Source organism: Streptomyces sp. BHT-5-2 (genome assembly GCF_019774615.1).
Lineage (GTDB): Bacteria > Actinomycetota > Actinomycetes > Streptomycetales > Streptomycetaceae > Streptomyces.
Window position 1 is genome coordinate 172868 of the sequence record NZ_CP081497.1, and the last position, 228951, is coordinate 401818.

General features: G+C 71.2%; 206 protein-coding genes, 3 pseudogenes, 3 CRISPR repeat arrays and 1 riboswitch (2 of these 213 only partly in view). Of the genes and pseudogenes, 102 read left to right on the forward strand and 107 right to left on the reverse strand.

Features of this window, described 5'->3' with window-relative positions:
* From K2224_RS28660 to K2224_RS28705, 10 genes are all read left to right on the forward strand, one after another.
* Positions 1 to 1138, forward strand: partial view of a recombinase family protein gene (locus tag K2224_RS28660; RefSeq protein WP_260693536.1) — the 3' portion only. It extends 386 nt beyond the left edge of the window; the window shows 1138 of its 1524 coding nt (coding positions 387-1524); its start codon lies beyond the left edge, outside the window; its stop codon occupies positions 1136 to 1138.
* A gap of 90 nt (positions 1139 to 1228) precedes the next feature.
* On the forward strand, positions 1229 to 1897 hold the full coding sequence (locus tag K2224_RS28665) for a hypothetical protein (RefSeq protein WP_221910104.1): 669 nt from the start codon (positions 1229 to 1231) through the stop codon (positions 1895 to 1897).
* A 416-nt stretch (positions 1898 to 2313) separates the two neighbouring features.
* A CRISPR array of direct repeats spans positions 2314 to 3008; the repeat unit is 25 nt; unit sequence GCATCTCCGCCTGCGCGGAGCGGAC.
* Positions 3009 to 3313: 305 nt separating this feature from the next.
* Positions 3314 to 4862: a CRISPR direct-repeat array (repeat unit 29 nt; unit sequence CGGAGCATCTCCGCCTGCGCGGAGCGGAC).
* A gap of 202 nt (positions 4863 to 5064) precedes the next feature.
* Entirely contained in the window at positions 5065 to 7800 is a 2736-nt protein-coding gene (cas3, locus tag K2224_RS28670) for a CRISPR-associated helicase Cas3' (protein ID WP_260693876.1), read from the forward strand.
* Positions 7801 to 7924: 124 nt separating this feature from the next.
* Positions 7925 to 9655 carry a type I-E CRISPR-associated protein Cse1/CasA gene (casA, locus tag K2224_RS28675; protein ID WP_221910106.1) on the forward strand — a complete coding sequence of 577 codons (1731 nt, stop codon included), beginning with the start codon at positions 7925 to 7927 and terminating at the stop codon, positions 9653 to 9655.
* On the forward strand, positions 9652 to 10281 hold the full coding sequence (gene casB, locus K2224_RS28680; protein ID WP_221910107.1) for a type I-E CRISPR-associated protein Cse2/CasB: 630 nt from the start codon (positions 9652 to 9654) through the stop codon (positions 10279 to 10281). Before casA ends, casB begins: the two co-directional genes overlap by 4 nt.
* Before the next feature lie 4 nt (positions 10282 to 10285).
* The gene (cas7e, locus tag K2224_RS28685) at positions 10286 to 11473 is read left to right on the forward strand and encodes a type I-E CRISPR-associated protein Cas7/Cse4/CasC (RefSeq protein ID WP_221910108.1); all 1188 of its coding nucleotides are present in this window, start codon (positions 10286 to 10288) and stop codon (positions 11471 to 11473) included.
* Positions 11470 to 12252, forward strand: a complete 783-nt coding sequence (gene cas5e / locus K2224_RS28690) for a type I-E CRISPR-associated protein Cas5/CasD (protein ID WP_221910109.1) — start codon at positions 11470 to 11472, stop codon at positions 12250 to 12252. Before cas7e ends, cas5e begins: the two co-directional genes overlap by 4 nt.
* A 10-nt stretch (positions 12253 to 12262) precedes the next feature.
* Positions 12263 to 12988: a type I-E CRISPR-associated protein Cas6/Cse3/CasE gene (cas6e, locus tag K2224_RS28695; RefSeq protein WP_221910110.1), complete on the forward strand. Its 726-nt coding sequence runs from the start codon at positions 12263 to 12265 to the stop codon at positions 12986 to 12988.
* Positions 12989 to 13028: 40 nt separating this feature from the next.
* A CRISPR array of direct repeats spans positions 13029 to 13911; the repeat unit is 29 nt; unit sequence GTCCGCTCCGCGTCCGCGGAGATGCTCCG.
* Between the two features lie 1897 nt (positions 13912 to 15808).
* Positions 15809 to 16222 (forward strand): PPOX class F420-dependent oxidoreductase, encoded by a 414-nt coding sequence (locus K2224_RS28700; protein WP_221910111.1) that lies wholly within the window; start codon positions 15809 to 15811, stop codon positions 16220 to 16222.
* A 36-nt stretch (positions 16223 to 16258) separates the two neighbouring features.
* Positions 16259 to 16432 carry a hypothetical protein gene (locus K2224_RS28705; protein ID WP_221910112.1) on the forward strand — a complete coding sequence of 58 codons (174 nt, stop codon included), beginning with the start codon at positions 16259 to 16261 and terminating at the stop codon, positions 16430 to 16432.
* Between the two features lie 97 nt (positions 16433 to 16529).
* Here the strand turns inward: K2224_RS28705 and K2224_RS28710 are convergent, their stop codons facing one another.
* The 8 genes from K2224_RS28710 to K2224_RS28745 form a co-directional block, all read right to left on the reverse strand.
* Complete coding sequence (locus K2224_RS28710; protein ID WP_221910113.1) at positions 16530 to 17309, reverse strand: phosphotransferase family protein; 780 nt, start codon at positions 17307 to 17309, stop codon at positions 16530 to 16532.
* A gap of 7 nt (positions 17310 to 17316) precedes the next feature.
* The gene (locus K2224_RS28715; RefSeq protein WP_221910114.1) at positions 17317 to 17799 is read right to left on the reverse strand and encodes an NUDIX domain-containing protein; all 483 of its coding nucleotides are present in this window, start codon (positions 17797 to 17799) and stop codon (positions 17317 to 17319) included.
* Positions 17800 to 17837: 38 nt separating this feature from the next.
* Entirely contained in the window at positions 17838 to 19421 is a 1584-nt protein-coding gene (locus K2224_RS28720; RefSeq protein ID WP_221910115.1) for a hypothetical protein, read from the reverse strand.
* Positions 19418 to 20275 carry a glycosyltransferase family 4 protein gene (locus tag K2224_RS28725; RefSeq protein ID WP_221910116.1) on the reverse strand — a complete coding sequence of 286 codons (858 nt, stop codon included), beginning with the start codon at positions 20273 to 20275 and terminating at the stop codon, positions 19418 to 19420. Before K2224_RS28725 ends, K2224_RS28720 begins: the two co-directional genes overlap by 4 nt.
* A gap of 158 nt (positions 20276 to 20433) precedes the next feature.
* Positions 20434 to 21009 carry a hypothetical protein gene (locus tag K2224_RS28730; protein WP_260693537.1) on the reverse strand — a complete coding sequence of 192 codons (576 nt, stop codon included), beginning with the start codon at positions 21007 to 21009 and terminating at the stop codon, positions 20434 to 20436.
* On the reverse strand, positions 21006 to 22091 hold the full coding sequence (locus K2224_RS28735) for a hypothetical protein (RefSeq protein ID WP_221910117.1): 1086 nt from the start codon (positions 22089 to 22091) through the stop codon (positions 21006 to 21008). Before K2224_RS28735 ends, K2224_RS28730 begins: the two co-directional genes overlap by 4 nt.
* The gene (locus K2224_RS28740; RefSeq protein WP_221910118.1) at positions 22088 to 23503 is read right to left on the reverse strand and encodes an NAD(P)/FAD-dependent oxidoreductase; all 1416 of its coding nucleotides are present in this window, start codon (positions 23501 to 23503) and stop codon (positions 22088 to 22090) included. Before K2224_RS28740 ends, K2224_RS28735 begins: the two co-directional genes overlap by 4 nt.
* A 55-nt stretch (positions 23504 to 23558) precedes the next feature.
* Complete coding sequence (locus K2224_RS28745) at positions 23559 to 23933, reverse strand: ATP-binding protein (protein ID WP_221910119.1); 375 nt, start codon at positions 23931 to 23933, stop codon at positions 23559 to 23561.
* Between the two features lie 405 nt (positions 23934 to 24338).
* Between K2224_RS28745 and K2224_RS28750 the strand changes: the two genes are divergently transcribed.
* From K2224_RS28750 to K2224_RS28775, 6 genes and pseudogenes are all read left to right on the forward strand, one after another.
* Entirely contained in the window at positions 24339 to 25748 is a 1410-nt protein-coding gene (locus K2224_RS28750) for a hypothetical protein (RefSeq protein WP_260693538.1), read from the forward strand.
* Between the two features lie 26 nt (positions 25749 to 25774).
* Positions 25775 to 26344: a GNAT family N-acetyltransferase gene (locus tag K2224_RS28755; protein ID WP_221910120.1), complete on the forward strand. Its 570-nt coding sequence runs from the start codon at positions 25775 to 25777 to the stop codon at positions 26342 to 26344.
* Between the two features lie 150 nt (positions 26345 to 26494).
* Positions 26495 to 26998, forward strand: a complete 504-nt coding sequence (locus tag K2224_RS28760) for a hypothetical protein (protein ID WP_221910121.1) — start codon at positions 26495 to 26497, stop codon at positions 26996 to 26998.
* The gene (locus K2224_RS28765) at positions 26995 to 30243 is read left to right on the forward strand and encodes a M48 family metalloprotease (protein WP_221910122.1); all 3249 of its coding nucleotides are present in this window, start codon (positions 26995 to 26997) and stop codon (positions 30241 to 30243) included. The genes K2224_RS28760 and K2224_RS28765 overlap by 4 nt, the downstream gene beginning before the upstream one ends.
* Positions 30244 to 30610: 367 nt before the next feature.
* A pseudogene (locus K2224_RS41770) lies at positions 30611 to 31297 on the forward strand (ISL3 family transposase); the annotation flags it as partial.
* A 254-nt stretch (positions 31298 to 31551) separates the two neighbouring features.
* Positions 31552 to 32124, forward strand: coding sequence for a transposase (locus K2224_RS28775; RefSeq protein ID WP_221910123.1), 573 nt, complete (start codon positions 31552 to 31554; stop codon positions 32122 to 32124).
* A gap of 121 nt (positions 32125 to 32245) precedes the next feature.
* Here K2224_RS28775 and K2224_RS28780 read toward each other — a convergent pair whose 3' ends face one another.
* The gene (locus K2224_RS28780; protein ID WP_221910124.1) at positions 32246 to 33118 is read right to left on the reverse strand and encodes an NAD(P)H-binding protein; all 873 of its coding nucleotides are present in this window, start codon (positions 33116 to 33118) and stop codon (positions 32246 to 32248) included.
* Positions 33119 to 33240: 122 nt separating this feature from the next.
* On the opposite strand from K2224_RS28780, the gene K2224_RS28785 reads away from it, so the two are divergent.
* Both K2224_RS28785 and K2224_RS28790 read left to right on the forward strand, forming a co-directional pair.
* Positions 33241 to 34212 carry an Lrp/AsnC family transcriptional regulator gene (locus K2224_RS28785; protein WP_221910125.1) on the forward strand — a complete coding sequence of 324 codons (972 nt, stop codon included), beginning with the start codon at positions 33241 to 33243 and terminating at the stop codon, positions 34210 to 34212.
* 244 nt (positions 34213 to 34456) lie between these two features.
* Positions 34457 to 35023: a cytidylyltransferase domain-containing protein gene (locus K2224_RS28790; RefSeq protein ID WP_260693539.1), complete on the forward strand. Its 567-nt coding sequence runs from the start codon at positions 34457 to 34459 to the stop codon at positions 35021 to 35023.
* Positions 35024 to 35091: 68 nt separating this feature from the next.
* Here the strand turns inward: K2224_RS28790 and K2224_RS28795 are convergent, their stop codons facing one another.
* Together K2224_RS28795 and K2224_RS28800 are read right to left on the reverse strand one after the other, a co-directional pair.
* On the reverse strand, positions 35092 to 35757 hold the full coding sequence (locus tag K2224_RS28795; protein ID WP_221910126.1) for a response regulator transcription factor: 666 nt from the start codon (positions 35755 to 35757) through the stop codon (positions 35092 to 35094).
* Entirely contained in the window at positions 35709 to 37034 is a 1326-nt protein-coding gene (locus K2224_RS28800; protein ID WP_260693540.1) for a histidine kinase, read from the reverse strand. The genes K2224_RS28795 and K2224_RS28800 overlap by 49 nt, the downstream gene beginning before the upstream one ends.
* 193 nt (positions 37035 to 37227) lie before the next feature.
* Between K2224_RS28800 and K2224_RS28805 the strand changes: the two genes are divergently transcribed.
* The 5 genes from K2224_RS28805 (at position 37228) to K2224_RS28825 (ending at position 41352) form a co-directional block, all read left to right on the forward strand.
* On the forward strand, positions 37228 to 37896 hold the full coding sequence (locus K2224_RS28805; RefSeq protein ID WP_221910127.1) for a VC0807 family protein: 669 nt from the start codon (positions 37228 to 37230) through the stop codon (positions 37894 to 37896).
* Entirely contained in the window at positions 37889 to 38680 is a 792-nt protein-coding gene (locus K2224_RS28810) for an SDR family NAD(P)-dependent oxidoreductase (RefSeq protein WP_221910128.1), read from the forward strand. Before K2224_RS28805 ends, K2224_RS28810 begins: the two co-directional genes overlap by 8 nt.
* Before the next feature lie 460 nt (positions 38681 to 39140).
* Positions 39141 to 39305 (forward strand): hypothetical protein, encoded by a 165-nt coding sequence (locus K2224_RS28815; RefSeq protein WP_189867935.1) that lies wholly within the window; start codon positions 39141 to 39143, stop codon positions 39303 to 39305.
* 59 nt (positions 39306 to 39364) lie between these two features.
* Positions 39365 to 40111 (forward strand): hypothetical protein, encoded by a 747-nt coding sequence (locus K2224_RS28820; RefSeq protein WP_221910129.1) that lies wholly within the window; start codon positions 39365 to 39367, stop codon positions 40109 to 40111.
* A gap of 707 nt (positions 40112 to 40818) precedes the next feature.
* A complete protein-coding gene (locus K2224_RS28825; protein WP_221910130.1) occupies positions 40819 to 41352 on the forward strand; it encodes a hypothetical protein in 534 nt (177 codons plus the stop codon).
* 195 nt (positions 41353 to 41547) lie between these two features.
* On the opposite strand, the gene K2224_RS28830 is transcribed toward K2224_RS28825, so the two are convergent.
* The gene (locus tag K2224_RS28830; protein ID WP_221910131.1) at positions 41548 to 42912 is read right to left on the reverse strand and encodes a helix-turn-helix transcriptional regulator; all 1365 of its coding nucleotides are present in this window, start codon (positions 42910 to 42912) and stop codon (positions 41548 to 41550) included.
* Positions 42913 to 44146: 1234 nt separating this feature from the next.
* Here K2224_RS28830 and K2224_RS28835 point away from each other — a divergent pair.
* The 12 genes from K2224_RS28835 to K2224_RS28890 all read left to right on the forward strand — a co-directional run bounded on the left by K2224_RS28835 (position 44147) and on the right by K2224_RS28890 (position 55633).
* Entirely contained in the window at positions 44147 to 44503 is a 357-nt protein-coding gene (locus tag K2224_RS28835) for a hypothetical protein (protein ID WP_260693541.1), read from the forward strand.
* Between the two features lie 2 nt (positions 44504 to 44505).
* On the forward strand, positions 44506 to 45525 hold the full coding sequence (locus K2224_RS28840) for a hypothetical protein (protein ID WP_221910132.1): 1020 nt from the start codon (positions 44506 to 44508) through the stop codon (positions 45523 to 45525).
* Positions 45525 to 46232 (forward strand): ATP-binding protein, encoded by a 708-nt coding sequence (locus tag K2224_RS28845; protein WP_221910133.1) that lies wholly within the window; start codon positions 45525 to 45527, stop codon positions 46230 to 46232. The genes K2224_RS28840 and K2224_RS28845 overlap by 1 nt, the downstream gene beginning before the upstream one ends.
* Positions 46233 to 46348: 116 nt before the next feature.
* Positions 46349 to 46915, forward strand: coding sequence for a WhiB family transcriptional regulator (locus tag K2224_RS28850; protein WP_221910134.1), 567 nt, complete (start codon positions 46349 to 46351; stop codon positions 46913 to 46915).
* Positions 46912 to 47931 (forward strand): DUF2637 domain-containing protein, encoded by a 1020-nt coding sequence (locus K2224_RS28855; protein ID WP_221910135.1) that lies wholly within the window; start codon positions 46912 to 46914, stop codon positions 47929 to 47931. The genes K2224_RS28850 and K2224_RS28855 overlap by 4 nt, the downstream gene beginning before the upstream one ends.
* Before the next feature lie 102 nt (positions 47932 to 48033).
* A complete protein-coding gene (locus K2224_RS28860; protein ID WP_221910136.1) occupies positions 48034 to 48258 on the forward strand; it encodes a hypothetical protein in 225 nt (74 codons plus the stop codon).
* Complete coding sequence (locus K2224_RS28865; RefSeq protein WP_221910137.1) at positions 48255 to 48911, forward strand: MobC family plasmid mobilization relaxosome protein; 657 nt, start codon at positions 48255 to 48257, stop codon at positions 48909 to 48911. The genes K2224_RS28860 and K2224_RS28865 overlap by 4 nt, the downstream gene beginning before the upstream one ends.
* A complete protein-coding gene (locus K2224_RS28870) occupies positions 48911 to 50683 on the forward strand; it encodes a relaxase/mobilization nuclease domain-containing protein (RefSeq protein ID WP_221910138.1) in 1773 nt (590 codons plus the stop codon). Before K2224_RS28865 ends, K2224_RS28870 begins: the two co-directional genes overlap by 1 nt.
* Before the next feature lie 107 nt (positions 50684 to 50790).
* Complete coding sequence (locus K2224_RS28875; RefSeq protein ID WP_221910139.1) at positions 50791 to 51192, forward strand: hypothetical protein; 402 nt, start codon at positions 50791 to 50793, stop codon at positions 51190 to 51192.
* 1080 nt (positions 51193 to 52272) lie between these two features.
* Complete coding sequence (locus K2224_RS28880; protein WP_221910140.1) at positions 52273 to 52575, forward strand: hypothetical protein; 303 nt, start codon at positions 52273 to 52275, stop codon at positions 52573 to 52575.
* Positions 52576 to 52748: 173 nt separating this feature from the next.
* The gene (locus K2224_RS28885; RefSeq protein ID WP_260693877.1) at positions 52749 to 53447 is read left to right on the forward strand and encodes an ABC transporter ATP-binding protein; all 699 of its coding nucleotides are present in this window, start codon (positions 52749 to 52751) and stop codon (positions 53445 to 53447) included.
* An 80-nt stretch (positions 53448 to 53527) separates the two neighbouring features.
* Positions 53528 to 55633, forward strand: coding sequence for an FtsX-like permease family protein (locus K2224_RS28890; RefSeq protein ID WP_221910141.1), 2106 nt, complete (start codon positions 53528 to 53530; stop codon positions 55631 to 55633).
* A 186-nt stretch (positions 55634 to 55819) separates the two neighbouring features.
* Here the strand turns inward: K2224_RS28890 and K2224_RS28895 are convergent, their stop codons facing one another.
* From K2224_RS28895 to K2224_RS28910, 4 genes are all read right to left on the reverse strand, one after another.
* Entirely contained in the window at positions 55820 to 56137 is a 318-nt protein-coding gene (locus K2224_RS28895) for an esterase (protein ID WP_260693542.1), read from the reverse strand.
* Between the two features lie 103 nt (positions 56138 to 56240).
* Complete coding sequence (locus K2224_RS28900) at positions 56241 to 56453, reverse strand: hypothetical protein (RefSeq protein ID WP_221910143.1); 213 nt, start codon at positions 56451 to 56453, stop codon at positions 56241 to 56243.
* Positions 56454 to 56506: 53 nt separating this feature from the next.
* A complete protein-coding gene (locus K2224_RS28905) occupies positions 56507 to 56779 on the reverse strand; it encodes a hypothetical protein (protein WP_221910144.1) in 273 nt (90 codons plus the stop codon).
* Positions 56780 to 57072: 293 nt separating this feature from the next.
* Positions 57073 to 57369, reverse strand: a complete 297-nt coding sequence (locus K2224_RS28910) for a DUF317 domain-containing protein (protein ID WP_260693543.1) — start codon at positions 57367 to 57369, stop codon at positions 57073 to 57075.
* A 262-nt stretch (positions 57370 to 57631) separates the two neighbouring features.
* Between K2224_RS28910 and K2224_RS28915 the strand changes: the two genes are divergently transcribed.
* Positions 57632 to 57907 (forward strand): hypothetical protein, encoded by a 276-nt coding sequence (locus K2224_RS28915; protein ID WP_221910145.1) that lies wholly within the window; start codon positions 57632 to 57634, stop codon positions 57905 to 57907.
* 4 nt (positions 57908 to 57911) lie between these two features.
* Here K2224_RS28915 and K2224_RS28920 read toward each other — a convergent pair whose 3' ends face one another.
* The 14 genes and pseudogenes from K2224_RS28920 to K2224_RS28990 form a co-directional block, all read right to left on the reverse strand.
* Positions 57912 to 58400, reverse strand: coding sequence for a hypothetical protein (locus K2224_RS28920; RefSeq protein WP_221910146.1), 489 nt, complete (start codon positions 58398 to 58400; stop codon positions 57912 to 57914).
* A 71-nt stretch (positions 58401 to 58471) separates the two neighbouring features.
* Positions 58472 to 59398, reverse strand: a complete 927-nt coding sequence (locus K2224_RS28925; RefSeq protein ID WP_221910147.1) for a DUF317 domain-containing protein — start codon at positions 59396 to 59398, stop codon at positions 58472 to 58474.
* Positions 59399 to 59519: 121 nt separating this feature from the next.
* Positions 59520 to 60362, reverse strand: coding sequence for a helix-turn-helix domain-containing protein (locus K2224_RS28930; protein WP_221910148.1), 843 nt, complete (start codon positions 60360 to 60362; stop codon positions 59520 to 59522).
* Positions 60363 to 60418: 56 nt separating this feature from the next.
* Positions 60419 to 60961, reverse strand: coding sequence for a hypothetical protein (locus tag K2224_RS28935; protein ID WP_221910149.1), 543 nt, complete (start codon positions 60959 to 60961; stop codon positions 60419 to 60421).
* A 182-nt stretch (positions 60962 to 61143) separates the two neighbouring features.
* Positions 61144 to 61812: a hypothetical protein gene (locus K2224_RS28940; protein WP_221910150.1), complete on the reverse strand. Its 669-nt coding sequence runs from the start codon at positions 61810 to 61812 to the stop codon at positions 61144 to 61146.
* Positions 61809 to 62285, reverse strand: coding sequence for a hypothetical protein (locus K2224_RS28945; protein ID WP_221910151.1), 477 nt, complete (start codon positions 62283 to 62285; stop codon positions 61809 to 61811). The genes K2224_RS28940 and K2224_RS28945 overlap by 4 nt, the downstream gene beginning before the upstream one ends.
* Positions 62282 to 63049 carry a glycosyl hydrolase gene (locus K2224_RS28950; protein WP_221910152.1) on the reverse strand — a complete coding sequence of 256 codons (768 nt, stop codon included), beginning with the start codon at positions 63047 to 63049 and terminating at the stop codon, positions 62282 to 62284. Before K2224_RS28950 ends, K2224_RS28945 begins: the two co-directional genes overlap by 4 nt.
* Positions 63046 to 63651: a DUF4913 domain-containing protein gene (locus K2224_RS28955; protein WP_221910153.1), complete on the reverse strand. Its 606-nt coding sequence runs from the start codon at positions 63649 to 63651 to the stop codon at positions 63046 to 63048. Before K2224_RS28955 ends, K2224_RS28950 begins: the two co-directional genes overlap by 4 nt.
* Positions 63652 to 63853: 202 nt before the next feature.
* Positions 63854 to 65014 carry a DnaB-like helicase N-terminal domain-containing protein gene (locus K2224_RS28960; RefSeq protein WP_221910154.1) on the reverse strand — a complete coding sequence of 387 codons (1161 nt, stop codon included), beginning with the start codon at positions 65012 to 65014 and terminating at the stop codon, positions 63854 to 63856.
* Positions 65011 to 65241: a hypothetical protein gene (locus K2224_RS28965; RefSeq protein ID WP_221910155.1), complete on the reverse strand. Its 231-nt coding sequence runs from the start codon at positions 65239 to 65241 to the stop codon at positions 65011 to 65013. The genes K2224_RS28960 and K2224_RS28965 overlap by 4 nt, the downstream gene beginning before the upstream one ends.
* Positions 65238 to 67023, reverse strand: a pseudogene (locus K2224_RS28970) (type IV secretory system conjugative DNA transfer family protein). Before K2224_RS28970 ends, K2224_RS28965 begins: the two are co-directional and overlap by 4 nt.
* A 201-nt stretch (positions 67024 to 67224) precedes the next feature.
* On the reverse strand, positions 67225 to 68502 hold the full coding sequence (locus tag K2224_RS40890; RefSeq protein WP_260693544.1) for a hypothetical protein: 1278 nt from the start codon (positions 68500 to 68502) through the stop codon (positions 67225 to 67227).
* An 83-nt stretch (positions 68503 to 68585) separates the two neighbouring features.
* Positions 68586 to 69083 carry a hypothetical protein gene (locus K2224_RS28985; protein WP_221910158.1) on the reverse strand — a complete coding sequence of 166 codons (498 nt, stop codon included), beginning with the start codon at positions 69081 to 69083 and terminating at the stop codon, positions 68586 to 68588.
* Positions 69084 to 69109: 26 nt separating this feature from the next.
* Positions 69110 to 69880, reverse strand: a complete 771-nt coding sequence (locus tag K2224_RS28990; RefSeq protein WP_221910159.1) for a hypothetical protein — start codon at positions 69878 to 69880, stop codon at positions 69110 to 69112.
* Between the two features lie 309 nt (positions 69881 to 70189).
* Here K2224_RS28990 and K2224_RS40895 point away from each other — a divergent pair.
* Positions 70190 to 71124: pseudogene (locus K2224_RS40895) on the forward strand (IS5 family transposase); the annotation flags it as partial.
* 56 nt (positions 71125 to 71180) lie between these two features.
* On the opposite strand, the gene K2224_RS29005 reads toward K2224_RS40895, so the two are convergent.
* Positions 71181 to 72116 carry a transposase family protein gene (locus tag K2224_RS29005; protein WP_221910162.1) on the reverse strand — a complete coding sequence of 312 codons (936 nt, stop codon included), beginning with the start codon at positions 72114 to 72116 and terminating at the stop codon, positions 71181 to 71183.
* An 879-nt stretch (positions 72117 to 72995) separates the two neighbouring features.
* On the opposite strand from K2224_RS29005, the gene K2224_RS40900 reads away from it, so the two are divergent.
* From K2224_RS40900 to K2224_RS29025, 4 genes are all read left to right on the forward strand, one after another.
* Positions 72996 to 73835 (forward strand): hypothetical protein, encoded by an 840-nt coding sequence (locus tag K2224_RS40900; RefSeq protein ID WP_260693545.1) that lies wholly within the window; start codon positions 72996 to 72998, stop codon positions 73833 to 73835.
* Between the two features lie 394 nt (positions 73836 to 74229).
* Positions 74230 to 75834 carry an alpha/beta hydrolase gene (locus tag K2224_RS29015; protein ID WP_260693546.1) on the forward strand — a complete coding sequence of 535 codons (1605 nt, stop codon included), beginning with the start codon at positions 74230 to 74232 and terminating at the stop codon, positions 75832 to 75834.
* Positions 75835 to 76187: 353 nt separating this feature from the next.
* Positions 76188 to 76682, forward strand: a complete 495-nt coding sequence (locus K2224_RS29020; RefSeq protein WP_260693547.1) for a hypothetical protein — start codon at positions 76188 to 76190, stop codon at positions 76680 to 76682.
* A gap of 117 nt (positions 76683 to 76799) precedes the next feature.
* Positions 76800 to 77162 (forward strand): hypothetical protein, encoded by a 363-nt coding sequence (locus tag K2224_RS29025; RefSeq protein WP_221910163.1) that lies wholly within the window; start codon positions 76800 to 76802, stop codon positions 77160 to 77162.
* Positions 77163 to 77213: 51 nt separating this feature from the next.
* Here the strand turns inward: K2224_RS29025 and K2224_RS29030 are convergent, their stop codons facing one another.
* From K2224_RS29030 to K2224_RS29055, 6 genes are all read right to left on the reverse strand, one after another.
* On the reverse strand, positions 77214 to 77909 hold the full coding sequence (locus K2224_RS29030) for a formyltransferase family protein (RefSeq protein ID WP_260693548.1): 696 nt from the start codon (positions 77907 to 77909) through the stop codon (positions 77214 to 77216).
* A gap of 219 nt (positions 77910 to 78128) precedes the next feature.
* The gene (locus K2224_RS29035) at positions 78129 to 78326 is read right to left on the reverse strand and encodes an MbtH family NRPS accessory protein (protein WP_221910164.1); all 198 of its coding nucleotides are present in this window, start codon (positions 78324 to 78326) and stop codon (positions 78129 to 78131) included.
* Positions 78326 to 79564: a cytochrome P450 gene (locus K2224_RS29040; protein WP_221910165.1), complete on the reverse strand. Its 1239-nt coding sequence runs from the start codon at positions 79562 to 79564 to the stop codon at positions 78326 to 78328. Before K2224_RS29040 ends, K2224_RS29035 begins: the two co-directional genes overlap by 1 nt.
* A complete protein-coding gene (locus K2224_RS29045) occupies positions 79561 to 81345 on the reverse strand; it encodes a type I polyketide synthase (protein ID WP_221910166.1) in 1785 nt (594 codons plus the stop codon). Before K2224_RS29045 ends, K2224_RS29040 begins: the two co-directional genes overlap by 4 nt.
* A 36-nt stretch (positions 81346 to 81381) precedes the next feature.
* Positions 81382 to 83202 carry a non-ribosomal peptide synthetase gene (locus K2224_RS29050; RefSeq protein WP_221910167.1) on the reverse strand — a complete coding sequence of 607 codons (1821 nt, stop codon included), beginning with the start codon at positions 83200 to 83202 and terminating at the stop codon, positions 81382 to 81384.
* On the reverse strand, positions 83199 to 89258 hold the full coding sequence (locus K2224_RS29055) for a type I polyketide synthase (RefSeq protein WP_260693549.1): 6060 nt from the start codon (positions 89256 to 89258) through the stop codon (positions 83199 to 83201). Before K2224_RS29055 ends, K2224_RS29050 begins: the two co-directional genes overlap by 4 nt.
* 1318 nt (positions 89259 to 90576) lie before the next feature.
* Here K2224_RS29055 and K2224_RS29060 point away from each other — a divergent pair.
* Both K2224_RS29060 and K2224_RS29065 read left to right on the forward strand, forming a co-directional pair.
* A complete protein-coding gene (locus K2224_RS29060) occupies positions 90577 to 91923 on the forward strand; it encodes an MFS transporter (RefSeq protein ID WP_221910168.1) in 1347 nt (448 codons plus the stop codon).
* An 81-nt stretch (positions 91924 to 92004) separates the two neighbouring features.
* Positions 92005 to 92229 carry a hypothetical protein gene (locus K2224_RS29065; RefSeq protein WP_221910169.1) on the forward strand — a complete coding sequence of 75 codons (225 nt, stop codon included), beginning with the start codon at positions 92005 to 92007 and terminating at the stop codon, positions 92227 to 92229.
* A gap of 115 nt (positions 92230 to 92344) precedes the next feature.
* Here K2224_RS29065 and K2224_RS29070 read toward each other — a convergent pair whose 3' ends face one another.
* The 6 genes from K2224_RS29070 to K2224_RS29095 form a co-directional block, all read right to left on the reverse strand.
* Positions 92345 to 93271, reverse strand: a complete 927-nt coding sequence (locus tag K2224_RS29070; RefSeq protein WP_221910170.1) for a ketopantoate reductase family protein — start codon at positions 93269 to 93271, stop codon at positions 92345 to 92347.
* Positions 93272 to 93476: 205 nt separating this feature from the next.
* Complete coding sequence (locus tag K2224_RS29075; RefSeq protein ID WP_221910171.1) at positions 93477 to 94523, reverse strand: D-alanine--D-alanine ligase; 1047 nt, start codon at positions 94521 to 94523, stop codon at positions 93477 to 93479.
* A 151-nt stretch (positions 94524 to 94674) separates the two neighbouring features.
* Positions 94675 to 95400, reverse strand: a complete 726-nt coding sequence (locus K2224_RS29080; protein ID WP_221910172.1) for a VWA domain-containing protein — start codon at positions 95398 to 95400, stop codon at positions 94675 to 94677.
* 283 nt (positions 95401 to 95683) lie between these two features.
* Entirely contained in the window at positions 95684 to 96124 is a 441-nt protein-coding gene (locus K2224_RS29085; protein WP_221910173.1) for a PPOX class F420-dependent oxidoreductase, read from the reverse strand.
* Positions 96125 to 96252: 128 nt separating this feature from the next.
* Positions 96253 to 96657 carry a thiol-disulfide oxidoreductase DCC family protein gene (locus K2224_RS29090; protein WP_221910174.1) on the reverse strand — a complete coding sequence of 135 codons (405 nt, stop codon included), beginning with the start codon at positions 96655 to 96657 and terminating at the stop codon, positions 96253 to 96255.
* Between the two features lie 162 nt (positions 96658 to 96819).
* The gene (locus K2224_RS29095) at positions 96820 to 97206 is read right to left on the reverse strand and encodes a DUF5997 family protein (RefSeq protein WP_221910175.1); all 387 of its coding nucleotides are present in this window, start codon (positions 97204 to 97206) and stop codon (positions 96820 to 96822) included.
* Positions 97207 to 97302: 96 nt separating this feature from the next.
* On the opposite strand from K2224_RS29095, the gene K2224_RS29100 reads away from it, so the two are divergent.
* A complete protein-coding gene (locus K2224_RS29100) occupies positions 97303 to 98130 on the forward strand; it encodes a LysR substrate-binding domain-containing protein (RefSeq protein ID WP_221910176.1) in 828 nt (275 codons plus the stop codon).
* Between the two features lie 113 nt (positions 98131 to 98243).
* Here the strand turns inward: K2224_RS29100 and K2224_RS29105 are convergent, their stop codons facing one another.
* The 3 genes from K2224_RS29105 to K2224_RS29115 form a co-directional block, all read right to left on the reverse strand.
* Positions 98244 to 99305, reverse strand: a complete 1062-nt coding sequence (locus K2224_RS29105; protein WP_221910177.1) for a chitinase — start codon at positions 99303 to 99305, stop codon at positions 98244 to 98246.
* Between the two features lie 191 nt (positions 99306 to 99496).
* Positions 99497 to 100126 carry a TetR/AcrR family transcriptional regulator gene (locus K2224_RS29110; RefSeq protein ID WP_221910178.1) on the reverse strand — a complete coding sequence of 210 codons (630 nt, stop codon included), beginning with the start codon at positions 100124 to 100126 and terminating at the stop codon, positions 99497 to 99499.
* Positions 100127 to 100356: 230 nt separating this feature from the next.
* Positions 100357 to 100902, reverse strand: coding sequence for a GNAT family N-acetyltransferase (locus tag K2224_RS29115; RefSeq protein ID WP_221910179.1), 546 nt, complete (start codon positions 100900 to 100902; stop codon positions 100357 to 100359).
* A 171-nt stretch (positions 100903 to 101073) separates the two neighbouring features.
* Here K2224_RS29115 and K2224_RS29120 point away from each other — a divergent pair, with 171 nt between their 5' ends.
* From K2224_RS29120 to K2224_RS29130, 3 genes are all read left to right on the forward strand, one after another.
* Positions 101074 to 101547: a nitroreductase family deazaflavin-dependent oxidoreductase gene (locus K2224_RS29120; RefSeq protein ID WP_221910180.1), complete on the forward strand. Its 474-nt coding sequence runs from the start codon at positions 101074 to 101076 to the stop codon at positions 101545 to 101547.
* Between the two features lie 85 nt (positions 101548 to 101632).
* Positions 101633 to 102058 (forward strand): MerR family transcriptional regulator, encoded by a 426-nt coding sequence (locus K2224_RS29125; protein ID WP_221910181.1) that lies wholly within the window; start codon positions 101633 to 101635, stop codon positions 102056 to 102058.
* Between the two features lie 132 nt (positions 102059 to 102190).
* A complete protein-coding gene (locus K2224_RS29130; RefSeq protein WP_221910182.1) occupies positions 102191 to 102397 on the forward strand; it encodes a hypothetical protein in 207 nt (68 codons plus the stop codon).
* Positions 102398 to 102623: 226 nt separating this feature from the next.
* On the opposite strand, the gene K2224_RS29135 is transcribed toward K2224_RS29130, so the two are convergent.
* Positions 102624 to 102851 (reverse strand): hypothetical protein, encoded by a 228-nt coding sequence (locus tag K2224_RS29135; RefSeq protein ID WP_221910183.1) that lies wholly within the window; start codon positions 102849 to 102851, stop codon positions 102624 to 102626.
* Between the two features lie 88 nt (positions 102852 to 102939).
* Here K2224_RS29135 and K2224_RS29140 point away from each other — a divergent pair, with 88 nt between their 5' ends.
* Positions 102940 to 103215: a CHAT domain-containing protein gene (locus tag K2224_RS29140; RefSeq protein WP_221910184.1), complete on the forward strand. Its 276-nt coding sequence runs from the start codon at positions 102940 to 102942 to the stop codon at positions 103213 to 103215.
* A gap of 98 nt (positions 103216 to 103313) precedes the next feature.
* Here the strand turns inward: K2224_RS29140 and K2224_RS29145 are convergent, their stop codons facing one another.
* Both K2224_RS29145 and K2224_RS29150 read right to left on the reverse strand, forming a co-directional pair.
* The gene (locus K2224_RS29145; RefSeq protein WP_221910185.1) at positions 103314 to 104603 is read right to left on the reverse strand and encodes a cytochrome P450; all 1290 of its coding nucleotides are present in this window, start codon (positions 104601 to 104603) and stop codon (positions 103314 to 103316) included.
* A gap of 84 nt (positions 104604 to 104687) precedes the next feature.
* Positions 104688 to 105452 carry a TetR/AcrR family transcriptional regulator gene (locus tag K2224_RS29150; RefSeq protein WP_221910186.1) on the reverse strand — a complete coding sequence of 255 codons (765 nt, stop codon included), beginning with the start codon at positions 105450 to 105452 and terminating at the stop codon, positions 104688 to 104690.
* A 225-nt stretch (positions 105453 to 105677) separates the two neighbouring features.
* Between K2224_RS29150 and K2224_RS29155 the strand changes: the two genes are divergently transcribed.
* From K2224_RS29155 to K2224_RS29165, 3 genes are all read left to right on the forward strand, one after another.
* The gene (locus tag K2224_RS29155) at positions 105678 to 106370 is read left to right on the forward strand and encodes an RraA family protein (protein WP_221910187.1); all 693 of its coding nucleotides are present in this window, start codon (positions 105678 to 105680) and stop codon (positions 106368 to 106370) included.
* A gap of 579 nt (positions 106371 to 106949) precedes the next feature.
* Positions 106950 to 108113: a PP2C family protein-serine/threonine phosphatase gene (locus K2224_RS29160; RefSeq protein WP_221910188.1), complete on the forward strand. Its 1164-nt coding sequence runs from the start codon at positions 106950 to 106952 to the stop codon at positions 108111 to 108113.
* A 201-nt stretch (positions 108114 to 108314) separates the two neighbouring features.
* A complete protein-coding gene (locus K2224_RS29165) occupies positions 108315 to 108755 on the forward strand; it encodes an SRPBCC family protein (protein ID WP_221910189.1) in 441 nt (146 codons plus the stop codon).
* 37 nt (positions 108756 to 108792) lie between these two features.
* Here K2224_RS29165 and K2224_RS29170 read toward each other — a convergent pair whose 3' ends face one another.
* On the reverse strand, positions 108793 to 109080 hold the full coding sequence (locus K2224_RS29170; RefSeq protein WP_221910190.1) for a hypothetical protein: 288 nt from the start codon (positions 109078 to 109080) through the stop codon (positions 108793 to 108795).
* Positions 109081 to 109317: 237 nt separating this feature from the next.
* On the opposite strand from K2224_RS29170, the gene K2224_RS29175 reads away from it, so the two are divergent.
* Complete coding sequence (locus tag K2224_RS29175; RefSeq protein WP_221910191.1) at positions 109318 to 110451, forward strand: site-2 protease family protein; 1134 nt, start codon at positions 109318 to 109320, stop codon at positions 110449 to 110451.
* A gap of 87 nt (positions 110452 to 110538) precedes the next feature.
* Positions 110539 to 111327: a PP2C family serine/threonine-protein phosphatase gene (locus K2224_RS29180; RefSeq protein WP_221912019.1), complete on the forward strand. Its 789-nt coding sequence runs from the start codon at positions 110539 to 110541 to the stop codon at positions 111325 to 111327.
* A gap of 120 nt (positions 111328 to 111447) precedes the next feature.
* Here the strand turns inward: K2224_RS29180 and K2224_RS29185 are convergent, their stop codons facing one another.
* The gene (locus K2224_RS29185) at positions 111448 to 112335 is read right to left on the reverse strand and encodes a phenylalanine 4-monooxygenase (protein WP_221910192.1); all 888 of its coding nucleotides are present in this window, start codon (positions 112333 to 112335) and stop codon (positions 111448 to 111450) included.
* A gap of 258 nt (positions 112336 to 112593) precedes the next feature.
* Here K2224_RS29185 and K2224_RS29190 point away from each other — a divergent pair, with 258 nt between their 5' ends.
* Entirely contained in the window at positions 112594 to 113679 is a 1086-nt protein-coding gene (locus K2224_RS29190) for a sugar ABC transporter substrate-binding protein (protein ID WP_221910193.1), read from the forward strand.
* Positions 113680 to 113827: 148 nt separating this feature from the next.
* Here the strand turns inward: K2224_RS29190 and K2224_RS29195 are convergent, their stop codons facing one another.
* Positions 113828 to 114313 carry an Lrp/AsnC family transcriptional regulator gene (locus K2224_RS29195; RefSeq protein WP_221910194.1) on the reverse strand — a complete coding sequence of 162 codons (486 nt, stop codon included), beginning with the start codon at positions 114311 to 114313 and terminating at the stop codon, positions 113828 to 113830.
* Between the two features lie 200 nt (positions 114314 to 114513).
* Between K2224_RS29195 and K2224_RS29200 the strand changes: the two genes are divergently transcribed.
* Positions 114514 to 115041, forward strand: a complete 528-nt coding sequence (locus K2224_RS29200) for a DUF6624 domain-containing protein (protein WP_221910195.1) — start codon at positions 114514 to 114516, stop codon at positions 115039 to 115041.
* A gap of 12 nt (positions 115042 to 115053) precedes the next feature.
* On the opposite strand, the gene bglX is transcribed toward K2224_RS29200, so the two are convergent.
* A complete protein-coding gene (gene bglX / locus K2224_RS29205; RefSeq protein ID WP_221910196.1) occupies positions 115054 to 117396 on the reverse strand; it encodes a beta-glucosidase BglX in 2343 nt (780 codons plus the stop codon).
* 263 nt (positions 117397 to 117659) lie between these two features.
* On the opposite strand from bglX, the gene K2224_RS29210 reads away from it, so the two are divergent.
* The 3 genes from K2224_RS29210 (at position 117660) to K2224_RS29220 (ending at position 121254) form a co-directional block, all read left to right on the forward strand.
* The gene (locus K2224_RS29210; RefSeq protein WP_221910197.1) at positions 117660 to 118187 is read left to right on the forward strand and encodes a GNAT family N-acetyltransferase; all 528 of its coding nucleotides are present in this window, start codon (positions 117660 to 117662) and stop codon (positions 118185 to 118187) included.
* A gap of 280 nt (positions 118188 to 118467) precedes the next feature.
* Positions 118468 to 119970: an FUSC family protein gene (locus tag K2224_RS29215; RefSeq protein ID WP_221912020.1), complete on the forward strand. Its 1503-nt coding sequence runs from the start codon at positions 118468 to 118470 to the stop codon at positions 119968 to 119970.
* A gap of 192 nt (positions 119971 to 120162) precedes the next feature.
* On the forward strand, positions 120163 to 121254 hold the full coding sequence (locus tag K2224_RS29220) for a lactonase family protein (RefSeq protein ID WP_221910198.1): 1092 nt from the start codon (positions 120163 to 120165) through the stop codon (positions 121252 to 121254).
* A gap of 18 nt (positions 121255 to 121272) precedes the next feature.
* On the opposite strand, the gene K2224_RS29225 is transcribed toward K2224_RS29220, so the two are convergent.
* The 7 genes from K2224_RS29225 to K2224_RS29255 all read right to left on the reverse strand — a co-directional run bounded on the left by K2224_RS29225 (position 121273) and on the right by K2224_RS29255 (position 128108).
* The gene (locus tag K2224_RS29225) at positions 121273 to 121629 is read right to left on the reverse strand and encodes a nuclear transport factor 2 family protein (protein WP_221910199.1); all 357 of its coding nucleotides are present in this window, start codon (positions 121627 to 121629) and stop codon (positions 121273 to 121275) included.
* A gap of 341 nt (positions 121630 to 121970) precedes the next feature.
* On the reverse strand, positions 121971 to 122909 hold the full coding sequence (locus K2224_RS29230; RefSeq protein ID WP_221910200.1) for a hypothetical protein: 939 nt from the start codon (positions 122907 to 122909) through the stop codon (positions 121971 to 121973).
* Positions 122910 to 122981: 72 nt separating this feature from the next.
* Entirely contained in the window at positions 122982 to 124022 is a 1041-nt protein-coding gene (locus tag K2224_RS29235) for an N-acetylglucosamine kinase (protein ID WP_221910201.1), read from the reverse strand.
* Positions 124015 to 125058 (reverse strand): phospholipid scramblase-related protein, encoded by a 1044-nt coding sequence (locus K2224_RS29240; protein ID WP_221910202.1) that lies wholly within the window; start codon positions 125056 to 125058, stop codon positions 124015 to 124017. The genes K2224_RS29235 and K2224_RS29240 overlap by 8 nt, the downstream gene beginning before the upstream one ends.
* A gap of 40 nt (positions 125059 to 125098) precedes the next feature.
* Positions 125099 to 125776 (reverse strand): uracil-DNA glycosylase, encoded by a 678-nt coding sequence (locus K2224_RS29245; protein WP_221910203.1) that lies wholly within the window; start codon positions 125774 to 125776, stop codon positions 125099 to 125101.
* Positions 125777 to 125830: 54 nt separating this feature from the next.
* Positions 125831 to 126913, reverse strand: coding sequence for a sialidase family protein (locus K2224_RS29250; protein WP_221910204.1), 1083 nt, complete (start codon positions 126911 to 126913; stop codon positions 125831 to 125833).
* A gap of 91 nt (positions 126914 to 127004) precedes the next feature.
* Positions 127005 to 128108, reverse strand: coding sequence for an NADH:flavin oxidoreductase/NADH oxidase (locus tag K2224_RS29255; RefSeq protein ID WP_221910205.1), 1104 nt, complete (start codon positions 128106 to 128108; stop codon positions 127005 to 127007).
* Positions 128109 to 128316: 208 nt separating this feature from the next.
* On the opposite strand from K2224_RS29255, the gene K2224_RS29260 reads away from it, so the two are divergent.
* Positions 128317 to 128688, forward strand: coding sequence for a helix-turn-helix transcriptional regulator (locus K2224_RS29260; protein ID WP_221910206.1), 372 nt, complete (start codon positions 128317 to 128319; stop codon positions 128686 to 128688).
* Between the two features lie 45 nt (positions 128689 to 128733).
* Here the strand turns inward: K2224_RS29260 and K2224_RS29265 are convergent, their stop codons facing one another.
* Positions 128734 to 130107: an FAD-dependent oxidoreductase gene (locus K2224_RS29265; RefSeq protein WP_260693550.1), complete on the reverse strand. Its 1374-nt coding sequence runs from the start codon at positions 130105 to 130107 to the stop codon at positions 128734 to 128736.
* 138 nt (positions 130108 to 130245) lie between these two features.
* Here K2224_RS29265 and K2224_RS29270 point away from each other — a divergent pair, with 138 nt between their 5' ends.
* Positions 130246 to 131175: a DUF6214 family protein gene (locus K2224_RS29270; RefSeq protein WP_260693551.1), complete on the forward strand. Its 930-nt coding sequence runs from the start codon at positions 130246 to 130248 to the stop codon at positions 131173 to 131175.
* Positions 131176 to 131350: 175 nt separating this feature from the next.
* On the opposite strand, the gene K2224_RS29275 is transcribed toward K2224_RS29270, so the two are convergent.
* Positions 131351 to 131998 carry a TetR/AcrR family transcriptional regulator gene (locus tag K2224_RS29275; RefSeq protein WP_221910207.1) on the reverse strand — a complete coding sequence of 216 codons (648 nt, stop codon included), beginning with the start codon at positions 131996 to 131998 and terminating at the stop codon, positions 131351 to 131353.
* A 661-nt stretch (positions 131999 to 132659) separates the two neighbouring features.
* Here K2224_RS29275 and K2224_RS29285 point away from each other — a divergent pair.
* Together K2224_RS29285 and K2224_RS40905 are read left to right on the forward strand one after the other, a co-directional pair.
* Positions 132660 to 132830 carry a hypothetical protein gene (locus K2224_RS29285; RefSeq protein ID WP_221910209.1) on the forward strand — a complete coding sequence of 57 codons (171 nt, stop codon included), beginning with the start codon at positions 132660 to 132662 and terminating at the stop codon, positions 132828 to 132830.
* Positions 132818 to 132940, forward strand: coding sequence for a hypothetical protein (locus K2224_RS40905; RefSeq protein WP_260693552.1), 123 nt, complete (start codon positions 132818 to 132820; stop codon positions 132938 to 132940). The genes K2224_RS29285 and K2224_RS40905 overlap by 13 nt, the downstream gene beginning before the upstream one ends.
* A gap of 73 nt (positions 132941 to 133013) precedes the next feature.
* Here K2224_RS40905 and K2224_RS29290 read toward each other — a convergent pair whose 3' ends face one another.
* Positions 133014 to 133745, reverse strand: coding sequence for an MgtC/SapB family protein (locus tag K2224_RS29290; protein ID WP_221910210.1), 732 nt, complete (start codon positions 133743 to 133745; stop codon positions 133014 to 133016).
* A gap of 449 nt (positions 133746 to 134194) precedes the next feature.
* Positions 134195 to 134366: riboswitch (M-box (ykoK) riboswitch) on the reverse strand.
* 154 nt (positions 134367 to 134520) lie between these two features.
* On the opposite strand from K2224_RS29290, the gene K2224_RS29295 reads away from it, so the two are divergent.
* From K2224_RS29295 to K2224_RS29305, 3 genes are all read left to right on the forward strand, one after another.
* A complete protein-coding gene (locus K2224_RS29295; protein ID WP_221910211.1) occupies positions 134521 to 135300 on the forward strand; it encodes a hypothetical protein in 780 nt (259 codons plus the stop codon).
* A gap of 446 nt (positions 135301 to 135746) precedes the next feature.
* Entirely contained in the window at positions 135747 to 139706 is a 3960-nt protein-coding gene (gene pls / locus K2224_RS29300; RefSeq protein WP_221910212.1) for an epsilon-poly-L-lysine synthase Pls, read from the forward strand.
* Positions 139703 to 141106, forward strand: coding sequence for a M1 family metallopeptidase (locus K2224_RS29305; protein WP_221910213.1), 1404 nt, complete (start codon positions 139703 to 139705; stop codon positions 141104 to 141106). The genes pls and K2224_RS29305 overlap by 4 nt, the downstream gene beginning before the upstream one ends.
* 57 nt (positions 141107 to 141163) lie before the next feature.
* Here K2224_RS29305 and K2224_RS29310 read toward each other — a convergent pair whose 3' ends face one another.
* The 5 genes from K2224_RS29310 to K2224_RS29330 all read right to left on the reverse strand — a co-directional run bounded on the left by K2224_RS29310 (position 141164) and on the right by K2224_RS29330 (position 145602).
* Positions 141164 to 141853, reverse strand: coding sequence for a bifunctional 2-polyprenyl-6-hydroxyphenol methylase/3-demethylubiquinol 3-O-methyltransferase UbiG (locus K2224_RS29310; RefSeq protein WP_221910214.1), 690 nt, complete (start codon positions 141851 to 141853; stop codon positions 141164 to 141166).
* 168 nt (positions 141854 to 142021) lie between these two features.
* The gene (locus tag K2224_RS29315) at positions 142022 to 142504 is read right to left on the reverse strand and encodes a DUF5709 domain-containing protein (protein WP_221910215.1); all 483 of its coding nucleotides are present in this window, start codon (positions 142502 to 142504) and stop codon (positions 142022 to 142024) included.
* Positions 142505 to 142587: 83 nt separating this feature from the next.
* Positions 142588 to 143004, reverse strand: a complete 417-nt coding sequence (locus tag K2224_RS29320; protein ID WP_221910216.1) for a DUF2795 domain-containing protein — start codon at positions 143002 to 143004, stop codon at positions 142588 to 142590.
* Positions 143005 to 143218: 214 nt separating this feature from the next.
* A complete protein-coding gene (locus K2224_RS29325) occupies positions 143219 to 144658 on the reverse strand; it encodes an MFS transporter (protein ID WP_221910217.1) in 1440 nt (479 codons plus the stop codon).
* Entirely contained in the window at positions 144655 to 145602 is a 948-nt protein-coding gene (locus K2224_RS29330) for a nucleoside hydrolase (protein WP_221910218.1), read from the reverse strand. Before K2224_RS29330 ends, K2224_RS29325 begins: the two co-directional genes overlap by 4 nt.
* A gap of 294 nt (positions 145603 to 145896) precedes the next feature.
* Between K2224_RS29330 and K2224_RS29335 the strand changes: the two genes are divergently transcribed.
* The 3 genes from K2224_RS29335 to K2224_RS29345 all read left to right on the forward strand — a co-directional run bounded on the left by K2224_RS29335 (position 145897) and on the right by K2224_RS29345 (position 148665).
* Positions 145897 to 146961, forward strand: coding sequence for a LacI family DNA-binding transcriptional regulator (locus tag K2224_RS29335; RefSeq protein ID WP_221910219.1), 1065 nt, complete (start codon positions 145897 to 145899; stop codon positions 146959 to 146961).
* Positions 146962 to 147022: 61 nt separating this feature from the next.
* Entirely contained in the window at positions 147023 to 147538 is a 516-nt protein-coding gene (locus K2224_RS29340) for a lytic polysaccharide monooxygenase auxiliary activity family 9 protein (protein WP_221910220.1), read from the forward strand.
* A 179-nt stretch (positions 147539 to 147717) separates the two neighbouring features.
* The gene (locus K2224_RS29345; protein ID WP_221910221.1) at positions 147718 to 148665 is read left to right on the forward strand and encodes a hypothetical protein; all 948 of its coding nucleotides are present in this window, start codon (positions 147718 to 147720) and stop codon (positions 148663 to 148665) included.
* Between the two features lie 180 nt (positions 148666 to 148845).
* Here K2224_RS29345 and K2224_RS29350 read toward each other — a convergent pair whose 3' ends face one another.
* From K2224_RS29350 to K2224_RS29365, 4 genes are all read right to left on the reverse strand, one after another.
* Positions 148846 to 149232 (reverse strand): DUF779 domain-containing protein, encoded by a 387-nt coding sequence (locus K2224_RS29350; RefSeq protein ID WP_221912023.1) that lies wholly within the window; start codon positions 149230 to 149232, stop codon positions 148846 to 148848.
* 224 nt (positions 149233 to 149456) lie between these two features.
* Positions 149457 to 150383: an aminoglycoside phosphotransferase family protein gene (locus K2224_RS29355; RefSeq protein ID WP_221910222.1), complete on the reverse strand. Its 927-nt coding sequence runs from the start codon at positions 150381 to 150383 to the stop codon at positions 149457 to 149459.
* A 219-nt stretch (positions 150384 to 150602) separates the two neighbouring features.
* Positions 150603 to 151337 (reverse strand): HAD family phosphatase, encoded by a 735-nt coding sequence (locus K2224_RS29360; RefSeq protein WP_221910223.1) that lies wholly within the window; start codon positions 151335 to 151337, stop codon positions 150603 to 150605.
* A gap of 227 nt (positions 151338 to 151564) precedes the next feature.
* On the reverse strand, positions 151565 to 152485 hold the full coding sequence (locus K2224_RS29365) for a ScbA/BarX family gamma-butyrolactone biosynthesis protein (RefSeq protein WP_221910224.1): 921 nt from the start codon (positions 152483 to 152485) through the stop codon (positions 151565 to 151567).
* A gap of 100 nt (positions 152486 to 152585) precedes the next feature.
* Here K2224_RS29365 and K2224_RS29370 point away from each other — a divergent pair, with 100 nt between their 5' ends.
* Positions 152586 to 153245: a ScbR family autoregulator-binding transcription factor gene (locus K2224_RS29370; RefSeq protein WP_221910225.1), complete on the forward strand. Its 660-nt coding sequence runs from the start codon at positions 152586 to 152588 to the stop codon at positions 153243 to 153245.
* Positions 153246 to 153309: 64 nt separating this feature from the next.
* Here the strand turns inward: K2224_RS29370 and polX are convergent, their stop codons facing one another.
* Together polX and K2224_RS29380 are read right to left on the reverse strand one after the other, a co-directional pair.
* Positions 153310 to 155040 carry a DNA polymerase/3'-5' exonuclease PolX gene (gene polX / locus K2224_RS29375; protein ID WP_221910226.1) on the reverse strand — a complete coding sequence of 577 codons (1731 nt, stop codon included), beginning with the start codon at positions 155038 to 155040 and terminating at the stop codon, positions 153310 to 153312.
* 100 nt (positions 155041 to 155140) lie between these two features.
* Positions 155141 to 157087 (reverse strand): AfsR/SARP family transcriptional regulator, encoded by a 1947-nt coding sequence (locus K2224_RS29380; RefSeq protein ID WP_221912024.1) that lies wholly within the window; start codon positions 157085 to 157087, stop codon positions 155141 to 155143.
* A 130-nt stretch (positions 157088 to 157217) separates the two neighbouring features.
* Here K2224_RS29380 and K2224_RS29385 point away from each other — a divergent pair, with 130 nt between their 5' ends.
* Positions 157218 to 158096, forward strand: a complete 879-nt coding sequence (locus K2224_RS29385) for an alpha/beta fold hydrolase (RefSeq protein WP_221910227.1) — start codon at positions 157218 to 157220, stop codon at positions 158094 to 158096.
* A 107-nt stretch (positions 158097 to 158203) separates the two neighbouring features.
* Here the strand turns inward: K2224_RS29385 and K2224_RS29390 are convergent, their stop codons facing one another.
* The gene (locus K2224_RS29390) at positions 158204 to 159223 is read right to left on the reverse strand and encodes a nitronate monooxygenase family protein (protein WP_221912025.1); all 1020 of its coding nucleotides are present in this window, start codon (positions 159221 to 159223) and stop codon (positions 158204 to 158206) included.
* 100 nt (positions 159224 to 159323) lie between these two features.
* The gene (locus K2224_RS29395; protein WP_221910228.1) at positions 159324 to 160214 is read right to left on the reverse strand and encodes a LysR family transcriptional regulator; all 891 of its coding nucleotides are present in this window, start codon (positions 160212 to 160214) and stop codon (positions 159324 to 159326) included.
* Between the two features lie 501 nt (positions 160215 to 160715).
* On the opposite strand from K2224_RS29395, the gene K2224_RS29400 reads away from it, so the two are divergent.
* The 4 genes from K2224_RS29400 (at position 160716) to K2224_RS29415 (ending at position 167119) form a co-directional block, all read left to right on the forward strand.
* On the forward strand, positions 160716 to 160982 hold the full coding sequence (locus K2224_RS29400; RefSeq protein ID WP_221910229.1) for an acyl carrier protein: 267 nt from the start codon (positions 160716 to 160718) through the stop codon (positions 160980 to 160982).
* 388 nt (positions 160983 to 161370) lie between these two features.
* Positions 161371 to 162558: an aminotransferase class I/II-fold pyridoxal phosphate-dependent enzyme gene (locus K2224_RS29405; RefSeq protein ID WP_221910230.1), complete on the forward strand. Its 1188-nt coding sequence runs from the start codon at positions 161371 to 161373 to the stop codon at positions 162556 to 162558.
* A gap of 251 nt (positions 162559 to 162809) precedes the next feature.
* Entirely contained in the window at positions 162810 to 164033 is a 1224-nt protein-coding gene (locus K2224_RS29410) for a beta-ketoacyl synthase (protein ID WP_221910231.1), read from the forward strand.
* A gap of 776 nt (positions 164034 to 164809) precedes the next feature.
* Positions 164810 to 167119 carry an MMPL family transporter gene (locus tag K2224_RS29415; protein WP_221910232.1) on the forward strand — a complete coding sequence of 770 codons (2310 nt, stop codon included), beginning with the start codon at positions 164810 to 164812 and terminating at the stop codon, positions 167117 to 167119.
* Between the two features lie 65 nt (positions 167120 to 167184).
* Here K2224_RS29415 and K2224_RS29420 read toward each other — a convergent pair whose 3' ends face one another.
* The 4 genes from K2224_RS29420 to K2224_RS29435 all read right to left on the reverse strand — a co-directional run bounded on the left by K2224_RS29420 (position 167185) and on the right by K2224_RS29435 (position 171847).
* Complete coding sequence (locus tag K2224_RS29420; RefSeq protein WP_221910233.1) at positions 167185 to 168708, reverse strand: aldehyde dehydrogenase family protein; 1524 nt, start codon at positions 168706 to 168708, stop codon at positions 167185 to 167187.
* 66 nt (positions 168709 to 168774) lie between these two features.
* Positions 168775 to 170091 carry a helix-turn-helix domain-containing protein gene (locus K2224_RS29425; RefSeq protein ID WP_221910234.1) on the reverse strand — a complete coding sequence of 439 codons (1317 nt, stop codon included), beginning with the start codon at positions 170089 to 170091 and terminating at the stop codon, positions 168775 to 168777.
* Between the two features lie 89 nt (positions 170092 to 170180).
* On the reverse strand, positions 170181 to 171242 hold the full coding sequence (locus K2224_RS29430) for a DUF6114 domain-containing protein (protein ID WP_221910235.1): 1062 nt from the start codon (positions 171240 to 171242) through the stop codon (positions 170181 to 170183).
* Positions 171233 to 171847, reverse strand: a complete 615-nt coding sequence (locus K2224_RS29435; protein WP_221910236.1) for a DUF6230 family protein — start codon at positions 171845 to 171847, stop codon at positions 171233 to 171235. The genes K2224_RS29430 and K2224_RS29435 overlap by 10 nt, the downstream gene beginning before the upstream one ends.
* Positions 171848 to 171990: 143 nt before the next feature.
* Here K2224_RS29435 and K2224_RS29440 point away from each other — a divergent pair, with 143 nt between their 5' ends.
* Complete coding sequence (locus K2224_RS29440; protein ID WP_221910237.1) at positions 171991 to 172647, forward strand: TetR/AcrR family transcriptional regulator; 657 nt, start codon at positions 171991 to 171993, stop codon at positions 172645 to 172647.
* A gap of 178 nt (positions 172648 to 172825) precedes the next feature.
* Here K2224_RS29440 and K2224_RS29445 read toward each other — a convergent pair whose 3' ends face one another.
* Positions 172826 to 174118, reverse strand: a complete 1293-nt coding sequence (locus tag K2224_RS29445) for a glycoside hydrolase family 18 protein (protein ID WP_221910238.1) — start codon at positions 174116 to 174118, stop codon at positions 172826 to 172828.
* Between the two features lie 369 nt (positions 174119 to 174487).
* Here K2224_RS29445 and K2224_RS29450 point away from each other — a divergent pair, with 369 nt between their 5' ends.
* From K2224_RS29450 to K2224_RS29460, 3 genes are all read left to right on the forward strand, one after another.
* Entirely contained in the window at positions 174488 to 175696 is a 1209-nt protein-coding gene (locus K2224_RS29450; RefSeq protein ID WP_221910239.1) for an acyl-CoA dehydrogenase family protein, read from the forward strand.
* 397 nt (positions 175697 to 176093) lie between these two features.
* Positions 176094 to 177353 carry a hypothetical protein gene (locus K2224_RS29455; protein WP_221910240.1) on the forward strand — a complete coding sequence of 420 codons (1260 nt, stop codon included), beginning with the start codon at positions 176094 to 176096 and terminating at the stop codon, positions 177351 to 177353.
* On the forward strand, positions 177350 to 178480 hold the full coding sequence (locus tag K2224_RS29460) for a phosphotransferase family protein (RefSeq protein WP_221910241.1): 1131 nt from the start codon (positions 177350 to 177352) through the stop codon (positions 178478 to 178480). Before K2224_RS29455 ends, K2224_RS29460 begins: the two co-directional genes overlap by 4 nt.
* 18 nt (positions 178481 to 178498) lie before the next feature.
* On the opposite strand, the gene K2224_RS29465 is transcribed toward K2224_RS29460, so the two are convergent.
* Positions 178499 to 178924 (reverse strand): hypothetical protein, encoded by a 426-nt coding sequence (locus K2224_RS29465; RefSeq protein ID WP_221910242.1) that lies wholly within the window; start codon positions 178922 to 178924, stop codon positions 178499 to 178501.
* Between the two features lie 212 nt (positions 178925 to 179136).
* Here K2224_RS29465 and K2224_RS29470 point away from each other — a divergent pair, with 212 nt between their 5' ends.
* The 5 genes from K2224_RS29470 to fxsA all read left to right on the forward strand — a co-directional run bounded on the left by K2224_RS29470 (position 179137) and on the right by fxsA (position 184886).
* Positions 179137 to 179577, forward strand: a complete 441-nt coding sequence (locus K2224_RS29470; RefSeq protein ID WP_026248099.1) for an Lrp/AsnC family transcriptional regulator — start codon at positions 179137 to 179139, stop codon at positions 179575 to 179577.
* Positions 179578 to 179638: 61 nt separating this feature from the next.
* A complete protein-coding gene (locus tag K2224_RS29475) occupies positions 179639 to 181288 on the forward strand; it encodes an amidohydrolase (protein WP_221910243.1) in 1650 nt (549 codons plus the stop codon).
* Positions 181289 to 181841: 553 nt separating this feature from the next.
* Complete coding sequence (gene lnt, locus K2224_RS29480) at positions 181842 to 183503, forward strand: apolipoprotein N-acyltransferase (RefSeq protein ID WP_221910244.1); 1662 nt, start codon at positions 181842 to 181844, stop codon at positions 183501 to 183503.
* On the forward strand, positions 183500 to 184255 hold the full coding sequence (locus tag K2224_RS29485; protein WP_221910245.1) for a polyprenol monophosphomannose synthase: 756 nt from the start codon (positions 183500 to 183502) through the stop codon (positions 184253 to 184255). Before lnt ends, K2224_RS29485 begins: the two co-directional genes overlap by 4 nt.
* Before the next feature lie 34 nt (positions 184256 to 184289).
* Positions 184290 to 184886 carry an FxsA family membrane protein gene (gene fxsA, locus K2224_RS29490; protein WP_221910246.1) on the forward strand — a complete coding sequence of 199 codons (597 nt, stop codon included), beginning with the start codon at positions 184290 to 184292 and terminating at the stop codon, positions 184884 to 184886.
* A 117-nt stretch (positions 184887 to 185003) separates the two neighbouring features.
* Here the strand turns inward: fxsA and K2224_RS29495 are convergent, their stop codons facing one another.
* From K2224_RS29495 to K2224_RS29505, 3 genes are all read right to left on the reverse strand, one after another.
* The gene (locus K2224_RS29495; RefSeq protein WP_006601711.1) at positions 185004 to 185381 is read right to left on the reverse strand and encodes an RNA polymerase-binding protein RbpA; all 378 of its coding nucleotides are present in this window, start codon (positions 185379 to 185381) and stop codon (positions 185004 to 185006) included.
* 501 nt (positions 185382 to 185882) lie between these two features.
* On the reverse strand, positions 185883 to 186683 hold the full coding sequence (locus tag K2224_RS29500; RefSeq protein WP_221910247.1) for a glycerophosphodiester phosphodiesterase: 801 nt from the start codon (positions 186681 to 186683) through the stop codon (positions 185883 to 185885).
* A complete protein-coding gene (locus K2224_RS29505; RefSeq protein WP_221912026.1) occupies positions 186680 to 187273 on the reverse strand; it encodes a YitT family protein in 594 nt (197 codons plus the stop codon). Before K2224_RS29505 ends, K2224_RS29500 begins: the two co-directional genes overlap by 4 nt.
* A gap of 194 nt (positions 187274 to 187467) precedes the next feature.
* Between K2224_RS29505 and K2224_RS29510 the strand changes: the two genes are divergently transcribed.
* A complete protein-coding gene (locus K2224_RS29510; RefSeq protein ID WP_221910248.1) occupies positions 187468 to 188973 on the forward strand; it encodes a PLP-dependent aminotransferase family protein in 1506 nt (501 codons plus the stop codon).
* A 6-nt stretch (positions 188974 to 188979) separates the two neighbouring features.
* On the opposite strand, the gene K2224_RS29515 is transcribed toward K2224_RS29510, so the two are convergent.
* Both K2224_RS29515 and K2224_RS29520 read right to left on the reverse strand, forming a co-directional pair.
* Entirely contained in the window at positions 188980 to 190626 is a 1647-nt protein-coding gene (locus K2224_RS29515) for a hypothetical protein (RefSeq protein WP_221910249.1), read from the reverse strand.
* 81 nt (positions 190627 to 190707) lie between these two features.
* Positions 190708 to 190902 carry a hypothetical protein gene (locus K2224_RS29520; RefSeq protein ID WP_016576341.1) on the reverse strand — a complete coding sequence of 65 codons (195 nt, stop codon included), beginning with the start codon at positions 190900 to 190902 and terminating at the stop codon, positions 190708 to 190710.
* Positions 190903 to 191095: 193 nt separating this feature from the next.
* On the opposite strand from K2224_RS29520, the gene K2224_RS29525 reads away from it, so the two are divergent.
* Positions 191096 to 191551: a YchJ family protein gene (locus K2224_RS29525; protein ID WP_221910250.1), complete on the forward strand. Its 456-nt coding sequence runs from the start codon at positions 191096 to 191098 to the stop codon at positions 191549 to 191551.
* Between the two features lie 4 nt (positions 191552 to 191555).
* Here K2224_RS29525 and K2224_RS29530 read toward each other — a convergent pair whose 3' ends face one another.
* The gene (locus K2224_RS29530) at positions 191556 to 191969 is read right to left on the reverse strand and encodes an RNA-binding S4 domain-containing protein (protein WP_221910251.1); all 414 of its coding nucleotides are present in this window, start codon (positions 191967 to 191969) and stop codon (positions 191556 to 191558) included.
* 59 nt (positions 191970 to 192028) lie between these two features.
* The gene (locus tag K2224_RS29535; protein ID WP_399020346.1) at positions 192029 to 193099 is read right to left on the reverse strand and encodes a Ku protein; all 1071 of its coding nucleotides are present in this window, start codon (positions 193097 to 193099) and stop codon (positions 192029 to 192031) included.
* Positions 193100 to 193181: 82 nt separating this feature from the next.
* Here K2224_RS29535 and ligD point away from each other — a divergent pair, with 82 nt between their 5' ends.
* The 4 genes from ligD (at position 193182) to K2224_RS29555 (ending at position 197238) form a co-directional block, all read left to right on the forward strand.
* Positions 193182 to 194078, forward strand: a complete 897-nt coding sequence (gene ligD, locus K2224_RS29540; protein ID WP_221910253.1) for a non-homologous end-joining DNA ligase — start codon at positions 193182 to 193184, stop codon at positions 194076 to 194078.
* Between the two features lie 139 nt (positions 194079 to 194217).
* A complete protein-coding gene (locus K2224_RS29545) occupies positions 194218 to 195444 on the forward strand; it encodes an MFS transporter (RefSeq protein WP_221910254.1) in 1227 nt (408 codons plus the stop codon).
* Positions 195445 to 195520: 76 nt separating this feature from the next.
* A complete protein-coding gene (locus K2224_RS29550; RefSeq protein WP_221910255.1) occupies positions 195521 to 196744 on the forward strand; it encodes a D-alanyl-D-alanine carboxypeptidase family protein in 1224 nt (407 codons plus the stop codon).
* Between the two features lie 281 nt (positions 196745 to 197025).
* Positions 197026 to 197238, forward strand: coding sequence for a cold-shock protein (locus tag K2224_RS29555; protein WP_221910256.1), 213 nt, complete (start codon positions 197026 to 197028; stop codon positions 197236 to 197238).
* Positions 197239 to 197310: 72 nt separating this feature from the next.
* Here the strand turns inward: K2224_RS29555 and K2224_RS29560 are convergent, their stop codons facing one another.
* The 3 genes from K2224_RS29560 to K2224_RS29570 all read right to left on the reverse strand — a co-directional run bounded on the left by K2224_RS29560 (position 197311) and on the right by K2224_RS29570 (position 199226).
* A complete protein-coding gene (locus K2224_RS29560) occupies positions 197311 to 197889 on the reverse strand; it encodes a GNAT family N-acetyltransferase (RefSeq protein WP_221910257.1) in 579 nt (192 codons plus the stop codon).
* A gap of 51 nt (positions 197890 to 197940) precedes the next feature.
* On the reverse strand, positions 197941 to 198135 hold the full coding sequence (locus tag K2224_RS29565) for an antitoxin (protein WP_221910258.1): 195 nt from the start codon (positions 198133 to 198135) through the stop codon (positions 197941 to 197943).
* Between the two features lie 65 nt (positions 198136 to 198200).
* Positions 198201 to 199226 (reverse strand): esterase family protein, encoded by a 1026-nt coding sequence (locus tag K2224_RS29570; protein ID WP_221910259.1) that lies wholly within the window; start codon positions 199224 to 199226, stop codon positions 198201 to 198203.
* Between the two features lie 153 nt (positions 199227 to 199379).
* Here K2224_RS29570 and K2224_RS29575 point away from each other — a divergent pair, with 153 nt between their 5' ends.
* On the forward strand, positions 199380 to 199676 hold the full coding sequence (locus tag K2224_RS29575; protein ID WP_221910260.1) for a hypothetical protein: 297 nt from the start codon (positions 199380 to 199382) through the stop codon (positions 199674 to 199676).
* Positions 199677 to 199707: 31 nt separating this feature from the next.
* Here K2224_RS29575 and K2224_RS29580 read toward each other — a convergent pair whose 3' ends face one another.
* From K2224_RS29580 to K2224_RS29605, 6 genes are read right to left on the reverse strand one after another with little or no spacing between them, the layout of a single operon-like run.
* Positions 199708 to 202818, reverse strand: coding sequence for a glycoside hydrolase family 38 C-terminal domain-containing protein (locus K2224_RS29580; RefSeq protein ID WP_221910261.1), 3111 nt, complete (start codon positions 202816 to 202818; stop codon positions 199708 to 199710).
* 49 nt (positions 202819 to 202867) lie between these two features.
* Positions 202868 to 204952, reverse strand: coding sequence for an endo-beta-N-acetylglucosaminidase (locus K2224_RS29585; RefSeq protein ID WP_221910262.1), 2085 nt, complete (start codon positions 204950 to 204952; stop codon positions 202868 to 202870).
* Positions 204949 to 206220, reverse strand: a complete 1272-nt coding sequence (locus K2224_RS29590) for a glycosyl hydrolase (RefSeq protein ID WP_221910263.1) — start codon at positions 206218 to 206220, stop codon at positions 204949 to 204951. Before K2224_RS29590 ends, K2224_RS29585 begins: the two co-directional genes overlap by 4 nt.
* A 32-nt stretch (positions 206221 to 206252) precedes the next feature.
* Positions 206253 to 207104, reverse strand: coding sequence for a carbohydrate ABC transporter permease (locus K2224_RS29595; protein ID WP_221910264.1), 852 nt, complete (start codon positions 207102 to 207104; stop codon positions 206253 to 206255).
* Positions 207101 to 208030, reverse strand: a complete 930-nt coding sequence (locus K2224_RS29600; RefSeq protein WP_221910265.1) for a carbohydrate ABC transporter permease — start codon at positions 208028 to 208030, stop codon at positions 207101 to 207103. The genes K2224_RS29595 and K2224_RS29600 overlap by 4 nt, the downstream gene beginning before the upstream one ends.
* Positions 208031 to 208038: 8 nt before the next feature.
* On the reverse strand, positions 208039 to 209334 hold the full coding sequence (locus K2224_RS29605) for a sugar ABC transporter substrate-binding protein (RefSeq protein WP_221910266.1): 1296 nt from the start codon (positions 209332 to 209334) through the stop codon (positions 208039 to 208041).
* 268 nt (positions 209335 to 209602) lie between these two features.
* On the opposite strand from K2224_RS29605, the gene K2224_RS29610 reads away from it, so the two are divergent.
* The 5 genes from K2224_RS29610 to K2224_RS29630 all read left to right on the forward strand — a co-directional run bounded on the left by K2224_RS29610 (position 209603) and on the right by K2224_RS29630 (position 215118).
* Positions 209603 to 210688: a LacI family DNA-binding transcriptional regulator gene (locus tag K2224_RS29610; RefSeq protein ID WP_221910267.1), complete on the forward strand. Its 1086-nt coding sequence runs from the start codon at positions 209603 to 209605 to the stop codon at positions 210686 to 210688.
* A 184-nt stretch (positions 210689 to 210872) separates the two neighbouring features.
* The gene (locus K2224_RS29615; protein WP_221910268.1) at positions 210873 to 211892 is read left to right on the forward strand and encodes an alpha/beta hydrolase; all 1020 of its coding nucleotides are present in this window, start codon (positions 210873 to 210875) and stop codon (positions 211890 to 211892) included.
* Complete coding sequence (locus K2224_RS29620; protein ID WP_221910269.1) at positions 211885 to 213102, forward strand: acyltransferase; 1218 nt, start codon at positions 211885 to 211887, stop codon at positions 213100 to 213102. Before K2224_RS29615 ends, K2224_RS29620 begins: the two co-directional genes overlap by 8 nt.
* A gap of 10 nt (positions 213103 to 213112) precedes the next feature.
* Positions 213113 to 214435, forward strand: a complete 1323-nt coding sequence (locus K2224_RS29625) for a sensor histidine kinase (protein ID WP_260693555.1) — start codon at positions 213113 to 213115, stop codon at positions 214433 to 214435.
* The gene (locus K2224_RS29630; protein WP_221910270.1) at positions 214432 to 215118 is read left to right on the forward strand and encodes a response regulator transcription factor; all 687 of its coding nucleotides are present in this window, start codon (positions 214432 to 214434) and stop codon (positions 215116 to 215118) included. The genes K2224_RS29625 and K2224_RS29630 overlap by 4 nt, the downstream gene beginning before the upstream one ends.
* A gap of 32 nt (positions 215119 to 215150) precedes the next feature.
* Here the strand turns inward: K2224_RS29630 and K2224_RS29635 are convergent, their stop codons facing one another.
* The 3 genes from K2224_RS29635 to K2224_RS29645 all read right to left on the reverse strand — a co-directional run bounded on the left by K2224_RS29635 (position 215151) and on the right by K2224_RS29645 (position 217625).
* Positions 215151 to 215603 carry a spore-associated protein A gene (locus K2224_RS29635; protein WP_260693556.1) on the reverse strand — a complete coding sequence of 151 codons (453 nt, stop codon included), beginning with the start codon at positions 215601 to 215603 and terminating at the stop codon, positions 215151 to 215153.
* Positions 215604 to 215738: 135 nt separating this feature from the next.
* Positions 215739 to 216617 (reverse strand): lysozyme, encoded by an 879-nt coding sequence (locus K2224_RS29640; RefSeq protein WP_221910271.1) that lies wholly within the window; start codon positions 216615 to 216617, stop codon positions 215739 to 215741.
* 357 nt (positions 216618 to 216974) lie between these two features.
* Entirely contained in the window at positions 216975 to 217625 is a 651-nt protein-coding gene (locus K2224_RS29645) for a transglycosylase SLT domain-containing protein (RefSeq protein ID WP_221910272.1), read from the reverse strand.
* Positions 217626 to 218178: 553 nt separating this feature from the next.
* Between K2224_RS29645 and K2224_RS29650 the strand changes: the two genes are divergently transcribed.
* A complete protein-coding gene (locus K2224_RS29650) occupies positions 218179 to 218400 on the forward strand; it encodes a hypothetical protein (protein WP_221910273.1) in 222 nt (73 codons plus the stop codon).
* 98 nt (positions 218401 to 218498) lie between these two features.
* Here the strand turns inward: K2224_RS29650 and K2224_RS29655 are convergent, their stop codons facing one another.
* From K2224_RS29655 to K2224_RS29675, 5 genes are all read right to left on the reverse strand, one after another.
* Positions 218499 to 219194 (reverse strand): transglycosylase SLT domain-containing protein, encoded by a 696-nt coding sequence (locus K2224_RS29655; protein ID WP_221912029.1) that lies wholly within the window; start codon positions 219192 to 219194, stop codon positions 218499 to 218501.
* A 446-nt stretch (positions 219195 to 219640) separates the two neighbouring features.
* Entirely contained in the window at positions 219641 to 220534 is an 894-nt protein-coding gene (locus tag K2224_RS29660) for an alpha/beta fold hydrolase (RefSeq protein ID WP_221910274.1), read from the reverse strand.
* 67 nt (positions 220535 to 220601) lie between these two features.
* Positions 220602 to 221840, reverse strand: a complete 1239-nt coding sequence (locus K2224_RS29665; protein WP_221910275.1) for a beta-ketoacyl synthase — start codon at positions 221838 to 221840, stop codon at positions 220602 to 220604.
* On the reverse strand, positions 221837 to 222070 hold the full coding sequence (locus K2224_RS29670) for an acyl carrier protein (protein ID WP_221910276.1): 234 nt from the start codon (positions 222068 to 222070) through the stop codon (positions 221837 to 221839). The genes K2224_RS29665 and K2224_RS29670 overlap by 4 nt, the downstream gene beginning before the upstream one ends.
* A gap of 294 nt (positions 222071 to 222364) precedes the next feature.
* Entirely contained in the window at positions 222365 to 222817 is a 453-nt protein-coding gene (locus tag K2224_RS29675; RefSeq protein ID WP_221910277.1) for a MarR family winged helix-turn-helix transcriptional regulator, read from the reverse strand.
* Positions 222818 to 222991: 174 nt separating this feature from the next.
* Here K2224_RS29675 and K2224_RS29680 point away from each other — a divergent pair, with 174 nt between their 5' ends.
* Positions 222992 to 223402: an organic hydroperoxide resistance protein gene (locus tag K2224_RS29680; protein ID WP_221910278.1), complete on the forward strand. Its 411-nt coding sequence runs from the start codon at positions 222992 to 222994 to the stop codon at positions 223400 to 223402.
* A gap of 32 nt (positions 223403 to 223434) precedes the next feature.
* On the opposite strand, the gene K2224_RS29685 is transcribed toward K2224_RS29680, so the two are convergent.
* Complete coding sequence (locus tag K2224_RS29685; RefSeq protein ID WP_221909414.1) at positions 223435 to 224637, reverse strand: IS110 family transposase; 1203 nt, start codon at positions 224635 to 224637, stop codon at positions 223435 to 223437.
* A gap of 428 nt (positions 224638 to 225065) precedes the next feature.
* On the opposite strand from K2224_RS29685, the gene K2224_RS29690 reads away from it, so the two are divergent.
* The 5 genes from K2224_RS29690 to K2224_RS29710 all read left to right on the forward strand — a co-directional run.
* Positions 225066 to 226322, forward strand: coding sequence for a PP2C family protein-serine/threonine phosphatase (locus K2224_RS29690; RefSeq protein ID WP_221910279.1), 1257 nt, complete (start codon positions 225066 to 225068; stop codon positions 226320 to 226322).
* Positions 226323 to 226605: 283 nt separating this feature from the next.
* Positions 226606 to 226893, forward strand: a complete 288-nt coding sequence (locus K2224_RS29695) for a DUF6400 family protein (protein WP_221910280.1) — start codon at positions 226606 to 226608, stop codon at positions 226891 to 226893.
* A gap of 2 nt (positions 226894 to 226895) precedes the next feature.
* On the forward strand, positions 226896 to 227120 hold the full coding sequence (locus K2224_RS29700; RefSeq protein WP_221910281.1) for a hypothetical protein: 225 nt from the start codon (positions 226896 to 226898) through the stop codon (positions 227118 to 227120).
* Between the two features lie 351 nt (positions 227121 to 227471).
* On the forward strand, positions 227472 to 228449 hold the full coding sequence (locus tag K2224_RS29705; protein WP_260693557.1) for an SCO6745 family protein: 978 nt from the start codon (positions 227472 to 227474) through the stop codon (positions 228447 to 228449).
* A 420-nt stretch (positions 228450 to 228869) separates the two neighbouring features.
* Positions 228870 to 228951, forward strand: the 5' end (the start) of a protein-coding gene (locus K2224_RS29710; protein ID WP_260693558.1) for a hypothetical protein. 605 nt of this gene lie beyond the right edge of the window; 82 of the gene's 687 nt are visible here — the first part of the coding sequence; its start codon is at positions 228870 to 228872; its stop codon lies off the right edge, out of view.

A 228951-nucleotide genomic window follows, 5' to 3' on the forward strand; every position in this document is an offset into this window, starting at 1 on the left:
CCGCTTCACCATGGAGGCGTGGGGTGCGCAGATGGAACTGCGTGCCATCCAGCGCCGGAACCGCAACGCCACCGTCAAGACGCGTGCTGCCGGACGCCCCAAGGGCAAGCCCTCGTACGGTTTCCGCTACGTCCGGGTGGTGATGGGCGGCAAGATCGACCACGTCGAACTGCACCCGCACGCCTCGACCGTGATCAGGCTCGTCGCTCGTCGCATCCTGGCCGACCCTGAGCACAATACGCCCAGCAGCGAGGCGGCTCGATTGAACCGTGCTGGTGAGTTGGCCCCCGTCGATCACTTGGCCGTGATGTACGGGAAGCCGTCACGTGGCCGGCCGTGGCACCCGACGAGCCTGAAGAACATCCTTCTCTCTGAGGCGGCGCTGGGCTACTTGATGCACAGCGGCAAGCCCGTCATCGATCAGGAGGGCAACCCCGTACGTCTCTGCGAGGGCCTGTGGGACCGGGCGACGCATGAGGCGTTGAAGAAGGCTCTCACCGCCAAGGAGACGCCATGGAAGGGGCGCCGATCGAACCGCAGCTATCTGCTGACGGAGATGGCGCTTTGCGGGCAGTGTCACCACAGGCTGTTCACGCAGACCTCTGCCGATGCGCCGCCGCGCTACGCGTGCACGGCCCGGAACAAGGGGTGGCTGAGCGCACAGGACTGCCGCCCCGCGCCCCTGATACGTGACCATCTCCTGGAGGAGTATGTAGAGGAATGGTTCCTGCAGAACTTCGGCGATGGCGCGATCTTCGAGACCGTCTACGACCCCGGCAATGGGGTGCCGGAACGCATAGCTGAAGTACAGGCGACGCGGGAGCGATTTCGGGCGGACCGCGAGGCCGGTCTGTACGACGATGCCGACGACGCGCAGTGGTTCCGGGAGCGGTACGCCGCGTTGGGGCGCGAACTGGCGGCCCTGGAGGCCGAACCGCGGCGTTCGCCCGGCATGGTCCAGCGGCCAACCGGAGAGACGGTCGCAGACCGCTGGGACAAGGCGCTCGATGTCCAGGCCCGAAAGGAGATCCTCATGGACTTCGGCGTCCGGGTCACCCTCTTCCCAGCCGGGGCTCCGGTCCGCTTCGTAGCCGGCATCATGCATGGCCCGGAACGAAATCCGTCTGGTGCTCCGTAGCTGAGGCCACTACACGATAATCCCGGCTTCGCCTAACCCTGGTTTTCTTTGACCATCGGACCCTGACTCGTGATCGTGTGTAGGGGTGACATGGTGGCTGAAGGTATTGGATCCGGGACGATCGTTGGCCGATTCCGGGCCGAGGAAGAACGGCAAGATGGGCAACCCGTGGCTTGCCCGGGATGGCTGCTGACGACACAGGGCGAAGAGGTGGCAGCACTGGTGACTGGGCTCTACGGCGGACGTCCTCGAAGCTGCAACCGGAAACCGGGAACCTTTGAAGTGGTGCTGGAAAAGGACGCGATCGCGGTGACTGTCGATGGCCCATCGTCTGTGATCAATCACCTGGTGTTGGGGGAGCGGCACGATCCAATCCATGTCTGTAACGGATCCGCCTTCCTCGCGCCGATGGATAGCGTCGGTCATCCGTGCGGCTGCCCTGAGTCGGCGTTCGCGCGTAAAGCGGCAGCCCGGTCCGGTCGCGGCCCCAAACCGGATGCTCGTCTCACATTTCGGCTCGCGGCGGCTCCGGATGCGGGTTTGTTCGGCCTCTCGTCGTCTTCGTGGACGTTTTACGAATCATTGAGTGCCGCAGCCGATGCCATGGAGCGTGCCAACGCCAAGGCGCGGATGGAGATACGTCTGCAACGCAAGGTTGTCACAACGAGGTCCGGGATGACTGTCAGCTATGTGCACCCAGCCTTCTCGATCGTGGAACGGGAATCCGCTGCGCCGGGAGATCTGCAGCTTGCGGCGTGAACTCGGAGAAGTCGGCTCAGCATTCAGTTAATCATGGGCCCGCAGGCTTTCAGCATGCGCTGAACTGGTGTCTTAGGCCCTGACGTGCCCATGGAGACGTGATGTCGGTGGGGTGTTGGCCTGTTCCCGGCGTATAGGCCGGTCTCTTCCGCCCCACCTGGGACTTCATCCCGGAAAGGGCCTCTGACCTGCATCGGAGGCTCTTTCCGGCCTTTCACGCGCTTGCCGCTTTGGGCAGCCGAAAGTCCCTCGAAAGTCCCTCTGGCAGAGCTGAAAGTCCCTGAAAAATCCCAGAGCTGGGTGGTCACCGGAGGCGTCTGAGCAGCCGCTCCACGGGGGTACCCACGCTGATGATGTAGTTGCGTGCCACCCAAGGCGCTGCCCCTCTGGAAGCGGGGTGGACAGGTCTGTCGGCGCTAACTCTGCCTGAGCGGAGCGGACCCCACAGCGATATCCATCGTGCCATCGCCGCCGGTACATCTCCGCCTACGCGGAGCAGACCAGTACGGCCGCATCGCCGACGGCTCGAAGTTCGGAGCATCTCCGCCTACGCGGAGCGGACGCGGCGTCGGGATCACGGATGCGGCGGATAGCCGGAGCATTTCCGCCTACGCGGAGCGGACTCTGCCCACAGGTTGGTCTGCGTGCCCTCCCGCGGGGCATCTCCGTCTACGCGGAGCGGACCCGGTGTGCACGGTGACGCCCTGAGCCCTGTCCGGAGCATCTCCGCCTGCGCGGAGCGGACCGTCATGTCAGCCGTGACGAAGAACAGCTCGGCGGCGCATCTCCGCCTGCGCGGAGCGGACGACGACGTGCTGGGGTACACCATGAGCACCTTCGGCGCATCTCCGCCTGCGCGGAGCGGACAGCTTCGTCATTACCCCGCCGACGCCGCCCATCGGCGCATCTCCGCCTGCGCGGAGCGGACGATCTCCCTGAGCCTGCCGTGGCCGGACTGGCGGGCGCATCTCCGCCTGCGCGGAGCGGACCCCCAGCACGGTACTGGCGAACACCCGGTGGTCGGCGCATCTCCGCCTGCGCGGAGCGGACAGGGCTTCATCGACGCGATGCTGCGCGAGGACCGGCGCATCTCCGCCTGCGCGGAGCGGACCCTTTGGGGCCTGCGCTTTTGTGGGGTCTTTGCTCTTTCGTTATCAAGGTGCGTGTGGGTCTGTGCCGGGTGCTGTGTGGCATCGGCTGGCTTGTTCACGGTAGCGCTGTTTGCCGGGCGGTTGGCACGGGTGGTGCCTTCGGGGCGGGGTGTCAGTGGTGGCCGGTAGGACTGTGGGGGTCTGGGAGGAGGCTGCGGGATAGCTCGTGTTTGATGCCGTCCGCGAGGGCGGAGGGCAGGTAAAACTCTCCGCACGCGCGGAGCTGGCATGGCTATGCCCCTGCTGTTGGACCGAGCCTCCGGATCATTTCCGCAGACGCGAAGGACACCGGTCGTGACTGGGGGCGACCCAGGTCTCGGATGGAGCATCTCCGCGTACGCGGAGCGCCCTACCCGACGATGGGGCCGCTTTCGTCCCCGACCGGAACATCTCCGCGTATGCGGAGCAGAATCCTGGAACAGGCCCGGCTTGAGGTAGCGCTGTGGAGCATCTCCGCCGGCGCGGAGCGGACTCGGTGAGCACGCAGTTGGAGAAACCCAACGGCGGCACATCTCCGTCTGCGCGGAGCCAGCGCCCATTCGCCCTCGCCACTCTCCTTCTGTTCCGGAGAATCTCCGCATGCGCGGAGCGGACTACGACACGGTCGTCGTCTCGCCGCTCTCCGCCGGTACATCTCCGCCTGCGCGGAGCCGACCTTTGCCTGGAGAAAGCGCGCGACGTACGGCGCGGCACATCTCCGCCTCCGCGGAGCGAACCAGCCCGGGCTGGGCGGGCTCGGCCAGCACGTACGACACATCTCTGCCTTCACGGAGCGAACGAGGCGGTGCGTGTGAGGAACAGTGCGCCGACCGGCGCATCTCCGTCTGCGCGGAGCGGGCACGGTTCCCCCGCGCAGGACATGGCGCACCACCGGCACATCTCCGCCTGTGCGGAGCGGACAGAAGCCGAATTGGGGAGGGTGGCATGGACAACGGCACATCTCCGCCTGCGCGGAGCGGACTTCTCCGAAGAGGAGGCCGACGAGATCGACTTCGATACATCCCCGCCTGCGCGGAGCGGACCGAGTCTCGGTGCACGGCGGCACGCCCCCGTACGGTACATCTCCGCCTGTGCGGAGCGAACCGAACCCGGATGTTCCGCAGCACTGCGGCGGCTGGCTCATCTCCGCCTGCGCGGAGCGGACAGGGCCGACCATCATGCGCCGGTTGACCGTCGACGGCACATCTCCGCCTGCGCGGAGCGGAATTCGCCGCGAGTTCCAGCAGCACGCCGGAGTCCGGAACATTTCCGCGTGCGCGGAGCGGACATCCGAGCCTCGGCGGATTCGTGCCCATTCCGCAGAGCACCTCCGCATGTGCGGAGCGGGCGTCACGAACGACAGGCCGATGCTGCGACCCCGCGGAACATCTCCGCCTGCGCGGAGCGGACTCGGGCGTTATCAGGGCGGCGCGGACGCGCTGCGGCGCATCTCCGCCTTCGCGGAGCGGACCGAGTCTCGGTGCACGGCGGCACGCCCCCGTACGGTACATCTCCGCCTGCGCGGAGCGGACACGATGCGCAACCCGCCCATTGCCGCCGACACCGGAGCAACTCCGCCTGCGGAGCGGACGTCTGTGCGGTCTCGCCGTAGACGCTGTGGTCCGGAGCATCTCCGCCTGCGCGGAGCGGACGCCCAAATCGATCACCTCATGGAGGTGAGGAGCGGAGCATCTCCGCCTGCGCGGAGCGGACTCAAGGGATCCTCTGAGTACTGGCAATCACCACGGAGCATCTCCGCCTGCGCGGAGCGGACCACAACTTCTACGCCCGTAATGAACCTGGTGACGGAGCATCTCCGCCTGCGCGGAGCGGACCCTTCGCGGCCTGCGCTTTTGTGGGGTCTTTGCTATTTCGTTATCAAGGTGCGTGTGGTGCGGTGCCGGTGCTGTGTGGCGTCGGCTGGCTTGTTCACGGTAGCGCTGTTTGCCGGGCGGTTGTCGCGGGTGGTGGCTTCGGGGGCGGGGTGTCAGTGGTGGCCGGTAGGACTGTGGGGAGTCTGGGAGGAGGCTGGCGTTGGTGGTTTCGGAGTTGGGGCGGCTGTTGTGGGCGAAGACATGGCGTAAGGGGTGGGGGCGTGAGGTACCTCCTGGTGCGTCGTGGCATTCGCTGATCGCGCATGTGTGGGACAGCGGACATGCAGGTGGATGGCTGTGGGATCACCTCTTGGCGGAGCGGGTACGCCGGCTTCTGGCCGATGATCTAGACGGGTGCGGGGAGTCGGCGCGGGCGCGTTTGTCGTGGCTGGCGGCTGATCACGACCTGGGCAAGGCGACGCCTCCCTTTGCCGGGTTGGATGGGCAGCGGCGTGCTGATCTGGTGGCCGCGGGTCTGGCCGTCGATCTGTCCGTGAAGGGCGTACTCCCGCACGGATGGTTGTCCGGGCGCCTGGTGTACGAGTTCCTCTGCGATGACGGGTGGGATCCTGCTGCAGCCGAGTTCGTGGCCCTGACCTTGGCCGGACATCACGGCATCTTCCCCGGTGTGGGCTGGCTGGGGGAGAGGGTGAAGCCGAAGCGTCGTGGGACGGGGGCGTGGAAGCCGTTGCAGGCCGAGGTCCACGAGGCGGCCGTCATGGGTAGCGGAGCTGCGCGGTACCACGAGGAGTGGAGCAGGAGCTTGCCGTCGGTGGCGGCGCAGTTGGTGCAGGCCGGCGCTGTGACGTTGGCGGACTGGCTGGCCAGCAACGAGGATCTCTTCCCCTACGAGGGCCGGCTTCCGGACGGCTACCTGGACACGTCCGCCTCCCGCGTGGGACGCGCCGGCGAGGTCATGGGAGTACGGGCGGCTTGGACGCCCGACTCCGCCAGCGTGAGGATGGGCGCCCAGGGGTTGTTCGGCTCACGTTTCGAGGTGACGGCGCCTCGGGATGTGCAGAGGGCGGTTTATGAGTTGGCGTGCTCGGTGACCGGGCCGGGCTTGATGTTGATCGAGGCGCCGATGGGGGAGGGGAAGACCGAGGCAGCCTTGGGGGCGGCGGAGGTGCTTGCCGCTCGACTGGGTGCCAACGGCGTCTTCTTCGGGCTGCCGACGCAGGCCACGGCGAACCAGATCTTCCGCCGGGTGCTGAAGTGGCTGGAGCGGCAGGGTGCTGATACGACGGTGGCCCTTGCGCACGGCAAGGCGGCCCGGCAGGAGGACTACCGGGCGCTGCTGCACGCCGCTGTGGAGGCGGAGGGGTGTGGTGCGGGCGCGGTCGGCTCGAAGTGGATTCTTGGGCGCTATCGGGCGCTGTTGGCGCCCGTGGTGGTGGCCACCGTCGATCAGCTGCTGCTGGCGGGGCTGGCTTCTCGGTATGTGTCGGTGCGGATGCTGGGCCTGGCCGGCAAGGTCGTGGTCCTGGACGAGGTGCACGCCTACGACGCCTACATGTCGGGTCTGCTGCACGGAGTGCTGGCGTGGCTGGGGGCCTGCGGAGTGCCGGTGGTCTTGTTGTCGGCGACGCTCCCGGCCAAGCAGCGCGCCGAACTGGTGCAAGCGTATGCCGGACGTCCTACGGAGGTGATGGACGATGCCGTCTATCCGCGTCTGACCTGGGTGGACGCTCCCGCCACGGCGGGCGAGGGGGAGTCGCCGTGGGTCGTTGCGGCGGCGACGGACCGCCGGCTGCCGGTGAAGGTGGCGATGTTGCCGGAGCCGGACGTGACCACGGTCGCCGACGAGGCGAAGAAGCTGGTGGCGGGTGGGGGTTGCCTGCTGGTCATCCGCAACACGGTCGCTCGCGCACAGGAATTGGCTGAGGAGTTGAGGCGTGCGTTGGGCGTTGAGGCGGTCACGCTCATGCATGCCCGGTTCACGGTGGCAGACCGCCGGCGGCTGGAGACCGGGTTGGTGGAGCGGTTCGGGCCTGAGGGTACGCGGCCGATGCCGCACGTCGTGGTGGCCACCCAGGTGGTCGAGCAGTCCCTCGATGTCTCCTTCGACGGACTGATCACCGACCTGTGCCCGATCGACCTGCTGTTCCAGCGGATCGGCCGTGAACACCGCCATCCGGCCGTCAGTCGACCACAGTTGATGAGGGATGCTCGGGTGGTGGTGGCCGGTTACCAGGACCGTCCGTGCGCGCCCCCACAGGTGCCCAGGGGATCGCGCACGGTCTACGGGGAGCATCTGCTGTGGCGCACCGCTGCGGCACTGCGCGATTGTGCGACGTTGGAGTTGCCCGGGGATATCCCGAGGCTCGTCAACCGCGTCTATGGCACCGAGACGCTGGGGCCGGACTCCTGGCAGGAGGAGCTGGCCGCCGCCGCGCAGGCGGACGAGGACAAGCGGGAGCGGATGGCCGACCAGGCCCGGCAGATCGCGCTGAAGAATCCGCACGCCGTGGAAACCCTGGCGGATCTGCACGATGTCGGCGCGCTCAGTGGCGATGACGACGAGAACACCCCGCAGGTGCAGGCGCTGGTCCGGCTCGGCCAGCCTTCGCTGGAGGTCATCTTGCTGCGCGCCGGAGATACCGATGGGACGGCCTTTCCTGTCTCCCAGGGCGCGGAGGGATCGGTGCCGCTGGACCGGTTGCCGGAGCCGGCGGTGGTCGAGAGGGTCCTGGACCAGGCGATCCGGCTTCCGGGTTGGTCGGAGAGGCTGACGGACGCAGCTCAGGAGGCCGCTTTCACGCCAGAAGCGTGGAAGGGCTCTGCGTGGCTCGGCTCGGTCCGGGTCCTGCTGCTGCCCGCCGACGGGCGGGCTCTGCGGCTGGGAGGGCAGAGCCTCACGTATTGCCCGCGGGAAGGGCTGACGGTCAGCGCAAGCTGATTCAGGCCAGGTTTGTGCAGGTCAGCACGCGTTGTCAGTGGGGGGCTGTAGGTATGGAGCTGGAGCCGGGCGCCAACCGCTGTGCGGCGCCAGGTGTCCCGTCATGCCTACGTGGTGGAGCGTTATGGAATTCAATCTGGTCGACGACGACTGGCTCCCGGTCGTCTTCACGGACGGCAGCGCGGGGGAGGTCTCCCTGCGCGAGGTGCTGGTGCGCGCCCGCGAGGTACGCAGTCTGGCCCTGGATGTCCCGTCGCAAGTGCCGCCGGTGGTGCGGTTGTTGCTCGCCATCGTGCACTCTGCTCTGGATGGGCCGGTAGACGAGAAGCAGTGGCAGACCTGGTGGGACAAGGCTGCCTTCAACGAAAGGCTGATCAACTCCTATCTCGATGAGCACCGTTCACGGTTCGGGTTGTTCGACGCAACGGCGCCGTTCATGCAGAGCGGAGGGCTGCAGGCGCTGAACGGGAAGACGAAGACCGCGGCCCTGCTCGTGCCGCACGTGGCCAGCGGCAACAACGTGCCCTTGTTCTCCGCCGAACGCGATGCTCGGCCTGATGCGTTGAGTCCGGCGCAGGCGGCGCGGTGGTTGCTGCACGCCCACGCTTGGGACACCGCGGCGATCAAGACCGGTGCCGTGGGCGATGAGAAGGCCAAGGCCGGCAAGACGACCGGCAACCCCGTCGGAGCACTGGGCCAGTTGGGCGTGATCATGCCCATGGGGCCGACCTTGTGGCACACCCTGATGTGCAACCTGCTGCCGACCGGGGCAACGACCGGGGCTGAAGGTGACCTTCCGGTGTGGGAACGCCCGCCGCTATCGGGCCAGTGGGCCGAGCGGATGCCCAAGGGTCGACTGGATCTCTATACCTGGCCCGCGCGCCGCATCCGCCTGATCCCCGAACCGGACGCCGAGCTGCCCGGCGGGATCGCAGTGCGGCAGGTGGTGGTGTGCGCCGGGGACCGGATCGCGCTGAGCACAGGCCAAGAGCTGCGCGGCTGGATGAGCAGCGAGCCGCACTCGTCGTGGAAGCGCAGCGAGAACCTGGAGCGCAAACGCAAGTTCCCGCTGGTGTACTGGCCAGTGCGGCACCGCGTCGAGCGGCAGCTGTGGCGCGGACTCGCCCCTTTGCTGGCGCGAGCCGAGCTGCCCTCCACCACGGCTGCTAGGGATGCCCCCACCCTGCGGGGCCCGGCAATGCTGGCTCAACTGGGCACCCGAGAACGGCTGTCGGCGCTGAAGGGAATGCCGCTGCGCGTCTTGGCGGTCGGCTTCGAATACGGCAACCAGAGCGCGGTGATCGACGAAGCCTATGGCGATGAGCTGCCGCTGCCCATCGCGGTGTTCTCGGCCCAGGACGACGACTGGCGTGATGCCGTACTGGACGCGGTGGCGGCAGCGGAAGGCGCCGTGCGAGCCCTGGCGTATTTGGCGGAGAACCTCGCAGTGGCCTCGGGCTGCCGTCGCTCGGAAGAGGGCCTACTGGCCGGTCATCGGGAGCGAGCCCGCGAGACGGCCTACGCCGAGCTGGACGCACCCTTTCGACGCTGGCTCTCCTCCCTGACCGACGATGACGCTGATCCGGACGAGGCCCTGGACCGGTGGGCACGCGAGGTGCGGCAGATCATCCGCGGCCAGGCCCGCGAACTGCTCGCCTCCACCTCCCCGGCCGCCTTCCACGGTCAGGTATCCGGCGAGGGCGATGACGCCCAGGTCATGGACGCCTTTCTCGCCGAGATCTTCTTCCACCGCGCCTTGCACAAGGCCCTGCGCGAGCTCTTCACCGAAAGCGACGCCGGCGACGACACCGACGGCCCCGATGACGACCCCACCGACCTGGAGAACCCCGAGTGACCACCACAGCCTCTGAGCGACGTAAAGAGGGCGATCCTCCGCCCTGGCACAGCCGACTCGCTGAGCAGCTCAAGAAGATCGACCGCGACCCGGCTCTGGCCGCTGCCTGCCGACGGGGCCGCAATACCGAGCCGCTCGACGAAATCGACATGCACGAGCCGATCACTTACGTGCTGGAAGGCGACCAGGACACAGAACTCGCCCAGTACGTCCCGCTGTGGCAGCGCGAGGCCGTGACCGCGGCCGCACACCACAGTCTGGCGCTCTACGCCTGCCACGTGCAGTCGAAGTCCGTCCCCATGCACCGGCGCGGCATCTCCCTGGGCACCGCCGCCCGCAAACTGCAGACACAGATGCCCTCCAAGGACGGCGCCTCCCAGCGCTTCCGCGCCGCGCTCAGCGCCGACTCAACGACCGAACTCACCACCCACCTACGCTTTTTGATCTCACTGCTGCGCACCTACGACATCGCGCTGGACTACGTCGCCCTCACCGACGCCCTGGCGACCTGGGACCAGCCCGAACGACGCCAGGCACTGGTACGCCACTGGGGCATGGACTTCCGCCGCACCCTACCCAAGATCACCCCGACCGACAGCAACGCGACCGACTCGCCCAAGGAGTAGCGCTATGGCCTTCCTCGACATCCACATCCTGCAGAACGTGCCCCCCTCCAACATCAACCGCGACCAGGACGGCAGCCCCAAAACCGCCCGCTTCGGCGGCGTCAAGCGCGCCCGCGTCTCCTCCCAGGCATGGAAGCGCGCCACCCGCACCGCCTTCGAGGCCGACGGCGTCCTCGCGGGCGAAGACGCCGTCCGCACCCGCCAGCTGCCCCAGATGATCGCCGACCAACTCGCCGAGCGCGCACCGGACCTCAAGGACAAGGCCGACGCCATCGGCATGGCAGCAGCCACCGCGATGTTCAAGGTCGCCGCCAAGAAGCCCAAGAAGAAGGGCGACGACGGCAAACCGGTCGAAGAGCGCCCAGTCACCGAATACCTGCTCTTCCTCGGCCGCACCCAGATCAACAAAGTCGTCGACACCCTCGCCGCACACACGAAAGCCCTCGCCGACGCGAAGACCGACAAGGACCTCTCCGAGCTCGTGGCCGACCTGGGCCTCAAGGAGCTGGGGGTGACCGCTCACCCCGGTTCCGTGGCCCTGTTCGGACGGATGGTCGCCAACTCCCCCGACACCGGAGTGGACGCCGGCTGCCAGGTCGCCCACGCCATCTCCACCCACGAGGCCATCACGGAATTCGACTACTTCACCGCCGTCGACGACGAGCAGAAGGACGACAACAAGGGCGCCGGCATGATCGGCTCGCTCGAATTCAACTCCGCCACCCTCTACCGCTACGCCACCATCGACCTGCGCACCCTGCACAGCAACCTCGACCAGCACGACGAGAGCACCCTGAAGTCCGCACTCGGCTTCATCCGCGCCTTCGCCACCAGCATGCCCACCGGCAAGGCCAACACCTTCGCCCACCACACCCGGCCCGAAGTCATCGTCCTGAGCCTGCGCAAGGACCGACCCGTCAGCCACGTCGACGCCTTCGAACGCCCCGTCCCCCGCACCAGCGAGGGATACCTCGCAGCCTCCGCCACCACGCTGTTCGCACACATGGCGGACGCCGACGAGCAGTGGGGCGACACCCCGGCCTGGACCGCCGCCCTCTACCCCTCCGCCCTCCAACAGCAGTCCGCCGACGACAGCGAATCGAAGCTCCCGCCGCGCGTCACCTGGAAGACGGCTCTAGAGCAGGCGGAAGAGGCTCTGACGAAGGCCGTCGCAGAGGCGCGGACCAAGTGAGCGTCCTGACCATGCGGCTGGCCGGACCACTGCAGTCCTGGGCCATCAACAGCCGGCACAACATCCGCACCACCCTGCCCTACCCCAGCAAGTCGGGCATCGTCGGACTCCTGGCCGCCGCCTGCGGCATCCCACGCGACGGAACCCCCTCACAAACCACCGACGTCACCCTGGCGCAGCTGACCGCCCTGCGCCTGGCGGTCCGCGTGGACCAGCCCGGACAACTGCTGGTCGACTACCACACCGTCAGCGGCGCCTCCCACGCCCCGACCGAACCAGCACGCCAACGCCTACCCACCGCAGACGACGGAAGCCTGCAAGCCAAGGACTCCACCAAGATCACCCGCCGGCACTACCGCACCGACGCCATCTTCACCGCCTACCTCGAAGGCGACCCCGACCTGCTGGTCAAGGCTGCCCACGCCCTGCGCCGGCCCCGCTTCCCGCTCTTCCTCGGCCGCCGCTCCTGCCCACCCAGCAAACCCCTCTTCCTCAGCTTCGAGCACCACAGCGACCTCGACCACGCCCTGCGCACCACCACCTGGCAAGCCGGCGCACACGAGATCGCCCGCCACCGCGCACGGGGACACTCCAGCGTCCTACTGGACACAGTCACCGAAGACCCGGCCGGCACCGACGTCCTCCAGGACCAACCCCTCGCCTCCGCACCGCCCTTCCGCCACCGCTACACCGAACGACCCATCCGCCACGGACACATCACCCTGCCCCTATCCACGGATACCCCCACCGCCCACGACCCCTTCGACCTGCTCGGCTGACAGGACCGCCATGTACCTCACCCGCGCCTACCTCAACCCCCGCCGCCAAGGCGCCATCAAACTCCTCGGCAACCCACGCGCCCTCCACGCCCTGATCATGGGCTGCTTCCCCGACCAACCACCCACACCTCCCGGCCAAACCCCGCCCCGCATCCTGTGGCGCCTGGACACCGACGACACCCGCCGCCCCACCCTGTGGACCGTCTCACCCACCCGCCCCGACTACACCCAACTCATCGAAGACGCCGGCTGGCCCGCCGCCGAGACGCCCCAATGGGAAAGCAAGCCCTACACCCCACTCCTGGACCGCATCGAAACAGGACAGCGCTACGCCTTCCGCCTCACCGCATCCCCCACCTACCGCACAGCCGCCCCCTCACCCGACCAACGAGGCCGCCGCCTCCCCCACACCACCGCACGCCACCAACTGCGCTGGCTCGTCGACAAAGCACCCAAACACGGCTTCACCATCTCCCCGGCCGGCACACCTAACGACATCGGACCTGACGGCGAAATCCCCCTCCAGCTCCAGCTCCGCCACCGCGGCAAGAACACCTTCGGCAAACACGACCACAACAACAAACCCATCCGCGTCGCCCTCACCACCGCCACCTACGAAGGAGCACTCGACGTCACCGACCCCAACGCCCTCCGCACCCTCCTCACCACCGGCATCGGCCAAGGCCGCGCCTACGGCTGCGGACTCCTCACCCTCGCCCGCCTCCCGGCACGGTAAAGAACCCGCAAACCATGTGGAACGTTGCAGGTCACGAAGAGTCCGCTCCGCGTCCGCGGAGATGCTCCGCTTGGTGACGGCCGCGTCGAGTAGGCGCTGGTGTCCGCTCCGCGTCCGCGGAGATGCTCCGTCGCGGTGCGGGGTGTTGCCGTGTAGCAGTCCGTCCGCTCCGCGTCCGCGGAGATGCTCCGTCTCGCAGGGAATGGAACGCTGGGGAACCTGTGTCCGCTCCGCGTCCGCGGAGATGCTCCGAAAAATTGAAGCCGCCGAAGTCGTCTGGCTCGGTCCGCTCCGCGTCCGCGGAGATGCTCCGGTCCACGGTGCAGTCGCACGCCCGCCGTCTCGGTCCGCTCCGCGTCCGCGGAGATGCTCCGTCGAGGATCAGCCCCTTGTAGGGCATGCTGTTGTCCGCTCCGCGTCCGCGGAGATGCTCCGCGGAAGGTTGTCCATCAAACCGGGGCAATTTCGTCCGCTCCGCGTCCGCGGAGATGCTCCGTACCACTCCTCGGCGCCGCACCCGCGGATCCCGTCCGCTCCGCGTCCGCGGAGATGCTCCGCAATGACAAATTCGAACGAAGAGGCTGACGTCGTCCGCTCCGCGTCCGCGGAGATGCTCCGACGCTGGTGTCAACGCCGGGAGTGGTGACGGTGTCCGCTCCGCGTCCGCGGAGATGCTCCGGCCGGCGGCTGGGATTTGCTCGGGTTCGAGTGGTCCGCTCCGCGTCCGCGGAGATGCTCCGACCTGGCGACGGCCGCAGTCCACCTCATTGAGGTCCGCTCCGCGTCCGCGGAGATGCTCCGGTCCACCGGCTGGAGGAATTGCTGCTGAAGGCGTCCGCTCCGCGTCCGCGGAGATGCTCCATCACTCGTGGTAACAGCCGAGCCCCCGACATGGTCCGCTTCACGTCTGTGGAGATGTGCCGTTCGAGGTGCGAATCATGGGAATGACGCAGATGTCCGCTCCGCTCCCGCGGAGGTGCTCCGAAGGAACGGGGCGCGCTGATCACGCACCTAGTTTCCGCTCCGCGTCTGCGGAGATGCTCCGCCGATTGCTATCTGGTCACCAGGTTGTATCGGGTCCGCTTCGCGTCCGCGGAGGTGCTTCTTCCTTGGGGTCGGAGAACCAGAGGATGACGTCGTCCGCTCCGCGTCCGCGGAGATGCTCCCGGGTCCCGGGTGAGGATGCGGAGTTTGACCGCGTCTGCTCCGCGTCCGTGGAGATGCTCCGGAATGGCCCGAGGACCACGGCGACTGACCAACGGCCGCTCCGTGTCCGCGGAGATGCTCCGTCCTCCAGACCGATCACTCTGAGGAACTGGCCGTCTGCTCCGCGTCCGTGGAGATGCTCCGACAATGAGCTGGCCGGGCTGGAGATCGCCTGTGTCCGCTTCGCGTGTGCGGAGATGCTCCGGCGAACAGGACACCGTTCATTGTGCCGGTGAAGTCCGCTCCGCGTCCGCGGAGATGCTTCGGGCATCCTCTACGACTGCCGTGAGGCTGAACGGTCCGCTCCGCGTACGCGGAGATGCTCCGCCGAGTTCCACGAACGTGTTGCCACTGGGTCGTCTGCTCCGCGTCCACGGAGATGCTCCGGTCATCCGCGGGGTATCGGAGGGCGCGATCACGCCCGCTCCGCGTCCGCGGAGATGCACCATCGACCGGTGACCCACGCCGTGTGTTCCTTGGGTCTGCTCCGCGTTCGCGGAGATGCTCCGAAGGTGTTCGGCATCAGCCACACGACGCGCTGGTCTGCTCCGCCTACGCGGAGATGCTTCGTCCATGCGTTCGGCGAGTTCGATGGCTATGGAGTCTGCTCTGCGTCCGCGGAGATGCTTCGACGATGTAGTCCACTGCCTGCTCAGGGCGGAGGTCCGCTCCGCGTCCGCGGAGATGCTCCGCGGTTGAGCGCTCAGCTCCTCTTGTCCAAGAAGTCCGCTCCGTGTCTGCGGAGATGCTCCGACGGGTCCGGGCTCGTACTCGGCGCCGCCGACGTCCGCTCCGCATCCGCGGAGATGCTCCGGCGACGCAGACGGCCCGGGGGTAGTGCGGCTGGTCCGCTCCGCGTACGCGGAGATGTGCCGCGGTCCGATCAGCCGGTCCTCATGCGGGTCAGGTCCGCTCCGCGCAGGCGGAGATGTGCCGACGATGTCGGCGGTGGGCACGGGTCCGCGTCCGTCCGCTCCGCGCAGGCGGAGGTGTGCCGGCGCCGGCGACGTCGTCTCGTGTGCGGGTGACGTCCGCTCTGCGCAGGCGGAGATGTGCCGTCGACGCTCGCCATGGACTTCGTTCGCACCGTGTCTGCTCCGCGCACGCGGAGATGCTCCGTACAGCTGGTGCACCAACGGAAATCACTGGCTGTCCGCTCCGCGTCCGCGGAGATGCTCCGGCCCAGGGCAGCCGGACGACGATTTGTGCGGCGTCCGCTCCGCGTCCGTGGAGATGCTCCGGACGGCTCCTCCGGGAACGCGGGAGTCGGCGGGTCCGCTCCGCGTTCGCGGAGATGCTCCGGCAAAGTACGTGCTGCGGGCGGTGGAGGCGGGGTCTGCTCCGTGTCTGCGGAGATGTTCCGGCGATGTGGAGCCTCGTCGCCGACACAAAGCGGTCCGCTCCGCGCCCGTGGAGAGGTTCGGGAACAACAAGGGCGGCTGCGCCGACTGGCGTTGTCCGCTATGCGTCCGTGGAGATGCTTCGCCCCGGCCTTCGGTAGGGTCCCGGAGTGTGCGGTCTGCTCCGTGTTCGCGGAGATGTCTAAACCAAGAGAGATCGACCTGTTTGAGCGGATTCCACATGCCTCCGGCATCGTCCGCAGAAGGACGTGTCATGACCAGCGCGACCCCCGTACCCCCGCCGCCACACGAGGACTTCTGGGAGGAGCACCGGACCTGTTTCCTTACGACAACACGCCCCAATGGCACTCCGCACCTTGTCCCCGTGGGGGTGACCTACGACCCGGCAACCCGCATTGCCCGCGTTATCAGCAGTGGCACGAGCAAGAAGGTCCGCAATATCCGCGCCGCCGGCCAAGGGGCCCGCGTCGCGGTCAGTCAGGCCGAGGGCCGACGTTGGTGCACCCTCGAAGGCACCGCGATTGTCAAAGATGATCCAGAGTCTGTAGCCGACGCCGAAGCGCGCTACGCCCAGCGGTACAAGACCCCGCGCCCCAATCCCGAGCGAGTCGTCATCGAGATCACCGTTACCCACGCCATGGGTACTGCCAAGCCTCCTGGCTGGTAACTCCGAGAGGTTGGCGCCTACGTCAACATCGTGCAGGTGACCTCCGACGGTGTGGTGGACACGGTTGACGAGCTGTTCCACGGGCGCTGGCTGGTGCTGTGTCAGGGCACGAAGAATCTGACGGCGGTCGAGGTGGCGGACTCCGCCCGTGACCTGGACACCGGGGTAGTCCTGGACGCGGCCTACACGACAGCCCGGCGACTGAGCTGATTTTCCTGAAGGTTTCTGACGGGTGTGCCGCATTCCGTAGGTTGGGGTCGAGCAGAAGTCTCCGCTTCGCTTGGGAAATCTTCCCGGTGTGTCTTGCTCACCTCCGTCTGAGCAGCCTCCTGGTCGCCCGCTCCCGTACGGCGGGGTCTGTGCTCAGCGTGGCGTCGGCGAACAGATGGATCTGCCAGTACAGGTGGAGTCGACTCTCGGTGGTGGGTTCCTGCTGGTTGGTGAGGGCGAGTACGGGTGTGGGGTCGTCGAGGTCGAGGCGTACGGCGAGGCGGGCGAGGTCGGACCGCTGGTCGCCGAAGATGGCCAGCTCCCAGTCGATGAGCAGTCGGGATCCGGCGGGTTCACTGAGGAGGTGGCTCGGTTGTAGGTCGTGATGGAGCAGTACTGGCTGGGTGGCGATGTCGCTGGCGTCGACTTGTTGGTGGAGGAGTCGGGCCGTGGAACGCAATTCCGGGGCGGCTGCTGAGTACGCGTGCAGACGGTCGTGGAGGTAGTCGGTCCAGCGGTGGTGTTGTCCGGCGCCGGCGAGGCGGCCGAAGTGGGTGCCGGGGATGCAGTGGATGGCGGCCAGCGGTTCGGCGAGTTCCGTCAGGAACCGGTCGATGGGCACAGGCTTCGCGTGAAGTACGCTCTGGGCGGTCCATGGAGAGGTACTGCTGCCGCTGGACGTGGCGAATAGCTGCGGAGCTGGGGCATGATGCCGGGCCAGGAGGCGGAGAGCGGCAGCTTCGTTGGCGCCACGGTTTGCGTCGCCGTAGTGCTTGAGGATGTACGGCGTGGGTCCGTCCACCGACCAGACGCGGTTGGCCTGGCCGGTGGTGACCTCGCGGGCGTTGGGTGGGACGCGGCCGTCTATGCCGTGCATGGCGCGGTCAGGCTACGTCGCCGAGGTAGGTGTCGGGCAGCTTGGGCGCCTCGGCGAGGGTGGCGATGGGCTGGCGGATGGCGTGCGGCAGCAGGTTGATGGCGGGGATTTGGCCCAGCGGTACCCATTCCAGGCCGGTCTGCACCTCATCCTGGGCGTGGCCGCCGAGTGGGCCGGGATCGCTGGTGGGGGTGCACAGGAAGATCGCTTCGATGCGGTGGGTGTTGGCTTCGCTTACGGGGTGGTCGTGGTGGGCGCCGATGTATTCACGGAGCCAGAGCAGCCGCTCGACGGTGACGGACAGGCCGGTTTCCTCGTCGACTTCGCGGCGGACCGCGTCGCCGAGAGTCTCCCCGGGGTGTTGGCCGCCTCCCGGGAGGAAGTAGCACTCCTGGTCTTCCCAGACCGCACGCATGAGGAGGACTTGGCCGTGGTGGAGGATGACGGCTTTGGCGGACGTGCGGATTTCAGGGGTGGCGGGTTCGGTCACCTTCTGGTCCAACTTCCTTGTATGTGTTGGGTGGTGCTTCAGCGTTCAGTCTTGCCGAAAGTGGTCGGGTGACCGGCGATGCGGCGCAGAATCATCCGCCAGGGGCCGATGAGGCGGATGAACGGTTGGGCGGGGCTGCTTGCGATCAGCCCCGCGCGGCGACCGCGTGGGGCGGCGGCGATGCGGCTGGTCGGAGGGACGACCGCGGCGTGGAGGGCAGGGACCAGCTTGATGAGTCGGGCGGTCAGGACGGGGCCGTGCAGCAGGACACCCGCGAGGGCGAGCGCGGAGTACGACGGGCCGGACCAGTAGGCGGAGATGACCGCGGCGGCGATCAGTGGGACCCCGGTGAGCCAGACGGCCTCGTCGGTCCATTCCCGGAGTACCAGGAGCGCCTTGCCGATGCGGGAGAGGGCGCTCGGCAGGTGAGCGATAGCCCTCGCATGCCGGTCTGGTCGGGCGGACGTGAGGAAGGCGAGCGCGTGGAGGTTGGCTAGGCCGCGCGGCTCGGTATAGGGCTCGTCCAGGACGGCGACGGTGGCGGGTGTGATGTCGGCGCCGAGGAGGGAGAGGCGGTGGCCGATGCCGAGATCCTCCATGGGTTCGGGGAAGCCGCCGAGGTCTCGCAGGGTCGGCAGGTGGACGGTCATGCCGCAGCCGACGCCGTAGATCATTGGCCGCAGCAGTGCCCGAATGGGGTTTGGAATTTGGGTGGTGGTGAGCCATTGCGTCAGGCGGATGCGGGCGAGTTCGATGCCGAGTGAGCGGCGGAGTTGGTAGAGCCATTCTCCCGCCAGGAACAGGCCGGTTGCGCCGGTCGGGAAGGGGCGGCGGCCGAGCAGTGGCAGGCGCTGCTGCTGGATGAGGGACGGTGGCCGTCCGGTGAGGGCCCTGTGGCGAGTGGCAGTCTCGGCGAAGGAGGTCAGGGTACGGACGTCTGGGACGGCGTCGGCGTCGTAGACGCAGAGAAAGGTGTTGTCCGCATCGTTCTCTTCGCGCCAGCCAAGGGGGCCGAGGATGCCGTCGAGGCGGTTGACGGCATGGTTGAGCTGTCCGGCCTTGCGGCCACCGATGTCAGGTTGGTGCAGGTGCACCAGGCGCAGCCCGACGGGCGGCTGCTCTTCGGCAAGAGCGGCGACGGTTTCGCGAGTCGTGAGTTCGGCGTCGTACAGCTCGGTGAGGACGGCGAGGCGCTTCTTCCTGGGAACGGCGTTGACCTGGACTGCGATATCGCCGCAGTGGGCGCGGGGGAACAGCCCGTGCAGTTGTGCCTCGGTGAGGCGGCTGGCGGCCGCCAGTGCCGGAAGGCGATCACAGTCGCGACGACGGGCCGTCTCTTCTCGTTCGGTGGTGATGGCGACAACCACTGCTCGTTCTCGTGGGTAGTCGAGGGCGGTGAAGGCGTCGATCGTCTCGGGGGCAAGGGCTTGCTCTCGGAGCATGGGGAGCAGGACCACCAGCCATGGCCCACCCTCGTCGGCCGGGGCGGGATCTCGGTGTGCGTTGCCCAGGAGCCACCGGGCACAGAGTTCGACTGCGACGAGTGCCCAGAGCCCGCGGGCCAGCAGAAGGGCCAGCAAGACGGGGACGGTGTAGTGGAGCCAGAGTTCGGCGATCGTCATCGTTCGTCCTCCAGCAGGCCGTAGACGGAGCGGACTTGATCGGCGATGCGCGGCCAGGCGAAGAGTTCGGCGCGCTCTCGGGCTGCGGCACGTCGTGTGGCATGGGTGGCGGTGCCGAGTTCGCCGAGCAGGGTTTCGACTGCTTCGCCGGTGCCAGCTGCGTCGCCGGGCGGTGTAAGGAGAGCCGCCAGGCTGTCGCCCGTGTAGTACGAGATGCCGCCGGTGTCGGTGGCGACTACCGGGGTGCCGCAGGCCAGGGCTTCCAGGAGTGCGTTGTTGGCGGTTGCATCCGTCAGAGGGAGGAGCACGGCCACGGCTCGACGGTAAAGCTGAGTGAGGGCGCGTTCGCTGATGCCTTCCAGCACGCGCACGGCCGGGTGCCAGGTGCGCCGGTCGGCCTGACGGGTGACAACGACGAGCTCGATGTCATTGCCGTGGCGGCGGTGGAGCCGGTCGTGAACCGTGTCCAGTACGTCCCAATCACGCAGCCACCACCCCACAGTCAGGACCAGGGGTCGGGTGGCCTCCGGTACGCCTGCTGGCGTGAAGGCGGCGATGTCGATGCCGTGCGGGATCAGATGCACGCGCTCCTCGGGCAGGTGGTCGGCGAAGAAGGCCCGCTGGTCGGGGGCGAGAGTGATGATCTGGCTTGCGTGTGCGGAGAGTCGCCGCCAGTTCGTGGCCGGCATGAAGCGGGCCAGGTGTGCGGGTGGCTGGTGATAGGTGACGGCGGTGGGGCCCGGGCGAAGGCGGGAGAACCAGAACTGCTCGTCGCCGTAGAGGACGTGGGCGGGCCCGCGCCTGGCGAGGACACGCGCATCCGTGGCGAAGTGTTCGGCCGGGTAGAAGGGCAAGGGGCAGCGGTGACGAAGCAAGTGGTGGGCTGCAGCGGCGATCTTCCGGCCGGTGATTCCCCGCGGCGCGGTGAGAGGCTCGGCTTCCGGCAGGTAATCCAGGAGCCGGTCGTAGCCCCCGTGGCGGCTGTGCCAGGGGACACGGACGGCCGAGGCGATCACGGTATGCGGCACGGTGCCACCGCCCTCGTAGCTGCGGGCAACAGATTCAGGTCTTGGAGTGCCGGTGCAACTGCCGTGGATCTGGTGAGGCGCAGCACGGGCAATCCGTGGGGCTTGTTGGGGCCGAGGTGGTGGTACCAGCGGCGGCGGTGATGGTGGTGATGGGCCGGGCCCCAGATGAGGATCGACTCCCGGGCGAACAGGTGCCGGAAGGTCTCCCGGTTGCCGGCGAACAGCTCCTCGCCGAGGGCGGCTCGCCGGAATGAGCGCTTGAGGAGCCGGGGCAGGCAGGTGCGCAGGGGGAGGTCGAGCCAGATCGCCAGCTCAGTGTGGCCCAGCAGCATCTCGCCGACAGGGCCGGTGTAGTTGCCGTCGGCGATCCACGTCTCTGCGCCGAGCGCGTCCCTGACCCGGTTCTGGAAGGTCATGGTGTCAATGGGCGTCCAGCCTGCTCCCCAGAACAGGTTGTCGAGGTCCAGGTGAGGCAGTCCCGTGTGTTCGGCAATCGCGGCGGCGAGGGTGGACTTTCCGGAGGCCACGGGACCTACCAGGGCGATGCGTTTCGGTATCACGAGAGCCTCCTGGTAACGGTGTCGGCGAGGCGTTCCAGCAGGTGGGGAATTCGAACGCCGGCGGTGACCCTGAACACCGGGACGTTCGCGACCAGATCGTCCAGTACCTGACCGGCCTGGGCGCGCAGACCCTCCATCGACCGGTTCCGATGCGCGAACCACGGGTGGAGCCAGTCCTCGTCGTCCGGGGTGCAGCATGCTGCGGTCAGCTCGGCACGTGCGGTTTCGCCGTGGAGGCGCTGGATGGTGAGCGGAGTGTCGTCGTCGCGAAGCCGGGGAAGAAGCGCGAGCCGTAGTGGAGCACCTTCGCGCACCTGAGCGGCGAAGGCGGCGGCGAAGTCCCGCGGGGTGCAGCTCGCCTTCTGATTCGTACCGAACGTGCGGGGAAGCACCCGGTGTGGAGGCAGGGCCTCGTGCGGTGTCAGGGCCGAAAGTGTGCCTCCGGCGATGCGGATGGACAACGGGACGCCGATGACGTCGGCCGCGTTCTGGGTGAGCATCGCTCGGTCGGAAGCCACCAGGTCAGCGCCACGGCGGCAGGCGAGGGCGGCGAGCACGGTGGTCTTGCCGGCCGTGGTCGGGCCGGCGATGAGCACTCCGTGCCCTTCGGCGGACGCCGCGGCGGCGTGGAATGCGCTCCAGCCTCGTTCTTCGCCGCACCGCATCACGACTTCCCGGATGACGCGCAGCACATAGCGCTCTCCGCGGTGGGCATCAGAGTGGAGGACGACGTGCAGGCGGCCGGTGGAGTCGTGGGCGTAGAGATGGTCCTGGGGCAGATGCGAGCGGGGATGAGGGCGCCACCAGTCCACGTCGCCCACCCGCGCCCACAGGTACGGTTCGCCACGGAACGGCTCGACGCACCGGCTTTGCACCGTCTGGAGGAGGGCGGCCCGGTCCATGAACAGCTCACGGTTGTGGCGGATGCGGATACCGGTCAGACGTCCGCAGGGAGGGGACAGCGCGGTCTCGGGGAGGAAGCTGTGCAGGTGGTTGCGCTGTTCGACGGCGAACTCCTGGTCCACCTCGACATCAAAGACGTGTCCGGCGAAGGCGACGGACGTCGTCTTGGTGGTGGTCATGAGCGACTCCCTGCGGGAACCGCGTCCTGGCTGCCGAGAAGCTCCTCAGTGGCTCCCGTGACCAGACGGCGTGCAATATCGATGCCCATCTTTACCGCGTGGTCCATGTTGCCGATCTCGTACCGCCAGGTACCGAACCGGCCGCGAGGGTAGATCGCTTGGCTTTCCAGCCATGGAATCGTCAACACTAGCGCCTCGTCCCGGTCCAGGGTGGGGATCGGGTAGGCGTACGGGATCATCTCCACGTGGGCGGTGGCCAGTTCGGCGAGCCCGGGGACCAGGCGATGTCGCCGCAGCGCAGCATCGGCGGTTTTCACCAGGGCACGCCGGTCGACTCGAGTCCCGGGCATCACGGAGATCTCCGTCATCCATGAGCTGAAGGCAGTGGTATCGGCGCCGGGGACGTTGGCAGGCGCGTACTTGCTGAAGTTGGTGGCGCGGTAGAACGGCACGTCGTCCTGTGGGAAGTAGAACCATGACCGCTCGTCCAGGGTGGGGGCCCGGTATCCGAGGCCGACCATGGCGACGGTGGTGTGCTTCAGACGGCGGGCCGCCTCCCGCACGTCAGGCGAGCTCGTCGTCATGGCGACAAGTCGGTCCAGCGGCAGGGTGGCCACGATCTGGTCGTAAGGCACCGCCTCCCCGCTCTCCAGCCGGACGAGGCGGGCGCCAAGGTCAACAGATGCGGCTGCAGTGCGGGTGTGGACTCGGTTGCCAAGGCGGGCGCCCAGCCGGCGCCAGATCTCTCCGGTACCTCCGACAGAGGGGAATGCGAAGGTGGAGTTCGGCCCCCACCGAGGCGCGGGAGCCGCGATGCCGTGGAAGGCCGCCAGGATCTCGTCGAGGTCGACCGGTGCCACTCGCTCCGCGACCCAGCCCGCGCTCATCTTCTCCGGCGAGATCGCCCAGACCTTGGTGTTGTACGGGGCGAAGAAGCGCTCAACGAGGCCACTGCCGTACTGAGCCTGGAGCCACGTCGCGAAGTCCGTACCCGTCGGCAGAGTCTGCTCACGCTGTTGGCAGGCGTGCGTCAGAGACTGTAGGCACGCTTCGGCGTCGGCCTGCGGCAGACAGTGGAGGTGCTGCTGGAAAGGGTAGGGAACCCAGCGGTCGCGGAATCGGATGTACGAGGACCGGTCGTGGTGCAGCAGCTCATGCGGGGCGAACAGCTCGCCCAGGAGCCGGTCGAACTCTCCGAAGTGGGAGAAAACCACGTGGCCGCCCAGGTCCCAGGTGAAGCCGGCGCGATCGACCACGGATGACGCCAGTCCTCCGACGGTGGGCGCTGCCTCCAGCAGGCTCCAGTTGCGGTGGCCGAGCCGGTCCAGTTCATCCGCGCACGCCAGACCACAGGGGCCCGCACCGAGGATGACGATGCGACCGGGCGATAAGGGCTGTAGGGCATCGGACATGAATTCCTCTTTCCTGTAGTGAAGTTCGTGCTTGGCGTTGGCGAAGTGGGCCAGGTCAGGTCTCGCGATTGGGCGTGCGCGAGGCAGGATCAGTGATCTTGAAGGTGAGCCAGACGGTCTTACCGAGGCCGTGCTGGTCATCCACGCCCCACTCGTCGGCCAGTTCGTCAACCAGGAGCAGGCCGCGGCCCGAGGGATCATCGAGGTTCGGATGCCTTCGGCGGGGCCGGCCTGGCCCCTGGTCGTGAACCTCCAGTCGAACCACCGGGCCGCTGATGTTCAGCCGTGCCAGGAATCCGAAGCTGGGCGGGCTCGCATGTACGAGCGCGTTGGTGGCGATCTCTGACAGGCACAGACACACGTCATCGAGTCGGTCCCGGACCCCCCAGGCCGCCAGGGCCTCGGTGGCGAACTTCCGTGCCTCGCTCACGGACGAGCCGTGGTGAGGGAAGGTTCGCTCTTGCCGCAGGGGCAGGCCACTCCCCCTCGCCTCCGTGCTCCGGGGCTCGGTACGGGAATCTGCCTGTCGCTGTGTTGCGCTTTCTCCTGCTGCTGGCACGGTGGAACACCACCTCGTCGCTCGCGTTCAGGGCGGGCATCGAGCCTGACGGCCAAGCGGCGTGCGTCACCACGACATGAGCACCGACGTCTGATGCGGGCTTGAGGACGTGGGCGACATGGGTACCGTCACGATGCCGCCGTCTCCACCGTCATCTCCCCGCACACGGCAGCTCTCGCTCCCGGACGGCGGCATTGCGGGGCTACCGTCGAACCGACGAGCCGACCGGAACCCATCGGGGGATTGATGGCTCAAAGGCCCACTCTTCTACGGACGTTGATCACCAGCCGCCACTGGCAGGTGTTCGAGACCTTCAAACTTCACTTCGAGCGCACCGCCAACGAACTCGCCGAGCAGGACCGTGATCCGACGCTGGTCGGTCTGACCGTGTCGAAGCGGCAGTTCGAGCGGTGGTACGGCGGCGAGGTGAAGACCCGCCCCTATCCGGCTCTGTGCCGGGTACTGGAGGCGATGTTCCGATACCCCGTCGATGTCCTGCTCGGCCCGGCGGAGGAGAGCGGTGCCACAGCCGATGCCGGCCCCCGACTTCGGCTCGTCATGCCGACACGACCGCCGTCCTCCTCGCTCGACCCCACCGAAGGAAACAGCGGCTTCGACGGCATCGAGTTCACCAGCAGACCCGCTCCGGGCGACAGCACCGGCCGGGACACGTTAGAGAGGCAGGTCGCCATGGCGGCTCGTCGTGCATTCCGCTTCAGCGCGATGGCAGAAGGCAGCACCATAGGCCCCGAAACCCTGGACGAGCTCCATCAGGAAGTGCGGCGCCTCGCCGCCGCCTATCCGCGGCTGCCACTGGCCACCCTCCTAGGCGACCTCGTCGAAGTCCAGGACCTCTCCTTCCACTTCCTCGAACACGGCCGCGTCCGACCGACCCAGGCACGTGAGCTGTACCTGCTCTCCGCCATCACCTCCGGCATGCTCGCCAAGGCCAGCCACGACCTCGGCGACCCACGATCGGCGATGACGCAGGCCCGCACCGCCTACGTATGCGCGGACAACGCGGACCACCACGCCATGCGCGCCTGGGTCCGTGGCCTGCAATCCCTGATCGCCTACTGGGACGGCCGGCACCAGGAAGCCTCCCAGTACGCTGGCCTCGGCATCTCCCAGGTGGCAGGCGTAACCGGTACCAGCGCCGTATGGCTGTCCTGCTTGCACGCTCGTGCCGGAGCCGCACTCGGCGATGCGGCAGCCGTACGGGAATCCCTCGCAGAGGCCGAACGGGCTCGCGACGCGGTCTCCCCGGACGACCTGGACGAGTTCGGCGGCATCATGACCTTCCCCGTCCCACGCCAGCTCTACTACGCAGCCGATGCCACCGCTTGGTTGCCCGACGCCCCCGAGGCTGAACAGCAGGCCGAAGCGGCCGTCGCCGCCTACCGCCAAGCGGAGCCCGAAGATTGGGCGTTCGGCGACCAGGCCGGGGCATACACCGACCTTGCCCTTGCTCGCGTCCGCGCCGGCACTCTCGATGGCGTCGACGAAGCCATGCGGCCCGTTCTCGATCTGCCCGCTGATCAGCGCATCAACGGCATCGTTGCCTCGGTGCGGCAGGTCCACACCGCGCTGCGTGATCCCCGATGGCTCACCGCACCCGAAGCCCGCACGGCACGGGAGGAGATTGAGGCGTTCACAGCGGCCCCTGTCGCCGCCCTGCCCAGGTAACATCGCCTGCGGGTAGGGTCCCGACCATGCACCCGGTCGACATCGCGGGCCCCCGGCTTCAACTGCGCGAACTCACCAGCAGCGACGTGGATGCCGTACACGCCATCTACGGCGACGCCGAGGCCACCCGCCACCTGAGCTTCGAACCGCGAACTCGCGAACAAGTCGGGGAGATCGTTTCCCGCTCCGTCGCCTCCTCCGGTGAGCAACCTCGCACCGAATACGCCCTCGGCGTGGTCCGCCAGAAGGACAGGCGTCTGGTGGGCTATGCCCGCCTGGCACTCGACCCGCACGCCCAGCAGGCCGCCACCATCGGCTTCGCCCTGCGCCCGGACACCTGGGGCGTGGGCCTGGGCACCGAAACCGTGCACCTGATGTGCGCCCTCGGCTTCAACCACCTTGGTCTGCACCGCATCTGGGCCGCCCGTGCTCCGCTGAACGCTGCCTCTGCCAAGACCCTGCTACGCGCTGGCATGACGGAGGAAGGCCGCATCCGGGAGCACGTATTCGTACGCGGAGCGTGGAGGGACTCGATCACGTACTCGGTCCTGGATTACGAATGGCGGGCAGAGGGATCTGCGGCAGCCAACGGATGACACTCACCGCGTCGTGACCAAGCGCGGAGCGTCCCGCCTGCACACTGCTATCGCGGTGCGACAGGCCGCTTGCCCTGGCGCCGCCGACAACTACGCCTAGCTCATTCCCCTTGTACACTCCACGTCCAACCGCCAAGTCGGGGGAAACATATGGCAGTTCTCGTCAGCCATGTCGTTCGGAAGGTGATCGCCGAACACGTACACGAGGAGCGCGTCCTGTTGGACGCGGTGGAGCAGATGGACCCCGCGACGAGGACGAGACATCTGACGGGCGGTCGGGAGCGGAACGAGACGCTGGGGTACGGCCTGGACGTCGTGATGCCTCTGGTGACGTCCGTGCTGTGGCTGGCCCTGACGGAGTTGGCTCAGGAGACGGCCAAGTCAGCGGTGCAGTCCACCACACGGGTCGTACAGGCGCGCTGGCAGCGGTTCAGAAGGCGGGAACGGCAGGCCGAGCCGGAGATCATTGTGCCGTTGTCGGCGCAGCAAATCGGCCTGGTACGCGAGAAGGTCCTCGTGCAGTGCACACAGGCGGGCCTGAACACGGCCAGGGCGACAGTTGTCGCGAACGCCGTGTTCCATGAACTGTCCACGTACTCATCGGCCGGCGACTCCTCTTCCCCGGGCGGCGGTGCAGGGGAGGTGGAGGAGTGACGGAGCAGCGGAGGGGCGCCCCGCCGCCGACCGCAGGTGGCGGTCTGGACCGCAGGGTGCTCGCTGCCGGCACCCATCTCCGCTTCACCCTGTTCGCCCTGCTGATCGCGACCGCCTCTGTCAACCTGTTATTCGACTCCGTACCGCAGGGCGGGGGAGTGTGGCAGGTGTGGGTGGCGGTCAGCACCGTGGTCGTCTTCGTCTGTGCCGTCCTGCTTTACTGGCTGATGCCGGGATGGAAGAGGCGCCGCTCACGGCTCGTCGAGATCCGCGACCCCGAACTGCTCGCCGAACTCTCGGAATTGACCATGCGCGCCGGGCTCCCAGCGCCCCCGGCCTTCCTGCTGGCCCCGGCGGCGGCCACGTCGAGCGCCGCGGCCTTCGGGCGCTGGGGTACCTACACCGTGAGCCTGCACGCCGGTCTGGTGGTCCGCCGGGCCCGGGACCCCGAGGGTTTCCGGTTCGTCGTGCTGCACGAGTTGGCTCATATCCGCAACCGCGACGTGGGCATCGCGTACGCCACCGAGGCCCTGTGGCGCTCGGTCGCGTTCCTCGTCCTCCTGCCCTGCACACTGCTCGCTCTCTACCCGCATCCCTGGGGACAGTCGCCGGCCGAGACCCTTGAGCAGTGGCGGACACAGTGGCCCATGGGACTGCGGGGCCTCTTCCGGATCGCCTTCCTGATCGCTCTGATCCTGCTGGCCCGGGCCGATGTGCTGCGCACCAGGGAGCTGTACGCGGATCTGGACGCCGCTCGCTGGAGCGGCGGCGCACGTGGCCTTCCGGGACCCGGCGCGCAACTCGAACGCGGCCACGTAGGCCGGTTGCTGCGGAATGTTCGTCGTGCCTGGGGTACGCATCCGGCGTGGACGGAACGGGCAGCTTCGCTGCTGGATCCCGGACCGATGTTCGGTATCCGTGCCTCCACGATGTTCCTGACAGGGGTGCTGACAGCCGTGGTTGGCCTCAACCTGGATCTGGTCGTCCGGGGTGTGGCGGGCACCGGGGGATGGTACGTGGACGTGTCGGAATGGACGGCTGCCGCGCTCGTGACCGGTATCGCGGGAGTCGCCGTGTGGCGGGCGGTGGCCCACGCGGTGGCGTGCGGCGAGCGGGCCCCGTCGGGTCTGAAAGCCGGCCTGTGGCTGGGCCTCGGTCTGGGCGTGGGAGAACTTGCGACCTTCCACGACGCGGGCACCAGCTGGCTCCCCCCGGCGCCGCAGGTGCTGCTCCTCCTGGTCGCCGGTTCGGCTGTCCTGTTGTGGTGGGCGGCCCAGTGCGCCGAGCTGTGGGTGACCACCTGCCGCGGCCGCTCTCTCGTGCCGAGCCATCTGATGGGCACGGCAGCGCTGTTCGTGGTCTACGGCGGTTGGTTCACCTGGTGGAGAACACGCGGCCATCTCTTCGTGGAGGGCGACTTTCTCGCCGGTCTGAATTGGGACGCGTGGCTGGCTCAGAGATACCCTGACACGCCCGCCGACCAGATGCCTTACACCACCGTGCTGAAATGGCTCGCCTATATCCCTCTGGTCACGTCGGCGCCGATGGTCCATGTCGGGGGGACCGTCCTGTGGCTGTTCCCCCTCGCCGCCTGGGCGCGGCGCCGGCAGGAGAGTGGTGCCGCAGAGTGGCTGCGGCGCGCGAGACCGGAGGGGGCGTGGCCGGAGCTGAACGGCACCCTGCCCTCGCTGCGGTGGTTGCTGACCTGGCTGATGGCCGGCGGAGCCCTGTGCACGGTGGTCCTGCTCGGCACCCGGATGTGGTTGCACCTCACTGAGCCGCCCAAAGGCTTGCGCAGTGCGGCATGGCTCACCCAGGTGTCGATGGTCAGCCTCCTCGCGATCCTCGTGGTCGTGACGGTCGTGACCTGCGCGGTGTACGCGACGACCTCCCGGCACCGGCTGGCGCTGTCCCTGGCGGCCGGCGGGTCGGTGCTGCTGACCGGGCTGGCCACGGCCTTTGTGTTCATCGCCACCGATGCCTGCGTGCCGGGCGCGGAGACAGTAGCCTCCCAGTGCTTCTGGGGCCCCCGGCCCGCTTGGTTGATGGTGCACACCCTCGTCGCCCCGCTCGCCCTCGGTCTGGGCTTCTACGCCGTGACCCTCGTGGCGTTCGTCGGAGCCGTGGTGAGCCGGCGCCCGCTCGTCCGCACCCGGGGTCTGCGGTGTCGCGCGGAAGGGTGCGAGCGTGACGCACAGCGGGGGCGGCGTCGACTGCTGGTGGCGACGGCGGCGTACGCCGGGCCCGGGATCCTCGGCGCCGTGGCGTGCCGGGCAGTGCTGGCGTGGTGGCGTCCGGCCCGGTCTGGAGCACCAGGCAGCCAGTGGTTGCCGGACGTGACGCTGTGGACGGCGCTGTCCCTGGTCACGGTGGCCGGGATCACCGCGATCACCGTCGCTGTCCGCGCCCGTCGCGCCCAGTGGCCCGCTCGCTCTGTCGGCGCGGCGGCAGTCAGCCTTCTCGCCGGACTGCTCGCAACAGCCTTCCTCACCGCGGTCGAGGGCTGCCTGCCCGGGCTGGCCGCGTTGTCGACCACCTGCGCCGTCCGGCCCGGGCCGACCTGGCGGCTGATACAGCTCCTACTGCTGCCCCGCCTCCTGGCAGTGGCCATGCCCGCCGCCGCGCTGACGGTCCTGGCCGTGCTCGCACTCCGGTGCCTCCCCCACCGCGGCAATCGCACGCCGGCACCCCTACAACCCGGCCCGGGGAGCCTGCTGTTGCGGCGGGCGTACGTTCTGGTGGCCTGTATGGCACCGCTGCTCCTTCTCACCGGCCAGCAGCAGCTGCGGCAGGCGGCGGACCCCCCAACCGAGCTGGGCCGGCAGGGCGAGCAGGCAAGAGAGAAGGCCGCGGAACGACAGAAGCTGCGCACCTGGCTGAACAACGGCGGAACGGCCGCGCTGATCGCCTACACACAGGACTACCGCGACCTGCGCGATGCCTTGGTCAAACACTCGGGAGCCGATGGTTATCCGTCCGAGGTGTACCGGCCGATCTGCGTCACCTGGCTCGCGGACGGGGCGCAGGCCCGCAAGCTGTCAGCCCCACCGGTTCAAACAACCGAGGCCGCCCCCTGGTCGGCCATAGCCGATCAGGCTCAGTTGGGTGGAGGGCTCTGCCTCAACGGCTTCACCAGCGGCTCCACAGTGCTGGTCCAGCGGGGCATCAGCCAGCTCATCACCGCCGCCGACCAGTACAGCGCCCTGGCCCAGGCTCTCTACAGGATCCTTCAGTCGGGGAACTAGCCTCGCGCTTTCACGAGTGTGACTGTCCGAAGCTTGATCAAGTAAGTGAGGGGTGCCGCTGACCTGGGAAGATTGGACTTGTCTGAGCTTGACCCTGTCGGGAATCTTGGTGTCGTCTGCTCAGTCTCTGGCGGATCGCCATGATCTCGGCCGGGGGATCCCGTGCTGGTCCAGGAAGTTCTGGAAGGGGATTGGAGGCTCTCTGAAAATGGCTCTGGCCGCAGTTCCGTGAATCCCCAGGTCAGGGAGGGGAACGGCGGATCGTTTCGGCAGGGTGTTTCCTACCGTGGCGAGCAAGACGGTTGAGGGTGTGCTGTTTCCCGGGATCGATGTGCGGGTGGAACGCGTCAGCGCCTCCCCCGATTTCATGGCGGTCGAGGCGGTGTCCACGGGCCAGCCGGGCAGGTGCCCGGACTGCCGGAAGCAGGCAACAAGCGTGCACAGTTCGTACCAACGCACGCTGGACGAGCGGCCGTTGGGCGGGCGAAAGGTCGTGGTCCGGCTTCGAGTACGGCGGTTCTTTTGCGACCGCAGGAGCTGTTCCCGACGGACGTTCGTCGAGCAGGTCGGTGGGTTGACCGAACGGTACTGCCGGTCGAGCGTCGGACTGACGGGGTGGCTGCGGTCGGTCGCGGTGGAGCTCGGCGGCCGTCCGGCCGCGCGGCTGTGCCGGAGGTTACGGCTGGCTGCTGGCCGAACCCGGCTGCTGCGGCTACTGACGGCCCCGACGGTTGCGGACCGCGCCCCGCGGGTGCTGGGGGTGGACGATTTCGCCTTCCGCAAGGGCTGCACCTACGGCACCGTCCTGGTCGACGCCGAGGCCGGCCGAGTCGTGGACGTGCTGCCCGACCGCACCTTGGAGACGTTCGCGGCCTGGCTCACGCAGCATCCCGGCGCCGAGATCATCTGCCGCGACCGGGCCACCGCCTACACGAAGGCGGTCAAGGAAGCCGCCTCCAACGCCCGGGAAGTCGCAGATCGCTGGCACCTGCTTCAAAACCTGTCCGCCGCGGTGGAGAAGACCTGTCACCAACACCGCAACTGCCTGCGCAAACACACCGAGCAGAAGAACCCACCCTCAGTGCCGGAGCCGGTCCCGATGGAGCTGCCGATGCCAGAACTCCCCCGCACCCAGATCATCGAGCGGACCCGCCACCGCTACGAGGACATCCACCACCTGGTGGAGAAGGGTTGGACGATCAGCGCGATCGCCCGAAGGCTCAACCTCGACCGAAAGACCGTACGGCGATTCCGTGACACCGACCTCGACAACTGCTCGTCTCCGCCCGCGACCGCCGCCCCAACGGCGTGCTGGAGCCGTTCAAGGCATACCTCAACGCACGCTTCACCGAGGCCCAGGGCCAAGTCAGTGGCACCCGCCTGTTCAACGAGATCCGCGAACGCGGCTACCGGGGCAGCCGCCAGGTCGTCCGCAAGCACCTCGCCGCCCTACGGGCCGGCACCGCCGAACCGGTCCGAGCTGACATTCCCAGCCCGCGCAAGATCACCTCCTGGATCATGCGCCCACGCGACACCCTCACCGAAAGCCAGGAGGAACGGCTTCTTCAGGTCCGGCTTGCCTGCCCGGACATCACCCGAGCCTGCGACCTCGCCCGTGCCTTCGCCGAACTCGTCCGTCACCGACGCGGTCACCTGCTACTGGAATGGATCCGCCAGGCCGAGCAGGACGCGCCGAAGCCGATGCAGAGCTTCGCCGGCTTCCTCTGCCAGGACCTCGATGCCGTCACCGCGGGCCTCACCCTCCCCTGGAGTTCCGGCGTCGTCGAAGGCAACGTAAACCGTGTCAAAACACTCAAGCGAGCCATGTATGGCCGAGCCTCGTTCCAACTCCTCCGGACCCGGATCCTCACCCAACCATGAGCTTCACGAAACTGCGGCCAGAGCCCTGAAAATCCCCACCGGTGCTCGACGTGTTCGCCAGGCCTGCTCTTGTTCCTCACCCCCGCGTGACGGCCATGTTCGTGCCGCGGTCGGCGCGGTGTCACCCGAAGTCGGCGGCGTGGTCGGACACCCATTGGCGGTAGGTGCGGGCGGGTGTGCCGGTGACTGCTTCGACTGTGGAGGTGACGCTCGGGCGAGGGGCGACGAGCATGTCGGCGTAGCCGTCGAGGAGGGGATCCACGAACGAGTCGGGAAAGTTGTCGTCGGCCAGGAGCCGCTGGCGTGCTTTCTCGCGGGACAACTCTTGCCACTGGAGGGGGCGGCCCAGCATCTCGCCGATGGTTCGCACTTGCTCGGCTTGGGTGAGGACTTCGGGGCCGGTCAGGTGGTAGACGGCGTGATCGTGGCCGTCTTGGGTGAGGGCACGCACGGCTACGGCGGCGATGTCGGCCTCGTGGAGGAGCGCCATGGGTACCGCTCCGTAGGCGCCCTGCACCACGTCACCGGCCTGGATTTGATCGGCCCACCACAAGGTGTTGGTGGCGAAGGTACTGGGGCGCAGGTGGGACCAGGCGAGCCCGGATTGCGCGATGAGGTGTTCGACGCACCCATGGGACTGGCCTACGGCGTGGGGTTGCTGCTCGGGGGCGAGTCCGTCCTGGACGGCGCCGGACGACAGGAAAACGACCCGGGGGGTGTGCCGCTTGATGGCGTCCACGACGGTGGCAGCCGGGTCGGCGTTGTGGAAGGGCCACATCAGGAACACGGCGTCCACGCCTTCCAGAGCTGCCTCCAGTGTGGTGGTGTCGGCCAGGTCTCCCTGTCGTACCTCGACGTCATCGGGAAGTCCGGCGCCAGCGGGGTCGCGGGTCAGTGCCCGCACCTTGCAGGTGGTGGCGGTGAGTTGGGACACCACCTGTCGGCCCACATTCCCCGTTGCCCCGGTGACCAGGATCGTGTTCTTGGCAGTCATCGAAGTTCTCCTTGCCTGTGCTGTGCTGGCGCGCCTTCATCCATCACGATCGCCGGTACGTCGATTTGGCGCTGGCTAGCAGCTAATGGATGCAGGAATCCGTCATTCAGTAGTCTGAATCGATGGATATCGTCACGTTGGATGCGACTGACCGCGGCCTGATTCACGCCCTGCAGATCGACGGCCGTGTGTCGTTCCGCGCGGTCGCTGAGGTGCTGGGCGTCTCGGAGAACACCGTCGCCCGCCGCTACCGACGGCTTCGGTCGACCGGCCTGCTGCGGGTCGTCGGAGTGGCCAACGGGGTGCGGCTCGGCTACACCTCCTGGACGCTCCGGGTGCAGTGCACCCCGGATGCGGCCGGCGCCATCGCGAGCGCACTCGCCGCCCGGCCCGACACCGCCTACGTGCACATGCTCTCCGGAGGCACGGAGATCTCCTGCAACGTCCAGACACCAACCGCAGCCGACCGCAACGCCCTGCTGCTCGACAAGCTTCCGCGTACCAGCCGCGTCATCGCGGTCTCCGCGCATCTCCTCCTGCGCGCAACCGCACTACCCACCACCTGGGCGGGCTCCGCTTGGCTCACCGAGGAACAGGCCCGCACACTCCGCCCCGCGCCCACATCCCCGATCGCCGGGCTAGTCGCCCTCGACGATCAGGACCGGGCCTTGCTGCACGTCCTCGCCCGCGACGGACGGGCCAGCTACGCCGAGCTCGCCACCGTCGCGGGCAACGCGGACTCCACCGTCAAACGCCGCCTGGACACGCTGCGCCGGAACGGAATCCTCACCTTCATCGTCGACGTCGCCCCAGCCGCTCTCGGCTGTACCACCGAAGCGCGGCTCTGGATGTCCGTGCAGCCCTCCCGGCTCTCCGACGTGGCGCTGGCCATGGCCGAACACCCCGAGGTCTCCTTCGCCGCCATGACCACAGGCCCCAGCAACCTCGTTGCCGCTGTCAACTGCCGTGATGCCGACGACCTGTGCCGCTACCTCACCACACGTGTAGCCGCACTCGATGCCATCCGTTCCATCGAGACCGCCCCTGTCATCCGCACCCTCAAAGGGGCGGCAGGGTACCTCCCGACACGCTGACCAAAGCAACCCTTCAGTTGAACCGGAAACTACGTGAGGCAAAGAGCATGGGTGGAGATTTTCAGCAAAGAGCCCCATCAAAGGCGGTCGGAGGCCGGGACGAAGGTGCTTCTCCGGTCGGCGGCCGTCGGCTGAGGCGCTCGATGTTTGCGGCGATGGCTGTGAACACGTGCTGCAGGTGGGCTTTCTGCTGTCCCCTGTAGCGGCAGCGGCAGCGGCAGCGGCAGCGGCGCATGCCGTGTCCGTGAGCGAGCTCGTTGTCGGCATCCCCTGCTTGATGACGGACGAGCACGCCACCGGCACCGATCGCGTCGCCGAATGTGCCCAGCACCTCCAAGCCGATGGATACATCAACGTCCAGGGCGACGAACCGTTCATCGATCCTGCGGCGATCGACGCCGTCTCGGAAGCCGTGGCCCACCTCGAAGCCGCCACTCCAGCGGTCAATGCCTACACGCCTATAGCCGACACAGCAGCTGCCATCGACCACAACGTCGTAAAGGTCGTCATCAGCACGAACGGCAACGCCTTGATGTTCTCTCGGCAGCCGATTCCGTACCCGCGGAGCGGCTACCGGGCCTACTTCCGTCCGCTCGGGCTGTACGGATTCACCGCTGCCGGCATGGAGGTCTTTCGGGGACTGGACCAGGGGCCACTCGAACGCACCGAGGGCGTCGAGATGCTGCGCTTCGTCGATCACTCGTACAACGTGCGGATGCTGCCCGTGACAGACGCTGGCCTCGCAGTGGATACCCCTCAGGACCTCGTCCGCGCCCGCGCTCTTCTGCGGCAGGCGCAGTCACGTCCTTGAACAGGGCGCGTTCAGCGGAAGAGCCGGTGAGCCTGAGCTACCCGGGGCGGTGAACAGAGCAGGTGTCCTTACCGACTCGATCCGCCCGCGTCGGCCGAGAGATAGGTCAGCACGGCCAGGACCCTCCGGTTGTCCTCTTGCGATGCGGTGAGACCAAGTTTTCCGAAGATGCTGGCGATGTGCTTGGTGACCGCACTGGGGGACAGGAACAGTGCTGTTGCGATCGCGGCGTTGGACCGGCCTTCGGCCATGAGCGTCAACACCTCCGCCTCGCGTGGGGTGAGGCGGTCCAGTGGCTGGTCTCTGGAGCTGCCGGTGACCAGCCGGGAGATCACCTCGGGGTCCATGGCGGTTCCACCGCCGGCGATCCGGTGCAGTGCGTCCACGAACTCGTCGTCGCTGAAGACTCGGTCCTTGAGGAGGTAGCCGATGCCGCCGGTGCCGTCGGCGAGCAGTTCCCTGGCGTAGAGCGTTTCGACGTGCTGGGACAGCACCAGGACCGGCAGCCCTGGGATCTGGCTGCGTGCGGCGAGTGCGGCGCGCAGTCCTTCGTCGGTGAAGGTCGGCGGCAGCCGAACGTCCACGACGGATACCTCGGGGCGAAGCTGGGTCATCGCCCGCAGCAGTTCGTGCCCGGTGGAGACGGCCGCGACGACCTCGAAGCCGTAGGCGGTGAGCAGCCGGGTCAGGCCGGTTCGCAGGAGGTACTGGTCCTCGGCGAGGACAATACGCACGGAATCTCCATCGTGATCGTGGTCGGTCCGCCTGGCGGGCTGTGGACTTCCATGGTGCCGTCGAAGGCGGCCAGTCGGCGCAGCACCCCGTGCAGTCCGCTGCCCCGCGTCGGGTCGGCGCCGCCGATGCCGTCATCGGTCACGGTCACCGACAGCGAATGATCCGTAGCGCCGACGGTCAGCCGGAGCTGGTTGGCTCGGCTGTGTTTCGCGGCATTGGTGAGCAGCTCACAGAGGGCGAAGTAGACGGCTGCCTCGATGGGTGCCGGTGGCCGGCCGGGGAGTGTGATCTCTGTGGTGACGGGTAGCGCGGTGTCCAGGGCGAGCCCGCGCAAGGCGTCGGCCAGTCCCCGTTCGGCCAGCACCGGGGGGTGCACGCCGCGTACCAGGTCGCGTAGGTCGGACAGGGCGCCCGCACAGTTGCGGCGGGCCTCGACGAGTAGTTCCCGGGCGGCTTCAGGGTCGTTGGCCAGCAGGTGTTCCATGGTCCGCAGCGCCATACCGGTCGCGACGAGTCGGCTTTGTGCGCCGTCGTGCAGATCCCGTTCGATCCGGCGCAGTTCGGCGGCCTGGGCATCGGTGGTCTCAGCGCGGGTCTCGGAGAGTCGGCGTACCCGTTGGGCGAGGTGGGCGGCCTTCGTAGGCCCGAGCAGACGGCGGCTGACGGCGGCCTGGACGTGCAGCATGTCCGGGCCCAGGACGAGGACCGCGCCGCACAGCGTCAGGCCGGCAGGGACGGCCAGCCAGACCCAGGAGCCCAGCGCCGCGGTCGGGTTCATGGCCAGCTGCCAGAGGCTCCGGGGCTCCGGGCCGGTACTGCCGGTGACCATGTCCCGCGATCCGGCGATGATGAGGTAGACCAGTCCGTAGCAGGCGATCGCGAGCGGCACAGCGGACAGCGCCAGGGTGACGAGCGGGTTGAGCAGCATCCAGAGGTAGTCCCGGGCAGTGGCCGGATCCTTAAGCAGGGCCCGCAGCCGGGTCATTTCCGGTGTGGCGAAACGGTGGCGCCGCTCGAAGCCTGGCGGCTGGGCGTGTGGCTGCGGCGTCAGGGCGTAGGGGACTTCGACCGGTGTGCCGGTCAGTTCGCCGAGCGCGGCCCGGTAACGGTTGAGCAGATGCCGGTTGGCCTCGATGGCCGCGGAAAGCGCACTGGTGAAACCGACGAGCAGGCCAGCCAGGGCGACCACGGTCACCAACAGCCCCAGCACCATCACCACCGACAGGCCCAGCCACTCAAACCCGATCCGCCGTGCCCGGGCGCCTGCTCGAACCACGGTCCACCAACGGCCCAGAACACCTCTCAAGCTTCGCAACACGCCGCCCAGTCTGCCCAAACCGCGCAGGTGCACGACACCACACCGGCGCAATACGGCAGCTTGGAGCAGGAGCGGGGGTAGAGGAAACTCCACCCCCGCACGGTGCGCAAGTGGATTCCGGGCTCAGCAGCGGGTTCCTAGCGTCGTAGCCATGCAGACGAACAACTCTGAAGACAGCAGTGCAGGCATCGCCCAAGAGCGGCGGCCGGTGGCTGCGTTGGTCACGACCGTTGTGGTCGATGCGGGCATTCCGCTGGCGGCCTACTACGGGCTGCGAGCCGCCGGCCTGAACCAGTGGTGGGCCCTGCTGGCAGGCGGAGCCGTGCCGCTGCTGCGCACCTGTCACAGCATCGCGCGACATCGCCGTGTCGACCCGATCGGCGCCTTCGTGCTGATGGCGATGGTGGTGTCCACCACGATGTCGCTGATCACCGGCAGCCCCCGCGTGCTGCTGGCCAGGGAGAGTTGGGGCACCGGTGCTTTCGGCCTGTGGATCCTCGGCTCGCTGCTGGGGCGTCGGCCGTTCCTGCTGGACGCGACCGTGAAGTTCATGCCGGCCCACACCGCTCGGCGCTGGGAGGACGGTTGGCGCCACGATGCGCGGTTCCGCGGCGGGCTACGGGTGGTCACCGCGCTGTGGGGCGGGGTGTTCCTGGTGGACGCCGCCGCCCGGGTGGGCATGGCGTTCACCATGCCGGTGGACAGCGTGCCGATCGCCAGCGCGGTGCTGTTGGTCGCATTGTTGATCCTGGTGCAGCGAGGCAGTGTGCACTACGTCCGGCGGTCCGCCGCCTTCGCGGGAGTCCGAACCGATGGCTGAACCTCGTACCGCAGGAGCAGCGGCCCCGGTAGCAGTGATCACCGGCGGCGCTGGCGGGATCGGCTCGGCCGTCGCCCACCGTCTGGCAGCGGACGGGCACCGCGTGGTGATCGCCGACGTGAACAGCGAGCACGGGCGTGCTGTCGCCGACCGTGTCGGCGGAAGGTTCATCCGGACCGACGTCGCCTCCCCGGACGACAACCAAGCCCTGATCGCAGCGGTCACCGAGGACTTCGGACGGCTGGACGTGCTGTGCCTGAACGCTGGGATCCCCGCAGGCACCGCCATCGGCCCCGAATTCGATCTGCAACGCTACCGGCACAGCATGCACGTCAACTTGGACGGCGTGATCCTCGGAGTCCAGGCCGCACTGCCCTGGCTCCAACGAGGCGGTGGAGCGATCGTCGCCACCGCAAGCCTCGCCGGCATCGCACCCTCAGCCGACGTGTGCTACGCGGCAGCTAAACACGCAGTGATCGGCCTGGTCCGCTCACTGGCCCCAACCCTGCAGCCCCACCACGTCACGATCAATGCCGTCTGCCCGGGCTTCATCGACACCCCGCTGCTGGCCCCCCACCACACCCACCTGATAGAGCACGGGATCGCACTGGCCCCACCCACGCTGGTCGCCGACGCGATCGCTGCCGTCCTGGCCACCGGCACCACCGGCCAAGCCTGGGAAGTCCAAGCACACCGGCCCCTGGCACCGATCGCGTTCCCACAGATAACGATCACCCGGACCTCCGGGGACGGAGCAGCGGATACTGTGCTCGACGGCCGATAGCGCAGATGCGCCAGCCCCGTGACGTGCGGCTTCAAGGTTGGAAAACGCTCACTGTGGCCGATGCGGCCGAAGACGTTGGGACAGTTACTCATCTGCCCGGAAACATCAGCGGGTACGGGAACGCAGAGGCTCCAAGCGCAGCCGCTGCCGCGCGGCGAAACACCAGCATGGATGCAACCATCGTGCCTGCGAAATGAGGACATCCCGTTAAGGCCGCTTCGAGCGGGGAGGCTACGTCAGGGGCAACCCCAGCGAAGGCAGATCTCTTACTCAACTCTCGCTGGGGTGCGGGCACTTGCCAGTGCAATCCGCAGGCGTGCACCCCGTGGTACTCGTCGTGCCGATCGGGTAACTCCGACCGGAAATGAACACTACGCCTGAATGGTGGTTGGGGCGGCTTTACCCCACTCATATGGTCATTTTCGACCGCGGCGTTGATCGACCACAGCAGGGGATGCACATGACTGACAAGCGAACGGGCGGACTGGCCCTGGGGATTGCCGCCTTCAACGCGGCTCTGACCGTCGCGGCGGCGGTGGTCACCTGGAACGGCGGCCCCAGTCCGTGGACGGTTGCTGCCGTCAGCTCCGTGCTCGTCCTTCTCGTACTCCTCCGCAAGCGCTGACCGCCCTGGTCAATCCGAATCACACCTAAACATCTTGAGCAAGAAGGAAGTCCGCTTTCGTGAAGCTCTCTTACCGCATCGCCTCTGCAGCCCTGGCAGGCGTCTCGCTCATTGGGATCACCGCCTCCCAGAGCCCGGCATTCGCCGCTCCGGTCACGGCCTCGGTGTCCTCTGCGAGTGATGTCTCGCCCGAGACCGAGGCCCTGGTCAGCAACATCAAGGCGCTGCAGAGCCAGTCCTCCGTCCTTGAGGGCGAGCAGGCTCAGGCGTGGGTCAAGCGGGTCACCGCTGGCATCAGCGACAAGAAGGTCGCCACGCACCTCAAGGCCGGCTTGTCCCTCGTGACGGAACGCGCCACGGTCTACAAGTTCCACAAGGGCAACACTCAGATCTCCATACCCTTCAGCGACCAGGAGCGCGGCGCGAGCCTGAATGTCGTCTACGACTCCTCCGGCAAGGTTGTCGAAACGCTGGAGATGCAGCTCACCCATGACGACAAGACCGGTCACGCGCAGGTGTGGCGCAACGGCGCCCTGACCGCCGACAAGGTCATCAAGGCCGCAGACCTTCCCAAGGACCTGCCCGCCAAGCAGCCCCAGATTTCCACCTTCGGCTTCAGCTGGGGCAAGCTGAACGACTGCCTCTCCGGCGCCGGCATCTCGTCCTGGGCCCTCGCCCTCATCGGCACCGCATGCGCAGCAGCATGCGTGGGAACCGCCGGTGCTGCATGCGTTCCCTGCATCACCGCGGCCGGCGGAGTCGGCGCGGGCACCGTCTGGTTCTGCATAGGCAAGGCCACCAGCTGACCATCGCCAAGTAGTTTGCAACCCACGGCCGTTCGCCCTCAGTCGCAGTGGGGGCGAACGGCCGCAGGCCGTGAACGCCACGTTAGCCTTGGTCGCCGTCGCCTTCAAAAGAGCGGCAACGATCGAGCCTCAGGCGGACAGTTACCCCGAGGGGCGCTGGAGACGCCGGTCCGGACTGCCCGGTGATCACGGACGCGGACTCATCATCCGGCCGGAGGTCGGCTGCGACATGCACGCAGCACGCAACATGTCGCCCGCCGCGGCCACTGGTCCACCAACTGCCTTCTCCAGGTGGGGAACGCTTTGTAAAGAACTGCTCCGCCGGTGTTGTCGACGTCGCCCAAGCGGTCAACAAGGAGCGCCGGGAGCAGTGCTGATCGTCTGCGCCCCGCTTGCGTGATACCAGTCCGACCAGTCTTCCACATTGCCGTATGAGGCATTTCGGGCAAAGTGGATGTATGGGTGAGATGTCGAGGATGGGTGAGGTGGCAGACCTGGCCGAGCGACTTCACCTCCATCCTTCGGGGCGTGACTTTGAGCGCCCTCCTGTCACAGTATGTGATCACTATGAGGGTTCGCCCGTTGAGCAGCGGAGAACCGTCGCGCGAGAAGTGTTGGATACGGTCGCGGGGCGGATAGGTCCGCCGACCCTGTATGGCGGTGCCACCATCGGCCCTGTCGTTCGGTGGCGCAACGAGGAGCGGACGGTGCTCCTGGACTGCGGTGATCAGGGGCTCCAGCTGTCTGTGCGGCACACGGCAGAGTTGGAAGCCCAGGAGGAGGCGGGCTTCGAGCTTGGTGAGCGGACCGATCCGGCGCCGTATTACGGAGAGCTGCCCTACCTGTGGCAGCTCTACCGGGGCCCGGGCGTCCCGCCGCTTGCATTCCCGAGGGTGGCATCGGCACCGGACTGGCGCTGGCTGGAAGAGTCACTGAGGGCGCTGCTTGGTGCGTGGTGGGAGCAGCTGCCGGCGCAGATAGGAGAGGAGGATGCCGCGGGCTTCAACGTGGTCTCCCGTGGCGCTGGTGAGAGTGCAATGGCGACGCTGTCGGTGCTGTGCTCCGAGGCCGAGGGCCTGATGCTGCTGGTGGACGATGGCAAGGTGCCTGGCGGGACTCCGGATGCGGTGATGGAGGGCAGGGGGTGGCAGGACCGGGTCACGGGGTGGTGGCTGCGGGATTTCCACGATCTCGGCGCGGAAGGCGCCGATGCCGCCGCACGGATGGCGGTCGAGGAGTAGCGCGTGCGGGGAGTGCCCACGCCGAGGGACCTTGGCGTAGAAGAAGTTCGGTGCGAGGAAGGCGGCCTGCTGGTGCTCCCCGGCCTGGCCATAGGCACGTAGGTCTGCGGCCTTCACCGGCGAGGGTGTCGCATCGCAAGCCGGCGCCGGGCCACAGTCAGTCACGACGAGTGGCGCCGACGCCGTCAGGGGTGGTCAGATTTCGTCTATCGGGTGCCAGGTGTACGGGACCCGGTCGCGGTTGGTCTCCCACTCGTCGCGGTGGATGTCCTCCAGCACTTCGATGCGGCGCCGCAGCTGTGCGGTCATCTCCTGGATGCGTTGAACCGCGTCGGCGGAGTCGACGGGCAGTAGGGCCCGAGTGAGCAGCTTGTACTCCTCGGAGGCGCCCTTGACGTGGATCGCCTGGGGCATGCGGACGATGACCGTATAGGGATTGACCTCGGCGACATCCCAGCGTCCGTCGGCCTGCGGCGTGGCCCAGATGACGGTACGAGTCGACGGGCCGTAGGTCAGCCGGCAGCCGTGCCCCATGAGTTCGCTGAGGATCGGCAGCTCAACGGCTCCCTCGCCTGCGTATGTCGCGGCCTCGGTAGGCGTGGCCACGCTGATCTGGCCGGGAAGCAGACCGTTGGAGGACCGGCCCGATTGCTCGCCACTCCTCGGGTCCTGGCCGGGTGCGTCCGAGGTGGCGTCGTCGTTGAGCGGGGTCATGATGACCATGCGGCAGTCCGGCAAGGCCGCGGGGAAGAGCGTCTGAGACTCCAGCTCGACGATCTCGAATCTGTGGGTCGGTAGCGATACTCGGTAGTAGTACGGTTCGCGGCCCTCGGTGACGTCGCAGCGTTCTTTCCAGAGCCGGCGCAGGTGGGCGTCCCCGTTGATGATCTTGGTGACGAGGGCGCCGATCTCGGCGTCTTGGGGGTGCCGGAGGGCGGAGAAACGCAGCATGGCCAGCCACTCGATGGCGTGCTTGTTCCAGTCCACGAAGACGGTCTTCGCCTCGTCGCTGAGTAGCCCCCAGAGCAGCAGATTGGCGCCCGGTTCCATGACCCACGGGCACCAGGTCTTCATCGGGTCGTTGTAGCCGATGATGTTCCACTTCGAGTCCAGCAGCCAGGCCGGGTTCGTCTGCTGGTCGAGCAGAGCCTGCACCGCACGTCGGGTGGGCGTATCGAAGTCCGGAGCAGGCCCGGCAGTGACGGCGCCGCCCATGCTGTACAGCAGCAGGGCCTGGAGTTCATCGCGTCCCAGTAGGAAGAGCTGGCCGATCGCTTCGCACTGCTCGCGGGTCAGCCGGGTGTTCGCGCCGGCTTCCAGGTCGCGGTACCAGCGCACCGAGCGCTCACAGGCGCCGGCGACGTCCTGCTGCGTGATTTGTCGGCCGAGCCGTTCACTGGCAACAGCCCGCCAGGCTCGAAGCAAACCTGCAAGGCCCATCAGCTGCCCTGGAGTGGGTGCTGCCCCGTCCTCTGGGTTGGCCCGTTCTGGATCGTGTTGGTCCGGAAGCGGATCATCGCCGCCCTGTCCGGGGCCGCTCTCGACGGGTCCCGCGCCCATTGAATCCTCCGTGCTCAGCTGCCTATGCCAGGCCAATGGCGGTCCTGATCGAGGCATGGAGAAAGGGGACGGTGGTCGGCCGTCCCCCAACCTGGTTTCTTCCGTACATCGACAATACGAAACTTGAATTTGATCTTCCGGCGCCGCGGTGATCAATAGGGGTGAAATTGTGGGGCGGGTCACAGTCGAGATGAAAGATCATTTCAATGTTCCGCCTCACGGTCCACGCAAGGCGGCATCTATGGATGCGATTCGGGCATAGCGAGCGGCAAAAGTTTGCCGCTCGTGGATAGCGGCAAAAAATTGCCGCTATCTCCGTTTTCGACTTGGCGAGAGATTTGGATGGGTGGTATCCGGCACTCCATCCGTCCCTGATTCAGGATCAGACCCTTTAACTGCAAGGCGAGTTGGGTATATGGACCTCCTTGATCGCGTGATTGGGCTTTTGGTTCTACGCGCGTCAACTTGAGGTTGTGTGCCCTTTGACTCGGGACTTTCGGCCCGCTTAAATCACTGTGTGGGTCCGGTCCAGTAATCGGTTGAGCCGTTCCCTTGCAAGAGAAGGAGTGGGCTTTGCGGTCCAGTGAAATGAATGACCTGCCTGCCGCATCTGTTTACGCCGCGGCGATGCGGTGCCACTCTCTGCGCTGTGGCAGAAGCCTCATTCCTGTCACGTTCGGGTTGATGTTGGTCCTCGCCGGTAGAACCCGTCGCATCTCCGGACCTTCGCGGTATCCCTCGTGTGCTGTGCATCGCTTGCGGAAAGCAATCGTGTGCGGAGAGCGACGGAGGTTGGTGCGAGGCACGGATGCCGACCTGATGTGCGTGTGACCCCATCGGCTGGACGTCGCGGGTGACATTCCGCCCGACGCGGATGGGAGCCTCCTCGCCATGACAGCCTCGACTTCAGCGGGGAGCTCCGTATGTCGAGTTGGCGTCGAAGTGGTCCAGCATCCCTTGTGCGCTGGAGTGTTGGGCGCACTACGCATATGTTGCTGGTCCCGCGGCGGCATCGCCGACCGGAGCGCATGCAGATGAGGAGGGAACCAGTTGCTGAGCCGAAAGCCAAGTCCCTGAATCCCAGGGCCAAATGAGACCGGCGCCCAGAAGTTAGCAGCTTCCGGGCGCCGGGCCCCGCCACCCCGAAGGGTGCGGATTCGTAACCGGGACGAGCCGGCTGACCTTTTCGACGAGAACGGCCGTCCCACCCCGCCTACCAGTAAGGAATTGTCGCATGCCCAAATCCCGGGGCGGAAGGGCGCCCGCCCCAAGGTTCGCCGAGTCCGCCAAGGCCATCGGTACCCACCAGCACCGCTTGGCCGCCCTGCTCGCGGACATGGTGCCCGGCGCCCGCACCTTCCGCGTCTCGCAGCGCCATCCTGGTCTGTCCTGGCCGAGCCCCTACTCCCGCGCGTACGACACAGAGGGACACCCCATACCGCTCACACGACCCCAGCGCGTGACGGCCGCCCGCTGGGTCATCCGAGCCCACCCGGAGGTCAACTGGGACGAGGCACACGACTTCGACCTGGTCAACGGGGCCATGCGACCTGCCGCCGACGCGTACACCGTCCCCGATGGGGGGCGCTGACCATGGCGAGGATCCGCACCATCAAGCCCGAAGCGTTCACCAGCGAGTCGCTTGCCGAGGTCAGCGTGCACGCCGAGCGGACCTTCGTCGGCCTCCTTACTCAGGCCGACGACCACGGGCGCTTTCGCGACAACCCAGCCGTCATCGCCGGCCTGCTCTGGCCGCTGCGTGCCGAGCACACTCCGGTGCACGTCGAGGAAGACCTGCAGCAACTGTCGGACGCGGGGTTGATCTGCCGGTACGTCGGCTGCGACGGCCGCCGGTACCTGCACATCGTCACCTGGTTCGAGCATCAGAAGATCGACAAGCCCTCGCAGACGCGCATTCCGGCCTGCCCGGACCACCACGCCACGCAGCGCTGCGGATCCTGCAAGACCACTTGCAGCGTTTTCGCCGACGGCCAGACGAACACTCCCCGAGGGCTCTCCGAACCTTCGGGGAAGGATCCCCGAAGCCTCGATCGACCGTCGAAGCAGCCTGCCACGCCTCCCGGTGCCCGATCCGCGAGCGCGAGCGGACAGCAGGCGACGCTCGACGACACCATCGATGCGTCAAGGCGAGCCGTGAAGAAAACCGCAGGTCAGAAGCCTGTCGGGGAGGTCTCCCCGAAGACTCCCCGAACCGTCCCCGAAGCCTCGGCGCCTGGATCTAGGATCTTGGATCCTGGATCTACTAATCCTTCGGGGCGCACAGCGCCCGCATCCACCGTCTCGGCCAACCAACTCGTCGGCGAGTACGTCACTGCTTGCGACGAGCGCCCGCCCAGCGACGTGATCGGGCACCTCGGGCGGATCGTCAAAAAGCTCCTGGGCGAGGGCATCTCGCCGGAGCACGTCCGGGGCGGCCTGCAGCGCTTCGCCGCCAACCCCAAGCACCCCAGCGTGTTGACCAGCATGGTCAACGAGGCCATGAACGCACACCCCAGCGGTTTGGCGCGGCCGGGAATCCGGCCTAACGTGCCCGCTCACCAGGCGTGGACCAACCCGGCCAACGCTGCTGCCGCCTACGCCGAGGAGCTGTGATGCGCACCCGTAACCGCGAACCGCAGACCCTCGGCAGCGAGGGCACCCTGGACCGGATGGCCAGGATCTTGGCTGCTCGCAACATCGACCCGGTCGCCGTAGCCGGACTGGTCGACGAGCCCGATCCGGTCTCCCCGTTGGACGCCTTGTCGGCTGGGATGCCGCTCCGCTACCAGGCCGCCGTCGCCGACCACCCCCAGGTCTTGGCTTGGGCCCGCGACGTTGCCGACGCGGCCGTCGCCCCCAGTCAGGGAGCCCGTCGACAGGTCACCACCGGCCCTAGCCTGCTGATGGCCGGCGTCGTCGGCGCGGGCAAGACGCACCAGGCGTACGGCGCGGTCCGGCGGCTGGTGCAGAGCGGAGTCGGCGTGCGCTGGCGCGCATTCACCGCCGCCGACCTGTACGCCGACCTGCGCCCCCGGCCCGGAGTCGACAGCGAGCGTGAGCTGGCGGCCGTCAGCCGCTGCCCGCTGCTGATCATCGACGACCTCGGTGCTGCCAAGGCCAGCGACTGGACCGAGGAAGTGACCTACCGGCTGATCAACCGCCGGTACAACCACATGCTCCCGACCCTGATCACCACTAACCTGCCCATCAGCGATCTCCGAACCTACCTAGGTGACCGCGTCACCTCCCGACTCGCGCAGATGACCACACGGGTCGAATTCGAGCCGGTCGACCGCAGACGCCACCGCGCCGCCGCCTGACCCGCCGCAGGCCGCCACGCCGGGCCGCGCCCTCAGCGCGCCGCCCGTGCCCTTCCCGACCCAGCGCACCCCTCCGCCGACGCCCCTGCGCGCGGAGAGCGATCGGAGCAACCCGCATGACCACCACGACGATCAGCCCTGCCCGCCACCGGTCGCTCGGTGACCACACCTGGCAGGACCAGGCCGTCTGCCAGAGCACCGAGTACAACCCGGTGGATCCCGAAATCTTCTTCCCGGAGCCTGACGAGACCGACAAGATCACCACCGCGAAGTCGCTGTGCGGCCAGTGCCCGGTCCGCCGCACCTGCCTCGATGCAGCCCTCGAAGGCGGCGACACCCACGGCATCCGAGGAGGAATGACCGAGGAGGAGCGCGCACCACTGCATGAGAAGCTTGCCGACCGCCTCGACTACAGCCGCGTCAACGCCACCGTCGCCGGGCGCGATGTCCACCTCACCAAGGCCGAGCGTCGCGCGGTCCCCCTTGCCGCCTACCGGCACGGCCTGTCAGAGCAGCGCCTGGCCTGGCTTCTGAAGGTCAGTGAGGAACACGCCCAGAAGAAGTACCGCGAGATCCGCCGGGCTCTGCGCAACCGAAGCCTGGTGCAGACGACGAACACCACCCCGCCCCCCGAGACCGGCGGCGAGCGCCTGAGCCGCGACGACTTCGGGACGGTGGCGTGAGCACCGCGAACACGCCCAAGGCGGCGCACATCACCGGCTGGGACCGCGCGGTCGTCATCGCCCTGGGCGGAGCGGGATGCGCCCTGTCGTACGACGCCCTCCAGCAGATGGCCGTCGCCATCCACGTCCGCGGTTTCCTGACCTACGTCTTCCCCCTGGTGATCGACGGGTTCATCGCCTACGGCATACGGGCGCTCCTGGTCCTCCGCGACGCGCCTCTGCGTGCCCGGCTCTATCTCTGGACGCTCTTCGGCACGGCCACCGCTGCCAGCATCTGGGCCAACGCCCTTCACGCGGTGCGACTCAACGAGGAAGCGGTCTCGCCCACCGGACTCCGGCTCGGGGACATGGTCGTCGCAGTGCTGTCCACGATCGCCCCGCTCGCGCTGGCCGGAGCAGTCCACCTCTTCATCCTCATTGCCCGGGGACCGGTCAAGGGCAGGGACCGCGAGGACCAGGGTCAGGCTGACCGGCCCGAGGGCATCGCGGTCACTCGGACTGACCGGGTCGGTCAGCAGCAGCCGCAGGTCGGTCAGGTCAGCGCCGGGCGATCGGATACTGCCCTGACCGACCGGCCGCGACTTTCCCTGCACAAGCAGACCCCGCGTCTTCGGCCACTGACCAAGGACAGTGCCCCTGCGGTCAGCAGCAGCCCGGTCACCGGTGACTGCGAGCAGCCGCGCGAGGCCGCTGACCTGCCCGGACAGTCGGACACCACGCTGCCGGTCACCGACCGACCCGCGGGCACCGAGCCAGTCACCGACCGGCCGGTCACTCCGCCGCCGGTCACTGACCGGGGCACCCGGACAGCCAGTGACCGGCGGTCTGACCCGGACACCGAGGAACTGCTGGAGATCGCCCGGTCAGCGGTCAGGGCCGAGGACAAGCTGACCCGCAAGGTGGTCGCCCAGGCGATCCGAGGTCAGCAGATCCCGCTGTCCAGCGACACGCTGACCGCCCTGATGGCCCAGCTCCGCAAGCAGCACGGGCAGCCGGTTACCTCCGCCCGGAACTGACCGGACAGCACGAGGCGGGTGACCGAGCCGGACGCCCCGGCCGGTCACCCGCTCGCAGACACACGCCCCACATCCTTCCGAAGCACGCGGAGAGCACACCCCATGCGCACCCACCCGGCCACACCTGCAGAGGTCGACTCCTGGCTGACCGTCCTGCACCAGCGAGGCCACCTGCACCGTGCCCAATCTGGCCCCAACACCACCTGGACCGTGCAACGAACCCCGGACAGTCGCCCTTGGACCCTGCATCACCCGGTCCTGGCCATGGACTGGATCGAGGAACTCGTCCGCGAAATCCGGCAGGAGAATCCGGAGGCGCGCCCGTGACCGCCAACGACCCGGTGGTCACCACGGCCGGACAGCAGCGTGACCCCACGACGGCTCCTGGCGGAGCAAGTTGTCGCATACGACGGTCCTACGGCCCGTCGCACGCACTTGCCCCCGCCCAGGAGGACGGGGGAAGCCTGGCTGGTCCCCGAGCGAGGGCGCACGGGGACCAGCCGGACACCCGGCACCAGGGGGCGCCGGTCGCAGGGGGAGAAGCAGACCGCCGCGAGCAGCCGAGCCCGAGCACGCCCGCCTTCCCCGACCGCAAGCCGCGCCGCCGCAGCCGCAACCCGAGCGAGCGCACCCGCAAGACGACCACCCGCCTCTCCGACACCGAGAAAGCCGAGATCGTCGCCGCCGCCGCGCAGCGCGGCGTCACCGTCGCCCGATTCCTCGCCGCCGCCGGCCTCGCCGCCGCCCGCGGTTCCACCACCTTGCACACCAACGAACAACTCGACACCGCCATAGACGAGTTGGCGGCCCTGCGCACCGCCCTCTCCCGAATCGGGAACAACATCAATCAGATCGCCTACATCTACAACGCTGGAGGGCAGCCCCGCCCCGGCGAACTCGACCACGCGCTCACGACCCTGACCCGCTCCCTGGCCCGCATCGACGACACGGCCGACACCCTGGTGAAGAAGCGGCTCTGATGGTCCCCAAGATCCGACGCGGCTCACGAACCTACGGCCTTCTCGTCTACCTGTACGGCCCCGGCAAACGCGACGAACACATCGACGCGCACCTCGTCGGAAGTTGGGACGGCTTCGCCCCCGACCCCGGACGCGACACCAGCCCCGACCCCGACCCCAAGGTCACCCTTGCCCGCCTCGCCGCCGCGTTGGACCTGCGCGTCAAGCAGGCCGGCGAGGCGGCCCCGGCCCAGCACGTCTGGCACTGCTCGGTCCGCACCGACCCCGGCGACCGGATGCTGACCGATGCCGAGTGGAACACCGTCGCCCGCCGCCTGGTCCACGCCGTCAACCTCGCCCCCGAAGACGACCCGGACGGCTGCCGCTGGATCGCCGTCCGTCATGCCGACGACCACATCCACATCCTGGCCACCATGGTCCGAGGCGACCTGCGCCGCCCCAGGATGAACTACGACTTCAAGAAGGCCCAGGCCGAATGCCGCCGCATCGAGAAGGAGTGGAACCTGCGCCGACTCAACCCGGGCGACGGCACCGGCTCCAAGACACCCACCAGCGCAGAGCGCTTCAAGGCCGAGCGCACCGGCCGCCCCGAGGCACCGCGCGACACGCTGCGCGAAGCCGTCCGCCAATCCCTCGCCGGAGCTGCCACTGAAGAGGAATTCTTCACCCGTCTGCGCGACGCTGGCCTGCGGGTGAAACTCCGGCACGCTCCGTCCGGCGATGCCATCGGCTACAACGTCGCACTCCCCGGCGACCGCAACCGCAACCGTGAGCCGATCTGGTTCCCCGGCTCCAAACTCGCCCCCGACCTGTCTCTGCCGAAGATCCGTCTTCGTCTGGCCGACGGCACTGCCGACCAGACGACATCTTCGGCTGCCACCAGGGGCCGACCGGAATGGTCCCCGCCTGCCCGAGAACGACGCAACGCCACCGGCGTCGCCGAGCGCGCCGCCACCATGTTCGATAGGGACGACGATGAAGCCGCAGCTCAACTCGTAGGGGTCGGTGAACTCCTGGACGCGGTCGCACAGACCTCCCCGGCGGCCACCCGTGCTGAGCTGAGTGCCGCCGCCCGCGCCTTTGAGCGCGCCACCCGTAGCCACGTCCGAGCGGAGCGTGCTGACACCCGGGCGATTCGCTCGGCGGCCCGGGGCATCATCCAGGCGGGCAGCGCCCTCGGCCGTGGCGAGGACGGCGGGACCACCGCCATGCTCGTCTCCACCCTGGTCCTCGTCGCCCTGGCCGCCGCCCACTGGCACTCCGCCCGTGGCCATGCCCAGCAGGCCCGTGCCTCCCGACAGACCGCCGAGCACCTGCGAGCCGCCTACCGCCAGGCCGCCGCCACGCCCATGCAGGCACTGCGCGAACAAGGCCGCGCCCTGCCCGAAGCCGAACGCCGAACCCACGAGGCCACCATCCGCGCAGCCCTCACCGAAGAGGGGCTGCGAGCAAACAACTCGTCGACGAAGACCGATGCCCTGACCGCTACCCTTGCCCAGGCCGAGGAAGCAGGCCACGACCCCAAGACCCTTCTGCAGCAAGCCATCGACATGCGCGAACTCGACACCGCCGAGGACGTGAACGATGTCCTGGTCTGGCGGCTACGCCGTCTCGCCCAGCTCTCCGCTCACCCAGGTGAAGCGACCCGGCGTCCACAGGCCGGCACCGGCCAGCCCAAGTTCGCGGCCAAGCACACCAGCAACCGGACGGCACCCACGGCAGCAGCTCGACCCGCTGCCTCCGACCCGCGTCACCGCACACCGCGCCGCTGACCGGCGTCCGGCAGGCCGCCCAACTGTCCCGCTGGACTCAGCCAAACCCCCTGGACACCGGCGACATCGGCTGTTACGGATGGAAACAGAAGGACCTCGACCAGGAGATGACGCTCGTGCTCAGAACCACCGACTGCCCCGCAGAGCCGACCGTGCTGCCCGCCCTCCCCACCGGTACCGATTCGCTTCTGCAACTCGAATCCGAGACGCAGCGGCCCAGTGGCCCTGGCGCGACGCGCTGCCTCAACCACCCGCGCGAGCTGGCCCTCCGCGGGATACCGGTGATGTGCACGGCCTGCCGTGCACGGCGCGACTGGCTGCTCATCAACCACGGCCGCAACGTCTGGATCGTCTGCCGTTGCAGCAACCAGTGGCTCGAACCCGAAATCAGTCGGGCCGACTTCGATGCCCTGATCGCCATCCCGGACGGGACGACGTACCCCAGCGTCGAGCAGGGACTCACCGCGCTCGGCTTCGATGGGGCCTTCGCCGGCACCTACCTGGACTAACGGGTCGAATTCCGGCAGTTGCGGCCCCTCCGCCTCAAAGTGGCAGCGTTACTCCAGCATCACGCACTGCCCCCCGGCGAGCGTGCCCGGCTGAAGGAGCCCAACCCACGCGTACGCACCGGCTGAGCGCACTGATGATCCAGCCGGACCGAACGCTGTGATCTCCGCGAGATGGCCGTCACGCCAAGGACCTTTGCAGTACTGACCCCCAGGACGCGCCGCCTCAGGAAAGAGAGTTGCAACGGGGACGACCCCGGCGAAGGCAACGGATTAGGTGAGCTCTGATCCCGTCATGGCGCCGGCGCAGCCCGTACCCAGCCCGACGGGACGGCTGGCGCCAGGAGCACTCCGCTGGATGGTTATCGATCACCTTCAGGTACACGTCAGCGAGGCATTCACGGCTACCCGGATCAGCCGCGTCATCGAGAGGTCATCGGGCGCCATCGCTACGCGCTCAACAAGCTGGCCAGTCAGGGCATCGCCAAGCAGGTCAGTGCCCGACCGCGTACATTCCAGCTCGCCGACTCCGCTGTGATCAACGCCAAGTAGCAGATCGGCACTGGGTCGAATGTGCCCCGCGCACCATACGGGCACACACGGTTCTATGTCTCCCGCGCCGTAGGCCAGATACCTGCACTGCGCAGCAACAAGCAGGCGCATCCGTTCCCATGGCACGCGCACAACTTCACCGATGCCAGGACTGTCCGCGTCCGCACCGGCTGCTGAAGTCGACGCCATTACCGATCGACGCGTACGTCGCCACAAAGCATCAGCCTCAGAAGTGGAAGTGGCCTCACCGATGGCTATGTCTGGAGTTATCGGTCGGTTTGCCCATCTTGGTCACCACAGGACGCAAGGCCACACAAGAGACTTGGCTTAAATCGGGCTAAGGTACACAATCTCTCCCAGCTTGATCAACTTCTAAATGTTGATCTAGCGTTTACGTCGCATGTCGCCAGACATGTACATACAGACTCCTATTCGTCTGTATGTCCAGATGTGCCGCCGATTGGCGGCAAGGAGGGGATTGATGTGGGGAAGCGAATAGCCCTCAAGGCTGCAGGTCTTACTCTCGGAACCATGGCGCTGATCGGCTCCGCGCCGGCGTTCGCGTTCACTGCGACGACTGCCGGGTCGAAGCTCACGACCCAGAGCAATGAGTCGCACCGTTACGCCCGCGTGTACGACACGTCGGCTGACAGCCGTTCCGCCAAGGGTGAGTACAACCGTCAGGCCAGCCCTGGCGAGACCCGCAACCTGTGGAACAGCAGCGGCAGCGGCACGGTCGTCAAGAGCGGCGACGGCAGCAAGATCATTCGCGGGCGTGCCTGCCGTCAGGAGCAGTGGTCTCCCGACAGCTGCGGCGCCTGGAAGGCGAACTAAGTCTGTCCGCCAGGCGCGCCTTTGTCCGCATGGGATGCGCCGGGCAGAATCTGACGAACTATGGCGGGTCGGTGGTTACCACCGACCCGCCATCGCCGTATGGAAACTTCCGGGGGAAACCTGGGGCTGACACGGCGGATGCCAGTGAATTGCGAGAGTTGAAGGACGTGTCCGTGGGAGCAGACGGAGCGGTGCTTGCCGCCGAGGGCGTGCACTACAGCGTCGCGGGACGCACCCTGTTGGATGGACTTGACCTGTCCCTGGGGGCAGGTGAGTCGGTGGCGGTGACCGGGCCGAGTGGCAGCGGCAAGAGCACTCTGCTGATGTGCTTGTTGGGCTTGGTCGCACCTCAGCGGGGTGCGATACGCATCGCGGGGACCGACATCACGAGGTTGCGGGAGCGTGGGCTCGCCCGCCACCGCCGCAACCATGTCGGCATGGTGTTCCAGTTCGGTGAACTCCTACCGGAGCTCACCCCGTTGGAGAACACCGCGATGGCAGCCCTGCTGTCAGGCGTGGCGCAGAAGGAGGCGTATGCCCGGGCTGAGGAGCTGCTGACCGAGCTCAAGGTGCCCTACGAGAAGACGCCCACAGGCGAGTTGTCCGGAGGTGAACGGCAGCGCACGGCCGTGGCTCGGGCGCTGATCAATCAGCCGGCCCTTGTGCTCGCCGACGAACCCACCGGCGCGCTGGACAGCGAGACCCGTGACGAGGTCGCCCGCATGCTCTTCTCCGTTCCGCAACGCTGGGGTTGCGGTCTCCTCGTTGTCACGCATGACGGAACCATTGCCAACCGTGCGGACCGCCATGTTGGTCTCAAAGCAGGAAAGTTGAGCGAGAACCACGACAAGGGAACAGGGGACGGCCAGTGAGGACCTCACCCCTGTGGAGGCAGATGCTGGCCGTCGGGCGGGCGGCAGCCGTCAGGTCGGAGGGAAGCCGTCTTCGGTTCGTGGCTCTGCTGTGCGCTACGGCCGCGCTGGCGTTGGGCGCCGTATCGCTCGTCGCGGGCCTGGCCACCTATGACGGACGTGACGAACGCGGCGCCGCCCGTGCGCCACGCTTCGTAGGAGAGAGCGCAAAAGCGGGTAAGGAGGCAACCGCGCAGTGGCGAGAGTCCTTCGACACCGCCGGCGGCCTTCAACACGACGTCATCCTCATCGAGCCCCTCGTCGACGGCGCCCCGCTCCCGCCGGGAGTCAAAGCGTGGCCGTCGCCCGGTGAGGCGGTGCTCTCTCCCGCACTGCGAACGGCGCTCGCCGGCGAGGGGGCGTTGGACCGGTACGGGCGGGTGGCCGGTGAAGTGGCGGAATCGGGCCTGGAGGTCCCGGGCGAACGTCTGGCATACGTAAGGCCCGCACCAGGCACGTCGAATCCGGAGAGCATGCTGAAGATTGCCGGGTACGGCACGGACACCCGTGCGTCCATGGGCGATCAGGTCCGCGTCCAGACACTGTCCGCGTACACCCCCACGGTCGTGGGGCTGCTGATGCTGCCGGCCGCCGCGCTCACGGTCATCGCGGCACGCTCGGGGGCAGCTGGACGGGACCGCCGCACCGCACTTCTGCGCGCGCTCGGTGCAGGGACAAGGGCGCGGGCGCTGGTCAACGTAGGAGAAGCGATCGTCCCGGTGACGATCGGGGCGGCGGCGGTCGCGGCGCTGACCGGATGGGCCATGACCACCAACCTTCAGGTTCCCTTCGTCGAGTTCACCGTCTCCGCAGCGGATGTACGACGATGGGCTCCCGCGCTTTTCGGAGCGATTCTCGCCGCGGCAGTGGTCGTGATCTGTACCGTGACGGCCTTGCACCGAGTGAACAAGGCCAGCAACTCCACTCGGCCGAAGGGTGGCGCGCGCAACAGTGCACGCTGGGCTCTCTGGCTCTGCCCCGTCCTCCTGCTCGTGGCGGTTCGCGGATCGGAACTCGTCGGCGGTGTGGAATCGAACCCCACGATTTTCCTCGCCGTCTACACCCTCGGCGTCATCGGCACCCTGGCGACACTGCCTGCCGTGATCGCCGCGGCGGTCGCGGGGGTCGGGCGGCTGCTCGTGCGCTACGGCAACCGGCGCGGCAGTCCCAGCGCCGTCATCGCCGGGCGATGGAACACCTCCCACCCCGGCGTCACGACCCGGATGGTCGCCAGCATCGTCATCGCGATCGGACTGGTCACCCAGGTCCAGCTCTGGTCGAGCCGCCTGACCGGACCCATGATGGAGGCCCGCACCACGTTCACACGGGTCGGTGAGAGCGCTCTGACCGTGTCGTCCCTGTCCCGAACGGCCCAGGCGCCGGTGGACGCCTTCCTGCGAAGCCTCCCCAGCGGTGTGCACGCACTGGGCACGTACACCGATGCGGACGGCAACGTCGCTCTGCAAGGCGACTGTTCAGCACTGAAGGCCCTCAACACCCCATGTCTTACGACATCGGAACGCCCGACCGAGCCCCGGCTCCAGGAATTCGCCGCCTGGAACGGCACCGGAGACGGCAAGGTCACGCTGCGCCCAGGCCCCGTCGCGACGGATAGACAGGCCCCGGAGAACATCGTCCTGGTCAGCGACCGGCCCGGCGACCTTCCCGTATCCGCCGTCAAGAAAGCCGCCTTCCAGCACTTCCTCGGCCCCCAGGTCGACTCGCTGGGCAGCTCCTGGCTGGTCGGTGCCCGCCAACTGGAAAAAACCTCACTGTGGGTGCTGCTCCTGGGACTGGCCGGCGTTGTCCTGCTCGCACTGGCCGCCGCGCTCAACAACCTCGGCGACTTCCTGCGATTCAGCCGGACACTGGCACCCTTGAGCGTGCTGACCAGCCGCCGGACTGTCTTCTTCGGCACCGCGCTGTGGTCGGTTCTGCTGCCTATGGCAACGGCCGGCCTGGTCGGCACGGCCGCCGCGGTCTGGTTGGGAACGCCGATGACGCGCCCCGGCGGCGGCGCAACGCTCTCCTGGCCCGTACTCACGGCCACCCTGGCGATGGTCGAGGCCATGGCGCTCACCTGCTGGTGGTGGGGAGCCTCGACCGCCAGCAGCGGGGCCGCACGCTGGCGCCCCAAAGCGGACTGACAAGCGCGCCTCCACGGTTCTGAAGACCGGAGCCGCCGCTGCGGCTTCCGGGACCGCGAGGGCGCCTTTATGTGCGCATCGAATGTTCGCGGACACTCCCTGATGAGGGTACGCAACGCGGGGGTTTGGGGCGTAAAGCAAGGCCGCCCCCGCCTGATCGGCGTGGGGCGGCCTTCTGCGGTTCGGTCAGACCTGGATGAGGCGATTCGAGAGGTCGAGGGCGGCGGTTGCGACCGCGAGAGCGGCACAGAGGCCCAGTACCTCGTGGACGGTCGGGCGGACCAGAATTGGCCAGTCGTCCGGGGCGGCAGGCCAGGAGGCGAGGTGTACCTCGGTGGTGGCCAGGCCCAGGTGAGCGGTGACGTTCCAGCCTGCGAGGGAGGCGGGCCCCCAGTGAAGGCGAACGCGGCCAAGGGGGAGTCTCGGGGTTTCGGCGGCGAGCCAGGTGACATCGAGCGGTCCGTCGGGCAGGGCAGAGACGCGCTCAACCAGTACACCGCGCACGTTGCTCGGCATAGGGCGTGCGGCGAGGCTGTGCAGTGGAAGGACGTGTGAAGGGTGGGCTGGCGACGAGATAGGGGCCTCCGGGGTGTATCGGTGGGACGGGTCAGGTCCAGGCGAGGGCGTTGCTGACCGCCACCGGGAGGTAGTCCTCTTGGCCGTCGTCGGCGATGAACGCCTTGCCGTCCCGGACGACAACCTCGGCCCCCAAGTAGTGGGTGAAGGGGAAGTCGGGGTTGATAGCGAGGCGGATCGGCAGGTTGGGCTCAAGGGCCTGTAGCTGGCGGAGCAGGTGGCCGACGGTCAGGTTGCGGGGCACAGGAACCTCCGGGGAGCAGGACGGTGTGGGAAGGGCGGCAGAACGTCAACACGTCAGCGCATGTTGGAAGGGGGTACGTTGCAAAGCAAGGGCGAGGCGGAGGCGCTGGCGGGCTGGTGCTGGGCGAGGTGCCGCTTGCGGCTCTCGTTGACGTAGCCCTTGCCGGAATGCTTCATCTCCCAGTTGCCGCATGAGCAGATGGCCTGTGTGTATGCGCGACCGGGGCAGTCCGGATGGAGCGGCTTACCAGAGCTGGTGTGCTTGTGGTCCACTGGGCAGTCGGTGTGGTCGGCGTGGTGGTTGGTGAGCGGAGCGCGGAACGACATGGTGGATTCCTTGTAGATGGGGGCGGTAGCCGTTTGGGAGGGGCGGCGGGCCTCGGGTGTGCGCGGTCATTCGGCGAAGTCGCGCTGCCACCGGTGTTGTTCGGCAGGGCGGGCGGCTCGGCGGCGGAGGGTCTTGGCGCGATCGCCGTACTGACCGGGTAGGTAGAAGCAGGTGCAGCGTCGGGCGTACGCGCACTTACGGCGGTAGCCGGGTCGAGTGGCCAAGAGCATGCGCGCGGTCGGAAACTCCCGCTTGGCTGGTGCCGTTCGGAACAGGCGGTGTGGAGGTGCGGTTAGCGGTGGGCGACGAGGGCGGCGATGAATCCGGCAACGGCCTCGGCGGGAGTGTGGAGGCCGAACTCCTGAACCCACGGGTCGCCTTCGGTGGGCTGTACCCGGACCTGCCAGACGACGTCTCGCTCCCAGGCGGCGGTGTCCTCGGGCAGCCAGCCGACGTAGACATGGCCGTCCGGACTCGTCGCGTGGACGTTGGCCTCCGGGGTGTCAACGGTTGCCCAGCCGAGGGCGTCGAGGAGGTCGAGCACTGGGCCCGCGCAGTGGTCGGAGGAGAGCCAGCGGCGGCCTTCCACGGCGGGCGGACGACGGCAGGCAGGAGAGCGGCAGAGACGTTCATGGCCGGACGATCCCTTCGTTGACCTGCGGTTTTCCCAACACCCGTACGTTGACATGCAGTGTGCCGAAGTACGTAGTCCTTCCCCGGGAAGTGGCGTCTGCCGTGGGCGAACTGGCAGCCGGCAACAGAGCAGCCGTAGCCCGGGAATGGATCGGCGGACGCGGTTGTCCTAATTGGGTTGCGGCAACGGGCCGCAGGGGACCGAAGGGGGAACAGGGGTGGCGGAGCTGAGCGGACACTGGGACGGAGCCGGGCTGGAGCGCAAGATCCGCGCCGCCGGGCGGCCGTGGACAGTGGGCGACATCGCGATGGTCGCCGACGGCCAGTGGGCTGTCGGTGCGCAGTCCGACGGACGGCAGGACGAGGGGGTGGCGGTGGAGGACCGGATCGCGGATGGGCGTCGCGTCGAGTTGACGTTGGAGGAACTGGCCCGTGCGGTGGGCTCCCGCATCGGGGACGCCCAGCACGACGAAGGCGACACCGGCGCCGATTGACCGCTCAGCGACGTGGCCCCGGGCTGGCCACCGACGGGCCGACGGAGGCGGAGGGAGCAGGCTGATCGGGCGCCGGGCCCAGAGCGTGTGGCGCGTGCCCGGAGCGGGCGACAGCGGCCTGGGCCAGCCGGACTGCTGGGGCCCGCTCTGCGGTCGCGGAGGCGTCACGCGCTTCGATGACGTGGCTGATGGCCTGCAATGAAGTACGGCTCTCCGCTTGGGCGACGCGAAGGTCCGCTGCTGAGCTGGTGATCCGTTCTAGGTCGTAGAAGGCCGGTACGTGGCCGGGCCGGGTAAGAGCGTGCAGACGGTCCTGGTGCACGGCTACGGCGTTGTCGGTGACGACCAGGGTCGAGCGGATGTGCATGGCTGAGCGCAGGAGCGGGTCGTCGTTGGGACGGCGGACCGCGAGGGATTCCAGAGTTTCGATGGGGCGGCCCCAGGCTTTCTCGATCATGGCTGTGGCCTGGTCGAGCGCGGTGGTGTCGGGCATGGCGGAACTCCTGGCATTCGGAGATGGCGCTTCGGTAAGAGGGGACGCCCCGAAAGGCTTGGAACCGGAGGTCAGCGGCTGCGGCGTGGGGTCGACGGGCTGGCCAGCGGCCTGGCGCCGATTGCGGGTGCGGGATTGCTCGACTGCTTCTGTGCCGAAGGCGCCGTGCGGCTGCGGGCGGCCATGACCCGGAGGTCGGCGGCTGTCTGCGGGAAACGTGTAGCCCGTTGGACGGCCTGGGTGACAGCAGTGCGGCGCACGTCGAGTGGGGTCGGAGCCCGAGGAACCTGGGGGACGGCCGGGCCGACAGGAGTGAGCGTGACCAGTTTTTCCATCTCGCGATCGAGCTGGTGCCGCTCACGCATCACCGGGGCTGGATCGGTCATGGCGGCTGCCGTCGCGGCGATCAGGTGGGACGGGGTGCGGGCTGTGAAGACCGCCTCCGCGCGGGTGCCCCAGCCTGGTGGACCGGCCCACAGCGTGACGGTTTCGTCGTCCCAGCCGGTCAGACGGTTGTCGATCAGGACGCCTGCTTGTCCGTCAGGGGCGATGATCTCGACGGTGCCGCGCTCGGCCCCGCCGTCGCGTGTCCAGCCAGCATCGGTCAGTGGCCGGACGGCGTCGGCCCAGTACAACGACGGGTTCGCCAGAAAGCGCGCGTTGTCGTCGTAGGCGTCGGCTTCGGCGTAGTCGTGGGCCAGAGCTGTGGTGAGACCGGCGACGATCTCGGCCGGGGTGACATGGTTGAAGGTCGCCGTCCAACTCGGTACGGAGACGGCGTCCCCGGCTGCGGTGATCTTCCACAGCTCGAAGTCGTCGCCGAACCAGCCGATACGAATCCTCTGGTCGGGCGAGGCGACGAGGAGCTGGCAGGGGCCCTCGTCGAGGTAGTGGTGCGGCCAGTGAGCGACGGGGGCGAATCCGGCGTCGCCGGTCCCGTTGGAGCCGGCCAGGTACCTGGGGCTGACCAGTACCTCTTGGTACTGCTGAGTGCTCATAGTCGAGGCTCCGAGCGCGTGGGAGGGGAACGCGCCCGCGTGCGCAGCGGAACAGGCTGCTCGGCGGCACGCGGGCGCCGTGACGATGGGGAGACGCGGCTGACTCTCAGTGCCACCGCGATCACCGGCCCCGAGAGGGGGCCGACTGGGCGGTGACGGCTGATGGCACCCGCGGTTGTGGCTGGGGCGCGTGGCTGAACAGGGCACTCGGCACGGTGGTGCTCCGGCGCAGGGCCGCTGTGGTTCGGATGCTGTCCGACGCCAGCGAGACGCCGGTGTGGGTACGGGTGGCCGAGGCGACGGGGACCGGGGGCGCCGAGTGCTCCCGCGTGGCGACGGGATTACTCCAGTGCTCGACGGCTGCGTAGACGGGGCCCAGTGCCCGCCCGGCGTCGGTCAGGACGTAGGGGTCGCCGTGGCGCGGCCCGGTACGGGCCACCAGGCCATCGGTCTGAAGCCGGTTGAGCCGCTGCCGGGTGTAGCTGTTGTCCAGGCCGGCCTCCTTGGCGATGTGGACGAACCGCATGGGGCCGCCCGCGTCGAGAACCTGGATCACGGCGGTCGAATGCCGCAGGTGCAGACGGCGCACAGCGTCCTCGACGCGTTCGGCACCGGCTACCTGGCCGAGCGACAGGTTGGTCTGGGACCACTCCGAAAGGGCACGGTGCACCCGAGACAGCGATTCGCCGGATGCGGTGAGCTGGTACGGAGCCCTGTGGCGATCGTCGGCTCGGGTGACCAGCCCATCAGAGTGCATCTGGGCCAGCCGCTTCCCGATGAACTGCTCGCTGACGAAGGGGAGCCGGGCGGCAACCTCACGCACGCGCATGGGGCGGCCCTGCTGCGCCAGGGTCTGCGCCGTCCAGGTGGTCCATTTCGGTGCTATCAGGGAAAGCGCGTCCTCGACGCGCTGGGCATCGACCGAACCGATGGAGGTGAGGGAGGGCTGCACGGTGGTGGACATGGGACGAACTCCGTTGGAGACAAGGGGCTTTGTGGATATGTGGTGAGGTCGAGCGGTCAGCGGGAGGAGCTCTCCGCTCGGAGCCGCTGGAGCACCGCGCCGAGGCGGCGGTTGCTGGCGCGGATGCCGCGGTCGCGCAGGCCCCGGCGCAGCGCCTCGCGGTTGAGGCGCTGCAGGCCGGCGGCGACCTCGCGGGCGATGGCCAAAAGGTCCTGATCGTCAGCAGCAGGAACCCCTCGATGGGCCGAGGGCCGCTGAGCAGAAGGGCGGTCCAGCAGGAGGCGGACATCCAGCAGGTCCCAGACCGCTTCGGCTTCGGTCTGCTCCTGGCGTTCGAGGTCGACGACTTCGGTTGCGTACAGCACCACGAGATCGTTGAGGGCGTGTTCGCCGGATCGGCACCGCTGCCAGGCCGCATCAAGGTTGCGGCGGGCAGATCGGGCATTGGCGCCGGTCTGGGCGAGGCCGCCGAGCCGTCGCAGCAGGATGGGCAGGACAGGGTCATCAGAGCGACCGGAGGCGTTGCCCCGCCGAAGTTCCTCCAAAGGACGGCCGTACCGGTGCTCGACAAGGCGGCGGGTGTAGATCGCGGTGGACATCAGGGAGGTCCTTTCTGAGGGAATCAACGGGAACGGGAAGGCTGGGTGGCCACACTTGTTGCGGGTGCGGCAGATGGAACGGCGGTGTCGCCTGACATCGCCGCAGAGTTGCTGCGGCTGAGGGCGGCGGAACTCCTCGGCGACCAGGTGCGCGCCGGGCCGTTTGGCCGGGTCGTGGGGATTCATTCGGCCGCCTCCATCCGAGCGAGCAGCGAACGGACCAGAGTGGGCAGGCTGTCTGGGCCGTCGCCGGCCCAGACGTGATCGGTCGCCTCGCCGAGGACGTACGCGGCGTCTTCGAGGAGACCGTTGGAAATCTCCATGCAGGCATCGGTGATCTGGGAGGCTGCGAGCAGGGACTCGGAGAGCACCTCGACGTACTCGCCTGGTGCGAGACCGGCGGCCTCGGCCGCAGTACGGATCGCCGCCAACTCCAAGGCGCTGAAGGCAAAGTCGAACTCGCTGTCCTGCTTCACGCTTGCCCGCGCGGCGAAAGCCGGGTCCGGCGGTTCCGTGGGGATGCCCACACGCGTGCAGATCTGATCGACCGAGGTGGTCAGTTCGGCGACGGACTCGGTGAGCCATCCCAGTGCGGAGGCGTAGGAGGCAAGGGTGAACAGACCCGCCGGCGTCGCAGGGAGCGGCTCGTTGGCTACGAAGCCTTCGAGGCGGCCGTTCAGTTCGCAGACCACCCGGGGCCCGGCTGAGAGCGCTCCAAGCACGGGGTGCAGGTAGGAGCGGCTGGCGGCCGTCGGGTACTCGGCAGTGAGGATCCCGGAGACACTCTGCGCGGCATCGGTGAGGAGGGTCGCCAGTTCGGTACGGGCCAGAGGGGTGCGGTTGGTGGTCATCGCTGGGGAGTCTTTCGGGAAGCGGCGGTAGTGGGCTGTGCTGTTGCTGGAGGAACTGCTGGGGCAGTTGTCGGCTGATCGACCGCACGGGGAGAGCGGGATCGAGCGGCGTGCACGCGCGCTTCGGCGGCAGAGGCTGTCTCGGTGTCCTGGCGGGGGCCGGTGCGCAGGTGTGCCGTGCGGTAGACCTCGTAGTCCTTCCGGCTACCGGCGGCGACGAGATAGATCTCGCGCTTGTGGTGCGAGGCGGCCGGGGCTGGACGGAACTGGATGACCATCCGGTAGGAGACGGACGGGTCGACGTAGACCTTGTGGAAGCCCGCGAGGCGGCCCTTCAGCGGCAGGCAGTCATCGCTACCGTGGACCAGGTTCTGCAGCTCCAGGAGCGCCAAGTCACGTATCTCGTCGGGAAGTTCTCGCAGATCCGCGATGGCGTCGGGGTGTGCGGCGAAGGCGAAGCGGGCGCGGCTCACACCGACCTCCCAAGGCTCGGTCGCTGGGTCGTGCCCGCCGACGGCGTGCTGTGGGCATCGAGGCCGGCCTTCGGTATCGCGGAGACGCCGGCCGACCGGGTGAGGGCGGCGCGGGCCCGGATGGCGGCGGCGTCACCGAGGTGGGCCGGTGGCCGCGGTAGCGGGCTGCTGCGGTCGTCCAGCCACTGCCGGGCGGCGTCCTCGTCGGCGAAGGCGCCCTCGCGCATCGTGTACGTGTGGGAGTCGAAGTCCCCCTCTTCGAGGAAGACGCGAATCGGTGCCTGAGCGGCGATGGAGTCGCGGGTCAACGTCCACGTCTCGCACGGGTCGAAGTCCGAGGTATAGCTGTCGAGAACCTTGTAACGGTTGCCCGACGTGCGGAGCCTCTGCTCGATCCGCGTGGTGAGATCGTCGGCGGGCTTCATGAAGCCGTCGTCGATCTGGGAGATCCGCTCGGACGGACAACCACGCTCAATCAGCCAGTTCTGAGCCAAGGACACGGTCGGGTGATAGGCCGACTCGAACGTGAAGGTGTTCTGGTTGAGATCCCGCACGACCTTGATCGCCTGGATCTGAGGTTCGCCAGGCACACCCCAGGTGACCGAGCGGTCGTGTGCGAGGACGAAGCTGTCGGAGCCGTTGGGGGCGGTGTGGTGCTCGGCCAGGACGGTGAGGTCACCGGCCCAGAACCGCTGCTCCGCGTACTCAGAGTCCGCGTCGGCGGGCTCGAAGTCATCAAGGTGGAAGTCGAGTTCGTCGTTCATGCCGCCAGCCCCAAATGCTCGGAGGCGGGGGTGGCCAGCACGCGATGGTTGGGCCGCGTCGGGCTCGTCGTGCATGCTGCGAAGGGGCCGTCGGGAGCGCGGAGATGAACCAGCGCCTGGTCCAGGTGGTCGCGGTGCCACGTCGAAGGACCCGACAGGCCGGCCTCGGTATCGGTGAGTTGCTGCCACGCGAGCCAGAGAGCGTGCAGTCGGGCGACGGCCTCGGGGTGTTCATGCCACTGTGTGCACCATGGGCGAGTCGTGCTGATCTCTCGGCCGTACACCGGGAGGAAGAGGTAGTTCACCCAGTCGCTGAGCGCGGCCAGTTCGACGGCGTATGCCTCACCGCCCAAGGCGAGGATGAACACCGAGGTGGGGCCATCTTCCTGCGCGGAGTCGGCCGCCTCTGCGGTCGGGACGTTGTCGGTCGGCTGGGGTGCGGCGGGGGTGGCAGTGGGCTCGGAGCCCAGACGGTCGAGGATGACGCCGTGCTGCCTGACCTCTGCCATCGTCTTGGCGAGGGTGCTGGCGAGGTCGTCGAGGTCCTCGTCGGGGACGCGGAACGGTCCAGGGTCGGGGGCGGTCTTGTTGGTGTTGGGCATGAGGGTGTGCTCCATCTATGGGACGGCGACATGGGGAAGAGGATCCGGAGAATCCGCGGTTTGGTCCGGCCGGAGAAATTCGGTAGTGAGGCGCTACGCCGTCGTGCAGCGAGGGCATTACGGGAAGGGAGTGCCTGCAACTCCGGTACGCAGCTGACCTGTTGAGGAATTCGAAGAGAGCGAGCGACGCGCAGGAGAGGGGTCAGCCGTGGCTGCGTGAAGGCGGTCGCGCGGCGGCCGGGCTGGGCACAGAGCTGGGCCGGGCGGAGGGCGGCGAGACGGGGCGCGGCGTGCTGCGGGCGAGGGCGGCGTGCACCTGCGCAGGGGGAGGCCCGTTCGGCGAAGGAACCGGGGCCGTCGGCGGCGGAGCGGGACGGCCGTTCGCGGACTGCCAGCGGGTACGCACTTCATCGAGTGGACCGAGCGCGTGGAGGGCGTGATTGATGAGCCGCCCGGGTGCCAGTGCCTCGTTCTCCGCCAAGGACCGGATGGCACGCGCAGAGGTTGCCGCGGTGCGGGTGACCGAGGAGCGCAACACCACCTCGCCGAGCCATTCCGCGCTGCCAGGACCCACGCCGTCGCAGATGGCGGTGAGCTGGTCGCCGGACAGTGTGCCGTCGGCCAGCAGGCCACGGCGCTGGGCCTCCCAGAGCAGGGTGATCCGGTCAATGGGCTCGCCCCGGTGGTGCAGCGCGCCGAGGCAGCGGTAGAGCTGCCCGTGGGCAGGGTCGGCGAAGTCGCCTGGCCGTAGCCAGCCGACTACCTCGTCCATGGCCTTCGGCTGCTCAGCGAGGACGGCCAGAAGGAACCGCTCGTCCTCGGCGACCCGAACCGGCGGAGGCGCGACCGGGGCGGTGGCTGGCAAAGCAGCAGGCGCGACCGGGCGCGGTTCGGTTCCCCACCGCTGTGCGAGATCGCTGAGCACTCCGGTCAGAACGTCCGCGTAGTGCAGCGCTCCCTCGACTCCGCCCTGCAGTGCGTCGGCACGAGCTGCTTGGTGAAGACGGATCGCGTGTTCCGTGATGCTGCGATGGATCGCGCCCTCCAGCACCATGCGGCCGTACACCGGAGCGTGCGCGGGACGCGGGCAGGCCGAGACCAGGGTGTGGGCGTACGTCACAGTCAGACCCCGAACATGGAGGCTGGCCTCGTCGACGGCGTCGGTCACCCACGACAGCGGTACGGACTTCTCGACCAACGCGGGGTGGCCTTCGTTCCGGAGCTTGCGCAACGCGGCGAACAGCGCTTGGTGGACCGGCCGGTAGAAGTGATCCGGCGCGAGCCAGTCAAGATGCGAGAGCTGGCTCGGGTCGAGCAGTACGGAACCGAGTACCGCCTGCTCGGCACCCAGCAGCGGGTTCATCGCTGGCCTCCTGCGTCGGAAGCGGGAGGGTCGCTCTGCCGTTCACGGAGGTCGGCGACCGCTTGGTCGGCAGCGGCCATCGCCTGGGCGAAATCGTCCAGCATGCTGGTGAACGTGGGGTCGGTGGCGACTATCGAGCCGGCCCCGCTGACCAACCGCCACTGACCGTTGTGCAGAACGACCGGCGAGTGCCCGAGCCGCCCGGGACGCGGCGTGGTCGCGCTCATGCCGACAGCCCGAAGTCGTCGCGGTCGGCCTTCGCATTGGCCCGTTCGGTGATGGCCTTCGTCGCACGGGTGGAAGCCGGGCCGACCACCTTTGCGGAGCGCTCCTTGTACCAGGGCCGGAGGTCGAGCATGGCAACCCGGATGCCGGTGGCCAGAAGCAGTGCCTTGCCCTTGGGCAAGGCCCGGATCGCATCGGGTGGCAGGATCCGCTCGGTGCGCATGCTCACCGAGGTGGACTTACCGCCGTCGTTGGTCGACACCGAGGTGGTCTGGACGTCGTGGTCACCGATCTGCCTGCTGAGACGGTCGGCGAAGTCGGCGTCGTCGATGCCACTACCGACGATCTTGATGGTGGCGGCGGACCAGAGGGCGTCCATTCCCGCATCGCCCCAGCACCGCTGGCCCTGCCGGTAGGACTGCAGAATCGTCATGGGGATGACGCCGCGGCTGCCCAAGTGGCTATACAGGTCGGGGAGATCGGAAATCTTGCAGACGTTCGCGGCCTCGTCGAGGACGCACAGGGCAGGCGGGTCGAGTCGTCCGCCGGAGCGCTCGGCGACGACCACGGCCGCGCGCATCACGGCGTCGGCAGCTGCGGCGATGATCGCGCTCGCGCTGCCTCCGCCGTCCTTGCTGAGGAGGTACAAGGTGTCGCGGGACGTGGCGAAGGCGAAGGGCTTGAACTCGGGGAGGTCCTTGTTGGGCGTGACCCAGGCCGCGACGTCGGGGTCGAGCAGGCAGCTCGCGTACTGCCTCGCTGTTTCGAAAATGCCGTCGCGGGTCTCGGTCGCGCCGGAGACGGTGCCCTGGAGCTGGGCGGCGACCGCGTGGTGGCCAGCATCGGTGAGCAGGTCGACCGGGGTCCGGTCGGCGGGGGAGGCGAGCCAGGCAAGGACATCGGTGATCGGACGTCGGTGACTGGCGGCAGCGAGGAACAGTGCCCCGAGGGTGTTGCTCGCGGCGGTGGACCAGAAGTCGGATCCGTTCGAGTCGTCCACGCTGGCGGCGACGAAGTGTCCGGCCAAACGTTTCGCCCCGGCCAGGTCGCGGGCGTCGGCCAGGATGTCCCACCACATCTCGCGCGGGTGGTGGGCGATCTGCTGGGGGTCGAGCGTCCAGATCTTGCCGACCTCGGCGCGAGCGTCCACCGTAGCGGTGAAGGCGTCGTTCGCGGCCTTGTTACTGGTGAGCAGGACAGGGCCGGGCGCCGCGAGAATCGCGGGGATCGCGAGTCCGGAGGTCTTGCCGCTTCGCGGAGCCATGATCGCGACGATCACGTCCTCCCAGGACGCGCGGACGTTGGCCCGCCCCGGGGAGAGGGAGCCGAGCAGGATGCCGCGGTCAGCAGGGGCGACCTCTTTTACACTCCCGGCCGCTCAGAGACGGCCGCAGGCTCCTGGCCTTGGCGGTGATCTCCTTGTCCAGCAGCGGGGCGAGGTCGGCCTTCCGGGCGAGGCCGTTCTTCGGGCCGCCGCGCATCCGCAGCCACAGCACCAGGCCGAGGATGGCAAGGGAGACGGACAGCAGACCGGGGATGATCCGCGCACCGACCAGCAGCGCGATGGGGCTCAGGTGCGGCCACAGCACTTCGGGGTGCAGCAGTGCGTCGGTGGCCCTGAACGAAGACCAAGGCCCGCTGACAAAGAGGGAGTTGGTGATATTGCCGCTCAGCCAGGCCAGCGAACCGAAGGCGAGCGCGATGCCGAGTATGCCGAAGAGGAGGTAGAGGAGCGCGTCCGACCCGGTGGTGGTCGAGGGCGCGCTGGTACGCGGTGCGGGCATGGTGGGTCCTGGTAGTGAGCGCAGGCGAGTGATGGAGGCGGGGCGCGTGGCGCTCTTCTGTTGGTCATCGAGGCAGTTCCTGTTCGGGGAGGAGTTGGCGGCGGGCTATTGGGAGCGGGGGCTCGGGGCCGTTGTGGTGGGCTTCCAGCTAGGGGCCGCGCGGCAGACTGGAGGTGAGAGCGCGTGAAGAGATCATCTGAGTCACCGCGTCCGAGGGCCGGGGGCCTGTGACGGACGTACGGTCACGGCGGCCTCCGCCGCCCCGGCGCCGAAGGCCGAGGAGACCTTGGCCTTTGCCGCTGCAGGCGAGGTGGTGAGAGCAGCGCTTCGGGAGTCGGGGAGCCTTGCCCGGTGCGTCGGTGCCTTGGCCGCGGGCTGCTGCGAGTGGCCGAGACGGCGCAACTTGGCGTCTGAGTCCACGAGTTCCGACTGCGCCGAGCCGACGAACTCCGCAGCGAAGCCGAACTGGTCGGCGAGTTGGTACGCCTCGTCGTCGAGGTCGGTGATCTGTTCGCCTGCTGCCTCCAGTGCTTCCCGGACACGCTCCAGTGCGCCGTGTTCTGGATGAAGGAGGTGGTCGACTGCCCGCCGCAGGTCCTCACCGTTCTCGGCAGACCTGATCTGGTCGGTGAGTTGGAGGAGTTCCGCTCCGGCGGTGTAGGGCCCGAGGGGGTTCGCCGCGGTGGCCGTCCGGGCGGTGTCGAGGGAGGGGTCGAGGTCGACACCGTAGCGGGCGGCGCGGAGCATCTCGGCGGCGTGGGTGGCGATGGCGACCTTGTCGGTGATCGGGGTGGTGGTGGGAAGACGATGGCGTCGGCCGTACCAGTCCTCAATCTGCTGGAAGCCGGCGTGCTTGAGGATCATGGCGGAAAGATCGTCGTTGGCGCCTTGTGCCACGACGCTGCCGCTGAGCTCGGAGGTGATGGTGATCGGAGGGGCAGGCACGTGGGTCTCCTGGTCGCGGGGCTTCGGGTGTGGAGCGGTGGGCAGGTGGCCCAGTTCGGCGGCGAGGCGGCGGCATTCGGTTTGGAGGCGGAAGGCGTCGCGGTAGGCGTTGTGGAGGCTGCCGTCCTCACGAACGAGGGTCGCCACGACGTGCACCTGTCGGGGCTGGTTGCGCAGGGCGATCCACCGGCAGGCGTCCGGATCGCCGTCCGGGGCGATCCCGGTGGCAGCGACCAGGCGGCGGGCGACGGTGGCCCACTGTGAGTCGGTGAGGTCCGGCTGACGAGGGTCGGTGCGGACCGAGCAGATCCATACGGGCCGTTCCGGTGCGCGGCCCCCAAGACGTTCGACCGGTGCATCGAGGGCCTGGGCCAGATAGGGCAGCGAGCCAGCGTCGGCGAGCAGTTCGATCGGGGCTCCGTGGCCGTCGCCCGCGATCAGCCGGGGACTGGTGTGGTTTCCGCGTTCACCCGGTCCGTACAGGTACATGAGCAGGCCGGCAGTGTTGCTGGCACGCTGCAGGTGGGCGATCACGGCGTATACCTCCTCGGGTACGGGGTATCCAGGTCGCCTTGGCAAAGGGAGTCGGTGCCCCGCCTCGGCAGGGCACCGAGCAGTCAGAAGTGGGGGTTTTCGGTGGGCCGGTCGGCCTCCGTAGCGGCCTGGAGCAGCTCGGTGAGGTCATCAGGCTCGGAGGAGCGCTGGTCGATCCACCAGCCGGCGCGGGTGATGGTGCGAGCGGCCTCCTCGATCTCCTCCCACTGCGTCTCGTTGGTTTCGCCTTCGAGGACCAGGGCGGAAAAGGCAGCGGCCAGGACCTGATGGCGACAGCGCACACCCCAGGCGACCGCTCGCTCGGTGCCCTCCAGAGGAGGCATCCGGTACTGCTCCGACCAGGCTTCGGATTCGGCCTGTTCTTCAGCCCGCTTGGCCTCCAGCCAGGCGGCCTTGTCCTGCTCGTCGCCCTCCTTGGCGGCCCGCCAGCAGTCGGTGCACTCCTTCCGGGCGAGCCATTCGGCGAAGCCCGCGCGACGATCGGCCGCCCGGTTGGACAGGTCGCGTTCGGCCTGGTGGCCGCAGGAGTGGGTGATCTGCCAGATGGTCTTCACGGCCATGGGAACTGCTCCTTAAGGGAGTTGGGTTAGCGATTGCGAGAGAACGCGATGCGCGGGTCGACCGGCCTGGTGGCCGGAGCGGAGGAGGCGGGGGCGGGCACCGGCGCCTTGCCCGGGATGCCGTTGCGGGCCGGGCTGGCGGCGAGCGCGGCGGCGCTGATGGGGGACTTGTGGGTGGTGAAGCCCTGACTGCGCTGGTGGTGCGCGGCCGTTGTCGCTGCAGGAGGACGACGAGCTGCTACGTCGTGCGCGAGGCGGGGCTGCACCGCGACCTGGAGGTCGGATCGGTGCATCGACACCGTGGCGCTGGCGACCTTCTCCATGGCCTCGCTGCGGTCGGTGGTGATGGGCAGCGTGTAGATATCCAGGTTCGGGTTGTGCCGCCAGCCGTGTTCCTCCAGGATGAGCCGGCCGCCGAGCGCGGAGGAGCGGTCATCGGTGGCCGCGACGATCCCGAGCTGCGGATGCTCGGCGAACGCGACGTCGGGATCTACACGCGGGGGCCGGTCATGGGCGGGAGCCGCATCCGAGGCAAGCGAGGGGTCGAACGCGGAGTCCACGTCGACCTGATAGCCGGCCCTACGCAGCATCGCGACGGCCCGGGTGGCGCGGTCCTGCCCGTCACGCTGCTGGTCGGCCAGTGCGTACAGCGTTGGTTGGCCTGGGACGGGGTGAAAGTCGAGCCCCTTCAACATCCACGTGCTGGCGGCGAGTTGTTTGGGGTTCGCGGCGACGATGCCGTAGTCGGGGTGGCGGCCGACTGCGACGTCCGGACGCGAGTCGTAGTGGGTGGGCATGGCAGATCCATCCGGTGCAGGCTCGGGAAGAGGGGCGGTCGAGGGCCGGGATGGTTCTGCTGGTGCAGGACATGGAGCGCTCCGAGGCGGGAAGCGGTCAGCGACCGGGAACGGACGAGGGACGGGCCGGCGGCAGCGCGGGCCGTACGGACGAAGCCGCTGGCAGTGGTGCTGGGGCCATGCGCTGTGCCGGGTGCCCCAAGCACCGACGACGCGAGCCGAAGGATGGTGGGGCTAGGGGTAGTGGGTTCCATGAGGATCCGGCGATCGGCCGGTTTGGTCCGGCCGGGACTCGGTGCTAGGGCCTGTCCGGAGCACCTGCGGGGGCAGTTCGAGGGGGTGGTCTGGCGGTTCCGCACCGGCAGCCAGTGGCGGGAGATGCCTGCGGAGTTCGGGGCTTGGAGCACGGTCTACGACCGTTTTGCCCAGTGGCGCGACGCCGGCGTCTTCCAGGCCCTCATGGAGGGGATGATCGGCGAGGCCGAGCCGCGAACAAGTAGATCTGTCTCTGGTCAGCGTCGATTCCACGATCGTGCGCGCCCACCACGATGCGGCGGGTATGCGGGTGAGCGAGGAGGTGCTGGCCGCACTGGAGGAGGCCGAGCGGGCAAAGGGGGCGCCCGGAAGGGACAAAACGAGCAGGCCGCGGCGGGCGAGGACGGAAACGATGCCGAGTGGGCCGGGCGACGGCGCCTGCGGTGCCGGAGGCGGCACGGCTGAAGGCCGCCGCCCTCCGCCGCTCCCACGGTGGGCTGACCAGCAAGGTCCACCTCGCCTCCGACCGGCACTGCCGCCCACTGGCCTTCGAGGTAACCGAGGGCCAGGCCGCCGACAGCCCACGCTTCATCCCCGTCCTGGCCAAGGTCAAGGTCCGCATCCCGGTGGGGCGTCCACGCACGCGACCAAACGCCGTCGCCGCGGACAAGGCATACTCCTCCCGCGCCAACCGTGCCTACCTGCGCAGACGGAGGATCAAAGCAGTGATTCCGGAGAAAGCAGACCAGGCCGCCAACCGCAAGAAGCGTGGCAGCAGGGGCGGGCGCCCGGTCTCCCACGACGCCGAGTTCTACCGGGAGCGCAATACGGTGGAGAGGCTGATCAACAAGATGAAAGCGTGGCGGGGCGTGGCTGCCCGCTACGACAAGACGCCCGGCAGCTACCTGGCGGGGCTTCAGTTGCGGGGGTCGATCATATGGATCCAAGTCTCCGCCCGACCCCATGACCACAACACGGGCGGCCTCTAACGAGCTCGTGCACGGTAGGCAGTGAGACGTCGAGTACTTCCGGTCGGGCTCGGTGTTCACATCCGCCGTGCCGGGATCAGGTCCGCGGTCTGCTGATGGGACAGCAGACCGGCGATGGCCTGGACTGTGTCGCTAGTGTGCTCGCGGCGGCCGAGGTGACGGGCCAGCGACCGCCAGTTTTTCAGGTGGGCAATGCCGTGCTCGACCCGGATGCGGCGCGAGGAGTGCGCCTTACGCTGCCGCTCGTACATCTCCTCGTACCAGTCCGGAGCGTTCTTCTTGAACTTGCGGTGCGGTGGTGTCACCACGCGCCCGCCGGTCTGCGCGCCCAGGCCCTGGTAGCCGGCGTCGGCGAGGATCTCCACCGCAGGACCGTCGACCAGGAGCTTGACCAGCCCTAACTGGCGGGCGTGCGTGATGTCCGCGCAGCTACCGGGCTTGGTTGGGCTGCAGAACAGCACTCGACCGTCCCCGTCCGTGACCACCATGGCCTTCACGGCGTTCTGCTTGCTCTTGCCGGAGATGAACCTGTCTCGGTCCTTGCGTCCGGCGGCCGGCCGCCGGACCCGGATCTCGGTGCCGTCCATGATGCCCGTCGTTCCACTGGCGCCGAGATGGTCGACGACCTGGGCCAGGGACTTGAGCCTCACACCGGGGCTGACGGTGCACCCTCGCTCGGCAAGCAAGGGCCGCACCTCGCCGACGGCTCGGGTGATGGTGGAGCGGTCAACGCCGAACCAGCAGGCCAGCACGTCGTGTGTGGTCCCGTGGCGGAGATGAACAAGGGTGGCCAGGAGCCGGTCGACGAACACCAGCCGGTGCTTAGCACCGGCCCCCACGGCCCGCTTCCGCTGCCGGGACACAAGCCTGGTCTGGTGACGCTCGTGCCACAAGGGGCCGACCTCGGCGACGAGTTCGGCAATCACATCGGCGCCCAGGCCCGTGATCCTCCGGTCGCTGATGATCGCTGCACGAGTCGCGTTCCCCACCACACCGTGATCAACGATCGAGAGTTGGATGCCTCACTGCCTACCGTGCACGAGCTCGTTAGGGTGGGGTTGTCTTTGCGGAGCTTCGCGGACACCAACGTCGACAACCCGCACCGCCGGGTTCGGTTGAGCTTCCTCGGTTAGGGCCCCGCGTCAGTGGGACTGGAATCGCCGTCTGTACTGATCGAGTCCTGTCTTGGCTTCAGACTGGCGGCGGGTTCCTCGGCTCGGGGCGGTACCCGTTCTCTCCCATGCCGGCCTGCGGCAAGAGCCGAATTTCGGCTGGCGGCGATGGAACTGGCCCGGATCACGGCTTTCGGGCGTCGGCGAGCATGCTCTGGTGGTTGGCCAGAGCGGTGGCGCGCAGCATTTCGCGGAACTCTTCGGGCACGGTGCCCCGTGTCTTGATTGCGTGGCAGTACGGGGGCGTATCGAGACCGTCAGGGGTGCGGTCGGCTCCGCCGAGCGCTCACGCCGGGTGCGTGCCGTGCCCAACGGGTTCTCCAAGTACCTGATGGTATGGGTGGTCCTCGCGATCGTGACGGCGGCCACCCTGCTCGTCCTGGGCTGGGTGACCGCCACCGGGTGGTCCTGGCCGGCGCCCTGCCAGATCGTCCTCCCCGTCGGGCTCGGGCTCGTCGTGCTGAGCCTGGACCAGACGTGGATGAGCCTCCACCCCTTCTACCGTGCCCGGCTGGCCTCCGCGTTCGCCGTCCGCCGCAGGACCTGCCAGGACGGTGAACAGATCGCGGTTCCCTACCGGTTCGACGAGCCCACACCGCTTCCCTGGTACGACCGGCGGCACGGCGGCTTCCCCCAGGTCGTCTCCGCCGCGGCAGCCAACCTCTCCGGCGACGACCGGACGCCGGCGGGGGGCACGCGGTGTCGTTCACGCTGTCGTACGACTATGTCGGCGGTCCGGACGTCGGGTACGCCCGTACGGATGTCCTGTGCCGCCGCACCAGGCCGGTCATCCGCAAGGACCTCACCGTCGAATCCGCCGTCGCCGTCTCCGGCGCGGCCTTCGCCTCGGCCGTGGGACGCCAGTCGCGCGCGTTCCGGACGCTGTTCGCGCTCTCCAACGCCCGGCTCGGCACCCGGCTCCCCAACCCCGGTGTGCTGGGCGCTCTTTGGGGCGAGCACACCGACTGGGGCCTGCCTCCGATGCCGGGGATCCGTCGCCTGCCCTACCTGCTGCGGGAGGTCTCCGGCCGTTATCCGATGGACGACCGGATGCTGCTGGTCACCGACGGCGGGCACTACGAGAACCTCGGCCTGGTCGAACTGCTCCGGCACGGCGTCACCACCGCCGTGTGCCTCGACGCCGGCGGAGGTTCCGGGGTCTTCACCGCCGCTCTGGGCGAGGCCATCGCCCTGGCCCAGGAGGAGCTCGGCGTCGAGGTCACGCTCGCGCGCGGGGACTGGGAGAAGCTCGTTCCCGGCAGCGCGGCACCGGGACACCGCGATCGCCATCACCCCGAAGCTGAGGCACATCGAACCTACCTCTGGGCGCCGGAAGTGCTTCTGGTCGCCGCCGCGCGCCTGTCCGTCGTACCGCTCCCGCGGCCGGGCGAACTCCGAGTTCCTGAAGGCGAATTCTCCGACGGTTGGGTCGGTTCCGGTATGTCCGGGCCGGCTCCTGCCAGACGGGTTGCACCGCAGAGTGGAGCCGGCGCGCCGTGTTCTGTCTCAACCCGCCGGGCGGGCTTGCCGTATTCCTGATCCCGCTGGGGGTAGCGCTCGCGGCGCCACTGTGCTGAGCGGGGCCGGTCGGGGCAACCGACGGCGGTACTGGCACGGGCCGCACCGACCTTGGCCGTGATCGAGAGTGCGGCCGACGGCAACTACCAGTCACCGTGGGCGGTTTCCGCTTCGGCCCCGGACGGTGGTCGTCGTGGGACGGCTGATCTACGCGCTGTGCCCGGGTCGTAAGCGCGGGCGCCACCGGCGTGGTTGGTCTGCTCGCCGCGGTCCTCGTCGCGGCCGCGAGCGCGCATGACGGCGCCATCGGCACCGTGCTCCTGGGCCACAACCTGCCCCTGCGTCACGGTCACAGTTGGGTAACGCGCACTTCGTACCGCGGTATGTGATATTGCACATGTCACACACTGCTCCCATGAGAAGAGCCAGAGCCCTGATATGGGCCGTCGCCGCCATCGGCGGAGTCCTCGCGGGTGCCGCCCCCGTCTCCGCCTCCGCGTCGGAGGGCACCGGCCAGGGGAAAGTCGCCTGGAGCTCCTGCCACGACGCGACCACTCCCGCGCTGCAGTGCGCCATGCTCGAAGTGCCGCTGGACTACGCGCACCCGAACGGCACCAAGATCAAGATCAAGGTGAACCGGCTCCCGGCCACCGCACCCGAGAGCAAGCGGCAGGGTCCGATCCTGTTGAACCCCGGCGGTCCCGGCGACTCCGGCCTGTGGATGCCCGCCTACATCTCCGGAAAGCTCCCCAAGGACGTCGCCTCGGCCTACGACTGGATCGGCTTCGACCCCCGCGGCACCAACGCCAGTGAACCGCACGTCACCTGCGACGCGCACTACTTCGACGCCGAGCGGCCGGACTACCAGGTCAGCAAGGGCACTTCGCAGGCGTGGCTGGAGAAGTCGGCCAAGTACGCCGCCGACTGCGCCGCGAACTGGGGGTGGTTCCTGCCGCACATGACCACCGTCGACAACGCTCGCGACCTGGACGGCATCCGGCGGGCGCTCGGCGCCGAGAAGATCAACTACTACGGTGGCTCGTGGGGCACCTCACTGGGCTCCACCTACGCCCAGCTCTTCCCCTCACACGTGCGCCGGATGGTGCTGGACAGCATCGTCGGCCCCACCGTCACCTGGTACGACCACAACATCCTGCAGGACAAGGAGCACCAGCGCCGATTCGACGCCTTCGCGGCGTGGACCGCCAAGGCCGACCCGGTCTACCACCTGGGCACCGACGCCGCCACGGTGGAGCGGAAGTACTACCAGGTCGAGGCCGCACTGCGGACCAACCCGGTGGATGCCGCCCCGGCCCCCGGCAAGATCGGCCCCGCCGAGTTCGAGGACACCTTCTACGGCGGCGGCTACAACTTCCTGCGCTGGCCGCAGATGGCGACGGCGCTGTCGGCCTACCTCACCAAGAACGACACCCGCCCGCTGCGGATCGCCTACAACCGCTACGCGGCCCCTGGCGCCGACGACGGCACGTTCCCGGCGTACAACGCGGTCCAGTGCACCGAGAACAACTGGCCGCGCGACTGGCAGTTCTGGAAGAAGGACCAGGCCGAGGTCGACGCCGTCGCACCCTTCTACACCTACAACAACATGTGGTACAACGCCGCTTGCATGTTCTGGCCCTATCAGGGCAACCAGGCCGGCCGACTGAAGATCACCGGAAAGGGCCTGCCGCCGGCCCTGCTCTTCCAGGCCACCGAGGACGCCCCCACCCCCTACCCGGGCGCGATCGCCATGCACAAGGCGCTGCCCGGATCCAAGCTGGTCGTCCAGAAGGGCGGCAGCTTCCACGAGATCCTGTTCCACGGCAACGCCTGCCTGGACGACACCTTCACCGCCTACCTGCGAAACGGGCATCTCCCCACCGGCAAGGGCCTCATCGCCAAGACCTGCGCACCCGAACCCGACCCCGCCCCGGTCTACGTGACCCCGACACCCACCACCATGAAGGCCGAGCCCGGCCTCCCGGCCACCGACCCCCAAGCCATCCACGGCATCAGGTGACGGGACACAGCGCTTCCGCACCCGCAGAGTCGTACGCCGGGCTCGACGGTCGACCCGGAGGACGTGTTCTCGCGTGCGGTCCAGACCGTACGCCCGATGGGCACCCGCCCCGACGAGGCCCGGCTGGCCGTCGCCGTCAGCAAGCGGGGCCTGCCGGTCGGACGACCCGGCCGCCTGCCCGACCGCCCGGAAGAACGCCGCGACCTGCGCCACAACGCTGGACGGCGGCTACGGCATTGCCAAGGCCATCATGATGGTGGACCCCTGAGGTACACGATTCGCGGGCGGTTATCCTGGCGTTCGGCGTCGGATGCCGCCCGCTCCGCCGTTCTGACGCGCAAGGAGGAGGCGCAGTGAAGGATCTCCGGCGGCCGGAGGAAGAACCCACTTGGGCTTCGCTGTCCCGTCGGGAAAGAGCGCTCGCCGTCTCCGGCATGACCGGCCTGGGCCTCGGTGTCGTGACAGTCGTGGCCGTTGTTGTCCTTCTGGGTGTCCTCCTCGTCGCGTCGGCCTCCCGCAATCTGATCCAATCGGACGGGGCGGGCCCGTTGTTCTGGGGTGCTTTTCTGTGCCTTCCTTGCGGGCTGCTCGCCGGCATCTTCCTCTGGCCGCTGCGTCTTCTGCTGCGCCTGCCGTCCGTCCCGGGGAAGGCGAAGCGCGGCGCAGAGATGGGGTTGTCGGCGGCGACGACGTTCCTCGCGGCGTTGTTCGTCGAATCCTGCACGCCCGGGCTGTACGTGCGGCAGCCATGGCTGCCGGCCCTGCTGGCCACGCTCCTGGTGGCGCTGGCCAATGTGGTCGTCCATCGCTTTGAGGAACGCAAGAAGCGGCGGGAAAGCCGAGGTTGAGGCGCGAAGGGTACGTGGGTGGGGTCCCGCTCACGGCGGGGCATCGTGGAAAGCCGCAGTGCGGGCGGGAGGTCGACCGCATGGTGTGGTGCCGGCTCGCTGCCCAGCGTGAACGGCATGATCGCAATGTCGGCCGCCGCGCCGTTTCTCGCGTCTTCTGCCGGACCTGCCGGCGGTGTCGCCGGGTGGGCCGTCGAGGTCATGGGCGTCCTCGGCGCCGCCGGGGCGGGGGTGGCCAGTCTCGTCGACACCGTGCTGCCGTTCGTTCCGAGCGAGATCGTCCTTCCCGTCGCCGGATTCGCGGCCGGGCAGGGCCGGTTGAGCCTGGGGGCCGTCATCGTCGGGACCACCGTCGGCTACCTCCTGACCGCCGGCCCGTGGACGCCGAACGGCGCCGCCATGAGGCGGCTGCCGCGGGACGGCGGCGCGAACCGCCGGGTCCCGGCGGTGCTCCGCTCCCTCGGAAGCCAGGGGCCCTGACTGGGCGGGCATGGGGTGCGCGCCGGTCAGGGCCCTGGTGGGGGAGTGGGGTCAGGGTGTGTGGAGGGACCACTTGTCGCCGTCTATGCGGGTTGCGCCGGGGAGGGCGATGAGTTCGGGTTTGAAGAGGGGAGGGGCGTCCATGGCGGGTTCCCAGGTGGCGAGTTCCTCGTCCTGGGGGACCTCGACGTGCCGGCCCTCGGCGAGGTCGGTGACGACGCGTATCAGCAGGCGCACGCCGAGCGGGGCCAGGTGGTCGCGCCACAGGCTCTGCGGGGTCGAGTCCGGGGGGACGAACAGGTGCTCCTGGGCGGCGATCGGGCCGGCGTCGGTGCGTTCGGTGAGGTGGTAGACGCTCCCGCCCGTCACCTTCTCCCCGTCGCGGATCGTCCAGCGGATCGCGTCCCGGCCGCGGTGCAGCGGCAGCAGACTGGGGTGGTAGCCGATGGTCGCGACATTGGCCCTGGCACGGGTCCGGCGGCCGATGAAGGCGTGCGAGTGCGCGGCGACGATGAGGTCCACCCCGTCCGGGATGTGCATCGCGCGCAGTTCGGCCGAGTCCGTCCACTGGATGCTCCTGGGGTACGCCCAGGAGCGCAGGCGGTCCCAGGACAGCGCGTTGCCGTCGTCGGAGTGCCCCTTGCGCAGCCGGGGGGCGGCCACGCCCACGATCTGGTGGCCTTCGTCGCACAGGGCCTCCGCGACCTGCACCGCGAATGCCCCTTGTCCTGAAATGTAGATCTTCACTCGCGCTCCCGGCGGTCGCTGGTCGGGTGTCTGTTCGGTACGGCTGAGAGAGCGCTCCACCAGGGCACGGGAACGGCCGGTCGCGGCTCCGGTGTCCGGTGCGTTCGCGCGCGGGGTTCGTCGTCCCGGGCCGATGGGGGAGGCCCTTGTGGCGGCGGGCGGTCCGGTCGGGCTCCGGGGGCCGGTCGTGCGTCGTGCCGGGCCGGCCCCCGGAGCGGGTCAGGGCGTCGGTGTCCCCGCCAGTGTCGTGAAGTGCGCTTCGACGTAGTCGAGGGCGCCGTCGCGAGCGGTGGCGGTGTGGACGATCCGCCAGCCCGCGGGCACCTTCAGGTGCGGTCGCCACAGGGCGTGCCGGCCACCGGCGTCGGCCACGACCAGCCAGTCACCGTCACCGCCGTCGAAGGGGTTGCCGCTCATCAGTCGACCTCTTTCAGTCCGGAGTGGTCGGGCCGGAACCGCACCGGCAGCGTGGAGAACCCGGTCAGGAAGTTGGACCGGATGGGCAGCGCCGCACCGGTCCGCTCGAACCCGGTGGTGAAGTCCCGCAACGCCGTGAGCAGTTCGGCGATCTCCACCTTGGCCAGGTACGAGCCGACGCAGAAGTGCGGTCCGTAGCCGAAGGCCAGGTGCCTGTTGGGGGTGCGGCCGAGGTCGAACGCCCCGGGCCGGTCGAAGACCCGCTCGTCCCGGTTGCCGGAGGCGTGCCAGAGCGTGACGATCTCGCCCGGCCGCAGCCGTACGCCGTGCAGTTCGGTCTCGCGGACGACACTGCGCCCGAAGTGCATGGTGGGGGACGCCCAGCGCAGCACCTCGTCGACGGCGGTGTCGATCGCGACCTCGCCGTGCTTGAGCCGCCGCCACTGCTCGGGCTGAGCCGCGAGCGTGTGGACGCTGTCGATCATCGTCAGCCGGCTGGTCTCGTCGCCGCCGATGATGAGGCTGTAGCAGTTGAGGACGATGTCCTCGTCGGACAGCGGCACACCGTCGATGGAGCTGGCGACCAGCATGCTGATCACGTCGTCGCCCGGCGACTCGCGCCGCTCCTCGACCATGTCCATGAAGTACAGCAGGATCTCGTTGCGGGCCATCTCGGAGTCGACCTCGTCGACGTCCTCGGCGTCGGTCGACAGCGCGGTCTTGGTCTGGGCGAGCAGGTGGTCCCGGTCCTGCTCGGGCACGCCGAGCAGGTTGGAGATGGTGTTCATCGGGATCCGGCCGGCGATCTGCTCGGCGAAGTCGCAGCCACCGGCCGCGACCGCCTCGCGGATCAGCTGCCGGGTGTTGACCCGCACCGCCGCCGCCACCTCGCTGAGCACCCGCGGCGAGAGCACCCGCTGAAGGATCTTGCGCAGCTCGTGGTGCCGGTGCCCGTCGGTGACGGCCAGCATCCGGCCGGCGCCGGCGTCCCCGCCGCCCAGCAGCGTGACGAGCACGTTGCCGCGTTCGGAGGTGAAGTGCACGTCGTCGCGGTAGGTGGCCAGGATGTCCTCGTGGCGGGAGACCACCCAGAAGCCGCGGCGGCCGTCGACCGGGGGGTTCCAGTGCACCGGTGCGGTGTCCCGCAGGTGGCGCCAGAACCCGTCGAGGTCGTGCTCCGCGAACGTGCCGGGGTCGCCGAGGTCCACGGTGTCCAGTGCTGGTGTGGTCACGGTCACCAGTCCGTACGCCAGAGCCGACGCGGCCGGAACGGGTAGGTGGGCAGCGGCACGCGGTGGCTGGCCTCCCCCCGGTGCAGGGAGCCGAAGTCCACCCGCTCGCCGTTCACCCAGGCCGCGGCGAGGTCGAACAGCGCCGGTCCGTCCTGGCCGGACGGCACGATCCCCTCGTCGTTGCGGCCGAGGGAGGCAACGTCCACCTGCGGCGCGGCACCGGTCGCGGCGGACTGGCCGCGGGGCGAGCCGGCGGACAGCGCCTCGATCAGCTCCGCGCGGCTGCGGACCACCGCCGCCCACCGGCGGTCCATCACCTTGCGGCCCAGGTTGAGGCTGTAGCAGACATCGTCCAGACGCAGGTCCGGGTCGGCCACCAGCCAGTCCTTGAGCCGGGTGCGCTGACGCGCCAGCGCCTCGTCGTCCAGGGCGGACAGCGTGGCCAGGCGGGGCCGGCCGGCGACCTCGGGCGCGCGCTCGGCGAGGGTCGGCGGCTCCTCCAGCACCAGGTGCGCGTTGTAGCCGCCGCCACCGATCGCCGTGGCGCCCGCCCGGCGGATGCCGGACTCCGGCTCCCAGTCGGCCACTTCGAGCTGCGGGACGAACGGGGTGCTGGGGAAGTCGATGTCCTCGTTGACGTCCGTCAGGTTGATCGTCGGCGCCAGCTTCCTGTGGTACAGCGCCAGCGCGGCCTTCGCGGCACCGAAGCCGCCCGCGACCACGCCGCCGTGGCCCACGTTGCCCTTGACGCCGCCGATCGAGCAGGTGCCGGTCTGCTTGCCGAACGCCATGCTCACCGCGTGCACTTCGAGTTCGTCGGTCATCGGCAGACCGAGGCCGTTGGCCTCGTACATGGACACCGTGTCCGGGGTGACGCCGCCGACCTCCATGGCGTTGGCGATGCAGGCGCTCAGCCGCTCGGGCTGGGCCAGACCGTAGGCCACCGCGCTGACCCCGTTGTTGTTGATGGCCGAACCCTTGATCACGGCGTAGATGTGGTCGCGGGCGGCGACGGCCTCGGCCAGCGGCTTGAGCAGCATCGTGACGACACCGCTGGACAGCACGGCGCCGGTGCCGTTGGCGTCGAACGGTCGGCAGTGGCCGTCCTTGGACAGGATGCGGTTCTCCTCCCACAGGTGGCCACGCGGGTGCGGCAGGCGGACCATCGCGCCGCCGGCTATCGCCATGTCGGTCTGGCCGAGCAGCAGCGACTGGCAGGCCAGGTGCACCGCGTAGTGGAAGCCGGCGCAGGCGGTGGTGACGGTGACGGCCTCACCGGTCAGCCCCAGGTAGTACAGGGCGTTGGACGTCATGGTGTCCGGCGACCACGCCAGGCCGTGCTCGATCGCCTCGGGACCGACCGACACCCGGTCCGGCGGAGAGCTGTAGAGGGCGGCGGTCTGCGGGTTGTTGGCGCCGTAGACGCCCACCTCGCCGCCGACCCGGTCCGGGTCGTAGCCGCCGTCCTCCAGCGCCTCCCAGGCACTCTCCACGAACAGCCGGTTCTCCGGGGTCATCGCGGCGGCCATCCGGTCGCTGATGCCGAACACCGACGGGTCGAACGCGTCGTACCCGTCGAGCACGCCGCAGGCCGGCACGTAGAACGGGTTGTTGATCAGGGTCTCGTCGACGTTGATCTCGTCCTTGGACAGGAACCGCACGGACTCCCTGCCGTGCACGAGGTTGTCCCAGAACTGTTCCTTGGTGCGGGCGCCGGGCGACTTGCACGCCATGCCGATGACGGCCACGTCGCCCGGGTCGTAGTCCTGCTCCGGACTGTCGGACATGAAAGGCTCCTGCTCGAGTGGGGTGGATGGGGGCTTTCAGCTGCCGTTGGAGGCGGCCCGGCCGCGCAGCGCGGCGCGGCGGACGGTGCCGCGGCGGCGGGCCGACTGGACCATCTCGGGGGTGGCGCCGCTCTCGTCGTCGAGCCAGCGGCCGAGGGAGTGGATGTCCCGGAAGCTGAAGAGGTCGGGCACCCGGACCCGGCGGTCGAACCGCCGGGTCATCAGCCTGGCCAACCGGACCAGCAGCAGCGAGTCGCCGCCGAGGTCGTAGAAGGCGGCCCGGACGTCGATGCTCGCCGGTTCGAGGCCGAGCAGCTGGCCCCAGATCTCCGACAGCGCCACCTCGGTCGGCGTGCCGGCGGCCGTCACGGGGCGCCCGGCGTCGGCGGCCGGCGGCTCGGGCAGCGCGCCGCGGTCGAGCTTGCCGCCCGGCGTCAGCGGCAGCGCGGGCAGGAACACGAGCGCCCCGGGCACCATGTACTCGGGCAGCTCGGCGGCGAGCTTGCCGGTGATGGTGGACTGCAGCTCGGCGTCCGCCCAGACGCCGTCCCGCGCGTCGCCCTCGGGCACGACGTAGCCGACGAGCCGGCGGCCCCGGACGGCGGCGGCGGCTTCCCGGACCTCGGGGCAGTCGGTCAGCCGGGCCTCGACCTCCTCCAGCTCGATGCGGTGCCCGCGCACCTTGACCTGGTTGTCGGTGCGGCCGACGAACTCCAGCTCGCCGCCGTCGGTCAACTGGACGACGTCGCCGGTGCGGTACATGCGCTCGCCGTCCAGGAACGGGTCCGGCACGAACCGTTCGGCGGTGGTGCGCGGCCGGTTGACGTAGCCGGGGGCCAGGCCCGCGCCGCCGAGGTAGAGCTCACCGGGGACGCCAGCCGGCAGCGGCCGGAGGTCCTCGTCGAGCACATAGACCCGGGCGCCGGGCGACGGCGGGCCGATCGTGGGCTCACCGGCGCCGTCCTTCGGCACCGGCCCGAAGGTGCAGAAGACCGTCCCCTCGGTGGGGCCGTAGGCGTTGAAGACCCGGTCGGCGCCGGTCTCCTGGTACACCCGGTCCACCAGCTTGCGGTGCAGGGGCTCGCCGCCGAACACGACCGTGCGCAGGTTCGGGGGCAGGCCGCCGGCGTCGAGCAGGCTGTTCATCACCGAGGGAATGGCGTGGAGATGGGTGATCCGGTCGACGTGCGGGCTCTCGGGCAGATGGACGGCGCTCTCCACGAGCACGACGGCGCCGCCCCGGCACAGTGCGGGGAAGATCTCCATCACGGACATGTCGAAGCAGATCGAGGCGGCCGCGGAGACGCCGCTGCGGTCGCAGCCGTCGAGGACCCGGTCCATCGCGTCCAGCATGGCGACGCAGCCGCTGTGCCGGATGGCCACGCCCTTGGGGCGGCCGGTGGAGCCCGAGGTGTAGATCACGTACGCGGTGTCGGCGGGCACGACCGGCACCGGCTTCGTGCCGGGCTCGGTCTTCACGGTCCCGTCCAGCACGACCACGGTCGGGCCGGCCGGGCAGTTGGCCCGGGAGGCGGGCGTGGTCAGCAGCAGGCGGGTCCCGCTGTCCCGGACCATGAGGTCCAGCCGCTCGGTCGGATACCTCGGGTCCAGCGGCACATAGCAGGAGCCGGCGCTCAGGATGGCCAGGAGGCCGACGAGCAGGTCGGGGGTGCGCTCGATGCACAGGCCGACCGGGACGCCGGGGCCGGCGCCCTCGGTGGCCAGCCGTTCGCCCAGCGCGCGGGACCGCTCGTGCAGCTCGCGGTAGGTCAGGACGCCGGCGTCGGCGTGCACCGCGACGGCGTCGGGCTTCGCCTCGGCCTGTGCGACGAACTCGGTGTACAGGGTCTGGGTCACTGGTCCGTCTCCTCAAAACGGCCGCCCGGCGTGATCTCGTCGAGTGCCAGGTCGGGTTGGGCGATCGAGTCGAAGAGCACGGTGCGGTAGAGCGTGAGCAGTGCCGTCACGGTCTGCTTCTCCAGGTAGCTCGGTTTGTACTGGACGTGGCCGACCACCTCGCCGGAGACCTCGGCCATGGAGATCTCCAGGTCGAACTTGGCGAGGTGCCTGCGTACGGGCAGCGGTTCCAGCGGCAGGGCGCTGTCGGGTGCGAGGGTGTCGCCGATGCCGTGGAAGAGCTTGACGGAGCGCGGGAAGGCGTCCGAGGACAGCCAGTTCACGACCGCGTCGAACCACGGCGAGCGGCCCTCGGCCCGCGGCGGCTTCAGGGTGGAGGCCAGCAGGTCGAGGGGGTAGTTCATGTGCTCCAGCAGGCCGAGCGCGAACGCGTGCACCTCGCGCAGCAGGTCGCGGAAACTGCGGTCGCCGGCGGGCCGGGCGCGCACCAGCACCGTGTTCAGGTAGTAGCCGATGGCGGACTCCCAGCCGGCCTCGGCGCGTTGGGCGATGGCGGTGGCCAGTACGGAGTCCTCGACGCCGGCCGCGCGGTTGAGCGTGGCGAAGAAGCCGGCCAGCACGACGGTGCTGAGCGAGACGCCCTCGCGCCGCGCGAACTCCCGGAGCCGGCGGGTCTCCTCGGCGCTCCAGCGGAACGTCAGGTCGCGGCCCTCGTAGGTGACGCCGGGCGGGCGCTCCATGGTGGACAGGTCGAGATGGGCCGGCGGGTCGGCCAGTTCGCGCGACCACCAGTCCAGTGCCGCGTCGGCCGCCGGGCCGGCCAGCCACTGCCGCTCCCACTCGACGAACTCCGTGTAGGGCGCGACCGGCTCGCGCTCCGCGGGGTCGGCGCCCTCGTAGAACTCCTGGAGTTCGCGGATCATCACGTCGGCCGACGCCGCGTCCGAGGCGATGTGGTGCACGAGCACCAGCAGGTAGTGGTCCGCGGGGCCGCGCGTCATCAGCACCACGCGCACCAGCGGGCCGTTGTCCAGGTCCAGCGGCAGGTGTCCGTGCTCGGCCAGTTCCTCGCGGGCCTCCTCGTCGTCCAGGTCCGTGCTGTCCACGACGAGGAACTCGTAGAGCGGTTCGTCCAGGACGACCTGGCGCGGGACGCCGCCGGCCTCGACGAAGATCGTGCGCAGGGCCGGGTGCCGCCGCATGACGGCCTGCACGGCGCGGTCGAGGGCGTCCTCGTCGACCGCCGCCCGGATCCGGGCGGCCACCATGAAGTTGTAGGGCACGGCGTCCGGGTCGACCTGCTGCATGAACCACAGCGAGACCTGGCCGTGTGACGCCGGCGCCAGTTCGAAGCCGAGACCGTCGGCGCGCAGCTGGTCGAGCGCCGGCGCCTCGGTGGGCTCCAGCAGACCGCGTGCGGCCAGCTCGTCGAGCAGTTCCTCGGCGTCCAGCTCGGTCAGGTCGTCGAGGAGGTTCCGTACCGGCCGGGCCTGGGGCGCCGGCTCGACCGCCGTCGCCGCTGCCGGTTGTGCCGCCGGCACCGGTGCGGGCCGGGTCTCCGGGGCCGGTGCGGCCGCCGCGGTCGCGGTCGTGGCCGCGGCCGACCCGCCCACCGTCTCGACGATGTGGTCGACCAGCTCGGGCACGGTCCGGCCGTCCAGGAACACCACCGGCGACACACGCTGCCCGAACAGCGACTGCAACCTGTTGACCAGGCGGATCGCCAGCATCGAGTCCAGGCCGAAGTCGCGCAGGCTGGCGCCCTCGCCGAACCTGTCCCGCGGCACGCCCACCGCGTCGGAGATCTCGCCGAGGACGATCTCCGCCGTCGACCTGCTCTCCACGGCCGCGGCCACGGGCTCGGCCACCGCCGCCGCGGCCACGGTCTCGACGACCGGTGCCGGCGCGGCCTCGGCCCGCGGCCTGGTGTCGGTGTCCAGCCAGTAGCGGTCCTTCTGCCACTGCACCAGCGGGGTCGCGACGACCTCGACGTCGTCGGCGAACAGCGAGTCGAAGGTCAGCGGGATGCCCCTGACGTACAGCGACGCGGCGGCCCCCAGCAGGCAGCGGAGGTCGCTCTCGTCGCGCCGCAGGGAGTTGACCGCGTGCACCCGGGCACCGCGGGTCAGCGCGATCTCCTCGACCGCGCCGCGCAGCGTCTCGTGCGGGCCGATCTCGACGAAGGTGCTGATCCCGTCCTCGCTCAGTGCGGCGACGGTCTCGGCGAACCGGACCTGGTTGCGCAGGTTGTGCACCCAGTAGTCGACGTCGGCGACCGGGTTCACCGTGTCCGCCAGCGCCGTGGAGTGGAAGTCGACGGTGCCGGTCAGCGGGGTGATGCCGGCGATCCGTTCGCGCAGCGGCTCGATCAGCGGGTCCATGCCGGGGCTGTGCACCGGCCGCTCGACCCGGATGTTCCGGGTCGGGATCCCGTCCCGCCGGAGGTCGTCCTCCAGGGCGCGGACGGCCTCGGGCGAACCGGAGACCGCCGCACTGGTGGGGCTGTTGACCACGGCGATCGCCGCGTGCTCGGCGTACGGGGCGAGCCTGGGCAGCAGCTCCTGCTCCGGCAGGTCGACCGAGATCATCGCGCCCGGGGCCGCCTTCCGTTCGAGCAGATGCGACCGGGCGACCACGACGCGGGCGGCGTCCTCCAGTGACAGCAGTCCGGCGACACACGCGGCCGCGACCTCGCCCAGGCTGTGCCCGACGACGGCGGCCGGCCGGACACCGAGTTCGAGCCAGACCTTCGCCAGCGAGACCTGGAGGGCGAACAGGACCGGCTGCTGGAAGTCCATCTCCTCGAACCTGGCCCGGTCGGCCGGGGCGGCGAGCTGGTCGAGCACCGAGCAGCCGCCGGCCGCGCGCACCGCGGCGTCGCAGGCGTGCATCCAGGTGCGGAATCCGCCGTGCGAGCGCATCAGTTCGCGGCCCATGCCGACCCACTGCGTGCCGCCGCCGGAGAACACCAGCGCCACGCGCCGGTCGCTGTTGCCGACGACCGTGCCCGTGACGACGTCGGGGTGCGGCTGCCCGGCGGCGACCCGGGCGAGGCCGTCCAGGACGTCCTGACGGTTGCGGGCGAACAGCGCCACCCGGTGGTTCTGCGGGGTGCGCCGGGTCGCCAGGGTGTAGGCCAGGTCCGAGACCCGCAGGCCCGCATCGCGTTCGACGTGGTTGGACAGCTCACGGCAGGTGTCGGCCAGCGCGGCCGCCGAGTGCGCCGTGACGGGTACCAGGTGCAGCTGTTCGTCGGCCGCGAGCGCGCCCGGGGCCGGTGTGACGTGCCGTCCCCGGTCGCCCGCGAGGAACGGGGACGCCGTCACCGGGTGGCCGGCGGCGTACAGCGCGCCGAGCGAGCCCAGCAGGGTCGCGGCCTCGTCGGCGCCGCGCCGCAGCGAGGGCAGCGTGGTCACGGTCAGGATCTCGCCCACGGACTTGAGCAGGACGGGATGCGGGCTGAGTTCCACCACCGCGTCGATGTCGTGGTCGCGCAGGGCCGTCAGGGCGTCGACCACCCGGATCTCCCGGCGCAGGTTGTCCGCCCAGTAGTCCGGCCCGAGCTCCGCGCCGTCGACGAGCTCGCCGGTGACCGTCGAGATCATCGGGATGCGCGTGGACTTCGGCGCGAGGCCGGCGAGTTCGACCTTCAGCGGAGCCAGGACGTGGTCGACCAGCGGCGAGTGCGGTGCGTGGCCCATCCGCACCCGATGGGTGGTCAGGCCCTCCTCGGTCAGCCGCTGGACGAGTCCGTCGATCTCCTCCGGAGTGCCGGTGACCAGTGTCGAGTTCCGGCCGTTGTGGCCGGACACCGTCAACTGGCCGGTCAGATACGGCTCGACGGCGTCCGCACCCGTCGTGACCACGATGCCCTCGCCGCGTCCGACGGCCAGCTGCTGTAGCAGCCGGCCGTGGCAGGCGGCCAGGCGGGAGGCGTCCTCGAAGTCCAGGGCACCGGCGAGGTGGGAGGCTGCGAACTCGCCGACGCTCTGCCCCACGACGACGTCCGGCTCCACCCCCAGCGAGCGCCAGGCGTCGGCCAGGGCCACCTGTATGCAGAACAGCAGCGGCTGGAAGACGTCCATGTCGTCGATGCGGCCGTCGGGCGCCAGCAGCTGGTCGACGAGCGAGAAGCCCAGCAGCTCCCGCATCCGCTTGTCGGAGCGCATCATCGACCGTCGGAACACCGGCATGCCGGCGAGCAGTTGGCGGGCCATGCCCACCCACTGCGAACCGTTGCCGGAGAAGAGGAACGCCACCCGGGGCCGGCGTTCGCCCCGCTCCCCGACGCTCAGACCGGCGGCCGTCGTGCCGGCGGCGAAGGCGTCCAGCTGCGCCCGCAGTTCGGTCATGTCGCGAGCGGCGGCCGCGAGCCGGAACCGGCCGTCGCCGGGCCGCCGCCGGCAGATCGCCCGCAGGTCGCTCTCGTCCCGCAGTGCCCGCGCCCGCTGTGCCAGTGCCTCCGGGGAGTCCTCGGCCAGCAGGACCAACGAGCCCTCGGGGCGCGGCAGTTCCTCCACGGCGACATGGCAGATCGCGCCGCCGAAGCCGAACGAGCTGACGCCGCCGCGGCGCGCGTCGGACCGGCGCGGCCACGCGGTCAGCCGGTCCTGGACGGTGAGGTGGTACGCGTCGAACAGGATCTGCGGGTTCGGGGTGGCGTAGTGCAGGCTCGCCGGCAGCATGCCGTTGCGGATCGACAGCGCGAGTTTGACCAGGCCGACGATGCCGGCCGCCGCCTCCAGGTGCCCGACGTTGGACTTGACGGAGCCGAGCCGCAGCGGCTCCCGGCGGTCGCCGCCCAGGACCGCGCCGATGGCGTTGGCCTCGATCGGGTCGCCGAGGGGCGTCGCCGAGCCGTGGCACTCGATGTAGTCCACGAGGGACGGGGTGATGCCGGCCCGTTGGTAGGCGGTGCGGAGCATCAGCTCCTGCGCCTGGGGATTGGGCGCGGTCATGCCGTTGCTCAGGCCGTCGTTGTTGGACGAACTGCCCTTGATCACGCAGTACACCGGCAGCTCGCGCTCCAGCGCCACGCTCAGCGGGGCGAGTACGACGACGCCGGCGCCCTCACCGCGGACATAGCCGTCGGCGCGGGCGTCGAAGGACTTGCAGCGGCCGTCCGGGGCGAGCGCGCCCATCTGGTCCATGGCGGTGTAGTAGTCCGAGACGAAGCTCAGGTTCACGCCACCGGCCAGCACCAGCTCGCTCTCGCCCAGCCAGATCGACTGGCATCCCACGTGCACCGAGACCAGCGACCCGGCACAGGCGGCGTCGATGGCCATGCTGGGGCCCTGCAGGCCGAGGACATAGGAGACGCGGTTGGCGATGATGCCGTCGTGCATGCCGGTCGCGGTGTGCGGGGTGATCTGGCTGTCGGGACCGCGGTAGTGCGCCAACGCGGCGTAGTCGCCCCAGCAGGAGGCCATGAACACACCGGTGTCGCTGCCGACGAGGCTGAGCGGCGGAATGCCCGCGTCCTCCAGAGCCTCCCAGGCCAGCTCCAGCGTCAGGCGCTGCTGCGGGTCCATCTGGACCGCTTCCCGGGGCGAGATGCCGAAGAACAGCGGGTCGAACTGGTCGATGCCGTCGATGAATCCGCCCCAGCGCGCGCTGTCGCGCAGCAGCTCGCGCCGCGCGGCCGGCACCGGGCCGACGGCGTCCCGTCCCTCGGTCAGCATCTGCCAGAACGAGGACGGGTCCGGCCCGCCCGGGAACCGGCAGCCGATGCCGACGATCGCGACGGGCTCGTGCGAGACCGCCCGGCGTCCGGTGCTCGGGGTGACGGTCTCCGCGGCACGCGGGCCCTCGACGAGCGCACGGCTCAACTCGTCGACGGTCGGGTACTGCCACATCCAGGTGACCGGCACCTTCCGGCCGAGGAATTCGGACAACGAGGCGGCCAGTGCGGCCGCCTTCGCCGATTCCAGGCCGTACTGGTGCAGCGGCGCCCAGCGATCCACCGCGTTCTCGGACACGTCCAGCAACTCGACGACGCGAGAAAGCAGAAAGTCTGTTACGGCGCGCACATTGCGCGGTCCGCGCTCTTGGGGCACTTCGCCTCCTCGGCAGGGCGGCTGGCAGGGGCTGGTAGCGGATTTGCCGCAGGCGGCTCGAAGGCGCGGGAAACTTACCCGGCCACGCAAGGGCAGTGGGGGATCGAGGTGCGGGAGGGGAATTCGGGCGGCTCGGCGCATGCGCCCGTGCCGATCCGGCGGCCGGGGCCGGCGGTATTCACCAGGGATGGTCAGTTCCCGGAATTCCGGCCGGAAGGCACCAAGAAGCAGAACTCGATGCGTCACCGGTTCCGCGAGACTTTCCGCGCGCGACGACGACCAGGGGTTTTGAAGTTCGTCCGGGTGATTGCGGGTGCGCGGCCCGCGGCCGATTACCGGCCGACCCGCGCTTTCACCACCGCGCCGGGTCGGGCCGGCGGCCGCCCGCGCCGTGTGTGCGTCCGCGCCGTTGCGTCAGCCTCGGCGTACCCACCGGGCGGTGCCCGGCTGCACTCGGCGGTGCGCCGGCCGCGTCGGCCAGGCTGGAATGCGGCGAACGCGAGAGAGATGAGGATGCCCGGTCAGGGCGAGGAGAGACGTGTGGTGCTCGACGGCCGGTACCCCCCTGGGCAGGAAGGCGTAGCCGTCGGAAGGCCGGTAATTGCACTGTGACTGCCCCCGTTGAGTCATGACCGAATCAGGTCACGGTCCGATTCGGGATCACTGCCCGGCATTCCGCCCGCCGGGTGCGTCGTCCATCTGCTGGTCAAGTTGATCGGCGACTGCTCTGAACTGTGGCAACGTGCGTGTTCTGACTGCGGCGACGCGCAGGCGAAATATCCTCGCCCGCACGACCACATCCGACGGGCTTCGAGGTCCGCTTTACCCAAATGGAGCGGATTACGAGGCGCTTGCCCGATCGGCGAACTCAGACTGCCACTCGGCGAACGCATGAGACAAGAGTGACCTGCTGGCCGGAAGGTGCAGTGGCAAGAATTGATCCCCAAGTGGCCGGTTCCGTCTTTTTCCGCGGCCATCGCGGGAAAGTTCGGGCGCCGTGCACCGAACTCGGCATCCGTCCGCAAGCCGGGAAATTCCTGACGCACGCCCGGTCGGATTCGGGACCGTGAAGCGGCTGCCCGGTCTCCGGCCACGGGTGTCCGGCGTCCGCACCTGCCAGTCACCTCCGAACTATGCGATGTTTCCGGCCAGTTGGGAGACAAGCAGTTGACCTGCTGTGCGGCGCGGTGATCGGCTTTGCGGGCTCGTGTCCAACCCGCCTGGGGAGAGGAAGCAACACCGCTATGCGCAAGAGATCGTTACGGGGGCGGGCGGTCGCCGGCCAGTGCCGCGACGAAGAGTTCCCCGGCAGGTCCGCATGACCACCGTCGCAACGGCCACCCGGCGCAGGCCGGGCCTGGCGCTCGGCGTGCTGGCGGGGGCGCTCGCACTGGACCTGAGCGGCATGGCCGTCCTGAACGCCGCCCTGCCGTCCGTCGGGGAACGCTTCGGACTGGCCGACACCACCCTCCAGTGGGTCATGACCGCCTACTCCGTCACCTTCGCCGGCTTCCTGCTGGTGGGCGGCCGACTGGCCGACGTGTTCGGCCGGCGGCGGGTCTTCGAGGCCGGGGTCGCCCTGTTCACGGTGGCCGCGCTGGTCGGCGCCGTGGCGCCCACCGGCGCGGTGCTGCTCGGCGCGCGGGCGGTCCAGGGCATCGGCGCGGCGCTGTCGGGACCGGCCGCACTGGCCCTGCTCACCGAGGTGTTCCCGGACGGACCGGAGCGCGGCCGTGCGCTGGGCGTGTACGCCGCGGTCGGCGCGGCCAGCTTCAGCGGCGGGATGCTGCTGGGCGGCGTACTGACCGAGTTCCTCGGCTGGCGTTCGGTCCTGTGGTTCTCGGTGGCGCTCGGTGTGCTCGTGCTCGCGGTCACGCGGGCCGGACTGCCCGACGGGACGGGCCGCAGAGGCCCGGTGGACATGGCCGGCGCCGTCACCGGCACCCTCGGCCTCGCGCTGCTCGTCGTCGGCGTGAGCCTGGGCGGGGCGCGGGCGTGGGGCGTCATCGCCGCCGCGGTGGTCTTCCTGGTGCTCTTCGTCGTCCGCGAACGCCGCACCGCCGACCCGCTGTTGCCGCTCTCCCTCTTCCGGCTCTCCTCGGTGCGACTGGCGACCGTGGCGGCGCTCCTGCAGTACACGGCGTCGGTCGGGATCGTGTTCTTCGCACCGCTGTATCTGCAGGGGATGCTGCACTACTCGCCGGTGGAGTCTGGTCTCGCCCTGGTGCCGATGTCGCTGACCGTGTTCCTCACGGCCACCTTCGCCACCGGACGGCTGCTGACCAAGTACAGCCCGCGGGCACTGATGGTCACCGGCATCCTGCTGATCGGCGCCGGCACGGCACTGTGGATGACCACCCCGCAGCACGGCAACTACCTGCTGCACGTGATGCCCGGGTTGGTGATCAGCGGCCTCGGCCAGGGACTGAACTTCCCCTCGATGACGACGTCCGGGCTCAGCGGCGTGCCGGAGCACCAGCACGCGGTGGCCGGAGCGGTCAACGTCGTTGCGCAGCAGATCGGTTCCAGTGCCGGCGTCGCGGTCCTGGTCCTCGTCGCCGCGACCGGCGGCACCCAGCTGGGCGGCTACCACCTGGCCTACCTCGCGGCCGGCGCCGCCTGCGGGATCGGCGCCCTGGGCATCGCCATGGTGCGGCGGACCTGAGCCCGCGCACGTCCCGCCGCCGCTGAGGTCGCTGCCGCTGACGCGTCCGGGGCGTCAGCGGCTCCCGGGACCGTGGGACAGGTGCCCCGCACCACCGGGCGGGCGGTCGAGGCCGCCCGCCCGGACCGTCACGAGCACCGCCCAGTCGGCGGCGGTCTCGTCGCGCTCGACGACGGTGCCGAAGCCGTCCGCAGCGTCGGCGGCAGTACGCCCACGTCGGACAGCGCCTTGGTGAAGAAACGCGCGTACAGCAGGTGCAGGATCGCGTGCTCGGCCAGGGCGAACCGCGCTGCCTGCGGACTGTGAGGCGCCGTGCCGGGCGCGAGGGAGGACGTTCGGTCCACGGACGCTGCCGCCACTGCCTGTTGGGAAACCCCCAACGGCCGGCGCGTACCGTCGCGCTCCCCGAGGCGATCGGCGCTCAGTCGGCTGCCACTTCCGTCACCAGGCGCTTCAGAAGCGGAGCGTCGATGCCGTGGCGTTCCGCCGCGCGGAGCACGGCGCCGCCGATGGCGTCCAGCTCCAGCGGGCGGCGCGCCTCCGCGTCGCGCTGCATCGAGGACTTGCTGTCGGGCGGGAAGGTGCCGAAGCGCGCCAGGAGTTGGGCGGCGTCGCCCGGGCCGCCGCAGGCCCGGCTCACCGCGGCGGTCTCCTCGACCAGTGCCGCCAGCTCCTCGTGCCGCTCGGACCGGATGTCGCCGATCGGCACCCGGTAGCGGGTGGTGAGCAGGGCGAAGGGGGCCAGGAAGGCCAGTTTGGCCCACAGGACCGCGTGCTCGTCCGGCAGTACGCGGGTGGTCACGCCGGCGGCCGTGAGCGCGGCGGCGAGCGGGGCGAGCCGCTCCTGCCCACCGGCCAGATCGATCTCGACGAACGGACTGCCGTGCTCGACGACCCCAGGCGCGGTGCGGGTGGACTCGACGCGGATCACGGCCGGAACCACCTGGCGCGCACCATGGCGTGCCCGCAGCATCTCGATGTGCTCGACGCCGTTGAGCAGGGGCAGCACCACACCGTCGGCGAGGAGGTGGGGCGGCACGCGGTCGAGTGCCGCGTCCAGCGAGGTGTGCTTGACCGACATCACGCACAGGTCGACCGGTGTGCGCAGCACGGTGTCGGCCTCCACCGCGGCGGTGAAGTCACCGAACTGCCCGCTGCGCACCCGGATGCCGCTCTGCCGCAGGGTGCGTGCGGTCTCGTCCCCGGCTATGCAGACGACACGGTGCCCGGCGCGGGAGAGGAGCGCGGCGAGCAGCCCACCGACTCCGCCGGGCCCGAGGACCGCCACCACCCTGCGGTTGTCGGCCGTCGGGGCGTGGGCGCCGGTGGACGGACTGGGGTCCGGCATGACTCTGGTTCCTCTCAACTGCCGGCCTCCGGGCCGTGGGACCGGGGGGCAGGTGGCCTGTGGGCGATGAGCGTACCCGCCGCCCACGAACCCGGGCGGTGCAAGATCGGATGCCGGACACACCTCCGGCCCGGCCCCCTGCCCTCGCCCGGCAGGGCACGCCGCCGAGTCGCTCGCGGACCAGCCGCGCCGTCGGACCCGAGGGTTAGGGCAGATCGATCGGGTCCCTCAGATCCATGATGCGCTGGATCAGCTCGGGGTACGTCCAGCCGGCGCCGCCGGCCGCGAGCGGCAGCAGGCTCGCCGACGTCAGGCCGGGAAGCGCGTTGACCTCGATGCACATCGGCTCGCCGCGGCCGTCACAGCGGAAGTCGGTGCGCGAGTACGCGTCCCCGCCGAAACCCAGAGCCCGGTGTGCGCGCAGGGCCATCTCCTGGAGCCGGCGGGCGAAGTCGTCGGGCACCTTTGCCGGACAGACTTCGCTTGCCGCACCAGGCTGGTACTTGGCGGTGTAGTCGAACAGCGGAGTCGTCAACTCGATCTCGACGACGGGCAGTGCCTGGCTTCCGACCACCGCGACGGTGAACTCCCGCCCAGGGAGGAACGGTTCCACCAGCAGCTCGGCACCGGCGGGCGCTTCGGCGCCGATCTGCGCCAGTTCCAAAAGCGCGTCGACCCGGTGGACGGACACACTGGAACCGTCCGCAACCGGCTTGACCACCACCGGTCCCGCAGTCACCAACTGCCTTATGGCCTGCGGCACTTCACCCGACCCGGGCCGCCACAGCGCCCGTTCGACCACCGGCAGGCCCGCGGCGCCCAGCACCGCCTGTGCCCGCCCCTTGTGCCACGCCGCCCCACAGGCACCACTGTCGGCCCCGGTGAACCGTACGTCCGCCATCTCCAACAGTGCCTGAACGTGGCCGTCTTCGCCCCAACCGCCATGCAGCGCCAGGAACACCGACTCCGCATCGCGCAGCAGCTCCAGGACCGGCCCGCCGGTCAGCGCCGCGTGCATGCGCCGCCGCAACCGTTCCCGGTCGGCCGTGGACGGCGGCTCCGCCCCGACCGCGAACTCCTCGACGCCGTCCCCGGGGTGCAGCGGCCCGGCCAGAACCGGCACGTCGGCGGCCGGATCGACCAGCGTCACCTGGTGCCCCCGCTCCAACACGGCCCTCGCCACCGAGCGGCCCGAAGCATGGGAAACGTCCCGTTCCGAGCTCTCACCGCCGCACAGGACCACTACGCGCATGCCTGGCCACCCTCTTCCCTGTCCGCGATCACGCCAGGCATCGTAGGCGAGTGGCTTGGTTTTTCCAAGCAGTCACTTTGGAAAGCCAAGCGGCTGCGCCGAGGCGATCAGCCATGGGCAAAGCGACGGTGAAGGGGAGTGGTGCCACCCGTCAGGGTTGCGGCAGAACGCCACAGGCACGGGCGGCGCCGAGCCAGGTGGGGAACTCGCCGAGCAGCCGGTCGTAGAGCTCGGCGTCGGGCAGGGCGGCGGGGGTGGTGCCGGCCGGGAAGAAGCCGGCGTTGTCGACGATCCTGCGGGTGGGGACCGGGAGTTCGTCCAGCCGGCGGAGGAAGTCGAACTCGCGGTGCTCCGGATCGCCGAAGCCGATGAACTGCCAGAACAGCGGCAGCCGGGCCGCCTTGCACAACCACTTCTCGGCGGCGGTCCGGCTGGTGGGGCCACCGTCGGTCTGGAACACCACCAGCGCAGGCGCGGTCGCCCCGGAGGCGAGATAGTGGTCGAGCACGGCGTTCATCCCGGCCTCGTAGTGCGTGCGGCCCATGTGCCCCAACTGCTCGTGGCAGGCGGCCACGCGCCCGTGGTAGTCGTCGAGGCCGATCTCGTGCACCCCGTCGACATCTGTGGAGAAGAACACCAGCGGGACGACCGCGTCGTCGTCCAGGTGCGCGGAGACCGCCAGGACCTGTTCGGCCAGGCGCTGCATGGTGCCGTCCTTGTAGTACGGGCGCATCGAGCCCGACCGGTCCAGCACCAGGTATACCGCGGCCCGTTGCCCCTGGAGCCCGTGCTTGCGCAGACTGACTCCCGCCTGCTTGTAGAGGCTCACCAGTGGTGGCGCGGCCTGCTGCACCGTCTCCAGACTCAGCGGACTCATCGATCAAGCTCCTTTCCTCCCTCGGAGCCTACGATGTCCGCCTCCGGCGGGCCGTTGGTCCGGACGCGACGCGGTCCGACGCGACGCGGTCCGGACGCGACGCGGTGCGGTCAGCCGCAGGCCGGCCGTGAGGGTGGCGGCGAGATCAACACCGAGGCCGCCACGCGCCGTCAGCCGGGCTTCCAGGGATCGCTGTCCACGGCGTCGACATCAGCACCATCAGTGCGTGCGCGCCCGGGCACGTCCCTTCCCGGGCGGCTGCACGGACGCCGACGCCGAGTGGTCAACGGAGCCTGGCGCCGTAGACGTGGTCCACCGTCATCGACATCAGCACCCTGCGGTCGGACACCATCACCGAGCGGTACTCCTCCCAGTCGGGATGCTCCCCGGCGGCGAGCCGGTAGTAGCGCACCAGCGCCTCGACCTCGGGGCCGTGGGGGTCGATGCCCGGCCCTATGAGCTCCGCCGTGCCCTCGGCCGTGGCCCAGGAGCCGCCGTCGGCGCTGGTGACCTCAAGCGTGGCGCGCGGGTCCCGGCGAAGATTCGCCGTCTTGGCCCGGCCCTCGGTCATCGAGACATGGAGGACGTTCGCCGCCGGGTCGTAGAACGGCATGACGGGGGAGAGCTGCGGGCGGCCGTCCGACTTGATCGTCGCGAGCACGCCCAGGCGGCTCTCCGCGAGCAGCGTGCGCGGGTCGAAGGATGTGAATGGCGTAGCGGTCATGTGGGGAGAAGGCGCGGCGGCCGCCGACTATTCCCGGGCGATCACGCCGAGTTGCCGACCGTGCACAGACGTGCCGATTGCTCCGGGGCGTCGCCTCGTGACCGTGGAACCGAGCCGTATCCGGCCCGTCAACGCCCCGCAGTCGGCCGCGAGTTGGCCGGCAGGGCGCAGGCCGGGGTGCCGCCGGGCATGCGGTGGCGGTTGTCCGCGACGAGGCGGTACACGGCGTGGGCGAGCCAGCGCACCGGGGGCAGGGTGAGCACGGCGCCGGCGACGGCCCAGGGCCCGCCCGCGTTCAGCAGGAGCTTGGCGACGGCCTGGGCGCCGCCATGGACCGCTCCTGACGGCGTGATCCACAGCACCTCGTGCTCGGCACGCTGCTGGGTGACGCCGAGCTCGTCCAGGTCCGCGAACTGCCAGGCGGTGATCCGGCAGCGTGGGCGGAGGTACCGCTCGGCGGCGTTGACGGAGGTGGTGCAGAAGCCGCAGTCGCCGTCGTAGACGAGTACGGGCCGGGTCCTCGGAGTCGTCATGTGCCCATCTGCCGGGTCGGGTGCCGAAAGGGTGGGGTGCGGTGGTCGGATGTCATCGGATCGCGCCGGCTGCCTGTTGCCGACTGCCGGTCGTCGCCGGCGGTCCGGCGGCCCGACGAGCGGGGGCCGGACCGCCCGGCGTCGCCTTCCGTGGCGCAGCGGTCACTCCTCGTTCTGGGCGCGCCGCTTCTCCTTGAGGCGGGCGCCCTCCTTGCGGACCTCGGCCTGGGTGGCGCGCTCCTTCTGCAGCCACTCCGGGTTCTCCGCCTTGAGCGCGTCGATCTGCTCGGTGGTGAGGGCCTCGGTGACCCCGGCGCGGGCGAGCCCGGAGATGGAGACGCCCAGCTTCGCGGCGACCACCGGGCGCGGGTGGGGGCCGTTGAGCCGCAGCTCGCGCAGCCACTCGGGCGGGTCCGCCTGGAGCGCGCCGAGCTCGGCGCGCGAGACCACGCCCTCCTGGAACTCGGCGGGGGTGGCCTCGAGGTACACACCCAGCTTCTTCGCCGCGGTGGCGGGCTTCATCGTCTGGGTGGTCTGGTGCGACTTCATGGTTCCAGGGTATCGAGCGTGCGCACCACCTCTGACCACGGCCTCTGACCGCAGCCTCTGGCCACGGTTTCCGGTCATGGCGGGTAGCCTGGCGGGGTGACAGGCACGGAAGCATCCCCCTCGTTCCGGCTCGCGTACGTACCGGGAGTGACACCCGCCAAGTGGGTGCGGATCTGGAACGAGCGCCTGCCGGACGTCCCGCTCACCCTGCTCCAGGTGCCCGCCGCCGAGGCCGCCGACCTGCTGCGCAGCGGTGGCGCGGACGCGGGACTGCTGCGGCTGCCGGTCGACCGCACCGACCTCAGCGCGATCCCGCTCTACACCGAGACGACGGTGGTCGTGGTGCCGAAGGACCACCTGGTCGCCGCGTTCGACGAGATCTCCGTGGACGACCTCGCCGACGAGCTCGTGCTGCATCCGCTCGACGACACCCTGGACTGGGAGCGGCCGCCGGGTCGGCCCGCGATCGAGCGCCCGGCCACGACACCGGACGCCCTCGAACTGGTGGCGGCCGGCGTGGGCGTCGTGATGGTCCCGCAGTCGCTCGCCCGCCTCTACCACCGGCGGGACCTCACCTACCGGCCGCTGACCGGCACGCCCCAGTCGGGCGTCGCCCTGTCGTGGCGTGAGGACCGGACCACCGACCAGGTGGAGGACTTCATCGGGATCGTCCGCGGGCGGACGGTGAACAGCAGCCGCGGCCGCCGCCCCACTGCCGCGGAGAGCCCGCAGCAGTCGGCGACCGGCAAGAAGGCGAAGAGCCAGGCTTCGGGGGCGAAGGGGCAGGGTGCGGGGGCCAAGAACCACGGCAAGGGGGCCGGCGCGGCGCGCGGCAAGGCGCCGGCCGGGCGGAGTCCGCGGCGCGGCGCCGGGGCGTCCAAGGACGGCGGCGGCCGGCGCGGTCGGCCGCGCCGGCGTTCCTAGGTCCTGTCGTCGAACTCCCTTCTGCCGTCCGGCGTCCGGCGCGCACTCTCGCGGCACCGGGCGCACAACGGGAGTTCGACGACCGGACCGGGCGTCGTTCGGGCGCCAGGGGCTCAGCGGCCCTGGGCGGCCTTGACGTTGTCCCCGAAGGTCCAGCCCTTGGCGCCGTCCCAGTTGAGGGACCACGTCATCAGGCCCTTCAGGTCGTTGCGGTAGGTGTTCCACGCCTGCCCCACCAGGCCCGGGGACATGTAGCCGCCGCCCGCGCCCGGCTGGGCGGGCAGACCCGGGACCTGCTTGTCGTAGGGGACCTGGACGGTGGTGCCCTGGATGGTCAGGCCCTTGGCCAGGCAGTCGGTCTGCTTGGTGAAGCCCTCGACGGTGCCGGCCTCGTAGGAGTCGCCGGAACACCCGTACATGCTCCCGTTGTAGTACTGCATGTTCAGCCACCACAGGCGGCCGTTGTCGGCGTACTTCTTGATGACGGGCAGGTAGGCGCCCCAGATCGAGCCGTAGGTGACGCTGCCGCCGGTGACGTAGGCGGTCTCGGGGGCCATCGTGAGGCCGAAGCCGGCGGGCATCCGGGCGAGGATGCCGTCGATGATGCGGATGAGGTTGGACTGGGAGGGCGACAGCTGGTTGATGTTGCCGCTGCCGCTCAGGCCGGTCTCGATGTCGATGTCGATGCCGTCGAAGTTGTACTTCTTCAGGAGCGGCACGACCGTCTCGACGAAACGGTCCGCGACCGTGGTGGAGTTGAGGTCGATACCGGCCGTTGCGCCCCCGATGGACATCAGGATCGTCGCGCCGTCCGCCTTGGCCTGGCACATCTCGGCCGGGCTCGGCACCTTCACGGTCGCGTCCATGCCGTCCTCCCAGAGGGCGGTGCCGTCCGCGTCGATGACCGGAAAGGCCGCGTTGAGGACGTTGTAGCCGTGGGCGCGGATTTGGGGGTCGGTGATCGGCGTCCAGCCGAACGGCGGGTGGACGCCGTTGGCGGCGCCGTCCCAGTTCTCCCAGTAGCCCTGGAGGACCTTGCCGGTGGGTCTGGGTTTCGTGGCGCAGGTGTCGCTGTGGGGCGCGGCGGCGACGACAGGTCCGGCGGCACCCAGCAGCGGCAGGAGGCAGGCGGCCGCCAGGCCGGTTCTCAGCAGACGCGCTCTCCGACCGGTCATGCTGGCTCCCTTCGCGCCACGACTGGGCGTCAGTGGCGGGGAAAACGGGGGGTGGTGCGGACACCGTAGATTGGTCCATACCTTTCGTCAATGGGTATGGACCGGACGGGAGTTGGCGTGTCGCGACGCCTTCGGTGTGGAGCGTGACGGCGTCTTGGGGCCGGACGTGGGTGGCCGTCTGCGGCAGGGCTTCAGGGGTCCGTGTGGTGCGTGCGGCGGGCCCGTGAGGCGGCCTTGACCATGAGCGGGAGGTAGGTGCCGGGCAACTCGTCCGGAGGGAGGCGGTCCGGTTCGACCAGGCTCTGTGCGAGGGAGCCCTCGTGGAGGGCGGTGACCAGGCGGGCGAGGGAGTCGAGGGCGACGGTGGGGCGCCGTCCCAGACGGTCGAAGAGGACGGCCAGCAGTCTGGCGATCTCCGTGCGGAGCCGGCGGTCGTGCTCGGCGAGCGTACGGGCCGTGTCGGGGTGCCGGATCGCGTGGAGGGTGAACTCCGTCGACAGCAGATACCAGCGTCGCTCGGCCTCGTCCAGTGCGCTGATCCGGGCGACCAGCGCGCGCAGCGGATCCTCGCTGTCGTGTATCTCGTCGACCGCCGCGGTGAGCCGGTCGACCACCCGCCGGGCGTGCAGGTCGAAGAGGGCGAAGAACAGCTCTTCCTTGGTGCGGTAGTTGGAGTAGAACGCGCCACGGGTGAGGCCGGCGCGTTCGCAGATCTCCTCGATGGACGCGCCGTGGAAGCCCCGGTCGGCAAAGGTCTCCAGTGCCGCGTCGAGCAGGCGTGCCGTGGTCTGCGGTCGGCGCTTGGTCGGTCCCTTGGGCAACGTGTTCCTCCACAGCCATCGGCAGGGGTGCCGGCACGGGCACTGACGCGCCGAGGTGAACGAGCCCGCTCACGGTACAGCAACGTATCCGATGCAGCCCTGTATCGGATCTTCCCTTGGTCTCCCCGGGATCCGCCCCGCATGCCGCTCATGCGGTCCATGCGGTCTATCTGGTGCATGTGGTGCATGTGGTGCATGTGGTGCATACGGCTCGGATTCGGTTCGTCCTCCTAACGTTGCGCAAGCCACTCCTCCCGGTTCAGCGCGTACTCCACATCACCGTGTTCGTCGCCCTCGACCCGGTAGGGCCACTCCTCGAAGTAGGTGCGGACATAAGTGAGTCCGCACTTCTCCATCACGTGGCGGGACCCGGAGTTGACATACATGGTGTTCGCGGTGATCCGGTCGTAGCCCAGCTCGCCGAAGCCCTTCGCCACGAGTGCGCGGGCACCCTCCGTGGCGAACCCCCTGCCCCAGGCGGCCTTGCGCAGGCGGTAGCCCAGATCGGCCGAGCCCGCCGGGGCGCCCCTCAGCGGACGGAGACAGTGCCAGCCGAGGAACTCGCCGGTCGCCCGCAGATGGGTGGCCCAGAACCCGCCCGGCAGCATCCGCGCGAAGGACTCCGCACGGATCTCCTCACGGGTCATCGGGCGGCCGCCGGTGATGTACCGCATCACCTCCGGGTCGCTGTCGAGCTCCACCACCAGATCGAGGTCGGCCTCGGTGTCGGTGAACGGGCGGAGAGCCAGACGGTCGGTCGTCAGGAAGGTGTCCATGCAGCGATGCTCGGCGCGCCGGGCCCGCCTCCACCAGCGATTTTCGGGGAGGGGAGAGGGGGACGGGGCCACGGCGCGGGGCGGAGGGGACGGGGCGCGGAGAGCGGGACGCGGGCATCCGACCGGACCGACTTGACCTTCACCCCGGCGTGAAGGTCGAGGGTGACACCCATGAGCACCAGCATCGCGAACACCACACGCCGCTCGGCCGAGGCCACCGAGGGTGGCAACGACTTCAACCGCCGCATCATCGCGGAGTTCCGCGCCAACGGAGGCGTCGTCGGCGGCCCGTTGGCGGGGCAACCGCTGCTCCTGCTGACGACCACGGGAGCCAGGTCCGGCCTGCCGCGTGTCACGCCCGCCTGCTACCTGGCGGACGAGGACGGCCGGCTCGCCGTGTTCCCGTCCAACGGAGGTGCGCCGACGCCACCGGCCTGGTACCGCAATCTGACCGTCCACCCCGAGGTCACCGTCGAGGTCGGCACCCGCACTTTCCGGGCCCGCGCCGCAGAAGCCACGGGGACGACCCGGGACCGCCTCTGGAACCGGCAGGTGGCCGCCGATCCGCAGTTCGCCACCTTCCAGGCCCGCGCGGGACGGCTCATCCCGGTGGTCGTCCTCACTCCGCTCGGCGACCCGGCTTGACCTTCACGTCGGCGGCAAGGTTTACGCTCCCTCCTGACGGCAGCCGCCAGGACCCTCCTGACCGCAGCCACCAGGAGGGGCAACAATGCGCATCGGGGAACTCGCCCGCACCACCGGCGTCACCACCCGGGCGCTGCGCTACTACGAGGAGCAGGGCCTGCTCCGCCCGGAGCGGTCCACCAACGGCTACCGCAGCTACGGGGAGAACGCGGTACGGGTCGTGGCCAATATCAGGCTTCTCCTGGCCGCCGGTCTGACCACCGACGACCTGCGGCTGCTCGACGACTGCCTGCGCGACGAGCTGACCGGCACACACACCTGCGTCGATCCCGCCCCCAAGATCGAGGTGTTCGAGCAGCGGCTCGCCCTGCTCCAGGCCCGTATCAACGACCTGGTCGCGGTCCGGGACCAGCTCCTGGACCGGCTGTCCGACCTCCGCGGGCAACCGGACGGGCCCGGGCGGCCGGGCGGCCCGGCCTCCGCGCACGCCGAGCCCGCCGCCGCGGCCTGATCCGCGGACCGCTCCGGGCGACAGCCCCGTGGTCCTCATACCTGGGGTTGGCGTCATGCCTGGGGTCTACTGATCGCGCCTGGCGACTACGACTCTGGGGTTGACGTGGGCCGCCGGTCCCGCGAGGCACCGTTGAGGCATGAACACAGCCATCCGACCGACCAGTCGCCCCCGAAGCGACGCCGCCGCCGGGGAGTACCGGCACCGCTGCGCGTCGTCGAGATGCGCGACCCGGACGGACAGCTCGTCCACTCCATCCAGGGCGACGCGGAGTCGGCTTCGATACTGCGTTCCTTCGGCCACACCGCCCGTCCGTCCGACCAGGACACACCGGGCTGACCCGCGGCACAGCCCCTCCCGAGCCGACCCTCACCCCTCGCTCGTCCCCACCTGGCCACCGGCTCGCCCGTCAACTGCCCTTCTTCATCCGGCGGGTGAGCGCCGCCCCGGCCTCCGTGGTCCATCCTTCGCCCGCCGTCATCTTCGCCGCGAGGCCACCGGCGTGGACGTCCACCGTCACCTCCAACAGCAGGGCGTAGGACGCGACGGCCGCCCGCCCGCGCCGTCAGCCGGCAGCGGCAGGTACCGCGGCGATCAGGGCGGCGAGCCACCAGGCGGCCGCGACCGCGGCGAACGGCAGGGCCCAGGTGGCGAGTTGGGCGGACGCCGCCACCCGGCGGCGAGCCACGGTGGGACCGCGCAGCGCCCGCGGCCACGACCCGAGCCAGAGCCGCAGCACCACCCCGGCCGCCGCCACCGCCAGCAGCAGAGCCCCGGCGAAGAGCAGCCGCACCGACGGCGGCCGGGCCGCGAAGGCCGCCGCGCAGCGGGCGACGCTATGCAGCGGGCGGCGCCGTGCACCAGGCGGGCGTGGTCGAAGGATGCCGCTGGCCGAGCGCCGCCCCACCGCCCGGTCCGGGCGCCTCCCCGACAAGGCCGTCCACATCGGCGGTGCCTTCCGCCTCGCCGGCTTCGGCCAGGTCGTCGTGACCCTCTGGCCCGTCGAGGACGCCACCGCCGCCGAGGCCGCCCGCCGCTTCCGCACCAGTTCCCGCCCCGGCCCCGCCCGCGCCCTGCACGAGTCCATACGCACCCTCCGGGCGAACGCCCCGCTGTTGCCGAGCAGATGGGCGGAGCACATCCACATCGGGCCGTAGGAGTCGGGCGCACCGACGTCACCCGCCCGAGCCGGACCGGGTGCGCCCCGGCGGGGCCTCGTCCACGCCGAGGTCCCGCCCGGTATCGGCGACGACCGTCAGCCGAGCCGGACCGGCAGTTCGGCCAGCCGCCAGTTGCCGGGCAGCGGTACGCGCCGGAGGGCCGCCGGTTCCACCGCGAGCGCCACATCCGGGTAGTGGGCGAGCAGCTTGCCGAACGCCACCTCGCCCTCCTGGCGGGCCAGGCTCGCCCCCAGGCAGTAGTGCATACCGTGTCCAAAACCGACGTGGTTCTCGGCCCGGCCGGCAGGATGGCGCGTGACGTCGAGCCGGTCGGGGGCGGCGTAGTGGCGGGGGTCGAAGTTGGCCGCGACCAGGATGGGCATCACGGCCTCGCCCTTCTTGATCTGCACCCCGGCCACCTCGACGTCCTCGGTGGCGTACCGCATCTGCGTCATCTGTGCCGGACCGCACCAGCGCATCAACTCGTGCACGGCACGGGGCAGCAGTTCCGGATCGGACTTCAGCAGTTGCAGCTGATCGGGGTGGGTGAGCAGCGCGGCGGTGCCGTTGCCGATGAGATGGGCGGTGGTCTCATGACCGGCGAGGACGAGGGTCAGGATCATCGTGACCATTTCGACGTCACTGAGTCGGCCGCCGTCGTCGTCGTGCACCCGGATCAGTCCACTGAGCAGATCGTCGGTGAGCGCCGTGCGCCGCTCCCGGATCAGTCCGTGAATATGCTCGACCAACGCCGGGAACACCCCGCTGAGCGGCTCCGGTCGGAGTGAGACGAGCTTGGCACCCCATTCCCGCCACTGCGGCCGGTCGGACTCCGGAATTCCCACCAGTTCGCAGATCACCGTGATGGGCAGCGGATAGGCGAAGTGCTTGACGAGGTCGACGACGCCGTCCTCGGCGTGTTCGGGAAGCCGACGCAGCAGTTCGTCCGCTATCTCCTCCACCCGCGGCCGCAGATCGGTGATCTTGCGGGCGGTGAACGCCCGGGAGACGAGCCGCCGGAGCCGGGTGTGATCGGGGGCGTCCATGTTCAGGATGCTGCCGGAGAAATACTCCCGGTAATGCTCGGGCAACCCCATGAGTTTCAGCAGCCGGTCGGTGGGCGTCTCGTCGTCCTCGCCACCCGCCGCGCACTTCGGGTTGTTGGCGAAGCGCTGATCGCGCAGCACGTCGCGGGCCTCGTCGAAGCGGGTGACGAACCACACCGGTGTGTCGTCCACGAACCGGCCGCGGACCACTGCTCCCCGCTCGCGCAACTCCCCGTATCCGGTGAACGGGTCGGCGAGCAGGGCCGGTTCCATCACATTCGGCTCGCCTGGGTGTTTGCCGACATACTCGCTGAAGGGCGAGGCCGCGGACTCGGTCATGGCTTTCTCCTGTGAATGAGCCTGGGGCGGCACGGATGCCGCGATGAGGTGCGGCCGGATTCGTGCCGCGGCCGTGCGGGGCGTTCAGTCACGCAGTTGCCGGCGCATCTCCCGGGCGCCGTACTCCTCCACCTGCTCGTACAGCGGAATGATTTCGCGCGCCGCGGAGACCAGCGCCTCCGCCACGGTCGTGCCACGTGAAAGGCCGGAAACGGACTCGGAGACGAGCCCGGCGTCCGTCATGCGGAAGTCCTCCGCCGGTATTTCCAATACGCTGCGGATCGTCTCGGCGAGCAGGGCGCCGCGCACCTCCGGGGTGTCCGGAGCGCGGTCGTACTGCATCGCCTCGGTCATGAAGAAGCCGTTGGTCGTGGACATCAGGATGTACAGCTGGTGCCGGACGTCGATGTCGGTACGCACCAGCCCGTGCTCCCGCAGCACTTCGAGATAGCGCAGCGTCACCTGGTTGGTGAACTCGATCAGGCCGGCGAACTCCTTCTTGGCCGCGTCGTTCAGCCGACCGAGAACGTCGACGTCGTCGGTGTAGAGGGCCCGCAGGACCGGCTCGTCCAGAAAGCTGCGGTAGTAGCCACGCATCATCCGGCTCGGCAGGACATCCCGCGCATCGGCCCGCATACGATCCAACTGCCGCCGCTGCCCGCGGGCTTGGGCCTGGAGAACGACGGCCAGCAGCAGGGAGTCCTTGGTCTTCCAGTGCAGATAGACCGTGCCCTTGCCGACCTTGGCGCGGCGGGCGATCTCGTCGATCGTCACCCGCCGGTAGCCCCAGGCGAGCAGCAGCTCCCCGGCGGCCTCCAGGATGCGCTCACCGCGCTCGGCCCGTTCCACGTGCCCTCCTCCGCATCCGTGACCAGATTTTGAATCTGGTCATGTGGTCAAAGCTAGGCCGGAACCGATGTCCCGATAAGGCGGTTTCCGGCCACGCGCAGCCGGCGGAACGGGAGTTGACCCCCTCGTGCAATCGGCCCCAACGGCCGGGAACCATGGCATCGTTCGCCACAGACCGCACCGACCGCGCCGAGGCGGTGACAGGACCGAATCGAGGAGAACGCCATGCTCAAGAGCTTCGCCGAGCTGTCCACGCCCCTGGTGGCCGACGCCTGCGTCCGACTCGGCGTCCCGCTGCGCGCCGCCCCGCCCGGCATCGGCGCGGTGACTTCCGGACACCGGATCGCCGGACGCGCACTGCCCGCCCGCCACTACGGGAGCGTCGACATCTTCCTGGAGGCGTTCACCGACGCCCGCCCGGGCGACGTCCTGGTCATCGACAACGGCGGCCGCCAGGACGAGGCATGCGTCGGCGACCTGCTGACACTTGAGGCGCAGGCCGTGGGACTGTCCGGCGTGGTGATCTGGGGACTGCACCGGGACACCCCGGAACTGGTCGAGATCGGCTTCCCCGTCTTCAGCTACGGGGGCCATGCGCCGGGCCCGGTCCGGCTCACCGAACGGGAACCGGACGCCCTGGTCAGCGCGCGCTTCGGCGCCCACCTGGTCACCTCCGCCGACGTCGTCTTCGGAGACGACGACGGTGTGCTGTTCGTCGCCGCGGACCGTGCCGAGGAGGTACTGGAGACCGCACGCACCATCTGGGAGACCGAACGCGAACAGGCCCGCAGGATCCGCGCCGGCGAGACCCTGCGCCGGCAGACCGCCTTCGACGACTTCCTCGCGCGCCGCGCCGCCGATCCGGCCTACACCTTCCGACAGCACCTCCGGCGCGTCGGCGGAGCGGTGGAGGAATAGCGAGGTCAGGACAGGGGAAGAGGCGCCGGTCGACCACAGGCAGGCGACCGGCGCCTCGCGTACAACCAGGGGTTGACGCCGCGTTACCACCCCCGGGTTGATGCCGCCGGGCGGTGGATCGCGGACAGTGGAACACGTCGCGGGGCGGCAGAGAACCGCGCCGGACGGACCCGACCGACTGTCCGAAAGAGAGGGCGTCATGCACGACTTCACAGCACACCGGCCGGCACGTACGGAACGGACCACGGGACGGTGTGAGCCAGAGGTGCGGAACGGACGGCCTGAGCCACGAAGGGGAATCGCGCCCGCGCACGGTGTCACCAAGGGCACCGGAGGCCCAGGGGAGGAGAGCCGAGAGGAGGTGACATGCCGCCGTTGGCGTAATCGTCGGGCTGGCCCGCCGCGCGCGTCAGGCTGTGGGCCTTGGGCACGGTCTGGCAGGAGCAGGAGTCCGACAGGAGCCGGTGGCGGGAGCCCGTGTGAACAAGTCGCGTGAGTGGGTCGTCGAGCGGTGGCGCTGAAGACTGGGGTGACAGCGTTGGCGGGTCCGTTCCCCGCGGCGCGGCAGGAGCCGTCGCCGTGAGGCTGTCGGACCGCGGCCGCCCGGTCCAGCGGATCTCCGGACTGGTGGACAGCAACGGATTCGAGGCGCCGACGGTCCCCGGGTGGATGCGCTGGCTGCCCGGCCTCTACGTCCTGGCCGTGCTGCTGGTGGAGTTCATCACCCCCACCCAGTGGGCGGTGAGTTCCCTGCTGATCGCCGTGCCGGTGCTCGCCGCCTTCACCCACGGTCCGTTCGGGGTCGCCGTCGTCACCGTCTTCGTCGTCGTCCTGGAGGGCGTGCTCGCGGGAACGCCGTGCTGCACGGGCCACAATCCACATCAGTTGTGGGGGAACCACTATGTCGCGACGTATCTCTCCACCATCGTCGTAGGGATCATGGGCGTGGCGCTGTCCTGGTACCGGCAGCGTCAGCAGCGGCACCTGGTGCGGGTCAACTCCGTGGCCGAGGCGCTGATGCGGACCCTGCTGCGGCCGGTGCCCCACCAGGTCGGCAGGCTGCTGGCGGCCGGTCTCTACCGCTCGGGTGAGGTCGGCACCATGGTGGGCGGAGACCTCTACGACATCCGTGCCACGAAGGCCGGCGAGCGGGCCATCATCGGCGACGTCCGGGGGAAGGGGCTGCAGGCGGTCCGCACCGTCGCGGACATCCTCGGCAGTTTCCGCGAGGCGGTCTACGACCCGGGGGACCTGCTGGCGGTGGCCACCCGCATGGAACGCCGACTGGCTCACGAGGCGGCCGAGATCCCCGACGACGAACTGTTCGTGACCGCGGTCCTGATCGAGTACGACGCCCGTGCCGAGCAGGTGACGATCATCAACCACGGGCACATCGAGCCGGTGCTGATCTCCGGCGGGGAGGTGACGGCCCTCACCGGACCGCCCGCCCTCCCGCTGGGGCTGGGCGGCCTGGCCGCCGACCCTCCGGTCTCGTACACCCACCGCTTCACCTGCGGTGATGTGCTGCTGCTCTGTACGGACGGACTGATCGAGGCCCGGGATCACACGGGTGCGTTCTACCCGCTGCTGGACCGGCTCGGCCAGCGGTTCGGGGGCCGGTCCGCCCCCGGGCCGGCCGACGTCATCGACTTTCTCAACGCCGACCTGCCCCGCCACACCCGCATCCTCCAGGACGACGTGGCCATCCTCGCCATCGCACCGTGCGGGAAGGACCCCGCCTGAAGGATCCCGCCGACGAGCCGCACGGGGCACGGACAGCGGGAGCGGAGGCGGTGGGGCGGGACGGGGCGGCAGGCGGCCGGGGACCGGGCTACCGCGGCTGGTCAGGGCGTTTGTGTGCACTCGGGTCGCTTCCGGCCCTCGGGCGGAGGACCCTGGAGACGTAATGGGGGGGGTGGCAGTGAAGAGGTTGAGAGGTGTCCGATGAGCACTCTCGAAGAACACATCGACATCGGTGTTCCCATCGAAACGGCCTGGGATTGCCTCCATCGTGCGGAGAGCTATCCCCGCTTTCTGAACGGCGTCCGGGAGGCCCGGTCGGAAGGTCAACGGCGGGCACACCTGGACGTGGACGCGGGCGGTCGGACCCAGGCGTTCGACGTGGAGATCGTCGACCGGGAGATGGAGAACGTGATGACGTGGCAGACCACGAGCGGCCCCGACCTTGCGGGGACGTTCTCGTTGCTGCCCATCGACCGGGGGCACACCCGGCTCCAGGCCCGGTTCGAGTACGACCCGGGCACGATCAAGGAGACCTTCGGCGGGCCCCAGGGGTTCGCGCAGGCAGTCGCGATCGAACGGGGCGTGCGCAGCGATCTCCAACAGTTCAAGGAGCTCGTGGAGACGGAAGGCAGGGCCAAGTAGGAGGAAAGCGGAGGGAAAGCGGCGATAGGGGAGGGTCTCAGACGAGGAAGCGTTCGGGCATCGGGTGCTCCACCCCGTCCAGTTCGAGTGTGCAGCGGGGTGCGGTGGGGACGAGCCGCGGCTCCCGGATGTGCACCCGGAAGAGCCGCGCGGGGTCGTCGGGAAGTTCGCCGGTGATGAGGTTCAGGCCGGTGCCGTGTTCCTTCTGGTAGGCGACGACCTTGCCGTTGACCAGGAGTTCTATCTCGCCGTCCCGGCCCGGGCCGACGTTCACGGTGATCGAGTGGCCACCGTGATCGAGGTGGAAGTGGTGGCTGCGTCCCATGGCCCTCGCCTCCGTCCCAGGGCGGTACGCGTTCTGTGCGGGCGGCCGCACAGAGAGGCGTCCGCACCTCCAGGTTAGTTCGGGATGCGGGCCCGCACCGGCCGAGGCGACGACCGAGTTCGACAGCGGAGGGGGCGAGTGACAATGGGGGGTGAGTGCCGTGCCGGGCGGTCCGTGGAGTGCGGGGCGTGGGGCCCTGCCCGGAGGAATCACCGTCAGGACCGGCGGGAGACGCTGATGAACGGCTCGGTCCGGATAGGACATGTCGTCGGGGTGCCGCTGCGCATGCACTGGAGTGTGCCGCTGCTGGTGGTGCTCTTCGCGTACGGCCTCGGGCGGCAGACGCTGCCGGTGATCACTCCCGGCCGTTCGGCGCTGGTCTATGCCGTGGCCGGGGTCGTCGGGGCCGCGCTGCTCACTGCCAGTCTGCTGCTGCACGAGACCGCGCACGCCGCCATCGCGCGCCGCAAGCAGATCTCCGTCGAGGACGTGACCCTGTGGGCGCTGGGCGGGATCACGCGGATGGGGCGGCCGCAGAGCGCGTCCGCGGCCTTCGCGGTGGCCGTCAGCGGGCCGCTGACCAGCCTGGTCATCGGAGGCGTCGCGCTGGGGGCCGGCTTCGGGCTCGGCACACTGTCACTGGGGGCGGTGCCCGCGGTGGTCCTGGTGTGGCTGGGCTGGGCCAATGTGTTCCTGGGCGTGTTCAATCTGCTGCCGGCCGTCCCCCTGGACGGGGGCCGGGTGGTGCAGGCCCTGCTGTGGTGGCGCACCGGCGACCGCGACCGCGCCGATCTGGCGGCTTCCCGGGGCGGGCAGGTGATAGGCGGGCTGCTGGTGGCCGCCGGCTGGATAGCCGTACTGCGCGGGATGACGGGCGGGTTGTGGCTGGCGGTGATCGGGCTGTTCATCACGGTCGTCGCCGGGTCGGAGCGGCGTCGTGCGGCGCTGCAGTCGGCACTGCGCGGGGTGCGGGCGGCCGATGCGATGTCCAGCCCCGTGACGACCGGGGCGGACTGGCTGACGGTCCAGCGCTTCATCGACGAGGTGGCGGTGCAGACCGGTCACTCCGCCGTCCCGCTGTTGGACTTCGAGGGCCGGCCGAGCGGCGTGGTGCAGCTCCGCAGGCTGGCGTCGATACCGCTCGCCCAGCGCGAGGAACTCCGTGTGCGGGACGTGGCCACACCGCTGTCCCAGTGCGCGGTGGCCGCGCCGGACGATCTGCTGACCGAGGCGCTGGACAAGCTGTCCCTGACGACCGGGATGCGGATCCTGGTCGTCGACGCGGGGCACCTGGTGGGGATCATCACCGGGAAGGACGTCTCCCGGCTGATGCAGCGGCACACGCTGAGCGGCCGGGCGGGGCCCGGGTGAGCCCGCGGCTCCGGGGCGCGGCGGGATGTGTCGCGGAGGGCCCGACGAGGGAGCGACCGTGAGGGAGCGACGGCCATGGACACGCCGATGCGGTACATCACGGTTGCGGCGCTCAGCCACACCGGGCTGGTCCGTGAGCACAACGAGGACAGCCTCGTCGCCGGGCCGTGGACGCTGTGCGGCACGGTGACCGAGAACCCCCAGACGCTGGTGTTCCCGGTGGGCAGCCCCCTCGTGGTGGCGGTCGCCGACGGCATCGGCGGGCAGCCGGGCGGTGAGGTGGCCAGCGCGCTGACCGTGGCGCATCTGGCGGCCCTCGGGCCGTCGCTGGACAGCGTGGACGCGGTGCGGCAGGCGCTGACCCGGTGCAACCGCGCCGTATACGCCGCGGCCGAGCGGGACCGGGCGCTGACGGCGATGGGCACCACGGTGGCAGGCACCGTGGTGCTGCCCGATGCGCTGCTGGTCTTCAACGTCGGCGACAGCCGCGTCCTGGAGGCCGGGGAGGACGGTCTGCGTCAGGTGAGTGTGGACGACAGCCCGCCGCTGCGAGAGGGGCAGCGGACCACGTCGCTGGTGACCCAGGCCATCGGCGGCGCGCCTCGGTTCAGCGCGATCACCCCCCATGTGCGGTCCGTGCCGCTCGCCCAGGACCGGCGGTACGTGGTCTGCACCGACGGACTGACCGACCCGGTCTTGGAGGAGGACATCGCCGCGGTGCTGCGGGCGCACGACGGCGGGCGGGCCGTCTTCGAGCTGTGGAAGGCGGCCCTGCAGGCGGGCGCACCGGACAACATCACGCTGGCGCTGATCACCGTCGAGGCGGAGCAGGAATCGGAAATCGGGGGAGGAGAGGAACCGGAACCGCCCCGCTGATGCGGCCGGTCGGTCGCGCGCGGCGCCGGGGACCTGGTGGGGGACGCGGACCCACGGTCCAAAGCCCGGCGCGGCGTGGGGCGTTGGCCGGTTGTGGTCGGGCGCCGGGCCGATGCCGCCCTATGACCGGTCGCGAGGCAGTGACGGCAACCCCAGCCGGTCCCCGGTGTCGTCGTCGAATTCCGCACAGAACGCACCGATTGCGTCCTCAAGATGAGAGAAAGACCGTGCTGCGAACAAAACGGCCTGATAGCCGGAAATACGGTACGGAGTGCTGGCTGCTTGGCAGATGTCCAGTTCGCGCACTTCCCGGGCGTCGTGCGCGGCGATCTCCCCGTACGACGACAGCAGCGCCGCGCCATAGGCTTTCGGTACGCCGGATTCGGCGATCAGCCCGTATTCGAGGGTGTACCAATAGACCCGGCTCAGAATGTCCAGCGCCTCCGCGGTCCGCACCCGGTTCGCGGCCCGGCCGATGACCCGGTACAGCTCCGCGATGCGCGGCGACGACAGATGGATGCCGTGCCCGAACACGTCGTGCAGGACATCCGGTTCGGGGGTGTACAGCGGCACGGCCGGATGGCGTACGAACTGCACCGCATGGAAGTAGCCGTGCTCCATCGCCCCCAGGAACCGCTCGTTGGGCACCACCCCACCCGCCAGGGTGAGCGCGAACCCGGTGCGGGCCCGCAGCCCGGGGGTGATGTCGGTGTGCTGCGGAACCCCCTCGGCGGGGATCTCGGCGTCGTCCAGCGCCGCAAGCACCTCCCGGCAGGCGTGTGCCCGGTGCGCCGGGGCCAGCGCCTGATGCACCGTCCGCCAGGTCCGGTGCTCCTCCTCGGTGTACGCGACGTCCGGATACGGCGTCCCCACCTGGTGGTTCTCGGCGCGGGCGGCCAGGGCGTCGCGGCGCCGCCGATAGACCTGATCGCAGCGCCCGGGATGCTCGTTGGCGCGTCCCAGCCGCCCCTCCGCGGAGATCGGGGTGTACTTCCGTGCCGTGGTCATGGCTGTGAACCTGCCCCGCCGCGGGAGGAAGTTCACCTGGCGTAGCCCGCCGTAGGGCGGGGTATCGACCACCACCGGCACGCCCGCCACACCCTTCGGGATCTCAACGCAGATCCCGCTTCCGTATCGTTATTACTTCGTTTCTTGACGATTCGGGCTTCGGTGACGTTCACTCAGCCATTCATGGGCCGAGTCAGGGCGGCCCCTGTGGAGGTACATTTCATGAGGCCGATGAAGGCAATGGACGCAGTGAATGTGATGAATGCAACAATACGTCGCCGCGTCGTCGTCAGCGCGTTGGTGCTTTCGCTCGCCGCCCCCCTGGCGGCCTGCGGAAGTGATCATCAGGAAGCGCCCGAAGGGAAGGACCACATCGGCCTCCTCCTTCCCGAGAACAAATCCACGCGCTACGAGAATTTCGACCGCCGCATCATTTCCCGCAAGGTCGCCGCGCTCTGCCTCGAATGCACGGTGGACTACGCAAACGCCGAGTCCAGCGTCGAGGCCCAGCGCACCCAGTTCGAGGCCCTGGTGAAGAAGGGCGTCAAGGTGATCGTCCTGGACCCGGTCGACGCCCGCGCCGCCAAGGACTGGGTGGACTCCGCCGCACGTCAGGGCGTGCAGGTCATCGCCTACGACCGGCTCGCCGAGGGCGACGTCAAGGCGTATGTCTCCTACGACAACGAGAAGATCGGCCGGCTCCAGGGCGAGGGAATTCTGGCCGCGCTCGGCTCCCGGGCGGCCACCGCGGACATCGCGATGTTCAACGGCTCCCCGGACGACCCGAATGTCCCGTCCTTCAAGAAGGGCGCGCACGCTGCCCTCGACGGCAAGGTACGCAAGATCGTTTATGAGAAGGGCATCCCCGAGTGGTCCGAGGCCACCGCGAAGAAGGAGATGACCGATCTCCTCAACGCCCGTGGTGCGCAAGGCGTCGACGCGGTCTACTCGGCAAATGACGGGATGGCCGGCGGTATCGCCGACGCGCTGAAGTCCGCCGGGGCGAAAAACGTTCCGCTCAGTGGCCAGGACGCCGAACTGCCTGCCCTCCAGAGGGTGTTGAACGGCACTCAGTCGTTCACCATTTACAAGGAGGTGCGGCCGGAGGCGGAGACCGCCGCGGAGCTGGCCTTCCGTTTGCTGCGGGGGCAGAGCATCGCCTCGCTCACCTCCACCACCGCCGACAACGCGAGCCGGACCGGCATCCCGGCCAAGCTCTTCAAGGCCGTGATGGTCACCAAGGCGAACCTCAAGGGCACTCTCGTCGACAGCGGCGCCGTCCGCACCGACCTGCTGTGCACCCCGTCCGTCGCGGCGGAGTGCGCCTCCCTCGGCATCAAGTGAGCCGCCCCCGGGACCGCCGCACCTCACCACGGCCGGCCCCGGGCACCACCCCACGCATCACGGGACCCGCCGCCCCCAGGCCCTGCCCCGTCGGGTCGGGGTCGGAACGGCCCCAGGGCTCTTCTGACGGAGATCCGTCAGAAGAGCCCTAGCCCGTCTGCTTGGCCGCCGCCCCGCCCACGGCCTCGACCAGCGGCAGCATCCGATGTGGCACACGCTCGCGCAGCGCCATCTCCGTGCGGGTCCGCACCACTCCCGGCAGGCTGATCAGCCGCTGGATCACATCCTCCAGATGCGCCGCGTCCCGGGCCACCACCCGCGTCAGCAGGTCCCCGCCACCGGTCGTCGAGAACGCCTCGATGATCTGCGGCACCTCCGTCAGCGCGGCGGCCACCTCCTCCAGATGACCCTGCGTCACCTCGATGTGCACAAAGGCCAGCAGCGGGTGGTCCAGTGCGGCGGGCGAGAGCCGCGGGCCGTAGGCGGTGATCACCCCGTCCCGCTCCATGCGGTCCAGTCGCGCCTGCACCGTCCCGCGGGCGACGCTCAGCACCCGTGCGTACTCCCGCACGCTCGTCCGCGGCTGCTCCAGCAGCAGCCGGAGGATCTTCGCGTCCAGCGCGTCCACGGACATCGGCCCACGGCCTCCTCACGGTCTGCGGGTTGGTCGGCGGTGAGCCGAAAGTGCTCGGAGTTTTCCGGGGACAGATCCATTATCCAGCCGCGGAGCCCCTCCTGTCACCGTACCCAAGAACGATCTTTTGTGCCGATTCGCGCAGTTAGCGTTGCGGCATCCGGCCCGACACGGGGCCACCGACGAAGCCTGGAACGCAGATGACGTACGACGCACAGCAAAACGGCCCCGACGACCACCTCGCCGCGGTGGCCGCCGAACTCGTCGCCATGGCCGCCGAGGACAACGCGGCCGCACCCCGTGCCAACAGCGACGACTTCGCCGACCAGTTGGCCTGGCGCCGGCTGACCGCCCGCCACGCCGACCGCCTCACCGAGATCCTCGACGCCCACGGCTGGCCCACCGCGGACCGCTTCGGCGCCGACGCCGCCCGCGCCGCCTGGCTCATCGCCCAGCACGCCGACCGCCAACTCGACGTCCAGCGCCGCGCCCTGGGCCTGCTCGAACGCGCCGTCGCCGACGGCCTCGCCACCTCCCGAGACCTGGCCTTCCTCCAGGACCGCACACTCGTCAACGACGGTCGCGAACAGGTCTACGGCACCCAGATCGCCGGCATCCGCAACGGCACCCCCATCCCCTGGCCCTGCGAGAACCCGTCCCAGATGGACCGGCGCCGCGCAGAGGTGGGCATCCCACCCTTCGACGCATACGTCGCCCGGTTCGCCTGAACACCGCCCGCATCAGATCACCCTGAGGGTCGTCTTGTTCTCGGTGGCTGAGCTGGTGCCCACGTAGAGGTCGAAGGTGCCGGGCTCCAGGCGGAAGTCGCCGTGCGGGGCGTTGGTCCAGAAGCCGAGGTCGTCCGCGGTCAGACGGAACGCCACCGTGCGGGTCGTTCCCGGGGGCAGGGTCACCCGCCGGAAGCCGCGCAGGCGGCGGACCGGCTGGGCGATGCTGGCGGCCCGGTCGTGGAGGTAGAGCTGGACGACCTCGTCGCCGGTCCGGGAGCCGGTGTTGGTGACGGTCGTCGCGACCTCGACGGTCTCGCCGCGGCGGAGGGCGCTCGCCGCGATCCGGTCGGTGCTGACCTCGGGCGCGCCGGTGCGGAACGTCGTGTAGCTCAGGCCGTGGCCGAACGGGAACTGCGGTCCGTCGGGGAGGTCGAGGTACTTCGAGGTGTACTTGTCGTCCGGGTCGTAGGGGCGGCCGGTGTTCTCGTGGTTGTAGTGGATCGGGATCTGGCCGACCGAGCGGGGGAACGACACCGGCAGCTTGCCGCCCGGGTCGGTCCTGCCGAACAGCACGTCGGCGATGGCGTGGCCCGCCTCGATGCCGGGGTGCCAGGCCACCAGCACCGCCGGGGTCCGGGCCAGCCAGTCGCCGAGGGTCAGCGGGCGGCCGTTGACCAGCACTACCGCGAACGGCCGGCCGGTGCCGGCGATCGCCTCGACCAGCCGCTCCTGGGCGCCCGGCAGCCCGATGTCGCTGCGTGCGGCGGCCTCCCCGCTGAGCGCCGGGGGTTCGCCCACCACCACGACCGTCACCTCGGAGGCGGTGGCCGCCGCGACGGCCGCCGGGATGCCGCCGGTGTCGTTGCCCTGCGGGTCCACGCCGCGGGCGTACCGCACCGTGCTGCGCGGTGCCGCCTGCCGCACCGCGTCCAGCACCGTGCCGGCCGGGAACTTCCGGGCGGCGGGCGGCATCACCCATGTCCCCAGCAGGTCGGGGGAGTCGGCGAACGGCCCCACCACCGCGATCGAGCCGGTCTTCGCGTGCAGCGGCAGCACCCCGCGGTCGTTCTTCAGCAGCACCATCGACCGGCTCGCGGCGTCCCGGGCCGCCGCCCGGGCCTCGGCCGACGGCCCGCCGATCGCCTTCCCCTCGTCGGCATACGGGTGCGCGAACAGCCCCAGCGCGTACTTCAGCCGCAGCACCCGCGCGACCGCCTCGTCCAGCCGCCGCGCACTGATCCGCCCCTCCCGGAGGAGCCGCCTGCCGTGGGTGACCAGGGTGGTGCTGGTCATCTCCATGTCGACGCCCGCGCCGAGCGCCAGCCGAGCGGCGTCCGCGCCGTCCTCCGCGACCCCGTGCGGGACGAGTTCCTGCACGCCGTTCCAGTCGCTCACCACCATCCCGTCGAAGCCCCACTCCCGCCGCAGGACGTCGGTGAGGGTGTGCGGGTTGGCGTGCGCGGGGACGCCGGCGATGGTGTTGAACGAGGCCATCACGGTCGCCACCCCGGAGTCCACCGCGGCCCGGAACGGCGGGAGGTGGAGGTTCCGCAGCCGGGACTCGGAGACGTCCACGGTGTTGTAGTCGCGGCCGCCCTCGGCGCCCCCGTACGCCACGAAGTGCTTGGCGCAGGCGGCGATCCGGTCCGCGTCGGCGAGCCGTTCCCCTTGGTAGCCGCGGACCTTGGCGGCGGCGAACGCGGCGGTCAGGTACGGGTCCTCGCCGTTGCCCTCGGCGATCCGGCCCCAGCGCGGTTCGTGCGTCACGTCCATCATCGGCGCGAACGTCCAGTGCACGCCGTTGGACCGGGCCTCCCGCGCCGAGATCTCCGCGTCCCGCGCCGCGACCCGCGGATCGAAGCTGGCGGCCTGGGCCAGCGGGATGGGGAACGTCGTCCAGAAGCCGTGGATGACATCGAGCCCGAACAGCAGCGGGATGCCCAGCCGCGACTCCTCGACGGCGATCCGCTGGAGCCGGTTGCAGGTACGGGCGCCGAAGATGCTGAGCACCGAGCCCAACTTCCCCCTGCGGGCGGCCTCTTCGACTGCCCTGGTCCCCGGCCCGCCGGGCCCGGTGTCGTACGCCCACGGGAGCTGCTGCAACTGCCCCAGCTTCTCGTCGGTGGTCATCCGCGCCAGCAGTGCGGCGACCTGCCGGTCGTACGGTCCGGGGCGGTCTCCGGGCGCCGGTGCGGGCTCCCCCGGCCCGGTCGAGGCGCTCGCCCCGGTCGCTGCGCTCGCGGCGGCCCGGGGGCGCGCCGGTGCCTGGGGAGTTCCGGTGTTCGCCAGACCGGCGGCCGCCGCGGTGCCGCCGGCGGCGGCGAGCAGGGAGCGACGTCGTAGCCCACCCATGCCTCCACCTTTTCATCCGGAGCGGGTAAAGGTTTTCTCAAGGCGCCAGGAGCGGAAGTGACGGTAAGTGCACGGGCGTTGACCGTCAAGAGCCGTGCGGTCGCCATGTGGGAGTCAGGTCGGAGTCGGGCCGGTCATGCAGCGGGCCTGTGCGGGCCGGTACCCGGGGCTGCCTCGGATCTGCCTCGGGACTGCGTCGGAGCCGTGCCCGGATCCGTGGGGCCGGGCTGGTCGCGGACCGAGTGGTGGATCATGATGCCGGCATGACGAAGCCTCCCGTACTGGCGACCGCCGCACGCCTCGACGACTTCACCCCCGGCCAGCTGACCGAGATCCTCGGCGACGGTCCCGACCCCTTCGGCGTCGACGACGCGGGCCTGATCTGGCTGCCCAAGGAAGAGCACTTCGGCATCCGGCTCGACGGGCGTCTGGTGGCCCACGCCGGCCTGCGGCGGCTGCCGATCGAGATCGACGGGACCACGACCTCGGTCATCGGCGTCGGCGGGGTCGCGGTGGCGTCGGACCTGCGCGGCCACGGGCTTGCGCGGCGGGTGGTGGCGGCCGCGCTGGACCACGCCCGCACCATGGGCCCGGACCACGGTCTTCTCTTCTGCCGCCCGCCGCTGGTCGCCCTCTACGCACGGCTCGGCTGGCGGGAGGTCCGCGCGGAGGTGCGGGTCGAGCAGCCGTCCGGGCCGGTGGTGATGCCGCTGCGGACGATGTGGACGCCGCTGCGCGACGGGGCCGGGTGGCCGTCCGGCCCCGTGCGGCTGCGCTCCCTGCCCATGTGAGGAGGCGCTGCCCGTGCGCCCGGCGCCGCCCGGGCCCGCGGTCCGGGGCCGCCTCGGCTGGACCGTTGGCCCGCTGTTGGCGCATCGAATCCCTTTCGTACTGGACCAATGGCCCAGCATTTTCGTCATCTCTTGAGCCAGCTGGCCGCTTGATGGTGAGATGATCCCGTCGATGGCGCTGCGGATCCCGCGGCGCCTTTTTCATGGGCTGTTTCCCGCGCCGGTGCACCGACCGGCGCGGACGAGGGATGCACACGAAGGGGAGGCCGTGCTGAAGAGGATGTTCGTGGCCCCGGATCCCGGACGGCTGCGGCTGCGCAGCGGCGCCCGGGCCGTCCTGGGCGTCGGGGCCGCGGTGACGGCGGCGGGACTCGCCGCCCAGTCGCTGCCCGCGGCCATCGCCGGCGGGCTCGCCGCCCTGCTCGCGCTCTTCACCGTCGGCGACCCCACGGTGCGCGGCCAGGCCCTGACCACGGCACTGCTGCCGGTCGCCGGCCTTCCCGTCCTCGTCGCGGCGACCGCGCTCCACGGCCACCCCCTGCTGCGCGACGCGGCGTTCCTCGGCGTCGTCGGCGCCGGCGTCTACGCGCGCCGCTGGGGCCCGCGCGGCCACGCTCTGGGGATCTTCGCGTTCATGATGTTCTTCATGGTGCAGTTCCTGCACGCGACCCCGGCCCGGCTGCCGGAGCTGTGCGCCGCGCTCGCGCTCGGGCTGCTCGCCTCGTCGGCGGTCCGCTTCGGCCTGTGGTGCTACGAGCGCCGGATGCCGCCGCCCGCCGCGGTGCCCCCGCCCGCCGGCCGCGGCCTGGCCCGGATCACCACCCGGCAGGCGGTCCAGGCGACCGCCGCCTGCGGCTTCGCACTCGCCGTCGGCCAGGCGCTGTCCCAGGACCGCTGGTACTGGGCGGTGGTCTCGGCCTGGTGGATCTTCGTCAACACCGCCTCCCGCGGCGAGACCCTGGTCCGCGGCTTCCGGCGGGTTCTGGGCACCGTCACCGGCATCGCGATCGGTCTGCTGGTCGCCGTCCCGCTGCACGGCGCCCCGGCCCCCACGGCGGCGCTGGTCGCCGTCTGCGTCTTCGGTGTCTTCTACACCGCGGGGCCGTCGTACAGCTGGATGATGTTCTTCGTCACCGTCATGGCCGGCCTGCTCTACGGCCTGCTCGGCGTCCTGCATCCCGGGCTGCTGGCGCTGCGGCTGGAGCAGACCGCGGTCGGCGCGCTGGGCGCCGCGCTGGCGGTGGCACTGGTGCTGCCGGTCACCACGCACGCCGCGACCGACGCCTGGATCCAGCGCGCGGTGCACTGCGTACGGGACTGCACCGCGGTCGCCGCCCGCCGGCTCGCCGGGGACGACGCGGCCGACCCCGCCCGGCACGTCGCCGAGCTGGAACTCCTGCTGGCCCGCGTGCGGCTGTCCCTGGTGCCGCTGCTGCACCCGCTCAACCCGTTGCGGCACCGCAAGGCCCGCGCCCGTCAGGTCGTGGCCTGCCTGGACGAGTGCGCCGCGCAGGTGCGGGGCCTGGCCGAGGTGGCCGCCGACCCGGCGGCCTCGCACGACGCCCGGCTGACCGCGGCCTGCCAGCGGGTGACGGCCGTGGTGGGCACGCTGTTCGCGCCCGGCCCGGAGGCCGGCGCCGCGCTCGACGGTCCGGCCGCGGCCCCGGCCCACCACCCCGGTGCCGAACGCGCCCTGGCCCATCTGCACGGCCTGGAGTCCGCGCTGACCGCACTGGCGCACCCGGTGCGCAGCTCGCCCCGGGCACCGTTCGCCGCGTCCTGACGGCGGCCGGGCGCGTGGGCCGGGGCGGGCCGGCCCACCCACCGTCCACTCCCGGCCATCGCCGGCGCCGCCCCCATCCGCCCTGTTAGCGTCGCCCGCACAGCGGGACACCGTCCGGACGGCACCTGCCGCGCCCGTTCCGGCGCCCGGCCGGACGGGTCCGACACACAGGCGGACGAGGGGCGGCGACCAGTGGCGACGACGGGACCAGCGGCCGAGCGGACCACCGACGGACCGGCGCACGGGGACGGCCCGCGGGCCTACCTCGGCTCCTTCACCACCGCCGGTGGCCTCGGCATCACCACCGCGGCCGTCGACCCGGATTCCGGTGCGCTCACCCCGCTGCACTCCACGGGCGCCGTCCCCAACCCCTCCTACCTGGTGCCGGACCCCGGCCGCCGCCTCCTCTACGCCGTCAGCGAGACCCCCGACGGCGCGGCCGCCGCCTTCCGCCTCACCCCCGAAGGCCCCGCCCTGCTCGCGCCGCCGGTCCCCGTCGGCGGCGCCGACCCCACCCACCTCACCCTGACCGCCGGCCACCTCGTCACCGCCAACTACAGCTCGGGCGACGTCAGTACGCTCCCCGTACGGGACGGCGGCACCCTCGGCGGACCCGTACGCGTCCTCGCCCACCACGGCAGCGGCCCCCGGACCGACCGCCAGGAGGGCCCGCACGCCCACTGCGTCCGGCCCGACCCCGCCGGCCGGTGGCTGCTCAGCGTCGATCTCGGCACCGACGCGGTCCGGGTCTGCGCCCTCGACCCGGCGACCGGCACGCTGACCGTGCGGCACGAGACGCGGCTGCGCCCCGGCGGCGGGCCCCGGCACCTCGCCTTCCACCCGCGCGGCGACCTCGTCTGCGTCGTCAACGAACTCGCCCCGACCCTCACCCTCTGCCGGTGGGACGCCGACCGCGGCACGCTGACGCCACTGGGGGAGACCCCGCTGCTCCCCGACGGAGCGGAGGGCACCGGACCGACGTTCCCCTCCGCTCTGGTCCTCTCCCACGACGGCCGGTTCGCCTGGGCCGCCAACCGCGGCCACGACAGCATCGCGGTGCTCTCCCTGGACGCCGCGGCCGGGACCGCGGCGCTCGTCACGACCGTGCCGTGCGGCGGCCACTGGCCCCGCGACCTCGCACTGCACCCCGACGGGCGGCACCTCTACGCCGCCAACGAACGCTCCGGCGACATCACGTGGTTCACCCTCGACCCGGAGACCGGCGTCCCGGCCCGCGGCGGCTCGGTCCCGGCGCCGGCCGCCTCGTGCGTGGTCTTCGCCTGACGGACCGCCCGGCGGCGGTCATCCCTGGGGGAAGCGCCCGCCGAAGTACACCTCGGTCTCGGTGAGCTTCCCGTCCCGCACCGTCATCACCTCGACGTTGCGGTGGCGTTCGCCGGTCCTGAGTTCGTACGCGTAGCGGACGAAGACCCGGCCGCCGCCGAACGGCACGGCGTCGAGGAGCTCCTGGGAGCGGAGGCGGTCCGCGGTCGGGAAGCAGACCTCCAGGAACGTCTCCCGGCCGATGTGGTCGTCCTGCGGACTGGTGAAGACGAACTCCTCGGCGAGCAGCCGCTCCATGGCCGGCCGGTCCTGGGCCAGGTACGCGTCGAAGCAGGCCCGGACGACGTCCTCGGGGGCGGCGGTGGTGTCCGGCACGGTGGCCTCCTACGGGGAGGGGCGGAAGGGCGGTGCCATGACGGTAGACGAGTCGGCCGCGCCCGGCACCGGGGCCTCGTGGACGGCCCGGCGCGGGCCGGTGCTCAAGGGGGCGCGTCGCGGCCGCGGAGCGCCCCGCTCAGGGCTTTCCGGCCCTGCCCGGTCCCTGGGAGTCCGCCCCGCCTTCACGGGCCGTCTGACGGGCGTTCACGCCGCTCAGCGGGGTTGTGGCCGGGGCAGGGCAGAGGCCAGGCAGCGCGGAGGGCCGCCCCGCGCTCGGCGCGGGACGGCCCTCGGTGAACGGGGTGCGGCTCCGGTCGTGCCACCGGCGCCGCGCGGGCCTACCGGACGGGCGCCCCCGACCTCTGGCCCGGCAGGGTGATCCCCACCGCCGCCGCGTAGTTCGACAGCACCAGCCGGCCCACCGCGCCGTACGCGCCCAGCGCCTCTGCCGAGGCGCAGCCCGCCTCCTCCGCGGCCGCCCCCAGCAGGCCGTCGGCGAGTTCCGGGCCGATCAGGTACGGGGCCAGCGCCAGCTGCTGTGAGCCGGACGAGCGCAGCTGCTCCGCGGTGCGGGCGATGGCGCCCTCCTCGTCCAGACCGGCCGCCAGCACCGGCACGGCCAGCCGGGCGGAGAGCAGCATGCCGGTGATCCCGGCGGCCTGCACCGCCTCCTCGCCGCCGACGGTGGCGAGGATGATGCCGTCCGCCGCGGTGGCGACGGTGAACAGCCGGGCCCGGTCGGCGCGGGCCAGTCCGGCCTCGGACAGCCGGACGTGCAGCGCCTCGGCCAGCAGCGGGTGCGGGCCCAGGACGTCGGTCAGTTCGGCCCCGGAGGCGCTGTTCAGGACGGCCTGGCGTATCCGGCGCAGCAGTGCGCTGTCCGGGCCGGCCAGCAGCGGGACGACGACCGCGGCCGGGCCGGGGTCCGACTGGCCGGTCTCGGCCACCCGGGCGTTCTGCTCGGCGGCGGCCGCGGCCAGCACCGCCTCCAGGGACGGGAACTCCTCGTTGCCGCCGTCGACGTAGCCGATCCGCGCGTCGAGGCCGGGCAGTTCGGAGCGGGCGATGCTGGAGACCTCCTCCGCCAGGCTGCGCGAGCCGGCGGTCGGAGTGCCGGGCACGGCCAGGACCAGGGCGGGTGCGCCCTCGGGTGCGGCGAGCGGCTCCGGCTTGCGGTGGCGACCGGAGGGCCGCGTGCGCGGCGTACGAACGGGCAGGCCGGGGGCTGCGGCGTCAATGCGGGGCGAGCCAGGTGCGGGCCCAGTGGGGGAACTCATGGCGCCGCATGCTAACGCCTCGTCGCGCCCGACCGCCGAGGGAGGGTTCCGCCACGAGGTATCCGTCCCGTTTTATCCCGCGCGTCGTGGTGGCGGGGCCGCCACGTGCCCTGTGATCTGCAACAACTTGCCGTCGACGGGCAGTGCCAGGCGGTCCGCGGCCAGTGCCGCCGCGAGCGCCAGCGCACCGTCGAGCGGGCTCCCGGACGCCTCGATCGGACGCGCGCCGGGCAGCCGTTCGGCGAGCGCGGCGCGGAGCGGGGACAGCAGGGGGTCGCCCAGTGCGAGCAGACCGCCGGTGAGCGCGACCGCGGCGCCGGGACCGGGCGGGCATACCGCGGCGGCGGAGTCGGCGATGTGGCGCGCCGCGTCCCCCAGGATCCCGGCGGCGACCGCGTCCCCGTCGGCGCAGCGCGCCACCTCGGGGGCGAACGAGGCCAGCACGGCGGGCCGGTCGGGCCGCGGATAGAGCGCGGCGGGCAGCCCGCCGACCGGGCCGAACACCGCCTCCGCCCGGGCCAGCAGCGGCGCGGAGCCGCCGGGGCGGCCGTCGTGGGCGCGCAGTGCCGCCTCCAGCCCGGCCCGCCCGATCCAGGCGCCACTGCCGCAGTCGCCCAGCAGATGACCCCAGCCGTCGGCCCGGCGCCAGCCGCCGGTCGGCGTCAGGTCGGTGCCCAGGGCGACCAGGCCGGTGCCGGCGGCGACCACGGCACCGGGGCGCTGGCCGAGCGTCCCGGCGTAGGCGGTCACCGCGTCGGCGGCGAGTGCCAGGCGGTGGACCCCGAAGGCGGTGGCCAGCGCCTCGGGCAGCCGGGCGCGCAGCGCGGCGCCGAGGGTGCCCATGCCGGCGGCGCCGACGCACGCTGCGGCGAACCGGTCCGCGCCCACCTGCTGCGCCAACTCGGCGCCGGCGGGGAGGAGTTGGGCGAGCAGATGGTCCGCGTCGATGCCGGCCGGGCCGGTGCGGACCGGCTCGCGCGAGGTGAACGTGGCCGCCGGCCGGGGCGGTTCGCCGCCGGCACCCACCCGGGCCACCGCGATCCGCAGCCCGGACCCGCCCGAGTCCACCCCCAGGACGTGGTCCCCGGCGCGCACCCCCGCGGACTCAGCCAAGGCCGCGGGAGTCCTGCTTGAGGGCGGTGTCGACGGTCAGCGCGGTGGCCACGACCAGGCTCGACAGCGGGTCGGGCAGCTGCCGGTGGATCTGCAGGACGTAGTTGTCCGCGGTGGTGAACATCGTCTTGGCCAGGCCCTCCCAGGTCTTGGTGATCCGGGCGACCTCGGTCTCGGTGTGGTCGACGATCGCGAAGTTCCAGGCGCGCCAGTTCTCCGCCCTGATGGCGCCGACCTGCCGGCCGTCGACCGTCATCGCGAAATTGATCTTCCCGACGGCGTTCTGCTGGACGATCTCGCCGACCGGCCGGCCGTCCGGACGCGCCACCAGCACCTTGGACTTGATGAGCTTCGCGGGCCGGGTCAGCACCAACTGCGGCTGCCCGTAGGCGTCCCGGATCTCCAGCTTGTGGGTCATGTACTGGTCGAGGCTGGAGACCACCCGGAACACCTTCCTGGCGGTGCTCTGGCCGATCTCGACGACCGAACCGAGGGTGTTGCCGTGCTGGTCGTAGACCGCGTACTCGTTGGTCACCTCGATGAGCTTGGCCTTCTGGTTGACCACCAGCACGGGCTCGGTGAAGAGCGTGCCGCCGCCCGGCCCGGTGGGGCCCACCCCGGCCTGCTGCTGCACCTGGCGCTGGACGCCGGCCTGCTGCTGTGCCTGGTGGTGCGCCTCGGCGGAGTACGGGCCCGGCTGGCCCGGCTGCTGTCCCGGCATCTGCTGGGGGTGGCCGCCCTGTTGGCCGTAGGGGGCGCCGCCGGGCTGCTGCCCGTACGGGGCCTGGGCCGGCTGCTGCGCGAACGGCTGCGCCTGCGGCTGCGATACCTGAGGCTGAGGTGTCTGCGGGGGCACCTGCTGCGGCGCGGCCTGCGCGGCGTGCGGGGCGCCCGACGGAGCGGCCTGCCCCTGCGGCTGTGCCTGCTGACCGGGGTGGGTGTGCCCCGTCCACTGGGAACCGTCCCACCAGCGGAGTTGATGGGGGGTGCCCTGTGGATCGGCGTACCAGCCCGCAGGGATGTTCGCATTCGTCATATGCGGAAGACTATCGCCAGGCCGCGGAGCTCGGCCGGGGTCAGGGCAGCCGCCAGTCCACCGGCTGGGCTCCCTGCCGCACGAGGAGATCGTTGACCCGGCTGAACGGCCGCGAGCCGAAGAAGCCGCGGTCCGCGGACATGGGGGAGGGGTGCGCGGACTCCACGGCCGGCATCCCGCCCAGCAGCGGCCGCAGATTGCGCGCGTCGCGCCCCCACAGCACCGCCACCAGCGGGCCGCCGCGCGCCACCAGCGCCCGGATGGCCTGTTCGGTGACCTGCTCCCAGCCCTTGCCGCGATGCGCCGCGGGCTTGCGCGGCGCGGTGGTCAGCGCTCTGTTCAGCAGCAGGACGCCCTGCTGGGTCCACGGGGTGAGGTCGCCGTTGGAAGGCCGGGGCAGCCCGAGGTCGGAGTGCAGCTCGCGGAAGATGTTCTCCAGGCTTCCGGGCAGCGGCCGGACGTCCGGCGCCACGGAGAAGCTCAGCCCGACCGCGTGCCCCGGGGTGGGGTAGGGGTCCTGTCCGACGATGAGCACCCGTACCTCATCGAAGGGTTGCTGGAAGGCCCGCAGCACATTGCTGCCGGCCGGGAGGTACGTCCGGCCCGCGGCGATCTCCGCCCGCAGGAAGTCGCCCATCGCGGCGATCTGCCCGGCGACCGGCTCAAGTGCCTTGGCCCAGCCTGGTTCGACGATGTCTTGGAGAGGTCGTGCAGCCACGGGATCACCCTACTGGCCGATGCACCCTCCTCCTCAAATCCCGGTCACCCCCGCTCAGGCCACCGCCGCCCGCACGCACAGCACGTCCGGCAGATGGGAGGCGAGCTGCCGCCAGCTGTCGCCGTCGTCGGCGCTGGCGTAGAGCTCGCCGCAGCGGTTGCCGAAATACACCCCCGCGGGGTCGGCGTCGTCGACGGAGAGGGCGTCCCGCAGCACCGTGCCGTAGTGGTCCTCCTCGGGGAGCCCGGCGCTCAGCGGCTCCCAGCTCGCGCCGGCGTCGGAGGTGCGGAAGACCCGGCAGCGGTGCCCGGCCGGCACCCGGTCGATGTCGGCGGTGATCGGGAAGAGGTAGGCGACGTCGCCTCTTCGGGGGTGCGCGGCCACCGCGAAGCCGAAGTCGGAGGGCAGACCGCCGCCGACGTCCGTCCAGGTCGCCCCGGCGTCGTCGCTGCGGTAGACGCCCCAGTGGTTCTGGAGGTAGAGCCGGGCGTGGTCGACCGGGTCCGGCGCGATCTTGTGGACGCACTGGCCGAACTCGGGGTGCTGGTCGGGCAGGAAGACCGCCTTGACACCGGAGTTGGACGGCGCCCAGCTGGCGCCGCCGTCGCGGGTGCGGAACACCCCGGCGGCGGAGACCGCGACCGTCACCGAGGCGGCGTCCCGGGGATCGGTGACGACGGTGTGGACGGCGAGGCCGCCGCCGCCCGGCACCCACCGCTCGCGGCTGGGGTGCTCCCAGAGCGCCCGGACCAGCTCGAAGGTCTCGCCGCGGTCCTCGGAGCGGAACAGCCCGCCGGGCTCGGTGCCGGCATAGACCACCTCGGGCGCCGCCGGGCCCGCCGGGTGCAGCTGCCACACCCGCTCCAGCGAAGTCCCGGTGTCCTTGGGGTACTTCACGGCCGGGCGGGCCGGCTCCTGCCAGGTCTCGCCCAGGTCGTCGGAGTGGAAGACCGACGGGCCCCAGTGCGCGCTGTCGGCGCCGGCCAGGAGTCTGGGCCGCGCGCCGCGGGTGTCGATCGCGAGGGAGTAGACCGCCTGGGCGGGGAAGTGCGGTCCGCTCAGCCGCCAGGCACCGCGCTGCCGACGGCCGATGAACAGCCCTTTGCGGGTGCCCACCGCGAGGAGTACGTCTGTCATGCCGGAACACCTCCGGGACGCCGTTGTCTCAGCTGGTTGCCAGTGTGCACCGCACCACTGACAACGGCGTCCCGGTCTGTGTCGGCGCAGGTCAGACGGCCCGGTGATACTGCTGCGGGATGTGCACGGCGGCGCCGAGTTCGCGCGCGGCGTGCTGGGCGAAGCTCGGCGAGCGCAGCAGCTCGCGGCCGAGCAGCACCGCGTCGGCCTGGCCGCCCGCGACGATCTTCTCGGCCTGCCGGGCCTCGGTGATCAGCCCGACGGCGCCCACCGCGAGGCCGGCCTCCTTCTTGACGCGCTCGGCGAACGGCACCTGGTAGCCCGGCCCCACCGCGATCCGCGCGTTCGGGGCGTTGCCGCCGGTGGAGGTGTCCAGCAGGTCGACGCCGTGCTCCGCGAGGTCGCGGGCGAACCGAACGGTGTCGTCGGCGGTCCAGCCCTCGCGATCGTCGCCGTCGTCCTCGCTGAGCCAGTCGGTCGCCGAGATCCGGAAGAACACCGGCAGGTCCTCGGGCCACACCGCGCGCACCGCGTCGACGATCTCCAGGGGCAGACGGGTCCGGTTCTCGTACGAGCCGCCGTAGGCGTCGGTGCGCCGGTTGCTGTACGGGGAGAGGAACTGGTTGATCAGGTAGCCGTGCGCGCCGTGGATCTCGGCCACCTGGAAGCCGGCGTCCAGGGCCCGGCGCGCGGTCTCGGCGAACTGCCCGACCACCTCGGCGATCCGAGCCGTCGACAGCTCCTCCGGGGTGGTGGAGGCATCGTCGAAGGGCAGCGGGCTCGGGCCGACCGGCCGCCAGCCGAACGGCTCCTCGGGGCGCAGCGCGCGGCCGCGGTCCACCCAGGTCCGCTCGGAGGACGCCTTGCGGCCGGCGTGTGCGATCTGGATGCCGGGGACGCTGTTCTGGGCCTTGATCGCGTCGGTGATCCGGCGGAACGCCGCGGTCTGGGTGTCGTTCCACAGCCCCAGGTCGTAGGGGGTGATCCGGCCCTCGGGGGCGACCGCGGTCGCCTCGGTGAGGATCAGGCCGGTGCCGCCCGCGGCCCGCGCCGCCAGATGCTGGAAGTGCCAGTCCCCGGGGGTGCCCTCGGTCGGCCCCTCGGGGGCGGCGCTGTACTGGCACATCGGCGCCATCCACAGGCGGTTGGGAACGGTCAGCGACCGAAGGCGGAGGGGCTCGAAGAGTGCGCTCACGGCAGGCTCCTGTACCTGGACGGGGACGAAGGGCGGGACCGCGACGACCCCGCCCTTCTACGATAGGCATCGTAGTACGGCAGATGTCAAACTACGATGGTTCTCGTACAATGGGTGCCTCGGGGGGCGCAGGAACCGCCGGGAATACCGCGCGCGAGTGCGCCGCCGGCCCGTCGCCGGTCAACAGATCCGCAGGTCAGGAGCAGTCATGACGACCGAAACCCCAGTCGCCGGGGCCGCCTCGGGTGCCCGGTCGCTACCGCACCCCGACCGCGAGGACATCCGGCTCGCCCAGGTGCTGCACGCACTCGCCGACCCGATGCGGCTGCGGATCGTCTGTGCCCTGGCCGCCGCCGACGGCGAGCTGAACTGCGCGGACATCGAACTCCCGGTCAGCAAGTCGACCTGTACGCACCACTTCCGGGTGCTCCGCGAGCACGGCGTGATCCAGCAGTTCTACCGCGGCACCGCCAAGATGAACGGCCTGCGCCGGGCCGACCTCGACGGGCTGTTCCCCGGTCTGATCGACGGCGTCCTCCGCGCGGCCGATCTCCAGGAGCGTCGCCTCGGCGAACGGTGAACGGGCCCGCACCGGCGACGGCACGGGCCCGGCGGACGCCGTCGCTCAGCGACCCACCATCGCCGACCGCGCCGCGTGCAGCAGCCCCTCCCAGTCGGCCAGCTTGACCGTGCCGCGGCCCAGGCTGCGGCCCCGTTCCGCCTCGGCCGCCTCGATGGCCAGCCAGCCCCGCCAGGGCACCGGCCGCGCCCCGGCCCGCTCCAGCGCCGCCACCGGATCCACCGCCACCGGCCGCTGGGCCAACTCCGCCGCGTCCGCCAGCAGGGACGTCGCGGTCTCCTTGGCGCACGGCCGGTTGGTGCCGATCACGCCGGTGGGGCCACGCTTGATCCACCCCGCCACATAGACGCCCGGGTCCGGCTTCCCGTCCCGCAGGACCCGCCCGTCCGCGTGCGGCACCGTCCCGGTCGCCTCGTCGAACGGCAGCCCCGGCTGCGGAAGCCCCCGATAGCCCACCGACCGCAGCACCAACTGCCCCTCGATCTCCTCGTGTTCACCCGTCCCCGCGACCCCGCCGCGCCCGTCGGGTACGGTCCGCTCGAACCGCACCGCCCGCACCCCGTCCGCCGGATCGCCGAGGATCTCCACCGGCCGCAGGAAGAACCGCAGATGGATCCGGCGCGGCCGACCCAGCCCCGACGCCATGGCCACCGGCCGCTCGGCCCAGTCGTGCAGCACCTCGATGTTCCGCCGCACCGGGGCGGGCAGCGCGCTCGGGTCGCGGTAGGCCGGGTCCAGGGCCAGTTCCTCCGGCCGGACCAGCACCCGCGTACCGGGCAGCGCGCCCAGCTCCCGCAGCTCCTTGGTGGTGAACTTGGCGTGCGAGGGGCCCCGCCGCCCCACCATCCACACGTCCTCGACCCGGCTGTCGGCCAGCGCCCCCAGCGCCCCCTGCGGCATGTCGGTCGCGGCCAGCTCGGCGGCTCCCCGGGACAGCATCCTGGCCACGTCCACCGCGACGTTGCCCACCCCGACCACCACCGCCGAACGCGCCGTCAGCGCGAAGCCGTCGGCCGCCGCGTCCGGGTGCGCGCTGTACCAGGCGACGAAGTCGGTGGCCGGATGGCTGCCGGGCAGCTCCTCGCCGGGGATGTCCAGCCGTCGGTCGGTGGCGGCGCCCACGCAGAACACCACCGCGTGGAACATCTTCCGCAACTCCGCCAGGCCCACGCCCGCATCGCCCACCTCGACGTTCCCCAGGAAGTGCACCCGGGGGTGCTCCAGCACCGTCCGCAGGTTGTTCTGCAGCGACTTGATCTTCTCGTGGTCCGGTGCCACGCCGTACCGCACCAGCCCGTAGGGGCATGGCAGCCGGTCCAGGACGTGGACCTCGATGTCCGGGACGGAATCCTGTCCGACCAGGGTCTGAGCGGTGTAGACACCGCTCGGTCCGGAACCGATCACAGCGACACGAAGCACGGGTGGCCCCTTCCGCGGAGTAACCCCAGGATCGCACCGGTGGCCGTGCGGCGGGAGAGCTGCGCTATCGGGGTTGCTCCCGGTCCGATGAGCGTGCCGCGCCCCTTGGCCGGGTGAGCTGGAGGCTAGGTTTTGTTTGTGTCGGAAAGTGAGTTTTATACCGATAACCCCCGATATAAAGCGCAAGGTGGGGCTCTGGCGTGGCCCGACTGGGAGCTTCAGGCGCATGGCTCGGCCGCGCCCGAACTGGGCCCCTGGTTCAGTGCCCGGCTGTCCTTCCCCCACGGCGCCCGGATCGACGTCCTGGTCACGGTGAACGGCGACCGCCTCACCGTCGAGGACGTCCGCGCCGACCCGCCCCTGACACTCGACGACCTGGCCTCCCTCGCCCACTGGATCGAGGGCCCGCTCGACGACGCCTGCCGGGCCGCCACCGGGCGCCCCCCGAAGTCCGCGGCCGGCGCCGTGGCGGCCCCCGATCCGGCGCCCCGCCCGGCCCCCGCCGCACCGGAAAGGCGCGAGGGCGCGGTCCGGCCCCGGCGGACCCGCGCGGGCACCGACGCCCCGGCGGACGACGTCGTGCACGGCGAGGGCGCCCTCTGCGGCGCGGACGCCGCTCCGACGGCCGCCACCGCCCCGGCAAGCACGGCATCCGACGACGGGACACCCGCACCGGCGCCCGGCGCCGCACCGGACGAGGCCCCCGGCCCGGCGCCCACCACCGCGACCGAGGCGGCTCCCGACCCGGCGCGAACCGCCGCACCCGCCGGGGACGACGACCCGGAACCGGACACCGGCCCGCCCCCCGCGGCGGGCGCCGCCTCGGGCGACGGGGCGGGGGTCGCCGCCCGGCCGCCCGACGAGCCGCGCTCGGCCGTCCTCGTCCGCTCCCGGGCCGGCGAACGCCGCAAGATCGCCGCGGCGGCCTACCGGGCCGCCCAGCAAGAGGGCCGCGACCCGATCCAGGCCGTCATGAACGCCACCGGCCGCAACCGCCGACGCGCCCTGCGCCTGATCGCCGGCGCCCGCGACGCCGGCCTGCTGACGCCACGTCATAACAAGCGGTAGACACCGCAATGCGCACAACCGCCCACGAACTCGCGTCGGCCACAGGGGAGTTCATGCCACCGGCAGCCGCCACGAACGAACTGCGCACGGTGCCCGTGGTGCTCCCGCGGTCCGCGGTGGTCACGCGATGCGCGGCGCCCGCGGGTCCGCTACGGTCCCAAGGGCGCCGTCCCCGTCACGCGTCGGGGCCTCCGCGCGTCGTCGCGCCCTCGGGGGGCCGTTCGCCCGGCGGGGCGCCCATCTCCCAGGCCAGCCCGTACCGTTGGAAGAGTTCGGCGCGCAGCCGGACCCGCGGCATCTGGGCGCCCGGGAGCAGCATCGGCACCACCGAGCCCATCAGCAGCGCGCGGAGCATCGGATAGTCCGTGTCGGGGTCGGCCGACCCGTAGGCCGTCACCGTCTCGCGCAGCAACTGGGCCAGCCGCTGCTGCTCCGGGCACTGGATGAATCCCGGGGACGTCAGGATTCCGGCCATGTGGGTGCGCATCAGCAGCGGTTCGTCGTGGGCCAGCCCCAGGATCGCGTCGATCGCGCGGGCCAGCAGCGCCCGTCCGGCGTCCGGACCGGTCGGCCGGGGCTCGCGCTCCAGGGCGGCCTGGAGCGTACGGTGCATCAGCCGGTGCACCGCCGACTGGAGAAGCTGGTGCTTGCCGGGGAAGTAGTACGAGATCAGCCCACGGGCCGCCCCCGCGCGCCGGGCGATGTCGCCGAGCGTCGTGGCGTCGTATCCGCGTTCGCTCACCAGCTCGACCGTCGCCTGCAAGAGCCGCTCGCGGGAGCGCCGCCGCAATTCTTCGTTGACCGATGCGCTGCGGGGGGACATGCTGTAACTCCTGCGTTGACTGGCTGAGAGCCAATATACTCAGTGCAGGTTCCGGGGACCCGCTCGTGAGGGCGGTGAATCCGGCCAGGCTGCCTGATTCGGGCGATGCGGGGGATCGCCCGAATCAGGCTCGTGCCACCTGGGACCGGGCCCGGCGCCCCAGACCGTGCCTGTCGGCCACCAACCAGCCCCTGCGGGACTGCGTGGTCGGGAAGCTCACGGAGGACTGGTCGCCCGAGCAGATATCCGGCCTCCTGGCCAGGACGCACACCGCCGGGTCGGGGATGCGGATCAGCCACGAGACGGTCTACCAGTCCCTGTTCATCCGGACCCGCGGAGTGCTGGCCAAGGCCCTGCAGAAGCACCTCCGCTCGGGCCGGCCGAAACGGCGACATCCACAACACCGTTACCGGACAGCGGTGTTCACAGATCAAGGACGCAGTGTCCATCGGCGAGCGCCCCACCGAAGCCGACGACCGCGCGGTTCCTGGCCACCGGGAGGGCGACCTGCTACTGGGCCGTGGCCTGACCCAGATCGCCACGGTCGTCGAACGTTCCACCCGCTTCAGCGTGCTCGTTCAGCTCGACGGGCGGGGCGTGGCCACCGTCACCGCCGGGCTGTCGGCCAAGATGCTCAAGCTGCCCGCCCAGCTCAGGAACCTTGACCCGGGACCGCGGGATGGAGCCGGCCGGGCACAAGGACGTCACCGCGGCCACCGGCCTGGACGGGTACTTCGCCGACCCGAGCAGCCCGTGGCAGCGCGGCACGAACGAGAACACCGACCGCCTGCCGCGTCAGCACCTCCCAAGAAAACGGCCATGGGAGACCTGACCCAGCACGACCTCGACAACATCGCGCTGAAGCTGAAGCTGAACACACGACCACGGAAGACCCTCGGCTTCGGGACGCCGGCAGATCGGCCGGAGGCTCTGCTGCACTGACCGGTCGAGCGCACCTTTTCTTTTTTCGTGAAGAAGCCTGCACCCGGGGGAGTTGTGGGTGGGCAGGGAGGGATCAGGCCAGCGCTCGTTGCTGCTCGGGGAGTTCGGGTTCGTCGAGGTGCCAGTGGAGGTCGCGGACGTCCGGCTCCAGGGAGAGCCGGGCGATGACCTGCTCCAGGGCCTGGGCGGGGGTGCCGGAGACGGTGACCGCGGCACGGATGCCGGTGGTGTCCTCGGCGTCCCGGCGGGCCCGCAGGCTGACGGGTGTCAGCCCGGATGCGGTGAGCGCCTGGAGCAGGAGGGCGCGGATGTGCGTCTCCGCGCGGCGCTCGCAGACCACGTGCACGGTGGCGTGCACCGCCGCGTCGGGGTCGGAGCCGGCGGCCGGGGCCCGGTCCAGCAGTCGCCCGGCCGGGCGCAGCACGAGGTGGACGGCGAGCACGGCGAGGGTGCCGAGGACGGCGAGTTCGAGCCGTCCGGAGGCGGCCAGGACGCCGGCGGCCGCGGAGCACCACAGGGTGGCGGCGGTGTTCAGACCGCGCACCCCCGCTCCGTCCCGGAGGATCACCCCGCCGCCGAGGAAGCCGATGCCGGAGACGACGTAGGAGGCGACCCGGGTGGGGCTGCCGGAGTCCCCGACGGCCGTGCTGTAGAGGACGAAGAGGGTGGCGCCGGTGGCGACGAGGGCGTTGGTGCGCAGCCCGGCCATCCGGGCGCGCCACTGGCGCTCGACACCGATGAGCGCTCCGCAGGCCACGCCGGTGGCGAGCCGGACGAGGAAGTCGACGATGGTCAGGGTGTGCATGGGAGCACCTCCTCGGGGACGGGGGAGGGGTGGGCTGACGGTGCGGACGGACGGCCGGTGGACCAGGGCGACTTGGGCGGGCTGGATGACGACCGGGACCGTGGCGAGGAAGAGGTGCGTCCGCAGGGCGGTCGGAGCGCGGTGCCGTTCACGGTGGCCTCCCGGCGCCCCTGGCGGGGTGGTGTCGGAGGCGCGCGGCAGCCGGCCGCCCCGCGCGGGTGCGCAGCACGGCGGCCCGTGACGGCGGTCGGCCGTACGGGGGCGTGCCGCGGCGGGGAGGCCGCGCGGGGAGGACGGTTACCGCGTGCCGGAAGGGTGCGAGGGCAGGCGGTGGTGGGGCCGATGATGGCCCGGACTACTGCAATCCATGTCTCCCGCCTCCTTCCGTCCGGGGTGTGCCCGGGGCGCCGTCGTCGATCCGGCAAGGAGCGGACCGGTCGCCGTCGACCGGTTCACCCCCATTCGTCAGAGCTTTGGCACGTCACGGCGTGGCCCCTGCGCGGGGCAGCCACCCGGGGTCACCCCTTGTGCCGGGGAGACCTGTCCTGATCCGGAGCGTCTCTCGACGGGCGGGATCAGTGGCCTGTGTCCGTGGCGAAGCCTCACCGAACGAGGTGACTGCCGCGTCAAACGTCTAGGAGTGTAGCCCCCGCCGGGACGATCACTTGCGTGGGTGTGCAAGTTCTTGACGGAATCCTGCTCGCCGGGCGGATCCGTCCCACCGGTCCGGTGATCGCGCTGGACACCGTGCCGGCCCCGGGTGAGCATGAGGCGCATGTCCCACGACCCCGAGCCCGGCAAGGCGGGCGACGCCGGTACCGACGCCGAGCGCCTGGACCGCATCGAGGCGCTGCTGGCCCCCGCCATGGCGGGGGTGGAGGAGGCCGGGCGGCGGCTGCGGCCGGCCTGGCGGCGGGTGACCCGCGGTGAGCCCCGCTGGCCCTCGACCCTCGCGGTGCTGGTGGCGGCGGCCCTGCAGGGCCTGCTGCCGGGGCGGCTGACGATCCGTCCGGAGTGGCTGCTGCCGGTGCTGGAGACCGCGCTGCTGCTGGTGCTGGTGGTCGCCGATCCGTTCCGCATCGAGCGGGTCTCCCGGCTCTACCGGTGGGCGGGGCTGGCGCTGATCGCGATGATCAGCGCGGCGAACGGCTGGTCCGCGGTGCATCTGGTGATCGGCCTGGTGCATGGCACGGAGGGCGAGGAGGCCGGGCCACTGCTGGCGACCGGCGGCGGCATCTGGGCGACCAACGTCATCGTCTTCGCGCTGTGGTACTGGGAGTGGGACCGCGGTGGTCCGGTCGCCCGGGTCCACGCCGTGCACCGCTACCCGGACTTCCTCTTCCCGCAGATGGCGACGCCGGAGCTGGCCCCGGAGCACTGGGAGCCGCAGTTCGTCGACTACCTGTACCTGTCGTTCACCAACGCCACCGCCTTCAGTCCCACCGACGTGATGCCGCTGACCCGTTGGGCGAAGCTGCTGATGCTGTTGCAGTCGGCGGTCTCGCTGCTGACGGTCGTTCTGGTGGTGGCCCGTGCGGTCAACATCCTCAAGTAGCCCGCGCCAGGCAACTTACGGGCATTCAGAGGCGTCAAAAACGGTGTGGGGACGGCGTGATGAGGGTATGACAGCCTCATGACGGGTCGATGAGACGGCCGTGAGAATCCGATGAATAGTTGCTCGGTTGCGCAATATTTGATCAAGGCTTGACCGGATACCCCGTAACCGTTCGACCGCAAGGATCTGACCTGCGGTTTTGAGCGTTTCGGAGGCGGTGCCGAAAACAATCCCCGGCGGCGGTCAATTCTTTCCCATGACATGGTCAGGTGCCGGAGCCGGATTCCCCGTGCAGCCTGCCCAAGCGGCCGGCTCCCGCTTTCACAACACGTTCGATTGGGGGAACGGGGAACCCGAGCTGCGAACCGGTGCCCGGGCGGCGGCATCTCTAGTGGCGAACGTCCGAGGGTTTCCACCCACCGGCACCGAACAACAGAGGCATATCGATGTCGTCGCCCCTTCTCGAATCGTCCTTCGAGCCGTCAGAATCCATCCCCCCGGGGGCTGTCTACCGCACCGCCGGCACCCCGGCCCCGCGAACCCTGCTCGACGTGCTCGATGCCACCGCCGCCGCACACCCCCAGGCGATCGCCTTGGACACGGGCTCCGAAGTGCTCACCTACCGTGACCTGTGCACCGAGGCCGAGCGCCGCGCACGGCAGCTCAGGGACCGCGGAATCGGTCCCGGCGACCGGGTAGGAGTCCGTGTGCCCTCCGGGACCTCCGAGCTGTACCTGTCCATCCTCGCCGTCCTGCGCAGCGGAGCGGCCTACGTACCGGTCGACGCCGACGACCCCGACGAGCGGGCCGCCACCGTCTTCCGCGAGGCCGCCGTCTGCGCCGTCCTGGGCCCCGACGGCCCGCTGCCCGGCCCGGCCCGGCCCGCCGGGGCGCCGCGCGCCCCGGGCCTCCAGGACGACGCCTGGATCATCTTCACCTCCGGCTCGACCGGCGCCCCCAAGGGCGTGGCGGTCAGCCACCGCTCCGCCGCCGCCTTCGTCGACGCCGAGGCCGGACTGTTCTGCCAGGACCGGCCGCTGGGGCCCGGCGACCGGGTGCTGGCCGGGCTGTCCGTCGCCTTCGACGCCTCCTGCGAGGAGATGTGGCTCGCCTGGCGGCACGGCGCCTGCCTGGTTCCCGCCCCCCGCTCGCTGGTCCGGGCCGGCCACGAACTCGGCCCGTGGCTGGTCGAACGCGGTATCACCGTGGTCTCCACAGTTCCCACCCTCGCCGCACTGTGGCCGGACGAGGCGATGCACCGGGTCCGGCTGCTGATCGTCGGCGGCGAGTCCTGCCCCGCCGGGCTCGTCGACCGCTTCGCCGGCCCCGGCCGCGAGATGTGGAACACCTACGGCCCGACCGAGACCACCGTCGTCGCCTGCGCCGCCCGCCTCCTGCCGGGGGAGCCGGTCCGCATCGGCCTGCCCCTGGAGGGCTGGCAGCTCGCCGTCGTCGACCCGGCCGGCCGGCCGGTGCCGTACGGCGCGGAGGGCGAGCTGCTGATCGGCGGCGTGGGCATCGCCCGCTACCTCGACCCGGCCAAGGACGCCGAGCGCTTCCGGCCCGACGGCGTGCTGGACACCGCCCGCGCCTACCGCACCGGCGACCTGGTCCGCGCCGAACCCGGGGGCCTGCTCTTCGTCGGACGCGCCGACGACCAGATCAAACTCGGCGGCCGCCGGATCGAGCTGGGCGAGATCGACGCCGCCCTGGCCGAGCTGCCCGGCGTCCGCGGCGCCGCCGCGGCCGTCCAGACCACCCCGGCCGGCACCCAGGTCCTGGTCGGCTACATCGTCCCCGACCGGCGCACCGCCGACGGCTCCAGCTTCCAGCAGGACAAGGCCCGCGCGTTGCTCCAGGAACGGCTGCCGGCACAGCTGGTGCCCGTCCTGGCCGAGGTCGAGAGCCTGCCCACCAGGACCTCCGGCAAGGTCGACCGCAAGGCGCTGCCCTGGCCGCTGCCGGCCGCCCCGGCCGACGCCGACGCCAGCGACCCGGCCGCGGCCCTGCACGGCACCGCCGCCCGCCTCGCCGGGATCTGGACCGACCTCCTCGGCGTCCGCCCCGGCCCGGACAGCGACTTCGTCGCCCTCGGCGGCACCAGCCTCGTCGCCGCCCGGATGGCGTCCCGGCTGCGCGTCCACCACCCCGGCGTCTCGGTCGCCGACCTCTACCGCCACCCGGTGCTGCGCGACATGGCCGAGCACCTGGACTCGCTCGGCGGCCCGGTGGACGAGGTCCGCCCGGTCCGCCCCGTCCCGCGTCGCACCGCGGTCGTCCAACTCCTCGTCCAGACCGGCCTGTACGGCATCGCCGGGCTGCGCGGGCTCGTCGGGCTGGCGCTCGCGGACAACGTCCTCGGCTGGCTCGCCCCGCAGGTCTGGGCCCCGCACACCGCCTGGTGGCTGATCATCGTCGGCTGGGTGGTGCTCTACAGCGCCCCGATGCGCTGCGCCCTGGGCGCGCTCGCCGCCCGGATGCTCGCCGGTTCCATCCGGCCGGGCGCCCACCCGCGCGGCGGCGCCACCCATCTGCGCCTGTGGACCGCCGAACGCGTGGTCGCCGCCTTCGGCGTCCCGTCCCTGCTCGGCACGCCCTGGGCGCGGCTGTACGCCCGGACGCTGGGCTGCGCCACCGGGCGCGACGTGGCGCTGCACACCATGCCGCCGGTCACCGGCCTCGCCGAACTCGGCGACGGCTGCAGCGTCGAACCGGAGGCCGACATCTCCGGCTGGTGGCTCGACGGCGACACCCTGCACGTCGGCACGGTCCGGATCGGCGCCGGGGCCCGGGTCGCCCACCGCAGCATGCTGATGCCCGGCGCCGTCGTCGGCCGGGACGCCGAACTCGCCGCCGGCGGCTGCCTGGACGGCGAGATCCCCGACGGTGCCTGCTGGACCGGCTCCCCGGCCCGCCCCGCCGGCGCCGCCGAGCGGATGGCCGGCGCCGCCTGGCCCGCCCCCGAGCGGCGGCGCTCGCGCCGCTGGACCGCCGCCTACGCGCTCGCCCTGTTGGGCCTGCCGCTGCTGGCCCTGCTCTCCGCCGCCCCCGCACTGGTCGGCGTGTACTTCCTGCTCCGTGACAGCGGCACCCTGGGGACCGCCGCGGTCCGCCTGCTGGTGGCCGCACCGGTCTTCACGCTCCTCACCACCGGCTGCTCGATCCTGGTGACCGCCGGCACGGTCCGGCTCCTCGGCCGCGGCATCAAGCCCGGCCTGCACCCGGCCGGCGGCGGCGTCGCCTGGCGCGCCTGGCTGGTGACCCGCCTCCTGGACGGCGCCCGCGGCAGCCTCTTCCCGCTCTACGCCAGCCTCGGCACCCCGCACTGGCTGCGGCTGCTCGGTGCCAAGGTCGGCAAGCACGCCGAGATCTCCACCGTGCTGCCGCTGCCCTCCCTGCTGCACGTCGAGGACGGCGCCTTCCTCGCCGACGACACCCTCGTCGCCCCCTACGAACTCCGCGGCGGATGGCTGCGGTTGGGCACCGTCCGGATCGGCCGCCGGGCCTTCGTCGGCAACTCCGGCATCGTCGACCCCGGCCACGACGTCCCCGACCACAGCCTGGTCGGCGTGCTCTCCAACGCGCCCGCCGACGGCGAACCGGGGATGTCCTGGCTGGGCCGCCCCGCCATGCCGCTGCCCCGGGTGGCGGCCCAGGCCGACCCGGCGCGCACCTTCGCCCCGCCGCGCCGGCTGGTCCTGGCCCGCGCCGCCGTGGAAATGTGCCGGGTGCTGCCCCTGATGTGCGGAGTGGCCCTCGCCGAGGGCGTGTTCCTCACCGAACAGGACGCCTTCACCCACGGCGGCCTCGGCCTCGCGGCGCTGATCGGCGCCCCGCTGATGCTGGTCTCGGGCCTGCTGGCGCTGCTCATCACGACCGTGGCGAAGTGGACGCTGGTCGGCCGGTTCACCGCCGGCGAGCATCCGCTGTGGTCCTCGTTCGTCTGGCGCAACGAGCTCTACGACACCTTCGTCGAGTCGCTCGCCGTGCCCTCGATGGCCGGCGCGTTCACCGGCACCCCGGTGCTCAACTGGTGGCTGCGCACCCTCGGCGCCAAGATCGGGCGCGGCGTCTGGCTGGAGAGCTACTGGCTGCCGGAGACCGACCTGATCACCCTCGCCGACGGCGTCAGCGTCAACCGCGGCTGCGTCCTGCAGACCCACCTCTTCCACGACCGGATCATGCGCCTGGACACCGTCCGCCTCGCCGAGGGCTCCTCGCTCGGCCCGCACGGCATCGTGCTCCCCGGGACCGACGTCGGGGCGCGCGCCTCGATCGCACCGTCCTCCCTGGTCATGCGCGGCGAGAGCGTGCCCGCCCACACCCGCTGGGCCGGCAACCCGATCGCCGGCGAACGCCCGGCCCGCCCCGCCGCGGCCCGTGCGGAAGGCGGTGCGGCCGCGTGACCCGATGCAGCCGGCGCGCGCTCCTCCGGGGCGCCGCCCTGCTCCCGCTCGCCGCGACGGGCGCGGACGGCCTCGCCTGGCCGCTCTCCGAGCGCTACTTCCCGCGGCACGGCACCTACGCCCACGACACCCTCTCCTACGACCTGGACCTGACCTACCGCCCGGCCGACGGCGGCCTGCACGGCCGGGCCCGCATCGAGGCGGTGGCCAACGGGCCCCTGGACCGGGTGGAGTTGGACCTCTCCCGCCTGACGGTGCACACCGCCCATGTCGACGGCATCCGGGTCCGCTCCCGCCAGCAGAACGGGAAGCTGTACCTGGCGACCCCGCGCCCGCTGGCCACCGGCACCCGCTTCACCATGGACATCGGCTACCGCGGCCGGCCCCGGCCGGTCCGCTCGCCGTTCGGCCCGATCGGCTGGGACCGCACCGGCGACTCGCACGACGGGACCATGGTCGCCTCCCAGCCGCTCGGCGCCCCCTCGTGGTTCCCCTGCAACGACCGCCCCGACGACAAGGCGGCCTTCACCTTCCGGATCAACGTCCCGCACGGCCAGCACGCCCTCGCCAACGGCACCCTGCTCGAACGCCGCCGCAGCGGGCACCACGAGTGCTGGACCTACCACCACCCGGGCCCCATGGCCCCGTACCTCGCCGCGCTGTACACCGGGCGGTTCCGGCACGACAGCGGCACCGCCCGGCTCGGCCCGGACCACCCGGCGATCACGCTGCACAACTCCTATCCGGCGCGGATGGCCGAGGAGGCGGCGTACGACCTGGCCCGGCAGCCGGAGATGCTCCGGGCGTTCAGCGACCGCTTCGGCCGCTACCCGTTCGAGGCGTACGGCGCGGTGGTCGTCGACGCCGAACTCGCCGCCCCGGTCGAGAACCAGACCCGGTCGGTGTTCGGCAGCAACCACATCGACGGCGAACGCGGCGCGGAGACCCTGGTCGCGCACGAGATCGCCCACCAGTGGTACGGCAACAGCGTCAGCCTGCGCGACTGGCGCGACATCTGGCTCAACGAGGGCTTCGCCACCTACGCGGAGTGGCTGTGGTCCGAGCACGCCGGCGAGGACACCGCCGACGAGATCGCCCGCCGGGAATGGCGCACGCTGCGCGACCGGCCCCAGGACCTGCGGATCGCCGACCCCGGCCAGCGCCGGATCTTCGACGACCGGGTCTACGTGCGCGGCGCCTGCGCCCTGCACGCGCTCCGCCGCACCGTCGGCGACCAGCGGTTCTTCGCCGTGCTCCGCAGCTGGCACAGCGCGCACCGCGGCGCCAGCGCCGACACCGGGGCGTTCCTCGCCCACGCCGAACGCTGCGCCGGCCCCCGGGCCCGGCCGCTGCTGCACACCTGGCTGTACGAGAAGCCGCTGCCCGTACTGGCGGCCTGAACATCCCGCGTCCCGAGTGGCGGGCGGCCGCCACGCCCACCACCCGGGACGCCCTGCTCAGTCCCGGCGCCGCAGCATCAGCGCCGTGTCGACCCGCTCCGCCGGCCGCCCGTCGGGACCGGGCTGCGTCCGCGTGAACTCCTCGTCGAGCCGCACGTCCCACTCCTTCGCGGGGAGCGCCAGGCCCGCCAGCACTTCCCCGTTCGTCGGAAACCGCTCCATCGGGTGCGGGTGGTCGTGCTCCTGCTCCCACGGCGGCGGCTCGGCGTGCCCGACGATCAGCAGCGTCCCGCCGGGCGCCACCGCCGATGCCGCGGTCCGCAGGATTCCCGCGCGGAAGATCTCGCCGGGATGGTGCAGGAACTGCGCCGACACCAGGTCGAAGCTCCCCGCCGGGAACGAGACCGCCAGATCGTGCCGCTGCCAGTCGATCCGGTCGGCGACCCCGGCCGCGGCCGCCTGCTCCGCGGCCCGGCCCAGCGCCACCCCCGACACATCGGCCGCGGTGACCCGCCAGCCCTGCGCGGCCAGCCAGATCGCGTCCGCGCCCTCGCCGCACCCCAGTTCCAGTGCCGTCCCCGGGACCCGGTCGCGGATCTCGCGGACCAGTACGACGTTGGGGTTCCCGCTCCAGACGCGGTCGCTCCCGGCGTACCGGGCGTCCCAGAACTCCTCGTCGGGGATCGTCCCCGCGCCGTTGCCGTTGCCGTTGCCGTTGCCGTCGCCGCTGCCGTGGCCGTGTGCCATCGCTGTGCTCCTCTCCGTCCGGTCACGGCACAGCCTCGGACGTCCGCCGGGCATCCGGCAAAGTCCGTTGCCGATTCCGGAACGTAACGGAGGAAGCCTCCGAAAGGCCCGCGCGCCACCCCCCGGCAGGCCGCACCACCCCTCGGCCGGGCCCTGCACAGCCGGGCCCTACATCTCCCCCTCGACCGTCCCGCCCACGTCGTGGGCGATGTGCACCGCCGCCTCCTCGGCGGACGCCGCGCCCCCGTCGATGCCGACGTCGCGGGCGGTGATGTCGTTGCTGCCGCCGCCGCGCCAGAAGCCCTCGTCGTAGCTGACGATCCGTCCCGCGCGCTCGTCGCCGACCTGGTCGTCGTAGGGCTCGCCGTCGCCGTCCGGCAGATCGCCGATGCCGTCGCCGTCCCGCGCGCAGACGTCCGGCAGCTCGGTCGAGAGCCGGTGGGCCAGCGATTCGCGGTCGTGCTGCTCCTGGGCGGTGGTCCCGTCGTGGTTCACCACGAACGGGCGCTCCGGCGGCGAGTAGCCGGTGTCCAGCGTCTCGTCGAGCCCCGGCTCGTCCAACGCGTCCTCCATGTCGAGGTCGTTGGGATTGTCCTCGGGGGTGTATCTGGGCGGCTGGTAGACCTCGTCGCCCATGGCGTCGTCGGACATTGCCGCCCTCCTCTTCGGCTCCGTGCGGGGTCGGTGGGTGCGCTCCGTCATGGCCATTGTCCGCCGGTGAGCGCCGCTCGGCCTCAGGAACGCCGGTCCTCGGTGCCCAGCCCGAGCGACTCGGCGATGCCCTGGACATTGCCGTAGCGGTGGTGGGCGGGCAGTTGCTCGGCCATCGTGACCAGGCGGTCCGGGGCGTGGTTGCCGCGCAGGGTGCGGATGATGTCGCCGCGCTCGGCCGGATAGACGCTGCGCCCGAGGTACTGGGCCAGCTCGGAGCGCAGACCGACGTCGCGCTCGGACATGCCGTGCGGGGTCCCGCCGCGGTAGACGCTCTCCGGGGAGGGGGCCGCCACCGGCTGGTCCTCGCCGGCCGGCTCCAGCTCGCGGCTCTCGTCGGCGCGCAGGGAGCGGTCCAGCGACATCTGGCTCCGAAGCTGCTTCTTCATCATGTCGTCCCGGGCGGGACCGGTCTTGTCCATTCCGTGTTCCATGACCATTGCTGCCTCCGTTGCCTCCGTCTCCAGTCTCCCTTTTCCCCTGGGCCTGACAACAGGACGGGACGGGATCGGGGCGGGAGGGCCCGGGACGGAGGGCGGGGGAGGCGTAGGGGCGCGGCGGCGGCCGGCCGTGCCCCTGCGCGACGAGACCGCCCGCCGCACCCGGATCCCGGGGCGGCGGGCGGTCTCGTCGTGCGGCCCGTGCCGTCGGGCGTCAGTCCTTGGCCTCGGCCGCCACCGGCTTCGGGATCAGGAACGACGTCGCGATGGCCAGCGCCAGGATGACCACACCGGCGATCATGCCGGCGGTGTAGCCGCCGGCCGAGGCCGGGTCGTCGGGCGTCAGCGCGGTCTTCACCGCGTACAGCGCGGCGAAGCTCAGCCCGGCGCCGAGGTTGAAGGCGCCCGCGTTCAGACCCGGCAGGAAGCCGGGGTTCTCGCCGGGGGAGAGGACGATGCCCAGGCCGTTGAGGACGATGTTGGCCACGCCCGCGTAGGTGATGCCCACCAGCAGCGAGGTCACCAGCAGCAGCACATGCGACTGGCTGTGCATCGTCAGCAGCATCAGCACCACCGACCCCACGGAGCCGAAGAGGCCCAGCCGCAGGATCCGGCCGTAGCCGAAGGTCGCGGCCAGCCGGCCGGCCACCGGGCCCATCGCCAGCCCGGCGAGCGCGTACGGCGACAGCGTCCACCAGGCGGACTGCTCGGCGGACATCCCCAGACCGGCCTGCGCGTCCTGGGCGAAGGCCGGGATCAGACCGTTCATCACCGCGAACACGCCGGTCATGGTCAGCACCGTGGTCAGCAGCAGCGACCAGGTGGCCCGCTGCTTCAGGTGCCGGGTGGCGACCAGCGGGTGTCCGCTGCGGTTCTCGGTCCGCCAGAACAGCGCGAACGCGACCGCGGCCAGCACCACCAGCACGGCGACCATCGTCCAGTCGGCGGCGGCCAGCTTCCCGGCCTCGTTCAGTGCGATCAGCAGCGCGCCGACCGAGACGACCAGCAGCGCCACACCGGGCCAGTCCATCCGGGACGCGGCCGCGGCCTTGGACTCCGGGGTCAGGGTGGCCACCAGGGCCGTCGCCACGGCCGCGACGACCGCCATCGCCCAGAAGACCGACTGGAAGCCGTGGTGGTCGGCGAGGTAGCCGCCGGCCAGCGAGTCGATGCCGGCGATCCCGCCGTTGACGGCGGTGATCACGCCCAGCAGCGTGCCGTACTTCTTGGGCTCCTTGACCTCGACCCGCAGCATGATCAGGCACAGCGGGACGACCGGCCCGCTCACACCCTGGATGATCCGCCCGGCGAACAGCATCGGGATGCTCGTCGCCAGCGCGGCGACCACGCAGCCGACGGCCATCAGGGCGAGCATGCCGGCCAGCACCCGGCGCCGGCCGAGCACGTCGCCCAGCCGGGGCAGGAACAGCGAGAACAGCGCGGCGGAGGTGAAGAACGCGGTCTGCGTCATGCCCACCTCGGCGGAGCTGGCACCGAGCGAGTCCTCGATGCTCTTCAGCGCCGGGCTGAGCATGCTGGCGTTCAGCTGGAAGGCGAAGCAGGCCGCCAGCAGCGCGGTGACCAGCACGCCGATCCGGACTCCGGACCCGCCGCCGGAGACCTCGGTGGTACGTGGTGCGGTGGAGAGGTTCATGCCCGGCCTTCGCCGATCCGCTCCAGGGCGTCCACCACGAGGTTCCAGAACCGCTCGTGGTCGAGCTTGACCGCGACCTGGGTGTGGCAGTCGGCCGGCGCCGGCGCCCGGAAGTCGGTGACGGTCATGCCCAGGGTCAGCGCGCCGCGCAGCTCGATGTCGACCGGTGCCCTGCGGACGGTCATCACGTCCGGGTCGATGACGTACGCCACCGCGCACGGGTCGTGCACCGGCGGGTGGTCGAAGCCCTGGTTCTCGCGGTACGCCTCGCGGAAGAAGTCCAGCAGCTCCAGCACGAACCGGGACGGTGCGGTGCCCAGCGCGGCGATCCGCGCCTCGACCTCGGGGGTGGCCAGCGCCTGGTGGGTGAGGTCCAGGCCGACCATGGTGACCGGCCACTTCTCGTTGAAGACGATGTGCGCGGCCTCGGGGTCGATGATGATGTTGAACTCGGCGACCGCGCTCCAGTTGCCCTCGTGGTAGCCGCCGCCCATCAGGACGACCTCGCGCACCCGCTCGGCGATCCGGGGCTCCTTGCGCACGGCCATCGCGATGTTGGTCAGGCCGGCCGTGGGGACGATGGTGATCTCGCCCGGCTCGTGCGACATCACGGTGTCGATGATCAGGTCGACGGCGTGCCGGCGGTCCAGCTCGAAGGCCGGCTCGGGCAGTTCGGGCCCGTCGAGGCCGGTCTCGCCGTGGATGTCGGGGGCGGTCTCGACGGACCGGACCAGCGGACGCGGGTTGCCCGCGGCGAACGGGACACCGGTGATCCCGGCGATCGCCGCCACCGAGAGCGCGTTGCGGGTCACCTTCTCCAGCGTCTGGTTGCCGACCACGGTCGTCACGGCGACCAGTTCCACGTCGGGATTGCCGTGGGCCAGGAGCATGGCGATCGCGTCGTCATGCCCCGGGTCGCAGTCGAGGATGATCTTTCTGGCCAACGGGAGAGCCCCTTTGCTCTGCGGAACGGTGAAGCGGGGTGAACTCGATCTCTGGGGGCGCGCCAGCCAGGGGGCGCTACCTCGGGAAAACGTTCTCCGGAAATTTCGCTCATACGCCGCGGAGATGTCAATGAAACATCAATGAAGTGTGAGGCAGGCGACCTGCTTACCCGCTGGTATCGAGAGGTACGGAGCTGGTACGCCTGTGCACGGGCGGTGATAACGTTTGCCGCCATCCGTCCGGGACGACGCCGTTCGCACGGCCGCCGTCCCGTAGTGGAAGGGCACGCCGTCGTGGCCGAAGTGACCTTGCGGGACGTCGCGCACGCGGCGGGCTGCTCCGTCGCCACCGTCTCCCGTGTGCTGGCCGGCACCCGTCCGGTCGGCGCCGAGACGGCCCGCGCCGTACGGGAGGCGGCGGACCGCCTGGGCTACCGCCCCAACGAGGTCGCCCGCGCCCTGCGCAGCCGCAGCACCGGCACCGTCGGCCTGGTCCTCCCGCAGATCACCAACCCCTTCTTCCCCTCCCTGGTCCGGGAGTTGGAGCACGTCCTGCACGCCGAGGGCCGCGCCGTCCTGCTCGCCGACTGCGACGACGACCCGGAGGCCGAGGCCGCCCGGATCGCCTCGTTGCTGGCCCGCCGGGTGGACGCCCTGCTGCTGATCCCGGTGGACGAGCGGCGCAGCCGGGACGCGGTGGCCGCCGCCGCGGCACGGGTGCCGCTGGTGCTGCTGGACCGCGGCTGCGGCCCCGGCGTCGCCGACTCGGTCGCGGTCGACAACGCCGCGGGGATGGCCCTCGTCCTGGACCACCTCGCCGCCACCGGCCGCCGCCGCCCCTGCTTCGTCGGCGCCGCCGGTACCGCCTCCGCGGCGGTCGAGCGGCGCGCGGCCTACGCGGCGGGGGCGGCCGCCCTCGACCCGACCGCACCGGAGCGCATGGTGCTCGGCGACTTCTCCGTGGAGTGGGGCCGGGCCGCCGTGGACCGCATCTGGCCCGCCCGGCCGGACGCCGTGGTCTGCGCCAACGACCTGATCGCGGCCGGCGCCCTGCAGCGGCTGCGCCAGCTGGGCGCCGACGTCCCCGGCGACGTCGCGGTCACCGGCTTCGACGGCATCCCGCTGGCCGGTCTCGCCGATCCGGCGCTGACGACGGTGCGCCAGCCGGTGGCCGAACTCGCCGCCGAGGCTGCCCGGTTGCTCGTCCACCGCCCCGCCGCGGCCCCGGTTCCCGGCCCCCGCCGCCCGGTGCGCACCGTCCGCCTCGCGCCGGAACTGGTGGTCCGGGCCTCCAGTGCGGCGGGTGGGACGGGTGGCGGGGATGTGCAACCTCTTGACCGTACGCGGTCAGAGCGTTAAGTCTGGACCAATTGCTCGGCACGCCCTCGCGTCAACCACCCCCCTACGCGAAAGGGTTGACATGGACAAGAAAAGAAGGCTGGCCCTCGCCATAGGCGCCGGCATCGCCCCCCTCCTCGTCGTCACCCTGCCGGCCGGCCCGGCCAGCGCACACGGCTATGTCTCCTCGCCCCCCAGCCGGCAGGCCCAGTGCGCCGCCGGCACCGTCGACTGCGGCCCCATCAAGTGGGAGCCGCAGAGCGTCGAGGGGCCCAAGGGGCTGACCAGCTGCAGCGGCGGCAACAGCCAGTTCGCCGACCTGGACGACGACTCCAAGCCGTGGCAGGTCACCCCGGTCAACAGCAGCCAGACCTTCACCTGGCGGTTCACGGCCCGTCACGCCACCAGCAACTGGCAGTACTTCGCCAACGGCCGGAAGGTCGCCGAGATCGACGGCCACGGCTCCCAGCCCCCGGCCGAGGTCTCCCACACCGTGGACTTCGGCGACATCAAGGGCAGGCAGAAGATCCTCGCCGTCTGGAACATCGCCGACACCGCGAACGCCTTCTACGCCTGCATCGACGTCAACATCGGCTAGCGCCCCCCGCTCGTCCGGCTCCCTCTCCCCTTCCGTCCCCCTTCGTCCCCGCTCCGCTCACCGTCCCCACGGTCGCCCCGCGTCCCGTCCCCGGCCGCGGGGCGACCCCGCTGTCGGAGGCACCCGTTACCATCGGCGCATCCAAGGCCGATGCGGCCGGCCGCAGCCGGGAGGAAGAGATGGGTCTGTTCCGCCGAGGACCGAAGCGGGATCCCCGCGAGCTCGCACGCGACGAGGAGTTCGCCTTCTTCTCCGAGCGGGAAGGCCGCGTCTTCAGATCCGAGGTCCGGCAGGCGTTCGCCGAGCGCGGCCTGGAGGTCACCGCCTACGCCGGCGTGGTCACCGACTCCGCCGGCCGCCAGTTCGGCCTGGGCAATCTGGCCGCCGTCTGCCACCGCGACCGCCGCGGCGAGCGCTGCTGGCCCGGGCTCGTCCGCGACCACGTCGGCAAGGTGCTGCGCACCATGGACGGCCCGCAGCCGCTGGAGATCCTCTCCCACGACGAGATCCGGGCCTGCCTCTACCCACGGATCGTCGCCCAGGAGACCCTGCCCGCCTCCGACTCCTTCCGCTACGGCCACGAGCCGGCGCCCGGTCTGCGCGAGGTGCTCGCCCTCGATCTGCCCGAGGCCGTCCAGATGCTCAGCGAGGACTCCCTCACCGACCTCGGGGACGTCGCGGAGCTGCGGATCCGTGCGATGAACAACCTCCGCGCGCTGCCGGTCGAGGGGCACGAGACGATCCGGCGCGGCGACGGCTCGGCGTTCGAGGTGCTGCTGGGGGACTCCTTCTTCACCGCGAGCCGGGTGCTGGTCCTCGACGACCTGGTCGAGCGTCTGATGGGCACCGCCCTGACCCGGGACGGCGCCCTGGTCGCCCTGCCCTTCCGCCACCAGCTGGCGTTCCACCGCATCCACGACGCCCAGGTCATCCCGGCGCTCCAGGCGATGGCACAGTTCGCCGCGGCCGGCCACGAGGACGCGGCGGGCGCCATCAGCCCCCGGGTGTACTGGTGGCGGCGCGGGCGGATGACACCACTGAGCGAACCGGACGGCAACGGCCTGCGGGTGGTGGTCGACGTGGAGTTCCAGGACATGCTGGAGCGCCTGGTCCAGGACGAGCCGTAGCCGCCCCGCCGCCCGCCCGGAGGCCCGGGTCCCGCCCGTGGGAATTCTTCCGCGAAATCCTCACCGGGTGGGAACTCCGGCCGCCTCCGGCCCGTTGGGCCCGGTGAGACCCCGCGCTTTCCCCCGTGCGCGGGGTCTCGCCGTTTCCGCCGGAGCCCGTGCTCCCGTCCTCCCGGGGTCCTACCCGTCGAGCCGCGCCCGCTCCTCGTCGGTGAAGAGCCGTGAGCGGATCAGGAAGCGCACGCCCTCCGGCGCCTCCAGCGAGAAGCCGCTGCCCCGCCCCGGTACGACGTCCACCGTCAGATGGGTGTGCCGCCAGCGGGCGAACTGCTCGCCCGACATCCAGAAGTCCACCGGCTCGGGCACGCCCGCCACCGCCAGCCGCCCCAGCAGTACGTCCGAACCGCCGGTACGGAACTCCCCGGCCGGATAGCACATCGGCGCACTGCCGTCGCAGCAGCCGCCGGACTGGTGGAACATCAGCGGCCCGTGCCGTTCGCGCAGCGTGCGCAGCAGCGCGGTGGCGCCGTCGGTGAGCGCGATCCGCGCGGCGCCCTCGTGCGGCAGGCCGGTTCCCCGGTCGTCCGTGGCGCCTGTGACGTCCGTGTCGTGCACGTGCTGCCCCCTTCGTCGGCCGGACACCTGCGGCGCCCCCGCCGGGCGGGGAGGCACCCCGCCCGGCAGCATGCCAGACGCCGACCGCGCCGCGGAACACGGCGCCGCCCGGCGGCCCTTGAGCGGCACCGACGGACCACACCCGCCAAAGGGGTCTCGCGCCCGGTCGAGGCGCCTCACATCCGGTGCTCCAACAGGGCGGTGGCAATGGCCACCTGGTCCGGTTCGAGCGCGGACTCGCCGTCCTCGATCTCCCACAGGGAGTTCTGCAGCACCCGGCCGAGCGTCCATCCCGCGGCCCGTTCGCGGTCCAGGCCGACCACCTCCGTCAGCAGGTCGAATCGGCGCAGCACCGCCCGCCGCACATCGCCGGTGGCCACCACCTCGTCCCACCGGTTGCGCAGGGCGGGCATCAACTCGAAGCCTGGGTCGCCGGCCAGCGGCTCCGGATCGATGGCCAGCCAGGGTTCCCGCTCGCCGGCCAGGATGTTGTCGTAGTGCAGGTCCCAGTGGAGCAGCCGGTCCCCGCTCTCACCGAGCAGCTCGGCCACGGCGGACGCGCAGCGCCGCACCAGCTCCCGTTCGGCCCCGTCGCGCAGCGCGCCGACGTCCCGCGGGACCTGGTCGAGCATGGCGCCGGCGACGTCCGCGAGCCGCCGCAGCCCCGGCGGGGCCGGCACCGCCACCAGCCGCGCCATCAGCTCGGCCAGGGTCCGCAGTGCCTCGGTGTCGTCGGGCACCGCGGACAGCGGTCGGGCGGCGTCCAGCCGTTCCAACAGCAGGGTGGCGCTCGCCTCGTCGTGGTCGAGCAGCCGCACGATGCCGTTGCCGCCCCAGGCCCGCAGGCCGATCGCGGCACCCTCGGTCTCCTCCCGCGCCTGCTGGAGCTTGAGCGCGGCCGGCGTGCCGTCCGCCCGCCGTACCGGCAGGACGAGCGAGGCCATGCCGTAGCGGGCGGGACCGTCCGGCCGCAGTGCCCAGCGGTCGAGGAACTCCGCGCCCAGCGCGGGCAGTCGGGCGAGCCAGGCGCGCTCCGCGGCGCCGTGCGCACCGTAGGAGGCGGCGAACGCCCGGGGGACGTCGATCGGGGTCGACGTGGTCATGAGGAACTCTCCTTCGTGGATCCGGATCCGGTACGCGATGCGGCGACGAAGGAGTCGGCGGGGGTGCCCGGGCTGCGGGCAGGCGTCAAAGCATGGCTCCACCCTAACGCGGCGGGCCGCGGCGGGTCGTGGCGGTGCCCGGCACTGGGGGCGGGCCGCCCGGCCGGGCCCACCCCACGGCCGCCGTCGGCGGCGCAACGCCCTTGTGCCGCAGAAGAGTCAAGCCGTCGGTGTGCCGCCGCTTCCCCTCTCGGCGCAACCGGAAGCGGTACCGGCACCGCGGTCCTGGGCCGGGATGCGGGCCCCGGCCCAGCCCAGCACGGCCGGTTCCGCCAGGGAGCGGACCCACCAGTCGGCCGGCGCGGTCGGCCGGGGCCCGACGCCGATCACCCGCATCCCCGCCGCCGCGGCCGCCCGCACACCGCAGTCCGAGTCCTCGACGGCCAGCGCGCGGGCCGGCCGGACCCCGCAGAGCCGGGCCGCGGTGAGATAGACGTCCGGATGGGGTTTGGGTCTGGTGATGGCGTCGGGGACCACGACGTGGTCGAAGAACGGCCGCAGCCCGGCCACGTCCAGGCAGGACTCGACGACCTCCAGCGGGCAGTTGCTGGCCACCGCCAACGGGGCGAACCGGGCGGTGGCGCGGACGAGTTCGGGGGCACCGGGCATGGTCGTCGGCCGGGCGGCGACGAGCCGGCGGAAGCGGTCGAGCAGGGACGCGGTGAACTCCTCGACGAGGTCGGGCCGGCCGGCGGAGTCGGCCATCAGCCGTCCGCACGCGGTGTAGTGCAGCCCGCGGGCCTCTTCGGCGAAGTCCGGCTCGGGGGCGTGGCCGTAGTCGCGGAACACCTCCTCGCGGGCGGCGATCCAGTGGCGTTCGGTGTCCATCAACGTGCCGTCGCAGTCGAAGACCACGGCGTCGGGGGTCCAGGAGAGGATGCGGTGTGGTGTCATCCGAGGTTCCGTTCCGATGGGCCCGGAGTGCGGCGGCGCGACCGGTCGCCTGACGAGGCGTGCGGGAGGGGTGCGCGGCCGCGGCAGCGGGCGAAGGGGTTCCGGCGGACGGCGGCTCCCGGACAGGGGAGACCTGGGCGCGCTCGGCGTCGGAAAATAACGATCGTTACGTTACGGACGGCCACACACCAGGGTCAATACATCGATAAATGTCCATATTTTATGCCCTATGTGTAGCTGAGGGTGCCGTAGGCCGTTGGTGTGCCGCCCTGGACGACGCGGAACACGCAGGTCGCGTGGTGCCGGGTGCACAGGACGCGTGCGGGCGGCGCGAGTTCGGTGAACCGGACCGCCCTCAGCCGCCCGGCGCACGGCCGGGCCAGCGCGCCCCCGCTGCGGTAGGCGACGGCCTGTCGCGCCGCCTCCAGCAGCACCATTCCGGGCACGTGGTCGGTGGGGTGGTCGAAGAGGAACGGGTGCAGTGGGTCGGCCGGCGCGACCAGGAGTCCGTCCCGGTCCTCGGCCAGCACCGCGTCCTGGGGGTGGTTCACCGCCAGCGCGGCGGGGCTCGGCCGGTGCGCCGCGGCCGGAGGTGTGGACGGCGCCGGGTCGGCCGAGCCCCGCGCCCGCAGCGCGGCATAGCCCGCCCGGTCCACGAAGCGCACCCCGCCGCCGGCCCACCCGAACACCGCCCCGCGGGCGGCGAACGCGGCGGTCAGCCGCAGGCCGGTGACGGGCCCGTCCGGAGCCCGGCGCACTCCGCCGACCTCGGTACGGCAGCTGACCTCGGTCGCGCCGGGCCCGGCCGCCGGCTCGCTGGCCGGCGCCAGGCGGAAGTGCAGGTCGGTGATGATCGCCCGGCAGGCCGGCGGGACCCCGTGGAACCGCAGCGGCACGTAAAGCCCCAGCTGGCGCAGGGTCTCGACCAGGACCAGCGGGCTGTGCAGCTGCGACCCGTCGCGCGGGAACGTCGTGTGGGCGCGCGGCCAGGACGCCGCCGCCTCGAAGACGTCCGGGGCGGCCGTCCGGCGGACGTCCGTGAGCAGGACCTCCGCCACCGAGAGCCGGTGCACCAACTCCCGCTCGACGGTACGGGACCAGCTCAGCGGTCCGGGCCCGCCGTCGATGCCGACAGGTGACGAGTTCATATGACCAGGGAATATCGAAGTTCGAACGCGCGCACCCGTGAAATCGGGGCCGCGCGGGCGCGGTACATTTCCTGCAGAGGGCACGAGGACGACATCCGAGGTGCATGTGCAGAACAGGGCGAAGACCACCCGCAGGTTCCTTCTGGAAGCGGCCGCGACCCTGTTCGACGAACGGGGCTATGCCGGGACGAGCATCAGCGATATCAGCGCGCATTCCGGCCGCACCAGCGGCGCGATCTATTTCCACTTCGCCAGCAAGGAGAAGCTCGCCCTCGCCATCGTCGAGGAACACTTCGCCACCTGGCCGCAATTGATCGGCCGTTACCGGCAGGCCGGAGTGCCGGCACTGGAGAAACTCGTCGGGCTGAGCTTCGAAGTGGCCCGGGCGTTCCGCGACGACATCGTGGTCCGGGCCGGGGCCCGCCTCTGGGCCGAGCGCAAGGCCATCGAGACCCAGCTGCCGACGCCGTTCCTCGGCTGGATCGAGGCCGTCACCCAGCTGCTGGAGGAGGCCGCCCGCAACCGCGAACTCGCCGTCGGCGTGGCGCCCGCCGCCACCGCGCACGCCGTCGTCTGCGCCTTCTTCGGACTGCACACCGTCTCCGACGCCCTGGAGGGGCGGCGGAACATCGAGGAGCACCTGGGCGACCTCTGGCTGCTCCTGCTCCGCGGTCTCCAGGCCGAGCCCGACCCCGCGGCCCTGCTGGACCGGGTGCGCCGGCGGTCCGCCGGCCGGGAGCCGGCACCCGAGCCGGCCTGACGCTCCGCCCGACGCACCGGCCGGCCTGAGGCAGCGCCTTGCCCAACGGTGGACGGGGCCGGCTCTACGCCCGGCGGCCGTCGCGCAGAAATTTCCGGAGCCTGGTGAGCGGCCAGGTGTTGATGATGTCGTCCCCGGTGAGCCAGCCGCGCTGCGCGGTGCCCACTCCGTAACGCATGTACGGCAGATGCGTGGTGGAGTGCGCGTCGGAGTTCACCGCGAATTTCACGCCGTGGCGTTTGGCGCGCAGAATGTCCTCGTCGCACAGGTCCAGCCGCTCGGGATGGGCGTTGATTTCCAGCGCGGTGCCGGTGCGCGCGCAGGCCGCGAAGACCTCGTCGAAGTCCGCGTCGATTCCCGGGCGTTTGCCGATCAGCCGGGTGGTGGGATGGCCGATGATCGCGACGTAGGGATTCTCGCAGGCGCGGACGAGACGGCGGGTCAGCGCCTGCCGGCTCTGGTTGAAGTGCGAGTGCACCGAGGCGACGCAGAGGTCGAATTCCGCCAGGAATTCATCGGGCCAGTCGACCTCGCCGTCCGGGCCGATGTTGAGTTCGGTACCGTGCAGCAGTCGCATACCGTGGTGTGCACGGTCCAGTGCGCGCACCGCCGCCCGCTGCGCCAGCATCTTCTCGTCGGTCATCCGCTGCATGTAGAGGTTGGGGGCGTGGTCGGTGACGGCGTAGTACTTGTAGCCCAGGGCGGCGGCCGCGGCGACCATGTCCTCCAGCGAGGAGAGCCCGTCGGTGAGGTCGGTGTGGGTGTGCAGATCGCCCCGGACGGCGTCCTCGGCCACCAGGTCCGGCAGTTCGCCGCGGAGCCCGGCGGCGACCTCGCCCCGGTCCTCGCGCAGCGGCGGCGCGATCCACGGCAGCCCGAGCCGGTGGTAGATCTCCTCCTCGGTCTCCGAGGTGACCAACTCCCCGCTCTCGGCGTCGAAGAGCCCGTACTCCGACAGCTTGAGCCCGTGCCGTACGGCGATCGCCCGGGTGCGGATGTTGTGCGCCTTGGCCCCGGTGAAGTACTGCAGGCCCGCGCCCCAGGACGCCGGCGGCAGCACCCGCAGATCCACCTGGAGGCCCTTGGTGGTGCGCACCGAGGTCTTCTTCTCGCCGTGCGCGATGACCTCGGCGGTGGACGGGAGTTCCGCCAGCGCCGCCATGAACGGCGCGGAGTGCTCCGCCGCCACCAGGATGTCGATGTCCCCGATCGTCTCCCGCATCCGGCGCAGCGAGCCCGCGTAGGCGCACCGCTCACAGCCGGTGACGCGGGACAGCTCCCCGGTGATCTGCTCGGCGACGTCCATCGCGGCACTGATCAGGATGCGCCCGCCGCCCGCCTTCTGCAGCAGCGAAATCCCGTGCAGGATGTTCTCCTCGGTCTTCTCGCCGAAGCCCTTCAGATCCCGCAGCCGCTCCTCGTGGACGGCGTCCAGCAGCTGGTCCACCGAGGTGATGCCGAGGTCCTCGTAGAGCACCAGCGCCTTCTTCGGCCCCAGGGTGGGGATGGTGATCAGCTCCCTTACCCCCGCCGGGATCGTCGCCCTGGTCTCCTCGATCACCGACACCCGGCCGGAGCGCAGATACTCCACCACCTTCTCCGCGATCGACGCCCCGACGTGCGGGATCTCCCGCAGCCCCTTCGCGTCGAGCTTCGAGACGTCGGCGGGATGCCCGCCGATGGCCCGGGCGGCCTTCTCGTACGCCCGGGCCTTGAAGGCGTCACCACCACTGATCGCGATGAGGTCGGCGTACTCCTGGAGCAGCGCCTCGACCTCCTCGTTGGCGCGGACCATGACTCCAGGGTGCCCTCGCCACCCCGGGGCGGCATGCGCAGGCCACGGGCGGGCGCCGGACCGCCCGCCCGTCTCCGGCTTCCGGGCGGAGGGCGGGGCGTCACCGGCGCGCGAAGTGCTGATCGAGGCCGGCCAGGATGTCGTCGACGGGGCCGAAGCCGATCACGGCGGTCGTGCCGCCCGCGATCTCGCCGCGCAGGGGGGAGAGGGCGTCGTGCGCCTGTGCGGCGAGCGCCGCGTCCCGGAGCAGGATCGAGGTGTGCGCGTTGACGGCCCAGAGCGCGTCGTACAGGTGGTCGGCGGGGGGTGCGGGCAGCGCGGCGGCGGCCTCGCGGGCCGCTGCGAGGTGGCCGCGGGCGAGGTGGAGGAGGGGCTGGACCCAGGGGCGGTAGGGACCCCAGTCCAGGGCGGGGTCCGTCGGCGCGGGACGCCGGTGGCGCATGCGGAGGGAGAGGAGCGCGAGCGGGAAGAGGCCGCCTTCCAACCCGGGCATGCCGGCGCCGGCGAGGTCGGTGGCCAGGGTGCGATAGGCCTGGGCGACCTCGACGGGGTCGTCGGACCGTGCGGCCAGCCGCATGGTCCGGAAGGCGGCGGTGAGAACGTGGACGAGCGGGGTCTCGTGGCGGGTGGCGAGCCGCTCGGCCGCCACGACATGGCGTTGCGCGGTCCCGGCGTCGCCGCGGGCCGCGCAGACCTGGATCTTGATCAGATGGCCGAGGATCTCGAAGAGCGGGAGATCGTGCCGCGCGGCGAGCTCGACGAGTTCGTCGGCGATCGCGTCGCGTGCGCCGGTGCGCCCCGGGTGCTGGAAGGACTGCACGAACCGGGCGTTGAGCGCGAGCGCCAGCACGTTGGGGTCGGGCAGCTCCCGGGCAAGCCGCTCGGCCTCGGTCGCCGCCTCGGCGGCCCAGCGGTCGCGGGTGCCACGATGCTCGAGCCCGACGGTGGCCAGGAGACGTGCCCGAAGCGCGGGCGGCGCTCCTGGGCCGAGGCGGAGCAGGGTGCGCCGGGTGGTCGCCACCAGGGCCGCGGACCGTGCGGGATCGTCGGCGCGCGTCCAGATGGTGGGGACGTCGTACGCCGCGATCACGCGGGCGGTGCGGGCGGGGTCCTCGGTCTTCTCCGCTTCCGCGGCCGCCGCGGCGCGTTGCTCCTGGGCGAGCACCAGGTTGGTGCCGCCGGTGACCGCGGCCTCCCTGGCGACGGTGCTCATCGCGCGCAGCCGGGTGTAGCCGCCCGTCGCCTCGGTGCGCGTCAGCAGCCGCAGCCGGTCCTCGTCCCGGGGCGCGGGCGTCAGGTGCGGAGCGCGCCGGAGGATGTCCCGTTCGAGATGGTCGAGGTGGTCCGCCGAATCCAGTCCGAACCGGTCCAGCAGCCCGGCCCGCGCGCCGCGCAGCGACGCCAGCGCGTCGACCCGGCGCTCGGCCTGGTAGAGCGCGTGGGCCAGCAGGACCCAGGCGCGCTCCCGCCAGGGGTGCGCGGCGGCGAACGCCTCCAGCTCGGGGACGAGCGGCGCGCCCCGTCCGAGGTCGAGGACGGCCCGGGCGCGCAGCTCGACAGCCTGCCGGTGGAGTTCCGTCAGCCGGGCGCGCTCCGGTGCCAGCCAGGGCGAGGCGTCGAGGTCCGCGTACGGCTCGCCCCGCCACCACGACAGTGCTTCGCCCAACGCACCCGCGGCCCGGTCGCCGGGCCCGTCGTGCGGGGCACGAAGGGTGTCCTCGAACCGGTGGGCGTCCACGTGTGCCCGGGGAATCCGCAGGGCGTATCCGGTGCCGACGGTCTCGACGGTCCGCGACCGGGTCCGCGGGGGACGGTCGGGTTCGAGGGCGCGGCGCAGCTCGGCGACGAAGGTGCGGACCGTCCCGGCCGCCGTGGTCGGCGGGTCCGCCCAGAGATCGTCGATCAGCACCTGGAGTGGCACCGCCCGGCCGCCGGCCGCGACCAGCCGTCCCAGGAGCTCCCGGCGGCGCCGGCTGCCCACCGGGACCGCGCGGCCCTCGGCATCGGTGACCTCGATCGGCCCGAGCACCTTGACGAGGATCTCCATGTCCTCATTGTCGTCGCTCGCGGGCCGCTGCTGATCCGCTGCTGATCCGGCCCCCGGATCCTCCATGTCGTTCACGCACCGACGGGCGAGCGGCAGCGCCGCACGCGTCCGGGAGAAGGAGACGACAACGATGGGCATCGGCATTCCGGGGTTCGAGACCAGGTCGATCGGTGTGGCCGACGGCGTGCGGTTGAACGCGGCGGTAGGCGGCGCGGGACCCGCCGTCGTGCTGCTGCACGGCTTTCCCCAGACCCACCTGATGTGGCGCCATGTCGCACCCCTCCTGGCCGAGCACCACACCGTGGTCTGCCCGGACCTCCGCGGCTACGGCGCCAGCAGCAGGCCGGCCGCGGTCGCCGAGGACACCTACGCGAAGCGGACGATGGCCGCGGACATCGTCGGCCTGGCCGACGCGCTCGGGTTCGGCCGGTTCGCGCTGGTCGGGCACGACCGCGGCGCGCACGTCGCCTTCCGGGCCGGTCTGGACCACCCGGATCGGATCGGTCACCTGGGAATCCTCGACATCGTTCCCACGCTGGACACCTGGAACGTCCTCCACGGCGTCGACGCGGCGGTGGCCTTCCACCTGTATCTGATGGCGCAGCCGCCCGGCCTGCCCGAGCAGCTCATCGCGGGCAGCCCCGACGCGTTCTTCGGCCACTTCCTCGACGCCTGGTCCACGAGCCCCGAAGCGATCCCGGCAGACGTACGCGCCGAGTACCTGCGCGCATGCCGGGACGCCGTCGCCTCGATCGTCGCCGACTACCGCGCCACCGCGACCGTCGACATCGGACACGACCGGGCCGACCTCGACGCCGGCAACCGGCTCGTCATGCCGGTGACGGTCGTCCAGCAGGACTGGGGCCGGCAGCTCGGGTTCGACGCCGCCGCGATCTGGCGGCCGTGGACCACCGACCTGCAGCACTTCACCACCCGGGCCGGCCACTTCATGGCCGAGGAGGCTCCGCGGGACATCGCCGCGCTGATCCTGGACCTGGTGCGGCGGTGACCGCCCGGACGGACCGGCGCCGGCCGCACTCACCGCGGCCCGGGACGCGCTCCGTACGGGAGAACGGCCGGTGAGCTCGCGGGAGTTCGCGTCCGGCGGGCGTCGGCTCAGTCGCCGGACGCCGCGGTCCGCGGAGCCCGGCGGCCCAGACGGGCGGCGGCGTCCTGCGTCATACGGCGCACCACCTCCCCGGCGGGCAGGACCTCCCGGACCTGGCCGACCCCCTCGCCGACGACCACGTTCGCGACGTCGAAGTCCTGCTCCGATTCGGCGGCCGCGAACTCCGCGGCAACCTCGGCGAGTTGGGCGTCGAGTGCGGACTCCCGGCCGTGCCAGCGGTCGACGAAGCGGTTGCGCAACAGGCGCGCGTCGTACTCCGAGGGCCAGTCGTACCGCCGCACGAGGTCGTAGACGCTGGTGCGCAGGGTGTCGTCGCCGCCGGCCGCCACCGCGCGGGCCTGGGCGCGCTCGGAGACCGCCGCCTCCTTCGTCGCCCAGAACCGGGTCCCGACGAGGGCCCCGTCGGCGCCGAGGGCGAGTGCGGCGGCGAGACCGCGGCCGTCCGTGACGCCGCCGGCGCCCAGCAGCAGCACGTCGGGGGAGCGGTCGGCGATCAGGTCCGCGATGTCGGGCACGAGGGTGAACGTCGACCGGCTGCCCACTCCGTGCCCGCCGGCCTCGCCGCCCTGCGCGACGACGACGTCCGCGCCGGCGTCGAGGGCCTGCCGGGCCTGGTCGAGCGTGTGGACCTGACAGAACAGCGGTATGCCGGCGGCGCGGATCCGGTCGGCGAAGGGCGCGGGGTCGCCGAAGGACAGCATCACGGCGGCGGGCCGGTGCTCCAGGGCGACATCGAGAAGTCCGGGACGGCGGGCCAGGCTCCAGGTGATGAAGCCGCACCCGACACGGGTGCCGGCCGCCGCGGCCAACTCACCTTTCAGCCACTGCTCGTCACCGTAGCCGCCGCCGATCAGGCCGAGTCCGCCGGCGGCGGTCACCGCCGCGGCGAGCCGGGACCCGGCGACGAAGTCCATGGGGGCGAGTACGACCGGGTGCTCCAGTCCGAAGGCGTGGGTCAGGCGGGTTGTCAACAAGGCGAAGTCCCCTTCATCCGGGCAACGGCCCATCGGCTGTGCGAGGGGCGGTGCGGCGTCAGGGGAAACGGTAGGTTCGCCGGGGTTTCTGATCCAACGATTGCCGGTGATGGGAGCCATCGCCGAAAGAGAACTACCGGACAGCCGACAGGACGGGCGGGCCCGGATCCCCTGCCTGCGCGTGCGTGAGGAACCGCGTCAGGGCGGGCAGGGGCGGTGCGTCGGCCCGCTGGACGAAGACGGTCCGCACGCGGGCCTCCCCGTCCGGCAGGTCGTGCACCTGGACCTGCGCGCGGGCGGTGTGCCGCTCGACCACGGCAGCGGGCAGCAGGCTCACTCCCATACCGGCTGCGACGCAGCCGAGGATGCCGTCCAGCGTCCCCAACTCCATGCAGCGCACGCCGACGGCGCCCCGCGCCTCCAGGATGCTCTCCAGTCGCCGTCGATAGGAGCAACCGGTGCGGAAGACGAGGATCCTGGGGTCGGTCAGCACGGCATCCAGGTCGGTGGCCCGGCGTGCTGTGAGCAGGACGAGGCGCTCCTCGAACACCGGTGTCTCCACCACGTCGGGCTGTCGCACCGGGCCACTGACGAGCGCGCCGTCGAGACGGAACTCCAGTACGTCCCTTACGAGTTGCTCGGTCGGCCCGGTGGCCAGCGACAGGTCGACGCGGGGGCAGTCCTCGGCGAAGGCGGCCAGCACTCCCGGAAGGCGCAGGCCCGCCGTGGTTTCCAGGGCCCCGATCCGCAGCGGTCCACGCGGATCCGTCTCGTCGCCGACGACCTGCCGCGCCTCGTCGACCAGCCTGCCGACGCGTTCGGCGTACGGCAGCAGCCGCTCGCCCACGTGCGTCAGCGCCACGCCCCGGGCGTGCCGCCGGAACAGTGGAGCGCCGAGCTCCTTCTCCAGGGCGTGGATCCGCGCGCTGACGTTCGACTGCACGGTGTGCAGTTCCTGAGCCGCTCTGGTGATGCCGCGCGTGCGCGCGACCGCCAAGAAGACCCGCAGGTCGGACAGTTCCACGTTCCCCTCCACACCGGCCCCGGACGGCCGACAGCAAAACCGGGCCAGGGTACCGCGGTGGCACACAGCCCCGACTTGGAGCAGCTTGTCGACCTGTGCCTGAGCACCTCCGCCCATCAGGCCCCGCCCGCCGCCCGTCCGCGCGACTTCCCCATCAATGGTGTTGCGGATCACGACTTTGCGCCCAGGCAACTTGACAAGGCCAGCTGAGGGACCATCCCGTTTGGCTCAATCGGGCGGGCGGTCACCGCCCTCCGGGGGCAGAATCGATAAGGCGGCTGGCCGGAGCCGATCGCGGGGCAGGCATTGTCGGCGTGCGCGCGCATCACTCCCCCCGCGGAAGCGGAATTCGGGCAAGAAAGCGAAGCGCCACCTGAACCTCAACCGTGCCGAGCAAACGCAAGGGCCGCGGTGGCAGGCTCCACTGAAGGTTCGGACTCCATGACAAGTCCGCGATCTGCGTTGCACGAGAAGACATCGGTACGAGAAGGGTGTTCCTTAATGTACGAGACACTCTCCCGCCTGTTGGTCCAGGAGTTCGGGATCTCGTCGGACCTGGTCCATCCCCGATCAACGGCCCGGGCGCTCGAAATGGACTCGCTGTCGTTGGCGGAGCTGACAGTGATGATCACGGAAAGGACGGGGCTGCGGTTCGACGAAAACGGTGTGACGCTCGACAGTACGCTCGAAGAGATTGCCACGCACTTCGTCCCGTCCGACGCAGGGGCCTCCCCGCACGGGGATTCCACGCCTTCCGTCCTGGACTAGGCGCGGCTGGGTGCCGCTGCGGCATCCTGAACACTCGGTCATTTGGAAACACTTGAGGGAACGCCGCGGTCAGCTGATGGGGCAGACGCTTTCAGTCCTCCGGGCACCGAATTGAACGTGAGTGGCTGGCCCGATGGCCGCGGGACGGGTATTGTCGGAGTGTGTGAGTGCGCCGCTTGCTGCTCGGCATTCAGTGAGAAAAGGAACGGCGACGTGTCGTCCGAGCCGCGTCTACGCGGCGCAGGGGCTGTAGCGACAGACTCCATCTCCATGGGAATTTCGGAGTTCGCAGTTTGTGTCCCAGTGGAAAGTTTCTTCACCACATTCGTGGGCTGCGGGCGGCCACCCAGTCCGTGAAGTGGTGTCGAACCATATCGACAGGATGACCATGACTGGCTGGATCGCTGATACTCCCCTGATCGACGAGTTCGTCTCCCGTCGCGACCTCTATCCCTACTACCACGTCATCGAGGACCGGCCGACGCCGGGTGAGGTCGTCGTCGACGGCATCCGCGCGGTCAACGCAGCCTCGACGGATTACCTCGGGCTTGCCGCCGACTCCGGCGTGCGCGCGGCGGCCTCACAGGCCGCAGCCAAGTACGGCACCTGTTGGACCGGGTCCCCGATGCTCGGCACCGTCGGCCTCCATCGTGAGCTGGAAGAGGAGTTGGCCGACTTCCTCCGCCGCCCCGCGGTCATGCTGACCGTAACGGGATTCCAGGCCAACCTGACGCTGTCCTCCCTTTTCGGCACCGGTCACATGGTGATCGCGGACCAGCACATCCACGCCTCCCTGCTGGAATCGGTCCGCCTCGGACGAGCTGAGTATCGCCGGTTCGGGCACAATGACGTCGCCCATGCCGAAAGGCTCATGCGGACCTCGGTCGACAAGGGAAAGGTCCCCGTCATCGTCACCGAGGGCGCGTTCTCCCTCGGCGGAGACCTCTGCCCGGTTCCGGAACTTGTCGCACTCGCCAAGCGCTACGGCGGCGGCCTGATCATTGACGGTGCGCACGACATCGGTGTGCTCGGTACCGACGGGCGAGGCGCCGGTGAGCACTTCGACGTGGAGGAGGGGATCGACCTCGTCACCGGTACCCTCTGCAAGGCGTTCGGCTCCGTCGGCGGGTTCGTCGCGGGCTCCGTGAAGGCCATCCGCAGCCTGCGCCACTTCGGAAACGCGGCGATGTATTCGGCATCGATGGCACCTGCGTCCGCGGCCGCCGCGTTGGCGTCCGTACGGACGGCTCGCGCCCGGCCCGAACTCCGCGCCGCACTGCGGGATTCGGCTCGACGTCTGCACCGCGGCCTGGCGCAGCAGGGGCACCGTTTGCCGTCCTGGCCGGGCCCCGCGGTCGCGCTGCCGGCGGGGGAGCCCGAACAGGGTCTGAAGACCTTGGAACAGGGCCTGAAGACCTGGCGGGCATTGCTCGAAGCGGGTGTCTATACAGGGGCGTTTCTGCCGCCCAGCGTGGCAGGGGAACGGCTCGTCCTCCGCCTTTCGGTCACGGCCGCGCACACCCCGCAGCAGGTTGACCGGATCCTTGAGGTCGTCGGACGGCTCCTGCCGCCCTGATCCGATGCGGCCGATTCCGCCGAGCTTCGCTCCGGCCGCACCACCGGCGCTGCCGCCCACCGGACCGTCAGGCCAGCAGAAGCGGCGAAGTGCGCGAAGTGCCTGAGCCCCGCCGTTCCGAACCACGCGGCCCAGCTGCTCGCCCCGTAGCGAGTTGCCGGCACTGGCACGTGCCGTCGCGGTCGCCGTAAGAGCATGGGAGACCCGCCGCTCTGCTATCACGTCGCCACGCTCTACCGAAGGGAGCGGACATGCGATGCAAGGCTGCTGTCACGGGCATAGGGATGATCACCCCCGCCGGACTCACCACGGAATCCACCTGGGCCACGGTGTGCCAGGGACAAAGCATGGCTCGCACCGATCCCGACCTGGCCGGGCTCCCCGTGGACATCACCTGCCGGGTCGACGGGTTCGATGCCGACGCCGTTCACGGCAGGCGGTTGGCCCGACGCCTGGACCGCTTCACCCACCTCGCTCTCGCCGCGGCCCAGCAGGCGGCCAGGGACGCCAAACTCGAACCGGGCGCCTGGAACGCTCCCCGCGTGGCCGTCGTCCTCGGCGTCGGTGGCAACAGCATGAACACCTACTTCCGCGAGTTCGAAGTCCTGAGCCAAGGCCACCCGGAACTGGTTTCCCCCCTCGCGCTGCCGCGCAGCGTTCCGAACATGGCTGCCGCCGAGGTTGCCATCGCCCTGGGGGCCCGCGGCCCGAACTTCACTGTTGCCAGCGCGTGTGCCTCCGGTGCCACCGCCCTGGCGGTCGCCGCCGGCCTGGTCACCTCGGGCGCCTGCGACATCGCGCTCGCGGGCGGCGCCGAATCCGGACTCTCGCGGATGACCGTCACCGGTTTCCACCAGATGCACGCCCTCTCACGGCGCACCGACGCTCCTGGACTCGCCTCACGTCCGTTCGACGTCGACCGCGACGGCTTCGTCCTCGCAGAAGGCGCTGCGGTCCTCGTCCTCGAACGCCCTCAACACGCCCTACGTCGCGGTGCCGACCAGCGTGCGCTGCTCTGTGGACATGCCTGCACCTGCGATGCCTACCATCCGGTGGTCCCGCATCCAGAGGGCATCGGCGTCGAACACGCTCTGCGTACCGCGTTGAAGGAGTCGGGCCTGGATTCCCGCGACATCGGGCATGTCAACGCCCACGGCACCTCAACCCCGGTCGGCGATGCAGCCGAGGCACGTGCCCTGCATCGCATCTTCGGCCCGGTGCCGCCCCCCGTCACCGCACCGAAGAGCATTCTGGGCCACTCGCTCGGAGCGGCCGGTGCCATCGAGGCGGCCCTGACCGTCCTCACCCAGCAACACCAGCTCATTCCCCCCACTGCCAACCTCCACCACCAAGACCCCGACTGGGAACTGGACATCGTCACCCAGGCTCCCCGAGCCGCGACCATCAACGCCGCCGTCAGCAACTCCTTCGGCTTCGGCGGGCACAACACCGTCTTGGTGTTCGCCGGTGAATGAGCCATCGGACGGCGCTACCACCCTGCCGGGCGTGAAGTCCGCTGATGCAGGCGTGAAGAACCATGTCGCTCAACGGCGGGTTGTGCCTGGTGACCACCGCTCGGCGCGTACCCCGTCCTTCGACGCGATCCGGAAGAACGTCTCCCGGCCTTCCTGCCACGCGCGCCCCCGCACCAGGACTCCAGGACGTTCCCGTGAGCCCTCCAACCCTCCAGCGCGCCACGGGTGGTGCGTCCGGCCGTTGACTCCGGTGCGGAGACGAGGGCCCCACCCGGACGTGCCCACATGGGTCTCGTGATCCCTTCTCAGGCATCCACTCGACTGGGCCAGTCCCGGTGACAAGCGGGCGGTCACGGGACGCACCCCACCCGGCAAGTCGAGAACGACAGGGCGGCCGGGCTCCTCCCGCCCGTGCCGCGCGCACGACAGGCACGGCTCGATGGCGACGCTCTCGGCCGTGTGGTGAAGTGGGGACGTGACGGACCGCCGCATCCGGCGGCGGGTGCGGGGCCGAGGCAGTCCACGCCGTGCCACCCAGGCGGACGACGGGGCCGGTCGACGGCTCGTCGACCGAATCGCCACGGGCTCCGGAGCTGCCCGCCGGGGTCGACCACGGCCTGCGGGCCGTGGTCGTGGTCGTACACACGGATACCCGAATGCAAGGACCGTATGACGCTCGCGGCCGGGGACCATGGGCTCCGGATGAGCCTGCCCCTCCCCGCGCTTCTGACCACGCGAAGGGAACAGAACTCCAAGGGGATCCAGAGGACTTCACCGTGTCCAACGCCACCAGAACCACCACCGCCGGAAGCCCGCCCCCCGGACCCGGGCTCGGGAAGCGGGCCGACCGTTCCCGGCTCGCCGCTCTCGGACGTCTCCTGGTCCGGCGCCGCGTACGCGTACTGATTGCCGTGCTGCTGGCCGTGGCAGCCGCCGTCCCGATCGGCGGGGGTGTCGCCGACCGGCTGTCCGGCGGTGGCTTCACCGACCCGGCGGCGGAGTCGTCGAAGGCCGAGAAGTTCCTCGCCGAACGCTTCGGATCGGGTGCGCCCAACCTGGTGCTACTGGCCCGCACCTCAGGTTCGGTCGATGACCCGCGGGCCGCGGCCGACGGTCGAGACCTCAGCGCCCGGCTCACCCACGAGCCGGGCGTGCTCTCGGTCGCGTCGTATTGGACGACCCCGCACGCGCTGGCGTCGCCGCTGAGGGCCCGTGACGGGCGCTCGGCGCTGGTGCTCCTGCGGCTGAGGGGCGACGAGGACCGGGTACGGGACATCGCGAAGGACCTGGTGCCCCGTTTCACCGGCCGTCAGGGGGTGCTGAGGCTCTCCGCGACCGGGACCGGGCAGGTGTACGTGGAAGTCCAGAAGCAGAGCGACCAGGATCTCTTCCGGGCCGAAGCGTACGCGGCCCCGGTCATGCTGCTGATCCTGCTCTTCGTCTTCGGCAGTACGGTGGCGGCCGTCCTGCCCCTGCTCATCGGTGTGTGTTCCATCCTGGGCACTTTCGTCGTGCTGAGGGTCCTGTCCGAACTGACCTCGGTGTCCGTCTACGCCGTCAACATCACCACGGCGCTGGGGCTGGGACTGGCCATCGACTACAGCCTGTTCATCGTCACCCGTTACCGGGAGGAGAGGGCGCGTGGCCTGGACACCGCGGAGGCGGTCGCGCAGAGCGTCCGCACGGCCGGGCGCACCGTGCTGTTCTCCGCGCTGACGGTGGCGCTCTCGCTCTCGGCCCTGCTGGTCTTCCCGCTGTACTTCCTGCGCTCCTTCGCCTACGCGGGCGTGGCAGTGGTAGCGCTCTCGGCCATCGCGGCCCTGGTGGTACTGCCCGCGGTGCTCGGACTGCTCGGCCCACGGATCGACGCGCTGGACGTGCGGCGGCTGTTCCGCCGCGGACCGCGACCAGGCGCCGACCACGACACGTTGGCCGGGCCGGCGGCCGGGACCGCGACGGGCGGCTTCTGGCGCCGGCTCGCCACTGCCGTCATGCGGCGGCCGGTGCTGTGTGCGGCCGGAGTGATCACCTTGCTGGTGTTGCTCGGCCTGCCGTTCACCCGGGTCTCCTTCGGCCTCATCGACGACCGGGTCCTGCCCGCCGGCGCGCCCGCGCACCGTACGGCACAGTTCGTGCGGGAGGAGTTCCCGAGCCGTGAGAACTCCGCCCTGTCCGTGGTACTGCCCACCGTCAGTGGCTCCGCCGACCGCGAGCGGATCGCCGCCTACGCCGCCCGCCTGTCGACTCTGCCGGACGTGGCCCGGGTGGACACCGTCACAGGCTCCTACGCCGCAGGACGGCAGGTGGTGGCCGCGTCCGTGGCCTCCTTCGCCGCGGACCATGCCGGCTGGCTGTCCGTGGTGCCCTCGGTCGAGCCGGACTCCTCCGCCGGCGTCGAACTCGCGGAGCGGTTGCGGGCGTACCGCGCACCGGGCCCGGTGCTCGTCGGAGGCGACGGTGCGGAACTCGCGGACACACGTGACGCGCTCGCCGCCCGGCTGCCCGAGGCGGCGCTGATCATCGGTGCCACGACGGTGGTGCTGCTGTTTCTGTTCACCGGCAGTGTGCTGGTCCCGTTCAAGGCCGTACTGCTCAACCTGCTCAGCCTGACCGCGACCTTCGGCGCGATGGTGTACGTGTTCCAGGAAGGCCATCTACGGTCCCTGGTCGGCGACTTCACGGTCACCGGCTCGGTGGATATCTCCATTCCGGTACTGATGTTCTGCGTCGCATTCGGACTTTCCATGGACTACGAAGTGTTCCTGCTTTCTCGGATCAAGGAGGTGTACACCGAGACCGGGGACAACACCCAGGCGGTCGCCGCCGGGTTGGCGCGCACGGGGCGCCTGGTCAGCGCTGCGGCCGTACTCGTCGCCGTCGTCATGCTCGCGCTGGCCACGTCGGGGATCACCTTCCTGAAGCTGCTGGGCGTGGGCCTGGCGCTGGCCGTGCTGCTGGACGCCACGCTGGTGCGCGGCGTGCTGGTGCCGGCCGTGATGAGACTCGCCGGACGGGCGAACTGGTGGGCGCCACCTCCACTGCGCCGCCTCCACCGCAAGCTGGGGTTGTGGCATGCCGGGGATTGATCGTGGCGCCGGCAGGGGGGCGTTGGGGTCATCGTGGGGCGCGAGCAGAGCCCGCCTCGAACGACCTAGAAGAATCCGAGTTTCCTGGGCGAGTAGCTACAGAAGATGTTCTTGGTCTGCTGGTAGTGGTCCAGCATCATCTTGTGGTTCTCGCGGCCGATGCCGGACTGTTTGTAGCCGCCGAAGGCGGCGTGGGCGGGGTAGGCGTGGTAGCAGTTGGTCCACACCCGGCCGGCCTGGATGGCGCGGCCCGCGCGGTAGGCCGTGGAGCCGTCGCGGGTCCAGACGCCGGCACCGAGGCCGTAGAGGGTGTCGTTGGCGATGGTGATCGCCTCGTCGAAGTCGCCGAACGAGGTCACCGCCACGACCGGGCCGAAGATCTCCTCCTGGAAGATCCGCATGTCGTTGTGGCCCTCGAAGATCGTCGGGCGGACGTAGTAGCCGCCCTCCAGCTCGCCGCCCAGTTCGGCCTGGGTGCCGCCGGTGAGGACCTTGGCGCCCTCCTTCTGGCCGATGTCGAAGTAGGAGAGGATCTTCTCCAGTTGGTCGTTGGACGCCTGTGCGCCGATCATGGTGCCGGTGTCGAGCGGATGGCCCTGGACGATCTTCTCGGTGCGGGAGACACCGGCGGCCAGGAAGTCCGCGTAGTGCCCGCGCTGGATCAGCGCACGGGACGGGCAGGTGCACACCTCGCCCTGGTTGAGGGCGAACATGGTGAAGCCTTCGAGGGCCTTGTCCTGGAAGTCGTCGTCCGTGCGGGAGACGTCGTCGAAGAAGATGTTGGGGCTCTTGCCGCCCAACTCCAGTGTCACCGGCCGCAGATGCTCGGACGCGTACTGCATGATGAGCCGGCCGGTGGTGGTCTCGCCGGTGAACGCGACCTTGGCCACCCGGCGGTTGGACGCCAGCGGCTTCCCGGCCTCGACGCCGAATCCGTTGACGATGTTGACGACGCCCGGCGGCAGCAGGTCGGCGATCAGGCTCATCAGGTAGTGGACGGAGGCCGGCGTCTGCTCGGCGGGCTTGAGGACCACGGTGTTGCCGGCCGCCAGTGCCGGGGCCAGCTTCCAGGTCGCCATCAGGATGGGGAAGTTCCACGGGATGATCTGGCCGACCACCCCCAGCGGCTCGTGGAAGTGGTAGGCGACGGTGTCCTCGTCGATCTCCGAGAGGGAGCCCTCCTGGGCGCGGAGGGCGCCCGCGAAGTAGCGGAAGTGGTCGATCGCGAGCGGGATGTCCGCGGCCAGCGTCTCCCGTACGGGCTTGCCGTTCTCCCAGCTCTCGGCGACCGCCAACGCCTCCAGGTGCTGTTCCATCCGGTCGGCGATCCGGTTGAGGACGGCGGCGCGTTCGGCCGCGGGGGTGCGGGCCCAGCCCGGGGCGGCGGCGTGTGCCGCGTCCAGGGCGCGCTCGACGTCCTCGGCCGTGCCGCGGGCGACCTCGGTGAACGACTGGCCGTTGACCGGCGTCGGGTTCTCGAAGTACCGCCCCTGGGCGGGTGCCACGAACTCACCGCCGATCCAGTGGTCGTAGCGGGACTGATAGCTCATCACGGCATCGGTCGAACCGGGGTTCGCATAACGTGCCATCGGTGGACTCCCCATCGCTCGCGCGGCGCGGCCCGCCGCTCCCGTGCGGCGGGCGGTGGGGGGAGGCTAGGGCGGCGGAGGTTGCGCGAACGTTGCACCGTGGTCGTGGGACGCGCCGAACGCCTCCGGCCGTGCCCCGAGCCTGAATTCGGCGCGCAGTCGTACCGCCGCGGCGGCGGGCGCCTGGCGTGCCGGGGAGCGCTCCGGCAGGGCGGCGACCAGGGCCTCGTGGACCTCCAGGTCGTGCTCGCCCCAGGGCGTGCGGGCCCACGCGCGCAGCTGGTCCGGATCGCCGGCGGCGAGCAGGGCGCGGCGCATCCGGTCCTCCAGCGCGGTGCGCAGCCGGCGGATGCCGGGCGCCTCCGAGGAGGGCAGCAGCGGACCGCGGTAGGAGTCGACGGCGGAGCTCAGGTGATGTTGCGTCAAATCCTGTTCTACGGAGGCGAGATCGGTCTCCAGGGGGGTGGTGAGGCGGTACGGGCGGGAGCGCAGCAGTGGGCCGACGAGCGGTCGCAGGCGGGAGAGTTCGGCTCGTAGGGTCACCGGGCGGACCTCGCGCTCGCCGTAGAGCAGGACGGCGAGTTGATCGCCCGTCAGGCCGGCCGGATGGTGGGCGAGCAGCACCATGATCTCGCTGTGCCGGCGGCCCAGGCGCAGCCGTTCGCCGTCGCGTACCAGCAGTGCTTCGTCGCGACCCAGGGCCGTGAGGAAGGCCCCCGGGCGGGTGGGCGGGGCGGCCAGATGGGCTTCCGCGGCGCGGGCGGTCGCCTGGACCAGGGCGAGGCTGTGCGGGCTGGCCAGGTGGTCGCCGCCGGTGATGTCCACCGCGCCCAGCAGCCGTCCGGTCCGCGTGTCGTGCAGCGGGGCGGCGGCGCAGGTCCAGGGCTGCACCCGCCGGTTGTAGTGCTCGGTGGCGAAGATCTGCACGGCGTGGTCGGCGGCGAGCGCGGTGCCAGGTGCGTTGGTGCCGGCGTGGCGTTCGTCCCAGCGCGCGCCGACGACGAAGTTCATCCGCTCGGCGCGGCGCAGCACCCCGCGGTGCCCCTCCACCCATAGGAGCCGCCCCTGCGGATCGCAGACCGCCAGCAGATGGGCCCCGTCCTGGGCGATGCTGCCCAGCAGCTCCCGGATGACCGGCATCGCCCGGGCCAGCGGATGCGCCTCGCGGTAGCCGAGCAGCGCGGCCTCGTCGAGTTCGACGGGGGCGACACCGTCCGGTGCGGCGCGGGCCCGGGCCGAGCGGCGCCAGGAGTCGGCGACCACCTGCCGGACCGGCGGTGCCACCGTCCCGTCGCTGAGAAACGCCTCGTGCGCCCGGCGTACCGTGCGGATGCGTTCGGCCGGATCGGCGCCCGCCTCCATCGCCAGCCAAGGGTTGACCACGCTTCACCTCTCCGATGCGGCTCCTGCCCCGTACGCCCGATGGTGCTCGTACCGGCCGGGGCCGTAAAGCCCGCCTCGGGTGCGCCGGCTCAGTGGCCGCCCGCCCGGAGCCGCAGGCCGTCCGCCACGATCAGGTCCGAGGCCACCAGGGCCTGCTCGGCGGTCACCCGTGTCATGTAGACGAACGGGGGGACGACCGGCGGAACGGGGAGGGCGTCGGGGGTGAAGGTGAGGCAGAGCACCCCCTGGAGGCAGCCGCTGAACCTGGTGAGGTAGAGCGTCACCTCGCCCTTGAGGTGCAACGCATCGGCGTTCAGTCCGAGTTGGGGGCCCCGGGCGTCATGGGTGGTGAGGCGGTAGTCGGTCAGTGAGGCCGCCTTCATGCGCAGGACCATCACCTTCAGGGGGCCGCCGGCGGTCGGAACGGTGGTGACACCGGCCAGGGTGAAGCCCTGCGGGGCGAAGCGGGTGGTGGTCACGGTGGGCGGGGCGGGGGGAGCAGGAGGGGCCGGTGTGCCGTCGGCGGCGGCCCGCTGGGTCGGGCCGCCGAGGGCGGTGAGCAGCGCGAGCGGCAGCCCGACGGCCAGCGCCCTGGTGCCGGTGACGCGCTGGGTCGGCGCCGCGCCCGGTGCGGCCGGCCCCGTCCCCTCCAGGCCCTCCGCGCCCGCCGAACCCTCCGCGCCCTCGGCCCCCTCCGTCCCCCGGTCCGGCGGCGTCCCGGGAGCCGCCCCGCCGTCCGTCGCGCCCCGCGCCGGCGTCCAGCCGAATCCCATCGAGCTTCCCGCGATCCCCAGTCCCATCCCGACCAGGAACCCGCCGAGGTTGGTCGCGGCGAACGAGAGCACCGACAGGATCAGTGCGTTGATGCTCACGTAGTGGTGTGCGGACGGGGCGCACCACAGGAACAGTCCCGCCACCATCAGCGCCAGTCCGATGCCCAGTGCCGCCAGTCCGCCCAGTCCCAGGCTGACCAGCACGGGCAGCGGGGCGAACGGCACCAGCAGCAGTTCGGCGCCGCCCAGCAGGAGCAGCAGGCCGGCCCAGAAAGGCCGGGTCCGGCGCCACCGCCGCAGCGCCGCCCGCCGCGCGGGCCAGGGCAGCACCCGGTCCAGCCGGGCGCCCCACCGGGCTCGGCGCGCGCTCAGAAACACGCCCGGCCGTCCAGGCCGACGCTCACCCGCAGGCCCTTGAGGCGGAAGTTGCCGCCGGTGGCGGACCAGGCATGCGACTTGACGCCGGCCACCTCGATGTCGCCTGCCTGGAGCCCGAACTTCCCCCGCGGGCCCCGCACCCCCGGCACCGAGTCCAGGGTCCCGGCGTCCCGGCCGATCTGTGCGGTGCCGAACCGGGCGTCGCCGACCAGGTCCTCCCCGTCGATGACGAGGTTGTCGGCGCGCACCGGCCCCGCGCCGCCGCCCGCCGTCAGTTTGAACACCACCGTCCCCAACGGGGTCTTCACCCGCGCCGCCTGGCAGATGTCGGTGAGGTGTGCCTGGCCGATGCCCAGCAGGGCGACCGGGTGGCCGTGGTCGTCGGTGTCGCGGTCGGTGTGCACGTACGAGGCGAGACCGTTGCTGGTCAACTTGCCCGAGGCGACCTGGAAGTTGGTGCCGGAGACCGCGAAGGACGCGGCCAGTACGCCCTGCGCCATCACGGTGGCCAGTGCGCCGACGGCGAGGACGGCGGGCACCGCCACCGCCGCGGTCTTCTTCCAGGAGGTCCGCCCTTCGGGCGCCGTGCCGTTCGGTGTGCTCACTGCTTCCTCCCCGGGGCAGTGGTCGAATGCGCGAGGGAAGTGCTCGGTGGAGCTGTCCGCGGTCTCCGCCGCAGACCGGATGCCGCAGGTGACTGGCTGTCATACTGCATAGAAATCCTGGCAGTTGGAGACTAGGGCGGATTTTGAATAAGAGTCAACAGCGCGGACGGACGGCCTCGCGGGAGGCCCGCGGCACCGACCGTTCCCAGGCACGCCGTGCCGAACTGATCGCCACAGGGAAGAAGCTGTTCGCCGACACCTCGTACGACGCGCTGTCCATGGACGACATCGCGCGCCAGGCGGGGGTCGCCAAGGGCCTGATCTACTACTACTTCACCAACAAGCGCGGCTACTACTTGGCGATCATCGAGGACGCGGTGGCGGAGCTGGTCGCGCGCGCCGGCAGCACCCACGACCTGCCGCCCGTCGAACGCGTCCGGCGCACCGTCGACGGCTATCTGCGCTACGCCCAGCACCACCAGGCCGCGTACCGCACGATCGTGACCGGCGGGGTCGGCTTCGACGCGGAGGTGCTGGCCATCCGCGCCCGGGTCCGGGCCCGTCTGCTGGGCACCATCGCGCGGGGTGCCTGGGGCCGGGAGGAGGTCCCGGCGCTCGCCCGCACGGCGCTGACCGGCTGGCTCTCCAGTGTCGAGGGCGTCACCCTCGACTGGATCGAGGAGCAGGAGGTGCCGCGCGAGACGGTGGTGGCGCTGCTGGTGCGGGGACTGGGCGACACCCTGCGCCTGATCGAGGAGTTCGAGCCGGACTGTCCGGCGCCGCCCCGGCCACTGCCCTGACGAGGCGTCAGGCATCGAACTGGCGAAGCGTCGGCGTTGTCCGGCTCGGCCCGGTCGCCTGCTCGCCCGGTCGCACCGGAGCGGGCGGAAGGCCGTCGCCTCCCGCCCGCTCGGTTCCCCCGTTTCCCACGGTGGCTCTCGACGGGGTGGTCGGCCCCGTCCGCGTGGTGTCCGGCGGCTACTTGATGGCCTTGATCAGCTCACCGTCGGGGGTGTCGCCGCTCAGCTCCCAGAAGAACGTGCCGCCCAGTCCCTGGGCGTCCTTGTAGGCCATCTTGCTGCCGATGGTCTGCGGGGTGTCGTAACTCCACCACTGGTCGCCGCACTTGGCGTAGGCGGTGCCGCCCACCGTACCGGTGGCCGGGCAACGGTCCTTGATCACCTTGTAGTCGTCGATGCCCGCCTCGTACTTGCCGGGCGCCGCGCCGGTCGCGGTGCCGCCCGGTGCGTCCTGGGTGACGCCCTGCCAGCCGCGCCCGTAGAAGCCGATGCCCAACAGCAGCTTGTTCGCCGGGACGCCGAGCTTCTTGAGCTTGGCGATGGTGTCGGTGGTGTTGAACCCGGCCTTCGGTATGCCGTTGTAAGACGTCAGCGGGGAGTGCGGGGCGGTCGGGCCCTTGGCGTCCCAGCCGCCGAAGTAGTCGTAGGTCATGGCGTTGTACCAGTCGACGTACTGGGAGGCGCCGCCGTAGTCCGCGGCCTCCATCTTGCCGCCGTCCGAGGCGTCCGCGGTGATCGCCGCGGTCACCAGGCCGTCCTGGCCGAACTTCTCCCGGACCGCCTTGAGCACGCCGGTGAAGGCTTCCCTGCCGCTGGTGTCGCAGGTCAGACCGCAGGCGTTGGGATACTCCCAGTCGATGTCGATGCCGTCGAAGACATCGGCCCAGCGCTTGTCCTTGACCAGGTCGTAGCAGGACTGGGCGAACGCCGCGGGGTCCTTGGCCGCCTCGCCGAAGCCGCCCGACCAGGTCCAGCCGCCGAACGACCACAGCACCTTGAGGCCGGGGTGCAGCTTCTTGAGCTTGCGCAGCTGGTTGAAGTTTCCGCGCAGCCCGTTCGGGTCGTCCCAGGTGTCGGCCTTGCCGTCCACGCTCTGGTCGGCGGTGAACGCCTTGTCGTAGTCGGCGTAGGAGTCGCCGATCGCGCACTTGCCGCCCTGGACGTTGCCGAAGGCGTAGTTGATGTGCGTCAGCCTGGCCGCGGAGCCGGAGGTCTCGACGTTCTTGACCTGGTAGTTGCGGTCGTAGATGCCCCAGTCGGTGAAGTACCCGACGACCTTGTCGCCGGCCGCGGTGGGGGCGCCGGATGGCGAGAAGGGGTGCCGCGCAGCGGCTCCGGCGGGGGCGGTGGTGGGCGACGGGCGGGCGGAGGCGGAACCGGCGAGCAGGGTGCCGGCCAGGGCCGCGGTACACAGTGCCGTCGCGGCGGCGATCAGCTTGCGTGGCGTGCGCATCCGATGCGCTTTGGGCATGTCTTCTCCTCGGAGGGGGACGAGGGCGGAGCATGGCGGCGTTCCGGTCGACATGCCTGCCGATTTGGCATGTACGCGCGGAGCGTTGCAGGAGAAGGTAGAAGGACTAGACCAGTGAGTCAATGGTTCGGACCAATTTGCCGACGGTCCCGCCCGCACTGCCCGGAACTGCCCGGAACTGCCCGGAGATCGATGATCGACCCGTGACGCCGGGCCGCCGATCGGGCATACTCCTACCGCCACAGCCGCAGGTCATCGCCTTCCGCGATCCGGAACGCGATCATCGGCGAGGCACGACGGAAACCCGGCGCCGCCGCCTTACCCCATGCGCGCGTCGCCGCAGCGCCCGAGAGGGAGGAGAGCGCCGCCATGACCGAGTACGTCCCCCCGCCGGTGGACCGCAGGCTGCCCACCGAGGAGGCCCGCGACCTGATGGCCCTGGTACGGGAGCTCGCCGAGCGCGAGATCCGGCCAACCGCCGCCGAGGAGGAGGAAGCCGGCCGTTTCCCGCGCGCCCTGTTCACCCTGCTCTCCGAATCCGGCCTGCTCTCGCTGCCCTACGCCGAGGAGTTCGGTGGCGGCGACCAGCCCTACGAGGTCTACCTCCAGGTCCTGGAGGAGCTCGCGGCCGCCCGGCTCACCGTCGGCCTCGGCGTCAGCGTGCACACCCTGGCCTGCCACGCGCTCGCCGGATTCGGCACCAAGGAGCAGCGCGCCGAGCACCTTCCGGCCATGCTCGGCGGCGGCCTGCTCGGCGCCTACTGCCTGTCCGAGCCGGCCGCCGGCTCCGACGCCGCCTCCCTGACCACCCGCGCCACCCGCAGCGCCGGGGGCACCTCCGACTCGAGCGGAGCCGAGAGCGGGGGATCGTGGACCCTGGAGGGCACCAAGGCGTGGACCACCCACGGCGGGGTGGCCGACTTCTACACCGTGCTGGCCCGCACCGGCGACAGCGGCCCGCACGGCATCACCGCCTTCCTGGTGCCCGGTGACGCCGAGGGCCTCACGGCCGCCAAGCCCGAGCGCAAGATGGGCATGAAGGGCTCGCCGACCGCGCAGCTGCACTTCGACCGCGTCCGGGTGCCCGACTCCCGCCGGATCGGCGAGGAGGGCCAGGGCTTCACCATCGCGCTCTCGGCCCTGGACTCCGGCCGCCTCGGCATCGCCGCCTGTGCCATCGGCGTCGCCCAGGCGGCGCTGGACGAGGCGCTCGTCTACACCGCCGACCGCCGCCAGTTCGGCCGCCCGATCGTCGACTTCCAGGGCCTGCGGTTCATGCTCGCGGACATGGCGACCCAGGTGGAGGCGGGCCGCGCGCTGTACCTCAATGCCGCCCGGCTGCGCGACGCCGGACTGCCGTTCTCCAAGGAGGCGGCGATGGCCAAGCTCTTCTGCACGGACACCGCGATGAAGGTCACCACCGATGCCGTCCAACTCCTCGGCGGCTACGGCTACACCCTCGACTTCCCGGCCGAGCGCTATATGCGCGAGGCCAAGGTCCTCCAGATCGTCGAGGGCACCAACCAGATCCAGCGGATGGTGATCGCCCGGCACCTGGCCGGACCAGAGTCGCACTGAGCCACCACCGGGGCGGGGCCGGGCGGCGCCCCGCCCCGCCGGCCTGCCCGCGGACGTCGCCGGCGCCACCCCGAACCGCCGGGCATCGCCCGGCCGTTGCGCGATCCGGCGGATTGCCGTCGTGCATATACCTCCCAACTCGCCCTATTAGGTGGCGGGTTGGAGCGCCCTTGACGGGTGTCCCCGTGGCCCAGTGGTGCCGGTCGGCCGGGCGTCCGTCATGCCGCGTCGGACGGGCGCGGCGGTACCGACGACGGGCGACGACGGCGGACACCGCCGGATCGTGGTCCCGCGATGCCCGGAGTGCGGCCGGACTGTGGCCGCCCGACGCGATCTGACGTACCGTCAATTTCCCGTTTCCCGGGGTTCCGCCGTCCGACCGCGCCCAGGAGGGCCCGTGACCGACCGTCCGATCGCGCTCGACGAATACCCGATCCACCAGGCCCCGCTCTCCATGCGGCAGGTGGCCACCAGCGACCGCAACGCCTACGACCGCTGCATCTTCCACGTCCTGGACCACAGCGGCCGCGCCCTGCTCATCGCCGGCCTCGGCGTCTACCCCAACACCGGCGTCATCGACGCCTACGCCACCCTCCGCCTCGGCGACCGGCTGCACGCCGTCCGGGCCTCCGACGCCCTCACCGACGACCGCATGGCGCTGACCGTCGGCCCGCTCACCATCACCGTCGAGGAACCGCTGCACCGCCTCCGGCTCACCTGCGACCCCGAACCTTCCGCCGCGCTCCCGGCTTCCGCCCCGGCCTTCGGCCGGGAGGTGCCCCCAGAGCCGGGAGGTGCCCCCACCGCCGACGGCCTCTCCTTCGACCTGACCTGGACCGCGTCCTTCCCCGCCGTCTGGGAGCCGCACCACACCCAGCACCGCGGTGGCCGGCTGATCCTGGAGGGCCGCCGCTTCGTCCAGGCCGGCACCTGCACCGGCACGATCCGGGCGGCCGGCGAGCGGCTCACCGTCACCGCGGGGGAGTGGACCGGTACCCGGGACCGCAGCTGGGGCGTGCGCCCGATACCCGGCGAGGACGGTGGCCGGGCCGCCGCCGAGACGCCGACCGAGGGGTTCCACTGGATCTGGTGCCCGGTCCGTTTCGACGACCGGTTCGTCATGGTCATCATGCAGGAGGACGCCGACGGCCACCGCACCCTCAACGAGGCGCTGCTCGTCCGCGACGGCGCCCCCGACCGCCAACTCGGCTGGCCGTACGCCGACATCAGCTACCGCCCCGGCACCCGCCACCCCGAACGCGCCGTCCTCCACCTCACCGACCCCGCCCGCAAGCCCCTCGATCTCACCGCCGAGATCCTCACCTCCTCGCCGCTCGCCCTCGGCGCCGGCTACCCTCCCCCGAGCTCTCAACTCCGTTCGAGCAGGGGGGACCCCCATGCCGACGACTGGCAGCACGGCACCTGGCGGGGCCGCGGTTGGATCGACCGTCGCGTCTACGATCTGTCCGATCCGGCCGCCCACCCCCACACCGCCTACGGCGTCACCGACCATGCCGCCCGCTTCACCCTCGACGGCCGCACCGGATACGGCATCTTCGAGCACGGCAGCTTCGGCCGCCACGACCCCAGCGGCTTCACCGGCTACGACTCCGTGGCGCCCGACCGCGCCCGGCGCCCCGGGCAGGCGGCCCGATGACCACCGCGCCCCGCCCCCGCACCACCACCCGCGACCCGGAGGACCTCACCCGGCGGCTCACCGCCTGGCTCGCCCCCCGGCTCCCGGGCGCCCGCGTCACCGGGGTCACGGTGCCCGCCTCCAACGGCATGTCCAGCGAGACCCTGCTCTTCGACCTCGACCGCACGGGGCCCGTTCCCGCCGGGCCCCCGACCGCGCCCGAGCAGGGAGAGGTCCCCGCCTCCTGCGCCCTCCGGCTCGCCGCGGACCCCGCCGCGTACACCATCTTCCCGCGCTACGACATGCCCCGGCAGTACCGCACCATGCGCCTGGTCGCCGACCGCACCGACCTGCCGGTGCCCCGGACCCTCTGGCTGGAGGAGGACCCCGCGCACCTCGGCGCGCCGTTCTTCGTCATGGCCCGCGCCGCCGGCCGCGTACCGCCCGACGTCATGCCCTACACCTACGAGGGGAACTGGCTGCACGACGCCACCGACGCCGAACGCGACCGGCTGGAGGCCGCGAGCGTCGCCGTCCTCGCCCGCCTGCACGACCAACTCCCGGCGGAGGCGGCGGAGTTCCTGGCGCTCCCCGGATCCGGCAGCCCGCTGCGGCGCCACGTCGACGCCCAACACGCCTACTACACCTGGGTCGTCGACGGCCTCCCGCGCTCCCCGCTCATCGAGCGCGGCTTCGCCTGGCTCGCCGACCACTGGCCCCAGCACGCCGAAGGCACCGTACTGAGCTGGGGCGACGCCCGGATCGGCAACATCGTCTACGACGGCTTCGAGCCGGCCGCGATCCTCGACTGGGAGATGGCCGCCCCCGGCCCCCGTGAACTGGACCTGGGCTGGATGATCTACCTCCACCGCTTCTTCCAGGACCTCACGGAGAGCAGCGGCCGGCGCGGCCTGCCCGACCTGCTGCACCGCGACCGCGTCGAGAGCCGCTACGCCGCACTGACCGGGCACCGGCCGCGCGCCATGGAGTTCCACACCCTCTACGCGGCCCTGCGGCACGCCGTCGTGATGCTCAGAGTGGCCTACCGCCAGGTGCACTTCGGCGAGGTGCCGGTGCCGGACGACCCCGACGGGCTGATCCTGCACCGGGACACCCTGGAGGCGATGCTCGCCGGCCGCTACTGGTGAGCGGCCGGCCGGCGGACGTCAGACCCGGCGGCGCGAGCGCGGCACCCGGGCCGACCGCTCACCCGGCCCACAGGGGTGCGAGAACGGCTGGCGGCGCCAGTCCAGCCCCTCGGGCAGCGTCAGCAGGACGGCCGCGTCCTGCTCGTGAGCGTCCCTCATGTCGTCGGTGTCCGCCGCGTCCGCCGCCGGCCGGCCGGAGCCCTGGCACACCGTCAGCGCGAACGGGTCCCAGGACGAGGGGCACAGCGCGTGCTCCGGCAGGGTGTCCTCGTCCGCCAGCAGCGCGATCGGCTGCCCGCAGTCCGGGCAGGTCACACGGTAGATCTCGTAGGTGTCGAAGGGATCGTCCGCACAATCCTCGACCGGGAAACCGGAACTGTCGCCCTCCTGGGCGCCGACGTCGGCCGCGGCGGAGTCCTGCTTGAGGCGTCGCATGATGTCCATCCCCCTCGGGTGGGCCACTCGGACCGCTGCTTCGTTCGTGTGACCGGCGGTCTCGGCCAACACCAGCAATGCCCTTCATGCCGGGCGCATAATCGCCGGCGCCTTGCGGAGCCTGCGCCACCGGTGTGGCGTTCCTCACACGGGGCGGTGCTCGGGTGCTCGCGGTATGCCGCGCGCTGCGCGCACGCGCCCGCGCACAGTAGGTTGAACGGGTGGAGGAGTTGGACCGACAAATCGTGGATCTGCTCGTCAAGGACGGGCGGATGAGCTACACCGACCTGGGCAAGGCCACCGGCCTGTCCACCTCGGCGGTGCACCAACGGGTGCGCCGCCTGGAGCAGCGCGGCGTCATCCGCGGCTATGCCGCCATCGTCGACCCCGAGGCGGTGGGCCTGCCGTTGACCGCCTTCATCTCGGTCAAACCCTTCGACCCCAGCGCCCCGGACGACATCGCCGACCGGCTCGCCGAGGTCCCCGAGCTGGAGGCGTGCCACAGCGTCGCCGGCGACGAGAACTACATCCTCAAGGTCCGGGTCGCCACCCCGCTGGAGCTGGAGCACCTGCTCACCCGCATCCGCAGCCTGGCCGGCGTCTCCACCCGCACGACGGTGGTCCTCTCCACCCCCTACGAGGCCCGCCCGCCGCGCATCTGACCCGGCCGGGAAGCGACCCCCGGGGGTCGGGCGCCCCCGGGCAGGGGCGAAACTGTCCGGTATGAGCGAGCGCAACCCGGGCAGTTCCGAACAGCACCCCTCCCGCACCGTCCTTCTGCGGGGCGGTGAGGTGCACAGCCCCGCCGACCCCTTCGCCACCGCGATGGTCGTCGAGGGCGACCGGATCGCCTGGGTCGGGGAGGAGGGGGCCGCCGACTCCTTCGCCGACGGCGTCGACGAGATCGTCCACCTCGACGGCGCACTGGTCACCCCGGCGTTCACGGACGCACATGTGCACACCACGGCCACGGGGCTCGCACTCACGGGCCTGGACCTCGCCGGCGCCGCCACCCTCGCCGACGCGCTCGCCCGGATCCGCAGCCACGCCGCCGGCCGCCCCGCCGGGGCCGTCCTGCTCGGCCACGGCTGGGACGCCAGCGCCTGGCCCGAAGGCCGCCCGCCGTCCCGCGCCGAACTGGACGCCGCCGCCGGCGGCCGTCCCCTCTACCTCACCCGTGTCGACGTGCACTCCGCGGTCGTCACCACCGCCCTGCTCGACCTGGTCCCGGGCATCCGCGACCGGTCCGGGTTCCACCCCGACGCCCCCCTGACCGGCGACGCCCACCACGCCGTACGGGCCGCCGCGTACGCCACCGTCGGCCCCGCCCAGCGCGCCGATGCCCAGGCCGCCGCGCTGGCCCGGGCGGCCGCGCTCGGCATCGGCACCGTCCACGAGTGCGCAGGCCCGGAGATCTCCAGCGAGGACGACTTCACCGCGCTGCTCGCCCGGGCCGCCGAGGGCACCGGCCCCCGGGTCGTCGGCTACTGGGCCGAACTCATCGCATCCGCAAAGGAAGCCGACCGGATCCGCGAGCTCGGCGCCCACGGCGCCGCCGGCGACCTCTTCGCCGACGGCTCCCTCGGCTCGCACACCGCCCACCTGCACGCCCCCTATGCCGACGCCGCCCACACCGGCACCGCCCACCTCGACGCCGACGCCGTCGCCGCCCATGTCGCCGCCTGCACCGAGGCCGGCATCCAGGCCGGTTTCCACGCCATCGGCGACGCCGCCCTGACCGCGGTCACCGAGGGCGTCCGGGCCGCCGCCGAGCGGGTCGGCACGGCCCGCGTCCGCGCCGCCCGGCACCGCGTCGAGCACGCCGAGATGCTCACCGACGCCACCGTCGCCGCCTTCGCCGACCTGGCCCTGACCGCCTCCGTGCAGCCCGCCTTCGACGCGGCCTGGGGCGGCCCGGACGGCATGTACGCCGCCCGCCTCGGCACCGACCGGGCCGCCGGCCTCAACCCCTACGCCGCCCTGCTCAGGGCCGGCGTCCCGCTCGCCCTCGGCTCCGACAGCCCGGTCACCCCGCTCGACCCCTGGGGCACCGTGCGCGCCGCCGTCTTCCACCGCACCCGCGCCCACGGCATCTCCGCCCGCGCCGCGTTCACCGCCCACACCCGCGGCGGCTGGCGCGCGATCGGCCGCGACGACGCCGGCGTCCTGGCGCCCGGCGCCCCCGCCGACTACGCGGTCTGGCGGACCGGGGACCTGATCGTCCAGGCACCCGACGAGCGCGTCGAGCGCTGGTCCACCGACCCCCGCTCCGGCACCCCCGGCCTGCCCGATCTCACCCCCGGCAACGGCCTCCCGCAGTGCCTGCGCACGGTCGTCGGCGGCCGGACGGTTTTCGACCGGCCGATCGAGTGACATCGCGGGTGCCGGTGGTGCCGGGCACGGTGCCCGAACCTCCCTGCCCCACCTGGGAAGGCTCGGCACTGACCTGGGACGACGCGAAAACGACGCAGGCGGAGCGACTGTTGACAGCAGGCGCCGGTCGGCCGGTAGGTTCGGCCGAGTCCACCACAGGACGTCCGACCGGGAGACCTCCGCGCAGCCGTCGAACGCAGCTGGGCCATGGGGCGGCGAGCCATCCGGCACACCGCCACTGGGAGCCAGGTCCAGCGCCAGGGCGATGGCGAGGTCGGTCGGCAGGTGCGACCCGGGTGGGGCCCGGCGCTCAGTAGACAACGGCTCTCGGTCGACCCGCAGCCAGCGGGCCCCAGGCCGGCCCGAAGGGCGCCGGGCCCTGATCCGCACCTTGCGAACCCCGACGCTCCGGCACCGCGCCGCTTCGCCCCGCCTGCTCCTCGTCCGCTCTCCGTAGCGGTCCGTGCACGGTCCCGCACCCCGCCCCCGCACCTGCGGCCCTCCCATGTACGGTCAGCTGACTACCGGACGACCTGCAGGAAGGCCCGCGACCGTGTCATCGGGTTCCGACACCACCGCCGCAGCCGCGCGCGGCACCGCGCCCGACGGCCCGGTGCCGTCCGCGACGAACGGCGACCGCCGCCCCGGCCGCGCCCGCCGGCTGGCCGCCCTGGCCCGCCGAGAGGCGCCTCGCACCGCCCTGGCGGCCGTCGCCGGCATCGCGCTGGGCCTGGCCTTCCCGCCGTACGGCCTGTGGCCGCTGTCCCTGGTCGCGGTGGCCGCGCTGTCGCTGCTGACCCGTGGCCGGCGGGCCCGCCAGGGCGCCTGGACCGGCTTCGCGTTCGGGCTGCCGTTCTTCCTCGTCCTGCTCAAGTGGCTGCACGTGGTCGGCTGGGACGCGGTGGTGGGGCTGTCCGTCGCCGAGGCGCTCTTCGTGGTGCTGCTGGGCGCGGGGCTGGCGCTCACCTCCCGGCTGCCCGGCTGGCCGCTGTGGGCCGCGTGCCTGTGGGTCGCCCAGGAATGGGCCCGGGACCGGCTGCCGTTCGGCGGCTTCCCCTGGGGGCGGCTGGCGTTCGCCAACACCGGCTCGCCGTTCACCCCGCTCGCCGCGCTCGGCGGTGCCCCGCTGGTCACCTTCGCGGTCGCGCTGGCCGGTGCGCTGCTGGCCGGCTGCGCGGTCGGCCTGTGGGGGATGCGCCGGGGCGGCGGCCCGCGCGCCCTGGTCCGGACGCTGGAGGCGTTCGGACTGGCTGCCGCGGTCACCCTGGCCGGCCTGGCCGTCCCGGTCCCCACCAAGGCCGACGACACGGTCCGGATCGCCGTGGTGCAGGGCAACGTCCAGCAGCCCGGCATGGACTTCCTGGGCCGCCCGATGAAGATCCTGGACAACCACGCCAGGGCCACCGAGAAGCTCGCCGACGACGTCCGCCACCACCGGGTGCCCAAGCCGGACCTGGTCATCTGGCCGGAGAACTCCTCCGACCTGGACCCCTTCCAGTACCCGCAGGCGTACGACCGGATCGAGGAGGCGGTGCAGGCGATCGGCGTGCCCGTCCTGGTCGGCGCGCTGGTCGACCATCCGACGAAGCCGGGCTACGTCTTCAACGAGGGCATCGTCTGGGATCCGAAGACCGGCCCGGGGGCCTCGTACACCAAGCAGCACCCGGTGCCGTTCGGCGAGTACGTGCCGTTCCGGGAACAGCTCAGCAAGATCATCACGCGGTTCCAGCGGGTGCCCCGCGACTTCTACCCCGGCGACCACACCGGCCTGCTGAAGGTCGGCCCGGCCGAGCTCGGCGACGTCATCTGCTTCGAGGTCGCCTACGACGAGATCGTCCACGACACCGTCCGCGCGGGCGCCCGGGCCCTCGTCATCCAGACCAACAACGCCACCTACGGGCGCACCGGCCAGCCCGAGCAGCAGCTGGCGATGTCCAAGTTGCGGGCCGTCGAGCACGGCCGGGCCGTGGTCACCGCGGCCACCAGCGGGATCAGTGCGGTGGTCGCCCCCGACGGGACCGTTACGCACCAGATTCCCGAATTCACCCAGGGTGTGGTCTCGGCGCGCATCCCACTGCGCGACGAAACGACGCTCGCCGACCGCGTTGGCGCGGCTCCCGAGTGGCTCCTCGCTATCGTGGGCCTCCTGTCCTGCGGGGCCGCCGTCATCGCCGGCCGGCGCGGGCGTACGAAGGACGAGAAGGGACAGCAGTGACAGACGGTCAGCGGCAGTACGGTCCGCTCGGCACCACGTTGGTGATCATTCCGACGTACAACGAGGCGGAGAACATCAAGCCGATCGTCTCGCGGGTGCGGTCCGCCGTCCCCGAGGCACACGTCCTGATCGCGGACGACAACAGTCCGGACGGCACCGGCAAACTCGCCGACGTACTGGCCGCCGAGGACGACAAGGTCCACGTCCTGCACCGCAAGGGCAAGGAAGGACTGGGCGCCGCCTACCTCGCGGGCTTCCGCTGGGGCATCGAGCAGGGTCACGGCGTGCTGGTGGAGATGGACGCCGACGGCTCCCACCAGCCCGAGGAGCTGCCCCGGCTGCTCACCGCCCTCAAGGGTGCCGACCTGGTGCTCGGCTCGCGCTGGGTGCCCGGCGGCCGGGTGGTCAACTGGCCCAAGCACCGCGAGATCCTCTCCCGGGGCGGCAGCACCTACTCCCGGCTGATGCTGGACGTCCCGATCCGCGACGTCACCGGCGGCTTCCGGGCCTTCCGGGTGGAGACGCTGCAGGGCCTGGGTCTGGACGAGGTGGCCTCCCAGGGCTACTGCTTCCAGGTCGATCTGGCCCGGCGCGCGGTCCAGTCCGGCTTCCACGTCGTCGAGGTGCCCATCACCTTCGTCGAACGGGAGCTGGGCGACAGCAAGATGAGCCGCGACATCGTCGTGGAGGCGCTCTGGCGGATCACCGCCTGGGGCATCGGTTCCAAGGTGAGCAGGATCCGCGGTCGCTGACCCCGGTTCGGAACGGGCCAGGCACACTGGTGGCATGACGTTCGGAGCCACGCCGCCACCGCCCGGTCCCCGCCCACCCCGTTCGCGCGTCCGCCGGTTCGCGCCGTTGGGCGTCGCCGCCTGGATGGTGCTGGAGATCTGGCTGCTGACGCTGGTCGGCGGCGCCACCAACGGCCTGACGGTTTTTCTGCTGCTGCTCGCGGGGGTGCTCGCCGGCGGCGCGGTGATCAAGCGGGCCGGCCGCCGTGCCTGGCGCAACCTCACCGGCGCCCTGCAGACCGGCGGCGCCCCCGGGGCGCCCCGTGAGAACGGCTCCGCCGGCACCGGCAACACCCTGCCGATGATCGGCGGGCTGCTGCTGATGGTGCCCGGCCTGCTGTCGGACGTGCTCGGGCTGCTCTGCCTCTTCCCGCCGACCGGCCGGCTGATCCTGCGCCGCGCCGACCGGCTGCTGACCCGGCCGGGCGGCTTCGGCGCCGGTTCCTTCGGCGACGTCTACCAGCAGGCGCGCGGTGACATGAGCGGCTGGCGCCGCGGGCACCGCCCGGACGGCAAGGTCGTCCAGGGCGAGGTGATCCACCCCGACGACCCGCCGGCCACCCGACGCCAGGACCCGCCGCTCACCCGCTGAACGCGGCCGCCCCGTTGACCACGTCCGCGCGGGCACCGCGCGGACACGGCAAGGGCCGGTGCCACCGTGGGTACGGTGGCACCGGCCCTTGTGTGCCGCTGTGCTCGATCCGCCTCGTCAGGCGGACTTGCGGTTGGTGTCGCGCGGATGCACGGCGATGTTCATGGTGCCGGAGCGCAGGACTGCCAGCCGCTCGGCCAGCACCTCCTCGAGCTCCTCGCGGGTCCGCCGCTCCATGAGCATGTCCCAGTGCGTACGCGCGGGCTTGCCCTTCTTCTCCTCAGGACCATCCCCATCCACCAGGAGCGAGGGTGCGCCGCACACCTTGCACTCCCACTCCGGCGGAATCTCGGCCTCAACCGAGAACGGCATCTCGAATCGATGTCCGTTCTGGCATGCGTACTCCACCGCCTGGCGCGGGGCCAGGTCGATGCCGCGGTCGGTCTCGTAGCTGGTCACCACGAGGCGCGTGCCGCGGAGAGCTCGCTCACTCATGAATCGTGCCTCCCGGGCTTGTCGCCCACAGGACAGGTGTCGCTGTCGTCGTCATCCGGTCAACGTCCGGTCGGCGGTGAAGATTCCCGTCATCGGGACATGCGTCGCCTGCGTCGCCCGTCGTGCCGCCCCTTGTTGTACCCACCAACGCCCGGTTTGTCACATCTGGCAGCAGATGTCACCCAGCGCCTCAAGGAGTTGAGCGCGCAGTAACGGTCCGCCTGGTGAGTCAAAGGCGTACACTACCGCCCCGCACCCTGAAGGGCTAAATCCGGTCAGGTTCCGGATTGCCGCCCGCCGCGCCCGCCTTCGGCATCTCCCGGTCGGCCGGTACGCGATCCCGCACACCGGCGGCCCCGGCCGGCTCGCCCCGTCGCTCGTCTCCTGCGCGGAAAGGTACTCCGCCCCCGCGCCCCGTGGGATCGGCGCGAAGCCGCGAGATCGGTGACGCTGCCCGGTGAAATCGGTGCCGGGGCCCGATGAGCCGGCCGCGGATCCGCCCTAGGCCCAGCAGCCCCGGTCGGTCAGTACCGTGCGCAGTGTTTCGACGCGGTCGGTCATGATGCCGTCGACGCCCAGGTCCAGCAGGGCCCGCATCCGGTCGGCGTCGTTGATCGTCCAGACGTGGACCTGTAGGCCCAGCGTGTGCGCGGCGCGCAGGAAGAGGGGATCGACGACGCGGATCCCGGACTGCCGCTCGGGGACCTGGACGCAGACCGCGCTGCGCCGCACCGCCGCACCCAGGAGCCGGTCCAGCGGCAGCGCCCCGCGCCCGTAGGAGCGCAGCCGCAGCCCGGCCACCCCGCGGATGCCCAGCGAGCTGGCCATCCGGCCGCCGGCCAGCCGCTGCGCCCGGGCCACCCGCGCCTCGGAGAACGAGCCGACGCACACCCGGTCCCAGGCGCCGGTGCGGCGCAGCAGGGCCAGCAGCGGCTCCAGCGCACCCTCGGCCTTCAGGTCGACGTTCCACCGTGCGTCGGGGAACTCCTCCAGCAGCTCCTCGAACAGCGGCAACGGCTCCCGGCCGGCGACCCGGGCCCGGCGGACCGCCCGCCAGGGGAGGTCCGCGATGGCGCCGCCGGAATCCGTGACGCGGTCCAGCGTCGCGTCGTGGAACGCGACCAGGGCGCCGTCCGAGGTGGCATGGACGTCGGTCTCCAGATAGCGGTAGCCGAGGTCCACCGCACGGCGGAAGGCGGCGGCGGTGTTCTCCAGGCCGTCCGCGGCCCCGCCGCGGTGGGCGAAGGGCAGCGGGCCGGGGTGGTCGAGATAGGGATGGCGCAGGGGTATCGCAGGGGTCACTCCGGCAGTATCGCGCGCTCCGGTGACGGCTCGGGGGAGCGGGCCACCACGGTGGACGGCCGCTCGGGCAGCCCCTTGATTGCGAACCGGCGCAGGAAGAACTGCGCCAGCGGCCCGATGGCCAGGGCGTAGGCCACGGTGCCCACCCCGAACGAGCCGCCGAGCGCGAAGCCCACGGCCAGCACGGTCACCTCGATGCAGGTCCGCACCAGCCGGATCGGGCGGCCGGTGCGGACGTGCAGGCCGGTCATCAGGCCGTCGCGCGGCCCCGGGCCGAAGCGCGCCGTGATGTAGAGGCCGGTCGCGGCGCCGTTGAGGAGGATCGCGGCGGCCAGCAGCGGGATGCGGACGGCCAGCGGCCCCACCGGGGGGACGAGGTCCAGCGTCGCGTCCATGACGAGCCCGAGGATCACCACGTTCGAGATCGTGCCCAGGCCGGGGCGCTGCCGCAGCGGGATCCACAGCAGCAGGATCAGCGCGCCGGCGACGATGGTGACGGTCCCGATCGTCAGCCCCGTATGGCGGGCTATGCCCTGGTTGAGCACGCTCCACGGCTCCAGGCCCAGCCCGGCGCGGACCATCAGGCCCATGCTCACGCCGTAGAGCACCAGCCCCGTATAGAGCTGTACGAGTCGGCGCGGCAGATGCGGCCGCCCGGGGCCGGACCCCTGGGTGATGGACACGACGTTTCCCCCTCATGGCAGGATTGGACTGGTGCATGCCACCATGTGGCATGCACGGGCTCGGCAAGTAGAGCCAATTCGAGGAAGGTGGACTGATCTTCATGGCGCAGTGGACTTCCGCGGTAGGGGCGCCGCAACTCGCCCGGCTGCTCCGGTCGCAGGACCCGCGGGCCGCCGAACTCACCGCGAACGGGCGGAAGTTGCCCGCCTATCGCAGCCTGGCCGACGGCGTCCGCCGGCTCGTCCTCGAAGGCCGGGTGCCGGTCGCCGCCCGGCTCCCCGCCGAGCGCGAACTGGCCGCCGCGTTCGGCGTCAGCCGCACCACCGTCGCCGCCGCCTACGAGGCGCTGCGCGCCGAGGGCTTCCTGGAGTCCCGGCGCGGCTCGGGCAGTTGGACCGCCGTCCCGGCGGGCAGTCCGCTGCCCACCCGCGGCCTGGAACCGCTCCCGCCGGAGGCCGCGGGGTCGATGATCGACCTCGGCTGTGCCGCCCTGCCGGCCCCCGAGCCCTGGCTCACCCGGGCCGTCCAGGGCGCCATGGCCGACCTGCCGCTCTACGCCCACACCCACGGCGACTACCCGGCCGGCCTGCCCGTGCTGCGGCAGGCCCTCGCCGACCGCTACACCGCCCGCGGCATCCCCACCATGCCCGAGCAGATCATGGTCACCACCGGCGCGATGGGCGCCGTCGCCGCGATCTGCCGCCTGTGCACCGGACCCGGCGAACGGGTGGCCGTCGACTCGCCCTCCTACGCCAACATCCTCCAGCTGATGCGCGACGCCGGGGCCCGGCTCGTCCCGGTGGCCCTCGGCGAGCGGCTGGCGGGCTGGGACATCCCGGTCTGGCGCCAGGTGATGCGGGACGCCGCGCCCCGGATGGCCTATGTCGTCGCCGACTTCCACAACCCCACCGGCTCCCTCGCCACCGAGGACCAGCGCCGCCGCCTGGTGGACGCCGCGCGCTCGGCCGGCACCCTGCTCGTCGTCGACGAGACCATGACCGAGATCGTGCTCGACCCGGAGGCCGAACCGCCCCGCCCGGTCTGTGCGTTCGACCCGGCCGGCAGCGCGGTGATCACCGTCGGCTCGGCCAGCAAGGCGTTCTGGGCCGGGATGCGGATCGGCTGGGTGCGGGCCGCGCCCGACCTCATCCGCAGCCTGGTCGCCGCCCGCGCCTACTCCGACCTCGGCTCGCCCGTCCTCGAACAGCTCGCCATCGCCTCCCTCTTGGAGAGCGGCGGCTGGGAGGAGGCCGTCGGGATCCGCCGGCAGCAGGCCCGGGAGAACCGCGACGCGATCGTCGAGGCGCTCCACCGGCACCTGCCCGACTGGGAGTTCAGCGTGCCGCGCGGCGGCCTGACCCTCTGGGCCCGTACCGGCGGGCTGTCCGGTTCGCGGATCGCCGAGGCGGGGGAGCGGCTCGGGGTGCGGGTCCCCTCCGGGCCGCGGTTCGGCGTCGACGGCGCCTTCGAGGGCTTCGTCCGGCTGCCGTTCACGGTCAGCGGCGCGGTCGCCGAGGAGGCCGCGGTCCGGCTGGCCAGGGCGGCCCGGCTGGTGGCGACCGGGGCGCCGGTGGAGTCGGAGCCGCCGCAGGCGCTCGTCGCCTGAGCGGGGTCAGTCGCCGGTCACCGGTGCCGCGTCGGTGTGCTTGTCGAAGGACACCGGCCGGACCGCGTCGTCGGCCGGCTCCGCGTCGTCCGCCGGCAGCTCGTCGTGCGCCGGCAGAGCACCCTCCGCGGGCAGGCCGCTGTGCTTCGGCAGCAGCTCCAGGACGGCCTGCCGGTGGGCCTCGCAGCCGGCCTCGTCGAACGGGTCGGGGGTGGCCGGCACCTGGAGGCGGAGCACCGGGCCGCCGCCGAGCCGGGCGTAGCCGCGGCCCGGCGGCAGGTGGGGGAGCGGCGTGGTGCTCGGCGGGGCGCCCAGCACCGCCCGCACCTCCTCGGCGGTCGCCGGACCGAGCACCACCCGCGCCTTGGTGTGCGTCCGCACCGGGTCGCCCAGCAGCTCGGCGGTCTCGAACTGGTCGGCCGCCGCCACTGTCACCTGCGCCGCCCGGCCGTGCCGCAGCGGCACCTGGAGCAGCCGCTGGGGGTCGCCCCGGCCCTCCACCGCCGCCAGATGGGACAGCGCCGTCAGCTTGTCCGCGATGATCCACAGCGGCCGCCGGGTGCTCGCCGGCGTGGGCCGCCCGGCCTGCTGCGCCCGGTTGGCGACGACCAGCCGCCGTTCGGTCTCGTGCGCCGCCCACTCCAGTGCCGCCAGCGCCCCGGCCAGCCCGCTCTCCACCGCCAGCACCCCGTGCCGCCCGGCCAGGGACCCGAACTCGCCGGTGCCGCCGCCGTCGATCACCACCACGTCGCCGTCCTGCAACGCCTGGAGCGCGATCGAGCGGAGCAGCGTCGTCCCGCCCGCGCCGGGCTGGCTCAGCGCCAGCAGATGCGGTTCGGCGGACCGCCGGCCGGTGCGCCACACCACCGGCGGCACGTCCCGCTCCTCCTCCCCGCACCTCACCGGCAGCGTCCGCTGCACGGACTCCGGATCGGTGAAGCCGAGCACCGTCTCGCCCGGGGAGACCACGAAGCGCTGCGCCGCGATGTCCGCCGGCAGCGGCCCGAGCGCCGTCATCACCAGCTGGTTGGTCTCCTCGTGCCAGTCGAAGCGGTACTCCCGGCCGCGCCCGGACTTGGCGTGCAGCAGCTGCTCGACGCGGGCCCGGGCGTCGGCCTCGCCGTCGGGGAAGTACGCCGGGTACTTCAGGCACAGCCGCGCCGGCCGGCCGTCCTCGTCGAAGGCGTACTCGGTGAACGCCTCCTGCCAGTCACCGTCATGGGCATACAGGAGGCCGGGGTCGTCCTCGAAGGAGAAGCCGGGCACCAGCGCCTCGTAGAGCGCCTGCAGCCGCCCGGTCTCCGCCTCGCTCGGACCGGGCTCCGTCTCCGCCTCCGCCTCCGGCTCCGGGGCCCGGCCCACCCAGGCAGCCACCGCCGCCACCGCGACCAGCGCGAGCAGCGGCCCGTACGGCACCAACGCCACCCCCACCACCACGCCGCCGACCAGGAAGCACAGCGTCCCCCGCTGCTCCTTGGGGGTCGCGGCCCAGCGCCCGCGCCCGGCCGCCGTCAGCCGGCGCAGGCCCCGGCTGACGGTGATCAACGGTTGCAGCACATCGCTCGCGCCGTCGGCGGCGCTCCGCGCCAGTTCGCGGCCGCGGGCGACCGGGGCGCTGCCGGTGAGGATGCGGGGCAGGGGACGCCGGGCCACAGCTTCTCTCCTGGTGCTCGTCGGGACGGCGGGCCGCACGTCCGGCGGGAGGGGCGGCCCGCCGGACCCTTCGCACCCGACCTAGAGCTTGATCCCGCCGAGGAGGCTGGCCAGGCTCGCCCCGCCGGCCTTGATGCTGGGCGCGATGGCCGAGCCCGCGAGGTAGAACCCGAAGAGGGCGCAGATCAGGGCGTGGGACAACTTCAGGCCGTCCTTGCGGAAGAAGAGGAAGACGATGACACCGAGCAGAACGACGCCGGAAATGGACAGAATCATGGGGGTTCTCTCCTGGGTGTGGGGACGGTCACCGTGAGTTCTTCCAGTCTCACGGTCGGTATCAAGCCAAGAAAAGCCGCAAATGGCGTATTTATCGTGGAAATCCCTCAAACGGTCCAGATGTGGGGCGGCCTGACGGGTCCGCACCCGGCCCGCCGCGGACCCGTCCCACCCGGCCCGGCACAATCGAGGCGTGTCAAAGCCCCGAAAGCCGTCGAAGTCCCCGCGGCAGCGGACCCGGCAGCAGCCGCCCGCGCCGCCCGCCGTCACCGAGGACGCGCCCTGCCCGTGCGGCCGCGAAGCGACCTACGGCGAGTGCTGCGCCCCGTTCCACCGGGGCCGTGCCGACGCGCCGACGGCCGAGCGGCTGATGCGTTCCCGCTACAGCGCCTTCGCCGTCGGCGACACCGCCTATCTGCTGCGCAGCTGGCACTCCACGACCCGCCCCGCGGCCCTCGAACTCGACCCGTCGCAGCGCTGGACCCGTCTGGAGATCCTCGACGCGACCGGCGGCAGCGCCTTCCACACCGAGGGCACGGTCGCCTTCCGTGCGCACTACACCGTGCGCGGCCACGCCGGCAGCCAGGAGGAGCACAGCCGCTTCGCCCGCGAGGACGGCCGCTGGGTCTACGTGGACGCGCTGCCCTAGCCGCTCAGGACTCCCGGTCGGGGGTCGGGCCGGTGCCGAACCGGCTGCGCAGCTGGTCCAGTTCGCGGCGGTCGCGCTTGGTGGGCCGCCCCGCGCCGCGGTCCCGCACGGCGATCACCGCGATCTCCTCGCGCGGCGGCGCCGGCGGGCTGTTGTCGACGTAGCACTCGGCGGCGACCGGGGCACCCACCCGCTTGCGCACCAACCGGGTCACCACCACGATGCGCTCCCGGCCGGCCTGCCGCAGCCGCACCTCGTCACCGGGCCGTACACCGTGGGCGGGCTTCACCCGCTCGCCGTTGACGCGCACATGGCCGGCGCGGCAGGCCGACGCGGCCATCGAGCGCGTCTTGGTGAGCCGCACCGACCAGATCCAGCTGTCGACCCGGGTGGTGGTCGTCCCCTCGTCTGAAGCCATGCTGCGACTCTAGCTCCAGGCCGCGGGGGACGGCCTCGGACCGCCGCCCCGGGGCGGTGCTACGACGCGGTGGGCTTCGACGTCCGCTTCGCCCCCGTCTGCTTCTCGGCCGCGGTCCGGCCGGTCCCGCCGCGCGCGGTCGCAGTCTTCCCGGCGGCCGACGAACCACCGCTCCCCGTGCGGGCGTTGGGCTTGGTGCCGCCGGTCTTCCCGGCGGCGGCCTTGCTGCCGGCGGACCTGCCGCCCGCCGTCGTCCTGGTGGTCTTGGTGGCGCCGCCCTTCCCGTGCGCGGTCCCGCCGGCCGCGGTCTTCTTCGCCGCCGCCTTCCCGCGGGCCGTGCCGCGGCCCCGGAGCGGGGTGACCGACGCGCCGCCCCCCGCGCCCGCCCCGCCCTCGTCCGGGGTGCCGCCGCGGGCGGCCCGGAGGCTCCTCTCCAGCGCCGCCGTCAGGTCGATGACCTGGGCGCCGGGGGCGGCGGAGGTGTCGGGGGCGGCCGGGGTGCCGCCCGCCAGCTTGGCGGCGACGAGTTCCTCCACCGCCTCGCGGTAGTCGTCGTGGAGTTCGGCCGGATCCAGCTCGCCCAGGGCGTCCATCAGGGTCTCGGCCAGCTGCATCTCCTTCTCGCGGGTCCGGACGTCCTCCGGTGCGATCCCCTCGGCGGAGCGGATCTGGTCCGGCCACAGCAGTGCGTGCATCACCAGCGCCCCGTCGTGCGCCCGCAGCATGGCCAGGGTCTCCCGCCCCCGCATCGCCACCCTGCCGATCGCGACCTTCCCGTGGTGCTCCAGCGCCTCCCGTAGCAGGGCGTACGGCTTGGCGGCGCCGGCCCCGTTGGGGCCGAGGTAGTACGCCTTGTCGAACTGGAGCGGATCGATCTCGGCGGGGTCCACGAAGGAGAGGATCGACAGAGTCTTGGCGGTCGGCATCGGCAGCCGGGACAGGTCGTCGTCGGTGATCGGCACGACGGTGTCGTCGCCGGGCGGCTGATACCCCTTGCCCACCTCCTCGTTCGGCACCTCCTCGCCGTCCAGTTCGCAGACCTTGCGGTACCGGATCGGTGCGCCGTCCTTCTCGTGGATGCGGACGAAGGAGACCGAGGAGCCGCGGTCGGTTGCGCTGTAGGTCTTCACGGGGATGGTGACCAGGCCAAACGATATGGACCCATTCCAGATAGATCGCATGGTTCGTCCCTTGTGTGGGATTCTCAATGGTATGTCGCCGATCACCGTCGTGGAGGGGCGGCGCCTCTCGCTGACCAACCTCGACAAGGTCCTCTATCCCGAGACCGGCACCACCAAGGGTGAGGTGCTGCACTACTGCACCACCACCGCGGACGTCCTGCTCCCGCATCTCCACGACCGCCCGGTGTCCTTCCTCCGCTACCCCGACGGGCCGGACGGTCAGCGCTTCTTCACCAAGAACGTGCCGCCCGGCACGCCCTCCTGGGTGAAGAGCTGCGCCGTCCCCCATTCGAGGTCGGGGCCGGCCCGCCAGGTGCTCCTCCAGGACCTCGCCTCCCTGGTCTGGGCCGCCAATCTCGTCGTCGAACTGCACACCCCGCAATGGACCTGCGGCGCACCGGGCGTGGCCGACCGGCTGGTCTTCGACCTGGACCCCGGCGAGCCGGCCACGATCGTGGAGTGCTGCGCGGCCGCCCTGTGGCTGCGCGACCGGCTGGCCGCCGACGGCCTCGCCGCCTACGCCAAGACCAGCGGCTCCAAGGGCCTGCACCTCCTCGTCGCGGTCGAGCCCACCCCGTCCGACCGCACCACCGCCTACGCCCGGACGCTGGCCGTGGAGGCCGGCGCCGCCCTCGGGGGCCTGGTCACGCACAAGATGACCCGGGCGCTGCGGCCCGGCAAGGTCTTCATCGACTTCTCGCAGAACGCCGCCGCCAAGACCACCGCGACCGCCTACACCCTGCGCGCCCGCCCCGCCCCGACCGTCTCCACCCCCATCACCTGGGACGAGGTCGCCGACTGCACCGAACCGGCCCAACTCACCTTCCTCTTCGACGAGATCGCCGGGCGCCGCGCACACCACGGCGATCTGCACGCCCCGCTGCTCGCTCCGGAGGAGGCCCGCCCGGTGCCGCCGCCCGAGTTTTGAAACGTTCGGTTCAGAAGTGGGGTAGGGTCGGGCGCAGGCGGGCCGAGAGGTGTGCGGTCGGGGTGACGTGCCCTGGAATCGCCGGAGTTCCGCCTGTCTTCATATTGGAACGATCGGTTGTGAAAGGTGGTGCCGCGGAGTGCAGCGCGCCGTGTATGTGCTGGCGATGGGGATATTCGCCATGGTGACCAGCGAATTCGTGGTGGCGGGACTGATGCCGCAGATGGCCCGGGGGCTGGATGTGGGGATCCCGCGGATCGGCTATCTCATCACCGCCTACGCGGTGGCGATGGCGGTCGGCGGGCCGCTCCTCACCGTCGCCGTCCTGAAGTTGCCTCAGAAGACCGCGCTGGCCGTGCTGTTCGGGATCTTCCTGGCCGGCAACGTGCTGGCCGCACTGGCCCCGGACTACGGCGTGATGATGGCCGCGCGGATCGTCACCGGGGTGGCCGCCCAGGCGTTCTTCGGCGCGGCCGTCTCGCTCTGCGTCCGCCTGGTCCGCCCGGAGGTCCGCGGCCGGGCCGTCGCGGTGGCCATGAACGGCCTGATGCTCGGCACCCTGCTCGGGCTGCCGCTGGCCACGCTGGTCGGCGAACACCTCGGCTGGCGTGCCGCGTTCTGGGTGATCACCGGGATCACGGCGCTCGCCGCGCTGGCCACCGCCGCCGGCGTGCCCCGGCTCGACCGCGCCGACGGCGGCGGGAACGTACGGGAGGAGGCGGCGGTCCTCCGGCGGCCGCGGCTGTGGCTGGTGTTCTCCACCAGCACCCTGATCATCGGGGCGACCTTCGCCGCCTTCAGCTACCTCAACCCCATCCTCACCGGCGTCACCGGCTTCGCCACCGGCACCGTTCCGCTGCTGCTGATCGCCTACGGCGCGGCCACCGTCGTCGGCAACACCGTCGTGGGGCGGCTCGCCGACCGGCACCCGGTCGGGGTGCAGGTCGCCGGGCTGGCCCTGAACGCCCTCTTCCTCGCCGGCTTCGCGCTGCTGGCCCGGCTGCCCGTCCCGGCGGTCGCGATGATGCTGGGCGTCGGGCTGGTCGGGGTGACGATGAACCCGGCGATGGCCACCCGGGTCCAACGCGCCGGCAATGCCGGGCCGTTGGTCAACACGGTGCACTCCTCCTTCATCACGCTCGGGGTGATCGTGGGCTCGTCGTTCGGTGGCCTGGCCCTGGACTCCTACGGACTGCGCGCGCCGCTGTGGCTGGGCGCCGGGCTGGCCGTGCTCGGGCTGCTCACCCTGCTGCCGGACCTCGTCCGCGCCAGGCGGGGCGGGGGCGGCCGCCCCGAGGAGCAGCGGCCCCGGCAGGCGACGGTGCCGGACCGCGAACCGCGCGACATGTGTGCCGCGCGGTCCTGACGGCGGGGCCCGCCGGCCGGAACCGTATGGAGTAGGCCAACCGGCGCGCGGCCCGAGGCGTTCTTAGCGTGGCCACATGTCGACAGCGACCTGCTCCTCCGTCAGAGCCCTGACCGCAGCGGCGGTCTGCACCATGAGCCTGCTGGCCCTGTCCGGCCCGGCGGTCGCCGACGGCCCCAACGGCATCGACGACCTGCGCGGCGCGCCCCCGGCCCCGATCCGGAACCTGCTGGACGAGCCCGGCGTGCAGTTCCTCCCCCGGCCGGGCGTGCCCGAGCCGCCGCAGGTCACCGCGCTGTCGTGGGCCGTGACGGACCTGGGCAGCCACCGGATCCTCGCGGCCAAGGACGCCCACCGGCAGCTGCCGCCGGCCAGCACCCTCAAGACGCTGTTCGCACTGACCGTGCTGCCGAGGTTCGCCCAGGGCGCCGTGCGCACCGTCTCCGGTACCGACCTGGCCGGAATCGAGGCCGGCAGTTCGCTCGCCGGTCTGAGGGAGGACGTGCCCTACCGCGTCGCCGACCTGTGGCACGGCGTCTTCCTCAGCTCCGGCAGCGACGCCGTGCACGCCCTCGCCACCATGAACGGCGGCTGGCACAAGACCATCGAGGACATGCAGGTGACCGCGCGCCGGATGGGCGCCCGCGACACCGTCGTGGAGTCCGCCGACGGCTTCGACACGCCCGGCCAGTTCTCCTCCGCCTACGACCTCTCGCTGTTCGGCCAGGCCGGGCTGGCGGACCGGGACTTCGCCCGCCTCGCCGCCACGAAGACCGCGCTCCTCCCCGAGGGGGGCGGACCGGACGCGTCCGGCATCCAGAACACCAACCGGCTGCTGGTCGGCTCGCACGGAGTGGCCCCCTACCAGGGCCTGATCGGGGTGAAGAACGGCTACACCTCGCACGCCGGGAACACCCTGATCGCGGCCGCCCGACGCGGCGACCGGACGCTGCTGGTCACCGTGATGAACCCGCAGTCCGGCGCCGAGAACGCGGTCTACGAGGAGGCCCGGGCCCTGCTGGACTGGGGGTTCGACGCCGCGCCCCGGGCCGCGGCGGTCGGCGTGCTGCCGACCCCCTCCGCCGACGGGCGCGACCCCGGCGCGGAGCCGGCCGCCCACGGACCGTCGGCCGGCGAGCTGCACCGGGCCCCGGCCGCCGGGACGGCCGGCCGCACCGGCGACGCGGTCGTCTGGTCCTTCTGCGCCGTCGGGGTGGTCGCCCTGGCCGGGCTCGGAACCGCGCTCTGGTGGCGTCGGCGGCAGTCCGCCGGTCCCGGGGACGGTGGACCGGCCTCCTGACGGGCCCGGGCGTCGTACATGCGTCCGATCGGTCGGGGATACGGAGGACGTGGTGTGGCCTTGCCCGGTGAAGGATGACGCGTTTGCCATGGTTTGTGATGACTGGCGGGCTCGGTCGGTGTAGCGTCCTGATCAGCTGTCGTGGTTCCGAAGTGCCGGGCGCCCGTGTCGCATTCACGGGCGTTCTTTGTGTCCGGTACGTCTCCGGACCAGGGCGATCACCTCCGGATCCCGCGGGTTGCGGGAGCCGATTCGGGCCCATAGAGCGAAGGAGACGCAACATGGCTTCGGGCACGGTGAAATGGTTCAACTCGGAGAAGGGCTTCGGCTTCATCGCGCAGGACGACGGCGGCGCCGACGTCTTCGCGCACTACTCGAACATCGACGCCACCGGCTACCGCGAGCTGCTGGAGGGCCAGAAGGTCACCTTCGAGGTCACCCAGGGCCAGAAGGGCCCGCAGGCGGAGAAGATCCGGGTGCTGGCCACCCCGTGATCGCGGCCCCGCCGGAACCGACGGCGCCCGCCCCCGCGAAGGGGGCGGGCGCCGCCCTATGGGACGACCCGACTACGGGCGCCGGTCGTTGAGGATCTTCTGGAACAGCCGGTGGTCCCGCCAGGCGCCGTTGATGTGCAGGTACTTCTCCGCGGTGCCGTAGAGGGTGAAGCCGCAGCCCGTCAGGACCCGCTGCGAGACGGTGTTCTCCACCAGCGTGCCGGCCTCCAGGCGGTGCAGCCCCAGCTCCCCGTCGGCCGCCGCGCAGACCGCCCGTACCGCGGCGGACGCCAGCCCGCGGCGCAGATGCCCGGCGTCGATCCAGTAGCCGACGCTCGCACTGCGCAGCGGGCCGTAGGTGATCTGGGACAGGGTGATCGCGCCCACCACGTCCGGCTCCCCGGGCCCGTCGTCCGGCTCGCGGACCAGCACCCAGGGCATCAGCCGCCCCGCGTCCCGCTCCGCCAGCTGCGCCCGGAGACGCTCCGTCTGGCCGGCCAGGGTGTAGTAGCCCTGCGCGCGGACCGGTTCGGTGGGGCGGAGGTGGTCGAGACTGCGCTGGTAGGCCCGGGCGAACCCGGCGGCGTCCGCCAGCTCGGCGGGGCGCATCAGGACGTCGGCGGCGAGCCGGGCGGACGCGGTCGTGATCATCCGTTCAGCCTAATCCCGGCCCGTGCGCCTTGTCCCGGGCCGGGCGCGGGATTACTGCGGCGGCCGGTCCGTGTCCCGGTCCGTCCCGCCGAGCTGCTCCTTGAGCTTGTCCTGGGCGGTGTCGACCTGGCTCTGGTACTTGCCCTGGGTCCGTTCGTCGACGTAGTCGCCGGCCTTGTCGATGCCCTTGCCTGCCTGGTCCTCATGGCCCTTGAGCATCTGCTTGAGCTTGTCCAGCACGGACATGGGTCGTCCTCCTCAGCGACGGACCCCCCTCGGCTCCAGCATCACCCCCGAACGGACGATCTGCATCACGAGTCGCTGGGAACCGGGGCCTTCAACTGGTCGCTGATGAATTTTATGGAGCTCGCCTCCATGCCCTTCTCGTAATCCCAGGCATTGTGCCGGCCGCCGGGAATGATCTGGAGCGCGGTGTGGATCGGGCCCTTTCCGTACTTCGCCCGGAAACGATGTACGGGATTCAGCACCGATGCGCCCTCCTTGCTGCCGGTCTGGAACGCCAGATACACGTCGGGGCCGCCCTTTTTCAGCAGACCGGCCGCGAGCTTTTCCGGGTTGTTGGCGTCCTTCTCCTTCTGGTGCCCGGCCCACATCGGGGAATCCGGCACGATGTCCGGTCCGCTGGCTATCGCCGCCTTGAACTTCTCCGGGTACTTCAGCACCGACTTCAGGCTGGCGAAACCGCCCGAGGAAGAGCCCATGAGGGCCCAGCCGTCCCGGGACTTGAAGGTGCGGAAATTGGCCTTGACCAGATCGACGACGTCGTCGGTCAGCCAGGTGCCCATCTTCTGCTGGCCGGGAATGTCACTGCCGTCGTGGTAGCGGGTGTCCGGATTCAGCATCGGCATCACCACGATGAACGGCAGGCTCTTGCCTTCCTCGGTCCACTTCGTGAGATTTTCCTGGAGCTTGATGTCGCCGCCGACCCAGTAATTGGTGACGCCGTCCTTGTCCTTCGGGCTGCCCAGGCCGCCGGGCAGGGCCATCAGCACCGGAAAACCGCTCTTGGCGTATTTGGGGTCCTGGTACTGCTTGGGCGCCCACACCCAGACGCTGCCGGTGACGCCGGATTTCGCGCCCTTCAGCGTCGTCCGGGCTATGTGCGTGCCGTCGTCCAGGGTTCGGGTTATTCGGAACTCGCTCTTCGGGCCGCTGGGCATCCGGGTGTCCTGGTCCACCGGCTTGACGGGGGCGCCCGCGTCGCCCGGGGCACCCGCGTTGAAGTCGACCTGTTTGCCGTTCTCCGAACAGCCGGCGAGCAGGGCGCAGGAGGCGACGAGGACGGCTGCGAGGCCGCGGGCGTAAGGGTGTTTCAACGGTGGCTCCGGCTACTGACGATCACGCGCGAGTGACCATGACGATCAAGTGCAAGTGCCCATAAAGAGGGAATACACGCCCTTGTGGTTCCCTCGTGCGCCCAACGGACCGCTCGACGGGCAGCCCGCCCCGGTCCGGCCGAGAATGCAGCGGTGACCGATGAACACCGCAGTGCCGACGACACCGCCCGCGCCGTGCCCGGCGACGAGGAGCGGCGGCTGGCCAGAAGGGCGCTCGCCGATCGCGCCCGGGACGCGGCGGATCTGTCGCTGCTGATGGACATGCTCGGCCTGGACCCGCGCCGGGACCCGGGCCGGGACACCCCGCCCGGGCCCGGTCCGCTGCGCGGCAGCCGCGGACGCGGCAGACGCGGCGCCGGCCGGGACCGGCGGGCGGCCCGCCGGGACACCTGCCGCGACGCCCGCACGCCCTCCGCCGACCCCGGCTGAGCCGCCCGCCGCCCGAACCGTGCCCCGCGGGTCAGCCGGCCGCGTGCGGGCCCACCGCCCGGCACAGCCGCAGCGTCACCAGCTGGAACGGCCGCAGTGCCATCCGCACCGTGCCGCCCGCCCGCTCCAGGGCCGGACCGTCCTCGGCCGGACGCTCCAGCAGGTCCGTGGCGACCGCCCCCGCCAACGGGAATCCGCACGTCAGGGTCGCGCGGGCGCGGGCCCCGCGGGCCTCGTGGAGCCGGACCACCACATCGCCGCTGCGGTCGTCGGCCAGCTTGACCGCGGTGACCACCACCGCGTCGTCGTCCACCGCGACCAGCGGCGGCACCGTCACCGCCCCGGTCACCGCCCGCTCCGGCAGATTGATCCGGTACCCCTCGCGCACCGCGTCCCCGATCGTCGCCCCCGGGACCAGCGCGTACCGGAAGCGGTGGGTGCCCTGGTCCGTCTCCGGGTCCGGGAAGCGCGGGGCGCGCAGCAGCGAGAGCCGTACGGTCGTGGTGGTGCCCCGCGCCCCGCCGGGCCCGCCCTCCCGCACGGTACGGGTCACGTCGTGCCCGTACGTCGCGTCGTTCACCAGCGCCACCCCCCAGTCCGGCTCCGCCGCGTGCACGAACCGGTGCGCACACGCCTCGAACTTCGCCGCCTCCCAGCTGGTGTTGGTGTGCGTCGGCCGGTAGAGATGCCCGAACTGGGTCTCCGCCGCGTACCGCTCCGCGTGCAGATCCAGCGGGAACGCCGCCTTGAGGAACTTCTCGGTCTCGTGCCAGTCCACCTCGGTGTCGATGTCCAGCCGCCGCTGCCCGCGCGCCAGCGTCAGCGTCTGGACCACCCGCGAGCCGCCGAAGCTCCGCACCACCCGGACCGTCGCGGCCGCCGGCGCCGCCGCGGCCAGCACCACCTCGTCGGCGTCGGTCAGATCCGTCACCACCTGGCGGTAGAAGGCGTCCACGTCCCAGGCGTCCCACATGTTGGGGAAGTCCGGATGGAGCTGGAGGAGGTTCGCCGCCGCGCCCGGGGCGACGGCGTCCCGCCCAGCGCCCTTGTCGTACGCGGAGACGACCAGGCCGCGGCCGTCGATCTCGATCCGGAGCAGGTCGTGCTGGAGGACGAACCCGCCGCCCGGCCGCGGCCCGGCCGCCACCGGCCCGCCCGACACCACCGGCGCGCCCACCGCGCCCGCCGCGACCCCGTCCCGGGCGTGCGGCGCCGCGTTCGCCACCAGCCGTCGGTCACCGCCGCCGGCCAGCGCCGTCAACGCGCCGCCGATCAGCGCCTCCAGCTCGGCGGCGACCGCGGCGTAGGTCCGCTCCGCCTCGCGGTGCACCCAGGCGATGGAGGAACCGGGCAGGATGTCGTGGAACTGGTGCAGCAGCACCGTCTTCCAGATCCGGTCCAACTCCTCGTAGGGGTACGGGAACCCGACGGTGACCGCGGCGGTCGCCGACCAGAGTTCGGCCTCCCGCAGCAGGTGCTCGCTGCGGCGGTTGCCGCGCTTGGTACGGGCCTGGCTGGTGAGCGTCCCGCGGTGCAGTTCGAGGTAGAGCTCGCCCACCCACACCGGCGCGTCGGGATGCTCGGCCTCGGCCCGGGCGAAGAAGTCGGCGGGCTTCTCCCACCGCACCACCGGCGAGCCGTCCAGGTTCCGCAGCCGGCGTGCCTTGGCGACCATCTCGCGGGTGGTGCCCCCGCCGCCGTCGCCCCAGCCGGTCGGCGCCAGCGAGTGCCGGGCGGTCCCCTTCTCCTTGAAGTTCCGTGCCGCGTGGGCGAGTTCGGCGCCCGACAGCTGGCAGTTGTAGGTGTCCACCGGCGGGAAGTGGGTGAAGACCCGGGTGCCGTCGATGCCCTCCCAGCGGAAGGTGTGGTGCGGGAAGGAGTTCACCCGGCTCCAGGAGATCTTCTGCGTCAGCAGCCACTTCGCCCCGGCCGCCTTGATGATCTGCGGCAGCCCCGCCGCGAAACCGAAGGTGTCCGGCAGCCACACCTCGTCGCTCTCGACCCCGAACTCCTCCAGGAAGAACCGCTTGCCGTACACGAACTGACGCGCCATCGCCTCCGAACCGGGCATGTTGGTGTCCGACTCCACCCACATCCCGCCCGCCGGGACGAACCGCCCCTGTGCGACCGCCTGTCTGACCTTCGCGTAGACCTCGGGCCGGTGCTCCTTGATCCAGGCGTACTGCTGCGCCTGCGACATGGTGTAGACGAACTCCGGCTCGTCGGCCAGCAGCGCCGTCATGTTCGCCGTCGTCCGCGCCACCTTGCGCACCGTCTCGCGCAGCGGCCACAGCCACGCCGAGTCGATATGGGCGTGCCCCACCGCGCTGATCCGGTGCGCGGACGCCGCGGCCGGCGCCGCCAGCACCTCCCGCAGCCGGCGGCGCGCCGCCTGGGCCGTCCCGCCCACGTCCTGCAGGTCCACCGCGTCCAGCGCCCGGTCCACCGCCCGCAGCACCTCCCAGCGCCGCGGACCGTCCACCGGCAGCTCCGCCATCAGCTCGCCCAATACCTCCAGATCCAGGGCCAGTTCCCACACCTCGGTGTCGAACACCGCCAGGTCCATCCGCGCCAGCCGGTACAGCGGCGCGCTCCCCGCGGTCCGCGGATCGCCCAGCGCCGTCGGCCGGAAGGGGTGGACGTCGAGGATGACGGGGTTGGACGCGGCCTCCAGATGCCACTCGACCCGCTCGCCGCCCCGGACCGGCGCGCCCACCCGCACCCACTGGTTCCGCGGGTTGAGCCCCTTCACCGGCGTCCCGTCCGGCAGGTACACCAGCGCCTCGCACTGGAAACCCGGCATCCGCTCGTCGAACCCCAGGTCCAGCACCGCCTCCACGGTGCGCCCCGCCCACTCCTCGGGTACCGTGCCGCGCACCCGGAACCACGTCGTCCGCCACGGCGCGCCCCAGGCGTCGCCCACCGCCACCGGCGTGTGCGCGGCGGCGAGCCCCTCGGCCACCGGGGCCTTTCCCCCAGCTCTCGGCTCCGCTCGAGCAGGGGAGGCCCCGATGCCCGGCTCGCCCGGCGCGGTCCAGGCCGCCACCTCCAGTGCCACCGATTCCGGATACACGGCGGGCCGGATGCGTTCGTCGAGGACTCGCTTCAGACGGGCTTCGACCAGTGCGCGATCGTCATGCATGGCTTACGGCTCCAGAGGTCGGGGAGACGGGGTGCGGCGGCCGGCCGGGTCACCACGGGTACCGCACGGCCACCGGTGCGGAGTGGGCGAACAGCTCGTCGACGGCGCGGACGGTGAGCAGCGCCGCCGCCTCGCCGCCGGTCCGGCGCAGCCCGGGGACGAAGAACGCGGTGCCGCAGGTGCCACCGAGGAACACCTGTCGGCCGGAGGGGAGTTGACGGTGCACCACATACTGGCGGATCGTTCCTGCGGCGCGCCGCCAGGTCAGCCGGAGCGCGGTCGCGCCGCCCGCGGTGGCGGCCTCGGTGACCCTCGCCCCGCCGGGTGCCGCCGGCTTCCCGGCCGCCTCGTGGACCGCCAGCGCGCCCAGCCGCCAGGCCACCGCGCGCCCGCCCCGGCCCACCAGCCGTACGCCGAGCGCGCGCACCGTCCCCCGGCCGAGAGCGCCCGGCCGCAGGGTGACGGTGCGCCAGCCGTCCGCCGCCCGGACGGTGCCGGCGGGCAGAAAGACGTAGGGCGCGGGCGCACCCGGCGCGGGGGCGTCCCGCAGTGCCACGGCCACCTCGACGGTCACCGGGCCGGAGCCCGGATCGGCGCGGTGCACCAGCTCCAGCACGGTCCCCGGCCCGCAGGGCAGCCGGGTGGGGAACAGGTCCAGCACGGCGGGGGAGGGCAGCGCCCCGTGCACCAGCAGTGCACTGCCGCCGCGCCAGGCATCGGCGAAGTCCAGGCACACCTCCGGGCGCGGGCCCTCGCTGCGGGCCGTCCAGCGCCGGGGCGGCAGCCGGTCCTGGAGCCCGAGGTGGTTCCACGGTGCGTCGGAGGCGACCGCGCCGTGCTCGTACCAGCGCAGGCCGTGGCCGGTGTTGAAGGAGGTGGCGAACGGCAGGGCGGTGACCGTCGAACGGTCCGCGACCACCTCCGCGGGCGCCCGCCACCCCCGGCCGCCGCCCGCCGGCCGGGACGGATCGAGTGCCGCACCGGACCAGAACCGGTCGTCCGCCGCGTGGAAGCGGCCCGGCGTCCGCCCGGCGGGCAGGTGGTGCAGCGTCCACTCGGGCCGGTAGAAGCCGTACGACACCACGGGGTCGCGGCCCGGCGGCGCGATCGCGTCCCAGTCCACCGCGGTGCCCCACCCGGCCGACTCCACGTCGACACCGGCCCACAACTCGTAGCGGTCGCGGCCCAGTCGGCCCGCCAGCCGCCCCGAGTCGGCGAGGGTCCGCGCGGTCCACCGGAAGTCCAGGAACACCGAGTCCGCGACCGACCCGGCGGCGTCCTGGAAGAACTCCTGGTTCCGCGCGTCGAGCGCGCCCTGCCAGGCCACCCTGCCGTCCCGGTCCATCGCGTCGTACCAGGTGATCCGCAGGCCGTGCCGGGCGCCCGCGGCCCGCAGCGCGCGCAGGAACCCGCGCATGTCCGCGGCGAGCGCGGCGTCCCCGCCGTCGGTCTCGGCGTTGACGAACCAGCCGTCGAAGCCGTACGCCCGGGCCACCGCCGCCAGCTTCGCGGCGAGCGGATGACGCCCGGCGGCGTCCCGCTGCACCAGGTCCCGGGTCCAGCGCAGCTGCCCGCCGTAGGCCGCCGGCGGCAGGAAGACGGTGCCCAGCACCGGTACGCCGTTGCGGTGCGCGGCGTCGACGACCGGGGCGGTGGGCGCGAGGATCAGCCCCTCGCCGGCCGAACCGCCCCAGAAGACCAGCTCGTCGAGGTACGCCCAGTGCGTCGGGGTGTAGACGTCGGCGGTGGCCGAGCCCTGCGACGGCTGCCCGGAGGTGGGGCCGAAGGAGACCAGCGCACTGATCCGGGCCCGGCCGGCGCGCGCCGTGGTGTTCGGCGGCATCGGGGTGAACCGCCCGGCGAGCGGCACCGACGCGGCGTTGAACGGCAGATCGCGGTCCGTCCGCGCGGTCCAGGACGCCAGGCTGCGCCAGAGCACCCCGTCCGCGGGCGTGCCGTCGGGCAGCGAGTCCGGGAACCAGTACGCGGCGTACGGCTGGAGCGGCGCGGCGGCACCGGCAGCGGCCACGGCTCCCGATACGGCGGCCGGCGGGCCGAGCAGGGCGGCCGCGGCCCCCGCCGCGCCCGCGTGCAGCACCCGGCGGCGGGGGAGCGGGCGGGGCCCGCCGCTCATCGCCGCACCACCTCCTCGGGGGTGCACACCTCGGTGATCCCGCGCGCCGCCAAATGACCGGAATCCGCGGCCAGTTGGGCGAGCACCAGGGCGGGCCGGGCGCCCTGCGCGGCCAGTTCCGCCCAGGCTTCGAAGACCGGGCCGCCCGGCGCGCACACCGAACGGTGCGGCGCCTCCTCGACGTCGCCGGCGTCGACGACCAGCGCGGTGGTCCGGGCCGGCGGCCGGTGCGGACGGCCCCGCCAGTGCGCCGCCGACTCCGCGAAGGCCCGGCCCACCGGCTTGACCGCCCGGTCCTCGGTGAGCAGCCCCAGCCCGTACTCCAGCTCCGGGAAGTCCGCGAGCGACCGCGGCACGTCGCAGGAACACCACCACGTGACGCCCCACATGCCCTGGCAGTCAAGGGCGTTGGCGACGGTGGCGGTGGTGAAGCGGGCCGCGCGGTCCTCGGGGATGTGCGGGGCGGGGGCACCGACCTCCTGGAGCCACACCGGGCGGTGCGGGTCCCGCGCCCACGCCTTGGACAGCTCCACGAGGTACGCGGCGTGCTGCTCGGTGGCGGCACCGGCCGGGCCGTGGCGCTGCGCGGTCCCGTTGAACACCCAGGAGTGCACGGCCGTCATGGCGCCCAGCCGGGCGGCGTGCGCGGGGGTGAAGGGATGGCCGTCGAGGTACCAGGCGGCGTCGTACCCGGCGTGCAGATGCGGGCGGCCGGGCGCGCCCCGCTCGCAGGCGGCCAGCATCCGCTCCAGCCAGGCCGCCGCCTGCCCGCCGGTGATCCGGTCCGGGTCGGGGTGCGGGGCGTCCGCGAACTGGTTGATCTCGTTGCCGAGGGTCATCCCCAGGAAGGCGGGCCGGTCGGCGAGCGCGGCGGCCAGTGTCCGCAGGTACTCCTCCTGCCCGGCGAGGACCTCGGGGTCGGTGAAGAGGTTGCGGCGGTGCCAGGTCCGCGTCCAGGCGGGCAGGAAGTCGAAGCTGGACAGATGGCCCTGGAGGCCGTCCACCGCGACGTCCAGTCCGCGGTCGGCCGCCGCGTCGGCCAGCTGCACCAGCTGCTCGACGGCGCGCGGCCGGATCAGCGTCCGGTTGGGCTGGAACAGCGGCCACAGCGGGAAGACCCGGACGTGGTCCAGGCCGAGCGCGGCGACGGCGTCCAGGTCCGCGCGCACCGCGTCCAGGTCGAAGTCCAGCCAGTGGTGGAACCACCCCCGACCGGGCGTGTAGTTGACGCCGAAGCGGATCCGGCGCGGCTCGTGGGCTACGGGCATGACGGGACCTGTCCCTCCGGGTGGGTGTGGCATCAGCCCTTGACGGCGCCCTCCTCGACGCCGCGGAAGAAGTAACGCTGCAGTACGGCGAAGAGCACGATCAGCGGCAGGACGGCGATCACCGAACCGGCCGCGACCAGCCGCTGGTCGTTCGCGAAGGTGCCGTGCAGATAGTTCAAGCCGACGGTCAGGGTGAACTTCGACTGGTCGCTCAGCACGATCAGCGGCCACAGGAAGTCGTCCCAGGCCCCCATGAACGCGAAGACCGCGACCACCGCCAGAGTGCCCCGCACCGACGGCAACGCGACCCGCACGAACCGCTGCCAGGCATTGGCGCCGTCCACGAACGCCGCCTCCTCGACCTCGTACGGCAGCGCCGCGAAGGCGTTCCGCATCAGCAGCACGTTCATCGCGCCGATACAGCCGGGCAGCACCACCCCCAACAGGGTGTCGTTCAACCTCAACTGACGCATCGTCATGAACTGGGCGATCATGATGCTCTCCACCGGAACCAGCATCGCCATGACGAACACCACCAACGCGACCCGGCGGCCACGGAACCGCAGCCGGGCCAGCGCATAGCCCGCCAGCGCCGCGCCCGCGCAGTTGGTCAGCACATTGGCGACGGCCACCCGCAGGGAGTTCAGCGCGAAGTCCCACACCGGGATCACCCGGGCCACCGCGGCGTAGTTGCCGAGCGTGGGACGGTGCGGCAGCAGGCTCGGCGGAAAGCGGTAGAGATCCTCGCCGGGACCCTTCAGGGACGTCGACAACTGCCACAGGAACGGCCCGACGGTCAGCGCCAGCACCACGAACAGCAGCAGATAGCGCACCACCAGCGAGCCCCCGGCCCGCCTCCGACGCCGCCGCCGTGCCCCCGTCACCGGTCCTCCCCGCGGCCGGCGCGCAGCACCAGCAGCATCAGCCCGAGCGTGAGCACGAAGACCACCACCGACAGCGCCGAGGCATAGCCGACCCGCCCGCTGAGCCCCGTACCGGCCTGCTGGACGAGCATCACCAGCGTGGTGTCCTCCCCGCCGGGCCCACCGTTCGGCCCGGCCAGCAGATACACCTCGGAGAACACCTTGAAGGCGTTGACCGCGGACAGCGCGGCCACCAGCACCATCGTGGACCGCACCGCGGGCACCGTGACGGTCAGGAAGCGCCGCACCGCACCGGCCCCGTCCACCGCGCACGCCTCGTGCAGCTCCCGCGGCACCCGCGCCAGCGCCGCCAGATAAACGATCATGTAGTAGCCGAGGCCCTTCCAGACCGTCACCGCCATCGCGCTGAGCAGCAGCAGCCAGGAGTCACCGAGAAAGCCGACCCGGCCGAACCCCAACGCCGCCAACAGCGCGTTGATCAGCCCCCGGTCGTCCAGCAACCACACCCAGATCAACCCGACCACCACCACCGAGGCCACCACAGGCAGATAGAACGCGGCCCGGAAGAACGCGATCCCGGGGACGCGGAGCCTCACGAGCAGGGCCAGCAGCAGCGGCAGCACCACCAGCGGCGGCACCACACCCAGGACGTAGAGGACGCTGTTGCGCAGCCCCGTCCAGAACATCGGATCGTCCAGCATCTCCCGGTAGTTGGCGCCACCGGTGAACCGACCGCCCGTCAACGTCCGGGCATCGGTGAAGGAATGCGCCACCGTGCTCAGAAACGGATAGAGGCTGAATCCGCCGACGACCAGCAGGCCGGGTGCGAGGAACAGCCAGGGGCTGGTGGCCAGTTGCCCACGGACGCCCCGGCCCCGGCCGGCGAGCCGTGCGCCGTCATCCGCCGCGGCATTCCGCCTCCCCATTTCCGGCCTCAGCCGGCCGTCAGCAGACGGTTGCACTCCGCCACCGCGGAATCCAGCGCCTCCTTCGGCGACTGCTTTCCCTGGAGGGCCCGGGCCACCGCGTTCCGCAGGACCGTCTTCATCTGGTCGCTGAGCAGCACCGGGGTGTAATTCACCGCGGTCTTCAGCGACTTCGCCGCCGCCACCCGCACCCGGGTCGCGTCCGTCCCGTCCTCCTTGGTGAAGTACGGATCGTCCAGTGAACCCTTTGTGCTCGGAAAGACCGTGACCTGGCGGGCGAACGCCATCTGGTGCCGCCGGTCCGTCACGAAGTGCGCGAACGCCACCGCCGCCGGCTTCACCGGGCTCTGCGCGTTCACCATCAGGCCCTGGACGTACATGTTGGCCCTACCGGTGTTGTTGACCGCGCCGGTGATCCCGATGTTCTTGTAGAGGCCCGGCGCGTCCCGCCGGAAGTTCGCCAGATCGAGCGCGCTGCCCGGATTCATCGCCACCGACTGCTGCTCGAACTTGCGCCCCGCCGACTCGGCCTCGGCCGTCAGCGCCTGGGAGTCCAGCGCCCCGGCGGCGTACAACTGCCGGTAGTGCATGAGCAGTTCCACGCCCTTGGGCTCGTTGAACGTGAACTCCGTGTTCCGGGCGTTCATCAGCCGCACACCGTAGCGGCCGAAGTCCTCGATCGACGGCGTGCCGGCCAGCATCGCGATCTTCCGGTCGCTGTTCCGCGCCATCGTCAACGCGTCCGCGAACAGCCGGTCGTAGGTGGCCGGCGGTTTCTCCGGATCCAGACCGGCCTTGCGGAAGAGGTCCTTGTTGTAGAACATCGGGCCGGTGTTGAGATACCAGGGGAAGGCGTAGACGCCCGGCAGCCCCGGCATCCGCTGGCTCTGCCACGCCCCGTCCAGATACTCGCCCCGGTACTGACCCGCGGCCTTGCCGATATCGAGTGCCAGCCCGGCCTTCGCCAACGGAAACGCGAGATCGGGCGACACGTTCACCACATCAGGCAGCGTGCCGGCGGCCGCGTCCGCACTCAGCTTCTGTGCGTATCCCTCGGCGGGCTGGTCGATCCACTTCACCTTCGTGCCCGGGTACTTCTTCTCGAACTCCGCGACGACCCCGTCGAAGTACCGCTGGAAACGCGCCCGAAGATTCCACGTCTGAAAGGTGATCTGCCCCGTCACCTTCCCCGAGGCACTGCCCGAATCCCCGCCGCCGCCCGGAGCGCCGCACGCGGACAGCGAAAGAGCGGAGGCGGCGAGGGCCGCGGCGAGCGCGGCCGTCCGACGGGAATGACGACGCATGGCCGGCTCCTTGGCTGCAGTGCGCGGAAGTGCTCGGACCGGGGAACTGTCGTACTCGTCGCGTCGGCGACACGGTTCCGCGGCACGCTTTGCGGCCTTCCGGATCGCGACGCGGCAGACGCTACTAATGCGATTTAGCAGGCGTCAAGACCCCGTTCCCACAAGGGATTCAAGGCGCCGGCCGCGATCCGCCCGGACATTGTTTGACAGCCCCGGCCGCCCTGATCAGACTGTCGGCACCCAGCGGTTCGGCCCCGAGGAGCCCGCGATGACAGCGCCCGGTGAGGCCGCCCGCCGCGGACCGGCGCGCCGCCCGACCATCAAGGACATCGCCCGGCGGGCCGGGGTCTCCGAGAGCGCCGTCTCCTTCGCCCTCAACGACCGCCCGGGTGTCTCCGACGGCACCCGCGCCCGGATCCGCCGGGTCGCCGACGAACTGGGCTGGCAGGCCAACAGCGCCGCCCGCGCCCTCTCCGGCGAACGCGCCGGCTGCCTGGGGCTGGTGCTGGCCCGCCCCGCCCGCACCCTGGGCGTGGAGTCCTTCTTCCTCCAACTCGTCTCCGGCATCCAGGAAGTGCTCTCCGCCCGACACACCGCCCTGCTCTTCCAGGTCGTCGAGGACCTCGACACCGAGTGCGTGCTCTACCGCCGCTGGTGGGCCGAACGCCGAGTGGACGGCGTCCTCGTCGTCGACCCCCGCACCGACGACCCCCGTCCCGCCCTCCTCGCCGCCCTCGGCCTCCCCGCCGTCATCGTCGGCGGCCCCACCGGCCCCACTCACGACGCCTCGACCGCCCCGCTGCTCTCCACCGTCTGGGCCGACGACGCCAAGGCCATGGCCCGGATCCTGGACCATCTGCACGCCCTCGGCCACCGCCGCATCGTGCACGTCGCCGGCCTGCCCGGCCTCGCCCACACCACCCGCCGCATCCACTCCCTGCGCACCGAGGCCGCCCGGCGCGGCCTGGACGCCCGGCAGGTCCGCTCGGTCACCACCGACTACTCCGACGCCGAGGGCGCCGCCGCCACCCGCCGCCTCCTCGACGCGACCACCCCGCCCACCGCGCTGGTCTACGACAACGACGTGATGGCGGTCGCCGGCGCCTCGGTGGCCGCCGGCCGCGGCATCCCCGTACCGGGCCGGCTCTCCGTCGTCGCCTGGGACGACTCCCCGCTCTGCCGCGTCGCCCATCCGCCGCTCACCGCGCTGGTCCGTGACACCGCGGGCTTCGGCCGGCTCGCCGCCGGCGAGCTCCTCGCCCTCCTCGACGGCGGCCCGCCCCGCACCGTCGAGGGCGAACTCCCCCATCTGGAACCCCGCGAGAGCACCGGCCCGCCACCGCGGAACAATTGACGCACGTCATCACATCAGCCGGTACAGGACCGTTGCGGATCAGGGCACGCGCCGCACCCCCTACCCCTCATACCTGAGGGCTACCGCGAGATGCGCCCCCTGGTGTGACGCCGACCACCCACCGTGCCTTCTAGCTTCGGTGCCGGAACCACCCCGGAACCCCGGCACGGAAGGACCACCCGCCATGGCGCACCGCCCGCGCAGAAGACGACTGACCCGCACCCTGCTCGCCGCGCTGGTCACCGCCTCGGTGGCCGTCCCGGTGTCCGGCGCGGCCCGGCCCGCCGAGGTCCCGGCGCCCGCCCCCGCCGCTCCCGGCCCGCTGAGGGACACCACCCCCGCCGCCCTCGCCCGCCGGTACGCCACCACCCGCGCCGACATCCGGGCGGCCGAGCGTGCCGCCGACGCCCACGGCGACCACCGGCGGGCCGCCGCCCTGCGCACCATGGCCGCCCCCGCCCGCCACTTCCTGGCCTTCGACGGCCGGGACGGCGGCCGCAGCGCCGAAACCTACGGCGACCTCTCCCGCGCCGACCGCATCGCCGTCCTGGTGCCCGGCTCGGACACCGGACTCGACACCTACCACCGCCTCCGCGCCGGCGCCCAGGCCCTCCAGGAGCGGCTCCAACGGCAACCCGGCATCCACCCCGCCGTCATCGCCTGGCTCGGCTACCCCACCCCGGCCACGATCGGCCCCGCCGCCCTCACCACCGCCCGCGCCGACGCCGCCGCGCCCCAACTCCGGCAATTCATAGGGCAGTTGAAGAACGCCCGGCCCGCCGCCCGGATCACCGTGCTCTGCCACTCCTACGGATCCGTGGTCTGCGGCCGGGCCGCCGCCGGCCTCCCCGCCGACGCCCTCGTCCTCTACGGCAGCCCCGGCGCCAGCGCCGGCTCCGCCGCGGACCTGCACACCCGGGCCACCGTCTGGGCCGGCCGCGGCGCGGCCGACTGGATCCGCCACGTACCGCACACCCGGCTCCCGCTCCCCGGCACCACCCTGGGATTCGGCACCGACCCGGTATCCCCGCGGTTCGGCGCCCACATCTTCCCGGCCGGCGACGGGGGCCACAGCGACTACCTCAAGCCCGGCACCCGGTCCCTGGAGAGCCTCGCCCGGATCACCGCCGGCCGCTCCCCGGACGGGGGCCCCGACGGTGCCGCCACCGCACCGCACCCCGCCGTGGAGGCCCGCCGTGCGTAACACCCCGCGCGCCGCCGCGGCCGCCCTCGTCCGCCGGATCGAGGCCGCCACCCCGCCCGGGCGGGACCGCGCCACCGACGCCCTGCGCGCCTTCGCCATCCTCGGCGTGGTCCTCGGCCACTGGCTGGTCACCGCCCTGATCACCGACAGCGGCACCCTGCACGGCGCCAGCCCGCTCCAGCGGATGCCCCAACTCACCCCGATATCCTGGCTGTTCCAGACCCTGGCGGTGTTCTTCCTGGTCGCCGGCGAGGTCGCCGCGCGCAGCCACGCCGCGGCCCGCGCCCGCGGCACCGCCTGGAGTGCCTGGCTGCGCGCCCGCCTCGGCCGGCTGTTCCGGCCGGTTGCCGCGGTCCTCGTGGTCTGGACGATCGCCACCGTCGCGATGCTGGCCGCCGGCGTCGGTGTGGACACCGTCCACACCCTGGACCAACTCGTGCTGTCACCCCTGTGGTTCCTGCTGGTGCTCGCCGCCCTCACCGCGGCCACCCCACTGACCGCCCGTCTCCATCCCGCCTGGCCGTGCGCCGTCGTCGCCCTCGTCGACCTCCTCCGCTTCGGCCTCGGCGCCCCCGGCCGGATCGGCTGGCTCGCCCTCCCCGCCGGCTGGCTCGTGCCGTACTGCCTCGGCGCGGCCCGGGCCCGCGGCGCCGCCCACCGCCCGACGACCGGCTGGGCACTGCTGCTCGGCGGCGCCACCGCCACCGCCGCTCTGGTCCTGTGCGCCGGCTACCCCGCGTCCATGGTCGGCGTCCCCGGCGCCGCCGTCTCCAACCTCAACCCGCCCACCCTGGCCGCCGTCACCTTCGGCCTCGCCCAGTGCGGCGCGGCACTGCTGCTGCGCGGCCCGCTCGGCCGGGCCCTGCGCCGCCCCGCCGCCTGGGCCGCGGTGGCCCTGCTGAACCTCTCCGCGATGACCGTCTACCTCTGGCACCAGACCGCGATGATGGCGGTCACCACCACCGCATGGTTCCTGGCCGGCCCACTGCCCGGACTGCACACCCTCCCCGACAGTCCCTCCTGGCTCCTCGCCCGCCTCGCCTGGCTGCCGGCCTTCGCCGCCGTGCTGCTGCTCTGCCGAGCCGCGTTCGCCGCCCACGAGCACCGGGGCCCGCGCGCCCGCGACCGGCACGGACCGGCACCGGACGGCACCGCCCCGGACGTCCCCGAAGGGCACCCTGCCCGCCCGGCGGCGATGCCCCGTGCCTAAGGTGCATCCCGTGAAGAGGGGGAGAACGGCAGGCCGGCTGACGACGGCCCTGCGGGCGGTGCCACACCGGCTGCGCGCGGACCTGTGGACCGGCGCGGCCGAGGCGCCCCTCCCGGCCGGCGGCCGGCCACCCGCCTGGCTCGAATGGCGGCCCGCGATCGTCGGCCCCCTGGTTGTGCTCGGCATCGTCCTCCTCGCCGCCAACACCAACGCCTACGCCCTCCGGTTCGGGTTCGGCATGCCGCTGGCCTTCCTCGTCGCCGGGGCCCAGGCCGCCGCACCCGTCCTCGCGCTCTACCGCCCGGTCCTCGCCTGGTGGGCGACGACCGGTGCCCTGCTGCTGGTCGGGTACGTCGCGGCCGCGGGGCCAGACCCGTCGGCCCCGTTGCCCTGGCAGCGCAGCGGCCTGCCGGCCCAGGCCACCGTGCTCTTCTTCGCGGCGCTGCGGGTCCGGCCCCGGGCCACCGTCGAGATGCTCGTCCTGGGCACCCTGGCCGGTGTCCTCGCCAACGGATGGGTCTCCGGCGATCTCCGGAACGACCACGTGCCGGCCCTCGTGCTCGCCGTGTGCGCCCTCGTCGGCGCCCTCCTGAGGGGACGCCAGAAGGCCCGCACCGAACTGGTCGTCCAGGAGCAGCTCACCGCCGAGGAACGCGCCCGCCGCACCCTCCTGGAGGAGCGCAGCCGGATCGCCCGGGAACTCCACGACGTGGTCGCCCACCACATGTCGGTGATCTCCATCCAGGCCCAGGTCGCCCCCCACCTCGCCGAGAACCCCTCGGACGAGCTCAGGGAGAACCTCCGCGGCATCCGCCAGAACGCCGTCGAGGCCCTCACCGAACTCCGCCGCGTCCTCGGCGTGCTGCGCGCCGCCGACACTCCGTCCGGCAGCGTCCCGCACGCCCCGCAGCCCACCCTCGACCGGCTCGACGAACTCGTCGGCAACGTCCGCGCCGCCGGTGTCGAGGTCACCACCGGCACCACCGGCACACCGCGCCCGCTCTCGCCCGGCACCGGACTGTCCGCGTACCGCATCGTCCAGGAGGCGCTCAGCAACGCCATGCGGCACGCCCCCGGCGCCGGCGTGCACATCGCGATCGGCTACCTCCATGACCGCATCACCCTGCGCATCACCAACACCGCCCCCGACCGCCCCGCCCCGTCCTCCCCGGGCGCCGGCCACGGTCTGCTGGGCATGCACGAACGCGCCGCGATGCTCGGCGGCGAACTGGCCACCGGCCCCACCCCCGACGGCGGTTACGAGGTCGCCGCGGCCCTCCCCGCCCCCGCCGCCTCCGACACTCCCTCCGACGACGCCGAGGACACCCGATGACGCCCCCCGCCACGACCGCCGTCCGCGTACTGATCGCGGACGACCAGATGATGGTCCGTCAGGGATTCACGGTGCTGCTCGACGCCGAACCGGACATCGAGGTCGTCGGCCAGGCCGTGGACGGCCACGACGCCATCGCCAGAACCGCCGAACTCGCCCCGGACGTCGTCCTGATGGACATCCGGATGCCCGGACTCGGCGGCATCGAGGCCACCCGCCGGCTCACCGGACCGGCCGGTGCCACCGTCAAGGTCCTCGTCCTGACCACCTTCGACCTCGACGAGTACGTCTACGAGGCGCTGCGCGCCGGCGCCTCCGGCTTCCTTCTCAAGGACGCCTCGGCCGACGAACTCGCCCAGGCCGTAAGGGTGGTGGCCGCCGGCGATGCGCTGCTCGCCCCGAGCGTCACCAAGCGCCTGATCGCCGAGTTCTCCCGGCTGCCCGGCGCCCCGCGGACCCCGCTCAAGGACCGGGTGGCCGGTCTCACCGAGCGGGAGACGGAGGTGCTGGCGCTGATCGCGCAGGGCCTGTCGAACGCCGAGATCGCCCAGCGCCTGGTGGTGGCCGAGCAGACGGTGAAGACCCATGTGGGCCGCATCCTGGTCAAGCTGGAACTGCGAGACCGGACCCAGGCCGCCGTCTTCGCCTACGAGACGGGACTGGTGCGGCCCACCGGATACTGAATTCCCCCGACACCCCTGACAGGGACGGACTTTCAGTGCCGGACGACGGCCCCGGGTGCCAGCTTCCCGCAGTTGGAACCGGTGACCCGGACACTCACCGACTCGACGGCGCCGCCCCAGTCCACACACCTGCCTTTCGCCGCGAGATAGACCGGCCCGGCGAACGTGGTGTATTTCCCGCTGTCGAATACCGGTGCGGAACTGTGGTCGGAAGGCCCGAGTTCGGCGCGCACCGGCACCGGCTTCCCCGGCGCCTTCCGGACCGTCACCACACAGTTCTTTCCGGTCTTTGCACTGTACGTGAGATAGACCGTGCCCTTTCCGCCGACCGGCGCCGAATTCACGACGCGGTAGCCGCTGCCGCACGCCCCGTTGTACGCCCCGCCGGCGAGCGGAGCGGCCGATGCGGTGCCGGCCAGGCCCATGGTGGCGATTCCCGCCAGGGCCAGCGCCGACGAACCGGTGAGAAGAGAGGAACGCTTCATGGAAAACCCCCGTCGGGTGGTGTCCTTCGCGTGGTCGTGCACCGAATCGGTGCTGCACCGTGTTGGACACCAGCCGGACGGGGATGGTTGTACGCGGCATTCCGCCGGTGCGCGGGGTTTCTTTTCGACGCCGCCTCAGTCGTCGTCGTCCGGGCCGTAGGCCAGCACCTTCAGCCGGCTGTACGGGCCGTTGAACCGGTTGTGGTCGCCGACCGTGTGCCCGGAGGAGGTGTGCTGCCAGATGCTGTGGAAGCGCCAGCCCGACGGCAGGGTCCCGACGGACGAGCCGTAGCGCGGGATCCACAGCGGGTTGCTGCGGCCGAACCGGCCGGAGTTGCCGGTGCACCGCTTCCACCAGTTCGTCGAGGTGTAGATCACCGCGTCCCGGCCCGTCTGCTCCCGGTAGGTGTGCACGAAGTCGGCGATCCAACGCACCATGCCCGCATGGCTCCTGCCGTAGCAGGTCTCCCCGTAGGGGTTGTACTCCATGTCGAGCGCGCCCGGCAGCGTCCGGCCGTCCCGCGACCAGCCGCCGCCGTGGTGCGCGAAGAAGCGCGCCTGCGACGCACCGCTGGAGTGGTCCGGCAGCGCGAAGTGGTACGCGCCGTGGATCATGCCGGCGTTGTACGCGCCGTGGTACTGCTCCTCGAAGTACGGGTTCTTGTAGTTGTTTCCCTCGGTGGCCTTGACGTAGGCGAACCGCACCCCCATCCGCCGCAGCTTCCACCAGCCGACCTTGCCGTTGTGGCTGGAGACGTCGACCCCGGCCACCGACCGCCGGGGCCAGGCGCCGCGAGGCTCCGAGCCCCCGGACCGTGCGATGCCCTCGTGCACGGCGATGGTCGAGCCCATCCAGTCCTGCTCGGGGTGGGCGGGGGTCTTCCCGGCGTCCGGTGTCGCGGTGGCCGTGGCCGGGACGCCGAGCGGCAGTGCGAGCACGGTGGCGAGTGTGACGAGGGAGCCGGCGGCAAGCTGGACCGTGCGGCGGGCCGGTGCGGATCTGCGCAAGGGCATCTCGTGCCTCCGAAGGACTTCGGTCGAGTCAGTTTCGGCAGCTTTTGAGCAGAATCCTGCCGATGAAAAGACTTATACGCTGAAATGACCGATTCCATTGCTCCGTGAGCCCGGGGTCCGCCGTCCGGCCGGGCCATCTCACTCGTCTGGACGGCCCCCGCGGGCCCTCCGCCCGGCCGCCGTGGCACACAACGGGCAGAGCCGTCCGCGACGAACAAAGAAGACGAGCGGGCCCCGGCAGTGCCGGGACCCGCTCTCCGCTCAGCGGCGAACGCGCCATGTCGCCGCCTCGCCGGTCATGTGTGCCGACCCCGCCGGGCCGCCCGTCGCGTCTGTCGCGCCGTCGTCGACGGCGGCTCAGTACGCGGAGTTCACGTTGTCGATGGAGCCGTAGCGGTGCGCCGCGTAGTTGGCGGCGGCGGTGATGTTGGCGACCGGGTCGGTGAGGTCATGGGCCGTACCCGCGACGTGGTAGGTGTCGAAGGTGGGCTGGATCACCTGCAGCAGACCCTTGGAGGGTATGCCGTTCTGGGCGTTCACGTCCCAGTCGTTGACGGCCTCGGGGTTGCCGCTGGACTCGCGCATGATGTTGCGGTGCAGGCCCTCGTAGCTGCCGGGGATGCCCTTGGACTTCATGATGTCCAGCGACTGCCGGATCCAGCCGTCGAGGTTGTCGGTGTACTTCGGCGCGGCCGGGCGGTCGGCGGAGCGGCTGGCGGCCTGCTCGGCGACGCGGTCCTGCTTCGCGACGGCGGTGACCTTGATGTGGTCCACGACGGACGCCTTCACGGGGCGCTCGGCGGCGCCGGCCACGGCGGGCATGCCGTCGGCGCTCACCGGCTTGACCGCGGCCGGCGCGTGCGCGGCCGTGGTCGCGGCGCTGCCCGGGGCCGCGGTGACGGCCAGGCCCGTGGTGGCACCGGCGGCGGCCAGAACGGCGATGCCGACCTTGTGGGTGCGGGTGATGCGGGCGATCCGGGCAGCGCGGGGCAGGGTGAAGCTGGGCATACGGGGGTGACCTCTTCCAGGTACTGGGGACGGGGAGGCGGCCATCGTTGGCGCGTTCGGACCGGAGACTCCTGGCCGCGTTCGCCTTCGGGGCGGGAGGTGCGGCGCGCTCTCGGTGCGACGGGATCCATGGTTAACGGCCGACCCCAAGGGTGGCAATGCCCCCTTGTACTACCTCTCTTCGTGAGATGTACCGTGATGCCCGAATTGAGTAGTTATTCACCCAGTGTTTGCGGGCCGGGTCTCCTTCGGCGTCGACTAGGCGGACTCGTACGTGACGTGCGTCGCGTGCCCGGCGTCACCCGCCGAGGCCCGCCGGAAGCCCCGTGGAACCCCTTGCGCGTTACCTGGGTCACACTCGAATTGCCCGCCGCCGCCCCGCACTTCACACCCACCGGGCGTGCCCGGAAGGGAGCTGCGCCCCCGGCGTCCGTCGATACGGCGGCCCGGGTCGTCCGTTCGTAGCAGCGACCGGGCTGTCGCCCGGCGGCCGGACCGCGGGTCCCCGAGAGTGAGACCACGCACAACCACCACTCACCGTAGGGAAGTGCTCATGCTCCGTCGCCTCACCGTCGTGCTCGCCGGCCTCGTCACCGCCGGATTCCTCGCCACCGGCGCCGCCGCCGCGGCCCCCGCCGACCACCACCACGGGCACCGGCCCCAGCGCGAGAGTCGGCACCGCCTGACCCCGAGGGAGCGCGAGGGCCTCCGCATCGCCGGCCACGTCCTGGACGTCCTCTTCGGCGGCCCGTCGCGCCGCGACCACATGTACTGACTCCGGCGCCAACGCCAACGCCAACGGCCCTGCCCGCGCACTGCGGACAGGGCCGTTGCCGTTCACGTCGCCGCGCCCCCGGGGCGCGGAAAGCCGCCTCAGTAAGCGGAGTTGACGTTGTCGATGGAGCCGTAGCGGTGCGCCGCGTAGTTGGCGGCGGCGGTGATGTTGGCGACCGGGTCGTAGAGGCTGTGGGCCGTACCCGCGACGTGGTAGGTGTCGAAGGTGGGCTGGATCACCTGCAGCAGACCCTTGGAGGGTATGCCGTTGCGGGCGTTGATGTCCCAGTCGTTGATCGCGTACGGATTGCCGCTGGACTCGCGGATGATGTTGCGGTGCAGGCCCTCGTAGCTGCCGGGGATGCCCTTGGACTTCATGATGTCCAGCGACTGCCGGATCCAGCCGTCGAGGTTGTTCGGGTACGTCTTCGGCGCGGCCTCGGGAGCGGCCTTCGGCGCCTCCTTGGCGATCGGCGCACGCTCCGCGGAGCGGTTGGCGGCCTGCTGGGCGGCGTGGCCCTGCGCGGCGACCGCGGTCACCTTCAGGCCGTCGGCGACCGACGCGGTGGCCGTCTGCTCCTGCTCCTGCGCCGCCTTGTCCTTGGCCACGACCGGCAGGCCGTCGGCGCCGACCGGCTTCACCACGGAGGACGCCTGCGCGGTCGGCGTAGCGGCGTTGCCGGGTGCCGCGGTCATCGCCAGTGCGGCGGCGCAGCTCGCGGAGGCCACCAGCGCCGCGGAGACCTTGTGCGTGCGGCTGAGGCGGACGGTTCGGGGCAGGGAGAACTGGGGCATGGGCATGCGGGGGTGACCTCTTCCAGGGCGGGGTGGCGGGGAGGTGGCCATCGGTGGCTGTCTCGTGGACCGAGGGTCAGTGCCGCGCTCGCCGCTCCGGCGGAGTCCGCAGGCTCGTTCTCGGTGTTACCGAAAACATGGTTAGCGCCGGCCCGGGATAGTGGCAATGATGCCGTGTACTACCCATCTTCGTGGATTAGGGCGAGATGTCCGTAATGGCGCCTGGAATTCCCCGGCCTGCATACCCCCGGACTCGACTAGTCCGCCTCGTACGTGACGTACGTCGCGTGCCCGGCATCACCGCCGCGAGCCCTCGAAGACCCCTTCGCGCACGGCGGTTTGTTGCCCCGGTCACAGCCCGACGGGGCCGGTCCGCCCCTTCGGCGACCCCGGCCCCGCTCCTGTGTGCCCGCCCGGCTACGTCGCGTGCCCGCCGGGACCTCCGCTCACACCCGCGCCGGATCGGCGACCGCCCGCGCGCCCGCCGCGGCCTGGCGCCCCACCGCCGTCGCCGGCCGGTCCGTGAAGAACCGCGCCACCAGATCCGCGACCTCCTCCGGGCGCTCCAGCACCACCCAGTGGTCCGTGTCGGGCACGGTCAGAAAGCGGCTGCCCGCGATCGTCGCCGCGAAATCCTGCTGCCGCGCCGGGGACGTCACCGTGTCGTGCTCACCACTGAAGACCAGCGTCGGGACGCCCGACAGGCCCCCCGAGAAGTCCGGCCGATCGCTCAGCGCCCGCCACAGCGAATCCACCGCATGCGGCGAGTGCAGCGCCGCCTGGAGCATCGCCCGCCGTACATAGCGGTACGCCAGCTCCCGCCGGGCCACCGACCGGCTCTCGTCACGACACAGCAGCCCCTCGGCCACCATCGTCGCGAAGGTGTCGGTGTCCCCCTCCCGCAGATGCCCCGCGGCCCGCCGCCAGTGCGCCATCTGCCTCTCACTGATGTGCGTCGGCACCCCGCCCAGCACGAGCCGGGCGACCCGCCCCGGAAACCGCCGGGCACACCCGAAGGCCAGCCCCGCCCCGTAGGAGAAGCCGAAGAGATTGATCCGCGGGACACCGAGATCGTCGATGATCCCCAGGATCGCCGCACACAGCACCTCGATGCTCGGACCCGGCGGCAGCGGCTCCGCGCTGCCCATGCCCGGCAGATCCGCGGTCACCACATCCGCCACCGGCCCCAGCCGGTCCTCCATCTGCGGCCAGCCGAACATCCCCTGCAACGCGCCGCCCAGCACCATGACCGGCTCGGTGCGCCGCTCCGTCCCCCGCAACACCCGGTACGCATACGACACTCCGCGCACCGACAGGGAACGGATCACTTCCTCGGACATGGCATTCCTTCTCGAAGAGGCTCCATGCGGCCCGGAGCGCCCGCGCCCCGGCCCGGCCGGACAGGTCCTAGCGGGTCAGGACGAGCGCCGCGTTGTGGCCCCCGAAACCCAGCGACGTCTTCACCGCGCAGTCGAACGCCGCCGGCCGGGCCTCGGCACGCACCACGTCGATCGGGATCCGGGGATCGGGCACCGTCAGATTGGCGGTCGGCGGCACCAGCTGCTGCTCCAGCGCCAGCACCGTCAGCGCGGTCTCGATCCCGCCGGCGGCGCCCAGCGTGTGCCCGGTCATCGCCTTCGTCGACGTCACCAGCGGATGCTCGCCGAGCACCCGCTGCAACACCACCGCCTCGATGCGGTCGTTGAGCACCGTCGAGGTGCCGTGCGCGTTCACATGACCCACGTCACCGGGCCGGACACCGGCATCCTCCAGCGCGCTGCGCAGCGCCCGCTCGATGCCCCGCCCCTCAGGATCCGGGGCCACCGCCCCGTACGCGTCGCTGGACGCGCCGTACCCGGCGATCTGCGCGCGGATCGGTGCATGCCGGGCCCTGGCGTGCTCGGGCCGCTCCAGCACCAGCAGCCCCGCGCCCTCGCCGACCACGAAGCCGTCCCGGTCCACGTCGAACGGGCGGCAGGCCGCCGTCGGGTCCTCCCGCCGGGTCGAGACCGCCTTCATCTGGCAGGCACTGGCGATCAGCAACCGGGACAGCACCGACTCCGCCCCGCCCGCGATCGCGATGTCACAGGCCCCGGCGCGCAGCAACTGGTGCGCGGTGCCCACCGCGACGGTCCCGGAGGAGCAGGCGGTCGCCACCCCCAGGCTCGGCCCGTGCGCCCCGAGGTCCATGCAGACGCTGCTGGCCGCGCTGTTGACGACGGTCAGCGGGGCGAGCTTGGGGGAGACCCGCCGGGCGCCGTGCCCGGCCATCGCCGCGCTCTGCTGGTCGTAGAACGGCAGCCCGCCGTGCGCGGAGCCGATCACCACCGCGACCCGGCCGCTGTCCCAACTCTCCGGGTCCAGCCCGGCGTCCCCGACCGCCTCCCGGGCGGCGATCACCGCCAGCTGCGAGAACCGGTCCATCAGCCGCTGGGTGGCCACCCCGAGCAGCGCGGTGGTGTCCAGATCCGCCGCGGTGTACATGAAGTCGCAGGGCAGATCGGCGAGTTCGTCCTGCCGGGACACATTGCCCGGCACCACGTCATGGGTGATGGCGTGCCAGGTGGCCTTCGTGCCCACGCCGGCCGCGGTCACCAGGCCCAGTCCGGTCACGGCCGCGGTGAACGGCTGCTGGCGGGCCGTCACGCGGCGACTTTGCCGTCGATGGCCGCCACCAGCTGTCCCACCGTGTCGCGCGAGGTCAGCGACACCTCTTCCAGATCGACGTCCAACCGCTCCTCGATGAGTACCCGGAGCTCTTCCAGGGCGAGAGAATCCAGCCGCAGGTTGCGCAGCGGGGTGTCCGCGGTCACCTCGCCGCGCGCGACCCCGAACCGTTCCTCCAGCAAGGTGTTGACAACTTCTGCCGCATTCACGTGGCGCTCCTCCGCTGTTCGTAGGCGATGCCGCCAACCGCGTCCTGGGCGGGATTTAGCCGGTCGCCCCGGCTGGTTTGGCCACCCTTTATACGCCTTTGTCCCGGCTGCGCCCCAACCGTGGTAGCTCAATGGGGTGATGGGCGCACCGGAGCGGGGGAGGGCCCCCTTCGGGGCGGCGCGGTGCCGCGGGAGGCAGCTCGCTGTCTAACGCCCGAAGGCGCGGCGAGGTACGGGTCGGGAGCCCATGGATGCGAGGCGATCTCGGCGACGCGCCCGCCCGCCGGCGGCTCCTCAGACCTCGTCGAGCGCGCTGGTGACCCGCCCCAACAGGCCCCGCAGCATGCGGAGTTCGTCGACGGTCAGCCCCGTGGCGGCCAGCATCCGGCGGGGGACCGGCAGCGCCCGCTCCCGCAGCTCGGTGCCGGACTCGGTGAGCCGGATGATCACCGAGCGTTCGTCCTCGGGGCTGCGCTCCCGGTGCACCAGGCCCGCCGCCTCCAGCCGCTTCAGCAGCGGCGAGAGCGTCCCGGAATCCAGCCGCAACCGCTCGCCGATGTGCTTGACGGGCTCCGGTCCGTGCTCCCACAGCACCAGCATGACCAGGTACTGGGGGTAGGTCAGCCCCAGCTCCTTGAGGGCGTCCCGGTAGACGTTCCCGAACGCGCGCGAGGCGGCGTGCAGCGAGAAGCAGACCTGGTGGTCGAGGCGGAGCAGTTCGGCGTCGGAAACCGGCGGCGTGGTCATGGGGCCAGGGTAACGCGCCCAATTAAGTTGGGTACAATCTACTTGCGTGCAACTGAATTACGTGCGACTGTGATGGCGGGCCGGGTCCTCCGGTCGGCCCGCCTCGGCTCCGGCCGACGGCCGCCGGGCTCCGCGACCCGCCCCGTCCGTCACACGCAATCGAAGGGACCCCTCATGGACGCGCTGTACACCGCCGTCGCCACCGCCAACGGCCGCGAGGGCCGGGCCGTCAGCTCGGACGGCCGGCTCGACCTCGCTCTGGCCCTGCCCCCGGCCCTCGGCGGCAACGGCAACGGCACCAACCCGGAGCAGCTCTTCGCCGCCGGATACGCCGCCTGCTTCGCCAGCGCCATGGCCAACGTCGGCCGTCAGATGAAGCTCGACACCAAGGACGTCTCGGTCACCGCGGAGGTCTCGATCGGCAAGGACGACACCGGCTTCGGCCTCGCCGTCGTGATGCGGGTGGAACTCCCGGACGCGCTGGCGGGCGAGACCGGACGGCAGCTCGTCGAGGCCACCCACCAGTACTGCCCCTACTCGAAGGCCACCCGCGGGAACATCGACGTCGAGCTGGTCGTCGAGTAGCCGGGCGCGGGGGGGTGCCCCTATGGGTTTCGTCAACCCGTGGGGGCTGGTTGGGGTTGGTAGAAGGTGCCGTCGCGGAGCATGGCGAAGAGCACGTCGGCTCGTCGTCTGGCGAGGCAGAGGAGGGCTTGGGTGTGGTGTTTTCCCTGGGCGATCTTCTTGTCGTAGTAGGCCCTGGAGACGGGGTCGGCCAGGGCGGCGAACGCGGAGAGGAAGAAGGCGCGTTTGAGCTGTTTGTTTCCTCTGCGCGATGGCTGTTCGCCGCGGATGGAGGACCCGGAACTGCGGGTTGCCGGGGCGAGGCCGGCGTAGGCGGCGAGGTGGGCGGCGCTGGGGAAGCTGCTGGCGTCGCCGATGTCGATGAGGATGCGTGCTCCGGTCCTGACGCCGATCCCCGGCATGGACGTCAGGACCTTGGAAAGAGGGTGAGCCTCCAGCAGTTCCTCGATCCTTGTGGCGAGGAGTTTGCGCTGGTCAAGTACCGACTGGAGCGAGCTGGCGAGGCTGGGGACGATCAATGCGGCCGCGGCCGTGCCTGGCACGACCACTGTCTGCTCGTCCAGGGCGGTGAAGATGTCATCGACGAGCCGTTCCGCCATCCGTGGTGCCTTTGGGCGGATCAGGTTCACCAGCCGACGCCGTCCGGCCTTGCGGACCTGGGCCGGCGAACCGCACTGGTCGAGCAGCTTGAGCACGGCTGGGTGCTGCATTCGCGGTCCCAGTACCCGTTCCAGCGACGGGTGGATCTGTGTCAGCAGTCCCCGCAGTCTGTTGCTGATGCGGGTGGCTTCGCCGGCCAGGTCGTCGTCGAAACCCACGATCATTTCCAGCTCGGCTACTGCCTCGTCGGCAAGCTCGACGGCCCGCAGAGTGTGCGGCATCGACCGGGCCGCGTCCGCGATGATGAAGGCGTCGCGGGCGTCGGTTTTGGCTTCACCGGGGTAGAGGTCGGCGATCCGCCGCATCGTCAGGCCCGGCAGGTAAGCCACGGGGCAGTCCATGTCGCGGGCCACGGCCAGCGGCAGGGCGCCGATGGAGGCGGGCTGGTCGACGACCACGAGCACGGTGCCGTGCTTGGCTTTCAGCTTGGCGAACACGTCGCGGAGCTTGGGTTCGCTGTTGGGCAGCCGCTTGTCGAAGGCCTTCCTTCCGGCCGGAGTGACGGCGGTGGCGTGGTGTTCGCTCTTGCCGACGTCCAGGCCGAGGAAGGCGCCGATCTCACTGACGTCGATCACGTGCGTCCTCTGGTCGTTCCCGCCCGGCCGTCCCACGGCACCGATCGCCACATCCACATTACGAAGAGCCTCCCGACCTGCGGACAAGCCGGTGGTCATGCCCCTAATCAGCGGTCTGTCGATGCCTCCGGAGCCGGTGACACCACCCCCCAGGCCATACGTTCGACAGGGGGAGAAAGTCATGCCAACTCCGAAGGCCGGGCGCCCCATTGCGGGGCCACCAAGAAGGTAATGGGGGGCGGGTCGGGGGAGTGGGGTGGCTCGCCGGTGGTGGCGCGGGGTGATCCGGTGGTGGCGGGGGTGATCCGATGGCGACCCCCGGGGGAATCCGGCTACGGGCCGCCCGAGGTGTCGGGGGGCGGAACGGGTTTGCCGGGGCCACAGGGCACCATCCGGACATTTACCGCACTCCGGTGCAAACATGGTGCATGCCCTTTCGACGGCTGACCCGCCTGCTCCAACGGCCGGATCCGAGCCACGCCCTCCTGCTGCTCCCGCTCGGACTGATCGTCGCGGTCTGTGTGATCGACGTCCTCGCCCCGCCGGACATCCACCTGGGCCCGCTCCTGGTCGCCGCCCCCGCCCTCACCGCCGCCCTCGCCGGCCCCGGCCCCACCGCGCTGATCGGCGTGCTGGCGGTCGCCGCCCAGGTGGGCATCGGCGTCGCCCGCGGCGCCCTGTTCACCGAGAACCTCGCCGCGCAGATCGGTGCGTTGATCGTCGTGGCCGTACTGGTCTTCGTCTACACCGTCGTCCGGGAACGCAACGAACGCCGACTCTCCCGCAGCCGCTCCGTCGCCGCCGTCGCCCAGAAGGTCCTGCTACGTCCCCTCCCCACCCGCACCGCCGACCTCGAAATCGCCTCCCTCTACCTCCCCGCCGAAGAGGAGGCGGAAATGGGCGGCGACTTCTACGCCGCCGCCCGCACCACTGCCAGCACCCGCCTGATCATCGGCGACGTCCGCGGCAAAGGACTCCCCGCCTACAGTCACGCCGCCCTCATCCTCGGCGCCTTCCGCGCCGCCGCCCACCGCCAGGCCACCCTCCCCCGCCTCACCCGCCACCTCGACGGCGCCCTCCGCTGGGACATCACCCAGTGGCACACCACGACCGACACCGGCCACGGCGCCGGCGGCGCGGGCCGCCCCCGTACCGACGCCGATGACGGCGCCGGTGCGGGCGCGGGCCTCGGTGTCGGTGCCGATGTCGACTCGGATGGGGGCAGTGCGGAGAACTTCGCCACCGCCACGCTCCTCGACATCCCCGACCGACGCGACGAACTCACCACCATCAACTGCGGACACCCACCCGCACTCCTCCTCCGCAACGGCCGAGCCCACCCCCTCACCCCCCACCAAACCGCCCTCCCGCTCGGCCTCGGCAACCTCACCGCCCCGCCCCAGTACCCCACCCAGACCTTCGCCTTCCGCCCCGGCGACCTCCTCCTCCTGTACACCGACGGCGTCACCGAAGCCCGCAACCCCCACGGCACCTTCTATCCCCTCCTCCAACGCGCCGCCGCCTGGACCCACCACACCCCCCACCACGCCCTCCAGCAACTCCGCAAAGACCTCCTCGCCCACACCCACGGCCGCCTCACCGACGACGCCGCAGCCATCGCCATCCGACGCCTCCCGCCCGGCGACGCCGCCCACCACCCGGATGCGGGGGAGGGCACCTTGTAGGTCTCACGGCCGCCGGCCAGGGAGCGCGCCGGCGATCATGGTCCCGATCCGCAGCGATCACGGCCCCGATCCGTCGGGCGTCCCGCCGGGCATGACATCGGTCACGCCCGGCCACCCGGCCGTGCCACCCCATCCCCGATATTCCGCGCTTCCGGCACCTTCCTCGGGCGCTCACCCGGAGGGCCTCTCCGGCTGACGCTTCCTCAGTCCCGTCGGGCTTGCTAAACACGTCCGATCGGGGGTACTCGTCCGAATCGTCCGCGAGTGGTACAGGAAGCGCAGCATGACCGACCACACCAGCCCCTCCGGCCCCGGAGGCGACATATCCCGTGTCACCGGGCTCTCCGCCGACGGCACGCGCGGGACGTTCGAGTTCGACCTCACCGGCCACGAAGCCCGACGCCGGGCCGAAGTGCTCGCCGCGCTCGGCGACACCTGGGACCCTGTGGCGGTGCTGGCGGACGAGGCGGAGGCGCAGCGGCTCCTCTACTCGGGCCTCGACGCCGACCAGCAGGCCCTCTACGCCCGACTGGTCGCCGACGGAGTGCTGCCGGCCACCGAGCAGGACTAGGCATGCTGCCGATCGACCCCACCGCCGACATCGGCCGCCGTGCCTGGGTGCCCTGCCCCCGCTGCCAGGACCACCAGGACTGCGGCACCTGCCGCGACGGCCGCACCTGCAGCGACCACTGGCGCTACCTGCTGTCCAACAAGGGCCCCCTGCTCCACCTCCAGTGCCCCACCTGCACCCACCTCTGGTCCTGGAACTCCGGCTTCGGCGCCGGCGACCGCTCCTGATCCGCGCCGTCGACCACCACTGCGGCAACCGTCATCCCCACCGACTGAAACCAACCCGCCGACTGCGACCGCGACGACTGCCACCGCGACAGCGACCGTGCCATGCTGCTGCGCGGCGCGGTCCCCGGACACCGGTCACCGAACACGCCGATCACTGATCACCACCGAACACCGAACACCGAACGCACCAATACGCACCGCCCCGAGCCGTCCTGCCGGCAACCGCCGACTCCCGGCGCCCCGCGTAGTCACCGGCTCCCCGTCGCGCCACCTCCTTCCCGGCGCCCCGGCACCTCAGCTCCTGCCGCAACTTCCCTGCGCCTCCGCCCGAACAGCGCTAGCGTGCGAGGCATGAGGGCGCGAGGCGGGGAGCCCGGCCCGGCAACCCGCCCGGCCCCCGGGGCCCAGGTCCTCCCGGTGCCCGCCGCCCCCCGCAGCCAGCCCACCGAGGAGTCGACCATGGAGCCGCCCACCGCACAGCGGGCACGATCGCTCTGGCTGATGACCGAGCCTGTGCACGCGGTCTGCTACTTCGACGACCGCTGCCGGACCCTGGGCAAGGACCTCGGCCTCCGGGGCTTCTGGATGGGCTACTTCGCGGCCCGCACCGCACCCCTCGGCGCCGTCGAACCCGCGGCGGCCACCGCCGTCCTCGGCGTCTTCGCCCCGGGTATGGTGGCCCGCGCGCTGCCCGCCGCATGGCGCGTCGTCAGCCCCGCCCACGTCCTCGACGAACGCGGCACCCGCGCCGCCCACGCCCTCCGCACGATCGCCCCCGACCTGGACCGCTCCGCCGCCGCACTGCTGCCCCGCCTCCAGACGCTCGTCGACGCCGCCCCCGACACCGCACGCCCGCTCTTCGCCGCCAACCGCGCCCTGTGCGACCACGCCGACCCGGTGGAACGGCTGTGGCAACTCACCACCGCACTGAGGGAGTTCCGGGGCGAGGCGCATCTGGCCGTCCTGGCCGACCGGGAACTCGACGGCTGCGAGGCGCTGGTCCTCACCGCCGCCAGCGGCCGGGTGCCCGCGGACACCATGCGCGAGGACCGCGGCTGGACCGAGGAGGAGTGGGCAGCCGCCGCGGACCGGCTCCGCTCCCGCGACCTCCTCGACGCACAGGGCAACGCGACCACGCCGGGACTGCGCGAACGCACCCACATCGAAGAGGAGACCGACCGCCTGGCCGCCCGGCTCCTCCGTCCTCTCGCCGTTGCCGAGGTCGACGGCCTTCTGGAACTGCTGCACCCCGTCGTCCGCCGTATCCTCGCCGCCGACGTGCTGCCCTTCCCCAACCCCATCGGCCTGCCACATCCCGACACGCCGTAACAACACTCCGCACCGCGCCACCGAAGCATCCGGTACCACCTTTCCCCCGTCGGAACGTCCGGTACGAGCCGCCGCGCCTCGGCACGTCCGGCTGATTAAAAAGGTAACGCGCCGCACTGACAGCCGACTTCTCCCCGGTGAGGGGTACCCCCTGCGTTACAGCGTGATTGTCGGCTTCGCTACGACGTGATTGTCATTTGGTGGTCCGAAGGGTGCTTTGGGGTGCTTTGCAGCGACAGATCGGATCACCTCCGACGGAAGCGGCGTTGTCTGAGTATGGATCCGAGAGAATTGTGGGACCGCAACGCTGTACTGGCAGAAGCGTTTTGCCGTGGTGACGAACGTGTCCGGGAAGCGCAGGCCAGACTTGACGAGGCGCAGGCCGATCGCTCCCGTGTCCTGGCGGCGTTCGCATTGACAGTGGGCAGTACGGGCGCGGTGGCCGGACTGTTCGGGCTCAACGAACGAGAAGTGCGGGTCGCCCGGCGCACGGTGGGCAAGG

Excerpts from the sequence above, each read along its gene's own strand:
- K2224_RS28665 (WP_221910104.1), top strand. The coding sequence starts at position 1,229 with ATGGTGGCTGAAGGTATTGGATCCGGGACGATCGTTGGCCGATTCCGG.
- casA (WP_221910106.1), top strand. The coding sequence starts at position 7,925 with ATGGAATTCAATCTGGTCGACGACGACTGGCTCCCGGTCGTCTTCACG.
- cas7e (WP_221910108.1), top strand. The coding sequence starts at position 10,286 with ATGGCCTTCCTCGACATCCACATCCTGCAGAACGTGCCCCCCTCCAAC.
- cas6e (WP_221910110.1), top strand. The coding sequence starts at position 12,263 with ATGTACCTCACCCGCGCCTACCTCAACCCCCGCCGCCAAGGCGCCATC.
- K2224_RS28700 (WP_221910111.1), top strand. The coding sequence starts at position 15,809 with ATGACCAGCGCGACCCCCGTACCCCCGCCGCCACACGAGGACTTCTGG.
- K2224_RS28710 (WP_221910113.1), bottom strand. The coding sequence starts at position 17,309 with ATGCACGGCATAGACGGCCGCGTCCCACCCAACGCCCGCGAGGTCACC.
- K2224_RS28720 (WP_221910115.1), bottom strand. The coding sequence starts at position 19,421 with ATGACGATCGCCGAACTCTGGCTCCACTACACCGTCCCCGTCTTGCTG.
- K2224_RS28735 (WP_221910117.1), bottom strand. The coding sequence starts at position 22,091 with ATGACCACCACCAAGACGACGTCCGTCGCCTTCGCCGGACACGTCTTT.
- K2224_RS28740 (WP_221910118.1), bottom strand. The coding sequence starts at position 23,503 with ATGTCCGATGCCCTACAGCCCTTATCGCCCGGTCGCATCGTCATCCTC.
- K2224_RS28755 (WP_221910120.1), top strand. The coding sequence starts at position 25,775 with ATGCACCCGGTCGACATCGCGGGCCCCCGGCTTCAACTGCGCGAACTC.
- K2224_RS28760 (WP_221910121.1), top strand. The coding sequence starts at position 26,495 with ATGGCAGTTCTCGTCAGCCATGTCGTTCGGAAGGTGATCGCCGAACAC.
- K2224_RS28780 (WP_221910124.1), bottom strand. The coding sequence starts at position 33,118 with ATGACTGCCAAGAACACGATCCTGGTCACCGGGGCAACGGGGAATGTG.
- K2224_RS28785 (WP_221910125.1), top strand. The coding sequence starts at position 33,241 with ATGGATATCGTCACGTTGGATGCGACTGACCGCGGCCTGATTCACGCC.
- K2224_RS28805 (WP_221910127.1), top strand. The coding sequence starts at position 37,228 with ATGCAGACGAACAACTCTGAAGACAGCAGTGCAGGCATCGCCCAAGAG.
- K2224_RS28810 (WP_221910128.1), top strand. The coding sequence starts at position 37,889 with ATGGCTGAACCTCGTACCGCAGGAGCAGCGGCCCCGGTAGCAGTGATC.
- K2224_RS28815 (WP_189867935.1), top strand. The coding sequence starts at position 39,141 with ATGACTGACAAGCGAACGGGCGGACTGGCCCTGGGGATTGCCGCCTTC.
- K2224_RS28830 (WP_221910131.1), bottom strand. The coding sequence starts at position 42,912 with ATGGGCGCGGGACCCGTCGAGAGCGGCCCCGGACAGGGCGGCGATGAT.
- K2224_RS28835 (WP_260693541.1), top strand. The coding sequence starts at position 44,147 with ATGCCCAAATCCCGGGGCGGAAGGGCGCCCGCCCCAAGGTTCGCCGAG.
- K2224_RS28840 (WP_221910132.1), top strand. The coding sequence starts at position 44,506 with ATGGCGAGGATCCGCACCATCAAGCCCGAAGCGTTCACCAGCGAGTCG.
- K2224_RS28845 (WP_221910133.1), top strand. The coding sequence starts at position 45,525 with ATGCGCACCCGTAACCGCGAACCGCAGACCCTCGGCAGCGAGGGCACC.
- K2224_RS28850 (WP_221910134.1), top strand. The coding sequence starts at position 46,349 with ATGACCACCACGACGATCAGCCCTGCCCGCCACCGGTCGCTCGGTGAC.
- K2224_RS28860 (WP_221910136.1), top strand. The coding sequence starts at position 48,034 with ATGCGCACCCACCCGGCCACACCTGCAGAGGTCGACTCCTGGCTGACC.
- K2224_RS28870 (WP_221910138.1), top strand. The coding sequence starts at position 48,911 with ATGGTCCCCAAGATCCGACGCGGCTCACGAACCTACGGCCTTCTCGTC.
- K2224_RS28875 (WP_221910139.1), top strand. The coding sequence starts at position 50,791 with ATGACGCTCGTGCTCAGAACCACCGACTGCCCCGCAGAGCCGACCGTG.
- K2224_RS28880 (WP_221910140.1), top strand. The coding sequence starts at position 52,273 with ATGGCGCTGATCGGCTCCGCGCCGGCGTTCGCGTTCACTGCGACGACT.
- K2224_RS28905 (WP_221910144.1), bottom strand. The coding sequence starts at position 56,779 with ATGTCGTTCCGCGCTCCGCTCACCAACCACCACGCCGACCACACCGAC.
- K2224_RS28920 (WP_221910146.1), bottom strand. The coding sequence starts at position 58,400 with ATGCCCGACACCACCGCGCTCGACCAGGCCACAGCCATGATCGAGAAA.
- K2224_RS28925 (WP_221910147.1), bottom strand. The coding sequence starts at position 59,398 with ATGAGCACTCAGCAGTACCAAGAGGTACTGGTCAGCCCCAGGTACCTG.
- K2224_RS28930 (WP_221910148.1), bottom strand. The coding sequence starts at position 60,362 with ATGTCCACCACCGTGCAGCCCTCCCTCACCTCCATCGGTTCGGTCGAT.
- K2224_RS28935 (WP_221910149.1), bottom strand. The coding sequence starts at position 60,961 with ATGTCCACCGCGATCTACACCCGCCGCCTTGTCGAGCACCGGTACGGC.
- K2224_RS28940 (WP_221910150.1), bottom strand. The coding sequence starts at position 61,812 with ATGACCACCAACCGCACCCCTCTGGCCCGTACCGAACTGGCGACCCTC.
- K2224_RS28950 (WP_221910152.1), bottom strand. The coding sequence starts at position 63,049 with ATGAACGACGAACTCGACTTCCACCTTGATGACTTCGAGCCCGCCGAC.
- K2224_RS28955 (WP_221910153.1), bottom strand. The coding sequence starts at position 63,651 with ATGCCCAACACCAACAAGACCGCCCCCGACCCTGGACCGTTCCGCGTC.
- K2224_RS28960 (WP_221910154.1), bottom strand. The coding sequence starts at position 65,014 with ATGAACCCGCTGCTGGGTGCCGAGCAGGCGGTACTCGGTTCCGTACTG.
- K2224_RS28965 (WP_221910155.1), bottom strand. The coding sequence starts at position 65,241 with ATGAGCGCGACCACGCCGCGTCCCGGGCGGCTCGGGCACTCGCCGGTC.
- K2224_RS28985 (WP_221910158.1), bottom strand. The coding sequence starts at position 69,083 with ATGGCCGTGAAGACCATCTGGCAGATCACCCACTCCTGCGGCCACCAG.
- K2224_RS28990 (WP_221910159.1), bottom strand. The coding sequence starts at position 69,880 with ATGCCCACCCACTACGACTCGCGTCCGGACGTCGCAGTCGGCCGCCAC.
- K2224_RS29015 (WP_260693546.1), top strand. The coding sequence starts at position 74,230 with ATGAGAAGAGCCAGAGCCCTGATATGGGCCGTCGCCGCCATCGGCGGA.
- K2224_RS29025 (WP_221910163.1), top strand. The coding sequence starts at position 76,800 with ATGATCGCAATGTCGGCCGCCGCGCCGTTTCTCGCGTCTTCTGCCGGA.
- K2224_RS29035 (WP_221910164.1), bottom strand. The coding sequence starts at position 78,326 with ATGAGCGGCAACCCCTTCGACGGCGGTGACGGTGACTGGCTGGTCGTG.
- K2224_RS29045 (WP_221910166.1), bottom strand. The coding sequence starts at position 81,345 with ATGTCCGACAGTCCGGAGCAGGACTACGACCCGGGCGACGTGGCCGTC.
- K2224_RS29060 (WP_221910168.1), top strand. The coding sequence starts at position 90,577 with ATGACCACCGTCGCAACGGCCACCCGGCGCAGGCCGGGCCTGGCGCTC.
- K2224_RS29070 (WP_221910170.1), bottom strand. The coding sequence starts at position 93,271 with ATGCCGGACCCCAGTCCGTCCACCGGCGCCCACGCCCCGACGGCCGAC.
- K2224_RS29075 (WP_221910171.1), bottom strand. The coding sequence starts at position 94,523 with ATGCGCGTAGTGGTCCTGTGCGGCGGTGAGAGCTCGGAACGGGACGTT.
- K2224_RS29080 (WP_221910172.1), bottom strand. The coding sequence starts at position 95,400 with ATGAGTCCGCTGAGTCTGGAGACGGTGCAGCAGGCCGCGCCACCACTG.
- K2224_RS29085 (WP_221910173.1), bottom strand. The coding sequence starts at position 96,124 with ATGACCGCTACGCCATTCACATCCTTCGACCCGCGCACGCTGCTCGCG.
- K2224_RS29090 (WP_221910174.1), bottom strand. The coding sequence starts at position 96,657 with ATGACGACTCCGAGGACCCGGCCCGTACTCGTCTACGACGGCGACTGC.
- K2224_RS29095 (WP_221910175.1), bottom strand. The coding sequence starts at position 97,206 with ATGAAGTCGCACCAGACCACCCAGACGATGAAGCCCGCCACCGCGGCG.
- K2224_RS29105 (WP_221910177.1), bottom strand. The coding sequence starts at position 99,305 with ATGACCGGTCGGAGAGCGCGTCTGCTGAGAACCGGCCTGGCGGCCGCC.
- K2224_RS29115 (WP_221910179.1), bottom strand. The coding sequence starts at position 100,902 with ATGGACACCTTCCTGACGACCGACCGTCTGGCTCTCCGCCCGTTCACC.
- K2224_RS29120 (WP_221910180.1), top strand. The coding sequence starts at position 101,074 with ATGAGCACCAGCATCGCGAACACCACACGCCGCTCGGCCGAGGCCACC.
- K2224_RS29125 (WP_221910181.1), top strand. The coding sequence starts at position 101,633 with ATGCGCATCGGGGAACTCGCCCGCACCACCGGCGTCACCACCCGGGCG.
- K2224_RS29140 (WP_221910184.1), top strand. The coding sequence starts at position 102,940 with ATGCCGCTGGCCGAGCGCCGCCCCACCGCCCGGTCCGGGCGCCTCCCC.
- K2224_RS29145 (WP_221910185.1), bottom strand. The coding sequence starts at position 104,603 with ATGACCGAGTCCGCGGCCTCGCCCTTCAGCGAGTATGTCGGCAAACAC.
- K2224_RS29155 (WP_221910187.1), top strand. The coding sequence starts at position 105,678 with ATGCTCAAGAGCTTCGCCGAGCTGTCCACGCCCCTGGTGGCCGACGCC.
- K2224_RS29165 (WP_221910189.1), top strand. The coding sequence starts at position 108,315 with ATGAGCACTCTCGAAGAACACATCGACATCGGTGTTCCCATCGAAACG.
- K2224_RS29170 (WP_221910190.1), bottom strand. The coding sequence starts at position 109,080 with ATGGGACGCAGCCACCACTTCCACCTCGATCACGGTGGCCACTCGATC.
- K2224_RS29175 (WP_221910191.1), top strand. The coding sequence starts at position 109,318 with ATGAACGGCTCGGTCCGGATAGGACATGTCGTCGGGGTGCCGCTGCGC.
- K2224_RS29180 (WP_221912019.1), top strand. The coding sequence starts at position 110,539 with ATGCGGTACATCACGGTTGCGGCGCTCAGCCACACCGGGCTGGTCCGT.
- K2224_RS29185 (WP_221910192.1), bottom strand. The coding sequence starts at position 112,335 with ATGACCACGGCACGGAAGTACACCCCGATCTCCGCGGAGGGGCGGCTG.
- K2224_RS29190 (WP_221910193.1), top strand. The coding sequence starts at position 112,594 with ATGAATGCAACAATACGTCGCCGCGTCGTCGTCAGCGCGTTGGTGCTT.
- K2224_RS29195 (WP_221910194.1), bottom strand. The coding sequence starts at position 114,313 with ATGTCCGTGGACGCGCTGGACGCGAAGATCCTCCGGCTGCTGCTGGAG.
- K2224_RS29200 (WP_221910195.1), top strand. The coding sequence starts at position 114,514 with ATGACGTACGACGCACAGCAAAACGGCCCCGACGACCACCTCGCCGCG.
- bglX (WP_221910196.1), bottom strand. The coding sequence starts at position 117,396 with ATGGGTGGGCTACGACGTCGCTCCCTGCTCGCCGCCGCCGGCGGCACC.
- K2224_RS29210 (WP_221910197.1), top strand. The coding sequence starts at position 117,660 with ATGACGAAGCCTCCCGTACTGGCGACCGCCGCACGCCTCGACGACTTC.
- K2224_RS29215 (WP_221912020.1), top strand. The coding sequence starts at position 118,468 with ATGTTCGTGGCCCCGGATCCCGGACGGCTGCGGCTGCGCAGCGGCGCC.
- K2224_RS29230 (WP_221910200.1), bottom strand. The coding sequence starts at position 122,909 with ATGAGTTCCCCCACTGGGCCCGCACCTGGCTCGCCCCGCATTGACGCC.
- K2224_RS29240 (WP_221910202.1), bottom strand. The coding sequence starts at position 125,058 with ATGACGAATGCGAACATCCCTGCGGGCTGGTACGCCGATCCACAGGGC.
- K2224_RS29250 (WP_221910204.1), bottom strand. The coding sequence starts at position 126,913 with ATGACAGACGTACTCCTCGCGGTGGGCACCCGCAAAGGGCTGTTCATC.
- K2224_RS29260 (WP_221910206.1), top strand. The coding sequence starts at position 128,317 with ATGACGACCGAAACCCCAGTCGCCGGGGCCGCCTCGGGTGCCCGGTCG.
- K2224_RS29275 (WP_221910207.1), bottom strand. The coding sequence starts at position 131,998 with ATGTCCCCCCGCAGCGCATCGGTCAACGAAGAATTGCGGCGGCGCTCC.
- K2224_RS40905 (WP_260693552.1), top strand. The coding sequence starts at position 132,818 with ATGGGAGACCTGACCCAGCACGACCTCGACAACATCGCGCTGAAGCTG.
- K2224_RS29290 (WP_221910210.1), bottom strand. The coding sequence starts at position 133,745 with ATGCACACCCTGACCATCGTCGACTTCCTCGTCCGGCTCGCCACCGGC.
- K2224_RS29295 (WP_221910211.1), top strand. The coding sequence starts at position 134,521 with ATGTCCCACGACCCCGAGCCCGGCAAGGCGGGCGACGCCGGTACCGAC.
- pls (WP_221910212.1), top strand. The coding sequence starts at position 135,747 with ATGTCGTCGCCCCTTCTCGAATCGTCCTTCGAGCCGTCAGAATCCATC.
- K2224_RS29310 (WP_221910214.1), bottom strand. The coding sequence starts at position 141,853 with ATGGCACACGGCCACGGCAGCGGCGACGGCAACGGCAACGGCAACGGC.
- K2224_RS29315 (WP_221910215.1), bottom strand. The coding sequence starts at position 142,504 with ATGTCCGACGACGCCATGGGCGACGAGGTCTACCAGCCGCCCAGATAC.
- K2224_RS29320 (WP_221910216.1), bottom strand. The coding sequence starts at position 143,004 with ATGGTCATGGAACACGGAATGGACAAGACCGGTCCCGCCCGGGACGAC.
- K2224_RS29325 (WP_221910217.1), bottom strand. The coding sequence starts at position 144,658 with ATGAACCTCTCCACCGCACCACGTACCACCGAGGTCTCCGGCGGCGGG.
- K2224_RS29340 (WP_221910220.1), top strand. The coding sequence starts at position 147,023 with ATGGACAAGAAAAGAAGGCTGGCCCTCGCCATAGGCGCCGGCATCGCC.
- K2224_RS29345 (WP_221910221.1), top strand. The coding sequence starts at position 147,718 with ATGGGTCTGTTCCGCCGAGGACCGAAGCGGGATCCCCGCGAGCTCGCA.
- K2224_RS29355 (WP_221910222.1), bottom strand. The coding sequence starts at position 150,383 with ATGACCACGTCGACCCCGATCGACGTCCCCCGGGCGTTCGCCGCCTCC.
- K2224_RS29360 (WP_221910223.1), bottom strand. The coding sequence starts at position 151,337 with ATGACACCACACCGCATCCTCTCCTGGACCCCCGACGCCGTGGTCTTC.
- K2224_RS29365 (WP_221910224.1), bottom strand. The coding sequence starts at position 152,485 with ATGAACTCGTCACCTGTCGGCATCGACGGCGGGCCCGGACCGCTGAGC.
- polX (WP_221910226.1), bottom strand. The coding sequence starts at position 155,040 with ATGGTCCGCGCCAACGAGGAGGTCGAGGCGCTGCTCCAGGAGTACGCC.
- K2224_RS29380 (WP_221912024.1), bottom strand. The coding sequence starts at position 157,087 with ATGGAGATCCTCGTCAAGGTGCTCGGGCCGATCGAGGTCACCGATGCC.
- K2224_RS29385 (WP_221910227.1), top strand. The coding sequence starts at position 157,218 with ATGGGCATCGGCATTCCGGGGTTCGAGACCAGGTCGATCGGTGTGGCC.
- K2224_RS29390 (WP_221912025.1), bottom strand. The coding sequence starts at position 159,223 with ATGGGCCGTTGCCCGGATGAAGGGGACTTCGCCTTGTTGACAACCCGC.
- K2224_RS29400 (WP_221910229.1), top strand. The coding sequence starts at position 160,716 with ATGTACGAGACACTCTCCCGCCTGTTGGTCCAGGAGTTCGGGATCTCG.
- K2224_RS29405 (WP_221910230.1), top strand. The coding sequence starts at position 161,371 with ATGACTGGCTGGATCGCTGATACTCCCCTGATCGACGAGTTCGTCTCC.
- K2224_RS29410 (WP_221910231.1), top strand. The coding sequence starts at position 162,810 with ATGCGATGCAAGGCTGCTGTCACGGGCATAGGGATGATCACCCCCGCC.
- K2224_RS29420 (WP_221910233.1), bottom strand. The coding sequence starts at position 168,708 with ATGGCACGTTATGCGAACCCCGGTTCGACCGATGCCGTGATGAGCTAT.
- K2224_RS29445 (WP_221910238.1), bottom strand. The coding sequence starts at position 174,118 with ATGCCCAAAGCGCATCGGATGCGCACGCCACGCAAGCTGATCGCCGCC.
- K2224_RS29450 (WP_221910239.1), top strand. The coding sequence starts at position 174,488 with ATGACCGAGTACGTCCCCCCGCCGGTGGACCGCAGGCTGCCCACCGAG.
- K2224_RS29460 (WP_221910241.1), top strand. The coding sequence starts at position 177,350 with ATGACCACCGCGCCCCGCCCCCGCACCACCACCCGCGACCCGGAGGAC.
- K2224_RS29465 (WP_221910242.1), bottom strand. The coding sequence starts at position 178,924 with ATGGACATCATGCGACGCCTCAAGCAGGACTCCGCCGCGGCCGACGTC.
- K2224_RS29475 (WP_221910243.1), top strand. The coding sequence starts at position 179,639 with ATGAGCGAGCGCAACCCGGGCAGTTCCGAACAGCACCCCTCCCGCACC.
- fxsA (WP_221910246.1), top strand. The coding sequence starts at position 184,290 with ATGACGTTCGGAGCCACGCCGCCACCGCCCGGTCCCCGCCCACCCCGT.
- K2224_RS29495 (WP_006601711.1), bottom strand. The coding sequence starts at position 185,381 with ATGAGTGAGCGAGCTCTCCGCGGCACGCGCCTCGTGGTGACCAGCTAC.
- K2224_RS29505 (WP_221912026.1), bottom strand. The coding sequence starts at position 187,273 with ATGGGCCTGATGGTCCGCGCCGGGCTGGGCCTGGAGCCGTGGAGCGTG.
- K2224_RS29510 (WP_221910248.1), top strand. The coding sequence starts at position 187,468 with ATGGCGCAGTGGACTTCCGCGGTAGGGGCGCCGCAACTCGCCCGGCTG.
- K2224_RS29520 (WP_016576341.1), bottom strand. The coding sequence starts at position 190,902 with ATGATTCTGTCCATTTCCGGCGTCGTTCTGCTCGGTGTCATCGTCTTC.
- K2224_RS29530 (WP_221910251.1), bottom strand. The coding sequence starts at position 191,969 with ATGGCTTCAGACGAGGGGACGACCACCACCCGGGTCGACAGCTGGATC.
- ligD (WP_221910253.1), top strand. The coding sequence starts at position 193,182 with ATGTCGCCGATCACCGTCGTGGAGGGGCGGCGCCTCTCGCTGACCAAC.
- K2224_RS29550 (WP_221910255.1), top strand. The coding sequence starts at position 195,521 with ATGTCGACAGCGACCTGCTCCTCCGTCAGAGCCCTGACCGCAGCGGCG.
- K2224_RS29555 (WP_221910256.1), top strand. The coding sequence starts at position 197,026 with ATGGCTTCGGGCACGGTGAAATGGTTCAACTCGGAGAAGGGCTTCGGC.
- K2224_RS29560 (WP_221910257.1), bottom strand. The coding sequence starts at position 197,889 with ATGATCACGACCGCGTCCGCCCGGCTCGCCGCCGACGTCCTGATGCGC.
- K2224_RS29565 (WP_221910258.1), bottom strand. The coding sequence starts at position 198,135 with ATGTCCGTGCTGGACAAGCTCAAGCAGATGCTCAAGGGCCATGAGGAC.
- K2224_RS29580 (WP_221910261.1), bottom strand. The coding sequence starts at position 202,818 with ATGCATGACGATCGCGCACTGGTCGAAGCCCGTCTGAAGCGAGTCCTC.
- K2224_RS29585 (WP_221910262.1), bottom strand. The coding sequence starts at position 204,952 with ATGAGCGGCGGGCCCCGCCCGCTCCCCCGCCGCCGGGTGCTGCACGCG.
- K2224_RS29590 (WP_221910263.1), bottom strand. The coding sequence starts at position 206,220 with ATGCCCGTAGCCCACGAGCCGCGCCGGATCCGCTTCGGCGTCAACTAC.
- K2224_RS29600 (WP_221910265.1), bottom strand. The coding sequence starts at position 208,030 with ATGGGGAGGCGGAATGCCGCGGCGGATGACGGCGCACGGCTCGCCGGC.
- K2224_RS29605 (WP_221910266.1), bottom strand. The coding sequence starts at position 209,334 with ATGCGTCGTCATTCCCGTCGGACGGCCGCGCTCGCCGCGGCCCTCGCC.
- K2224_RS29610 (WP_221910267.1), top strand. The coding sequence starts at position 209,603 with ATGACAGCGCCCGGTGAGGCCGCCCGCCGCGGACCGGCGCGCCGCCCG.
- K2224_RS29615 (WP_221910268.1), top strand. The coding sequence starts at position 210,873 with ATGGCGCACCGCCCGCGCAGAAGACGACTGACCCGCACCCTGCTCGCC.
- K2224_RS29630 (WP_221910270.1), top strand. The coding sequence starts at position 214,432 with ATGACGCCCCCCGCCACGACCGCCGTCCGCGTACTGATCGCGGACGAC.
- K2224_RS29635 (WP_260693556.1), bottom strand. The coding sequence starts at position 215,603 with ATGAAGCGTTCCTCTCTTCTCACCGGTTCGTCGGCGCTGGCCCTGGCG.
- K2224_RS29640 (WP_221910271.1), bottom strand. The coding sequence starts at position 216,617 with ATGCCCTTGCGCAGATCCGCACCGGCCCGCCGCACGGTCCAGCTTGCC.
- K2224_RS29645 (WP_221910272.1), bottom strand. The coding sequence starts at position 217,625 with ATGCCCAGCTTCACCCTGCCCCGCGCTGCCCGGATCGCCCGCATCACC.
- K2224_RS29650 (WP_221910273.1), top strand. The coding sequence starts at position 218,179 with ATGCTCCGTCGCCTCACCGTCGTGCTCGCCGGCCTCGTCACCGCCGGA.
- K2224_RS29655 (WP_221912029.1), bottom strand. The coding sequence starts at position 219,194 with ATGCCCCAGTTCTCCCTGCCCCGAACCGTCCGCCTCAGCCGCACGCAC.
- K2224_RS29660 (WP_221910274.1), bottom strand. The coding sequence starts at position 220,534 with ATGTCCGAGGAAGTGATCCGTTCCCTGTCGGTGCGCGGAGTGTCGTAT.
- K2224_RS29675 (WP_221910277.1), bottom strand. The coding sequence starts at position 222,817 with ATGACCACGCCGCCGGTTTCCGACGCCGAACTGCTCCGCCTCGACCAC.
- K2224_RS29680 (WP_221910278.1), top strand. The coding sequence starts at position 222,992 with ATGGACGCGCTGTACACCGCCGTCGCCACCGCCAACGGCCGCGAGGGC.
- K2224_RS29690 (WP_221910279.1), top strand. The coding sequence starts at position 225,066 with ATGCCCTTTCGACGGCTGACCCGCCTGCTCCAACGGCCGGATCCGAGC.
- K2224_RS29695 (WP_221910280.1), top strand. The coding sequence starts at position 226,606 with ATGACCGACCACACCAGCCCCTCCGGCCCCGGAGGCGACATATCCCGT.
- K2224_RS29700 (WP_221910281.1), top strand. The coding sequence starts at position 226,896 with ATGCTGCCGATCGACCCCACCGCCGACATCGGCCGCCGTGCCTGGGTG.
- K2224_RS29705 (WP_260693557.1), top strand. The coding sequence starts at position 227,472 with ATGAGGGCGCGAGGCGGGGAGCCCGGCCCGGCAACCCGCCCGGCCCCC.